Source organism: Streptomyces sp. NBC_00503 (assembly GCF_036346895.1).
Taxonomy (GTDB): Bacteria; Actinomycetota; Actinomycetes; order Streptomycetales; family Streptomycetaceae; genus Streptomyces.
Genome location: NZ_CP107855.1, coordinates 3,402,853 through 3,625,728, shown reverse-complemented (window position 1 = coordinate 3,625,728; position 222,876 = coordinate 3,402,853). Strand labels below are relative to the sequence as shown.

Below are 222,876 nucleotides of genomic sequence, written 5' to 3'. Positions count from 1 at the left end.
GTACATCCTCGACTCGGGCATCGACTACAAGCACGAGGAGTTCGGCGGCCGGGCCACCTTCGGCTACGACGCGATCGGGGACGGCCGCGACGGCCAGGACTGCAACGGCCACGGCACGCACGTCGCGGGCACGGTGGGCGGCAAGACGTACGGCGTGGCGCGCAAGGCGAACCTGATCAGCGTCCGGGTCCTGAACTGTGAGGGCACGGGCGACTCCTCCGGCATCATCGCGGGCCTGGACTGGGTGGCGAAGAACGCCAAGCAGCCCGCGGTCCTCAACGGCTCCCTGGGCGGGGACAAGTCGCTCGCGGTGGACAACGCCGCGACCGCCCTGTCCGACGCGGGCGTGCTGCCGGTCATCGCGGCGGGCAACAGTTCGAAGGACGCGTGTCTGGTCTCGCCCGCGTCCGCCGCGCGCGTGCTCTCCGTCGCCGCTTCCAACCAGTGGGACGAGGAGACCGACTTCTCCAACTACGGCCCCTGCGTATCCCTCTACGCCCCTGGTGCCGCGATCGTCTCCGCGAAGCTCGGCGGCGGCAGCGTGGCCCTCGACGGTACGTCGATGGCCGCGCCGCATGCCGCCGGTGTCGCCGTCCTCTACAAGCAGGCGCACCCGACCGCGACCCCGGCGGAGATCAACGAGTTCATCGACGAGGCGTCCACCAAGGACGTGCTGAAGAGCGTCAGCAAGGGCAGCCCGAACCAACTGCTGTTCACCGGCGGCCTCTGACACGCGGCGCCCCGGCCGGGAGACCGGCCGGGGTCACTGACCGTCGGCGCGCCTGCCCGCACGACTTCTCAGGGATGTCTCTCAGGGGATCTCGGGGGTCGCTACCGGATGTGACTCGGGGTCCCGTCCCCGTAGCGTCATCTGCATGATCAATACGCGAACTGCCTTCCTGGCCGCACCCGTTCTGATGGGTGCCTACGGTGTCATCCGCATCATCGACGGCCTCGACGGCAGCCGCGGTCCGGGCCTCGCATGGAGCCTGGGCCACCTGTGCTTCCTCGGCGCCCTCTTCTTCTTCGTACGGGGCTTCGCGGCGATGCGCGAAGCTGCGGGCCGCAACCGGCTGGCCGCCGTGGGGATGTGGACCGGCACGGCGGGAGCGATAGCCGTCGGCGTGCAGTTCGCCATCGACCTGGTGGTCGGGTTCCTGTCGGCGGACCGGGGTGCCATGGACGAGATGTTCACCCGGGTCCAGGAGATACCCGGCGTGCTCCCGGCGTTCTACGACTTCGGCCCGCTGCTGTTCTTCGTCGGCCAGCTGATCCTGGTCTCCCAGCTCGCCAAGCGCCGCGTCCTCAAGCCGTGGGCCCCGTTCCTGGTCCTCATCGACACCACCCTCCCCTTCGCAGACAAGGACCTCATACCCCTCGGAGCCGTCCTCCTCCTGGTCTCCTTCGCCCCGCTGTGGCGCAGCGGCGAGGTCGACGCGGGCGCGGTGGCCGAGGCTAAGGTGCCGGCCTGGGAGCGGGCCTAGGAGCGGGCCAAGCGCTCGCGCCTTCCGTGAGCTGTTGCCGAGCCGAAAGGGACTGCCATGCGTCACCTTCCCGCGGACCCGACGGTGCTTCACCCGTTGCCCGACCAGCCGCGCGTGGTCCTGCTCAAGCCGCTGGTGACCTCGCCGCTGATCGAGGTCGGGGAGTACTCGTACTACGACGACCCGGATGATCCGACCGCCTTCGAGACCCGCAACGTGCTCTACCACTACGGGCCGGAGAGGCTGGTCATCGGGAAGTTCTGCGCGCTGGGAACCGGGGTGCGGTTCATCATGAACGGGGCCAACCACCGCATGGACGGGCCCTCCACGTTCCCCTTCCCCATCATGGGCGGATCCTGGGCCGAGCACTTCGACCTGCTCGGCGGCCTGCCGGGCAGGGGGGACACCGTCGTCGGCAACGACGTCTGGTTCGGCTACGACACCCTGGTCATGCCCGGAGTGCGCATCGGGCACGGCGCGATCATCGCTTCCGGCGCCGTAGTCGTGGACGACGTCCCCGACTACGGCATCGTCGGAGGCAACCCGGCAGAACTCATCCGCACCCGCTACAGCGAGGACGAGATCACCCGCCTGCTCGCCCTTGCCTGGTGGGACTGGCCGGCGGAACACCTCACCGAGCACATCAGGGCCGTCATGACCGGCACCATCGACGACCTCGAAGCGGTCGCACCACGGTCCTAGCCGAGGGCGGGACGGTCAGCCGCGGAGGTGGTCGACGACGGCGAGGAACAGGAAGAAGTTGGGGATCTTCGCGACCGGGGTGTTCGACCAGGACAGCATTTTGCCGGCCTTCGTCAGGAAGACGGTGCCGTTCTTGATCTCGATCTTCTGGATCTCGCTCCACTGCACGGCGCCGCGCTTGGCGGTGGAGATCCCGCTCCCGGTCATCGCGATGTCGCCGAAGCGGACGGTGCCGCCCTGCTCCAGCAGGGTCATCACGTGGGGCAGCTGGGCCCGGGTGATCTCGTGCTGGATGGCCCCGCCCCAGCGCTCCGGGTCGGCGTAGAAGTTGGTCAGCTTGACCGAGGACCCGTCCTGCTTGAACAGCGTGTACAGGTAAGTGGTCCCGACGTAGACGCCGTTGGCGTACTTCCTGGTGATCTGCTGGAGCGCCGTCAGCGAGTCCCAGCGGAACGCGTCGGTCGGGCCGGTGTGATCGGCGACGACCATGCCGTGTTCGAAGAGGTGGATGCGCTTGGCCGCCTGCTTGCGGGACAGGTTGGGGCTCTGCATCAGGATCCACACGAACATCAGGCCGGGCAGGACGAAGCAGGCCAGGCCGAACAGCATGAAGACGAAGAGCCCGATCATCCGCCCGGTGCCCATGCGCTGGGGGAGGAAGGTCTCGCGATGCTCCCCGAGGTTGTGGGCGGTCGCGAGCGACGCGACCGCATCCGGTATCTGTTCCTGGGCCATGGGGACGGCAGGTGACGCCATGGTGCCTCTTTCAACACGCCCGGGATGTTCTCCACGGGACGGACCGCTTCCGTTTGCGGAGCGGAGCCTACTGGCCGCTCCGGCGCCCGCCGCACCGGGCTCCCTCCAGGCGCGCACAGCAGGCTCTCCGCGGTCCGTCCCGCAGCCCGTCAGCGGTCGAGGTCGATCGTGAAGCGCCTCGTGCCCGGAGCGATCGTGTCGGCGTGGACCGAGCCGCGCGCCGCGCTGAATTCCCCGGTGCCGCCGGTGATCGCGTTGTCGAAGGAAGGGGGAGGGCCGGGGTTGAGAATGCCGAAGACCGTGCCCTGCACGGAGAGCTGGCCGGTCGGGAGGTTGTAGGTCACGACGCACTCCTCCGCTCCGCCGTTGTCGACCCGGGTGGTGGTGCAGGTGCCGCCGGTGTCGCCGACCTGCTTGCCGTCCTGGTCGAAGAGGATCGAGTGGAAGACGGTCCGATCGCCCTGGGCGGGGGCGCCGCCGGGGTTGACGGGGAAGCGCGTCTGCTGCGCGAGCTGGCCGGTGAGGGTGATGACCCGGTGCCTGCCTCCGACTTGGGCGGAATCGGTGTCCGTCGCGGCGGCCGCGGTGGCCGCGACGAACGTGCAGGCGAGAAGGGCGGCCAGCGCAGTGGCCGTGCCGAGAGAGGCCGCTCGGATGGGGCGCATCGTGTGGCTCCTGAGGTCGATGCTCATGGATGGTCGGGTGACGCATTCATAGCCTCGGGGCGGTCGCCGCCCGGAGCGTCCCGGCGCGAACCACCGGCAGATCCGACTGATCGGACCAACTCGGGCCCGTATCCGCCTCAGTCCGTGCGCAGGCGGGCGTGGAGGTGTTCGTCGTGCCAGCCGTCCGCGTGGAGGAGGGCTCCGCGCATGGTGCCCTCCAGGGGGTAGCCGGACTTCAGGGCGACCCGGCAGGAGGCCGGGTTGGATACGGAGTGGGTGATGCGCAGGCGGTGCAGGCCGAGGTCCTCGAAGGCCCAGCGGGTCACGGCGGACACCGCTTCGGCCATGACCCCGCTGCCGCGTCCGGCGGGCAGGAGCCAGTACATGATCTCGCCGCTGCCGCCGCGCAGATCGAGGTCGGCCAGCCCGATCAGGCCGACGGCCTCGCCTCCGGCGGTCGGGGCGACGGCCCAGGCCGCGGCCTTCTCCGTCTCCCAGCGGCGACCGTAGCGCGCGATGCGCTTCTCGGCCTCGGCCAGGGTGAACCGGTCCGTGCGGTTCCAGTGCCGGATGTCCGGTTCGAGGCCGGCCCGGATCAGCGCGGGGGCGTCGTGGGGCTCCCACGGACGCAGGTGGAGACCGGCGCTGCCCGGGAGTTCGAGCACCGGCTGGGGGCCCGCGCTCATCCGCCCGGCCGGAACCACCGCGGGTATCTCCTCGCAGGCGCGGAACAGGGACAGGAGCGCCTTGGCCGCAGGGCTCCCGCCATCGAAACCGTGGCTGCGGTCCAGCGGTTCGGGGACCGCCGGGCCGGTGAGGAGGACCCGGTTGCAGGAGAAGCAGGGGATGACGTCGTAGAGGTGGTTCAGCTCGGCGTCGTGGGCGCGGATGCCCCAGGTGGGCACGAAGCACCGGGCGGGATCCCCCGGGGGAAGGCTCTCGACGAGGGCGAGGGCTTCGGCGGCTTCGGCGCCGGTCCACAGGGCGACGGGGGTGCCGCCACTGATCGGACCCCACGGATCGGCCGGGCGGGGGGCGAGGCGGACGAGTTCGAGGGCTTCGGCCCCAGGGGGGATCTCCATGCCCGCGAGTATGCCGAACGCCCTGCCTGAGCAGGGCGTTCGGAGCGGGAGGGAGAAGGAGAAGGGTCAGGCCAGGGCCGGTTGTTTCGCGGGCTCCGGCTGGGCGGGGGGCGCGGGTTCGGCGTCCGGGTCCGTGTTGAAGTCGGTGAGCATCTGCTTCGTGAAGCCGAAGAAGTAGGTGGCCGCGAAGCCGACCAGGTAGCCGACGGCCAGGCCGCCCGCGTAGATGGCGATGGTCATTCCCATGCCCGACTTGCCGTCGAGGAGCGGGAACAGGGCCCAGCCCGAGGGGCCGATGGCGGTGGAGCCGAAGGCGGTGCCCAGCTGGTTGAAGAGGCCGATGAAGGCTCCGCCCGCCGCGCCGCCGATGCAGGCGGTGATGAAGGGGCGGCCCAGGGGGAGGGAGACGCCGTAGATGAGGGGTTCGCCCACGCCCAGGAAGCCGGCGGGGAGGGCGGACTTGATGGTGGAGCGGATCGAGCGGTTGCGCGGGAGCTTGTAGTAGACGGCGATGGCCGCGCCGACCTGGCCCGCGCCCGCCATGGCGAGGATGGGGAGGAGGACGGTGTAGCCGGTCTGCTCGATCAGGGTGGTGTGGATGGGGATCAGGGCCTGGTGCAGGCCCAGCATGACGAGGGGGAGGAAGAGGCCGCCGAGGACCAGGCCGGCGAAGGCGCCGCCGGTGGCGAGGAGCCAGGTGGCGAACGTACCGATGGCGGTGGAGACCTCACCGGCGATGAACATCAGGCCGAAGAGGGTGACCAGGCCGGAGACGAGGACCGTGAGGGTGGGGGTGACCAGGACGTCCAGGGCCTCGGGGACCCACTTGCGGCACCACTTCTCCACCTGGACGGCGAGGAGCGCCGCCGCGAGGGCGCCCAGGACGCCGCCCTGGCCGGGGGAGAGCTGCTGGCCGAAGGCGTCGATCTTCGCCACGCCGGGGAAGACGATGATCGCGGCGACGGCGCCGCCGAGGATCGCCGTGCCGCCGAACTCCTTGGCCGTGTTGTAGCCGACGAAGACCGCGATCAGGGACATGAAGCCGGAGGCCATCGCGGCCAGCGCGGGGACGACGGCGGGCAGCCAGCCCATGTTGGTGATGAACCCGTTGAGGCCGGCGATGATGCCGCAGCCGATCAGGGCGGGGATCAGCGGGACGAAGATGTTGGCGATGCGGCGCAGGAACAGCTTGAAGGGGGTGGAGTTCTTGGCCTTCTGGGCGTCCTTGATCGCCGCGCCCTGGGCGGCCAGTTCGTCGGCCGTCACGGAGTGGGCGGCGGGGGCGGCCGAGCGGCCTTCCGCTACGAGGGCCTCGAACTCGGGCGTGACGCGGGCGACGGTGCCCGGTCCCAGCACGATCTGGTAGGTGTCGTCCTCGACCACGCCCATGACGGCGGGCACGGCCTTGAGCGCTTCGTCCTGGACCAGGGAGCGGTCCCGCAGGGTGATGCGCAGGCGCGTCATGCAGTGCGCGATGGAGAGGATGTTGTCCGGACCGCCGACCAGAGGAAGGATCGCGGCGGCTGTGGCGCGGTTCTTGTCAGTGGACATCTTGGTGTTCGCCTTGCTGCTCGGGGTCAGCGGGGAGTGGCAGGGGAGCGGCCGGGGGTGGCCGGGAGTGGCAGGGGTGGATCAGCGGGGGGTCTGGGTGAGGGCGGCCCGGAGGTGGCCCTTGGAGGCGGTGAGGAGCTCGCCGGCGGTGGGGCCGTCGACTCCGCCGAGGATGACGAGGATGGCCTGCTTGACCTCGCCGTCGCAGGCGCTGAGCGCGGCTTCGATCTCGGTGTCGGGGGCGCCGGTGGCCAGCGAGACGATGCGGCGGGCGCGGGCGCGCAGCTTCTCGTTGGAGGAGCGCATGTCGACCATGAGGTTCCCGTAGGTCTTGCCCAGGCGGATCATCGTGAGGGTCGAGATGAGGTTGAGTACGAGCTTCTGTGCGGTGCCGGCCTTCAACCGGGTGGATCCGGTGAGGAGTTCGGGGCCGACGACGACCTCGATGCCGTGGTCGGCGGCCGCGGCGAGCGCGGAGCCGGCGTTGCAGGACAGGCCCACGGTGAGGGCGCCGCGCCCGCGGGCGAACTCGACGGCGCCGATCGCGTACGGGGTGCGGCCGGAGGCGGAGATGCCGATGACGGTGTCCTCGGCGGTCAGGGCCAGTGCGGTCAGGTCCTCGGCGGCCAGTTCCTTGGAGTCCTCGGCGCCTTCGACGGCCTTGACCATGGCGGAGGGGCCGCCCGCGATCAGGCCGACGACCTCGGAGGGGTCGGTGTTGAAGGTGGGCGGGCACTCGCTGGCGTCCAGGACGCCCATCCGGCCCGCGGTGCCCGCGCCCGCGTAGATCAGCCGCCCGCCGCGGGCCATCCGCTCGGCGATCCCGTCGATGGCGGCGGCGATGGTCTCGAGCTCTCCGGCGACGGCGGCCGGGACGGTGGCGTCCTCGGCGTTCATCAGGCGGGCGATCTCGAGGGTGGACAGCCGGTCGATCTCGGCCAGTTCGGGGCGGAAGGCCTCGGTGGTCAAGGTGGCGAGCTGGGCGCGGAGTTCGGCGTACGCGGTCATGGGTGGGGCTCCTGAGCTGCTAGCGGGTGGTGCTGCCCCGCTTGGCGGTGGGTACGGGGGTGTGGTGCCGGGGCGCGAGCGCCTCGTACGAGGCTGCGAGCGCGGGCGCGGCGGTCTCGTAGGTCTGCTGCGCGACGCCGACGAAGAGGCAGTCGACGACGAGCAGTTGGCTGGTCCGGCTCGACATGGCGGCCGGGCGCAGCTGGGTCTCGCGGGCGGCGGAGGTGGCCAGCACGAGGTCGGCGTAGTGGACGACGGGGGAGTTCGCCCGGGCCGTGAGCGCGAGGGTGGTGGCGCCGTGCTCGAAGGCGATCCGCAGGGGTTCGATGACGTCGCCGGTGCCGCCGGAGTGCGTGATGGCGATGGCGACGTCGCCGGGGCGCAGCAGGACGGCGGTGGTGACGGCCAGGTGCGGGTCGTTGTGGGCGTGGGCGATGAGGCCGATGCGCGACAGCTTCTGGGAGAGGTCCTGGGCTACGAGGCCGGAGGCGCCGACTCCGTAGATCTCGATGCGGCGGGCGCCCGCGAGGGCGGTGACGGCCGAGGCGAGGGCGGTGACGTCGAGGCCGGCGGCGGTGTCGGCGAGGGTCTGTGCCTCCTCGTGGGCCAGTTTGGCGACCACGTCCGCGAGGGAGTCGTCGACGGCTATGTCCACGGTGACCGCCGGGGCGGCGCCGGACTCCTGCTGGGCGGCGAGTGCGGCGAGCGCGAGGCGCAGGTCGCGGTAGCCGGGGTAGCCCAGGAGCCGGGCGGTGCGCACGACGGTGGCTTCGCTGGTGCCGGTGCGGGCGGCGAGGTCGGAGACGGTGAGCGCGGCGCACCCGGCGGGGTCCTCGGCGACGGTTTCGGCGACGGCCTGCATGGAGCGGGTCATCGAGGGGCCGAGGCTGCGGACGCGGGCCCGCAGGGCGGCGGGGGCGGGGACGGGGGAGGTCGCGTCCGCACCACCGCTGAAGGTTTCTTTCACGTTCTTGCTCACGCTTGAAATCTATTTTCAGCCGGGTGGGGGCGTCAAGACGCCATAAGTCACCGGCGCAAGAGGACCTTCGCCAGTTGGGCCGTCCGGGTCCACAATGTCTCCATGGACCACGCGACCCCCCTGGAACAGGCGCTGCACGCCGCACGCGCCCTCGTACTCGCCGATCTCGTCGCGGGCGAGGTCGCCGAAGCCGATGTCGTCTCCCTCGTCGAGAACTCGGTCACGCACCGCCGGTGGTGGGTGGAGCAGTGGCCGGAGGGTGTCGACTACCTCGCCGGACTCGTCGCCCAGGACGTGAAGGACGCACTGCTGCAGAAGTACGGGCGCTGGCCGCTGTGCCCGGTCTGCAACCACGGCGAACCGCACGCGCTGGACGTGGAGCCCGAGCTCGGACCCGACCCGATGTGGGTGTGCTCGGAAGCCGGCGTGCGGGTGGCGCCGGTCGGCGGACTCGGACCCGTCTTCGCGGGCGGCTTCGGCTCCGGCTCCGGGTACGACGAATGAGCCGCCGTGGAGCCCGGGTGCGGCGGATGAGCCGCCGGTGACGGTGTACATCGACCCGCCGGACTGGCCGGGCCACGGCCGCATGTGGTCGCACCTGGTCAGCGACGTCTCGTACGAGGAGCTGCACGCCTTCGCGGCCTCGATCGGCTGTCCGGAGCGGGCCTTCGAGCGGGACCACTACGACGTGCCCTCGCACCGCTACGAGGACGCGGTGGGTGCGGGCGCGGTCGAGATCGGCAGCAAGGAGCTGGTCCGGCGGCTGACGGCGGCGGGCCTGCGCAGGCCTAAGGGGCGGCCGGCGCCGTAGGGGTGTCCGGGGCCTCGGTGGCGCCCGGGGCGGAGGTCATCACGGTGATCTGCGCGAGGGCGCCGATCAGAAAAATGCTCTGCAGGATCGCGAGGTTGCCGTAGGACGGGGATGCCGCGAAGGCGGGGACCGCGGCGGTGTGCAGTACGAGTGCGGTCCGGCACACCCAGCCGCCTCCGGTCCACATCCGCCGGGACTGTCCCGCGGGGCGCCAGAGGCTCCAGGTGATGTAGGCGGCGACCAGGCACCCGACCCCCGCCACCGGCCACGGCACGTGCAGTGGGGCGGTGGCCCCCGCGCCGATGCCGTGTTCTGCCAGGTTCAGGAGGGCGAAGACGAAGACCGGCGGCCCGGCCACGGAGAAGGCGGCGCCGATCAGGCGCAGCCTCTTGATCCGCGCCTTCCTGGGCGGGCCGAGAGGAGACGGGGTCCGGCGGCCGGTCCGTTCCTGGAAGTCCAGGAACCGCCCGGCCGTGCCCCGGAAGTCGGTCGCCAGGAGCAGTCCCGTGCCACTTGCGAGGAGCCCCCACCCCAGCAGGAACAGTCCCGGACCGTAGCCGTCTTCCATGACCCCGTCTCACCTCTTCAGCGTCCGGCCCCCCGCCGGACGGGCTCACGCTAGGCCCTGGGCGGGGTCCCCCGGCATGCCGGGTTCCGGCAGTCTCAGTGGCCCGCGGGCTGCCGGACGTCGGCGGTGCGCGGGGTGGCTTCCGAGGAGGCCACGACGCGGGTCGCGCCCGTGCCCGTACGGGGCCTCGTGCGCCGGTCCAGGCGCAGGGCGACGAGGCCCAGCCCGATCGCGGTGACGGTCATCGCGGCACCCGCCCAGGCGGTGGCGGAGAAGCCGTAGCCGGCGTCGATGACGGTGCCGCCGAGCCAGGGGCCGCCGGTGTTGCCGAGGTTGAACGCGGCCGTGGTGGTGGCTCCGGCCAGGGTGGGGGCGGCGCCCGCGACGTTGAACATGCGGGCGTTGAGCGCCGGGGCGGTGAAGAACGCCGAGAAGCCGAGGAGGAAGGAGAGGGCGATCGCGGCCGCGGCGGTGGAGGCCAGCAGGGCGAGGGCCGTCAGGAAGACGGTGGAGGCGGTGATGCCCCACAGCATCACGCCGAAGAGGTTCGCGTCGGCGATCCGCCCGCCCAGGGTGGTGCCCAGCAGCGCGCCCACCCCGAAGAGGCCCAGGATCCACGGCACCCAGCCGGAATCCAGCCCGGCCACCTCGGTGAGCAGCGGGGACAGGTAGCTGAAGGCGCAGAAGACGCCGCCCGCGGCGAGCGCGGTGACGCCGATCGACAGCCAGACCTGGCGGTCGCGGTAGATCCGCAGCTCGCGGGAGAGCGTCGGCTTCTCTTCGGGCAGCGGGATCCTCGGGATCAGGGTGAGGATGCCGACGAGCGCGATGGCGGAGGCGGCGGCCACGGCCCAGAACGCGGAGCGCCAGCCGAACTGCTCGCCGAGGAACGCGCCGGCCGGGACGCCGAGGACGTTGGCGATGGAGAGGCCGCCGATCATGACGGCCATGGCGCGGGCCCGCTGGTGCTGTTCGACCATGGCGATGGCCACGGCCGCGCCCACGGCCCAGAAGCCGGCGCAGGCGAGCGCGGAGACGATGCGGGAGGCGAAGAGCAGCTCGTAGGAGGGGGCCAGCGCGCCCGCGACCTGCCCGAGGCCGAAGAGGCTGATGAGGGAGACCAGGGTGGTGCGGCGGGGCAGCCGCAGGGTGGCCACGGCCAGCAGCGGCGCACCCACCACCATGCCGATGGCGAAGGCGGATATGAGCAGGCCCGCCTGGGGGATGGTGACGCCCATGTCCTCGGCAATGGGTGGCAGGAGCCCGGAGAGCATGAACTCACTGGTTCCGAGTGCGAAGACGGAGAGGCCGAGGATGTAGACGGCGACGGGCATGCGGGTGCGTTCGGCTGCTACGGGCATGAACTACACCAACCCCGGAGAAACGTTTCACATTCCCTCTGCGTGCATTCCCTCTATGCGAGCCCCGCCAGCTCGGCGGCCAGGTTCGTGCGGGCCGGGGCCTCCCAGTGCGCGGCCCCGTACGGGGTGCGGAAGAGGTGCGGCAGGTCCAGCAGCTGGCGCAGGACGGCGGCGCGGCCCTCGCGGAAGGCCGCGTCGGGGACGAAGGCGTACTCGGCGCGCACGGCGGCGGTGTACGCGGCGTAGGCGTCCGGGGTCCCGGCCAGGACCCCGAGGTCGGCGTCGCACAGCACCTCGCCGTTGGTGTCCCCGGGCGCGGGGTCGTGGGTGACGGTGAGCCGCACCAGGCGGGCCGTCTCGGCGGTGCGCTCCGCGTCGATGCCGAGCTCGGGCAGGGCGCGCTCGGCGAGGGCGGCGCTGCGCTCCTCGTTCTCGGAGCGGTCGGGACGGTAGACGGCGTCGTGGAACCAGGCCGCGAGCTCCACGGCGGGGAGGTCCAGCGCGGCCCGGTCGGCGGCGTGCGGGGCGAGTACGTCGATCCGCGCGAGTACGTCGGCCAGGTGCGCGGTGGTGTGGTACCTGCGCTGCGGCTCCGCCCAGGCGGTCAGGAGCCGGTCGGCGTAGGGGGCGGGATCGCGGTCGGCGCCGGCGGCGGTGGCGGTCGCGTGCCAGCGGGTTCGGAGGCCGGTGGCGCGGTCGGTGGCGCTGCCCTGCGTGTCGGAGGTCATGCGCACATTGTGGTGGTGGCGTGATTGTGCTGGTGAAGGGCGGGCGAAGACCCGTACCCTGAATATTGGACTAGACCTATTTTCCATACTGGCCCGGAAGGGTCATACGAGCAGTTTTCCGAAGGATGGATGACATGAGCAACCGTGCGCTCCTGGAGGTGATCGCCCTCGACGCTGAGGACGCGATCGCGGCCCAGGCCGGTGGGGCGGACCGACTCGAGCTGGTCACCGACATGGCCGCCGACGGGCTGACCCCGCCGCGCGAGACCTTCGCGGCGATCAGAGCGTCGGTCGACATCTCCCTGCGCGTGATGCTCCGCAAGGCCGACGGCTTCTCGGCGGGCACCGCCGAGGACCTGGACCGCCTGGTCACGGAGGTACGGGCGCTGCGCGCGGAGGGGGCCGACCAGTTCGTCCTCGGCTTCCTGAACCCGGACGGCACCCCCGACCTGGCCGCCGTCGAGACGGTCGTGGCAGAGCTCGGCGGCTGCGGCTGGACCTTCCACCGGGCCATCGACCGGGCGGCCGACCGCGACCAGCTCCGCAAGGCGCTGGCGGACCTCCCCGGCCTGGACACCTACCTGACGGCGGGCGCCGCGGGCGGCGTCGACGAGGGCCTGCCGGTCCTCCTGGCCGAGGCCGCCCGCACGGGGACCCCCGGCTACGAGCCGCGGATCCTGGTCGGCGGCGGCCTGGCCCTGTCCCACCTCCCGGTCCTGCGCGAGGCGGGCATCAACGCCTTCCACATCGGCGGCGCGGCCCGTCCCTCCGGGTGGGACCGGCCGGTCTCCGCGGCGGCCGTCGCCGACTGGCGGGCCGCCCTGGCCTGACCGGCCGGGGATGCGGGCGGGCCCTGCGGGCGGCTGTCCCCTACCCACCCTTCCACCGTTCCCCGGGGCTCCGCCCTGGACCCCGCTCCTCAAACGCCGGAGGGGCTGGATGTTCAGGCCAGCGCCTCCGGCAAAGGGGCCGAGTGGAGGAGGGTCAGGCCCGAGACGGCGCGGGTGAGGCAGACGTACAGGCGGCGCAGGCCGGTGCGTTCGTCCGGCTCGCCGGAGACCACGGCCGCCGGCTCGTCCAGGACCACGTAGTCGTACTCCAGGCCCTTGGCGAGCGACGCCGGGACCAGCGTCAGGCGGGACTCCGCCGTCGTCTCCTCGCCCGGCGAGAGGTACGGCAGACCCGCCTCCAGCAGGGCCTGCGCCAGTTCCGGCACGCGCGCGTCCGCCGCGATCAGGCCGATGGAGCCCTCGTGCGCGAGCGAGGCCCGGCAGGCCTCGACGGCCGCCGCCGTCAGGTCCGCCGTTTCCGTGACGACCAGGGAACCCGGGGTCTCGCGGACCGAGGAGACCGGTGCCAGGCCCGGGGAGATCGAGGGGAGCAGGCGGGAGGCGTAGGCGATCACCTCGCGCGGTACGCGGAAGCCCGCCGTCAGCTCCTCCAGGACCGCCCCCGGCTTGCCGAGGTGCCCCAGCGCCTCGTCCCAGCTGCGCGTGGCCCACGGGGTCGTGCCCTGGGCGAGGTCGCCGAGGATCGTCGCCGAGCCCGTCGTGCAACGGCGGCCGACCGCCCGGTACTGCATCGGGGACAGGTCCTGCGCCTCGTCGAGGACGACGTGGCCGAGCGAATGCGTGCGCTCCACCAGGTCGCCCGCCTCGTCGATGAGGACCAGGTCGGCGGCCGACCACTTCGCGGACTTCACGCTGCGGAAAGGCTTCTGCCAGAGCAGGAGCTTCTGCTCGTCCTCGGACAGGATCCCGTCCGCGTGCGCCGCCAGGAACTCCGGGTCGCAGAGCAGGCGCAGCACCAGCTTGGCCGGTTCCACCAGCGGCCAGACGGTCTTGACCAGGGCCTTCACCGCGGCGTTGCGGGCCACCGCGTCCTGGACGCGGTCGTCCGGGGCCTCGCCCGCCTGTTCCATCCGGACCAGGACGGTGTGCGCGATCCGCTGCGGAAGGGCGTCGCGGGCGGCACCGTAGCGGATGTCGCGGGCCTGGAGCTCCGCGACGATCTCGGCGATCTCGTACGCCGGCACCCGCCAGCGCCGCGATCCGCGGACCACCATCAGCGGCTCGGCCGGCTCGGTGACGTGGGAGTGGACCGCGCGGCGCAGGACCTGCGCCATCCGGGCGTCGCCCTTGACCACGGCGGTTTCGGCGGCGTCCGTGCCGCGTACCTCCAGGTCCGGGCGGGCCACCAGGTCCTCGACGGTCGCCTGCTTGACCTCCAGCTCGCCCAGGGCGGGCAGGACCTGCTCGATGTAGTGCAGGAAGGAACGGTTCGGCCCGATCACCAGGGTGCCGGTACGGGCCAGGCGGTCGCGGTGCGCGTAGAGGAGGTACGCGACACGGTGCAGGCCGACCGCCGTCTTGCCGGTGCCGGGGCCGCCCTGCACGCAGACGGAACCGGACAGCCCCGAACGCACGATCTCGTCCTGCTCGGGCTGGATCGTCGCGACGATGTCGCGCATGGGGCCGACGCGCGGGCGCTCGATCTCCTGCTGGAGCAGCTTGCTCACGGTGGCGGCCGACTCGGTCGGGTCGGAGAGGTGCTCGTCCTCGTACGCGGTCAGCTCGCCGCCCGTGTAACCGAAGCGGCGGCGCAGCGCGACGTCCTGCGGGTCGGCCTTGGAGGCCCGGTAGAAGGGCTGGGAGACGGGCGCGCGCCAGTCGATCACCATCGGGTCGCCGCCGGCGTCGTGGACGTGGCGGCGGCCGATGTAGAACTGCTCGCCCTCCGCGCCTTCGGCGAGCTCGGAGCCGGGCGCGTGCAGGTAGTTGAGGCGGCCGAAGAAGAGGGGGGTGTGGGAGAGGTCGGCGAGGGCCTTGATGCGGTCGTCGATCTGGGCCTGGAGCACGATGGCGTTGACCCAGTTCGCGGTGACGTCGCGGATGTCCAGGGACTCCACGTCCTCGCGCATCGCGCGCAGCGCGGAGCGGGAGGACGCGAGGTGGGCCCGCTCCCGGGCCAGGGGGTCGGTGGTCGGTACGGGGGCGTGGGCGGGCACGGAACTGCCTCCTGCTGCTGGCTGCTGCTGCGAGTGACTGCGTGATGCGGACGGACAGGCCCGTCGGTTTCCGTCCGACGGGCGGCTCTCCCCGGTGGGGCAGCGGGAGGCGGCAAGAGCGGAGATTCTAGTCATCGCGGGGGTGGCGCGCGAATGGATATCTCGGCGGACCCATCCGGAACGAACCAGGACGAAAGTCCCTGCGATTCGGGCCCCCGTACGGGTGCCGTTCGGGCGGTGTCCTCCTTTGGACAGAGCCCTTAGGGGGAGGCGTGGGCCGTGAGTATGAGGCGGCGCGCCCCGAGGTTCAGCCCCCAGGGCGATGTGGCGCGGCGGGCGAAAACGCACCATGGGTACATGAGCACCGCAACCTTCACCCCGATCCAGGGCCGCCGCGCTCGCGGCGCCACCGCCACCTCCGTCACCCGCCCGCGCCACAGCGTCGGCGGCGTCTTCCGCGCCGCCAAGGTCTTCGCGGCGGCAGCCGTGAGCGTCGTCGTCCTCGGCGAATACGCCGAGGACGCGGGCGTCATACGTCGCTGACCCGCGTCCCGGCCCGCACCGTTCCCCTACCTGGGCCCGGGTGGGGTCAGTCGCTCGCCAGCAGCTCGTCCGCGTCCATGATCCGGTAGGCGTAGCCCTGTTCGGCCAGGAAGCGCTGGCGGTGCGCGGCGAAGTCCTGGTCGATGGTGTCGCGGGCGACGACCGAGTAGAAGCGGGCCTCGTGCCCGTCCGCCTTCGGGCGCAGGACGCGGCCCAGACGCTGGGCCTCCTCCTGGCGGGAGCCGAAGGTGCCGGACACCTGGATGGCGACCGTGGCCTCGGGCAGGTCGATCGAGAAGTTCGCGACCTTCGAGACGACGAGCACGCTGATCTCGCCCTCGCGGAAGGCGTTGAAGAGCTTCTCGCGCTGCGCGTTGGAGGTCTCGCCCTTGATGACGGGCGCGTTCAAGTGCTCGCCGAGCTCGTCGAGCTGGTCGATGTACTGCCCGATGACCAGGGTCTGCTCGCCCGCGTGCTTGGCGACGAGCGCCTCGGTGACCTTGCGCTTCGTCGCCGTCGTCGCGCAGAAGCGGTACTTCTCCTCCGTCTCGGCGGTCGCGTACGCGAGCCGCTCCGACTCGGTGAGGTTGACCCGGACCTCGACGCAGTCCGCCGGCGCGATGTAGCCCTGCGCCTCGATCTCCTTCCACGGGGCGTCGAACCGCTTCGGGCCGATCAGCGAGAACACGTCCGACTCGCGGCCGTCCTCGCGCACCAGCGTCGCGGTCAGTCCGAGCCGCCGCCGGGCCTGGAGGTCGGCGGTGAACTTGAACACCGGCGCGGGCAGCAGGTGCACCTCGTCGTAGAGGATCAGGCCCCAGTCCCGGGAGTCGAAGAGCTCCAGGTGCGGGTAGATGCCCTTCCGCTTCGTCGTCAGGACCTGGTACGTGGCGATCGTGACGGGCCGGATCTCCTTGCGCGTACCGGAGTACTCGCCGATCTCCTCCTCCGTCAGCGAGGTCCGCTTGATCAGCTCGTGCTTCCACTGGCGGGCGGAGACGGTGTTCGTGACCAGGATCAGCGTGGTCGCCTTGGCCTTCGCCATCGCGCCGGCGCCGACCAGCGTCTTGCCCGCGCCACAGGGCAGCACGACCACGCCGGAGCCGCCGTGCCAGAAGCCCTCGACGGCCTGCTGCTGGTAGGGGCGCAGCGCCCAGCCGTCCTCGTTCAGCTCGATCGGGTGCGCTTCGCCGTCCACGTACCCGGCGAGGTCCTCGGCCGGCCAGCCCAGCTTGAGCAGGGTCTGCTTGATCTGCCCGCGCTCGGAGGGGTGCACGGCGACGGTGGACTCGTCGAGCCGCGCGCCGACGAGCGGGGCGATCCGCTTGGACCGCAGGATCTCCTCGAGGACCGGCCGGTCGGTGCTGGTCAGGACCAGCCCGTGGACGGGGTGCTTGGAGAGGGTGAGGCGGCCGTAGCGGGCCATGGTCTCGGCGACGTCGACCAGCAGCGCGTGCGGGACGGGATACCGGGAGAACTCCACGAGCGCGTCCACGACCTGCTCCGCGTCGTGGCCGGCGGCCCGGGCGTTCCACAGGCCGAGCGGGGTGATCCGGTACGTGTGGATGTGCTCGGGAGCGCGTTCCAGCTCGGCGAAGGGCGCGATGGCCCGGCGCGCGGCTCCGGAGAGCTCGTGGTCGATCTCGAGGAGGAGCGTCTTGTCGCTCTGGACGATGAGGGGCCCGTTCACGCGCGTCCCTTTCCGGCGTGGGAGGACCGCCCGGACGCGGACGGCCAAACCTCCAGTCTGCCGTATCGCTCCGCGGGGTGGGTGGTACTGGGCTGTACGGGGCTGCGGGCGGGGCCCCGTCGGCCCCGGGGGTGGTTGGGGGGTGGTCGGGTGCGGCGCCGTTGCCGGGCTCCGCCCCGGGCCCCGCGCGTCACATGCCGGCGGGGCCGAATGTGCCGGTGGTGAAGGCGAGGATCTCCGGGGCGGCCTCGCGGAGGGTCGGGAAGTGGCGGTGGGCGCCGGCCGTCGGGGTCGGGCTGTTGACGGACCAGACCGTCATGCCGGCCCGGAGTCCCGACCGGACGCCCGACGGGGCGTCCTCGATGACCAGGCAGTCCTGTGGTGCCGCGCCGAGGAGGGCCGCGCCCAGCAGGTACGGGACCGGCGAGGGCTTGCCCTCGGTGACACGGGCCGCGTCCACGAGGACCGGCGGGACCGGCAGGCCGGTGCGGTCGAAGCGGCCGCGCACGCGGTGCTCGTAGTTCGAGGTGACCAGCCCCCAGCTGCCCGGGGGCAGGGCCGCCAGCAGCTCGGCCGCGCCGTCGAAGGCCTCGTAGACTCCGGTGCGGACGTCCTCGTCCTCCAGCTCGTGCAGCGCGGCCAGGCAGGCGTGCGGGTCCTCGTCCGGGGCGACGGCCGCGAAGGTCTCCATCGGGCGGGTCCGCAGCGCGACCTCGTACACCGCGTCCGGGTCCAGGCCGTGCCGGGCGGCCCAGGTCGCCCAGACCCGGCGCTGGTTGGCGACGGCGTCGACGAGGGTGCCGTCCACGTCGAAGAGGACGTAGCGGGTGGCAGCGGGAGCGGGAGCGGTGGCGGCGGTGGTCACCAGGGGATCATGCCAGGCCCCGCAGGAGCGGCTTCGGGCCGCCGGTGGCCGGTCGGTGAACCGCTCCGGCCGGCGGCCCGATAACCGGTGGGCGCCGGAGAAGGGGCTGCGTAGGGTCGCCGCATGAGTAGCGATCAGCAGGGTTTCGTACCGGCGGCGGACGCCTTCGAGGTGCCCACCCGGCTCGCGGGGGAGGGCTTCTGGCTGGAGCCCCTCGGACCACAGCACAACGAGAGGGACCTCGCCGCCTGGAGCGGGAGCATCGCGCACGTGCGGGCCACCCCCGGATTCCTCGGGGACTGGCCCCCGCTGGAGGGGATGAGCGCGGAGGCGAACCTCGCCGACCTGGTGCGCCACGCACAGGACTTCGCAGACCGGCGCGGATTCACGTACAGCGTCCTGGCGGGGGAGGAGGGGGAGGGAGAGGCGGCCGAGGTCGTCGGGTGCCTCTACATCTACCCCGCGAAGGCGGATCCGGAGCGGGTGCACGTCAGCTCCTGGGTGCGCGCCGACCGGGCGGCGCTGGACAAGGCCGTGTACGAGGCCGTCACGAACTGGTTCGCCGAGGTCTGGCCGTTCGCGCCGGAGCGGATCGACTACGCGGCCAGGTGAGCGGGCCCCGCGAAGGGCGCGGGGCCCGGCACTTGGTGTGCCGGGCCCCGCGCCTTCGTTGAGCAGGAGTACTAGCCGCGGACGGCCTTGCGGCGGCGGGCGCCGAGCCAGGCGGCAGCGCCGCCGAGCGCGATGAGGGCGGCGGCCAGGCCGGTGTACAGGCCGGTGTTGGAGTCCGAGCCGGTGTGCGCGAGGGAACCGGTCGCGGCGGGGGTGTTCGCCGCGGACGGGGTCGCGGTGGCCGCCGGGGTGGTGGCCGCGGGGGTGGTCGGGGCCGGGGAGGTGGGCGCGGGGGAGGTCGGCGCGGGCTTCGTCGGGGCCGGGGAGGTGGGCGCGGTGGCCTTCGGGCTGAGCTTGATCGCCACCTCGGTGCTCGCGAAGGGGCGGAAGTTGCCCTCGGAGTAGCCGACCGAGGCGCCGACCAGGACAGGGGTGACCTTCTGCGGCGACTTCGAGCCGAGGGCGATCTGAAGGCGGACGACGTGCTCGCCGGAGGCGTTGCCGAAGCCCTTCGGGATGACCGGCAGGTTGAAGTTGCTGCTCTCCCCCAGGTCCTTCCACACGCCGTTGACCTTGACGCGCGCCTGGTAGGGGACGACCGAGTTGGGCGCGTTCAGCTCGATCGTGGTGCGGAGGCCGTAGTCGAAGGTGTTCTCGCCGGTGACCCGGTAGCGCAGGTCCATTTCCCGGCAGTCGGGAGCCGTGCCGCCCTCGCAGGGACCCACGTTGGCGAACGAGGTCTCCAGCTTCCAGGGGCTGACGGCCGGGGAGGTCTTGAAGGTCAGGGCGGACTCGCCGCCGACGGCGATCTCGTTCTGGTAGGACGAGGAGCGCAGCGTGAAGTCACCGGTGTTGGTCGGGTAGCTCTTGGCGAGGCCCATCGTGACCTTCCAGGTCATCTTCCCGCCGGCCGGGATGGTGAAGCCTTCGCCGTCGTCCCCGGCGGCCGGGTGGAACATGCCCTGCCACTCGCCGTCCTGCTGCCCGATGAAGGACGCGGTCGCCGGGGCGTTGAGCGCCTCCACCTTGAAGATCACGTCGCTCTTCTGGAGCGTCATGGTGCTGCCGGGCGTGTTGAGGAGCATCCACGGGTGGTAGGAGGAGACCTTGTCCGTCGTGTTGGTCACCGTCAGCTCGAAGGTCTCGGTCGCCCCGCCGCGGGTCAGCGGGCCGCTCGGCACCGGCGCGCTCATCGTGGTCTTCAGCGCCTGCTTGTTGCCCTCGGTGGCGTGGGCCGTCAGCGGCATCAGGACGGTGCCGGCGATGGCGGCGGCGACGACGGCGGCGGAGGTGTTGCGGAGGGCGGCGGTGCGAGCGGACATGGTGGACTCCCCCAGGAATCAACGAGATCAGACGGCAGTGGCGGCCGAGAGGCCGGGAACGGCCCGAGAGGGCCGAGAGGCAGAGCGGAGGCTGAGCGAGGTGGCCGGAGGTGAACTCCTGGCCGGTGGTGCGGGTCTCGCCTGCGGTCCGGTTTGCTTTCCCCCCGGTCGCTGCTGCGATGAACTGATCTTCACACAGATCACATCCCTGATTCGTCGTCGGAATGTCACCGCTGTGCAACAGGGCCCGGAGGCCCGTTCACCCCATCTGACCTGCGATAACGGAATCATCTCGACCAGTTTCCGCACGGCCTGACGGATACGGGATCTCCACCGGGAGCAGGGCGCGCGCCGCGGCCGTTTCGCCGGACCGGAGCAGGGCGTGGATCTCGCGCGCCAGCGGGGTCACGTCGCGGATGGAGACCGTCCACTCGTCGGCGTAGGCCCGTGACGCCGGTCCGGACAGCCCCAGTTGGAGCGAGCGGTACGGCAGCGCGTCCAGGTGCAGGTCGCGTTCCGGGTCCCACTGGACGCGGACGGGGGAGGTGCGCAGGGCCTGCTTCCAGGCCGCGTGGTCGGGGTGCACGTCGGGGTCGTAGTGGGACAGGCAGGCCTCGCGCACGGCACCGTCGAAGCCGGCGCGGGTGATCTCGACGGCCAGCACCGTCTCCTGGTCGGCCTTGGCGGCCCAGCCGCAGCGGTACATCATCCACAGCAACGACGGCTTGATCCACGTCATCCGCTCCCGCTTCCAGGCGTCCGGGAAACGGCCGTCCCGGGCGGCGGGGAGCCCCAGACGCGGGGCGTAGGCCTGGTAGACGGTGACGGTGGTGTCGGTGTGGGAGGCGCGGATCTGGTGCTGCGGGATCGCCGCGGGCAGGGCTTCGGGCATGTGCCCAGGGTGCGGGGCCCGTGTGCCTCGCAGCCAGTGGATTTAGCCCCGAGCCCTCAGACCTGGTCCTCCGCCAGCTCCGCGACCCCCGTGATCCGGTGCAGCGCGTACGTCCGTACCTCGTCCGCCGTGTGGTCGTACCCGGTGACGAAGCCGCCCTCCACCCGTACCGGGGCGATGACCCGCTGGCTCGCCGCCCCGTCGGCGTTGACGTAGCCGATCCACACCGCCGAGCCGATCATCGCGGCCGCCTGCACGGTGGCCAGGGTCTCCGCCGCGCTCGTGCGCGGGAGCTCGCCCGGGACTCCGGAGGACGCCGTGGCGGGCTCCTTGCGGACCGCAGTCGCCGCCGCGTCGCCCGCACGGATGGCCCGTACGGCTGCACCCAGCAGCGTCGCGTCCGGCACCGGCGGCCCGTCCGGGACCGGTACGGGCGCCGAGCGGGCCGGGGTGCGGTGGGCGTCGGCGCGGGCCACGAGCACGTCGCCGGTACGGGACTCCGCGGCCGGGGCGTACCCCATGGCCCGCAACCCGTCGAGCAGCGCGCCCGGTTCGGCCTGGGCCGCCAGCACCGTGGGGGCGATCCGGCGCAGGCCCAGGCCCGCCGAACGCTTGTCGGCCAGGATCTCGCCCAGCATGCTGTCGTCGTCGCAGCGCACGTACGAGGAGGCCGAACCGACCCGCAGGTGCCCGTGGCGCCGCGCGACGTCGTCGATGAGGTACGACAGCGGCTGCGGCACCGGGGTGCGGCTGTGCTCGGTCAGGAAGGCTTGCAGGTCCACGGCGGTGTGGCCGGAGTCCAGCGCCCGGCGCACCGACCCGGGCGTGAACCGGTACACAGTGGCCCCGCCCTTGGACTCCACGTCCGCCAGGACCGCCAGGACCTCGGCGAGCGGGCGGCGCAGCGGCCCCGGGGCCACCGCCGTCAGGTCGGCCTGGAGCAGTACGTGGTCCACCGGCTCGGGCAGCAACGGGGCCAGCAGCGATGCAGGTTCACGGCCCTCCAGCAGGGCCCGGCCGTGCGCGGACAGCGCACCCCGGCCGGTGACGCCGAGGACCTCGGCCTCGGTCAGCGCCCAGTTCGCGAGGCGGGCGCGCAGCTCGCTCGTACCGCGCACCGGGCGCTCCCACGCGAGGCGGGCCTGGAGCGCGGCGACGTCCGGGGAGCCGCCTTCGGGGAGGGCGGCCAGGAGGCGCAGGATCCGGCGGCGCACCTCGGGGGCGGCGGAACGGTCCAGGTCGGAGCCCAGGACCGACAACGTACGGCCCTTCGCGTCCTGTTCCCCGGCCAGCCCGGCGGTCCGGGTCGCGGACAGCCAGGCCGCCGCCAGCACCGACCAGCCTTCGGCGGGCGGCAGTTCGCACCAGCCGTCGAAGGCGGGGGTCGGGGCGTAGCGTTCGTCGGCCTCGCCGTCGCTGGCCAGCAGACCGGCCGCGTAGGCGAGTTCGATCCAGAACGCCGCCGAGCGCTCGTCGGTGTCCAGGGCCGCCGCGGTCCGCTTCAGGTCGCGTACGGAGAGCCCGCCCGCCCGGAGCACCGCCGGGCCGGTGTACTCCCAGGACTTCACCAGTTCCTCGACGGTCGACAGCGCGGCCAGCGCCTGACCCGCCGCGTTCGCGTCCACAAGCTGTGGACGGTGCTCGCGCAGCGCGGGAACGGCCGGAGCCTGCGGCTCCGTCGCCCGGTGCGCGAGCCCGCCGCGCAGGTACAGCGCCACCTCGCGCGGCAGCACCACCGTGCGCGCCGAAGCAGGCAGCAGCAGACCCCGGTCGCGCAGCCAGCGCACCGGAGGCGTCGGATTCGGGGTCACCTCCCCGTACGGCGGCCCCCACACGAGCCGCCCCAGCACCTGATGGGCCTCCGCCGGAGCCTCGTCGAGCAGCGCGGACATCCGCTCCGGGTCGGTGAACAGGCCCGTCAGCGCGGTCACCGCCGACACCGGATCGTGCGTGGCCGTCAGCCCGGCCGCCGCCACGATCTCCTGGATCCGCGTCGGGGACATGCCCGCGGTCGCCTCGGCGACGGTCGGACCGAGCCCGGTGGGGGAGGGGCGCGACGCCGACGGGGCCAGCAACTCGCGGGCCGTGCGCACCAGGCGCAGCCGCTCCTCGTCGCCCCATACGAGGGCCTGGTCGCGCAGGGTCGCCAGGGCCCGGGGGAGCTCCGCGCGGGCCCCGTTGTCCTGCCCGGACGTGGTCCCCGTGTCCCCGCTGAGCAGCGCCTCCAGCACCGCGTACGGGCACGGCTCCGGAGCCACCGCCAGGGCCTCGGCCGTCTGCAGCGCGAACCGGTCCAGCCGGTCCAAGGCGCGCACCACCGAGGCACGGGTCCCGGCCCGCGTCGCCAGCTGCGTCACGTCCCCGGGCACCGGGCTCAGCAGGTCGGGACGGGCGCGCAGCAGGGCGGCGAGCCCCTCGTCCTCGCGGGCGCGCAGCGCTTCGGCGAGGGAGCGCGGAGCGCTTCCCGCGGTGCTCGGGTCAGGCACGGTCGTCGCCTCCTGGTCGCGTCGGCCGGTCAGTCGGCCGGTCCCCATCCGGTCAACGGTATCCGCTGAGCCCTCGGCAGCTCCACGGGCGCACGCGCTACCTTCGGTCCAGGTGGACGGGAGGAGCCGGGGCGTGGGGATCGAGAGCGACCATCTGGTCTACGAATATCTGAGCCGGGTCGGGGACTTGGCGCAGCGCAGGCAGCTGTCCTCGGGCGACCGGATGCGTCTGGTGTCGGGGCTGCGGGACGAAATCGACCGGCGGCGGGCCAAGTACGAACCGGAGACCCCGGCGGCGGTACGCCGGATCCTGGAGCGGATCGGCACGCCCGAGGAGGTCCTGGACACCCTGTCTCCGCAGCCGCCGCGCTGGTCCCCGGCCGCCGCGGACCCCGGACCGGCCGTCCCCGCCCAGCGGGAGCCCGGCCGGCTGCGCCGCAGACAGGTGCCGCCGCCCCGCCCGGAGCGGGCCCCCGAGCCCGCGCCGCCGCACCTGGCCGGGCTCGACGAACTCGGCGCGGGCGAGAAGATGGAACCCGACTGGTGGCGCATGGCGCCGGGCGCTGCGGGCTCTTCGGGCTCGCCGGGTTCGTCGGTGGAGGGCTTCGCGGGCGGGATCGAGATCCCGGACCTGTTCAAGGAACCGGAACCGGACGAGTCGGCCGGGGGCCCGGACCCCGCTCCGTCCCAGGCTCCCGAACGCCCGACCCTCGTACGGTTCCTGCGCGAGCGGCGGCGCGCCGCGAAGGCCGATGCGGCCGCCGTCGCGGATCCCCCGGCCGCCGCGCGGCCGAAGCCGCACCTGTTCCTGCTGCTCGCGGCCCTCGTGCTGGCCGCGGGCGCGGTCTCCGGCCACTGGCTGCTGCTCGCCGCGGGCTGGCTGCTCGCGTACGCCTCGCGCGTGCTGGGCCCCACGGAGCGAAAGCTGGTCGTCTTCGGGCTGCCGGGGGCCGTGTTCGCGACGGCCGTGGTGTGGGTGTGGGGCCGGCTGGAGGGGAAGTGGGGGGCGCCGCTCGCGGACGGGGCGATGGGTGGAACCTTCCACGACATGTGGCCCTGGCTGGTGCGGGGTGCGGCCGTCGCCTCGGCGCTGTACCTCGTCTGGCGGTCCCGGCGGCGGGCCTGACCCCGCGGGTAGGGGACACGCTCCCGCAGGGTCAGGGACCCGCCGTCCACGGGGCCGACGGGACGATCAGCGGCGAGCCCGTCACCGGATCGGGGATCACGATCGAGTCGAGCCCGAAGACCTCGCGGACCAGGGCGGCCGTCACGACCTCCGACGGGGGGCCTTCGGCGACCACCCGCCCCGATTTCATCGCGACCAGATGGTCCGCGTACCGCGCCGCCTGGTTCAGATCGTGGAGCACCGCGACCACCGTGCGGCCCCGCTCGTGGTTGAGGCGGCGGACCAGGTCCAGGACCTCCACCTGGTGCGCGATGTCCAGGAAGGTGGTCGGCTCGTCGAGCAGCAGGATGTCCGTGTCCTGGGCGAGGGCCATCGCGATCCAGACCCGCTGGCGCTGACCGCCCGACAGCGCGTCCACGGGGCGGTCCGCCAGATCCGAGACCGAGGTCCGGGCCATCGCGTCCACGACCGCCTGCTCGTCCTCCCGCGACCACTGCTGCCACCAGTGCTGGTGCGGCTGGCGGCCCCGCGCCACCAGGTCCGCGACCGTGATCGCCTCGGGCGCCACCGGCGACTGCGGGAGCAGGCCGATGGTCTGGGCGATCCGCCGGGTGGGGAGGGAGGCCAGGGCCTCGCCGTCCAGGACCACCGCGCCCGCGCGCGGCCGCAACAGGCGGCCCAGCGCCCGTAGCGTCGTCGACTTGCCGCAGGCGTTCGGGCCGACGATCACCGTCACCCGGCCGTCCGGCACGGACAGGTCCAGGTCCTCCACGACGACCCGGTCCTCGTACGCGAGCGTCAGCCCGCGGGCGGACAGCCGGCTCGAGGCCGGAGCCGCTTCCACGGCCACATCCGCATCCACATCCACATCCACGCTGTCCACGGTCGCGCGCTGATCGCGGCTCAAGACGTGCCTCCAGTACGGCTGCGCATGATCAGCCAGATCAGGTACGGGGCCCCGACGGCGGCCGTCAGGACGCCCACCGGGAGTTCGGTCGGGGAGAGGAGCCTGCGGGCGAGCAGATCGCCGAAGACGACGATCACCGCGCCCGTCAGGGCCGAGCAGAGCAGCGGGATCTGGGCCGTGCGGGTCATCCGGCGGGCGATCTGCGGGGCCAGCAGGGCCACGAAGTCCACCGGCCCCGCGGCGCCCGTGGCCACCGAGGCCAGGACCACGCCGAGGGCCACGAGGCCGAGGCGGACCCGGCCGAGGCGGACCCCGAGCGCCGTCGCCGTGTCGTCGTCGAGCGAGACCGTGCGCTGGGCGCGGGCCGCCCACAGGATGCCGGGCAGGAGGAGGAGCAGGACCCAGGCCAGGGGCGCGGCCACGTCCCAGCCGCGGCCGTTGAGGGAGCCCGTCATCCAGATCTGCGCCTGCTGCGCCACCAGGTAGTCGCCCTTGGTCATGAGCAGGGTCGTCACCGACCGCAGGGCGATGGCGAAGCCGATGCCGATGAGGACGAACCGTGTCGCGTGCAGGCCGCCCCGCCACGCGAAGACGTACACGAGCGCGGCCGCGACGATGCCGCCGAGCACCGAGAGGTACGGGAGCACCGAGTACGAGGTGACGCCGAAGGTCAGCGCCGCCACCGTGACGGCGCTCGCGCCCTGACTGATGCCGATGATGTCGGGGGAGGCGAGCGGATTGCGGGCGACGGTCTGGATCAGCGCGCCCGCGACCCCGAAGGCCAGGCCCACCAGCAGGCCCACCGTCATCCGGGGCAGCCGCAGCGTGCCGACGACCAGTTCCTCGGGCGAGGGCTGCCCGAGCAGCACCTTGACCACCTCGCCGGGGGCCACGAAGGACTCGCCGACCGACAGGTGGACGACGCAGACCCCGGCCAGGACCACGCCGAGGGAGACCGCCACGACGGCCGCCCGGCGGTGCAGGAGGAAGGAGCCCCGGCCCGGGCGGACCAGGGAGTACCCCGCGGGGACGGCGCTCATGCGGCCACCGCCTTGCGGCGGACCAGGACGACCAGGAACGGCACCCCGATCAGCGCGGTCATCACCCCGGCCGGGACCTCGCCGGGCGGCACCACGATCCGCCCGAGCACGTCGGCGACGAGCAGCATCACCGGCCCGATCAGCGCCGCCATCGGCAGCACCCACCGGTGGTCGCTGCCGACGACGGCCCGCGCGATGTGCGGCACGGCCAGCCCGATGAAGGCGATCGGCCCGGCCGCCGCGACCCCGGCGCCGGTGAGCACGGTGGCTCCGAGACCGCCGACGATCCGTACGACGGCCACGTTCTGGCCGAGCCCCTTGGCCACGTCCTCGCCGAGCGCGAGCGCGTCCAGGCCGCGGGCCACCGACACCACCAGCACGGCGCCGACCAGGAGGAACGGCCAGATCTGGTGCACGACCGTGAAATCGCGGCCCGCGACCGAGCCGACCTGCCAGAACCGGAACTCGTCCAGCGCGGAGGCCTTCGTCGTCAGGACGCCCATGGTGACCGACACCAGCAGGGCGTTGATCGCGGCCCCGGCCAGCGCCAGTTTCACCGGCGTCGCCCCGCCGCGCCCGCTGGAGGCGACGGCGTACACGGCGACCGAGGCGAAGGCGGCGCCCGCGAACGCGAACCACACGTACCCGCTCAGCGTGTGCACCCCCGCGAACGCGATGGCGCAGACGACCGCGACCCCGGCTCCCTGGCTGATGCCCAGGATGCCGGGGTCGGCGATCGGGTTGCGGGTGATGCCCTGGAGCGCGGTCCCGGCGAGGGCGAGGGCCGCGCCGACCATCAGGGCTATGAGGGTGCGGGGGACCCGCAGGGCGCGGACGACCTCGGCGTCCGGTCCGCTCGCGCCGCGGAACAGTGCGTCGAAGACCTCTCCCGGTGCGATGGCGCGGGCGCCGACCGCGAGACTGAGGAGCACCGCGCACAGCAGCGCGGCGAGGCCGGCCGCCGTCCACGCGATACGACGGGCCGTCACGCCGCGCCGGGCGGTGGTGGGGGCCGCGGGGGCGGGAGCCGCGGGGCCGGGGGCCGTTGAGACGGGGACTGACATGTCACCAAATTTCACTGTCTGGTAAGGCGAGGCTAAGTCTACGTTCCCGTCCGCGGCGCCCGTCTCGGCACAATGGACGCATGAACCCCGAGACGCAGCTGACCGTCGGATTCGACCTCGACATGACCCTCATCGACTCCCGGCCGGGCATCAAGGCCGCCTTCCAGGCGCTCTCGGCGGAGACGGGCACGTTCATCGACGCCGACGAGGTCGTCACCCGCCTCGGTCCGCCGCTGGACACGGAGCTCGCGTACTGGTTCCCGGAGGCGGAGATCCCCGCCATGGCCGACCGCTTCCGGGAGATCTATCCCACACACGCCATCGAGCCGACCCCGGCGATGCCCGGCGCCCGCGAGGCGATCGAGGCCGTCCGTGCCCTCGGCGGCCGCGCGATCGTCGTCACCGCCAAGTACGAGCCCAACGCCCGCCTGCACCTGGACCACCTGGGCATCAAGCCGGACGCGGTCATCGGCTGGCTGTGGGCGGAGGCCAAGGCGGGCGCCCTGCGCGAGTACAACGCCCAGGTCTACGTCGGCGACCACGTCGGCGACGTACGGGGCGCCCGCGCGGCCGGCGCGCTGTCGGTGACGGTCCCCACCGGCCCGTGCCCGGAGGCCGAACTCCGCGAGGCGGGCGCCGACGTGGTCCTGGCGGACCTCACGGAGCTCCCGGCCTGGCTGGCGGAGTACGCCCGCACGCGCACCGCGTAGCGAGCGACGGGGGCCCTTCGCACCGCGTAGCGCGCGACGGGGGCCCTACCCCTCCCCCTACGCCTGCGAGGCCCGGGCGGCCCTGCGCTGCGCCGAGGCCGAGCGGACCACGCCCGCCGCCGAGATGGCGAAGCCGACGCCCATGAGCATGCACACGGCCCACGCGTACGACGGGAACGGCCGGGTGTGCAGGAACAGCGGAGCCATCGTGGCGAGGGTGGCCGCGGCGCCGAGGATGAAGACGATGCCGCCGGCCTTGACGAGCGCGTCGCCGGGCCGGGCCGCATCGGGACCGGCCTGCGCGGACCCGGACTGAGGAGTAATGGTCACGCGACCAGGGTAGTTCCCTGGCCGGAGCGGTCATCCGCGAAGGACCGGGGAACGTCTTGTCACCCCGGTCCTGACTATTAGCCTGAGAGGTGCGGGTCAGTGACCCGCTTCACACCCGACGAGCGCAAGGACAGAGGACGGACGTGCCTACCGGCAAGGTCAAGTGGTTCAACAGTGAGAAGGGCTTCGGCTTTCTCTCCCGCGACGACGGCGGCGACGTCTTCGTGCACTCGTCGGTACTGCCCGACGGTGTGGACGCGCTCAAGCCCGGCCAGCGGGTTGAGTTCGGAGTCGTTGCCGGGCAACGCGGTGACCAGGCACTTTCGGTGATCGTCCTGGATCCGGCGCCTTCCGTCGCTGCGGCGCAGCGGCGCAAGCCGGACGAGCTCGCCTCCATCGTGCAGGACCTCACGACCCTGTTGGAGAACGTCACGCAGCAGCTGGAGCGGGGCCGTTACCCCGACAAGGCGTCCGGTTCGAAGCTCGCGGGCATGCTGCGCGCGGTGGCCGACCAGATGGACGTCTGAGCAGCGGACACGACGGTGCCCCGCCTCCCTGAAGGGTGGCGGGGCACCGTTGTTGCTGAAGGAGGCCCTACGGGAAGGCCAGTGCGTCCGGGGCGATGGCCGGAACAAGTCCCTCCGCCGCCGCCCGGGTGAGCAGCCCGCGCACGGCCGCGTACCCGGCGTCGCCGAGGTCGGCGGTGAACTCGTTGACGTACAGCCCGATGTGCTGGTCGGCGACGGCCGGGTCCAGCTCCTGCGCGTGCGCCCGTACGTAAGGGCGGGAGGCCTCCGGGTCGTCCCAGGCCATCCGGACCGAGGTGCGGGCCGACTCGGCGAGCGCGCGCAGGGTGTCCGCGCCCAGCGACCGCTTGGCGATGATCGCGCCGAGCGGGATCGGCAGGCCGGTCGTGGACTCCCAGTGCTCGCCCATGTCGGCCAGGCAGTGCAGTCCGTAGTCCTGATAGGTGAACCGGGCCTCGTGGATGACCAGTCCGGCGTCCACGCGGCCGTCGCGCACGGCCGGCATGATCTCGTGGAACGGCAGCACGACCACCTTGCCCACGCCCTCGGGCGGCAGCACGTCGGCGGCCCACAGCCGGAACAGCAGGTAGGCGGTGGAGCGTTCGCTGGGGACCGCGATCGTCCTGCCGGTCAGGTCCACGCCCGGCTCGCGGGTCAGGACGAGCGGGCCGCAGCCGCGGCCCAGTGCGCCGCCGCAGGGCAGCAGCGCGTACTCCTCCAGCACCCACGGCAGGACGGCGTAGGACACCTTCAGGACGTCCAGCTCGCCGCGTTCGGCCATGCCGTTGGTGATGTCGATGTCCGCGAAGGTGACGTCCAGGGCGGGTGCCCCGGGGACCCGGCCGTGGGCCCAGGCGTCGAAGACGAAGGTGTCGTTCGGGCAGGGCGAGTACGCGATGCGGACAGGACGGACGGGACGGTCGGGGTGCGTGGGCTCTACGGGGCTTGCGGGGTCTGCCGGGTTCACGCGGGTCCTCCCCCAGAAGTGGTGGTGAGCAGTACGGGTCCCAGTGCGCGGAAGCCTTCGGCCAGGGCCGCCAGCGCGTCGCCGATCCGCCAGGCGGCGCGGTCGCGGGGGCCGACGGCGTTGGAGACGGCACGCACCTCCAGGACGGGCAGCCCGTGCGCGGCGGCCGCCTCCGCGACCCCGAAGCCCTCCATGGCCTCGGCCCCGGCCAGCGGGTGCGCGGCGGCGAGTGCGGCGGCGCGGGCGGCGGTGCCGGTGACGGTGGAGACGGTCAGGACGGGCGCGAGCAGTGCCCCGGTCGCCTCGGCGGCGCGGGCGGCGAGCTCTGCGGGAGGCAGGTGCACGCTGCGGCCGAAGCCGAGTTCGGCGACGGGGAGGAATCCTTGCGGGGTTTCGGCGCCCAGGTCGGCGGCGACGATCGCGTCGGCGACGACCAGGGAGCCGAGCGGGGCGGCGGGCGCGAACCCGCCGCCGATGCCGGCGGAGACGACGAGGCCGTAGCCGTCGGGGGAGGTCGCGAGCGCCAGGGCGGTCGCGGTTCCGGCGGCCGCGGCGGCCGGGCCGACTCCGGCGACGAGGACGTCGAAGGCTCCCCGGTGGTGGATGAGGTAGCCACCGGGGAGGGTGCGCGGCCCGGGACCGGGGGTGTCGTCCGGATGAGGGGTGGGCCCGGACAGGCCGGCGACGACGGAGTCCGCCTCCGCCGCCACCGCGGTCACGATGAGCGCGCGCACAGTGGGTACGCGACTAGTTCTTGAGCTTGAGGCTGAACGCCCAGACGGCGATCGGCTTGCCGTCCTCGCCGACCTGGACGATGTTCAGCTTCTTCGAGGCCGGGGCCTCGCCCTGGCCGCCCGTCGAGAAGACGTCGGCGCCGGGGAAGCTGCGGTAGGTGTTGGCGGAGGGCTCGGTGATGGGCTGTCCGTCGAGGACGGCCTGCCACTTCTTGCCGTCCTTGACGACGTCCGGCTCGACGCCGAGACGGAGGGTGTCGCCGCGGCCGTACTCGACGGTCTTGGCGCCCTTGAGGTCGGTGAAGCACTCCTGGACCTTCTCCGCCGTGAGCTCCTTGCCGTCGTGGCAGGCGGCTTCGGCGGACACCGACGAGGTGCCGACCGTCACGGTCGCCAGCGGCGTCGGCTTGTCACAGGCGGAGAGGAGGAGGAGCCCGGCGGAAACGGCTCCGAGGGCCGCGACGCTGCGGCGGGCCCTACCCGAGAAAAGCGGTGCGGTCATGAGCCGAAGGCTATCGGGCCCGTACGCTGCGCTGCTGCACGGGGTCCCACGGTGCGGCGCCGTGGCGCGAGCGGTCCCGGCTGCGCCGGGCTTTCGGGGCTCCGCCCCGGACCCCGCGCCTCAAACGCCGGCGGGGCTGGATTTGGCCCCGGTGCCGCTGGATTTGCCCGGCGCGGGATTTGGCGGCGCCGCTGGGTTCATGCCACCCGCGGTCGGGACGAGCTGTGCTGGTGGCGCGGGGAGGCGAGGAAGCCGCGTAGGGCCATCGTCGTGCCCAGGGCGACCACGGCCGCGGCGACGGACATGCCGAGGGCGCCGTTCAGGGGGAGGGCGATGCCGATCGAGCCGCCCAGCACCCAGGCCACTTGGAGCAGGGTCTCCGAGCGGGCGAAGGCCGACGTGCGGACGGCCTCGGGCACGTCGCGCTGGATCATCGCGTCCAGCGAGAGCTTGGCGAGGGCCTGGCAGAAGCCGGCCGTGGCGCCCAGGACGGCCATGAAGACCCCGCTGAAGAACACCGCCGCGAGGACCGCGACCGCGAGGGTCAGGCACAGGACGGCCGCGATGATCGCCTCGGGTGCGCGGGCCCGCAGCCAGGCGCCCACCGCGGTCCCGCAGGCGTTGCCGACGCCCGCCGAGACGCCGACGATGCCGAGCGAGACCGCCGCGCTCTGCCCGGCGAGCGGGTGCTCGCGCAGCAGGAACGCCAGGAAGAAGATCAGGAATCCGGACAGCATGCGCATCGACGCGTTCGCCAGCAGCCCGCACAGCACCGGCCGGCTCACCGTCCGCAGCCCCGGCCGCTTCGAGTGCGCCTCGTGCGTGGACAGCCGGGCCCGGCGTTCGCCCTTGGCCTCGTCCACCTTGGGCGGCAGCGTGAACGCCGCGAAGGCGCCCCAGATGAAGATCGCGGACGCCCCGTAGAGCGGCCACGGCGGCCCGATCGCGTGCAGTGCGGCACCTACGGGGGCCGCCGCGCCCGTGGCGAGCAGCCCGGCGAGCGTGACCCGGGAGTTCGCCTTGACCAGGGAGAACTTGGGCGGGAGGAGCCGTGGGACCACCGCGCTGCGCACGACCCCGTACGCCTTGGAGGCGACGAGGACGCCCAGCGCGGCCGGGTACAGCTCCAGGCCGCCCGTGGCCACCGCGCCCGACATCATCACCGCCAGCAGGGCCCGGGTGAGCATCGCGCCGGCCATCGCGGCCCGTCGCCCGTGCGGCAGCCGGTCCAGCAGCGGGCCGATGACCGGGGCCAGGAGGGTGAAGGGCGCCATGGTGATGGCGAGGTAGAGGGCTACTCGGCCGCGTGCCTCGTCCGTGGGAACGGAGAAGAAGACGGTGGAGGCGAGCGCGACTGTGATCATCACATCGCCGGCGCCGTTGATCGCGTGCAGTTCGATCAGCTTGCCGAGGCCCGATTCACCCGCCCCGTGCGCGTGCGTGGCCCGCCGGATCCCGCGCGCCGTACCGGTGAAGGGGAGGTGCAGGGCACGCCCGATGGCCCGGCCGGCCCGCCTGGCCGGTCCCGAGCCGTCATCGGACGACCGTACGGGTGCCACGGCCCCATAGTGCCCCACTTGCCCCCTGTGGACCCTTCCCGGCGCGTTGCGCGGAGATGGCCGGTAGTGGGGTTGTCCGCGAATCGGACCTTGCATGTGGGCCCAGGGCCCGGGAGGAGGTAGCGTGCGTAGCGCGCCACCGGCGGTTGCTCCTGGCCGCGCGCCTCTTCGCGATCCCGCAGAATGGATCGCAGGTAGGTGCGCCCTGGAACCCGATCGGGCGCGGACGTCGACGCGGCCCTCTGGTCCGCTCCGCCCGCGCTACGTAGGGACAGCCGACGGGTCGTTGTGGACGACAAGTACGGACGGCGCACTCGTGAGACGGCGTAGGAGAGAACGAGACCTGTGAGTGCTGCGACGACGCGAAGCCGTACCCCCGACCGCCAGTGCGTCGAGGCGGTAGACCTCGCCCGCGCGGCGGCCGAAGAGGCCGCCGCCCCCGGAGTGGTGGGCGAACACCTTGCCGCGATCTCGGAGGGTGACCGGGTCGTCACGCACTTCTTCGAGTGCAAGGACCCGGCCTACCGGGGCTGGCGCTGGGCCGTGACGGTGACGCGTGCCTCCCGCGCGAAGAACGTCACCCTCGACGAAACGGTGCTGCTTCCCGGCGACGACGCCCTCCTGGCCCCCGAGTGGGTGCCTTGGAGCGAGCGGCTGCGGCCCGGCGACATGGGCCCCGGGGACCTGCTCCCCACCGATGCCGAGGACTTGCGCCTCGAGCCGGGCTGGTCGGGCGAGGACGCGCCGCCGCCGAACTCGGTGGTCTCCTCGGAGATGGCCGAGCTGGTCGAGGCGGAGGACGCCGACGTCACGGACCGCGCGGTGGTCCCCGTACGCGGTTCCATCACCTCGGTGGCCGAGGAACTCGGCATGCGCCGTGCGCGCGTCCTGTCCCGCTACGGGCTGCACAGCGCGGCCGACCGCTGGGACGAGTCCTTCGGCGCGAAGACCCCGATGGCGCAGGCGGCACCGGCCTCGTGCGTCTCCTGCGGCTTCCTGGTCGCGATCGGCGGCTCGCTGGGCCAGGCCTTCGGCATCTGCGCGAACGAGTTCGGCCCGGCCGACGGCCGCCTGGTCTCCCTGTCCTACGGCTGCGGCGGCCACTCGGAGGCCGCGGTCATGCCCAAGCCCCTGCGCCCCGCCCCGCCGGTCCTCGACTCCATGGCCGCGGACGAGTTCCACCTGCGCCCGTCCCCCGACTCGGGCTCGGTCCCGATGTCGGAGGACGAGGTCCTGGCGGACCTGGGGCACTCGTAGATCAGCCCTGATCCAGCCCCGCCGCACCCCCAGCCCCTCCGCACCCCCCAGCCCCGCCGGCGTTTGAGGCGCGGGGTCCGGGGCGGAGCCCCGGGGAACGGTGGAAGGGCGGGTAGGGGACAGGTCCGCGCAGCGGCGACCCGCAACCCCGCCCACCGCTTCACCCGGGTGGGCTACCCGGAGTGTGGGCGCCCCCGCCACATGATCCGCTGGCGGGGATGAAGACCTCGCTGCGCCCGGACACGGGCAAAGGCTCCGGCACGGGCAAAGGCAAAGGCCCCCACACCGGCCAGGCGGCCCCGCCCACCCGCGCCCGCCTGTCATGGGTGGACTTCGCCGTGGCCGCGGCCGTCCTCGTACTCGGGTTCGCGATCCTCCAGGTCGGCAAGGGCACCACCGTCAACTTCGACCCCGCCGACGTCCCCGACGTGGACACCGATCCCTCGAAGCTCCCGTACTACGCCGCCCGCAGCGTCCTGCGGATGTTCATCGCGCTCATCGCCTCGGTGGTCTTCACCTTCGGGTACGCCTACGCGGCCGCCCGCAGCCGACGTCTGGAGCGGGTCCTGATCCCGCTCCTGGACATCCTCCAATCCGTCCCGGTCCTCGGGTTCCTCTCCGTCCTCGTGACCTTCTTCGTCGCGCTGTTCCCCGGCTCGCTCCTCGGCCTCGAGTGCGCCGTCATCTTCGCGATCTTCACCTCCCAGGCCTGGAACATGACCTTCGGGTTCTACGCCACCCTGACCTCCCTGCCCCGCGAACTCGACGAGGTCTCCCGCTCGTTCGGCTTCACCCGCTGGATGCGCTTCTGGCGCATCGAGGTCCCGGCCGGGGTCATCGACCTGGTGTGGAACGGCATGATGAGCTTCGCCGGGGGCTGGTTCATGCTCGTCGCCTCCGAGGCCGTCTCCGTCTCCGGGCACGACTACGCCGTCCCGGGCCTCGGTTCCTACGCCGGTACCGCCATCGGCGAGGGCGACCTCGGGAAGGTCGGCTGGGTCATCCTCGCGATGACCGTCACCATCGTCACCGTCAACTTCTTCTTCTGGCGGCCCCTGACCGCCTGGGCTGAGAAGTTCAAGAACGAGCAGTCGGAGTCCACCGACGTCCAGCGCAGCTGGGTACTGGACTTCCTGCGCCGCTCGCACTGGCCCGCCCTCCTCGGCCGCACCACCGCCCCCGCCCGCGATGCCACCGCGCGCGCCGCCCGCGTACTGGGCCGCGACGACAAGGCGCTCTCCGCGGACCCGGCCCGCCGCCGCACCGGCGACATCGCCTTCGCGGTCCTCGCCGGGGCCGTCATCCTGTGGGGGCTGTACGACCTGCTGCGCTACCTCCAGCGCGAGAGCGGCCTCGGAGTCTTCGGCGAACCGCTGGTGCTCGGGCTGATCACCTTCCTGCGGGTGATCGTGCTCGTCGCCGGGGCCACCGTCGTCTGGGTGCCCGTGGGGGTCTGGATCGGCTCCTCGCCGCGGCTCACGAAGATCGCGCAGCCGCTCGTGCAGGTGCTGGCGAGCTTCCCCGCGAACCTGCTCTTCCCCGTCGCCGTGTGGTTCTTCCTCAGGACCGGCCTGAACATCAACATCGGCTGCATCCTGCTGATGGCGCTCGGCGCGCAGTGGTACATCCTCTTCAACGCCATCGCCGGCGCCATGGCCATCCCCTCCGACCTCAAGGAGGCCATGGACGACCTCGGGGTCCGCGGGATCCAGCGGTGGAAGCGGCTGATCGTTCCGGCCGTGTTCCCCTCGTACGTCACCGGCGGCATCACCGCCTCGGGCGGCGCCTGGAACGCCTCGATCGTCGGCGAGGTCGTCACCTTCGCCGGTACGACCCTCTCCGCGACCGGCCTCGGCGCGTACATCTTCCACGCCACCGAGGCCGGGGACTTTCCGAAGCTGATCGCCGGGATCGCCGTCATGAGCCTGTACGTGGTCGGGCTCAACCGGCTGTTCTGGCGGCCGCTGTACCGCCTCGCCGAGCGCCGCTACTCCATCTGAGGAGCCCTGACCCCATGACCCTGACCATGACCGAGACCCCATGACCGCGGCCACGGCCGAGCCGGCCACGGCGACCACGCCGGCCACCATCCTCAAGGCCGCCGCCCTCACCAAGGCCTACGCGGGCGCCGACGGCGAACTGCCCGTGCTCGGCGGCATCGACCTGGAGATCCACGAGGGCGAGATCGTGGCGCTCCTCGGCAAGTCCGGCAGCGGCAAGTCCACCCTGCTGCGCTGCCTCGCCGGACTGATCCCGGCGAGCTCCGGCTCCGTCACCTACCGGGGCGAGGAGCTGCGCGGGGCCAACCCGGGCACGGCGATGGTGTTCCAGACCTTCGCGCTGCTGCCCTGGCTGACGGTGCAGCAGAACGTGGAACTGGGCCTGGAGGCCAAGGGGGTGGACCGCGAGGCCCGCGCCCGCCAGGCGGTGGAGGCCATCGACCTGATCGGCCTCGACGGCTTCGAGTCGGCCTATCCGAAGGAGCTCAGCGGCGGGATGCGCCAGCGCGTCGGCTTCGCGCGGGCGCTCGTGGTGGAGCCGGAGGTGCTGATGATGGACGAGCCGTTCTCGGCGCTGGACGTGCTCACCGCCGAGAACCTGCGCGGTGAGCTCATGGAGCTGTGGGCCTCGGACCGCTTCCCCGCGAAGGCGGTGGTGCTGGTCACCCACAACATCGAGGAGGCCGTCCTGATGGCCGACCGGGTGGTGGTGCTGGGCTCGCGCCCCTACGGGACCATCAAGGAGACCTTCCCGGTGGACCTGGCCCGCCCCCGGGACCGGGGCGCGGCCGAGTTCGAGCGGATCGTGGACGCCGTGTACGCGGTGATGACCGGCCGTACCGCCAAGACCCCGGCCGCCGCCCCTCCCGCCAAGCGGACCCCGGCCAACACCCCGCTCCCGGCGGCCAGCGTCGACGGGATGGCGGGCCTCGCCGAGATCGTGCTCCAGCGGGGCGTGGGCGACGGCCGCGAGGACCTCGCCGACCTCGCGGACGAGCTCGGGCTGGAGGTGGACGACGTACTGCCCCTGGTGGACGGGCTGGAACTGCTGGGCCTGGCCGAGGTGAGGGACCTGCACCTGGTCCTGACCCCGCGCGGCACCGCCTTCGCGGGGGCCGACGTACAGGAGTCGAAGAAGCTGTTCGCGGAAGGGGCGATGGAGGTCCCGCTGGTCCACCTCATCCACTCCACGCTGCGCCGCTCGCGGGGCGGCACCCAGCGGGCCGGGTTCTTCCGGGACCTGCTCTCGCACCACTACACGAGCGAGCAGCTGGAACAGCAGCTGGAGACGGCGACGGACTGGGGGCGCTACGGGGAGCTGTACGGGTACCTCGCGGACGGCGAGGAGTACCGGCTGGACGAGGACGTCGAGGTCCCGTAGCCCGTACTGTCGGCACATGGGGGAATCGGACATGGTGGGAATGGACGGCCGGGTCACCGGGACGGTCGGGCCGGGGCTGGTCGGCGAGGTCATCGTGCGGATCCGGGGCGGGGCCGAGCACTTCCTCGCGTACCCGGCGCCGGGTACGGGGAGCGGGCGGCTCGCCGTGGGGACGGTGGTGACGGTGGTCGAATACCTGCCGCCGCGCACGGTGTACGTGATGGCGGCGTACGACCACTGAGGCAGCCCGGTCGCAGGGCCCGCGACCTCCTTGTATCAAGACGGCGACAAGATTCGGCCGACCTCTTCACGCCGTCCTGACGCAGGCGCACACTCGCCTGGTCGGTGGCGGACGCCACCGTGAAAAAGGGGGAGTTGCCGATGTCTGTCGGCGTATTGGCGGGCGTTGTCATCGCGGCGATCGTGGCCGTGATCGGGCTGTTCAAGCTCATGTGGCGGGTGGCCGAGCCCAACGAGGCACTGGTCATCTCCGGTTCCACGCACAAGACCGAGGGCCTCGGGGAGGGGATGGGGTTCCGGATCGTCACCGGTCGCGGAACCTTCGTGATCCCCGGCGTTCAGGCCGTGCGGAAGCTGTCCCTGGACCTCAACGAGACGGAACTGCTCGTCGACTGCGTGACCCACCAGGGGATCCCGCTGCGGGTCAAGGGCGTGGTCATCTTCAAGATCGGCGACGACTTCGTGTCCATCGCGAACGCGGCGCGCCGGTTCCTGGACCAGCAGAGGATGATGCCCGAGCGGGTGCACATCGTCTTCGCGGGCCATCTGCGTTCCATCGTGGGCGGGTTGACGGTCGAGGACATGATCCGCGACCGGGAGAAGCTGACCGGGCAGACCCGGGCGGCGTGCGGCAGCGAGATGGAGAAGCTCGGGCTGATCGTGGACTCGCTCCAGATCCACGAGATCGAGGACCCGACGGGCTACATCAAGAACATGGCGATGCCGCACACGGCCGCCGTCCAGCGGGACGCGCGCATCGCCCAGGCGGACGCCAACCTGCTGGCCACCGAGGCCGAACAGGCCGCCTTCGCGCGGATGTCGGAGGCGACGCGGGACAGCGAGATCCTCCAGGCCGGCTACCAGGCGGAGCGCGACAAGGCGGCCGCCACCGCCCGGCAGGCGGGCCCGCTCTCCGAAGCGGCGGCGCGCCAGGAGGTCGTGGTCCAGGAGACCCGGGTCGCGGAACTGGAAGCGCACCGGCGCGAGCAGCAGCTCCAGGCGGACGTGCGCAAGCCCGCGGACGCGGCGGCGTACGAGGTCAGGACCCGGGCCGAGGCGGACCGCGACGCCCGCATCTCGGCGGCGCAGGCCCGCGCGAAGGAGACCGAGCTCGCGGCGGCCGCGGAGGCCACGCGGGTGACGACGGCGGCCACGGCCGACGCGCAGGCCACGGAGGCAAGGGGCCTCGCGGCCGCTACGGCCACCCGTGCGACCGGTGAGGCCGAGGCGGCGGCGACGCAGGCCAGGGGCCTCGCGGAGGCGGCGTCGGCGAAGGCGAAGGGCCTCGCGGAGGCGGACGCCATCAAGGCGCGGGCCGCGGCGCTGGCCGAGAACCAGGAAGCGGTGGTCGCGCAGCAGCTGGCCGAGAACTGGCCGGCGATCGTGGAAGCGGGCGCGGCGGCCTTCGGCAACGTGGAGCACATGATCCTGCTCAACGGCGCGGAGGGCATGTCGGACATGTTCGCCAAGGCCCTGACCATGGGCGGCACCGGCCTGGGCCTGGCCCGCCAGCTCCTGTCCTCGATGTCCCCGCCGGTCCAGCAGCCCCCCACCACCACCCCGGTGAACGGAGCCTCGGCGACGACCTCCCACCAGATCCCGATCCAGGAGTCGTAGGCGTCAGCGCTTGGCCGGGCGGCGGCGCAGGATGCGTTTGGCCGCCAGGGTCAGGGCCGTGGCGGCGACCAGGACGAAGGCTCCCTTCGTGAAGTCGCCGCCATGGGTGGAGGGCGGGGCGGCCGCCCCCGGGGTCTGGGCGGCCCCCGAGGGGGCGGGGGACGTGGACGCCGAGGGTGCGGGGGTCACCGGGACCGCCACCACGCGGCTGTTCGCGCCCTCCGCGCCGAACATCAGGGTCGATCCGTCCGCCGAGTACGTGACGGACTCCGCCTGGCCCTGCCAGGGCGCGGCCACCGCCTCGCCCTCCCCGGACGGGCGGCCGTCCTTCCAGGGGTACGTCTTCGCCCACAGGTAGCCCCGCAGGGTGAGCCGGGCGCCGTCCGGGGAGAAGGCGCCGTCCGTGACCCACGGGACGTCACCGATCCGCCGGAAGGTGTTCGTACCGGAGGGGGAGAGGGTTTCGGGGCCCTCGTAGAGGCCGCCCGCGCGCTCGTCCTTGCTCGCGATGTACACCCGGCCGGTGACCGGATGGACCATCAGTGCCTCCGCGTTGCGCGGCCCGTCCGCGTACTTCACCGTGAACTGCTCGGCCTTGAGGGTGACGTCCCCGAGGGTCTTGGGCTCCGGGAAGCGGTAGATCCACACGTGGTCCCAGGTGCCGCCGAGGTTGTCCCCGATGTCGCCCACGTACAGCTGCCCGTCCGGTCCCAGCGAGATCGCCTCGATGTCCCGGGGCCTGCCGACGCCCGTCATCGTGACCCGCGCGACCGTCTTGCCGGTCGCGGAGTCCACGGCGTAGACGTACGGGCCGTCGTCGCTGTCGTTGTGCGTCCAGTACACGCCCGGATGGATCCGGCTGGCCGCGAGCCCGCTCGACTCCTTGATCCGGGGGTCGGAGATCGTGAACCCGGAGGGGGTGGGGGAGGGGGAGGCCGTCGCACCTGCCGTTGCACCCGCCGTGGCGGCGGTCAGCAGGGCCAGGGCCGTCGCCCCGGGGACGGCAACGGCGACGGTGAAGGCAACGGCAACGGCGGCGGTCGAAGGCAGCAGGCGGCGCAGGCGCATGCCCCTACCCTGCCAGTTGGCCCCGCGTGTCCGGCATCACAGGGGTGACGGTGGCGTGATCCGCGATGATGACCGGATGCGTTTCATGTTTGTCGGTGATTCCATGACCATCGGGCGCGCCGGCGACTACACCTGGCGCTACCGGATGTGGCAGCACCTCAACGCGACCTTCGGCGGGCCGTATCGGATCGTCGGCCCGCGCAGCGAGCTCTACGACACCTTCGCCGCCGCGCCGACCAGCCACGAGTACGCCGACCCCGGCTTCCCGGAGCACGCCCGCCGACACCTGGCCGGCTGGGGCGAGGGTTGGCAGCACATGGCGCCGCTCATCGGACCCGCCGTGCGCGATGCCGGGGCCGACGTGCTGCTCGTCTCCCTCGGCCTCATCGACCTCGGCTTCTACACGGGTGCGGACGAGACCGCCGCCAACGCCCGGCGCTTCATCGCCGAGGCGCGGGCGGCCCGGCCCGCCGTGCGGATGGTCCTGCTGCCCGTCATCCCCAACGTCCGGGCCCAGGACGACGTTCCCTTCGCGGCCCAGGTCGAGCTGTTCAACGAGCTCCTGGCGAAGGCGGTCGCCGACCTGTCGACCCCCGCCTCGCCGATCCTGCTGGCCGCGCGACCGGACGCGTACGAGATCCACCACGACACCTACGACGGCACGCACCCCAACGCCTCCGGCGAGCACCGCCTCGCGGGGGAGTTCGCGGCGGTCCTGCACCAGGCCTGGGGCATCGGCGGCCCGTACCGGCCCCGGGACGACACGTAACACGCCCTTCACGGACGGGTCTTGCTTCGAGTGCACTCCAGGCAGTTGGCTAGTGCCCCATGAAGTACACGCAGCTCGGACGCACCGGTCTCAAGGTCAGTCGACTCGTCCTCGGCACGATGAACTTCGGCCCCCAGACCGGGGAGTCCGAAAGCCACGCGCTCATGGACACGGCCCTCGACGCCGGAATCAACTTCTTCGACACCGCCAATGTGTACGGCTGGGGTGAGAACAAGGGCCGCACCGAGGAGATCATCGGCACCTGGTTCGCGCAGGGCGGCGGCCGCCGCGAGAAGACGGTCCTCGCCACCAAGGTCTACGGGAACATGGCCGCCGAAGGCGACCCCTGGCCCAACTACGACCGCCTGTCGGCGCTGAACATCCGGCGGGCCGTCGACGCCAGCCTCAAGCGGCTGAACACCGACTACATCGACGTCTACCAATTCCATCACGTCGACCGGCGGACCCCCTTCGAGGAGATCTGGCAGGCCATCGAGGTCCTGATCCAGCAGGGCAAGATCCTCTACGCCGGGTCCTCGAACTTCCCCGGCTGGAAGATCGCCCAGGCCAACGAGGCCGCCAAGCGCAACGGGCGGCTCGGCCTGGTCAGCGAGCAGTGCCTCTACAACCTCGCCGAGCGGCGCGCGGAGCTGGAGATCATCCCGGCCGCCGAGGAGTACGGGCTCGGGGTCATCCCGTGGTCCCCGCTGCACGGGGGGCTGCTGGGCGGGGCGATCCGCAAGTCGGCGCAGTCCGGGCGGACGGCCACCGGCCGCTCGGCGGACGCGCTCGCGAACAGTTCGGTACGGGCGCAGGTGCAGGCGTACGAGGACCTGCTGGACAAGCACGGCCTGGAGCCCGGCGAGGTCGCCCTGGCCTGGCTGCTGACCCGTCCCGGGGTCACCGGGCCGATCGTCGGGCCGCGCACGGCGGAGCAGCTCGCGTCCGCGCTGCGGGCGGTCGAGCTGGAGCTGGGCGAGGAGGTGCTGGCCGGGCTCGACGAGGTCTTCCCCGGGCCGGGACCGGCGCCGGAGGCGTTCGCCTGGTAGTCGGGGGCCCATGGGGCCTACGGGGCCTATGGGCTTCTGGCCTACGGGCCTACTGGTTGACGGCGGCGGCCACGGCTACGACGACGAACATCAGCACGAGCACACCCGCCATGACGCGGTTTCTGGTCTTGGGATCCACCCGTCGAGCCTAACGCGACCGGGCCCGCCCTTCGGACGCCAGGGGGCGGGCCCGGCCGCGTCCGCCCTCATCCACCCTCATCCGCCCAGGTCCCAGGCGCCGACCGTCTCGTAACGGGGCCGCTCGCCGGGGACGCCGCTGACGGGCAGGTTGCTGCGGACCAGGCTGAGGGTGGTGACCTGCCAGGGGCTGCCCTCGAAGGAGGCGAGGCGTTCCACGTACGGGCGCACGTCGTGCGACTCCTCGCGCAGCCGCCCCAGGGTGAGGTGGGGCGAGTACCGGTGGTGCTGGTCCATCGGGACCCCGGACCGCCGGGCTGCGGCGTCGGCCCGCTCGGCCAGCATCCGCAGGGAGTCCAGGTCCCCGGCGGCGCCGGCCCACAGGGCGCGGTGGCCGAAGTGGCCGGAGCCGTGGAGCCGGAGCGTGAAGGGCCCGGAACGGGCGGCGGCCCGGGCGAGGCGGGCGTGCAGTTCCGGTAGCAGCCCGTCCTGGACCTCGCCCATGAAGGCCAGCGTGAAGTGCCAGCCCGCTTCCGCGGTCCAGCGGAGCCGGTCGTCGCGCAGCGGTTGCACGGCCTCGGCCAGTTCGGCGACCGCGGTCGGAGGCGGCAGGACGGCTGCGAACAGTCTCATGGCCTGAGCCTAGCGACGTAGCCGGGTGCGGCGCCGTATCCGGGGGCCAGCCCCCGGACCCCCGCTCCTCAAACGCCGGAGGGGCTGGATTTTGGCTGGCGCCAGCCGAATCCAGCCTCTCCGGCGTTTGAGGAGCGGGGTCTGGGGCGGAGCCCCAGTGAGGGCGGCCCGCAGGGCTCTACGCAGCCGTCACCAGGTGCCGCCGCTCGGCCGGGACGAAGGCCACGCCGTGGCGGTTCACGCTCAGGCGGAGGTTGCCGACCCGGGAGAGGACGAGGCCGATCGTGACCGCCGCGGCCAGCGAAACCGCGCCGCCCGCGGCCATGCCGATGCGGGCTCCGTAGGTGTCCGTGATCCACCCGACCAGGGGTGCGCCGATCGGGGTGCCGCCGGTGAAGACCATCATGAAGAGGGCCATCACCCGGCCCCGCATCTCGGGGTCCGTGGCCATCTGGACGCTGGAGTTGGCCGTGACGTTCACGGTCAGGCCGAAGATCCCGATGGGGACCAGCAGGGCCGCGAACAGCCAGAATCCGGGCGCGAAGGCCGTCACCAGCAGGAGTACGGAGAAGAGCACCGCGGCCGCGACGAGCAGCCGCAGGCGGGAGTGGCCCCGGCGGGCCGCCAGCAGCGCGCCCACCAGGGAGCCCGCCGCGATGAGCGTGTTGAACAGGCCGTACGTGCCCGCGTCGCCGTGGAACACCTTGCTGACGAAGGCCGACAGCCAGATCGGGAAGTTGAAGCCGAAGGTGCCGATGAAGCCGACCAGCACGATCGGCCAGATCAGCTCGGGGCGGCCGGCGACGTAGCGCAGTCCTTCCCGCAGCTGGCCCTTGGCGCGGGGCTGGACCTCGACCGGGTGGAGTTCGTGCGTGCGCATCAGCAGCAGGCCGATGATCGGTGCCGCGAAGGACAGGCCGTTCAGCAGGAAGGCCCAGCCGGAGCCGACGGCGGTGATGAGGACACCGGCCAGCGCCGGGCCCACCAGCCGCGCGGACTGGAAGTTGGCCGAATTCAGACTGACGGCGTTGGCCACCTGGTCCTTGCCGACCATCTCGGAGACGAAGGTCTGCCGGGCCGGGTTGTCGACGACGGTGACCAGTCCGAGCAGGAAGGCGGCCAGGTAGACGTGCCAGACCTGGACGTGGCCGGCGAGGGTGAGGACGGCGAGCGCGATACCGGTGAGGCCCATCGCGGCCTGCGTGCAGAGCAGCAGCGGCCGCTTGGGGAGCCGGTCGGCGAGTACGCCTCCGTAGAGGCCGAAGAGCATCATCGGCAGGAACTGCAGCGCGATGGTGATGCCCACCGCCGAGGCGGATCCGGTCAGGGAGAGGACGAGCCAGTCCTGGGCGATGCGCTGCATCCAGGTGCCGGTGTTCGAGACGACCTGGCCGGTGGCGAAGAGCCGGTAGTTCCGGATCTTCAGCGAGCTGAACATCGAGTTCTTGGCGGAGCCCGACGCGCGTGTAGTGGTGGATGTATGGCCGGGGGCGGAGTCTGCTCCGGGTCCCGTACTCAAAAGGGGTCGCCTCCTGGCGTCGTTCCTACAGGTGCGCGAGCTTGTCCAGGACGGGAGCGGCCTCGCGCAGCTTGGCCCATTCGTCCTCGGTCAGCTCGGCCGCGAGCCCGGCCAGGAAGGCGTTGCGCTTGCGACGGCTCTCTTCGAGCATCGCTTCGGCCTCCTCCGTCTGGCGGACCACCTTCTGGCGGCGGTCGTCGGGGTGCGGTTCCAGGGTGACCAGACCCTTGGCCTCCAGCAGCGCCACGATGCGGGTCATCGACGGCGGCTGTACGTGCTCGCGCCGGGCCAGCTCACCGGGGGTGGCGTGGCCGCAGCGGGCGAGGGTGCCGAGGACCGACATCTCGGTCGGGCTCAGCGATTCGTCGACGCGCTGGTGCTTGAGGCGCCGGCCCAGCCGCATGACGGCGGAGCGGAGGTCGTTCACGGCGACTGCGTCGTCACCATGGGAAAGGTCTGACATGTCTTTAGAGTAACTCATTACTCTCCCTAAAGAACACGGGGTATCCCACGTCACACCCGAGTCCCGTCATCCACCCCGCCGCTCGCCCCGTCACTCGTACGGGTGAGACCGCTCCGGAAAGTGACACGCGTCCATGCCCTGTGCCCCGACCCTTTCGGCATGGGGACACATGTGTTCAGCATGCGTATAGACGGGGAGCTTCTCGACAGGCTCCGGACTCATGCCGCCAAACGCGGAATGAGCGTCCAGGACTATGTGGTCCGGACGCTCATTCGCGATGATTTCGACGAACGCTTCAAGGCGGCCGTCGACGAGACGGAGAAGTTCTACGGGCTCACGTGAGCCCGGCTGCTCCGGGTACGGCTCCCTACCCGAGGCCGAGCGCCGGCATCGCGTAGTAGAAGACGAACACCGCCGCCACGATGTACATGGCCGCCGGGACCTCGCGGCCCCGGCCGGTCGTCAGCCGCAGGACGCAGAAGCTCACGAAGCCGATGCCGATGCCGTTGGTGATCGAGTAGGTGAAGGGCATCATCACCATGGCCAGGAAGGCCGGGACGGCGATGGTGAAGTCGCTCCAGTCGATCTCCCGGACCGAGCCGGCCAGGATCAGGAAGCCGACCGCGATGAGCGCGGGGGTGGCGGCCTGGGACGGGACCATGGTGGCGATCGGCGTGAGGAACAGGGCCACGCCGAAGAGGCCGCCGGTCACCACGTTCGCCAGGCCGGTACGGGCGCCTTCGCCGACGCCGGCCGTGGACTCCACGAAGCAGGTGGTGGCCGAGGAGGAGGTCGCGCCGCCCGCGGCGACGGCCATGCCGTCCACGAACAGCACCCGGTTGATGCCGGGGAAGGTGCCGTCCGGCTTCGTCAGCTTCGCCTCGTCGCCGACGCCCAGGATGGTGCCCATGGCGTCGAAGAAGCAGGACAGCAGCACGGTGAAGACGAAGAGGATGCCCGTCAGCACGCCGACCTTGCCGAAGCCGCCGAACAGGCTGACCTGACCCACGAGCCCGAAGTCGGGCGCGGCCACCGGGTTGCCCGGCCACGCCGGAACGGTCAGGCCCCAGGCCTGGTCCGGGAGCTTGGTGATCAGCTGTACGGCCACGGCGGCGACGGTCATGGCCACGATGGAGATCAGGATCGCGCCGGGGGTCTTGCGGATGAGCAGGCTCAGCGTCAGCAGCACGCCGACCACGAAGATCAGTACGGGCCAGCCGTGCAGGTGGCCGTTGCTGCCGAGCTGGAGCGGGACCGTGGTGTGCGCGAGGTCCGGGATACGGGAGACGAAGCCCGAGTCGACCAGGCCGATCAGCATGATGAACAGGCCGATGCCGATCGCGATGCCCTTGCGCAGGCCGAGCGGGACGGCGTTCATGACCCGCTCGCGCAGACCGGTGGCGACCAGCAGCATCACCACGAAGCCGGCCAGGACCACCATGCCCATGGCGTCGGGCCAGCTCATGCGGGGGGCGAGCTGGAGGGCGACGACGGTGTTGACGCCGAGGCCGGCGGCCAGCGCGATCGGGACGTTGCCGATGACACCCATGAGGAGGGTGGAGAAGGCGGCCGTCAGGACGGTGGCCGTGACGAGCTGGCCGCCGTCGAGCTGGTGCCCGTACATGTCCTTCGCGCTGCCCAGGATGATCGGGTTGAGCACGATGATGTAGGCCATCGCGAAGAAGGTCGCGAAACCGCCGCGGACCTCGCGGCCGATGGTCGAGCCGCGCTCGGAGATCTTGAAGTAGCGGTCCACGGGGGCGGACGTGCTCATGGGGACCTGGTCCTCGTTGGTTTGGTGATTCGTACGGCGAAAATGGGACACGCTCAAGCCGTTTCAGTATGAACACATGAACGAAGGGGCGTCTATCTCCGCGCGTAGACCTTGGGCTGAGCGGCCTAGACTTGTCCCCATGGCGAAATGGACTGCGCAGCACGAGGCCCCCGAGCCCCTGGAGGGCCCGATCGTGGGGACCGTCATGGGCGGCACGATCCTCTGGTTCGCCCTCTTCGTCGTCCAGCTCCCCTTCTACGGATGGTTCGCCGACCGGGACCTGCTCTGGTGGGTATGGACCTGCGCGGCCGGCGGCGTCCTCGGCCTGATCGGCCTCTGGTACGTACGGGGCCGCGACGCGGCGCTGAAGCGGCACGCCCTTGCGCTGGCCGCGCGGGACGAGGACGACCAGGCGGGTCCGGCCAATTCCAGCCCCGCCGGCGTTTGAGGCGCGGGGGTCCGGGGGCGGAGCCCCCCGGCAACGGCGCCGCACGTGCTCGGCGCACCGCACCGCACCGCGCCGCGCCGCGCCGCGCCGCGCCGGTCGAAAGCGCTACCCAGGGACGATTCCGCTCATCCCGAAGTCGGATCTTCGGACCGCTCGGCGGGTGAACCGTTGAATCGCCCTTTACCGTCGAAAGCATGACGCAGCGGGCGAACACCGAATCAGACGCACCGGAGCCGGGTGGTGGCGGCGGCAGCGGCGCGGCGGCCGGTCTCGCCATCGACGCGGGGGCCGAGCTCGACCCCGTACACCCCGTCAAGCCGCCCGCGCCGCGGTTCAGGGCCAGCGGGCTGAGCACCGCCGAAGTCGCCGAGCGCGTGGCGCGCGGAGCCGTCAACGACGTCCCCGTACGGTCCTCCCGCTCCCTGTCGGAGATCGTCCGGGCCAACGTCTTCACCCGGTTCAACGCCATCATCGGCGTCCTCTGGGCGATCATGCTCTTCGTCGCGCCCATCCAGGACAGCCTCTTCGGCTTCGTGATCATCGCGAACACCGGGATCGGCATCATCCAGGAGCTCCGCGCCAAGAAGACCCTCGACGGGCTCGCCGTCATCGGCGAGGCCAAACCCAGCGTCCGCCGCGACGGCAGGACCGCCGAGATCTCCACCTCCGAGATCGTCCTCGACGACGTCATCGAGCTCGGCCCCGGCGACAAGGTCGTCGTCGACGGACTCGTGGGCGAGGCCGAAGGCCTGGAGATCGACGAATCCCTGCTCACCGGCGAGGCCGACCCGGTCCTGAAGAAGCCCGGCGACCCCGTCATGTCCGGCTCGTTCGTCGTCGCCGGCGGCGGCGCCTTCACCGCCACCAAGGTCGGCCGCGAGGCCTACGCCGCCCAGCTGGCCGAAGAGGCCTCCCGGTTCACGCTCGTCCACTCCGAGCTGCGCTCCGGCATCTCCACCATCCTCAAGTACGTCACCTGGATGATGATCCCGACCTCCATCGGCCTCGTCGTCAGCCAGCTGGTCGTCAACGACAAGAACTTCAAGGACGCCATCGCCCGGACCGTCGGCGGCATCGTCCCGATGATCCCCGAAGGCCTCGTACTCCTCACCTCCGTGGCCTTCGCCATCGGCGTCATCCGGCTCGGCCGCAAGCAGTGCCTGGTCCAGGAGCTGCCCGCCATCGAGGGGCTCGCCCGCGTCGACGTGGTCTGCCTCGACAAGACCGGCACCCTCACCGAGGGCGGCATGGACGTCACCGAGTGCCGCCCGCTCGGCGGCGCCGACGCCGCGTACGTCAAGAAGGTGCTCGGCGCGCTCGGCGAGAGCGACCCGCGCCCCAACGCCAGCCTCCAGGCGATCATCGACGCCTACCCGGACAGCGCCGAGTGGCGCTGCACCGAGTCCCTCCCCTTCTCCTCCGCCCGCAAGTACAGCGGCGCCAGCTTCAGCGAGGGCGACGGCGAGAACAACACCTGGCTGCTCGGCGCCCCCGACGTGCTGCTCCCGGCCGGGGACCCGGCCCTGGACGAGATCAACGAGCTCAACGAGCAGGGCCTACGGGTCCTCCTGCTGGGCCGCACCGCCCGCGAACTGGACGACGAGGCCGTGGCCACCGGGGTCAAGCCGACCGCCCTGGTCGTCCTGGAGCAGCGGCTGCGCCCCGACGCCGCCGACACGCTGCGCTACTTCGAGGACCAGGGCGTCAAGGCGAAGGTCATCTCCGGGGACAACGCGGTCTCGGTGGGCGCGGTCGCCGGCAAGCTGGGCCTGCCGGGTGCGCAGAACACGGTGGACGCCCGGGGGCTCCCCACCGACCAGGCCGAGATGGCCAAGGTCCTCGACGAGAACGCCGTCTTCGGCCGCGTCACCCCGCAGCAGAAGCGGGACATGGTCGCCGCCCTCCAGTCCAAGGGCCACACGGTCGCCATGACCGGCGACGGCGTCAACGACGTGCTCGCGCTCAAGGACGCCGACATCGGCGTCTCGATGGGCTCCGGCTCGGAGGCCACGAGGGCCGTGGCCCAGATCGTCCTCCTCAACAACAGCTTCTCCACCCTCCCCTCGGTGGTCGCCGAGGGCCGCCGGGTCATCGGCAACATCACCCGCGTCGCCACCCTCTTCCTCACGAAGACGGTCTACTCGGTGCTGCTGGCCATCCTGGTGGTCTGCTCCCAGGTCGAGTACCCGTTCCTGCCGCGCCACCTGACGCTGCTGTCCACCCTGACCATCGGCATCCCGGCCTTCTTCCTGGCCCTCGCGCCGAACAAGGAGCGGGCCCGGCCGCACTTCGTGAAACGCGTGATGCGGTACGCGATCCCGGGCGGGGTCATCGCGGCCGTCGCCACCTTCGTGACCTACCTGATCGCCCGCCACTACTACACGGGCGAGGACTCCCTCAAGGCCGAGACCAGCGCGGCGACGCTGGCCCTGTTCCTGACCTCCATGTGGGTGCTGGCGATCATCGCCCGCCCGTACACGTGGTGGCGGGTCGGCCTGGTCGGCGCGATGGGCGGGGCCTTCCTGATCGTCCTCGTCGTGCCGTGGCTCCAGGACTTCTTCCAGCTGAAGCTGGAGGGCGCGGTGATGCCGTGGACCGCCGTCGGCATCGCGGCCCTCGCGGCGACCCTGATCGAGTTCACCTTCAGGTGGGTGGACCGGAAGTTCCCGGCGTAGGCGCAGGCCGTTGGAGCCTCACGCCGCCAGGTCGACTTCCCGCTCCGCGCGGGCGGCGATGCGGGTGCGCAGGGTCAGGACGGCCGCCGCGGCGAGCAGGCCGGCGGCGAGAGCGCCCCACCACAGGGCCGCCGGGCCGACGCCGGTGTAGACGGTGACGCCGAGCGTCAGGGCCGCGAAGCGGGAGACGCCCCAGGTCCAGGAGAAGGCGCCCTGGTAGCGGCCGCGGGCGTCGGCCGGGGCCAGGTTCGCGACCACCGAGGCGGCGATGCCGGCGACGACGACCTCGCCGAGCGACCAGACGGCCACCGAGACCGCGTACGTGGCGACGGAGTCGGCCACACCGGTCAGGGCCACGCCGACGGCGATCAGCACGCCGCCCGCCGCCTGCACCCGCAGCTGCGGCAGGGCGGCGAGGCGGGCGGTCACGAAGGGCTGGAGGCCCACGACGAGGACGGCGTTGACCGCTGCCAGGATCCCGTAGACGGCCGGCGAGTGGCCGCTGTCGCGGACGGCCAGCGGCAGCGCGACCTCGGTCAGCGAGTAGACGAAGAGCTGGATGCCGAACAGCGGGAGCAGGGTGAGCAGCAGCCGGTCGCGCAGCACGACCCCGTAACCCCGGCCGCCCGCGTCCTTCGCCGGAGCGCTGCGGGCCGGTTCGCGCAGCCGGGTCGCGACCACGGCCGCGTAGACGAGGGCCGTGCCGGCGTCGACGGCGAAGAGCAGCCAGTACCCCTGCGCGGCCAGGAACCCGCCGAGCACACCGGCGACGGCCGTGCCGATGTTGACCCCCCAGCCGAAGAGCGCGTACGCCCGCTGCCGCCATCCGGTGTCCACCGCGTCGGCCATCAGCGCGTACGCGGCGGGGCCGACGACCGCTCCGGCCGCGCTGAGCATGAGCGCGGCCGCGGCCATCGTCCATACCCCCGGGGCCAGGAACAGCGCGCCCTGCGCGGCGGCGGAGCCGATGAGCCCGATCAGCATCGTCGGGCGGCGGCCGATCCGGTCGGCGAGGAGCCCGCCGACGGCCGGGCCGAGCAGGTTGCCCGCCCCCAGTGCGCCGAGGACGTACGAGGTCTCGGTGCCGGTGACTCCCCGGTCCGCCAGCAGGAACACCAGGAACGGGGTGACGAGGTGGCCGAGCCGGTTGACGATCGTTCCGGCGAAGAGGGTCCACACGGTGCGCGGCAGTCCGCGGAAGGAGGAGAACATGCGAGGAGCCTGCGCCCTGGGCGCGGCGGACCCTATTGATTAAGCTGGGGCCGAATCCAACGGGTCTTTGCGGGGGCGGGCACATGGAATACGGACTGAGTTTTTCGGCGACGGACCTGGCGCAGACCCGGTTCGCGGTGTCCCCGATGTGGGAGGTCGTCACCAGCTTCCGGCTGCTGCGCGAGGAGACCGACCCGCCCATGCACCGCCACTGGGCCGGGCAGGTGCGACCCCGGCTGGTGCGCGCGGGACTGGACCGCGGCTGGCTGGCCGCCCTGATCCCGGGCAACGGCTACCTCGCGGACTTCCTCAACCCGACCCCGGCCGGGCCTTTCCCCGAACTCCCCGCCGAACTGGCGGCGATCCGCCGCAGCACCCCGGAACAGGTGCGCGCCGACCTCGCCGTACTGGCACAGAAGTCCACCCGCCCGACTCCGCGCCTGCGGCTGCTCCACGAAGAGCCCGAAGCGGTACTGGAGAAGGTCACCGCCGAGATCGAGACCTACTGGGAGCTCGCGCTCGCCCCGTACTGGCCGCGCATCCGCCAGTTGCTCGAGGCGGACGTGTTCCACCGGGCCCGGCAGGTGGCGGAGCACGGCTCGGCCCATGTCCTCAACGAGCTCCACGAGAGCGTCAGTTGGGACGCCGGAACCCTCAGCATGGTCCGCCGGCACTGCATGATGAGGCGCGCGGACACCGGATCCGGGCTGCTGCTGGTGCCCTCGGCCTTCGCCTGGCCACGCGTACTGACCCGCTCGGTGGCACCCGAACCGCCCCAACTCGCCTACCCCGCCCGGGGCATTGGCACCCTCTGGGAGCCCCGCACCACCGAACCCTCCGACGCGATCGCCGCCGTACTGGGCCGCTCCCGGGCCCTGCTCCTGGCCGAACTCGACGTACCGGCCTCGACCACGCAGCTGGCCCGCCACAGCGGCCTGTCCACCGCCGCCGTCTCCCAGCACCTCGTGGCCCTGCGCAACGCGGGCCTGGTCACCGCCCACCGCAACGGCCGCTCGGTCCTCTACGCCCGCACGGCCATCGCGGACGCCCTCCTCTGCCCGGCGACCGCCGGTACGGCGTAGGCCGGGGTCGTTTCCGCGGCCGGGGGGGGCTAGTCGAACCAGCGGTCCCGGGCCAGTTCGGCCGTGCGGGACGGGTCCTCCAGGAGGGCTGCGACCTCGAAGCGGCGGGGCCATTGGCCGGCGGCCCAGGCGAGGGCTGCGGCGACGCCCTCCAGGGTGGCGGCGTGCAGGGTGCCGTCCGGGGTGCGGCGCCAGTCGAGTTCGATGCCGCCCGCCAGGAGTTCCTCGTGCTCCACGTAGCTGGCCGGGGTGGCCGGGCCGAGGAGGTGGAGGACAGACTCCGGGACCTCGTGTTCCTCGCCCTCCGTGGTGACCTCCGCGGGGACCGTCTCCGAGAGGCGGCGCACCTGGAACAGTTCCGCCAGGTCGGCGGCGCGGGAAGGGGCCACGGGCAGCAGCGGGAGGCCGGCCGTCAGGGGGAGCAGGTCGGGGGCGTCCGCGATCACCGCGTCGGCCGCCTCCACCACGACGACCTCGCCGTCCACGACCGCGCGCAGCTCGTCGGGCAGGGTGACCTGCTCGGGGTCGAGGTCCGCCAAAGCGCCGTAGAGGGCGTGCAGTTGGCGGCCGCCGACCTCGCGTTCCGGGTCGGCGAGCCGGGCCAGGAGCTCGGCCGCGCCGCCGGGTTCGGCGAGCAGGGCGGGCACGGAGGTGCGTACGCCGAGCGCCCGCAAGACCTGCTCGTCCTCGAAGCCGGTGGCGTCCGCCGGGGTGTACAGGCCCGCCAGCAGCGGGTCGCCGCCCGCCGAGCGCAGGCCGGCCGGGCGGCGGCCGTCGAGGACCGGGTGGTCGCGCAGCCACCAGGCGGTGTACGAGCGCACGGACCGGGTGGTGCCGTCCGGGAGCAGGATGCGGACGGGCTGGGTCAGGGCGTCGCGCAGCGGGGGCTGGGCGAGCATGGCCAGGGCCTGGGGCCAGCAGTCGTCGTCGACCAGGTCGAGGTCCCGTACGGCGACCAGCTCGGTCGCCACCGGCGGGACGGGGGTGTCGGGGAGCTGGTCCAGGAGGTCCTCGCACCACACGTCGACCGCGTCCAGCAGGCCGGCGTCGTCGGGTTCGGCGAAGTCCCCGTCGCGGGGCTCCAGTTCGTCCGGGTCCAGGACCACGTCGGTGGCGCGGACCAGCTGGAAGGTGGCCAGGACCCCGACGGCGGTGAGGGTCCGCTCGTCCCAGTTGGCCACCAGGTCGGCGTCCACGTAAGGGACTTCGTCCTCGCGGATGACGGAGGCCAGCGGGGATCCGGGCAGCAGCAGCTCACCGGCGGGGGTCAGTTCGCCGTCCTCGTCGGGCAGGGCGAGCGCGCCCAGCCACGGTTCGTCGCCGGGCGAGAGCTCGGCGCCGCGCACCAGCCCCAGCACGATGTCGGCGAGCTCCTCGGCGTCGAGGCCGTCCTCGTCCCAGATCTCCCCGGAGTCCAGGGACCCCGCGACGGCCGCCCGCACCTGCGGGGTCGTCAGAACGGCGCGCGGGGTCGCCGGGAGCGCGCCGAGCTTCTCCAGCAGCGGGTGCGCCGCGTCCGGGTGGGCCACCTTCAGCCCGAGCCGGGCCAGGCTCGCGGCGTCGACCCCCTGCGGGGTGTCCGCGCCGGGCAGCAGGATGTGCCGGGGCCCGATGGCGGTGCGCCCGTCGGCCAACGGCACCGGGAGGCCCGAGAGCCGGTCCGGGTCCACGCCCGCGAGGCTGTCGTAGAGCCGGTGCCACCAGTCGGGGGTCCGCTCGATGCCCGCGATCCGCTCGATGGCATCGCCCAGCGGCAGCCGGCCCACCCCCAGGGTGCGCAGCTCGGGGCGGCGTTCCAGGCCGGCCGGGAGCAGGGTCGGGAGCACCTCGGCGAGGACCCGTACGGTATCGGCGCCCGCACCCTCCACCACCTCGGCCTCGAAGGGCCGCAGGGCGCTGCGCACGCCGAACTCCTCCGGGTCCTCGGCGGGGGCGGCCGGGGCGAGGAAGGCGGTGCGGGGCAGCCGCTTGAGGACGGCCGCGCGCAGGGCCCCGTCGAGCTCGCCCTTGCCGAGCGGGCCGGGTACGAGGTCCACGAGCGCGGTGCTCACCGGGTCCCAGGAGCCGAGCAGTTCGGCGTACGCGTCGGCCGCGCGCTCCACCAGGAAGTCGGTCAGCGGCCCCGGCGCGGGGTGGCGCCGGGCGGTGTCCAGCGGCAGGGTCGCGATGAGCAGCGCCGGGATGCCGAGGGGTTCGTCGGTCGGGGTCGGCGCGTGCACGACGGGTGCGGTGGCGGGGCGGACGGGGGCGCCCTCGGAGTCCACGGGGACGGACCAGGACACCGCCCAGGCGGGCCGCAGCCGTTCTTCTACGGGGCGGTCGGCGAGCAGGGCCTTGTCGATGGGGCCGGAGTGCCGGACGGTACGCCAGCGGCTCGTGCCGGTGCCGGCGCTCGTACCGGTGCCGGAGTCCTGGATGACGGTGTACGGGCCTTCGACGCGGCGCGTCAGCGTCCGTACGCCCCCGTCCGCACCCTCCGCCGGAATCTCCACGACGACCTCGGCCAGCCCCGGCAGGGTCAGCAGCAGGGCGTCGTCCACGGCGGCGAGCAGCCGCTGCACCAGGTCCTCGGCGGCGGAGTCGCGCAGCGGGAGGACGACGACGGTGTCGTAGCCGTCGGGAGCGGTTCCCTCGGCGGGCAACGGGAGCCGCAGCAGCGGTACGTGCCCGTCGCGGCGGCGCAGTTCGTCGCCGAGGCCGGGGCTGCCGACGGCCGCGCCGCGGGCCAGCTCGCGGGCCTCGGCCAGCGACCAGCGGACTCCGCCGTGCCGGCCCAGCACGGCGGGCTCGTCACTGACGGCCAGGACGGCGGCGAAGCCGACGCCGAAGCGGCCGACGCTGCCGGCGCTGTCGTCCCGTTTGGCGGAGGCGCGCAGGGTGGACAGCGACTCCACGCCGGTGGCGTCCAGCGGGGCCCCGGTGTTGGCGGCGGCGAGCACCGCGTGGCCGCCCTCGCCGGAGTGCAGCGTGAGCCGCAGCCGGCCGGGGACCCCCGCGCGGGCGGCCGCGTCGGCGGCGTTCTGCGCGAGTTCGACGACCAGCCGGTCGCGGTAGCCGCCGAGGGCCAGGTCCTCCTCGGCGTTGGCGTCCTCGCGGAAACGTGCCGGGCCCGCACCCCAGGCATCGAGCACCCCGCGCCGCAGCCGTGCCGTACCGAAGGGGTCGATGCCACCCTGGGCCGCCGTCACTCGCACGTTCACGCCGCTGCCTCCAAGCCGTACCGCTCTGTCCCGCATTCACGGAATGCCGGATGCGGAGGTCCTGAAGGTATCGCGTGCGGATGCGCCCGACTCCACGAGGCCGTCGGCGGCGCGGCTCAGGCACACTTCATGGGTCGCAGTCGCCCAAGCTATGAGGTGCCCATGATTACGCTCACCAAGGAAGACGGCCCCGCGGACCTCGGTGGCGTGACCCACCTGTCCATCGGAGTCTCCTGGGACCCCACCGCGGGCAGCAGCGGCGGGCTGCTGGGCAAGTTCAAGCGCAAGACCGGAACCGACCTGGACCTGATCGCGATCGCCATGCAGGGCTCGGACCCGGTCCGCCTCGCGGGCCTCGACTCCCTGGACCCGATGGGCAACGGTTCGCTGCTCCACAGCGGGGACAACCAGACCGGGCACGGCGAGGGCGACGACGAGACGGTGACCGTCGAGTTCGCCCGGATACCGGGCAACGTCACGTCCATCGTCTTCGTCGCCGCCGCGTACAAGAAGGGCAGTTCGTTCCAGAACGCGCGCAACATCAGCTTCAAGGTGTACGACGCGACGGGCGGCAGCAGCCAGCAGGTCGCCGACATCTGGCCGAGCCTGCTCGGCACCGACAACGGCTGCGCCGTCGCCAAGGCGATCCGGGACGGGTCCGGCTGGAAGCTGCAGGTCATCAACCAGACCGGAAAGATCAAGCCGGGCGACGAGCAGGCCCTGATGCGCTTCGCCATCAGCAAGTGACCGCAGGGTCCTGACTGTTCGGCCCGGCTGTTCGGCCTGACCGTTCGGCCGGGCTATTCCTGTCCGACGAGGTGCGCGAAGACCACGACGTTGGCGTCCCAGTGGCGGTCCTTGGTGAGGTTGCCGCCGCAGGTGATGACGCGCAGTTCCGCCTTGCCGTGGGTGTCCCCGTAGACCTTGTCGGTCGGGAACCGGTCCTTCTTGAAGGTGTCGACCTCGTCCACGGCGAAGACGGCGGTGGAGCCGTCGTCGCGGTGGATCTCGATCTTCTCGTCCTTCTTCAGCTTCTTGAGGTTGTAGAAGACGGCCTGGGGTTCCTGCGGGGTGTCCATGTGCCCGACGACGGCGGCCGCGCCCTTCTCCCCGGGGGTCGGGCCGTCTTTGTACCAGGCAGCGTCCTTCGGCTTCGCGAAGTCCGGTTCCTGCATGACGCCCTGGGCGTCGAGCCCGACGGTGTCGAGCGGGGCGTCGACCTTGATGTCCGGGATCACGATGCGGTCCGGGACGGAGGCCCCCAGCACCGAGGCGGGCTTGGCGGCGGCCGGGTTGTTGACCGCGGCTGCGTCACCGCCGCCGGAGGAGCAGGCGCTCACCAGGGCGACGGTGAGGGCCGCCGTGCCCGCCAGGGCGGCCACGCGCACCGCGCGGCCGCTCCGGCGGGGGGCGAGGTTCCGGGTGGACCGCTCAGCCATGGTCTGCGGCATCCGAGGGGACCCAGCCGAGGGGGGCCTGGCCGGTGTTCACGGAACCCTTGGGGGTCTTGTGCTTGCTCGGGTCGAGCGGGGCCGGCTTCGGGGTGCCGGTGGCGTCGGTGGAGAACTTCACGGTGTCGAACTCCTTGCCGCCCGCGAAGGCGTGGACGCCGTAGTAGCCGGACTTGACGTCCTTGGAGACGACCGCGGTGCCGGTCCAGACGCCCTTGCCGTCGTTCTTCAGGTTGATCTGACCGCCGAAGGCGTCGGACTTGATGAACGCGCTCTTCTCGTTCGGCGCGGTCTTGATGGTGACCTGGATCTTGTCGCCGGGCTTGCCGTGGTCCGCGGAGAGGCTGAGCGTGGAGTCGGTCGGCTTCGGGGGCTTCGGGGTGTCGGCCTTGACGGTCAGCTGCGCAGTGGCCTGGATCTTCTTGCCGTCGGGGCCCGTGCCGGTGAGGGAGATCCCGTAGCTGCCGGCAGGAACCTTGGCGACCTTGGCGGTGGCGCCGCGGCCGTCGGTCATCTTGACGTCGTCCAGGGCCTTGGAGGAGATGGACAGGTTGGTCGAGCCGTCCGGGACCTCCATCGAGAGCTGGATGGAGTCGCCCGTCGCGGCGGTGGAGGTCGAGAGCTTCAGGGCCACCGGGGCCGCCTCGGCGCCGGCGCTGGCCTTCGCGGCGGTCGGGGTGGAGTCGGCGGCGAACGCGACGGTGGGGACCGCCAGGGCCATCGACGAGGCGAGGGCGATCGTCGAGAGGGTGAGTGCCTTGCGCATGGGGTTCCTCCTGAACGGGCCGGGGTTTTTCCCGGCACACCAGACATGAGGGACATCCTGGGGTGGTTGGTTGCGGCCCTTCCGGGCACCGGGAAGGGCCCCTGCCGAAGGTCCCGGCGGATAAAACCGCAGGCCGCGGGGGCAGTCGGGATACTGCGTTTGCGGGCTCTTTGCCCCCATTTTTGGGACCAAGGTCCCGGTGTCCGGGGCGGATTCCGGGCCCGAGGCCTTCAGGACCCTTTCAGGAACGCGGAAGCCCCCGGTGACGGGATGTCACCGGGGGCTCCGGAGCGTGCGGGTCGGCTGTCAGTCGGCCGTCAGTCGGTCAGAGGTTCTCGATGACGTAGTCCACGCACGCGGTCAGCGCCTGGACGTCCGCCGGGTCGATCGCCGGGAACATCGCGATACGGAGCTGGTTGCGGCCGAGCTTGCGGTACGGCTCGGTGTCCACGATGCCGTTGGCGCGCAGCACCTTGGCGACCGCCGCCGCGTCGATGTCGTCCGAGAAGTCGATCGTGCCGATGACCGCGGAACGCTTGGCGGCGTCCGCGACGAACGGGTTCGCGTACTTCGACGCCTCCGCCCAGCCGTACAGGTGGGCCGCGCTGGCCGCCGTACGACCGGTCGTGAACTCCAGGCCGCCCTGGCTGTTCATCCACTCCAGCTGCTCGTTCAGCAGGAAGAGGGTGGAGAGCGCCGGGGTGTTGTACGTCTGGTTCTTCAGCGAGTTGTCGATCGCCGTCGGCAGCGAGAAGAACTCCGGGATGTGCCGGCCGGAGGCGTGCACGCGGGCCGCGCGCTCCAGGGCCGCCGGGGAGAACGCCGCCAGCCACAGGCCGCCGTCGGAGGCGAAGGACTTCTGCGGGGCGAAGTAGTAGACGTCGGTCTCGGTGATGTCCACCGGCAGACCGCCGGCGCCCGAGGTCGCATCCACCAGAACGAGGGAACCCTCGTCGGCGCCCGCGACGCGCTTGATCGGCGCCGCGACACCCGTGGAGGTCTCGTTGTGCGTGTACGCGTAGACGTCCACGCCCGCCTCCGCCACCGGGTCCGGGTGCGTGCCCGGGTCCGAGGAGATCACGGACGGCGCGTCCAGCCACGGCGCGAGCTTCGCGGCCGAAGCGAACTTGGAGGAGAACTCACCGAAGGTGAGGTGCTGCGACTTCCGCTCGATGAGACCGGCGGTCGCGATGTCCCAGAAGGCGGTGGAGCCGCCGTTGCCCAGGATCACCTCGTAGCCCTCGGGGAGGGAGAAGAGGTCCCGGAGGCCCTGGCGCACCGAGCCGACCAGGTTCTTGACCGGGGCCTGGCGGTGTGAGGTTCCGAGCAGGGAGGTACCGGTGGCGGCGAGGGCGTCCAGCGCCTCGGTCCGCACCTTGGAGGGGCCCGCGCCGAAGCGTCCGTCGGCGGGCTTGATGTCAGCGGGAATCTGGATCTCAGCCACGAGCCGAGCGTATCGGGTCGGAGTCCGCGCCTTGGAGGCGCGTCCACCGGATGAGACGCGCGGGAACGGCGGGGTCGGGGTGGGAAGGTGTCGGACGTGACGTCACCCGGTGAACACGAGCGCGCGAGGCAACGAACCCTCGAACGGACATTGCGGGCGAACCTGCGCGGAGAGGTCGACTTCTCGGCCGCCGCTCGGGCCCTGACCACCATGGACGCCTCGAACTACCGCCGGGTCCCGGTCGGCGTGGTCTCCCCGCGCGACGGAGACGACGTGGCCGCCGCCCTCGCCGTGTGCGCCGAGGCCGGAGTCCCGGTCGTCCCGCGCGGCGGCGGCACCTCCATCGCGGGCCAGGCCACGGGCGTCGGGGTGGTCCTGGACCTGACCCGCCACATGAACGCCCTCGTATCGCTGGACCCCGTATCCCGCACCGCCGTCGTCCAGCCGGGCCTGGTCCTCGACCGGCTGCGCGACGCCGCGCGCCCGCACGGGCTGACCTTCGGGCCGGACCCGTCCACGCACTCCCGCTGCACCCTCGGCGGCATGATCGGCAACAACGCCTGCGGGGCCCACTCGGTGGCCTGGGGCACCACCGCCGACAACGTGGCCGAGCTGTCCGTGACCGCGTACGGGGGCGCCCGCCACCGCCTGGCCACAGGCTGGACCGGAACCCCGCCGGGCCTGCGGGAACTGGTGGCGGGACACCTCGCGGTCCTGCGCACGGGCATGGCAGGAGGCCCGGCCGACGGCTTCTCCCGGCGGATCTCCGGCTACGGGGACCTCGACGCGCTGCTCCCCGAGCGGGGTGTGCAGGCCGCCCGGGCGTTCTGCGGCAGCGAGGGCACCCTCGGGGTGGTGACGGAGGCCGTGGTGCGCCTCGTGGAGGCCCCGCGCGCGCCGGTGCTCGCGGTGCTCGGGTACACCGACGAGAGCGCGGCGGCGGACGCGGCGGCCGCTCTGGTGTCCGGGGGCGGCCCGCCGAGCGGCCTGTTGACGGTGGAGGGCATGGCCGCCGACCTGGTGGGCCCGGCGGCCGGCGGCCTGCCCCGGGGCGGGGCGTGGCTGTTCGTGGAGACGTGGGACGAGGCCGCCGGCCGGGCCCTCCTACGGGGCGCGGACGCGCTCGACTCCCTCCTGGTCACCGACCCGGCGGGGCAGCGGGCGCTGTGGCGGATCCGCGAGGACGCGGCGGGCACGGCCACCCGGATGCCAGGGGGCACCTCCCGGACGGAGTCTGGGGGAGGTTCGATGGCCTGGCCGGGCTGGGAGGACTGCGCGGTCCCCCCGGCCCGGCTCGGCGCCTACCTGCGGGAATTCCGCGCACTGCTGGCGGAGCACGGGCTGCGCGGATCCCCGTACGGCCACTTCGGGGAGGGCTGCGTGCACGTCCGGATCGACTTCGACCTGATGACGCCGCCGGGCGTGGCCCGCTTCCGCACCTTCTCCTCGGCCCTGGCCGATCTGGTGGTCGCGCACGGCGGCTCCCTCTCGGGCGAACACGGCGACGGGCAGGCCCGCGCGGAGCTGCTGCCGCGGATGTACGCCCCCTCGGTGATCTCCCTCTTCGAGGCCTACAAGGCCGTCTGGGACCCGGCGGGCGGCATGAACCCGGCGATCCTCGTCCACCCGGCCCGGCTGGACGAGAACCTCCGCTTCGCGGTGCTGGGGGGTTCGGGTCCGGGACCAGTGGGTGGGTTGGCCGAGGGGGTGGCGGGCTGCGTGGGCGTGGCGAAGTGCCGGTCCCTCGACACCGGCGGGCCGGGGGTGATGTGCCCGTCGTACCGGGCCACGGGGGAGGAACGCCACTCCACGCGCGGCCGGGCCCGCCTGCTGCACGAGATGCTCGCCGGGGAGATCGTGACGGACGGCTGGCGTTCGGCTGAAGTCGCCGAGGCGCTGGACCTCTGCCTGGGCTGCAAGGGCTGCCTCAGCGACTGCCCGGTCGGCGTGGACATGGCCTCGTACAAGGCGGAGTTCCTCCACCACCACTGGTCCGGCCGACTGCGCCCCCTGTCCCACTACCTACTGGGCGGCCTCCCGGCCTGGCTGCGCACGATCTCCGCCCTGCGGCTGACCGCTCCGGCGAACCTCGCAGCCCGCTTCCTACGCATCCCGGGCCTGGAGCGGTCCCGCCCGCTGCCCGCGCTGGCCCGGACCCCGTTCAGCCGGGGGCTGGAAAATCCAGCCCCTCCGGCGTTTGAGGAGCGGGGTCCGGGGCGGAGCCCCAGGGGGTCCGGGGCGCAGCCCCGGGGAACGGCGGAAGGGCGGGTAGGGGACAGCCGCCCGCAGGGCCCACCCGCACCCGCACCCGCGCCCCGGTCCGGGACCGTCGTCACGCTGTGGCCGGACACCTTCACGCAGTACCTCGCCCCCGAGGCCGGGCACGCCGCCGTCCAGGTGCTGCGAGCCGCCGGCCTGGAGGCCAGGCTGCCGGGCCGCCCCGTCTGCTGCGGCCTGACGTACATCTCCACCGGCCGCCTGGACCGGGCCCGCAAGGTCCTGCGCCGCACGCTGGACGCCATGGACGCCATGGGCGACCCGCAGGGCCCGGTCCTGGTCCTGGAACCGAGCTGCGCGGCAGCCCTCCGCACGGACCTCCCGGCCCTCCTCCCGGAGGACCCCCGCGCACACCGCCTCGCCGCGGCCGTCCGTACCTTCGCCGAGACCCTGGAGGAGTACGCCCCGCACTGGCAGCCGCCCCGGCTCGACCGGCCGGTCGCCGGCCAGACCCACTGCCATCAGCACGCGGTCCTCGGCGACGGCCCGGACCGCCGGCTGCGCGAGCGGGCCGGGCTGACGGGCGAGCTGACCGGCGGCTGCTGCGGCCTCGCGGGGAACTTCGGCTTCGAGCCGGGCCACCACGAGGTCTCGGTCGCCTGCGCCGAGGAACAGCTGCTCCCTTCGCTGCGGTCGGCGCCGCCGGGTGCGGAGGTGCTGGCGGACGGATTCTCCTGCCGGACCCAGATCGCGCAGCTGGCCGGAGGCCGGGCCCGGCACCTGGCGGAGGTCCTGGCGGAGGCGCTGGAGGAAGCGGAGCCGGAGGTGTCGCGGGGGCGCCCGCGCCGGATGTAAGGCAAAACACGCAGGCACGGTCCTTACGGACGGCCTAATCTGGATAAATGCCCGTACCGACGTCCTCCGCCTCGCCTGCCGCCCCGCCCACGGCGCCCGCCCCTGCTTCCACGCCCGCCCCCAGCCCGGCCCCCGGGTCGCTGCGGGCCCGTTTCGGGCCGGTGGCCCTGGTGGTCACGGCGGGCGTCTCGGTGCAGTTCGGTGCCGCCCTCGCGGTCATGATCATGCCCAGGGCGGGCGCGGCGGGCGTGGTCACCCTGAGGCTCGCGGCGGCCGCGCTGGTGCTGCTGCTCGTCTGCCGGCCCAAGGTGCGCGGCTACTCGCGTTCCGACTGGACCACCGTGTGGTGGTTCGGCGTGACCATGGCCGGCATGAACGGCCTCTTCTACCAGGCCATCGACCGCATCCCGCTGGGCCCCGCCGTCACCCTGGAGGTGCTGGGCCCGCTGGTGCTGTCCGTAGTGGTCTCCCGGCGGCTCATGAACCTCCTGTGGGCGGGGCTGGCCCTGGCCGGCGTAGTCCTCCTGTCCACCCACGGCGGGGGAGGCTTCGGCGGCCTGGACCCGCTGGGCGCGGCGTACGCGCTCGGAGCGGGCGGCATGTGGGCGGCGTACATCGTCTTCAGCGCCCGCACGGGCCGCCGCTTCCCGCAGGCGGACGGGCTGGCCCTGGCGATGGCGGTGGCCGCCGTACTGTCCCTCCCGCTCGGAGTGATCGAGGCGGGCTCGGCCCTGCTGCTGCCGAGCACGCTGGCGCTGGGGCTGGGCGTGGCGGTGCTGTCCTCCGTACTGCCCTACACGCTGGAACTCCTGGCCCTACGGAGGCTGCCGGCGCCGACCTTCGCGATCCTGATGAGCCTGGAACCGGCGATCGCCGCGACGGCGGGCTTCCTGGTACTGAACCAGGCCCTGTCGGCACTCGACGCGGCGGCGATCGCCCTGGTCATCGCAGCAAGCATGGGCGCGGTGCGCTCCCAAACCCGCCGCTGAAGGCGGGGCCTGGCTGACGGGTCAGACCCCGGCCGGGTCCGACTCCGGAGGAGCAGGGGCCGCGGTCGGTACGACATCCGCGTGTTGGACGTTCGCCGTCGCCGGCGGCAAGGCGTCCGGCCAGTCCTGGCCCCAGCCGCTGGCCATGGCCACACCCAGCGCGAGCGCACTCAGTGCCGCCACGGCAAGGTACATCCGAGGTGTCGTCATGCGCGGAGCATCCCAGCCGCAGGCCGCCGGAGGGAAGGGTTCACGCGTAGCGGGCCGCCATCGCGGCCACGGTTGCCGCGATCCGGCCGCGCAGCGACGGCGGGGCGAGGACTTCCGCCTCCGCGCCGAGCCCGAGGAACAGCGCCTGCGCGTGCGCGTGCGACTCGATCGGCAGTACCGCCCGTGTCCACCCGGCCAGTTCGGGATCCGGGGTGCCCGTGGTGGCGAGGGCCTTGGCCTGGGCGCCGGTCAGCAGGGTCGCGCCGCGCGCGGAGACCCGTACCTCCGCCTCCTCCGGGTGCAGCCGCTCGTGGAACTCGTCCTGGGTCCGACGCCAGTGCGCGGCCAGCTCGAAGCCCTCGGGGAGTTCGCACTCCTGCGCCGTCTCCCGCACCGCCAGGATCTGGTCCACCCGGTAGGTGAACGGCGGCCCCGGGTCCACGGCTCCGGCCGAGCCCGCGACCGGCCCCGCCACCAAGTACCAGCGCCCCGCCTTGAGGACCAGCCCGTACGGTGCCAGCCGCCGGTCCACCTCGTGGGGGGCCTTCCAGCGGCGGTAGCGGATCTCGATGACCCGGCCCCGCCAGACCGCGTCGGCGACCTGCCCCAGGTGCGGGGTCTCCTCCTGTTCCGCGTACCAGCCCGGTGCGTCCAGGTGGAACCGCAGCCGCATCCGGTCGGCCTGCGCGCGCAGCTCCGTAGGCAGGGCGGCCCGGAGTTTCAGCTGGGCGGTCGACAGGGCGCGGCCGAGGCCCAGTTCGGCGGCGGGGCCCGGCATTCCGGTGAGGAAGAGGGCTTCGGCCTCGCCCGGGGCCAGGCCGGTGAGGCGGGTCCGGTAGCCGTCGAGGAGCTGGTAGCCGCCGCTGTGGCCCGCATCGCCGTAGAGCGGAATGCCGGCCGCGGCCAGGGCGTCCGCGTCGCGGTAGACCGTGCGCACGGAGACTTCCAGTTCCTCGGCGAGCTCGGCGGCGGTCATCCGGCCGCGGGTCTGGAGGAGGAGCAGCATCGAGATCAAGCGGCTGGACTTCACTGACACAGGATGTCAGTGGAGTGCTCCTACGGTTCCCCCATCAGCAACGAGACGAACGAAACGAACGAACGACTCAGGGAGCCCGCACGTGAACGACTTCGACTTCTTCCTCGGCGACTGGGACGTCGCGAACCGCTGGCTCGCCGACTTCCTCGACCCGGACAGCGGATGGGAGGAGTTCCCGGGGACCTCCCGCGCCACGCGCCACTTCGGCGGCGCCGCGAACGTGGACGAGATCGAGTTCCCGACCAAGGGCTCCGGCGGCCTGACCCTGCGCCTCTACGATCCCGCGCTCGAGCAGTGGACCCTCAACTGGGTGAGCCGCCGGACCGGGACGCTGTTCCCACCCGTCGTCGGGCGGTTCGAGGCGGGCACGGGCCGGGGGGTCTTCGAGGGTGAGGACACCTACGGGGGCAAGGCGGTCCTGGTGCGGTTCGTGTGGTCGCGGACGGATACCGGGTCCCCGCGCTGGGAGCAGTTCTTCTCCGCCGACGGGGGCGCCGGCTGGGTCCACAACTGGACGATGGACTTCACCCGCCGGGCGGCCGCCGAGTAGCGGCAGGAGCCGGCCACGTCAGAGCAGGCCGGGGCCCCCGGCGTCAGAGCAGGCCGGAACCCGCCGCGTCAGAGCAGGCCGCCGAGCGCCTCGGTCAGTGCCTGCGGCCGCCGGTCGACCGGCAGGTGCTCGACCAGCTGGACCCGGCAGCCCAGCGCGGCGGCCCCCGCGTCCGCGACGCGGTCGTCGCCGACCATGAGTACGTCGGCGGGCGCCGGCCCGAGCGCGTCGCAGGCGGCCTGGAAGAGCCGGGGATCGGGCTTCTGGACCCCGTGTTCGAAGGAGAGCACGTAGGCGTCGACGAGGTGGTCGAAGCCGTGGGCGCGGAAGACGGGGCGCAGGTCCCAGCCGATGTTGCTGACGACGGCGACCGGGATGCCGCGCTCGCGCAGGGCGGCGAGCGTGCGCGCCGTGTCGGGGTAGGGCCGCCAGGCCGCGGGGGTGCGGTGGCGGTCGTACAAGGCCTCGTACAGGGCGTCGGCCCGGTCGGCCCGGTCAGCCTGGTCTGCCCGCTCGGCCCCGCCCGCCCCGTCCGCCCGCTCCGCCCCGGGCAGCTCCACCTGGCGGGCGAGGGCGGTGTAGACGGCCCGGTGCTGCGCGTCGCCGAGGTCGCGCTCCTGCCACAGGGCGGCCAGGTGGGGCGGCATCCGGCGGGGGTTGGCACCGCCGGGCAGGGCTCCTGCCTCCTCCAAACGGGCGGCGCAGTCGAGGAGTTCCGCCTCGGGTACGTCCATCCCGGCTTCCGTCAGTACCGCGCGGAGCCAGTCCTCGGTGGGTTCGATGCGGAAGAGGGTTCCGGAGAAGTCGAACATCACGCCCTTGATCATGCCGCCGATCCTCGTCCCGGCACCGCTCCCGCGCAAGGGTGCGTAAGACGGGTGGTCCCAAGTCCCGGGAGCGGAGGATGGGTTGGGGTGGCCCCTCGGCCGCTGCGCGGCGGGTGGAAGCCGTTCCGGAAAATAATGCAAGCACGCTTGATTGTTTTCTCGGCGGCTGGCACGCTTCCCCCACGCCGAGAAGGGGAGCGCACCCGTGCCCGATCCGTCCGCTGTCGCCGTCTTCGCCGATCTCCGCGAGGAGGGCCGTGAACTCGATGCCCTCGTCGCGGAGTTGTCTCCGGACGGCTGGGCGAAACCCACGCCCGCACCCGGCTGGAGCATCGCCCACCAGATCGCCCACCTGCACTGGACCGACCGGGCCGCGCTGCTCTCCCTCACCGATGCCGCCGCCTTCGCGGGCATGGTCGAGGAGGCCCTGAAGGCCCCCGACTCCTTCGTCGACGCGGGAGCCGAGGAGGGTGCCGCGCTGGCGCCCGCCGAGTTGCTGGCCCGCTGGCGGGCCGGTCGCGCGGCCCTCGACGAGGCCCTCGCGCAGGCCTCGGCCGAAGCCAAGTTCCCCTGGTACGGGCCGCCGATGAAGGCCGCTTCGATGGCGAGCGCCCGCCTGATGGAGAGCTGGGCCCACGGCCAGGACGTCGCCGACGCGCTCGGCGTGCGCCGCGTCCCGACGGACCGGCTGCGGCACGTGGCACGGATCGGGGTGCGGGCGCGCGACTACGCGTACGCGGTACGGGGGCTGCCGGCGCCCGTGGGGGAGTTCCGGGTCGAGCTGACGCCGCCCGAGCGGTCCTGCGACTCCGAGGCGTGGACGTACGGGCCCGCGGACGCCCCCCAGCGCATCACCGGCCCGGCGCTGGACTTCTGCCTGCTGGTGACCCAGCGGGCCCACCGCGCCGACCTGGCCCTGACGGCGACCGGCCCCGACGCCGACCGCTGGCTCGACATCGCCCAGGCCTTCGCGGGCCCGGCGGGCCCGGGCCGCGAGCCGGAGTCCGCCCGATGACGACGGCACCCGGCAGCCCCGGCCGGCAGCCCGACAGGCCGCTGCTGATCGGCAACGCGTCCGGCTTCTACGGGGACCGGTTCGGCGCCCTCCGCGAGATGCTGACCGGCGGCCCGCTCGACGTGGTCACCGGCGACTACCTGGCCGAGCTCACCATGCTGATCCTGGGCCGCGACCGTCTGAAGAACCCGGACCTCGGCTACGCCAAGACCTTCCTGCGCCAGCTGGAGGAGGGCCTGGGCCTCGCGCACGAGCGGGGCGTACGGATCGTGGCGAACGCGGGCGGTCTGAACCCGGCGGGACTGGCCGGGGCGGTACGGGCGCTGGCCGCGAAGCTGTCCCTGCCCGTTTCGGTCGCACACGTGGACGGCGACGACCTGATGCGGACGGGAGCCGGAGCGGGACAGGGACAGGGCGCGGGAGAAGGCGGGTACGGGGGCAGCGGCGCGCTCACCGCGAACGCCTACCTCGGCGGCGCCGGCATCACCGCCTGCCTGCGCGCGGGCGCGGACGTGGTGGTGACCGGCCGGGTCACGGACGCGGCGCTGGTCAGCGGTCCGGCCGCGTGGTGGTTCGACTGGGCTCCGGAGGACCACGACCGGCTCGCGGGGGCGGTGGTGGCCGGCCACGTCCTGGAGTGCGGGACGCAGGCGACCGGCGGGAACTACTCCTTCTTCACCCGGCACGACGTGTCCCGGCCCGGTTTCCCGCTGGCGGAGATCGCGCGGGACGGGTCCTCGGTGATCACGAAGCACCCGGGCACGGGCGGGGCCGTGACGGTCGGCACGGTCACGGCGCAACTGCTGTACGAGACCCAGGGCGTGCGCTACCTCGGCCCGGACGTGACGGCCCGACTGGACACCGTCCGGCTGTCCGAGGCGGGCCCGGACCGGGTGGCCGTCTCGGGCGTACGGGGCGAGGCGCCGCCGGAGCGCCTGAAGGTGGGGGTGACCCGGATCGGCGGCTGGCGCAACGAGGTCGTCTTCGTGCTGACGGGCCTGGACATCGAGGCGAAGTCGGCTCTGGTCCGTGCCCAGTTGGCCCCGCTCCTCTCCGGCGTGGCCTCGGTCGCCTGGACCCTCTCCCGCACGGACCACGAGGACGCGGCGACGGAGGAGACGGCGAGCGCGCTGCTGCGGCTGGTGGTCCGCGACCCGGACCCGGACCGGGTGGGCCGGGCGCTCACCTCGGCGGCGATCGAACTCGCCCTCGGCAGCTACCCCGGCTTCCACGTCACGGCCCCTCCCGGCCCGGCCCAGCCCTACGGGGTCTTCGCCTCGGACCACGTCCCCGCCGCCTCGGTCCCCCACACGGCCACCCTCCCGGACGGCACCCGGGTCCCGATACCGCCGGCCCCTTCAGCCTCTCCGACCCCTCTTGTCCTTTCAGCCCCGCCGGCGTTTGAGGCGCGGGGGTCCGGGGGCGGAGCCCCGGTTTCGGGAAGGGGCGGGGTGGGGGACAGCCCCGCAGGGCCCACCGCCCCCGAGCCGGAGGCTGCGGCGGCCCCCGAGCCGGAGGCTCCGACCGGCCCCACCCGACGGGCCCCCTTGGGGACCATCGCCGGGGCCCGCAGCGGCGACAAGGGCGGGGACGCCAACGTCGGGGTGTGGGTGGAGAGCGACCCCGCCTGGGCGTGGCTGCGCGACACCCTCACCGTCGAGGCCTTCAAGGAGCTGCTCCCCGAGACGGCTCCCCTGGAGGTGACCCGGCACCCGCTGCCCCGCCTGCGCGCCCTCAACTTCACCGTCACCGGAATCCTCGGCGACGGCGTCGCCTCCGGCCACCGCTTCGATCCCCAGGCCAAGGCGCTGGGCGAATGGCTCCGCGCCCGCCACCTCGACATCCCCGAATCCCTGCTCCAGGCGGCTCCGCCCCCGGCGGCTGTGCCCCCGACGACCGTGCCCGCGACCACCCCGGAGGGACCCCGCCAGTGACCCGCCTCAAGACCGCCGTCGACCCGCTCGCCCCCGAGCACGCGCAGGCCCGTAGCGCCGCCCTGGAGCGGATCGCCGAGCTCGACGCGGCGCACGGGGCGGCCCTCCAGGGGGGCGGGGAGAAGTACACCGCCCGCCACAAGGGCCGGGGCAAGCTCCTGGCGCGGGAGCGGGTCGAGCTGCTGCTCGATCCGGACACCCCTTTCCTGGAGCTGTCCCCGCTGGCCGCCTGGGGCAGCGACTACCCGGTCGGCGCCTCCATGGTCACCGGGATCGGGACGGTCGAGGGCGTCGAGTGCCTGATCACCGCCAACGATCCGACCGTGCGCGGCGGGGCGAGCAATCCGTGGACGCTCAAGAAGGCCCTGCGGGCCAACGAGATCGCCCGCCAGAACAGGCTCCCCTGCATCAGCCTCGTCGAGTCCGGCGGCGCCGATCTCCCCTCCCAGAAGGAGATCTTCATCCCGGGCGGTGCGATCTTCCGCGACATCACCCGGCTCTCGGCGGAGGGCATCCCCACCGTCGCCGTGGTCTTCGGCAACTCCACGGCCGGGGGCGCGTACATCCCCGGCATGTCCGACCACACCATCATGATCAAGGACCGTTCCAAGGTGTTCCTCGGCGGTCCGCCGCTGGTCAAGATGGCCACCGGCGAGGAGAGCGACGACGAGTCCCTCGGCGGAGCCGACATGCACGCCCGGACCTCGGGCCTCGCCGACTACTACGCTCTCGACGAGCACGACGCCATCCGCCAGGCCCGCCGCGTCGTCGCCCGCCTCAACCACCGCAAGGCCCACCCCGATCCGGACCGGGCGCAGGAGCCGCTGCACGATCCCGAGGAGCTCCTGGGGATCGTCCCGGCCGACCTGAAGACCCCCTTCGACCCCCGTGAGGTCATCGCCCGCATCGTCGACGCGTCCGACTTCGACGAGTTCAAGCCCCTCTACGGCACCAGCCTGGTCACCGGCTGGGCCACCCTCCACGGCTATCCGGTCGGCATCCTCGCCAACGCCCAAGGGGTGCTGTTCAGCGCGGAGTCGCAGAAGGCCGCCCAGTTCATCCAGCTCGCCAACCAGCGCGACATCCCGCTCCTCTTCCTCCACAACACCACCGGCTACATGGTCGGCAAGGAGTACGAGCAGGGCGGCATCATCAAACACGGCTCGATGATGATCAACGCGGTCTCCAACTCCCGCGTCCCGCACCTGTCCGTCCTCATCGGCGCCAGCTACGGGGCCGGCCACTACGGCATGTGCGGCCGCGCCTACGAGCCCCGCTTCCTCTTCGCCTGGCCCAGCGCGAAGTCCGCCGTCATGGGGCCCGCGCAGCTCGCCGGGGTGCTGTCCATCGTGTCCCGGCAGTCCGCCGCCGCGAAGGGCCTGCCGTACGACGAGGAGGCCGACGCCGGCATGCGGGCCTTCGTCGAGGCCCAGATCGAGTCGGAGTCCCTGCCGATGTTCCTGTCCGGGCGGCTGTACGACGACGGGGTCATCGACCCGCGCGACACCCGCACGATCCTCGGCCTGTGCCTGTCGGCCGTCCACAACGCCCCTGTCGAGGGCGCCCGTGGCGGCTTCGGCGTCTTCCGGATGTGAGCCCCCAGATGACCCTGACCCCGCCCCAGACCTTGCCCCTGACCCTGCCCGTGACCCTGAAATCCGTCCTCGTGGCCAACCGCGGCGAGATCGCCGTCCGCGTCTTCCGCACCGCCCGCGCCCTCGGCCTGGCCACCGTCGCCGTCCACTCCGACCCCGACTCCGACGCCCTGCACGTGCGCACGGCCGACGCCGCCGTACGGCTGCCGGGCGCGGCCCCCGCCGACACCTACCTGCGCGGGGACCTGGTCATCAAGGCCGCCCTCGCGGCGGGCGCCGACGCGGTCCACCCCGGCTACGGGTTCCTCTCCGAGAACGCCGGCTTCGCCCGCGAGGTCCAGGCCGCCGGGCTCGTCTGGATCGGCCCGCCGCCCGCCGCCATCGAGGCCATGGCCTCCAAGACCCGGGCCAAGGAGCTGATGCGCGCCGCCGGGGTCCCGCTCCTGGACCCCGTGGACCCGCAGCGGGCCACCTCCGCCGACCTCCCGCTGCTCCTGAAGGCGGCGGCGGGCGGTGGCGGCCGCGGGATGCGGGTCGTACGGGACCTGGACGCGCTCAAGGAGGAACTGGAGGCAGCCTCCGCCGAGGCCCGTTCCGCCTTCGGCGACGGCGAGGTCTTCGCGGAGCCCTACGTGGAGCGGGGGCGTCACGTCGAGGTGCAGATCCTCGCCGACTCCCACGGCACCGTCTGGGCGCTCGGCACCCGCGACTGCTCCCTCCAGCGGCGCCACCAGAAGGTCATCGAGGAGGCCCCGGCGCCCGCTCTGCCCGAGGCCCTGCGCGCGAGCCTGCATGAGGCGGCCGTGGCCGCCGCGCGCGCGGTCTCGTACCAGGGCGCGGGCACCGTGGAGTTCCTCGTCACCGCCGACGGGCGCCCGTACTTCCTGGAGATGAACACCCGCCTCCAGGTGGAACACCCCGTCACCGAGGCCGTCTTCGGGATCGACCTCGTCGCGCTCCAGCTGCGGATCGCCGAGGGCGCGGCCCTGCCGCTGACCCCGCCGCAGGCCACGGGCCACGCCGTCGAGGCCCGGCTGTACGCCGAGGACCCCGCCCTGGACTGGCGCCCGCAGACCGGGGTGCTGCACACCCTGGCCGTCCCCGGAGAGGTCCGGGTGGACACCGGGTTCGCCGACGGGGACACCGTCTCCGTCCACTACGACCCGATGCTCGCCAAGGTCGTCGCCCATGCCCCGACCCGCGCCGAGGCCGTCCGCGCCCTCGCTTCGGCCCTCGCCGGAGCCCGGATCCACGGGGTCACCACCAACCGCGAACTCCTCGTACGGTCCCTGCGCCACCCGGAGTTCGAGGCCGCGCGCCTGGACACCGGCTTCTACGAGCGCCACCTGACCGCCCTCACCGAAGCCGACCCCGAGGACCCGGCGCCCGCCCTGTCCGCGCTGGCCGCGGCTCTCGCGGAGGCGGCCCCCGCCCCGGACGCCCCGCTCGCCCTGCGGCTCGGCGGCTGGCGCAACCTCCGCTCCCAGCCGCAGAGCCGCCGCTACACGGTGGGCGGGACGGAGCACGAGGTCCTGTACCGCCCGGCGCGCAGCGGGCCCCCGGAACTCGTGGACCGGCCCGGGGTACGGGTCCTGGCCGCGACGCCGGAGCTGGTCACCCTCGAAGTCGAGGGCGTCCGGCGGCTGTTCCACGTGAAACACAATTCGAACAACCCGGGGGTCGGGGCTTCGGCGGTCTACGTCGACTCGGTGCTCGGGGCCCACACCCTGACTCCCGTACCCCGGTTCGCGGACCCCCAGGACCGCACCGAACCCGGCTCCCTGCTCGCCCCCATGCCCGGCACCGTCGTCCGCGTCGCCGAGGGCCTGGCCCCCGGCAGCCCCGTCACCGCCGGGCAGCCCCTGCTCTGGCTGGAGGCGATGAAGATGGAACACCGCATCCTCGCGCCCGCCTCCGGCACGCTCACCGCGCTCCACGCCGTCACCGGCCAACAGGTCGAATTCGGCGCCCTGCTCGCCGTCGTCCAGGAGGAACCGTCCGCATGAGCAACACCGTTGTCGAATCGGAAGAGCACCAGGCCCTGCGCGCCGCCGTCGCCGCCCTCGGGCAGCGCTACGGCCGCGACTACCTCGCCCGCGTGGCCCGCGAGGGCCGCCACCCCGACGAGCTGTGGGCGGACGCAGCCAAGCTCGGCTACCTCGGGGTCAACCTCCCCGAGGAGTACGGCGGCGGAGGCGGCGGCATCGCCGAACTGTCCATCGTCCTGGAGGAGCTCGGCGCCGCCGGCTGTCCGCTGCTGATGATGGTGGTCTCGCCCGCCATCTGCGGCACGGTCATCGCCCGCTTCGGCACCGAGGCCCAGAAGCAGGCCTGGCTCCCCGGCCTCGCCGACGGCACCCGCACCATGGCCTTCGGCATCACCGAACCCGACGCCGGATCCAACTCCCACCGCATCACCACCACGGCCCGCCGCGAAGGCGACGACTGGATCCTGACCGGCCGCAAGGTCTTCATCTCCGGTGTGGACATCGCCGACGCCACCCTCATCGTCGGCCGCACCGAGGACGCCAAGACGGGCCGGCTCAAGCCGTGCCTGTTCATCGTCCCGCGCGAGGCCCCCGGCTTCTCCCACTCCGCCATCGACATGGAGCTCCAGGCCGCGGAGAAGCAGTTCGAACTGGTCCTGGACGAGGTGCGGCTCCCCTCCTCCGCCCTCGTGGGCGACGAGGACGCGGGCCTGCTCCAGCTCTTCGCCGGCCTCAACCCCGAGCGCGTCATGACCGCCGCCTTCGCCATCGGCATGGGCCGCTACGCACTGGCCAGGGCGGTCGACTACGCCAAGACCCGCCAGGTGTGGAAGGACCCCATCGGCGCCCACCAGGCCATAGCCCACCCCCTCGCCGCCTCGCACATCGAGCTGGAACTCGCCCGCCTGATGATGCAGAAGGCCGCCCGCCTCTACGACGCGGGCGACGACATGGGCGCGGGCGAGGCCGCGAACATGGCCAAGTACGCCGCCGCCGAGGCCTGCGTCAAGGCCGTGGACCAGTCCGTCCACACCCTGGGCGGCAACGGCCTCACCCGCGAATACGGCCTGGCCGCCCTGATCGTCGCCTCCCGGGTCGCCCGGATCGCCCCCGTGAGCCGCGAAATGATCCTCAACTTCGTCTCCCACCAGACGCTGGGCCTGCCCAAGTCGTACTAGCCGCCGGCGGGGCTGGACCATTCCAGCCCCTCCGGCGTTTGAGGAGCGGGGTCTGGGGCGGAAGCCCCAGGACGGGGTCCGGGCCGGCCCGGGGAACGGTGGAAGGGCGGGTAGGGGACAAGGCCCCGCGCAGCGGCACCCCCGACCCCGCCCAGCCTGTGCGAAGGCCCCGGCCCAGCCCCACCGACCAGGCGCCGCAGGCGACCCGCATACCCTCCCCGGAGGGGATACCGCCCGACCGAACACCCCCTCCGGAGGAGACATGCCCCCACTGGTCCACGCCGCGCGAGCGACCGGCGTCGCCACGCTCACCCTCGACTCCCCGGCCAACCGCAACGCCCTCTCCGCCGGCCTGGTCCGAGAGCTCCGCGCCGCCCTCGCCGCGGCGGCCGCAGACCCGGCGGCCCGGGCGGTCGTCCTCACCCACACCGGCACCACCTTCTGCGCCGGGGCCGATCTCAAGTCGCCCTGCGAACCGGCCGATTTCCTGGCCCTGCTCCGCGAGATCGCCGAACTGCCCCTGCCGGTCGTCGCCCGCGTCACCGGACACGTCCGGGCGGGCGGCCTCGGGCTGCTCGGGGTCTGCGACATCGCCGCCGCCGGGCACGCGTCCACGTACGCCTTCACCGAGACCCACCTCGGGGTGGTCCCGGCCGTCATCTCCGCGCCGCTGCTGCCGCGCATGGACCCGCGCGCCGCCGCCCGCTACTTCCTGACCGCCGAAGTCTTCGACGCCGCCGAGGCCTTCCGGATCGGCCTGCTCACCCTGCACGGCGAGGACGTCGACAAGGTCCTGGCCCCCGTCCTGGGGGGCCTGCGCAAGGCCGGCCCGCTCGCCCTCGCCGCGACGAAGCAGCTGGTCACGGCCCCGGTACGGGCCGCCCTGGAACGCGACGGAGCCGCGCTCGCCGAACTGTCCGCCCGCCACTTCGGCTCCGCCGAGGCCCGCGAGGGCATCACCGCCCGCTTCGAGCGCCGGGACCCGTCATGGCTGCGCTGACCACGGCGGACACCGCGACGGCGGACACCGCGACGGCGGGCGGCACGACGGCGGACGCCGCGACGCAGCCCGCCGCGCCCGCGAGCGGCGGCCCCAAGCAGGCCCGCAGCCGGGTCACCCGCCGCCACCTGCTGGAGGCGGCCGTCTCCTGCCTGGCCGAACAGGGCTGGGCCGGTTCCACCGTCGCCGTGGTAGCCGAGCGCGCCGGAGTCTCGCGCGGTGCCGCCCAGCACCACTTCCGCACCCGGGAGGAGCTGTTCACGGCGGCCGTCGAGTACATGGCCGAGGAACGCTCCACCGCCCTGCGGGACCTGTTCCCGCACGGCGCGGCCGAGGCCGACCGCGCCGACGTGGTCGCGGCACTCATCGACATGTACACCGGCCCGATGTTCCGCGCCGCCCTCCAGCTGTGGGTCGCGGCCTCCCACGAGGAGCAGCTGCGCCCCCGCGTCGCCGAGCTGGAGGCCCGGGTGGGCCGCGAGACCCACCGCATCGCCGTGGAACTCCTGGGCGCGGACGAGTCCGTACCCGGCGTGCGGGAGACCGTGCAGGGCCTGCTCGACATGGCCCGTGGGCTGGGCCTGGCCAACGTCATCACCGACGACACCGCCCGCCGGGCCCGCGTGGTCGCCCAGTGGGCCCGGATCCTGGACGTGGTACTGGCCTGAGGCCCGGCCGGCCCGGGAAACGCGGCGGGCGCCGCACCCCGGGTGGGATGCGGCGCCCGTGCTGGCGGCGGCCCTGTGCGGTGGCAGCCGGTGGTGCGGCGGACCCGTGGATCCGTGGATCCGTCAGCCCGATCGATCGGATCAGGCGGTCTCGGCCATGTCCGCGTAGCCCGCGATCTCGCGCGGGTTGCGCCGGGCCGGGCCGGTGTAGCGGGCGGACGGACGGACCAGGCGGCCCGTGCGCTTCTGCTCCAGGATGTGCGCCGACCAGCCGGCGGTACGGGCACACGTGAACATCGAGGTGAACATGTGCGCCGGGACCTCCGCGAAGTCCAGCATGATCGCGGCCCAGAACTCCACGTTGGTCGCGAGCACCCGGTCGGGGCGGCGCTCGTGCAGCTCCTCCAGGGCGGCCTTCTCCAGCGCGGCCGCCACCTCGTAGCGCGGGGCGTCCAGCTCCTTGGCCGTGCGCCGCAGCACGCGGGCGCGCGGGTCCTCGGCACGGTAGACCCGGTGGCCGAAGCCCATCAGCCGCTCGCCCTTGTCGAGGGCCTTCTTCACGTAGGCCACGGCGTCGCCGGTGCGCTCGATCTCCTCGATCATGCCGAGGACGCGCGACGGAGCCCCGCCGTGCAGCGGCCCGGACATGGCGCCGACCGCGCCCGACAGGGCCGCGGCGACGTCCGCGCCGGTGGAGGCGATGACCCGGGCGGTGAAGGTGGAGGCGTTCATGCCGTGCTCGGCGGCGGAGGTCCAGTACGCGTCGACGGCCTTGACGTGACGCGGGTCGGGCTCGCCCCGCCAGCGGATCATGAACCGTTCGACGACGGACCCGGCCTTGTCGATCTCGCTCTGCGGGACCATCGGCCGGCCCTGGCCGCGGGCGGACTGGGCCACGTAGGACAGGGCCATCACGGCCGCGCGCGCCAGGTTGTCGCGGGCGGTCCGCTCGTCGATGTCCAGCAGCGGTTTCAGACCCCACACGGGGGCGAGCATGGCGAGCGCGGACTGCACGTCCACGCGGATGTCGCCGGAGTGCACAGGGATCGGGAAGGGTTCGGCGGCCGGCAGGCCCGGGTTGAAGGCACCGTCGACCAGCAGACCCCAGACGTTCCCGAAGGAGACGTGGCCCACCAGGTCTTCGATGTCGATGCCCCGGTAGCGCAGAGACCCACCCTCCTTGTCGGGTTCGGCGATCTCCGTCTCGAACGCGACGACTCCCTCGAGCCCGGGTACGAAGTCGGACATCAGGCGGCTCCTCAAATAGTGCGAACACGCGCGGCTCCCGGCGTGATTCGCGGTCCGGCGCGGTCATCCCCGTTGATGCCCGGCACGGCCGATGGTCACCCGTAGGGGACCGTCGGACCGGCCCCAAGATTTTGTCCGCTCCCCATGGCGCGGGGAAGCGTGACATCCGGCACACTCCACGCGGCCCTGCTGGTGCAGGATGGCCGCGTGACCGATCAGCACCTTGACCCCGCCGTCATGCGCAAGCAGTACCGCTCCCACCTCGTCGCCGAGGAGGGCCTCGCCGAGGACCCCATGGGCCAGTTTGCCCACTGGTTCCAGGATGCGGCCGAAGCGCACGTTTTCGAACCCAACGCGATGGTCGTGTCGACCGCGACCCCCGACGGCCGTCCCAGCTCCCGCACGGTGCTGCTGAAGCAGTTCGACGAGCGCGGCTTCGTCTTCTTCACCAACTACGGCTCCCGCAAGGGCCGCGAGATCGCCGGGAACCCCTTCGTCTCCCTGCTCTTCCCCTGGCACCCCATCGCCCGCCAGGTCATCGTGACCGGCACGGCCTCCCGCATCGGCCGCGACGAGACGGCGGCGTACTTCCGCTCCCGCCCCCACGGCTCCCAGCTGGGCGCCTGGGCCAGCGACCAGTCCCGCGTGATCGACTCCCGCGCGGAGCTCGACCGGCGCTACGCCGAGCTGGAGGCCCGCTACCCGGAGGGCGAACAGGTCCCGGTTCCGCCGGAATGGGGCGGCGTACGGGTGGTCCCGGACGCGGTGGAGTTCTGGCAGGGCCACGAGAACCGGCTGCACGACCGCCTGAAGTACGTCCTGGACGGGGAGAAGTGGCGCGTGGAGCGACTCTGCCCGTAGGCCGTCGAGGGGAGGCCCCCGCCGGGCCTGAAACGCAGACGACCCGCGAGCTCGGGTTTCCCCCCTGCAGTGGGGGAAGCCGGCCGGACGTACCGGCGAGCTCGCGGGTCGGGTGACTGCTTGGGATTGGCGCCGGCGACTCCGCCAGGCACCGCACTGGGTGCGTGCGACAGCGGGCGCTTTAGCCCGCAGCCACCTCACGCGTCCGGTTTCCGTACATTGCGGCAACCACCTCCCTTCTCGTGTACGGCAGAGCCTACGACCGCTCCCGGAGGCCTTCAAGCGATTTAATCGGGGCCTCCTCCGCGGGGTTCCGGCCCGGCCACCGGTGGGACATACCGGGACGATAGAGAGAAGCGGGTGTGGGGTGCGTCACGTTCCAGTTCAATGACGTGACGTGCCGCATACGCGAACACCTGCAGGGGGCCCAGGTGACTGCTTCCGGACGTAACGAGACCGCCGACGATCTGCTCGCAGCGCTGCTGGACGGGATGGACGCCGCTCTGTGCGCGTTCGACGCCGACGGCGTGATCACCCACTGGAACCGCGAGGCCGAGCGGATCCTGGGGTGGTCGGCGGCGGAAGCCGTGGGGCGCAAGGGGTTCGCGGGGTGGGCCGTACGGGCCGCCGACGCGCACGACGTGCAGGACAGGCTCATGTCCGCCCAGGACGTGCCGGGACGGCAGGTGCACGAGTTCGCCCTGCTCACCAAGGACGGCGGGCGGATCCTCGTCCGCACCCAGTCCGCCGGGGTGCCGGGCGCGGACGGGAAGCCGGCCGGGGTCTACTGCGCCTTCAGTGAGGTGCACGCGCAGATCGACCTGGAGCGCTCCATCGCACTGAGCGAATCGCTGATGGACGACGCCTCGTGGGGTGTCGTCCTCGTTGATGTGGACCTGCGCCCGGCCGTGGTCAACGCGCACGCCGCCCGCGCCTTCGGCTCCGGCCGCACCGCGCTGCTCGGGCGGCCGCTGGGGGAGCTGCTGGCCCAGGGCGTGGAGGAGCTGGAGGGGGCCCTGCAGCACGTACTGGCCGAGGGTGCGCCCCCGGCCCCCGTGGAGCTGTGGGTGTCCGTGCGCACCCCCGAGGGCGTACGGCGGCGGTGCTGGCGGTGCGGGTTCCTGCGCCTCGCGTCGCCGCTCGCGGAGGAACCCGTACCGCTCGGGGTCGGTCTGCTGTTCCAGGACGTCACCGAGGCCCGGCAGGCGCAGCTGGACACGGCGCAGCTGCGGTTCCGCTCCCACCAGCTGTACCGGGCCGGGCGGGCCGCGGCGGAGTGCGAGGACCCGGCGGAGGCGGCGGCGGTACGGCTGGAGTTCGCCCTGGCGGGCTTCGCCGAGCACGCGCTGCTCGACGTACTGGAATCACCGGACGGCAGCGCGCGGACGCGGCTGCTGCGCTGGGCGGCGTCCCCGCCGGGGTTGCCGGGGCTGCCGGAGCCCGGGGTGATCCCGGTGCCCTACGAGGCCGGGCACCCGGCGTTGCAGGCGCTGGACCGGGCCGGGTCGGTGCGGACCAGTGCGCCGCGCGGGGAGGCGGACCCGGAGTGGGCGGGCGCCCGGCGCTGGCCGGAGGGCGCGGCGCACGCGCTGTGCGCGGTGCTGCGCAGCCGGGGCCGGAGCCTGGGGACGCTGACCTTCCTGCGCGGGGCTTCGCGGGCCGCCTTCGAACGGGCGGACGCGGCGTACGCGGAGGAGGTCGCGGCCCGGGTCGCGGCGGACCTGGACCTGGCGGCGGGCTGTACGGGGGACCGCGCGGCCCCGTAGCCGCGTGGCGGCCTGGATCTGTGGCTGCGCTGCCCTGCGGCCGCGCAGCCCCGTAGCGTCGCGCGGCCCCGTAGTGCTCAGTGGCGGAAGAAGATCCGGTCGCCGTACTCCTGCATGACGCGGCCGTTCCACTCGTGGCCGCCGTCGACGTTGCCCGAGCGCAGCAGCGGCGGCTCCACCCCGCGGGCGGCGAGCTCGCCGGCCGCGGCGGCCATGACCGCCTGCATGATCGCGCTGGTCACGACGGTGGAGGCGGGCGCGAAGGGGGCCTCGATGCCGTCCAGGGTCAGCTCGGCGTCGCCGACCGCGATCTTGCTGTCGAGGACGATGTCGCAGTGGTCCTTGAGGAAGGTGCCGGAGACGTGCCGGGACTTGGTCCCGGTCGCGTACGCCACCGAGGTCACGCCGATCACCTTGAGGCCGATCGCTCGGGCATTCATGGCCATCTCGACCGGCAGGGCGTTGCGCCCGGAGAGGGAGATGATCACGAGGACGTCGCCGTCGCTCGCCGGGCTGCTGTCCAGGACCGCCCCGGCGAGGCCGTCGACGCGCTCCAGGGCGCTGCCGAGGGTGGCGGGCATGACGTCGATGCCGGCGGTGCCGGGGACGGCGAGGAAGTTCATCAGGGCGAGTCCGCCGGCCCGGTAGACGACGTCCTGGGCGGGGAGGGAGGAGTGCCCGGCGCCGAAGGCGAAGAGCTTGTTCCCGGCGGCCACGGCGTCGGCGATGACCGTCCCGGCCTCACCGATGTGCGCGGATTCCTCGTCCCGTACCCGCTCCAGCAGGCCGATCGCGGCGTCGAAGAACTGACCGGCCAGCTTGCTCTCGCTCATACGCCGATGGCCTTCCGGGGTGGGAGTTGGGTGAGGTTGTCGTCCGTGTCCGCCGCTCACCGTGCGGTCTGGACCAAGGGCGTGTCAATACGAACGTCAATCCAAGGGACGAAAGGCCCGGTGGGAGGTGTAATGAGACGTGCGGGACGGCTCCGGGGGAGACGTCTGGATCGGGCCTTGACCGTCGGCACGGGACGGTTGTCGGCGGGATGCGTCAGAATTGGGTGCAGGGCCAGCGCACGATATCCGAGGGGCACGAATGTCCGGACTGATCGATACCACGGAGATGTATCTCCGCACCATCCTCGAGCTGGAAGAGGAAGGTGTGGTCCCCATGCGCGCCCGCATCGCCGAGAGGCTCGACCAGAGCGGCCCGACGGTGAGCCAGACCGTGGCGCGGATGGAGCGCGACGGGCTGGTGTCCGTCGCGAGCGACCGGCACCTGGAGCTGACGGAGGAGGGGCGGCGACTGGCGACGCGCGTGATGCGCAAGCACCGGCTCGCGGAGTGTCTGCTCGTCGACGTCATCGGCCTGGAGTGGGAGCAGGTGCACGCGGAGGCCTGCCGCTGGGAGCACGTGATGAGCGAGGCGGTGGAGCGGCGGGTGCTGGAGCTGCTGCGTCACCCGACCGAGTCGCCGTACGGCAACCCGATCCCGGGCCTGGAGGAGCTGGGCGAGAAGGCCGAGGCGGACCCGTTCCTGGAGGAGGGGATGGTCAGCCTGGCCGAGCTGGACCCGGGCGTCGAGGGCAAGACCGTCGTCATCCGCCGGATCGGGGAGCCGATCCAGACGGACGCACAGCTGATGTACACGCTGCGCCGGGCAGGCGTGCAGCCCGGTTCGGTGGTCAGCGTGACCGAGTCGCCGGGTGGCGTGCTGGTCGGCAGCGGGGGCGAGGCCGCGGAGCTGGAGGCGGACGTCGCCTCCCACGTGTTCGTGGCGAAGCGCTGACGCGCTGGGTTCCGGCTCTGACGCTTTGATGCACTGGCGCACCAGCTGATTGACGCACGGACGTTCGCTTCCGTCCCCCGCAAGGGTGGGCCGACTGGTGTGGAGCGGTAGTGGATAGGTATGGATGGTCCCGGCGCCTTGCGGCGCCGGGACCAGTCCTCCCCTGTTTGACCTGGAGCCCCGAGCTCTCAAGGTCATCCCCTTCGGACCGTCTTCCCCGAGCGGCCCGCCTCCCTGTTGAAAGGATCTCCATCGGCAGCGGCAGCCAATCCTTGAGCAAGGTCACTCGAAAGAGCGGTGTTGTCGGCGGGAGCCCGGTTTTCGAATGCGGGTTCGATACTGTGGCCGGGAGCGAAGGGGGTGCATCTGCGGTGGTACAGCGCTTCGATGTGACAGGGGCCGACGGCGTGCGCCTGGCGGCCTGGGAGTTCCAGCAACCGGCCGCGGAGCCGTCCGCCGTGGGGCCGTCCGGCGCGGATCCGTCGGGGGAGCCCGCCGCGCTGTTACTCCACGGACTGATGGGCCGCGCGTTCCACTGGGCGGGCACCGCCCGCTGGCTCTCCGCGGGCCGCCGCGTCGTGGCCCTCGACCAGCGCGGCCACGGCCAGAGCGAACACCCGCCCGCCGGCCCGGACAGCGCGACCCGCTACGGACGCGAAGCCTTCGTGGCCGATGCCGAGGCCGCCATCGAGCAGCTCGGACTCGCCCCGGTGACCCTGATCGGCCACTCCATGGGCGCCCTCACCGCCTGGCAGCTCGCGGCCCGGCGCCCCGACCTCGTAGCGGCGCTGGTCATCTGCGACATGCGGGCTTCCGCGCTCGGGGAGGCCTCGCAGCAGGAGTGGGAGGAATGGTTCCGCCGCTGGCCGCTGCCGTTCCCGACGCAGGACGCCGCCCGCCGCTGGTTCGGCGAGGACGACCCCCGCGTGGAGCGGCCGGATCCCGGCCGCGGGCAGTTCTTCGCCGAGGTGATGCACCAGGCCGACGACGGCTGGCGCCCGCTGTTCTCGCGCCGCCAGATGCTGACCGCGCGGGAGACGTGGGTCCATGACGCGCACTGGGAGGAGCTCGCCCAGGTCCGCTGCCCGACGCTGGTGGTCCGCGGCCTGGACGGCGAGTTGGGCCGCGCGGAGGCCCAGGAGATGGTCCGCGTCCTCCCGGCGGGCCAGTACGCGGAGATCCCCGACGCCGGCCACTACCTGCACTACGACCAGCCGACGGCCTGGCGCGAGGCGGTAGAGCCGTTCTTGGACGGCATCAAGGCGTCGGCGTAGCCGCGGGGGCCGGCGGCGCGGGGGTCTGTGGCGCAGGGGTCGTGGCCGACCAGAAGTCGTCGTGGACGTCGGGGCGCTGGGGGAAGGGCGTGTTGCGGACCGGGGTGTTGGGCTTGGTCAGGGGCGCCTGGACGCCCGAGTCCGTGAGGCAGGGGGTGGCGGCCTTCAGCATGAACTGGCCTTCGCCTCCGACCTTGACCGTCAGGGTGTAGTCCTCGGGTGTGGAGGCGTAGATGGCCGGGAACTCCGCGCTCGTGTTGACGCTGGTGATCTTGTAGCCCCTGGCCTTCCAATCGCGTTCGATCAACCCGAGGAGGGCGCCCCGGCGCTGTTCGGAGACGATCGTCAGGATGAGGATCGAACGGTCGGCGGCGCCGGTGCCCGTGGCCCCGTTGAGGGCGGTGGTGCAGCCGCTGTCCCCGTACGGCCCGTGATTCCAGCGAAGTTCCGGTGTCGCGGCGGCGAGCGTCTCCTGAAGGATGATGTCGGCACGGTCGGCGCCCTGCTGCAAGTTCATACCGGTGTTCCTCTTGCCTTGGGTGGCGTCCTTGAGCGCACCGCACGCCGTGAGGGCGGCGAGTGCCAGCAGGACGGCTGCGGTGCGGACGGCTGCGGGGGAGCGGAGTCTCATCGTGGTTCCTGAGTAGTGATCTGCTGCGGCTGGCCGGCCACGATCTTGGCGATGTTGTCCGCAGAGGCCGGGTCCTTCACCGGATTGAAGTAGTCCGAGTGGGCATCCATGGGCCCGTTGCCCTCGAGAACGGGAAGCGGCCCGTCGGCCACCTTGAAGCGGTGGGCGCCGAAGTCCTTGTGCGCGGGGTCCGTGCCGAAGTGGATCTGACTGGGGTCGCTGACCTCATTGCCCACGGCCCAGCCGCCCAACGCGCCCAGGCCGCCGCCGACGGCAGCACCTCCTGCGGATCCGACCGGCCCGAGCACGGAACCCACTGCGGCTCCCGTCATGGCGCCACCCAGGCCGCCTCCCACCACGCCCACGGCCTCCGCGGTGTTCGGCGCCCTGGTCACCGGGTCGTTCTCCGCCGCGCCGACGTACACGTGGTCCCGTCCGACTCCGAGCTGGTCGGCGCTCTGCGCGCCCGTGCCGGGGCTGCCGACCAGGATGATGTCGTCCGCCCCCGGGATCCCGCCCGGCTGCTGCGCGGCCTGGCCCACGGTGAGCGATCCGTAGGAGTGCCCGATGGCCGTGAGGTGCGGGTCGGCGTTCTGGTTGGTGCTGCTGATCCCGGCCATGAAGTCGTTGTAGGCGCCGGCTCCCCGGCGTGCGTCGTCCGTGCCCATGACCGCGAAATTGTCCATCAGGTTGTCGGCCGACAACTGCGGAGCGTCGTAGCCGAGCCAGACGATCGCCGCCGAGCTCGAGTCGACGAGCCGGGCGTCGATCGCCGTGTCCCTCGCCCGTTTGACGTCGTTGCGCGCGAACTCCCCGTCCAGAGCCGTCCCCAGCCCCGGCACGTACGCCGAGACGTTCTTGGACGTGTCCGGGTTGCCGAAGGAGACGATCGCCCGCCCGTTGTTCTGGTCGCTGATGCCTATGAGGTACATCGGCGGATCGGTGGGCAGCTGGTTCCACAGCTGGTCGTTGATCGACCGCATCCCCTCCAGCTGGCTCTGCGACTTCTCGTCGTGCTGCTGCGACAGCTTCCCCATCAGCATCTGGAGGTTGTCGCGGTTCGCGCGGTCGCGGGTCTCCGCCGGGATGCCGTCCAGGTTGCCGATGACGTCCGGGTACACCGCGAGGTATTCGGCCCGCTGCGCGTCCGTCAGCCCCTCCCACCAGGCGTGGCGGTCCGCGGGGCTGCGGTCCAGCGGGATGCCGTCGCGGAGGTGGTCGTCGGCCTCCGTGCGTACGAGGGCCGCGTCGCCGGCCGCGTCCGCCCAGGTGGCGTCCGTGACGTCGATCCCGTCCGGGGCCTTCAGCCGGACCAGGGCCCCGGTGAAGCGCGAGTCCGCGTCCTGGGCCGCCAGGAGCGCCGTGTGCAGGCGGTTCGCCACCTCCTGGGCCACGGCGTGGTTCGGGTTGGGGTTCCCGGCCAGCGGCTGCTGGGCCAGGGGGTGCATGGGCAGCTCCCGCAGGTACGCACGTCGGTCCACGCCCTGGACGGAACTGCCCGGCGCGGGCTGCTTGGTGAGGAACTGCTCGCCTGCCGGCGGGTACTCCACCGAGCCGTCCTCGTGCACCGTGAAGCCGTGGCCCGAGGCGTCGTCGAGGGCGCCCTTCAACTTGGTCTGCTGGGCCGCCAGTTCCTGCGCGAGGGCGCCCAGGGTGGTCCGCACCATCGCGCACTCGGTGTGGACGTACTCGAAGTTGCGGTCCATGCGCTGGAGCCGGTAGTACGCGGCGCCCGCCGACACGCCCTTCTGGGTCTCGAGGGACTTCAGCATCTCCATGCTGATCCGGTCCCGGGCCGCGTCCGCCCGGGAACTGGCCTCGGCCCATCCCTCGGCCGCCTCCGTGAGCTCGCTCGTCCTCAGGTCGCGCAACTGCTGCCAGGTCAGGGTCACTTCGCGGACCCCGAGAGGAGCGCGAGCCGGGAGAACGCGGCCCTGCCCTGCTCGTCCACCTCGCCGATGTCCTTGGCGACCTGGAACAGTGCGGGCTCCAGCGCCCCGCATTCCTTCCGGATCGCCGTCAGCCGCTTGTCCCACGAGGCCTGTACGGCTGCCAGCGCGCCCGCGGCCGACAGCCCGGCGGTGCCGGAGGCCAGGCCCTCGTGGGACCGGGATATCCGGCTGACGGCTCCGGCCATGCTGGTGCCCAGCTCGCCCGCGGCCGTGGACGCGTCCCGCCACGGGGTCTTCGCGTGGACCAGGTCCCCGCCGGCGCCGCCTCCGCCGTCGGCCGAGGCGAGTTTCAGCGACGGCGCTTCGCCGAACGCGTCCTGCCAGCGCTTCGAGTACTCCTGCGGTCCCATGCTCCGTGCCCTCCCAAGTCCCGTGCCCTCCCCGGCACGATGAAGACAATCAGGGCTGCGAATGCGAACACAAGCGAATCCGGGGTGCGGGGGAGAACCGGGCCGATCGGCCTTAACAGCACCGATGCGGAGGGTGCAAGGGCGCAGGTACTCAGCCGTCCTTTGCACATGAGTAGCCAGAGCGCCCGAGTGGCTGAGTATCCGTCACAACCGGCACGTAATGGCGGAGAGGTCGGCCCTCGCGATCAGCCGATCGGCTTCCGGGTCTCCTCGCGCACCTTGAGGGTGGTCGCGGCGACCTTGTCGAGATCCACCGACCCGGGGTTCTGCCGCAAGGTCTCGGGGGTGACGACGCCGACCGAGGCGCCCGTGTTCTCGTCCGCCCAGGCGCACATCGGCAGGGTGAGCTTGGCACCGTCCTGCGTCATGGTCAGCACCTGGCAGGCCATCGTGATGTCGGAGCCGACGGGCGTGATGTCCTTGGCGGGTACCGCCAAGGTCGCGCCTTCGCCGCCCGCGGCGCCGGCCAGCATGTTGTGCCGGACATGTTCCGGGTCCTTGAACTGGCCGTACATCCCCGAGACGACGAGCGCGCTCTGCCCTGAAGCAGAGTCGGACGTGTACTGGCCGACGGCCGGCTTCGGATTGCGGACCTTCGAGTCGTAACTGCCCTTCAGCGCTTCCTTGCCCTTGGTCTGCGACAGGTCCTGGTCCAGCTCGAACTTGCCGGCCAGCATGCTCTGCGGCAGCGTGAGCCGGTACTCGGCCTCGGGGAAGCCGGCTCCGGTCGCCACGGATCCAGCCGCGACCACCCGGGCCACGACGAAGAGCCCCACCAACGAGGCCGCGATGATCCCGACCACCATGCCGGTCCGGTTCTTCTTGCGCGGCGGCTGCCCCATCGGCGGCTGCCCCCACGCTGCTTGGCCCGGGTACGGAGACTGCGGCGGGTAAGGCTGCTGCGGCACGTACGGCTGTTGCTGCGGATACGGCGAGGGCTGCGGGGCGTACTGCTGGCCGCCGTAGGGATGCGGGGGCTGCGGCGGCCCGTACGGACCGGGGGGCTGATGGGGCGGTGGCATGGTCATGATCGAAACGCTACGTCAGCCCTGTGTGGGCAGAACCGCATCGCCCGCCATTGCCGTTCTCCCGCTCCTGCCGTTAGATCTTCATCTGATCGATCCGATCGAGCATCTCATTTACGGTCTCGAGAAGTTCTGCGTCCGCGATATCTCCATCTTCCCGAAGGGTCGGATCGATCGGATATTCGTCCAATACGTAGAAGGCTTGATCAAGGCAGCGAGAAAGTTGCTCCCCGATGCGTTCCTTCTCTTTAAGCGCTCTCCTTCGGGAGCAAGCCACAACTTGGCGAACGTCTCTGGCCGGACAGCCCCGCTAGGCAGTGCCCGCATGAGGCTCAACTGCCGACCGGTGCCGGAGTCGGGCGGGACCTCCCGGGCGGTCTTCCACATTGGTCGTCGACTCACTCTCCGGGCGCTATGCCACTGATCGCGCGGCTCTTCGGAGCTGGAGTCCATCGGATTCCCATCATTCACGGGTTACCGCAGCCACGCTTTCTCGATGATCCCGGAGAACCGCTTTTCGGTGAGGCCGGTCCGGACCGACCGGCCACTCTGGCGACCTTCTTCATCCGTAAAGGCGCTTATTGGCTAAGGGCTGGGTTGGTCCAGAAGCTCTCCGATCCGTCTTGCGAGGCTGGATGCGGATTCCTTTCCGCATGACAGGACAACGGAGAGCTTGCTGAGTGTCACACCCTCGGGTCGCTTGGTGTAAGACCATCGCTGGCCAGCGCGCCATAGTGATCCGAAAAACTTCCCGCGGGCATCGTCGTCCTCTGAAAGGACGCTCTCGGCGGATTCGATGATCAAGATATGGTAATCGGATGAAAGCCATTGGAGGTCGCGGAGGCAATCATGGAAAGCGTCCCAGTTCCATCCGAAATATTCAGGAAACTTCAGCAATTCGTAGAATTGCTGAAAGGTCGACATCTCGTCGGGCATCTCTTGGCCGTCTAGGCGTGCGACGTAAACGTTGCCCGACGCGGGCAGGAGTTCATTGAGAGGTACGTCGCCACGTTCTGCCGTGATGACGCGCATCCACGGGGAGAGCTGGATCGCTGCTGTCTCTTCCGTCATCACTTCGCCCATCCGGGACTTCTGCCGACAATGTACGTCTGATAGTGAGTCGGGGTGTAGTAGGCGGACCCGTCGCTGCCGAACACCCAGCGCTCGCCGCCGGGTTCGGGGTTATTTGGTGATGGGTAGGTGCCATATTCTTGATAGGTGATCGGATTTCCTGAGGGTTCGTGGGTGGGAAGTTTATGGCCGTCATTCTTGCCGCTGTTTTCAAATGGCTCGGTCCACCACTTGGGGCCGTGGAACCCTGGTCCACCTCCCCATCCGAAATTGTACTTCTCCATGTCCTCAAGGACTTCCAAGGACTCCTTGGGGATGGACTTTGGTACCCATCCGTGAATCTTGTTGACGTCCCCCAGGGTTGCTCCCGGTTTGAACTCCGTGCAGGCTGCCAGCCCCAAGGGGTCCGACCACGTGTGCGGGTTGTGGACGTACGTCGCCGGGTTGGGGGCCGGGGTGAGGCCGAGGGGGTCGGGGCTGAGGTAGCGGGCGGTTTCGGGGTCGTAGGTGCGGAAGTAGTTGTGGTGGAGGCCGGACTCGGGGTCAAAGTACTGGCCCGGGAAGCGGAGCGGGGTGTAGGCGGTGGCCTCGCGGGTCCAGGTGGTGGAGCCCCAGAGGGTGGAGCGGGCGCGCCAGGCGATGTCGCCGGACTCGTCGATCAGTTCCTTCGGAGTACCGATGAGGTCCGTGACGATGGCGAAGAAGCGCTCGTCGGTGGTGCCCAGGATGCGTTCGGTCTGGGTGAGGGGGTGGAGGCCGTCATGGGTCCAGGTGAGGGTGACGGAGCCCGTGGATTCCTCGCAGAGCGTGGTGCCGTCCCAGGTGAAGAGGGTCTCTTCCGCCACCTCGCCGGTCGAGGTGAGGCGTTGTTTGGCCGTGCGGCGGGAGAGGGCGTCGTAGCGGTAGCGCCAGCGCGTGCCGTCGGGGGTGGTCACCTCCGTCATGCGGTCTTCCGCGTCCCATGCGTAGCGCCAGGTGTCCGGCTTGCGGGAGGGGCGGGTCTTCTGGCGCAGGACGGTACGGCCCAGGGCGTCGTGTTCGTAGCGGACGGTGCCCGCACGGGTGATGCGGGTGCCTGCGTAGGTGCGGTCGCCTTGGGCCTCCGTACCCGGGTGGCGGGTGGGCCATGAGGCACCGGTCTGGTTGCCGGCCTCGTCGTAGGCGTAGCGCTCCGACCAGTTCGCGGCGTCCACGGCGGTGACTCGGGCGGACGAGTCCAGGGTGAAGGCGCGCGGGCCGGCGAGGGCGTCGTCGATCCTGGCGAGGGCTCCGTCGGGCCGGTAGCCGTAGCCGCGGCGCTGGAGGGTGCGGCCGTCCTGGCCGACGAGGTGTTGGTCGGTCAGGCGCCCGAGGCGGTCGTAGGCCTGGGTGAGGGTGATGGCCCCCGCGATGGTGCGGGTCAGCTCGCGGCCGGCGGCGTCCCGGTCGAAGGTGATCGTGCGGCCCGTGGCGGAGAGCTCAGTGCGGCGCCCGGCTGCGTCGAACGTCCAGTGGGACTGCGCCCCGGTGGGGGTGGTGCGGGCGGTCCGGCGGCCCAGGGGGTCGTGGGCGTAGGTGGTGGTGCGGCCGTCGACCGTCTCCGAGAGGAGGCGTCCGTACGGATCGCGCTCCCGCGTCAGCACGGTGCCGTCCGGGGTGACGGCCCGCGCCAGTTCGCCGGAGGCGTCGTACTCGTAGGAAGTGATGCCGTCCGCCGTCACCTTGCGCAGGAGCTGGGCGAGGGCGTCGTGTTCGTACGTGGTTGTCGCGCCGAGGGCGTTCGTACGGGAAACCAGACGGCCCGCCGCGTCGTACGCGTAGGTGAGCGTCCGGTCGTCGAAGTCGGTCTCGGAGGCCAGCCGGCCCGTCGGGTCGTAGCCGTAGGCCCAGGTCAGTCCCTGGGGGTTGGTGACTCCGGTGAGGCGTAGCTCGGTGTCGTGGGTGAAGGAGTAGCGGACGCCGTCCGGGCCGGTGCGGGCGGTGAGGAGGTCGAAGTCGCCGTACTCGGTCACGGTCGTGGCGCCGAGGGCATCGGTGTGGCTGGTGCAGTTGCCCTCGCCGTCGTACGTCCAGGACTGGCTGCTGCCGTCGGGGTCCTCCAGGCGGAGGAGACGGCCTTCGACGCTCCAGGCGAGGCGAGTGGTGTGCCCGAGGGGGTCGGTGACGGCGGTCGAGCGGCCGAAGGCGTCGCGGGTGCAGCGGGTCGTCGCGCCCAGGGGGTCGGTGCTCTCCACGACCAGACCGGCCGGATCGCAGCGGACCGTGGTCGTGTGGCCGAGGGCGTCCGTGGCCGTCGCCAGATGGCCGCGGGGATCGTAGGTGAAACGGGTCGTGGAACCGTCCGGGCTCGTGACGGAGGTGCAGTTGCCGTGGGCGTCGTACGCCGTTCTGACGACCAGGCCGTCAGGCCGGGTCACCTTGACCGGCAGACCCAGCTCGCCGTATTCGGCCAGGGATGCCAGGCCGTCCGGGCGGAGCACGGCGGTGAGGCGGCCCCGTTCGTCGTAGTCGAAGCGGGTGGTGTGGCCGAGCGGGTCGGTACGGGTCAGGAGACGGTGGTACGCGTCGTGCGTGAACCGGGTCGTCGCGCCCGTCGGGCCTATCTCCGCGGAGATCTGGGCGCGGTCGTCGACCAGGAAGCGGGTGGTGTGCCCGAGGGAGTCGGTGAGGGTGGTGACGCCGTCCCCGTAGGTGAAGCGGACGTTGAGGTGGCCGTTGGTGCCGGACTGGGCGATGCAGCGGTGCCGTTCGTCGTAGACGTAGTCGAAGTGGCGGCCGTTGGTGTCGGTCCAGGACGTGATTCGGCCGAGTTCGTCGTATCCGAAGCGGAGCGGGATCCCGGAGGAGTTGGTGACGTGGGTGAGGTGGCCGTCCGTGTAGGCGTAGCGCAGGATCTCGGTGCCGTCGGCGAGGGACAGCCCCGATATCCGGCCTTCGGAGGCGGTGAGGCGGATCTCGTAACCGGCACTGTGGGACAGGCCGAGCGGCGTGCCGGACTCGTCGTAGTCGAAGGTGATCCAGGCACCGTTGCGGTCGTCGAGCTGGGTGAGGAGGCCGTCGTCCGTGAAGTGGCGGACATGGCCGGACTCCGGGTCGGTGACCGTATAGCCGCCGTCCGGGTCGAGGGCGAGCGGCCAGCGCTGTCCGAGGGCGGGGAGTACGGGTGTGCCGGGTTCGAGGTGCGCGTACGCGAGGAGGCTGCCGTCCTCGCGGACGAGGATGACGCCTTCCGCGTCGATCTCCAGGCGCTGATCGAGTGTGGATGCCCAGGTCGGGCCGAACCAGCGGCCCGTACGGTACGAGGACTCGAAGGTGCGGCTGAATACGAGCGGCAGCGAGCCGGGGAGGACCAGGTCGGTCTGGGGCAGGACCATGCGGCCCGTCGCCACGTCCACGGGATCGCCCTTGCATGTGCGCCCCTCACAAGCGCGTGCCTTGTCGTGCGGCTCGGCCCTCTCCAGGTCGCGGACCGCGGTCCTGCGTGCGGCGTTCTCCGCGGCGTCCTCGGCGAGCCTTATGCCGGTACGGGCCGTGCCGAGGCCCTTGGTGCCGATGACTTCGGGGAGGAAGCGGCCGAAGCCCTCGCTCGGATCGTCCTTGAAGCTGTCGATGAAGGCGACCGGGATGCGTTCCGGGTGGGCGGTGGTGGAGATGAGGCCCGCCAGCGTCGTGCTGACGCTCTGCTCGTACTCCGCCGGATGCGTGAGGTTGTAGACGTCCATCGGGTTGAGGCCGCGGACGAAGTTCAGCATGCCCGCGGTTCCCTTGGCCGCGCCGCCCACCACGTGGTTGAGTTCCACGACCGTCGCGCCCTCCTGGTCGAGGAACTCGGCCAGCACCCGCTGCGTCGCCGGCGGTTCGGCAGGGGCGAGTTGGGTGGCGGCGGCGATGGCCCGGTCGGCCGTGGTGGCCGCGTCGTCGCGCTGGCGGCGGGTCTCGGCAAGGATCTCCTGGGCCCGCTCGATCTCCGCCACGCCCACGGTGGACTGGACGGGCCGTGGGCCGGGGTCGGCCGTCCCTTCTCGTACGGCCGCGTTGAAGGCTTCGGCCTGCTTGGTGTAGGTGTCCGCGGCGTCCTTTTGGGCCTTCACCGCCAGCTTGTGGAGCTCGATGGCTCCCCGGGCCTGTTCCTGTGCCCAAACGACGGTTTCCGCGTACCGGTTGAGCGCGTTGCCCGCAGCCTCGCACGCGTCGCCGGCGTGGAACCAGTCGGTCGGGTGCATCGCGAACTTCTCGCGGAACGCGTCGGCCGCGGCGCCCTTCCACTGGTCGGAGTTCAGGGCCTTCATGCCTTGGCCGACCCGGTCGAAGGCGGCGCGGAAGTCCATGAGGTGCGCCGCCGATTCGCGGATCGCGGCCGGCTCGCCGTGGACGAGTTCCTCGGCCCGCTCGCTCTGGCCGAGCTGCTTCTCGCGTATCGACACCCCGAGGCCGGAGGCGATGTCGTCGCCCAAGTCCTCGACCTTGTCGGCCCAGTCGTGCGCGCCGAGGTGGTCGAGCTCCGCCCCGACTGCCCCGGTCGCTGCGTCGATGCCGTGGCCTACGGCCTTCTTGGCAGAGTTCACGCCGTGGTCGAGCGTCTTGGCGCCCTTGTCGAGCAGTTCACCCCAGTCCGGCATCAGCGGTCACCGCCCGGCTGTGTTTCGGGGGCCGGTCCGACCAGGTGGTCGACTGCCCCGTCCATCTCGTCCCCCAGGCCGGCGGCGTCGATGAGCTGGTTGGACAGGCTCAGGTCGGAGCTGTTCAGATCCCGGACGGCGCCCTTCCAGGCTTCCTTGCTGTTCTCGGAGGCCCGGTGGTGGGACTCCTGGCTGTAGTCCGCGTCCCGGACCTGCGTGAACGGATTGTCGGAGAAGACCTCGCCCCAGTCCTTGTCGATGACTTCCGCCTCGGACGCGTACGGGTTGCCCAGCCCGGCGTTGGCCACCACCTTGAAGCTGCCCTGGATGTACTGGTCCTGCTCGTACAGGACCCCCGCTGACAGCCCGACATTGTGCGCGAAGGAGTTGCCCTGCTGCACGAGGGAACGGACCCCCCATTCCCAGCGCTGGCAGAAGGTGCCCAGGGTGGAGGTGAGGCCTTCGTGCCCGGTCTCCATCCCCGAGAGCGCGAGCCGGGAGAAACCGCGGCCCATGCTCGCCGTACCCACCACGCCGAGCTCCTTCAGCTCGGCGAGCGCCTGTGTGATCCCCTGGGCGATCTGCCCCAGGGCCTCCTTCGAGGCGTCGAGATCCGCGCCGTCCCCGCTCATGCCGCCACCTCCCGGTCGAGCGCGGCCGCACCCGGCACGATCCCGCGTACGGGCGGGAAGACCGTACCGTCGGGCCCGGCCGAGTCCAGCGCCACCCCGCAAGGGAAGTCCAGCGCGGGCACCAACTCGTCGAGCAGTCGCGCACCGGCCACGCGCCGGTACGGCCATTCCCGCCCGGCCTCGCCGCGCGCCTCGGCGAACCGGGCCAGCGTCCCTTCGTCCGTGAACGCGCAGATCCAGTCCAGACCTCCGAGTTCGGCCGTCCATAGGCCACCCCGGTTGTCCAAGGGCACCAGGACCACTCGGCCGCGGAAGTCCGCCAGTCGTTCCAGTGTCAATTCCCGTGCCACCGCGACCGGATCGGCTTCTGCTACGGGAACCACCGCGGGTGCGGAGGCCGCCCGTCCGGCTGCCTCCGCCCGCAGCCGAGCCCACTCCTCGTCGAATCCCACCCCGGAACCCCCCTGTCCGCTCAAATCGAACGTACCTTTGCACGGGGTGGCATGGTTGGGCAATTTTGCAGTTCGATACTGCACACATTCGGCCAGGCTCGGATGTGGATCGGGGCAGCTGGTCGAGGAGTTAGCCCTTTGGGCATCCATTGCGGCAGCAATGGCCGTCCCGGTGGATGGTGGTGGCCCCTCGTCGCTGCCGGGAGCGGCAGTGTTACTCCGTGCCCGGGAGCCAGCCGCGCTGGACGGCGCGGACGCCGAACTCGAAGCGGCTCGCGGCGCCCAGTTGTTCCATCAGGCCGTTGGCGAGGCGGCGGGCCGTGCGGGGTGAGACCGCGAGGCGCTTGGCGATGGCCTCGTCCGTGAGGCCCTGTGCCAGGAGCCGGATCACGGTGGTCTCCTGGGGGCTGAGCCCGCCCTCGTACCGGTCCTCCGGGGTGCCGCCGAGGGGCTGTGCGGTCGACCAGACGTTCTCGAAGAGCGCGCACAGGGCCGTCAGCGTGCCCTGGCCGGTGAGGACCACGGCGCCCGCGCCGCTGTCGTCGCTGCTGACCGGGATGACGGCGGTGGTCCGGTCGAAGATCATCAGCCGGGTCGGCAGGTCGGGAGCGGTCCGTATCTCGCCGCCGAGCTCGCCCAGCCATGCCGCGTAGGCCACGGTGGTCTGGCTGTTGCGCACGCTGTCCTGGAACAGCGACCGCATCCGTACCCCGCGGCCCAGCAGGGCCAGGTCGCTCGCCTTCGAGGCTTCCAGGGTTTCGGGGCGCTGGCCCCCGCCGGGCGTGAAGGTCATCAGGTCGCTCTGGACCCCGTGCGCCAGGCCGGTGATCCGGGTCCGGATCTCGTCCAGGCCCACCAGCTGCTCGATGCCCGGGCCGGAGGCGGCCGGGCTCAGGTCGGCGAACTCCGAGATCAGCTGGGCGGCGGCCGCCCGCGATGCCTCGATGCGCAGCTGCTGGGCCGCCAGCTCCGCCTGCTGGCGGGCCATCAGGATCTCCATGCCGACCTCGGGCGGGACGGCGCGGAGCTCTCCCGCCTGCTCGTAGGACGGCCGGAGCAGGGCCAGTTCGCTCAGCAGGTCCAAGCTGCGCCGGATCTCCGCCTCGGACGCGCCGAGACGGTCGGCGAGGGCACGTACTCCGTCTCTCGGGCGCGCGAGCATGGTGCGGTAAACGGCCTCTGAAGTCGCGTCGAGGCCAAGAGTTGCGAGCACAGCGGTTCCCCCCGTGTACACCCATGGTCAAGGCAGGCTGATCATCGCACGCGGTGTCCGGTCTGGGGCCAAGGAGTTCCCGTGTGGCCGCTTCCGGCCAAGGCCCCTACCGTCCACCTTCGGGCTATTTGCCCGATGTGAAGTGTTCGGAAGGGTGGAGTGCATGTATCTCATCCACGCCGCCCTCCGTGCTCCGTCGGCAGGGGTTCAACTGCCCGCGCACGCGGGGGAGCTCGTACGCGCCTTCGCCGACGCGGATGCTGCCACTGGCGCCTTCGGTTCCATCGAGCACGTCTCCGCGCATCCGGGCGCGCTGCCCGGTCCGACGCTCGGCGTGTACCTGATCGCGGACAGCCTGGACGATGCGGAACGGCGTACGGAGGCGCTCTGCCGCCGTGCCTTCGAAGAGGTACCGGCGCTGCGGGGCTGGACGGTCGGGCGCGTCGGCATGCCCCTGGTGACCCCGTACTACGAGCGGCTCCTGGGGGCCACTTCCGGACTGCCTGGACGGAAGGGTCCAGGTCCGGTTCCGTCCACCTGAAAGCCCTTCCAACGGCCGTGAGCTGCGAGGAAAGTAGTGATCGCCGGAAGGGAACACCGCCCCGAAGGCAACACCGGAGGAAACGTCACCGCGGGACGTGAGACCGGAAAGGGCCAGTAACCCCAGCTCCCAGCTCCCAGCTCCGGAAAAGGACCACTCCCATGCTTCGCACTCGCCTCGTCAAGGCCGCCGCGGTCGCTTCCTTCGCCTTCACCGTCGCCGCAGTCGCCCCGGCCGTCGCCGCCCACACCACCGGCAGCTCCGACACCCGGGTCACCGCCACCACCGCCTGGGAGACCGCCCCGGTCGGCAAGAACACCACCGCCTGGGAGTAGCCGGCCCCGCCGCCGGGGGAGCAGCGCCCACAGCGCCACCCTGCCGCGGCCCACGAACTTCAGCAGGACCCGTACGACCCGCACCAGCCGCACCACCCGCACCACGGCCTGGCTGACCTACCGCCGGAGCCCGCTCGCATCGAGCCACCGCTCCACCGCTCAACCGAGCCGCCGCACCACCGAGTTCCACCCCGCGCGCCGCATCGGCCGGCCCGACAGCTGCTCCTGCAGGGCAGCCGTCCCACCGCCTCGACGCGCCCCCGAACCGCCTTCGCCCTCGCCCCGCAGCCGCACCCGTCCATGCCTGCGCCCTGAGCCTCCGAGGAACCCTCACATGCGCTTCGCCGCCCGCAAGAAGTCCGCCGCCATCACCGCCACCGCCCTGGTCGCCCTGGCCGCCCCGCTCCTGTCGGTCAACACCGCCTCCGCGGCCTCCATATCGACCTGGGACAAGGTGGCCCAGTGCGAGGCCAGTGGGAACTGGTCGATCAACACCGGGAACGGCTACTACGGCGGCCTCCAGATCTCGATGTCGACCTGGAAGGCCTACGGCGGCACGCAGTACACGGCCCGCCCCGACCAGGCGAGCAAGCAGCAGCAGATCCTGACCGGCGAGAAGATCCTCGCGGGGCAGGGCCAGGGCGCCTGGCCGACCTGTGGCCCGGCCGCCGGTCTGGGCGCCGACCACGCGGACCCGTACCCCTCCACCCCGGCCCCGTCCCCCTCCTGGAAGTCGCAGGTGGTGGTGAACGGCGGTGGTGCGATCTTCCACGGTCTGCGCAATGCGGACGGCACCTGGTCGGCCTTCGGGAACATCGCGGGCCAGGCCGGTGACATCGGGACGGTCGGTTCGATCGCGGACGCCGGTGTCAACGGTGACACCCATGTGGTCGCGGTCGGCGGCAACGGGCACATCTACCACACCATCCGCCTGGCGAACGGGACTTGGGGCGCGTTCGGTGATGTCAACGCCGCCGCCGGAAGCCTCGCAGGCGTCTCCAAGGTGTCGGCGGTGTCGACGGGTACGGAGGTGAGTGTCCTGGCGGTGGCCGATGGGAAGCTGAACCACTCGGTGCGTCACGCCGACGGCACGTGGACCGCGTTCGCGGACGTCTCCGGCGAGGCGGGCGCCCTGCCCGCTCCGGTGACCAGTGCTGCCGAGGCCTGGGTCAACGGTCAGCTCCAGGTCGCCGTGGTGGCCGGGGGTCGGGTCTACCACTCGGTCCGCAGCTCGGGCGGTACGTGGACTCCGTGGGGCGACGTCTACACGGCGGCCGGCGATGCGGGCACTGCCACCGATGTGGCGGTGGCCGGTACCGGTTCGGACATGCAGATCATCGTGACCTCGAACGGCGGTGCCAAGCAGTTCCACGGCGCCCGCCTGGCCAACGGCACCTGGATGCCGCTCACCGACCTGACCAGTGTCCTGGGCAGCTTCACCTCGACCGGTGTGAGCGCGGCGGCCGTCAACGGTGAGCTCCAGGCCACCTTCGTGACCACGGACAACCGGATCCTGCACACCATCCGCCGGGTCAACGCCACCTGGACCGGTGCCGGTGCCATCAACCTCAACGGCGTCACCGGCAACCACTACGCGGCCAGCATCACCGGCAGCCTCTGACCTCCAGGCCACGCCACTCCACTCCGCTGACCACAGGGCACCGCCGTGCCCGCATCACCCCGATCACCCCGAAAGGACGGCCCTGCCGTGCCCACGCCCCGCCGCCGGATCCTGTTGATCGCCGCCGTCCCCGTGATCGCCGCGGCGGCCCTGGCCACAGCGGAGTTCACCAGCGCGTTCGCCGCCGACGATCTGCCGGCCGCCCCGAGCGCCGCCGCTCCGGCCGTGGCCTCCCCGGCCGCGGGTTCGCCGTCAGCGACCACGAAGCCCGCTGACGGGGCGGGTGCCCCGGCCGCCGGTGTGGCTCCGGGCGCCGCGGGACCGGGGTCCTCGGCCCCGGTCGCGCCGAAGGCGGCCGGGTCGAAGCCGGCCGGACCGGCGGCCGGCAAGGCGCCCGCCCCGCTGGCCGTCCAGGAGCTGCCCAACCAGGCCAAGGCGGGGTGGAAGCCGATCGGTTCTCCGAAGAGCCGTGATGTCGCCCCCTCCAGCAGCCTCAACGAATGTGCCGCCGTCGAGGGCGCGACCGGATGGCAGCAGCAGGGCTGGGCGAGCGCCGCGAAGACCCCCGCCATCCAGGACACCTTCACCTTCGCCACCCCGGCCGACGCCGACCGGGCCCGGCAGGCACTGAACACCCAGCTCGACGGCTGCCAGAACGCCCTGCGCGACGCGCAGACCAAGCAGGGCCGCACCGCCGACGCCACGTCCGCCCGTACCGCGACCAGCCCGGTGGCCGGTGCCTGGCAGTACCAGTGGACCGCCGTGCCGGGCATGTCCGCCCCGGGTGCCCAGACCCACCACGTCTACCTGGCCGGGAACGGCAACGTCCTCACGGTCCTCCAGTACAGCGACCTGGCCTCGGCCGGGCAGGGCAACTCCGCCACCCCTGCCTCCGACGCCGAACTCCTGACCACGCTCGCCGGAAGCCTCGCCCTCACTCGCTGAGCCCCGTAGCTCCGTCCAGCGCACCGACTTCCACGCATCGCCCCCCCTCAAGGAGACACCACCATGTCCCGTACCAAGCGCACTCTGGCCTCCCTCGCGTCCCTGACCGTCCTCGCCGCCGCCGGCGCCGCCGTGACGCTCGCCGCTCCGGCCCAGGCCGCCTCCTCCGTGGGCGGCACGATCACCCGCAGCGAGGTCATAGCCCGCGCCCAGAGCTGGGTCGACCAGGGGGTCCCGTACAACCAGAGCGCCAACCACACGGACTCCAACGGCACTTACCGGGAAGACTGCTCCGGATACGTGTCCATGGCCTGGCACCTGAGCTCCAGCCTGACCACGTGGACCCTGCCGAACGTGTCCACCAAGATCAGCTTCTCGCAGCTCAAGCCGGGCGACGCGATGGACTACACCGACGCGCACACCTTCCTCTTCGCGGGCTGGACCAACCAGTCCACGGGTGCCTTCACCTACTACGCCGAGAGCAACAGCCACAACCCGACGCACGGCCCGACCTCGGCGAACATCAACAACTCGTCCCTGGAGGGCTGGCCGACCGGCTACTACGACGCCCTGCGCTACGACAACATCGTCGACGACGCCGCGGCTCCGGCGTGGAAGTCGCAGGTGGTGGTCAACGGTGGCGGTGCGATCTTCCACGGTCTGCGCAATGCGGACGGCACCTGGTCGGGCTTCGGGAACATCGCGAGTCAGGCCGGTGACATCGGTAACGTCGGTTCGATCGCGGACGCCGGTGTCAACGGCGACACCCATGTGGTCGCGGTCGGCGGCAACGGGCACATCTTCCACACCATCCGTCGGGCCAATGGCACGTGGGGCGCGTTCGGGGACGTCAATGCGGCGGCCGGGGCGCTGAGTTCGGTGACGAAGGTGTCGGCGGTGTCGACGGGTACGGAGGTGAGTGTCCTGGCGGTGGCCGATGGGAAGCTGAACCACTCGGTGCGTCACGCCGACGGCACGTGGACCGCGTTCGCGGACGTCTCCGGCGAGGCGGGCGCCCTGCCCGCTCCGGTGACCAGTGCTGCCGAGGCCTGGGTCAACGGTCAGCTCCAGGTCGCCGTGGTGGCCGGGGGCCGGGTCTACCACTCGGTCCGCAGCTCGGGCGGTACGTGGACTCCGTGGGGCGACGTCTACACGGCGGCCGGCGATGCGGGTACGGCCACCGATGTAGCGGTGGCCGGTACCGGTTCGGACATGCAGATCATCGTGACCTCGAACGGCGGTGCCAAGCAGTTCCACGGCGCCCGCCTGGCCAACGGCACCTGGATGCCGCTCACCGACCTGACCAGTGTCCTGGGCAGCTTCACCTCGACCGGTGTGAGCGCGGCGGCCGTCAACGGTGAGCTCCAGGCCACCTTCGTGACCACGGACAACCGGATCCTGCACACCATCCGCCGGGTCAACGCCACCTGGACCGGGGCCGGTGCCATCAACCTCAACGGCGTCACCGGCAACCACTACGCGGCCAGCATCACCGGCAGCCTCTGACCTTCCTGATCCGGTGACTCCGATCCGATAACGCCGACGGCCTCCACTCCCACCGGGAGCGGAGGCCGTCGGCGTGCGGGTTCAGCCCTTGCTGACCGCCATCAGGATCTCCGGGAGCTTGCGCGCCACCGTCGGGGCCGCGAGCCGCAGGCCCGCCCAGGCGGCCAGCGTCCCCCAGGCCGCGCCCACCGGGAGCAGGATCCAGGCCGCGGCGGAGCCGTGCATGACGACGGTCAGGACGATCACCGGGGAGCAGATCAGCGCCGAGGCGAACAGGCCGCCGAAGATGCCCATCCACGCCAGGGCGCCCTGGCCCGGGGCGACGTTCTTGAAGGCGCCGTCGGTCGGGATCGAGTACGGGAAGCGGGCCGAGGCCAGGGATCCCGTGCAGAGCATCGAGCCCAGCAGGGCCAGCGCCAGGCCCAGGCCGGGGGGCAGGCCCGGCCAGTCGCCCACCAGGGCGGCCGTCACCACCGTGACCACGGCCGTGTAGGGCACGGTGATGAGCGAGAGGGCCAGGGCGCGGGCGCGCAGCTCCAGGTACGCGTCGCGCGGGCCCGAAATGGTCTGCGCGACCATCCAGAACGCCGAGGTGTCCTGCCCGAACTGGTTGTACATCTGGACGCCGATCATGCCCGAGCCGAAGCAGGCCAGGTACACCGAGCCCTGGCCCTGGAGGGCGTTGGCGACGGGGATGATCAGGCCGATGGCCAGGGCCGACACCCAGGCCGCCTTGGTCTTCGGATCGCGGACGATGTAGCGCAGCGAGCGCTGCATGGTGGCGCCCGTACGGTCGTCGGGGAGCAGGGACCACAGGCCGCCGCCGGCGCCCGCGCCCCGTTCCTTCTTCTGCTTGGCCGCCGCGATCGTCGAACCGTCCGGGGTGACCATGAGCTTGGTCAGGCTGCGCTCCCAGAACCACAGCAGCAGGGCCAGGGCCGCGAGGGTGACCAGGAGTTGGCCCGCCGCCATCCCGTACGAGCCCTCGCTCGCGGAGTCCACCATGCCGATGGCCGACGCGGGCGGCAGCCAGCGGACGATCTCCTCGGCGGGCTGGAGCTTTTCCAGGCCGCCGCTCTGGAACAGCCGCTGGCCGGCGAAGTTGGCCACCTGCGCGCCGACCGCGATCAGCAGGCCGCTGAGCAGGGCGAGGTCGCGCCCCTTGCGGCTGGTCAGGAGCCGTACGTTGGCGGTGGCCACCGCCCGGGCGAGTGCGACGCAGCCGAGCAGCAGGAGCGGCACCGCCAGTACGGCGGCCACCGCGCCCGCGGCGCCGTGCGCGAGGGCGATGGCCGAGCCGATGGCCAGGCACAGGGTGAACAGCGGTCCGATCCCGACGAGGGAGGAGACCAGCAGGGCCCGTACGAGCGGACGCGGGTGCAGCGGGAGCATGACCAGCCGGCTCGGGTCGAGCGTCTCGTCGCCGGTCGGGAAGAAGAGCGGCATGAAGGTCCAGCCGAGGGCGAGGACCGCCGCCAGCAGGACGACCACGGCGCTCGCGTGCTCGTTGCCGCGCAGCAGGGCGAGGCTGAGCGTGACGAAGAACGCGGCGACGAGGGCGAAGGCGAGGGCGCCGAAGTAGGCGGCCTTGCGCTTGGAGGAGCCCTTGAGGCCGTTCTTCAGGAGCGAGAGCTTGAGCCGGACGAAGATCGGCGTGAGGGGGACGGTGGCGGTGCCCGAGGGGGTGGAGGGTGTGGCCGTGGCGGTGCTCATCGCAGGCCCGCCCCGTGGCCCGTCCCGTTGCCGGCCCCGCTGTTCGCCCCGTTGCCGCCGCTGCCGTTGCCGCCGCCGAGCCAGTCCAGGGACTCGCCCGTGGTCCGGCCCTGCGCCCCGACCAGTTCGAGGAACGCGGCCTGCAGCGAGGGCGCGTCGCCCCGTACGGAGGCCAGCGGGCCCGCGGCCCTGATCCGGCCGGCGGCCATGACGGCCACCCAGTCGCACAGGGACTCGACGAGCTCCATGACGTGGGAGGAGAAGACGACCGTGGCTCCGGAGGAGGTGTAACGTTCCAGCACTCCGCGGATGGTCTGCGCGGACACCGGGTCCACCCCCTCGAACGGCTCGTCGAGGAAGAGGACTTCGGGGTTGTGCAGCAGCGCCGCGGCCAGGCCGATCTTCTTCCGCATGCCCGTCGAGTAGTCGACGATCAGCTTGTTCTGCGAACCGGCCAGGTCCAGGATCTCCAGCAGCTGAGTGGCGCGGCTGTCCGTCTCCTTGCCCGGCAGCCCCCGCAGCCGGCCCATGTAGCCGAGCAGTTCGCGCCCGGAGAGGCGTTCGAAGAGCCGCAGTCCTTCCGGCAGGACGCCGATGCGGGACTTGACCTCGACCGGGTCCGCCCACACGTCGTGCCCGGCGACCAGCACCCGCCCCATGTCGGGGCGGAGCAGTCCCGTCACCATCGAGAGCGTCGTCGTCTTGCCGGCGCCGTTCGGGCCGACCAGTCCGATGAACTGTCCGGCGGGCAGCTCGAGATCGATCCCCGCGACGGCCACCTGCTCGCCGAACCGCTTCCACAAACCCTCTACCCGCACGGCGGCCGCGGCCGGCGGCGCGGATCGCGCACCGCCACCCGTTCCATCCGCCCCGCCCGTCGCAACGCCCTGGTCCGGCATGCGCCTGCCTCTCGTTCTGTTCCCCGTGGTCTTGCTTTCCTCACGATAGGAGGAGGGGCAGAGGGCGGAGCAGTTACTTATGTCATGAGTTCCCGGTGGAAATGTCCCATCGGATCCCTCAGGCGCCCCGCCGCGCCCGCTCCGCCGCCGCCTCGCGACCGCACGCGTACGCCAGTGCGTCGATCAGCTCCTCCACGTCCGGCAGCCACCGGTTCGCGGCCGTCGGCGCCTGCGCCCACTGCACCGCGCCGCGCCCGCCGATACGGGTCGGCGGCGCGGCCACGTACTCGCCCTCGCCCCGGGCGGCCAGGTCGAGTTGCGGCGGCTGCCAGCCGAGCTTGCGCAGCAGGTCGGGGACCTTCGCGCCGGCGCCGGGCAGGACGAAGAACAGCATCCGGCCGGCCGGGGTGGCGATCACCGGGCCCAGGGTGCGCTGCATGCGCTGGAGCCGGGCCAGCGCCAGGAACCCGGCCGCGTCCGGCACGTCGAGGGCGTCGAAGGTCCGGCCCGTCGGCAGCAGGATGGAGGCCTTCGGGTTCCTGCCCCAGAGCCGCCGCACCTGCACGGCACTGCCCGAGGCCTGCGAGGCCCAGTCCTTCCCCGCCGCGTGCGCACCCGGCACCGGGCAGTCGGCCGCCCCGCACGAGCACTGCTCCCGCCCGTCGGCGGACTCCAGCCAGGTGCCGGCGAAGACATCCCAGTGCCGTTCTTCCGCGTACCGCACGGCATGGTCCAGCAGCGGCTCGCTGCGCTGGAGGGGGATGGGCGCGGTCTCCGTGACTCCGATGGTCTCTTCCACGTGCAACACAACTCTTGCGGTCAGCGGGGGTTACGGGCGTAAACCAGCCGAGAGCCGGAGCATCGATCCTGCATGCGGGGCGCATCGGTGCATCGCGGGGGGCGCGTAGGAGGTCGGGGCGCCGGAGGTGGGTAGCGACACGACGCAATGGGGAAGATTCCCCGCACATCAGGCGGGAAGTGATCATTCCAACGATCACCCGCGTCTCTGGGGGTTTTCATGGCAGCCAGGCCTCTCGTCGCCCGCCAGCCGAACGAACGGTTGCAGGCGCTCATCCAGGAAGCCGGGTGCTCCAATGCCGGGCTCGCCCGGCGCGTCAACATGTGCGGGGCCGAGCACGGTCTCGACCTTCGCTACGACAAGACCTCCGTGGCCCGCTGGCTGCGCGGACAACAGCCGCGCGGCCGGGCCCCCGGAATCATCGCCGAGGCGCTCGGGCGCAAACTCGGCCGGACCGTCACCATCGACGAGATCGGCATGGCCAACGGCAAGAACCTCGCCTCCGGCGTCGGCCTGCAGTTCTCCCCGACCGTCATCGGCGCCATCGAACAGGTCTGCGAGCTGTGGCGCAGCGACGTCGGCCGGCGCGACTTCCTGTCCGGATCGAGCGTGGCCTCCTCCGCGCTCGTGGAGCCGAGCCGCGACTGGCTGATCACCGGCGCCGACGCACAGGTCGCGCGCAGCGGCGGCTCGCGGGTCGGGATGTCCGACGTGGAGGCCGTCCAGGCCACCACCGAGGCGCTCAAGGACCTCGACCACCGCTTCGGGAGCGGGCACGTGCGGCCCGTGGTCGTGCACTACCTCAACTCGGTGGTCTCCGGACTGATCGGAGGCTCGTACCGGGAACCGGTGGGGCGCGCCCTCTTCGCGGCGGTCGCCCGCCTCACCGAGCTCGCCGGCTACATGGCGGTGGACACGGGCCAGCCGGGCCTCGCCCAGCGCTACTACATCCAGGCGCTGCGCCTGGCCCAGGCGGCCGGTGACCGGGCGTACGGGGGCTACGTGCTGGCGGCCTCCATGAGCCACCTGGCGGCCGAGCTGGGCAATCCGCGGGAGATCGCGCAGCTGGCGAGAGCCGCGCAGGAGGGCACGCGCGGACAGGTGACCCCCCGGGTGGAGTCGATGTTCTACGCCGCCGAGGCGCGCGGGCACGCACTGCTGGGCGACAGCCGGGCGACGGCGGTGCTGTCCTCGAGGGCGGTGACCGCGCTGGAACGGGCGGAACCGGAATCCGGCGACGACCCGATCTGGATCCGCCACTTCGACCAGGCCTACCTGGCCGACGAGCTGGCCCACTGCCACCGGGACCTGGGCCAGGCGGACGCGGCGGCGAAGCGGGCGGAGGAGGCGCTACGGGAACTCCCGGCGACCAAGGCGCGCCGCCGGGCCATCGGCCTGCTGCTGCTGGCGGCGGCGCGGGTTCAGCAACGGGAGATCGAAGCCGCCTGTCAGAGCGCCGCGCAGGCGGCGGAGGCCCTGTCGGGGCTCCGCTCGAACCGCGGGGCGGTGTACCTGGAGGACTTCCGGACCCGGCTGGAGCCGTACCGGGAGGAGCCGGCGGTACGGGAGTTCGGGGCCCGGCTGGAGACGGTGTCCTGAGCGGAGGCCACCGGGGGCGGCCGACGTGACGTCGGCCGCCCCGTACGGCGTCGCCGCGGGCCCGGAGCCTCACCCGGCGGCGACACCGGCGTCTCAGTGACCGAAGAAGACACCCTGGAAGGTGTCGCGGTCCCAGCTCTTCTCCTTCGAGCCGGTGGAGCCCCAGATCGGGCCGAAGTGGGCCGGGACGCCGGCGAAGGACGAGGACTCGGAGCGCGCGCCGCCGCGCGAACCGGTGGACTGCACGAGGGCGCCACCGTCGTCGGCCAGCGCGACCGAGGCGCCGCCGAGCAGGATGCCCGCGGCGAGGACGGAGGCGGTCAGAGCGGAACGCATACGCATGAGTACTCCTATGGATCTACAGGACGACGCGACGGAAAAGGTGCGCGTCGGCAAGTCCAACGCCACGCAAGATCCCGGGAAACGGAGCGTCACTCCACTGGCCCGCTGGAGGCCGCTACTCCGTCACGTTCAGTGAAGGGCCGGGGTGGGGCCGGGCCCCCGCGCGGCGGTGCCTCGAGGCGGGTCCGGGGAGGGCCTGACGGGGAACGGGGGTGACCGGGTAGCGTGAGCCGACGTTCCGAAGGTTCGGAGAGGTCGGAGAGGGAGTCCCGGTGACGGAGAGCGGACAGGGCGGCAGCCCCCAGGCAGGCGGCCCGTGGGGCCCGCCCGTGCCGGCACAGCCGCCCGCGCAGCCCGACGCGCAGCCGGAGCACCCGCACGGCCACCCGGCCCAGGGCCAGCCTGCGTACCGTCAGCCGGCGCAGGGGCAGCCCTCGTACGGTCAGCCCGCGCCGGGTCAGCCTGCGTACGGCCAGCCCGCACCCGGCCAGCCCTCGTACGGTCAGCCCGCACCCGGCCAGCCCTCGTACGGTCAGCCCGCACCCGCGCAGCCGGCGCAGGGCCAGCCCCCGTACGGTCAGCCCGCACCCGCCCAGCCCGCCTACGGCTACGCCGCGCCCGGTGGTCCCGCGGCCGGTGGGCCCGGCTACGGCTACCCGCCGCAGGGGCACGTGGTGGGTCCCGGCTACGAGGGGCCCGGTGACCCGCACGGCTACGGCTATCCGCCGCTGCCCGAGGCCGTCACGCAGTACATACCGCCGGTCCCGGCCGCCCCCTCGCACGAGGAGGCCGCGACGCAGTTCATGGCCCCGGTCCCGCCCGCACAAGCGCAGGCGCAGGCGCACGGGCACGACGAGGCCGCCACGCAGTACATCGCCCCGGTCCCGCCCGCGCCCGCGCAACCGCACGACGAGGCCGCCACCCAGTACATCCCGCCCGTTCCGGCAGCCCCCGCCGATCCGGCCGCAGGGTTCGACGGGCTCTTCCGCGGCGACACCCAGCACCTGCCGCCCGTACAGGAGCCGGTGCTCCGGCAGCAGCCCCCGCCGCGCCCCTACCCGCAGCAGCAGCACAAGCAGCCGCACCAGCCGCAGCCGCCCCAACAGGGCTATCCGCAGCAGCAGTTCCAGCAGCAGCCACACCAGCAGTACCAGGCGCCCCCGCCGCGCCACGAACCCGCGCCCGCGCCCCGCAGGGTCTCGCCCGGGATCATCGCCGCCGTCGTCATCGGGCTGGCCGTCGCCGGGCTCGGCGTAGGGGCGCTGCTCAGCGACGACAAGGCGCAGAACAACGACCCCGGTGCCTCGACCGCCACCCCCACCGGCAAGGGCTCCGCCGCCGCCGCGGGCGGGGAGGCGCCGATCGATCCGGCCCAGCCCCAGGCCGTACAGCTGGACAAGCTGCTCGCGGACAGCAACGACAGCCGGGCTTCGGTGATCAAGGCCGTCGACGACATAAAGGGCTGCCGCAACCTAGATCAGGCGGCCAACGACCTGCGCGACGCGGCCCGGCAGCGCGAGGAGCTGGTGACCCGGCTCCAGGAGCTCAAGGTGGACCAGCTCCCGGACAACGCGAAGCTGACGGCGGCCCTCACCCAGGCCTGGAAGTCCTCCGCGCAGGCGGACAACAGCTACGCGGCCTGGGCGGACGACCTCAAGGGCGACGGCGACAAGTGCAAGGACGGCAAGGCGAAGTCCAGCGGGAACGCCTCGGACGGCAACAAGGCCAGTGGTGACGCCACCAAGGCCAAGGAGTCGGCCTCGGGCATGTGGAACGCCATCGCCGGCAAGTACAGCCTCACGAAGCGGGACAAGAGCCAGCTGTGAGCGGCCGGGCGCGGCCGGTCCGGGCTTCCCGGCCCGGCCGGCCCGACCGCGCAGGCCCGTAGGAGACGGCCTAGTTGGACCGCGGGGCCTGTTCCAGGGTCGGGGTCATGTCCATGGACTGGTCGCCCTGCTGGGCCACCAGGCGGCCCTGCTGGACCACTTGGAAGGTGACCCGGCCGTTGACCATACGGGGGAAGCCCGCGACGGCGCGCATGTCCTGGTAGCGCCAGCTGAGGTCGGGGGTGAGGCCGCCGGTCTTGATGGGCTCGGCCCCGTTGAGCTTCTGCGCGAGCTTGCGGGCCGTGATCTCCTCGTCGCCCTTGAACCGCTTCAACGCCTCGCCGAGCACGGAGTACGCGATCCACGTGGTCTGGGCGCCGCTGTCGTCGATGTCGACGGTGTTGTCGGCGAAGGCCTGCTCGGTGATCACCCGATGCATCGGCGCCCACAGGGGGTCGGAGGCCACCGGGTACCAACTGGTCACGTACGCGCCCTCGAAGGGGCTGTCCTTGCCGCCGGTGCGGTCCACCAGGGCCTGGCTGACCGAGCCGAGCACCGAGGAGATCTGCGGCTTGCGGCCCTGGGTGTCGGCGCGGCGGAAGGCGTCGAAGAAGGTCTCGGTGCGCTCGCCGAGCACGGCCGCCACGCACCCCTTGTCCTTGCCGCCGTCCTTGCTGCCGTCCTTCACCGCGGTGGCCCCGCCCTTCGCAGGGGCGGACGGGGAGGAGTCGATCAGTGCTTCGCGGGCCTGCGGGGCGAAGTCCGCGGAGTCCTCGGCGGCCCGGATGTCGCTGGCCTCGGCCATCTGGTTGGCCTTGAGGCCGGCGTTGAGCTGGACCGGCAGGGCGTCGCCCGCGAGGGTGTCGGGGCGGACGAGGGCCACCTTGGCGCAGGCGCGGCCGAGTTGGTGGCCGGCGCCGGCGAGCAGGACGGGCTGGCCGCCGTTGACGGGGTAGGACAGCGGCGACTGGAACTCCTCGGAGGAGACCCCGTACCCGCCGATGAAGGGGATGCCCTCGGTCTCCAGCGGTGCCATGAAGGCGCGTCCGTGCTGGCTGTACGAGCCGACGACGGCGACGGCCTTCTCGGCGATCGCCTTGCGGGCGCAGTCGGCGGCGCCGGTGGGGGTGTTGTGCTCGTTGCAGGTCAGGACGCGGAGCTTGTGGCCGTTGATGCCGCCCTTGGAGTTGACCCAGCGCTCGTAGGCCTTGGCCATGCCGGGCATGCCGGGCATGTTGGTGGCCTTGGTGCCCTCCGGCGCGAAGGTCATGACGGTGAGGGTGGAGCCGGTGCCCCCGGAGCCCCCCGAGCCTCCGGGGAGCACCCCGCAGCCGGCGACGAGACACGCTCCCAGTGCCGTGGCCAGGAGGGAGCGGGAGAGGGTTGCTACGCGTCGCCGGGTGGTCATGTTCATGCACCATTCCGCGCCGCGGGTAACTGAAGAGTGAGCTGTGCACAACATCGGGTGACGTCGAGGTGAATTACGAGTGGCGCCCACACGGGGACCGACGCGGAGCACGCACAGGCGCTGCAAGATCACGCAAGAGGGGAACGTACGATCGAAAGCGTGACATTCGCCCAAGCTTCGAAGAACTCTTCCCGTCGCGGCGGCCGCTCCTCCACCATGGGCGGCATGCCCCTCAACGACATGCCGTGGTGGCGCTGGCGCAGCAACGTGCGCTCGGCGCTGCACATGCTTTCCGACCCCGCCTTCCAGGAGGACACCTGGCTGGCCGGCACCGAGGGGTACGGGGACGTCACCGACGCCGTGTACCGGCTCGTCGAGGACACCTGGCTCGACAGCTGGTCCGCGGAGAAGTACGTCGGCACGATCTTCCGCGACTCCCAGGAGGCGGCCGTGGTCGACCTCGCCGTGCTGCGCGTCCTGCGGATCATGCACCAGATAGGCCCCGACGCCCCGGTCTCCGGCTACCTGGAGCACCACGCCTGGCCGGAGGCGGTACGGGCCGCGCGCGAGGCCCACGTACGGCTGGCGACGGCGGACGGGGAGGACCCGGACGCGCGGCCGAGCTCGCTGGACGTCCTGAGGATCCTCACGCGCGCGGTGTGAGACGCCCCGGGCATCCTCACGCGCGGTGTGAGACGCCCCGGGGGTCCTCACGCGCGCGGTGTGGTGCGTGGCGTGAGCGGCCGGGATGAGAAGCGCTGGGATGTGAAAGGCTACGGGGTCATGAGCGATGACCTGCAGCCGCAGACCCCGGCCCCCCAGCAGTACGTACTGACCCTCTCCTGCCCCGACAAGCAGGGCATCGTGCACGCGGTGTCCAGCTACCTCTTCATGACCGGGTGCAACATCGAGGACAGCCGGCAGTTCGGCGACCGTGACACAGGTCTCTTCTTCATGCGGGTCCACTTCACGGCGGACGCCCCGGTGACCGTGGAGAAGCTGCGGGCCAGCTTCGCCGCGATCGGCGACTCCTTCCGGATGGGCTGGCAGATCCACCGCTCCGACGAGCGCATGCGGATCGTGCTGATGGTCTCCAAGTTCGGGCACTGCCTCAACGACCTGCTCTTCCGCACCCGGATCGGCGCCCTGCCCGTGGACATCGCGGCGGTCGTCTCGAACCACACGGACTTCGAGGAGCTGGTCGGCTCCTACGGGATCCCCTTCGTGCACGTCCCGGTGACCAAGGACACCAAGGCGGCGGCGGAGGCGCAGGTCCTGGAGCTGGTGCGCTCCGAGAACGTCGAGCTCGTCGTCCTCGCCCGCTACATGCAGGTCCTGTCGGACACCTTCTGCAAGGAGCTCAGCGGGCGGATCATCAACATCCACCACTCGTTCCTGCCGAGCTTCAAGGGCGCGAAGCCGTACCACCAGGCGCACGCGCGGGGCGTGAAGCTGATCGGCGCGACCGCGCACTACGTGACCGCGGACCTGGACGAGGGCCCGATCATCGAGCAGGAAGTGGAACGGGTGGGCCACGAGGTCACCCCGGAGCAGCTGGTGGCGATCGGCCGCGACGTGGAGTGCCAGGCGCTGGCGCGCGCGGTGAAGTGGCACAGCGAGCACCGCGTGCTCCTCAACGGCACCCGCACGGTCGTCTTCGCGTAGCCGGTCTCCGGTGCCTCCCCGCGCGGGAGGCACCGAAGCGGCCGATGTGACGACCGGTCCTACAGCCGGCTCAGCGAGGCTGCCGCGAAGAGGACGTCGCGGATGGCCTCGCGGTCGCCGTTCTGGCCGACCGCCGCGTCCTCCGGCGAGATGTGGCCCGCCGCGAGCTGGCAGAACTCGTGGCCGTCCAGGGCGATCCGGGCCACCGTGTGATCGGGCGAGGGCTTGGCCGCCGGGGAGTCCAGCGCGATGTCCCAGCCGCCTCCGCCCGCGCCCTCGATCTCCAGGTGCAGGGTGCGGCCCGGGGCTCCCGCCGCGACCAGACCGCGCGCGGGCGAGGCCAGCCCCGCGCGCCGGCGTCCGGCCAGGGCCTCCGGGAGGAGCCGGGCCGCCAGGTCGATCATGCGGTGCAGGTGGGGCGCGGAGGGCGGCTCGTACGGATAGTCCACCGCCTCCGCGATGTCCACGGCGTGGACCCAGCACTCGAAGGCCCGCTCCAGGAAGGCGTCCCCGAGGGGCAGCGCGAAGGGCCCGTAGCTGACCGACAGTTCGGCGACCCCGCGGCCCGCGAAGGACACCGTACGGACCAGGGTGTGCCCCTGCTCCCGCCACGGCTCGCGGACCCGCCGGGTGGTCGGGTACGGGGACGCGTCCCAGAAGTGCTCCGTGCGGCTGGTCGGGCTGCCCGTCGGGGCATCCGGGCCCAGCGGGTCGTCGAGCCCCAGCGCGGCCGCGACCAGCCCGTCCACGGACAGCAGGTGCCCGATGACCCCGGCCACCGTGGTCCGGCGGGTCTGGCGCCGTTCCTCCTCGAACCACTTGAGCCGGACCGGGGTGTGCCACTCGGAGTCGCCGAAGTCCCGTAGCAGCGCGTCGAGCCGCGCCGTCTCGGTGTCGTACGGGGTCGCCCACACCGGCACCGGGATCCGGGCCGGCCGCTTGCCGAGGCAGTCCTCCAGCACGCGCGAGCGCAGCAGCGGCTTGAGGTCGAGGCTGTCCTCCGGGTGCAGCAGGCCCACGGCGTCGCGCAGCCGCAGTGCCTCCTCGGCGCAGGGCGCGCACTCGGTGAGGTGGTCCTCCACGGCCTGGGTCTCCTCCGCGGAACACGCCGCGAGTGCCCAGGCGCCGAGCAGGGACTTCAGCACGGCGTGGGTGGGCGGGGGAGGAGCGGGCGCGGTGTACTCGACGGGCTTGGGGTAGCCGGCGTAACCGTCGTACTCGGTGTACTCGGTGTACTCGTTCTGCTCGTCGGCTTCCGGCGACTCGGTGTAGTCGAGGTCGCCCGGGTTGCCCGGGTCACGGGGGTCGCGGGGTTTCCCCAAGACCCCCAGATCCTCCAGGTCGTCGGCCGCACCGCGCGGGCCCGGTATGCGCGCCGAACCGCCGGCGCCCGTGGGCCGCTCGTACTCGTCTTCGGCGTCGTGGGGGCTGCTCATCGGGGCGTTCCATATCCGGAGGCGGAGGGACCGGGTCCGCCCGGGACGGTGTCGTCCCGGGGAAGGGCATTGGCCGTCGACAGGAGCTGCAGGCCGAGCCGCAGCCGGCGCCGCGCCTCGTCCTCGCTGATCTGGAGGTCGGCGGCGGCCTGCCGGTAGTCGCGGCGCTTGAAGTAGGCGAGTTCGAGCGCGGCCCGCAGTGGTGCGGGCATGGAGGTGACGATGAAGTCGGCGCGGGCGGCCGCGTTGGCACTGCGCACCTTCTGCTCCAGCTCCTCGCGGGAGCCGCGCCCCAGCTCGGCCTGGCGCAGGCGCGCCACGGCCTGGCCCTGGGTGATGCGGGCGACCCAGGAGCGCATGGAGCCCTGCTTGGGGTCGTAGGCGTCCGGGTTCTCCCAGATGTAGCCGAAGACCTCGCGGGTGATCCGGTCGGCGGCCTTCTCGTCCCCGAGGACCCGGTGGGCGAGGCTGTGCACGAGCGAGGCGAAGCGGTCGTACAGCTCCCCGAGCGCGGCGGCCTCGCCGCGCGCCAGGCGTTGTTGCATGCGGCGGTCCCAGCGCGGTGGAACGTCCTTCGGCATCGTGCCCCCAGCCGGATTCCCGGATTCGCAGCCGTGTGTCGACGACTCGAATGTAGTGGGCATCCAGCCGTGTGCGCCCGTTTTGAGGGAACCTGGCCCCGGAAGTGGGCACTCCGTGATAGAGGCGTGGCGCATGGTGAACCCTGGTGTGCGGGGCCACGGATGGGCACACGCGTACGCGCCCCGTCGCGCTCCTCGTGCGCTGGTTCGATGCGGCCACCTGCTTGCCCGCTTCGCTTAACGCGCAGGCCACGTAGGCCTTACGCTCCTGGCTTGTCTTGATCTGAACCCACCGCACACGTGAAGGCGGAACCCCGAATATGGACAGCGCAGAATACGAGCGCAAGATCGCCGCCCGATTCGCCACCTTCGACCAGGACGGGAACGGCTATATCGACCGGGAGGACTTCAGTACCGCCGCCAAGGCGGTGCTGGCCGAATTCGCCGTGGCCGCCCGCTCCGACAAGGGCCAGGAAGTCTTCGCGGGCGCGGAGGCCTTCTGGCAGGGCATGGCCGGCATCGCGGACGTCGACGGGGACCAGCGCGTGTCCCGCGAGGAGTTCATCACGGGTGCGGCGAAGCGGCTGCGCGACAACCCGCAGCGCTTCGCGGAGATCGCCCGGCCGTTCCTGCGGGCGGTGATCGCGGTGGCCCACGGCGACGGCGAGGGCGCCGCCGCCACCCCGGCCGCGGCGGCGCGCGTCCTGCGCGTACTGGGCACCCCGGAGCATCTGGCGGGCCCGGTCTCCCAGGCCCTGGACGCCGACGGCGACGGCCTCATCACGGAGGCCGAAATCCTGGCCGCCTTCGCCGGCTACTGCGGCGTGGCAGCCCCGGACGCCTGACCCCGACGGCACGGGGGCGTACGAGACTTCGTGCGCCCCTGGAGCGCCGGGCCGGGGCCCAGTAGTCGTGGGCAGGCCGTCACGCGAGGGCCGGGCGGCCGCGCAGCGCCTGCCTGGCGACGTCGGCTAGGGAAGCGACCCGGGCGGGGGAGAGCGGGGCCTGCCGGGACGCTCCCGCCTCTCCGCCCTTCCCCTCACCGGTTCCCGGGTCGTGGTCAGCCTCCGGCGCGGGTGAGGGGTCGGGCCCGGGGCCGGGGTCGGGCTCCGGGTCGGACCGCCGGGGTTCGGGGCGGTCGTCCGTGTGCGGGGAGTCGTAGACGAAGGTCTCCGTACGGACGTGGCCCGTCCGCTGGTCACGGAAGGTCCGGCGCACGTAGTACCCGTACTGGACCAACTCGTCGACGGCCTTGGCGACTCCGCGCCGACCGACGCCGGGGTGCTTGTCGGCGAGGGTACGGACGTCCTCGCGGGCACCGTCGGGGAGGGACAGGAGGTAGCAGAGGATCCCGCGGGCGGTGAAGCTGAGGCGCCGATCCCGGACGACTTCGTTGCCGATGACGGTGAAGGCACGCTTGCGGGGGCTAATGTGAATACGCACTGAGGCGGCTTTCTGTTGCTGATCCAGACGGCCTTCTTCGGTGTCGGGTCCCGGGGTGTTGGCGCACCGCCGGGGCCACCTACCTATGGCCGATTCGTGTCGAGCCGGGACGATAGCGCACCCTTTCCGGCATATTCCAGCCGTGGCCAGCGATGTGAACTATGCGTAACCCCGCGGCAGTTCGGCCGCTGATGGCTATCCCTTGAGAGCTCCCACGGCCCGTGCGCGGCCGCTCAGCTCACGTACCGCGCGCACGGTTGCATGCGGCTTGAGGCGGAGCGTCATCACCTCGAAGTGCTCGTCCCCCCTGGCCGAGGACAGGTCCTCGTACTCGTCGAGGAACCGGCCCCAGGACTCGCAGGCGGCCTCCACGTGTCCGATCGTCAACTGCCGCTGGGCCAGCAAGCCGTAGGCGTGGAGGCGTCCCTGCCGCTCATTCACCGGCTGTACCCGGATCGACTCCTTGAGGGTCCGGACGGAGCCCGGCACGTCCTTGGTCTCATTGAGGACGTGCGCGACGTGGAAGAGGTAGGCGGTCCGGTCGTATCCTCCGACCGATTCGTTCCGGTCGTCCGCCTGTCCGAGTGCTGCCTCGGCCTCCTGGAGCCGGGCGAAGGACTGTCGCTTGTCTCCGACCATGGCGGCACCGTGGGCCTGCTGGCCCCGTAGGAAGGCCACCAGTCGCGGACCGGCCGCGGGGGCGGCCTCGGCGGCGGAGTCGGCCAGCTCCAGCGCCCGTCGGCCGTAGCCGAGGTTGGAGGCCTGGAGGCTCATCCCCCGGAGCGTCCGGCAGTAGGTCACGTGGTCCTCGGCCTCACCGGCCAGCTTGAGCGCGCTCAGGTAGTAGTCCTGCCCGAGGCGGTGCTGGCGCTCGTACATCGCCATCCACCCGGTGAGGTAGACGAGGTCGGAGGCGGCGGCCAGCATGCTGCGCCGTACCGGTGCCGAGGCCTCTGCCTTCAGCCACGGACCCACCGTGTTGACGAGGAACGCCGCGGCCATCGGGCGGGCGTGGCCCGCACCGAGCTCGTCGAGGATGTCGGCGATCCGGTCCGTCATCGACCGCACGGCATCGACCTGCCCCTGGCCGACTCGGGTCGTAGCCTTCCCCGGCCCTATCGGGTCGGGGCTGTCGGCCCGCGCGAGCTCGGGGAAGAGGGGGATGGCGAGAGCCGCGGAGAATACGCCTGCCGCGATGATGCGACGGCGGGATGGATCCATGTCGGCCCTCCCGAGGGCTACGAGGTCCCGCACAGTGTCTGCCCCGTCGCTGCCGGACAGGGCTGTAAGACCGGCCTCGGCGTGCGTGACCGGTCGGCCGAGTTTCCGTTCGAAGGCTTCGATGATCAGGCCCCTGACCTGTGCGCGGGGCTGATGGCCGGCGATCCACTGGGAGACGGCGGGCTGTCCGTACTTGAGCCCGAGACCTGCCTCCGCGCCGAGGCGGTTGATGATCGATGCGAACTGCTGTCGCGACCATCTGGCCTGTTCGAGCAGCACGGGAAGGCCGGTGTTGGGTGTGCGTGAGTGTTGCGCCATGTGCAGCTCCCGACCGGTGCATGGCTTGCATACTTCTCCGACCGTTCAACGGTACTCGCGGAAGGGGTCGGCGGGGTTAGCTCTTCGTACCCAGGGCTGATGGAGCGGGAGTTGTCCGCCCGCCAACGAGGTAGGGAGCGGTCGATGACCCACGACGACGATGCCGAACGACGCGAATACGCGTCCATGGGCGGCGCGGCCGGCAGTCTCGGCGCAGCGCTTCTTCAGATGGCCACGGCGATCGAGACCGGGGTCGAGGAGGCTGCGGAGACGGACATCGTCGAGGTGCTCACCACCGTGCCCGAACCCTTGGAGCTCGCCGAGCTGACCCTGCGCCTGGTCACGCACTGCAAGTGCCTTGCCGTGGGCCTGGGCGAAGTCGCGCTCGTGGAGCGCTCTCCGCGTGCGCTCGGCGCTTTGCGGGACTGGGGCGACGTCGCCTCTGCGGAACCAGAGCAGGACACCTACTACGACGCCACCAGCAACCTCGGGTATGCACGCATGTTGGCCTTGATCGCCCGCAACATGCTGACGGCGCTACGGGATCACCGGGCGGTCCGGCCCGCGGCAGGGACCACACTCACCCAACGACGGGAGACCGTCATGGACGGCAAGTACGCAGGGCCTCCGCAGGACTGGCCGTGGCCGCCTCCGTCTCAGCCCTCCAGCCCGGACGGGAGCCGGAGGACCCAGCCGTCCGCCCCTCCTTCCCGCGGGACTGCTACGTGAGCCATGGCTGGGAAAGGCCTTCGACGCACCGTCGGCGGGGCTTGGGCCGCGTACGCACAAGGAGGATTCACCCGCAGGAGCGGGGACTTGAAAATTCCGCGCGTTGATGCCGAGTGCGTCGGTGATGTTGCCGCTGTACTGGATCTTCTCCAGCACCGGCGTGAACTGGGTGCAGTCCGCTTGCCGCTTTGACGTGGCGTGGCGAACAGGGACAGCGGACGGCAGCTCATCTTGGCGGGGCAGAACGGTACTGACCGTTGCCGCGGCGCTCCCTCCGGCAGATCCGGCGACCGCCGCTAACGCGCTGCCCGCGGCGGTCGGAGTGGCGCAGACCACTGTTGAAGGCCGCGCCGACCAACGGAGCCGAACCCAGTGGGCGACGTAGTTGCCTAGATCGACTCGAACGCGCCATCAGCAGTAGGTATTTTTGCCAATCTTCTCGGACAGGGGTCGCCGGGATTCAGATCGTGGTTAAATCTCACACCCTCGCGGAGCCTGAAATCTTCCATTCAATTGCCTTTTGCGAGGATGGGCAATTACGGAAGATGTATTCCATTGTCCCCTTGATGCAAACTTGGTCGGCTTGTTAGCCTCACATTGCACAGTGGGGCGATTCTTCGCGTCTCCGTCATTCTATTCCCAAGGGGGGGGAATTGATGAATTTTCTTGCGTCGCGCATAGCCGGTTCGAAGGTTGCCAAGGGTGCCGTAATCGGCGCCCTGGCGGCTGCCGCCATCGGCCTGACGGCTCCGATAGCGACCGCGTCCTACGAGTCGACCTGGCAGCAGGGGTGCCGGGGGTATTGGTACAGCACCTCCGGTCACGGCTACTGCTCCAGCGCGTCGAACTACCCGTCTTACTCGTACTGGACCCAGTATGACTGCAATTACGAGCTGGACACGGAGCACCACGACACGCTGTACAACGGCTACGTGGGCAAGTATGACACCTACGAGTGCACATTCAAGATTAACAAGACCCATGTGACTTACTCGGTCTAGTCAGTTAGTCAGTTAGGCAAGGAGGGCCCGCCTGCATGGCGGGCCCATCCTTTATTTCAGGGAATTCTGCCAATGACGACATATCCTGTCGCTCGATTGACGACCCTCACGCAGGGTTACGGCGGCCGAAGCATCATCGAGAATCTCGACCTGTCCATCCTGCCCGGTGTCACGGGCTTGCTGGGCCCCAACGGTGCGGGCAAGACCACGCTCTTCCGGACCCTCGCGACCATCGCGCCGCCGCAAAGCGGGCAGCTGGAGCTGTTCGGCAGTCCCGTCACCAACGAACGGCAAGCGCGGCATGTCCGCCGTCGCATCGGCTATCTCCCGCAGGACTTCGGTTACTACCCGGCCTTCTCCATAACGGACTTCGTCCGCTATTGCGCCTGGCTGCGTGAGGTCCCTTCCAAGAAGGCCGACTCCGCGACCAAGGAGGCGCTGGCGGCTGTGGGTCTGGCCGACCGGGCCGGGGACCGCATGAAGTCGTTGTCCGGCGGCATGCTCCGCCGGGCCGGAATCGCCGCGGCCATCGTCGGCTCTCCCTCCCTGCTTCTGCTGGACGAGCCGACCGTCGGCCTCGACCCCGCCCAGCGTCTCGATTTCCGTGAGCTCATTCGTTCCCTCGCTCACGCAGGAACGGCCGTGCTCCTCAGTACGCACCTGGTGGAGGACGTCGGTGCCGCCTGCGACACCGTCCTCGTTCTGAGCGACGGCCAGGTGCGCCACAGCGGGACACCTCAGCAGCTGGCGGAGTTGGCAGCCCCCACGGCCCCGGGCGACAGCCCTCTGGAACGCGGTTACATGACGGTACTCGGCAACCGCCGGCCCGACGCGGGAGCTGCCGCATGCTGAATGCCTACCGCATCGAGCTGCGCCGCTCGCCGCTGCTGACAGCGTTTCCCGTGATGATCGCCGTGGATTTGCTGGTGCTCTTCGGCCGGTCCCGGTACTGGATCGGCGTATGGCCCGAAGCGAGTGTGGCAGCCCAGGTCGTCACACTCTTCCTGGGGCCCGTCCTCGCCGGCGTCTCGGCCTGGCAGGCCGGACGCTCCTCCCGCGTGGGAATGCCCGAGACCCTGCTCGCGGCCGCCCGTCCCATCTGGCGGATCGAGGCTGCACGTCTGGCCGCCACTCTCACCCTCGGGTTCCTCGCCTACACGGTCGGATGCCTGACCGCCGCGGTCATCTCGTTCAGCCAGGCGGGCCCCGGATTCCTGTGGCCCTCCTACCTCCTGCTCGGCGCCTCGACGCTGATCATCTTCGCGTCCGTAGGCCATCTGGCCGGCCGATGGTGGCCCTCCGCCACCTTCACTCCCATCGTCTGCGCGCTGGGCTGCTTCATCAGCCTGCTGGCGCTCCCCTTCAAGTTCAACGTCCTCGCGGGGCCGCCGGACCAGCACCTACGCCCCCTTCCAGTCGCAGTGAGGCTGCTGTTTGCCGTCGCCCTCGCCACACTGGCGGTGACGGCACCACGACTGCGGAGCAGCGCCGAGCGCCAGATGCCGCGCCGGGCAACGTCCCTGCCCGTCCGCAGTGCGGCCATCGGGGCAACAGCGGCCTCCCTCATCACACTGGTTTTTGCGATACCAGCCAGCGGCGAACTGCGCGTCGAGCGCCCGGCATCGGCGACGGATCCTCTCTGTGACCGTGCCGAGAGGGGTGCGCCACAGGTGTGCGTGTGGCCCGAGCACCGCAAGTACCTGCCCGAATTGACTGCCATGGCCCAGCGTTTGGGCCAGTCCGACTCATCCTCGTTGAAGTCACCCGAAGCGTTCTACGAGTTCGGGCTCCAGCGGACCAAAATGGGCGACCGGGGATTCGACATCGCCGAGGGACACGTCCGTACCGCAGCGATCGCCATGGCCGACCAGGTCTTCACCCAGTCGCTGGGCCTCTGCCGGCCTCCCCAAAGGGAGACCCGGGCCTGGCAGGCGATGGACAACATCCACCTATGGCTCGAGTACCGCTCCACCGGCCAAGACCCGGCCGTCGCCGACCAGGGACTCCACATGGAGGGTGTCGACGCCGCTCAGCGCGAAGCGACCGAGGCCGCACGGATGCCCGCAGCCGAGCAGCAGCAATGGCTCGCCGAGGAACGCAGCCACATTGTTCGAGACCCTTCCTGGTGCAAGCCTGATGACCGGTTCTGACCTGCTCCGCTACGCCAGAGTGCACCGGGGCGTATCGGTCCTCGCGTCGACGGCCGCCATTGCCCTGCTCTCGGCCTTCTTCGGTGGCACCCACATCGCGCTGCCTTCCATCGGCAGCGGAGGAATCACCACGGGCGTGCCCTTTCGACACGAACTCCCACTTCTGTCAGCCGTCTTCCTCACTGCGGCTCTCGACGGAGCCATGTCAGCACACGACGAAATGGGTGCATCCGCGATGCACCGATTCCGCCTCAAATACTGCATCGGCCTGACGCTGACGGCCTGCGCCTTGTCGTTCATCACCGAGGCACTCGCCGTCAGCACGGGAGCCGGGGTCGTCTTCATCCGCTCCCTCCTGATCTGGCTCGGCCTCGCCCTGCTGTCGGTGCGGCTGCTCGGCCACCAACTAGGCTGGATCATTCCCTTGGCCTCGGCCTTCTTCTTGATCTGGTACCCCCACGATTGGTGGGACTGGACCTCGAACTCGGCGAGCGACTCCTTCAGCTGGGCTGTAGCCGTGCTCGCTCTGTCCCTCGGGGTAGCTGCAACCGCAGCCACCCCGTGGAGAAGAAAAACCTTCCCCCGAAGGTAAATCGGTGACCAAGCATCAGATTTCCAGGTAGGCACCTTCTTATATCGGGATATCAGTTCACGGATATCCCGACTCTCGTCTAGTTCGGTGCCAGAAGCAGAGGGGACTACGGAGGGGACTCTGGGGCGTCCCGGCCATCCTGGTCCTTCTTCGCGTTGAAGCCGGTCCGGGTCGCCCCGGCCTCAGCTGCGAGGGTCTTGAGGTCGCAGCGGCCCGGGCGGGGACTTCCCCGTTCAGGAGTCGGTCCATGGTGCGCGAATGGACTGTTCATTGCGGGCCCGGCTGGTGTCGGTGATCTGTCCCATCAGGGTGATGCCTCCTCGTTCGATCTTGCCGATGAAGACTCGGTAGTTGCCTGCAGCAGAAGCCCAGACACTCCGGTGTTCGGCGTGGTGGGTGGCCTGCCAGCAGCGGGCGGAGTCACACATCCCGCCCAGCACTGACTTGTGGTCCGGGTGCCGGCGAGCTTGATGCAGAGGGCCTTCGCGGAGTCAATCGAGATCAGGGCGGAGGTGCAGACCGCGTCGAGGGCGGCGATCAGATCATCCTCGTGCAGGGGGAGGGTCCAGGGGACCTTCCCGCGGTCGTCCGCGAGAGTGACATCGGGGTGGCCGTCGGCCCCTCCGAGGTGCTGTGCCGATGATGGCCGGGGGCTCCTCCGGCAGAGGCCGGAGTGATCCCAGCGGGCCTCCTTCCGCCGTCCGGTCCTGTGGGGTGCCGCGCCGCTGCCTCGCCACGTGGGTTCCTGATCACAGTCCTGGCCTGGAGAGACGTCCGTACCGCCTACGCGGAGTCCCCAGGCGTCGGTGCCGGTCTGGGGTGGAGGATTTCTCGGGCCTGGTCGGCGGCTCGGGTGATGCTTTCCGAGACGAAGTCGACGAAGCGGGCGATGTTCTCCAGGCGGACGGCGGCCGGGGTTTCGGAGCCCAGGACGCCCACGCCCTGGCGGGCGACCTCGGCGAGCTGGGCGGTGCCGCGGGCGCTGGCGATCATCGACTGGTACCAGACGTCGTTGTCCACGACGTAGCGCTCGCGGCGGCGTTCGTCGCGTTCCCGGCGGACCAGGTCCTGGCTTTCGAGGAACGTGATCGCCTTGGAGACGGACGCCGGGCTGACCTGGAGGCGCTGGACGAGTTCGGACGCGGTGAGGCTGCCCGCGTCGCTGGTGTAGAGGCAGGTCAGGACCCGGGCCATCATCTTGGGCGTTCCCGACTGTATGAGGACGGTGGTGAACAGCTCCTCGTACGCGTGCACCGCCTCGGCGTCGCGCCCGTGGGGCTGTGCGGGCTGCGCGGGCGTTCCCGGGTTCCGGGGGGCGGCCGGTACGCGGCGGTGGGCGCGGCGTTCGGTGGCGCGGTGGGCCTGGTCGGCGCGGTAGGTGGTGGGGCCGCCGTTGCGCATCACCTCGCGCGTGACCGTCGAAGTGGGGCGGTCCAGCCGCCTGGCGATCTCCGCGTAGGTCAGCCCGTCGGCCAGCCCCAGCGCGATCTGCTGGCGTTCGGGCTGGGTGAGCCTGCCTCCCGGCATCGCCGTCTCCTTCGTGGTGCTTCCGTGATTCCCCGGCGCCCCCCAACGTAGCGTTTGGGGTTGGGTGAATGCAACGAAGGGGCGGCCTACTTCGCGTACCGCTCGCGCAGCTTGTATTTGAGGACCTTGCGCAGGGCGTCGTTGCGCGGCAGGGCCTCCACCAGCTCCAGTTGTTCCGGGAGCTTGTGGGTGGACAGGCCCTGCGCGCGGAGGTGGGCCGTCAGTTCGGGCAGGGTCAACGGGGTAGCGCCCGCGGGTTGTTCGACCACCGCGCAGACGCGTTCGCCGCGCTCGGGGTCCGGGAGGCCGATGACCGCGACGTCGGCGATCGCGGGGAGCTCGTGGAGCAGGTCCTCGATCTCCTTGGCCGAGATGTTCTCGCCCTTGCGGATGATGACGTCCTTGCTGCGGCCGGTCAGGACCAGGTAGCCGTCGGGGGTGAGATGGCCGAGGTCGCCGGTGATCAGGTAGCCGTCGGCGTCGAAGACGTCGGTGTTCTGGGCGGCGTCGAGGTAGCCCTGGCAGACCGCTTCGCCGCTCAGCCGGACCTCCCCGTCCGTGCCGGCGGGCAGGGGCGTACCCGCTGCCGTGGTGATGCGGATGGACATGCCGGCCGGGGGGCGGCCCTCGGTGGTGGCCAGGTTCTCCGCCGTGTCGTCCGGGGCGCCCATGGTGATCATCGGGACTTCGGTCATGCCGTAGCCGTGGGTGAGCTGGCAGCCCAGTTCGCGGACGACGGCGTGGTAGATCTCCGGGGGTTTGGGGGCGCCGCCGCCCGCCAGGAGGCGGAGGGAGGGGATGAGCTTGGCGGAGGGGGCCTTGCGCTGTTCCGTCAGGAACATGGAGTAGAAGGCCGTGGAGCCGCCGGCCACCGTGACCCCGTGGCGGCGGTAGCCGTCCAGCGCGTCGGGCATCGCGAACTTCTCGAACAGGACCGCGGGGAACCCGTAGAGCAGCAGCATCACCGTGTAGTCGGGGCCGGCGATGTGGGCGAAGGGGAAGGCCATCGAGCCCACGTCGGCCGGGGTCAGGTGGAGGGCGTGGGCCAGGCAGGAGCCGCCCGCGATGAGGGAGCGGTCGGTGTGCAGGACGCCCTTGGGGTCCGAGGTGGTGCCCGAGGTCCAGTAGATCCAGCGGACGGAGGTGCCTTCGGACGGGGGCGGGGGGAGTACGGCCGGGTCCCCGGCCGGGAGGGAGTCGTAGGCCTCGAAGACGCCGCGGGCGCCCAGGCGTTCCGCCATCGCCGTGTGGTCGAAGCCGCGCCAGGTGCCGGGCGAGGCGAAGAACTCCGCCTTCGACTCGCGCAGCGCGAAGCCGACTTCGCGGTCCCGGTAGAAGGGGATGACCGGGGTCTGGACGGCGCCGATGCGGGCCAGGGCGATCGAGAGCAGGACGGTCTCGATGCGGGTGGGGAGCTGCCAGGCGACGACCGTTCCGGGGCGCACGCCCATGCCGTACAGGCCCGCCGCGACCTCCTCGGAGCGGGTCCGCAGCTCCCCGAAGGTCAGCCGGCGGTCGTGGGCGGGGTCCTCGGCGGCCTCGATGAGGACGGGGGCGTCGGGGGTCAGGGTCGCCCGGCGGGCGATCAGGTCCCAGAGGGTGGGGGAGCGGCTCAGGTCGATCGCGATGTCCGTCGCGATGTCGGTCGCGGTGTCCGTCGTGGTGGCCGTCGGGCCGTCCGTCGCGTCCGTCGTGTCCGGCATCCCAGACCCCTCCCCTTAGCTGACGGTTAGTCAGATCCAGCGCAGAGCGTAGAGCGCGGACGCTTGTCGGTCCAGGGGTGGCGGAGCTAGCTTGGTTCCAGATTTCTGACGCACCATCAGATGCGAGCGATCGAGCGATCAGATTCATTCGGCCAGATTCATTCGGCTTGCGGCGAGGGGACATCATGGAACTGCCTCGGATCATCAGCGTCGACGACCACGTCATCGAACCGGCCCACCTGTTCGACGTATGGCTGCCGGCCAAGTACCGCGACCGCGGCCCCAAGGCGCTCACCGCCGGGATCGGCGAACTCGCCTACACCGGCGGCAAGTACCAGATCACCATGGACCCCGACGGCCCGCCCACCGACTGGTGGATCTACGAGGACCTGAAGTTCCCGTACAAGCGCAACATCGCCGCCGTCGGCTTCGACCGCGACGACATGACCCTGGAGGGCATCACCCGCGAGGAGATGCGGCGCGGCTGCTGGGACCCCAAGGCCAGGCTGCTCGACATGGACCTCAACCACGTCGAGGCCTCCCTGTGCTTCCCGACCTTCCCGCGCTTCTGCGGGCAGACCTTCGCCGAAGCCCACGACAAGGAGGTCGCCCTCGCCTGCGTGCGCGCGTACAACGACTGGATGGTCGAGGAGTGGTGCGGCGACAGCGGCGGCCGGCTGATCCCGCTGTGCATCATCCCGCTCTGGGACATCGACCTGGCCGTCGCCGAGATCCGGCGCAACGCCGCCCGCGGGGTACGGGCGGTGACCTTCTCCGAGATCCCCACCTACCTGGGACTGCCGTCCATCCACTCCGGGTACTGGGACCCCTTCTTCGCCGTCTGCCAGGAGACCGGCACCGTCGTCAACATGCACATCGGGTCCAGCTCCCAGATGCCCGCCGCGTCCCCCGACGCACCGCCCGCCGTCCAGGCCGCGCTCAGCTTCAACAACGCCATGGCCTCGATGATGGACTTCCTCTTCAGCGGGGTGCTCGTCAAGTTCCCGATGCTCAAACTCGCCTACAGCGAAGGCCAGATGGGCTGGATCCCGTACGCCCTGGAGCGCGCCGACGACGTGTGGCAGGAGCACCGCGCCTGGGGCGGGGTCAAGGACCTGATCCCCGAGCCGCCGTCCACGTACTACTACCGGCAGATGTTCGCCTGCTTCTTCCGCGACAAGCACGGCATCGCCTCGCTGGACGTCGTCGGACGCGACAACGCCACCTTCGAGACCGACTACCCGCACGTGGACTCGACCTTCCCGCACACCAAGGAGGTCGCCCTCGACCACGTCAAGGGACTGGACGAGGAGACGATCTACAAACTGATGCGCGGCAACGCCATCCGGATGCTCGGCCTGGACTTCGACCGCGACCGGCGGGCGGGGCGGTAGCGCCGGTGGACCTCACCTACACCGAGGAGGAACAGGAGTTCCGGGCCCGGCTGCGCGCCTGGCTCGGCAAGGTGCTCCCCGAGCTCCCCGCCAAGCCGTCCCCCGACGACTGGCCCGGCCGGCGCGCGTACGACGCGGGCTGGCAGCGCCGCCTGTACGACGCCGGGTACGCCGGGCTGCACTGGCCCGTGGACGCGGGCGGCCGCGGGGCCACCCCGACGCAGCACCTGATCTTCCTGGAGGAGACCGAGCGCGCCGGAGCCCCCTACGTCGGTGCGAACTTCGTCGGGCTGCTGCACGCCGGGCCGACCATCGCCGCCGAAGGCACCGCCGAGCAGCGCGCACGCTGGCTGCCGCCCGTACTGAGCGGGGACGAGGTGTGGTGCCAGGGGTTCAGCGAGCCGGACGCCGGCTCCGACCTGGCGAGCCTGCGCACCCGCGCCGTCCGCGAGGGCGACGAGTACGTGATCACAGGATCCAAGATCTGGACCTCGCACGCGGAGGTGGCCGACTGGTGCGAGCTGCTGGTGCGGACCGATCCGGATGCCTCCAAACACCGCGGGATCTCCTGGCTGGCCATGCCGATGGACGCGCCGGGGGTGACCATCCGGCCGCTGCGGACGCTGGCCGGGTCCACGGAGTTCGCGGAGATGTTCCTCGACGAAGTACGGGTCCCGGTCGCCAACCGGGTCGGCGCCGAGAACGACGGCTGGCGCGTCACCATGGTGACCCTGTCCTTCGAGCGCGGCACCGCCTTCGTGGGCGAGGTCGTCGCCTGTCGGCGCACCCTGGGCGAGCTGGCGCGCACCGCGAAGGCCAACGGCCGCTGGGACGACCCCGTACTGCGCCGCAGGCTCGGGCGGCTGTACGGGGAGTTCGGCGCGCTGTGGCGGCTCACCCAGTGGAACGTCAGCGAGTCCGAGCGCTCGGGCGGCGTCCCGGGCATCGGCGGCAGCGTCTTCAAGCTGGCGTACTCGCACGCCCGCCAGGAGCTGTACGACACCGCCGCCGAGGTGCTGGGCGCCCAGTCCCTCTCCCTGGACGAGGAGTGGACCCTGGACCGGCTCTCGTCCCTCTCCTACACGATCGCCGCGGGCACCTCGCAGATCCAGCAGAACATCGTCGCCGAGCGGATCCTCGGCCTTCCGAAGGGCAGGTGAGCACCCCGTGGACTTCCAGCCGACGCAGGACCAGCGGGACCTTCGCGCAGGCGTACGGGACCTCCTGGCCGGGCGGTACGGGCGCGAGGAGCTGCGCGCTTCGGTCGACGCGGCGGACGCCTCCGGCCGGTCCGTGGACCGGGCCCTGTGGCGGGAGCTCGGCGAAGCCGGGTTCTTCGCACTGCGGCTCCCCGAGGAGGAGGGCGGGGTCGGCCTCGGCCTGCCCGAGGCGGTCCTCGTCTTCGAGGAGGCCGGGCGGGCGCTGCTGCCGGGTCCGCTGGTGGCCACCCACCTGGCCGCCGGGGTGGTCCCGGGGGCCGCGGAGGGGACGGCGGTGGTGACGGCCTTCGACCTGGGCTCCGGGCCGGGTTCCGGCTCCGGCCCGGGCGGGCTGCTCGTGTCCCACCTCGGGGAGTCGGACGCGGTGCTGGGGCTCGCCGAGCTCCCCGCCGGGGAACCGGTGCGCTCGGCGGACCCCCTGACACCGCTGGCGCGGGTGCCCGTAGGGGCGTCCGTACAGGCGGCCATGGCGGGGGACCCGGACGCCCGCCGCGACGAGGGGGCGCTGCTGACGGCCGCGCTCCAGCTCGGCAGCGCGCTGCGCACGGTGGAGCTGGCGGTGCGCTACGCCAAGGAGCGCGAGCAGTTCGGGCAGCCGATCGGGGCGTTCCAGGCGGTCAAGCACCTGTGCGCGCAGATGCTGGTGCGCGCCGAGGTGGCCCGTACGGCGGTCTACGCGGCCGCGGTGACGGGCGATCCGGCGGAGGTGGCCGGGGCCAAGCTGCTGGCCGACGAGGCGGCCGTGCGCAATGCCCGGGACTGCTTGCAGGTGCACGGCGGGATGGGGTTCACCTGGGAGGCGGACGTGCACCTGCACCTGAAGCGGGCCTGGGTGCGGGCGGAGCAGTGGCGCACGGCGGCACAGGCGGAGGAGGCGCTGGCGGAGGAGCTGCTGGCCGCGGTGTAGGGCCTACCCGGTGTTACGGAGAGGTACGGGAGGGACGGCGCGGGACGCATGTCCGATTACAGAGAGTTGATATCGGTTTGTGTCCTTCGCCCGACCGAATCCGGCCCGGAGACGGGGGGTGGCTCCGGTACGCTCCCGGGAATGCGAGCGGTTGAGCGGCGCGAGCGCCGCACAGTATGCACCACGCCTACTCCTTCACGCTGGAATATGCCCGAAGCGCTTGTTCTGGTGACTGTATGTCAACCATGCTGCTCCGCACGGGGGTCACACTCGGTGACCCCGTCCCGTCGCGAGGCGAAGTGTCCGCCGGTTCGGATGGTGTGAGCGGTGCAGGTGCTTCAGGTGCAGCTGGAGGTAGGACCGGACCCCGCCGAGGTCGGCCGGGCGCGCCGATGGGCCCGCTCGCGGCTGGCGGGCTCGGGCATAGGGGATGACGAGCCGCTCGCCGAGACGCTGATCCTGCTGATCTCCGAGCTGGTCACCAACGCCGTCGTGCACACCGGCTGTCCGGCCGTGCTGCGCATGCTGTTCGGTGAGCCGGGCGTACGGGTCGAGGTCGCCGATGCGAGCGACCGGGCTCCGGCCCGGCGGCAGGCCGCCGGAGACGACACGGGCGGCCGCGGCCTGGAGCTGGTGGACGGTCTCGCGGACCGCTGGGGCTGGCAGCCCGAGGGCGCCGGGAAGCGGATCTGGTGCGAGGTCGACCGCGCGGAGAAGGCCGAAGCCGACCGGGCCGCCGAGGGCCAGGAAACTCGTGGGGCGATCCGGGAACCGCGCGTGTACCTCTAACGAGGTGTTGACGGTTCGTCAACTGTTGATCACTCTTGTGTTGAGCGATTCGTCGCGAGGGGACGCCAAGGGTCCTTGCCTTGACGAGTGCGGGTCGTGGGGTGGCGGCTGCCGTGCCGCGCTCGGGGCGTGCACGAACGTACGCCGCCACCCGCAGGTTTCCTCTTTTTGACGGACTCCGTCCGTCGATGCCGGGGTGTACGAGGTGTACAAGGCTGCCCGGGAGCGTTCAAGGACCTCCCCGCACCGCGTCCCGCGGCACCCGTACGCATGCCGGTCCGCGCGCAGCCGCGTACCGACTTCGCGCGCAGCCGCGTACCGCTCTGTACGAAGCCGCGTACCGCTGCGTACGAGGTCGTCCCAGCCCGTTCCGAAGGGCTGCTGGACAGGTCGGCCGGCGTGAAGACTCTGCCGGGCCGGGAGCGCCGCAGGGCTCTGCCGGTCCTCAGTCCCACGCAAGCCGAAGGAAGGCATTCGCATGCGAGTTTCCACTGTGAGCGGGCGTCGGGGGCCCAAGCGCGTCGCCGCCGCCCTCACCATCGCCGGCACCCTGCTGGCGGGCGGGGTCGTCTCCGCACAGGACGCGTCCGCCAATACGGGTGGCGGCGGCTGCCGCACCTCCGGCTGGGCCTCCGAGACGCTCGGCATCAGCGAGCGGCCCTGTGCCTACGGGGACGGCGGCTACGGGGTGTACGGCTCGCACGGCTACCGGAACCCGAACGGGGTCAACATCCTGCCCTGCGCCCAGCTGCTCAGGGTCAACAGCAACGGCTCCACCACCCAGGTCGCCGACTACGGGTGCGGCGGCTGGACCACCTCCACGAACTTCACGTTCAACACCGGGGCCATCGGCACCCAGGACGGCACCTACGTCGTGCAGGCCGGCTACTGGGTCGCCAACGGCGGCTACGTCACCGGAGCCCAGAGCGCGCGGGTCACGGTCTACGGCTAAACACCCCGAACCACCCAGCGCGCGCAGCGCGCCCACATTCGACGCGCCGGCCGCGGGCCCCCTGCCCGGGGCCGGCGCGTCCGTCTTGCCCTGCGCGGCCGCGCGCTCGTGCTGAGGAAGCGCCACAAGGAGCGATTTCCCGATGCTTCAGTCGACGCCGTCCAGGTACACACGGCTGCTGTGGTCGTCGATCCGTACGACCGAGACGTGCAGCGCGCGTTCAGGTCCTTCTTGCACGGTGCGCACACCTGGCCTTCGCGGACGTCGGGCAGGGACTCCGGCTCGGGCAGACCGACATGCGCGAAGGGGGCGGCCGGCGCGACCGATCCGGCGATCGGCTGCTTTCGAAGCCGCAGCGGCTGCTCCGGCTTCAACTGCGCGATTCCTCCGAGCACCCGGCCAACACCCCGGCGAGCAGCACCACCGCACCAACGCGTCCCACTCGTCGCCGCAGGCCGCTCACCGGGCGTTCCCATTGCGGCCGAGGTCCTTGCGGGTCCCGTCACGGCCCGGATCCCATGCCATGGCGCCATTTGATCACGGCCTACGGTGCGGCGACGGCGTTGCGCGGCAAAGCCGTTGGACTCCCGCCGGTCACGCGGCAACGTACGTGCGCGGGCGGAATTCCGGTACGTGGGCGGCGTCGACCCGCACGGCCTTGGCGAGATCCTCGCTGCCGCGGAGGAGCTCGTGCGTCGTCGCGCCGCCCCGTCAGCGGTCAGAGGATGGCCACCGGGGCCACCGGGGTGCCGACCGCGCCTACGAAGGGTTCGGGCATGGCGGAGAGGAGGAAGGAGTAGCGGGATTCTTCTGCACAGGCTGTGGACAACTTTTCGAGGTTCCAGTTCTGGCCCTGGTGCATGCCCATCTCCACCAGGTCCAGCGCGTGCACCGGAAGCCACAGGTTCTCGATCTCCGGCGGGAAGATCTCGAACGTGAGGGTGTCGTTCGCGACGGCCGCCACGTCCCGGGCGTGGAACCACTCGGGGGTGCGGATGGACAGGCCCGGCGACGGGTAGCCGTAGCCGTGCTTGTCACCGGCCAGGTAGACCTGAACCTGGCCGGTCCGGACCAATACGATATCGCCCGCCCGGACGGTGACCCCGCCGAACTCCTCCGCCTCCGCCAGGTCCTCCGGGGTGACCGCGTGGCCGCCCGGGAGCCGGTCCAGGCCCTTGGCGCGGGCCACGTCGAGGAGCACCCCGCGCGAGACGATGTGCCCGGCCTTGTCGATGCCGCTGAATTCGGCGCGGCCGTGGGCGGTGATCGAGGAGGCCGGGCGGCCGTTGTAGATCTTCCCCGAGTGCGAGACGTGCGTGAGCGCGTCCCAGTGGGTGCCGGCCTGGAGGCCGAAGGTCACCGCGTCGTCGCTGCAGGCCACCGTGCCCGGCCCGAAGAGCTCCTGGTTGATCTGCACCATCGTGTGCAGCGGATTGATCCGGCCCGGGATCATCCCGGACTGCACCCCGTCCTCCTTGAGGGGGAGCGCCAGCGCGATGCGGCGGCCGGTGCGGATCTCGGCCGCGGCGGCCCGTACGACCTCGTCGGTGACGAGGTTGAGGGTGCCGATCTCGTCGTCGGCGCCCCAGCGGCCCCAGTTGTTGACGCGCTTGGCGATGTCGTGGAACTCGGCCGGCATACCCATGGATCTGATCAGCTCCTCGTGTTGAGGGGGACGGTGGGAGAGGGGGTGGGAGGGGTGGTGGGGGAGATGTTCGCGACAGTCCTCGAATGAACTAGGGCTTGTGCTCCGGCATCTGACTGCCCATAGAATCTAACGGTCCGTCAGAAAACGCGGGAAGGGGCCGGACATGGGGAACTTCTTGGCAGGCAAAGTCGTCGCCGTCACGGGCGCCGGCCGGGGCATCGGGAGGGCCGTGGCACTCGCCGCGGCCGCCGAGGGTGCCAAGGTCGTCGTCAACGACTACGGCGTGGGCATCGCGGGCGGGGAACCGACCAGCGAGATCGCCGAATCCGTGGTGAAGGAGATCATCGCCGCGGGCGGCGAAGCGGTCGCCGTCGCCGACGACATCTCGACCATGGCGGGCGGTCAGCGCATCGTCGACACCGCGCTCGCCCAGTACGGACGCATCGACGGAGTCGTGTGCGTCGCGGGCAATCTGCGCGAGCGGATGCTGTTCAACATGTCCGAGGAGGAGTGGGACCCGGTGATCGCCACCCACCTCAAGGGCACGTTCACCGTCTTCCGGGCCGCCTCCGCCGTCATGCGGCGCCAGGGCTCCGGCACGCTGATCGGTTTCACCAGCGGCAACCACCAGGGCTCGGTGGCCCAGGCCAACTACAGCGCGGCCAAGGGCGGGATCATCTCGCTCGTACGGTCGGCCGCGCTCGGCCTGGCCAAGTACGGGGTCACCTCCAACGCCGTGGCGCCCGTCGCCCGGACCCGGATGTCGGCCAACGTGCCGATGGAGCTCAAGGAGATCGGCGAGCCCGAGGACGTGGCGGCCCTCGTCACCTACCTGCTCTCCGACAAGGCCGTCGCCGTCGGCGGCGAGAAGATCACCGGGCAGGTCTACACGATCGCCGGCCCGAAGATCGCCGTCTGGGCCCAGCCCCGCGAACTGCGCGCCGGGTACGCCGAGGGCTCCTGGACCCCCGAGAAGATCGCCGACTTCCTGCCCGGGACGGTGGGCACCGACCCGATGCCGATGCTCGCGCAGCTGGAGGCTATGGCCAAGGCGGCAGCCGCCAAGGACCGCCCCAACGTCTAGCCCCTGGCCGGGCGATGCGGCCGATCCGGGTGGATCGGCGCGTACGTGCGCCAAGGCGCGAGAGACCGGCCGCAGCGGCCGGACAGGACCGGCAGGACCGGCAGGACCGGCAGGACCGGCAGGACCGGCGAGACCGGCGAGACCGGCGAGACCGGCGAGACCGGCAAGACCCAAGGGGGGCACCGATCATGGACTTCAGCTTCGGCGCCGAGGACGAGGCGCTGCGCGGCCGCGCCCGGGCGTGGCTGGCGGAGCACCTCGTGGGCCCGTACGAGGACGCCATCGGCCTCGGCGGGCCGGGCAGTGAGCACGAGGGGGTCGAGGTCCGGCGCGCGTGGGAGCGCGAGCTCGGCCGCGGCGGCTGGATCGGACAGGGCTGGGAGACGGAGGGTCCCGACGGGGCGTACGGCAACCGGCGGCTCTCCCTCACCGGCCAGGTGGTGTGGGCCGAGGAGTACGCGGCCGCCCGCGCCCCCGCCCGGGTCGGCCACATCGGCGAGAACCTCCTCGCGCCGACCCTGATCGCCTTCGGCTCCCCGGAGCAGCAGGCCCGCTTCCTCCCCGGCATCGCCCGCGGCGAGGAACTGTGGTGCCAGGGGTACTCCGAACCCGGCGCCGGATCCGACCTGGCGGGGATCCGCACGACCGCGGTGCGGGAGCCCGGTCCCGGCACCGACGGTCTCCACCGGGTCACCGGACAGAAGATCTGGACCTCCCTCGCCCAGGACGCCGACTGGTGCTTCGTCCTGGCCCGCACCGAGCCCGGATCCCGGCGCCACCGGGGGCTGTCCTTCCTGCTCGTGCGGATGGACCAGCCGGGGAAGGTCGAAGTCCGCCCGATCCGGCAGATGTCGGGGACCTCCGAGTTCAACGAGGTCTTCTTCGACGGGGCCGTCGCCGCCGAGGTCGTGGGCGGCGAGGGCAACGGCTGGTCCGTGGCCATGGGCCTGCTCGCACTGGAGCGGGGCGTCTCCACGCTCGTCCAGCAGATCGGCTTCGCGGCGGAGCTGGAGCGGGTGGTCGGGGCGTACGTCGCCGCGTGCGGAACCTCCTGCGGGACCCCGTACGGGGCTGCGCGCGCAGCAGACCCCGTGCTGCGCGAACGCCTCGTGCGCCAGTGGGCCGAGCTGCGCACGATGCGGTGGAACGCGCTGCGCACGCTCGGCACCACCGGCGACCCGGGTGCGCCGAGCGTGGCGAAGCTGCTGTGGGGCGGCTGGCACCGGCGGCTCGGTGAGCTGGCGGTGGAGGTCCGGGGTGCGGTGGCCACGGCCGGGCCGGGGGACTGGGCGCAGGGGACCCCGTACGAACTCGGACTCGACGAGGAGCAGCGGCTGTTCCTGTTCACCCGTGCCGACACGATCTACGGCGGCTCGGACGAGATCCAGCGCAACATCATCGCCGAGCGCGTGCTCGGCCTGCCTAAGGAGTCCAGGTGAGAGGCGTCGTATTCGACGGCAAGCAGGCCCAGGTGGTCGACGATCTGGAGATCCGGGACCCGGGGCCGGGAGAGGTGCTGGTCGCGATAGCGGCGGCCGGCCTGTGCCACAGCGACCTTTCGGTGATCGACGGGACGATCCCCTTCCCGCCGCCGGTGGTCCTCGGGCACGAGGGCGCGGGCGTGGTGGAGGCGGTCGGGTCCGGGGTCACGCACGTGGTGGCGGGGGACCACGTATCGCTGTCGACGCTCGCCAACTGCGGTGCGTGCGCGGACTGCGACCGGGGCCGCCCGACGATGTGCCGCAAGGCGATCGGGATGCCGGGGCAGCCGTTCTCGCGGGGCGGGAAGCCGCTCTACCAATTCGCTTCGAACTCGGCCTTCGCCGAGCGGACCATCGTCAAGGCCGTGCAGGCGGTGAAGATCCCCAAGGACATCCCGCTGACCTCGGCGGCGCTGATCGGCTGCGGGGTGCTCACAGGCGTGGGCGCGGTACTGAACCGGGCGAAGGTGGACCGGGGCGAGACGGTGGTTGTCATCGGCACGGGCGGCATCGGGCTGAACGTCCTTCAGGGCGCGCGGATCGCGGGCGCGACCACCATCGTGGCGATCGACGCGAACCCGGCGAAGGAGGCGGTGGCCCGGCAGTTCGGCGCCACGCATTTCATCGACGCCTCGGCGGTGGCTGACTCCTCGGCGGCCGTCAAGGAGATCCTGCCGACGGGCGCGGACCACGCCTTCGAGTGCGTGGGCAGCGTCAAGCTGATCCGCCAGGCCATCGACCTGCTGGACCGGCACGGACAGGCGATCCTGCTGGGCGTGCCCGGATTCAAGGAGGAGGCCTCGTTCCAGGTCTCGTCCATGTACCTGGACAAGACGATCATGGGCTGCCGGTACGGATCCTCGCGCCCCCAGCGCGACATCGCCCTCTACGCGGAGCTCTACCGGCAGGGCAAGCTGCTGCTGGACGAGCTGGTGACGGAGGTCTACAAGGTCGAGGACTTCGCCAAGGCCGTGGACGACGCCCACCACGGGCGGGTGGCGCGGGGGGTGCTCACGTTCTGACGCGGCCGCCGACACGGCCCGCCCGCTTCGCCACCGACCGCAGGGCCAGCCCCGGCGTCAGCGCGGCGAGGAGGGCGGGCAGCCGCATGAACCCGGCGACCGGGACCTCCAGGGCGGCCGGCAGCAGCAGGACGAGGCCGCCGAAGAGGTGGCCGAGGGCGGGCAGATGGGTTCTGGGCCGCCAGCGCCGCAGGGTGTGCACGCGTCCCGGTTCCAGCTGCGCCCTGATGAAGAACATGGGCAGGACGAACCACGGCACGACGGCGACTGCGAAGATCAGCAGCAGCCACCACTTCACCTGGTCGCGGGCCGGCTCGGTCCCCACCCCGACCTCCGGATCGCCGGCGGCGTAGTAGACGGTCAGCTCCCAGCCCGGCTCGGGGGCCGTGCGGGTGCGCATCCCCGGCATGGACACCTCCCGCGTGCCGCTCGTGTACGGGATGCGCAGGACCAGATCGGTGAAGCACTGCTGGACGTCGTCGTCCGGCGCCGTGCAGTCGGGCTCACCGGTCAGCCGGACCACCTCGGCCTCGTGGCGGTCCCACCCGGCGCGCTCCAGCCGCTCGGCCCGCTGGCCGTACGCGCTGGAGGGGGTGATGGCCACCGAGAGGGCGGCGGCCGTCGCGAGCGGAACCCCGATGGCGAACACGTACGGCAGTATCCGGCCCGGCGCCCGCGGATCGGGAACCGCCTTCTCCAGAGGCCCGGGGCGGGCGGCGTACGAGGCCGCGATCCAGCAGCAGGCGAAGAATGCGGAGGCGCCCGCGCACGCCAGCGCGGGCGTGAGCGGCGGGTACGGGGACAAGCGCAGCAGGGTGCACACGAGGGCCCCGAGGGCGCTCGTCAGCATCAGCCACCCGGTGGCGGTGGTCCACCGGCTGCGACCCGGCTCGTACGTGTTTCTCATGACCCCCCGCCCGTTCGAAACCGCAGGATAGCGGCAGGGGAGGGGGGATCCGTCAGTCGGCGAAGCGGCCGAAGCGGCCCTTGTGGAAGAGGAGGGGGTCGCCCTCGCCGGCCGCGCCCATGGCCTCGACCTTGCCGACGACGATGAGGTGGTCCCCGCCGGTGTGCACGGCGTGGATGCGGCAGTCGATCCACGCGGGTACCGCGTGGAGTTGGGGCGATCCGGTGGCGGGGGCGGGCGTGTGGGCCACCCCGGCGAACTTGTCGGCGCCGCTGACGGCGAACGAGCGGCACAGCTCGCCCTGTTCGGCGCCGAGGATGTTGACGCAGAACACCCCGGCGCGCGCGATGCGGGGCCAGGTGGTCGACGTACGGGCCACCATGAAGGTGACCAGCGGCGGGTCGAGGGAGAGCGAGGCGAAGGACTGGCAGGCGAAGCCGGCCGGACCGTCCTCGCCCTCGCCGGGCGGTGCGGTGATGATCGTGACCCCGCTGGCGAAGTTCCCCAGTACGGCCCGGAATTCGGCGGGACTGACGGGCGCTCGCTCGTCCTCGCCCACGGCCCGCAGATCGGGGCGCGGCAATGCGTCGACGGACTCGGCCCCGGGCTCCGCGGCGGCCGCGGAGGTGGGGGAGCCGACTGACCTGAGGTATCGGACGACGGTGGCCGCCATCCCTGCGTGTCCCATCACACGACCGATTGAAGCTGACGGTGCGTCAGATGGGAAGAGCGGTGTAGGGTTCGCATCAATTGAACGTGTTCAATTGATGCTCTGGGGGCGCTCGCCGTGGGGAATGACGTGCAGACGACGGTACGGCCGCGCGAAGGGCTCTTGAGCTCGACCGCGCCCGGCGCGGAGATCATCGGGGGGACGCAGCTCTTTTGCACGCTGATGTACTCGTGGTTGACGGGTCTCGGTGAAGAGCCGTACGGCCGGGGCTACGGCGGCGGCATCGCCGTGCTCTTCGCGCTGTTCCTCGTCTGTGTCGGCGGACCCTTCGTCCTGCTCTTCCTGGGCCTGGCGCACAACGTGCTGGTCACCACCCCGGCGATGGAGCTCTCGAACGCCATGGGCCTGCGAACCAGGATCTCCGCGCCGTGGTGGGCCCTGCCGGCGGTGGGAGCGATCGCGGCCGTGTACGCCATGCCGATCTCCCTCCTGGGCCACACCTCGTACGTCGCCACGTGGGGCTGGATCGCGGTCTCCGGGGTGCTGTCCGTGGGCGTGGCGGTGTTCGCGCGGATGCGACGGGTGCCGAAGGGCAGGGTGCGGAACTGGATGGTGCTGCCGAGCCTGGTCGCGGTGATCGCCACCGTCTACTTCGCGGCGATCGTGCCGGGGTACGAGCCGCCGGCCCTGGAGCGCGCCGACTACGTCGGGACGTGGGAGGGGGCAGGCGTCCGGCTGGAACTCGATGCGCGGGGCGAGGCGAAGGCGTTGAAGCTGCCGGTGGTCAAGTGGCACGAGGAGGAGCGGAGCTGCTCGGGGACCGGGACGTGGGCGCCCCGGGTGGAGGCCCACAACAGAGGAGCGGGCGTGGACCTGAAGGTCCCTGACTGTGAGGGTGCGGAGCATGCATGGGAAGTGGCGGGGACGGCGCGGAAGCCGGAACTGTTCGTGCTGATCGGGGATCCCGACAACGGGGACGTCCGGGTGCTGCACAAGCGGACCCCGTAGCCCCGGACCCGTACGAAGCCTCGGTGTTCGGCTATCGGCCCAGGTACTTGGGGGTGCGGCGCTCCACGAAGCTCGCGACGCCCTCGTTCGCGTCGGCCGTGGTCATGTTGATCTCCTGGGCGGTGGCCTCGGCGGCGAGCGCGGTCGCCCGGTCGCCGTCCAGGGAGGCGTTGACCAGCTGCTTCGTCATGGCGATGGCCCGGGTCGGGCCCTGCGCGAGGCGCTCGGCCCACTCCCGGGCGGTGTCCTCCAAGGCCTCCGGCGCCACCACCTTGTTGACCAGGCCCAGGCGTTCGGCCTCCGCCGCGGGGACGGCGTCGCCGAAGAACATCAGCTCCTTCGCCTTCTGCGGACCGACCAGGCGCGGCAGCAGGTACGCGCCGCCGCCGTCCGGGACCAGCCCCCGGCGGACGAACACCTCGATGAAACGGGCCGGTTCGGCGGCGATGACCAGATCGCAGGCCAGCGCGAGGTGCGCGCCGATCCCGGCGGCCGTGCCGTTGACGGCGGCGATGACCGGCTTCTCGCAGTCGAGCACGGCGGTGATCAGGCGCTGCGCGCCGAGCCGGATCATCCGGGCCACGTCGCCCGCGACCCGCTCCGCCGTGGCCGGTGCCCCGCGCAGGTCGGCGCCGGCGCAGAACCCCTTGCCGGTGGCGGTGATGACGACCGCCCGCACGGCCGGGTCGGCGGACGCCTCGCCGAGCAGGGCGATGACGCGCTCGCGCTGGTCCCAGGTGACGGCGTTCATCGCCTCGGGGCGATTGAGGGTGATCCAGGAGACACCGTTGTCCGTCCGGTGGAGGACATCGTCGCTGGAGGTCATGAGGGCTCCTCGGGGGTCCGGGGCGCAGCCCCGGGGATCGGTGGAAGGGTGGGGAGGGGCAAGGCTCCGCGCAGCGGGGCCCCGCCCGGCGGGGTCAGCGGCAGATGGCCAGCGCGTCCAGGGCGACCGCGCCCTGCCCCCTCGGGAGGACCATCAAGGGGTTGATGTCCAACTCGGAGAGCTCGTCGCCCAGTTCCATGGCCATCCGCTGGACCCGGAGGATGACCTCCACCAGCGCGTCGACGTCGGCCGGGGGTGCGCCCCGTACGCCCTCCAGCAGCGGATGCCCGCGCAGTTCCATCAGCATCGCCCGCGCCTGGTCCTCGCCGAACGGCGGGACCCGGACCGCCGCGTCGTGGAGCACCTCCACGAGGACGCCGCCCAGCCCGACCGTCACCGTCGGCCCGAAGAGGTCGTCCTGGGTGACCCCGACGACCATTTCGACGCCCTTCTCCACCATCTGGCAGACGAGGATCCCGTCGAGCGGGACGTTCTCGTAGCGGGCGATGTCGGTCAGCTCCCGGTAGGCGTCGCGGATCTGGCTCGCCGAGGTCAGGCCGATCTTGACCAGGCCCAGCTCCGTCTTGTGCGCGAGCTGCGGGCCCGAGGCCTTCATGACCACCGGGTAGCCCACCAGCCCGGCCGCCCGTACGGCGGCTGCCGCGCTGGTCACCAACTGCTCCCGGGGCACCCGTATCCCGTAGGCCCGCAGGAGCTGCTTCGCCGAGTGCTCGCTGAGCTGCTGGCCGGGGCGCATGAGCGCCTGGGCCTTGCGGAAGGACGGGGACAGGGTGCGCGGGGCCTCGTCGAAGGGGGAGCGGTAGGCGGCGGTGAAGCGGTGGTGGCCGAGGTAGGCGCGGACGGCGGTGATGCAGTTGCCGAAGGTGCGGAAGGTCGCGACGCGGGAGGAGCCGAGGAGCGTGGTGCGGTAGGCCTCCTCGGTGCCGACCGGGGAGCCCCAGATCACGCAGATCAGCTTGTCGCTCTGTTCGGCAGCGTCCACCAGGTCCTGCGCGAGCTTGTCGCTCATGGGCGGGAAGGGGCCGGTGATCGGGCAGATCAGGACGCCTACGGAGGGGTCGGCGAGGATCGCGTCGATGATCTTGCGGCCGCGCCAGTCGCCGACGGGGTGGCCGCCGTTGTCGATGGGGTTGGAGACGCCCAGGTACTCCGGGATCCACTGGTGCAGCTCGTCCTGCTTGGCCTGGGAAAGGGTGGGCAGGGTGAGGCCCGCCTCCGTCGCCAGGTCGGAGAAGTGGGCGCCGGTGCCGCCGGAGATGGAGTAGACGACGACCCCGTCGGCCAGCGGTTTGCGGGCCCGGGCGAGGAGGGCGGCGGTGTCCTGGAGCTCGTCGAGCCCGTCCACCCGGATGACGCCGAACTGGCGCATGGCGGCGTCGACGACGGTGTCGGCGCCGGTCAGTTTCCCGGTGTGGGAGGCGGCCATCCGGGCGCCGGTCTCGGTGCGGCCGACCTTGACGGCGACGACGGGGACGCCGTTGCGCGCGGCCCGGTCGGCGGCGAGCAGGAACTGGCGGCCGTCCTTGAGCCCCTCCACGTAGCAGGCGATGGCCCCGACCTCGGGCTGCTCGGCGAAGTAGGAGATGAAGTCGGAGGTCTCGAGGTCGGCCTCGTTGCCCGTCGGGGCCCAGTGGGAGAGCCGGATGCCCAGCTCCTGGAGGGTGTAGACGGGCCGGCCCTGGTGGCCGGACTGGGTGATCAGGGCGATGGCCGGGCCGTCGAGGTCCTCGCGGAACTCCTCGAAGGCGTTGAGGTTGGTGTTGGGGCCGAGCAGGCGCAGCCCCGAGCGCCGGACGGCCGCGCCGAGGCGGGCCTGGGCGGCGGCGCCCTCGTCGCCGGTCTCGGCGAAGCCGGAGGCGAAGGCGACGGCGAACTTCACCTTGGCCTCGGCCAGTTGCTCGATGACGGGCAGCGGGTCGGCGATGAGCAGGACGGCGAGGTCCACCTGCTCGGGCAGGTCGGCCACGGAGGCCACGCACGGCAGCCCGAAGACGGCGGCGCGGGTGGGGTGGACGGGGTGGAGCCGGGCTCCGACGCGCTCCGCCCAGGCGATGAGCTGCCGGGTGATCCCGGTGTTCGGCCGCCCTTCGGCGTCCGAGGCCCCGATGACGGCCACGGACTCGGGCCGGAAGAACCGGTCCAGGTCGGGGGCGTCGGCGTGCAGGGGCCGACCGCTGACGTCCAGCGCGACCGTGTCCTCGGCGGAGGGGGCCGTCGTGGAGTGGACGGCCGTCCTGGGACTCTCCCCGCAGGCCTCGACACGTGCGCGGAAGTCGGTGGTGAGGGTGCCGTGAGTAGATCCAAGCATCGTTCCGCCCGCCTCCTGCTCGATGAACCTCGATGAATCTCGACGAATCTCGAAGGGTCCCAATAACTGACGCGTAGTCAGATTACTGAACTGACGCGCCGTCAGGAACAGGGATGCGCAGGAAAGGTGGTGGAGGTGGTGTGTGGAACGGTCTCAGATACCCCGGGGCCCGGTCCAGACCAGTATTCGGCCGAGGTCGGGCGGCGGCGCGGGGTCCGGTGCGAGGTGCCGTGCGGGGTCCGGTGCGGGGCGCCGTACGGGATGCCGTGCGGGCTCCGCGCCGCGAAGGGCCGCCCACCCGGCCCGGCAAGGCCGCCCGTCCGCCCCGGCAGGGCCGCCTGCTCGCTCTCCGGGCGCGCGAACCGGTCGCGGCCGCCGGGGTCGGCGGTTCAGTCGCCGAGGGTGCGGGCCACTGCCTTGGCGATCTTCCGGGCGTCCAGGGCCAGTTCGCGGAACATGCCGCTGATGGGGTTGGTGAAGCCGGTGAAGTAGAGACCCGGGGCGTGGGGGGCGGTCCGGGCGCCGTGGGTGCGGGGGCGGCCGCGCTCGTCCAGTACGTCGAGGTCGCCGACCAGGCCCTCCAGGGCGCGGCGGTAGCCGGTGGCGGCGATCACCACGTCCGGGGTGATCCGCGAGCCGTCCGCGAGGACCACCTCGGCGCCGTCGAAGGACTCGACGGCGGCCACGGGCTCCACCCGCCCGGCGCGGACCGCGTCGATCAGGCCGACGTCCTGGACCGGGATCGAGCCCTGCTTGACCCTGCTGTACAGGCCGGCGGTGGGGCGCGGGAGCCCGTACGCGGACAGGTCCGGGACCGAGGCCTTGCCGACGATCGCACCGAGCCGGTCGACGAGCCCGACGGGAAGCCTGCGCACGAGGATCCCGGTGCGCTGGGCCGGCCAGCCCGCGGTGGAGCGGCGCAGGATGTGCGGGGCCGTGCGCACGGCGAGCCGGACCCGGGCGGCGCCGCCGTCGGCGAGGTCGACGGCTATCTCGGCGCCGGTGTTGCCGACGCCGACGACGAGGACGTCGCGGCCGGCGTAGGGGGCTGGGTTGCGGTAGTCGGCGGCGTGCGCGAGCACGCCCCCGTACGTGTCCACGTACGCGTCGCGGCCGGGCCAGTCCGGGATCACGGGCGTGTGGTTGAAGCCGGTGGCCACCACGACGGCCCCGGCGGTCATGACGCGGCCGCCGGTGGCGTGCAGGGTCCAGCCGGCCTGCGGGGAGCCGTCGGCCCCGTCGCCGCCGTCGGCGCCGTTCGTAGCGGGGTCGGCGGGCTCGATGCGGGTCACCTCGACGCCGGTGACGAGCTCCAGGTCGTGGAACTCGGCGTACTTCTCCAGGTACCGCACGACGTTCTCGCGCGCGACCCAGCGTCCGAACCGGCGCGGCATCGCCAGGCCGGGCAGGGCGGAGAGGCGCCGAGTGGTGTGCAGGTGCAGCCGGTCGTAGTGCCGCCGCCAGGAGGCGCCGACCGACTCGGACTTCTCCACGATCACCACGCGGACCCCGCGGGCGCGCAGCGCGGCGGCGACGGCGAGGCCGCCGGGGCCGGCGCCGATCACGTAGACCGGGCGGGGCTGGGTGGACATGTCGGGTGCTGTGGGGACTCCGGGCATGAGGTGTGAGCGTATCGCCGTGGGCGGGCGGTGGGTCTCGGACGAGGAGGGAATCGATTGCGGATCGATCACGGGGGGAGGTGGGGGAAGGGGTTGGGCCTTGTGGGATGGGGCGGGATCGGGTGAACTGACGATGCGTCAGCTGGATGTGTCTCCGAGGAGTGGTGGTTTGTCGTGGTGAGTACAGGTGCCGGTACGGCTGCTGCGCGGTTCGACCTGCCGGAGATCGACGATTTCACCCGGCCCTACTGGGACGCGGCCGCCCAGGGGCGGCTGCTGCTGCGGCGCTGCGGGGAGTGCGGGAAGGCGCACCACTACCCGCGGGAGTTCTGCCCGGCCTGCTGGGCGGGTGAGGACCGGGTGACCTGGGAGACGGCGAGCGGCCGGGCCACGCTCTACACCTGGTCGGTGGTCCACCGCAACGACCTGCCCCCCTTCGGGGAGCGGACCCCGTACGTGGCCGCGGTGGTGGACCTCGCGGAGGGCCCCCGGATGATGACCGAGGTCGTGGGCGCGCAGGGCGCGGACCTGCGGGTGGGCATGGACCTCGAGGTGACCTTCCGCGAGGCGGCGGAGGGGGTCTGGGTGGCGGTCTTCGGGGTCAGAGGGGGCTGAGAAGGCAGAACTCGTTGCCTTCCGGATCGGCCATGACCGTCCAGGAGAGCGCGGACTGGTCGATGCCGGGGTCGGTGGCGCCCAGGGCGCGCAGCCGGGCCCCCTCCGCTCCCGGGTCGTCACCGGGGTAGGGGCGGAGATCGAGGTGGACGCGGTTCCACACGCTCTTGGCGCCGGGGGTGCGCAGGAACTCCAGGTAGGGGCCCACGCCCTGCGCGGAGCGCATCGTCGCCTGGTCGTCGGTGACCTCGTACGTCGTCCAGTCCATCGCCCCGCCCCAGAACCGGGCCAACGCGCGCGGGTCGGCGCAGTCGACCACCACCGCGGCGACCGGCCCGGTGTCCCGGTAGACCGGGCGGGGCTCCAGGACGCAGAACTCGTTGCCCTCCGGGTCGGCCATGACCGTCCAGGGGACCTCGCCCTGACCCACGTCGGCGAACGTCGCGCCGAGATCCTTCAGCCGCGCGACCAACTCCGCCTGGTGGGCGGCCGAGGTGGTGGCCAGATCGAGGTGCACCCGGTTCTTGACCGTCTTGGGTTCCGGGTCGGCGACGATGTCGATGCAGACGGCCACGGGGTCGGGATAGGCGAAGCCCACGGGTTCGAGGTTGGTCACGCCCGGTGCCTCGCTGTCGACACCCCAGCCGAGTGCCTCCGCCCAGAACCGGCCGAGCGCGGAGTCGTCCCGGGCCTTCATGCTGATCTGTACAAGTCGCGCTGCCATGCCCCAGATCCTAGAAGCACAGCGCACCCTGGACATCGGACCCCGGCCCCCTGGCGCCCGCTACGGCCAGAGCAGGTGGCGGGTCCAAGGGGATCCGGGGGTGCGGACGTAGTGCAGTCGGGTGTGGCGGCGGGTCGCGTCGCCCTGGAAGAACTCGATCCCGGTGGGGGACAGCACGTACCGGGTCCAGGTCGGGGCCGGGGCGTCCGGCTCCGCGCCCGCCCGCTCCCAGGCCGCCGCCGAGACGCGGGCCAGCTCCTCCGGGGAGGACAGCACCTCGCTCTGCCGCCCCGTCAGCGCGGACGCCAGCGCCCCGCGCGAGCGGACGGCGAGGTCGGCGCGGCTCTCCACCGCATCGCAGGCGGTGACCCGGCCCCGGATGCGGACCTGACGGGCCACGGCCGGCCAGTAGAAGCCCAGCGCGGCCTCCGGCTGCGTGGCGAGCTGCCGGCCCTTGGCGCTGGTGGAGTGCGAGGCGAAGTGCCAGCCGCGCTCGTCGGCCTCGTGGAGCATCAGCGTGCGGACGTCGGGCCGCCCGTCGGCGTCGACCGTGGCCAGGCTCATCGTGTGCGGCTCGGGCTGGCCCGCCTTCGCGGCGTGCGTGAACCACTCCCGGAAGAGCGCCAGCGGTTCCTCCGGCGCGGTGGCCGTGTCGAAGGAGGGCAGCGGACCGTCCCAGACGCGCAGCGAGTGCAGCGTGGTGTGGAACTCGTCGGAGGGGCTGGAAGTCGCGTCATCGCCCCATGTGCTCGTCATGGGCCAATCGAACACCAACCGCGCGCTTCGTTCCTATGCTGTGTGGTCCCCGTGTGGTTTCTGTGGGGATTTCGAGGGTGGGGAGAGACGTAATGAAGAACATCGGCGTCATACGAAGAGTCGTGGTGGCCCTGGCGGTTGCCGGTGTCACGGTGGCCTGCGGGCCCGTGGCGGGGAGCGCTTCTCCGCCGGTCCCGTCGACCTTCCCCGCATCGACCTCCGCCCCGGCGAGTTCGCCCACGCCCTTGCCGCCGAGCCCGTCGCCGACCCCGAGCGCCTCGGCAAGCCCGACCCCGACCCAGACCTCGCCCCCGACCGCAGCGCCGGCTCCGACGCCGAAGCCCGCCGATCCGAAGCCGTCCTCCGCCCCGACCCGGACCACCCCGAAGCCGTCGGCCCCGGCCACCACCAAGGCTCCGGAAGAGCCCGCGAGCGGGACCTGCGAGATCGTCTCCAACGCCGGGAACTGCTACAACGCGGGCCAGTTCTGCCGCAAGGCCGACCTCGGGAAGTCCACGCACGCCGCGAACCGCCGGATGATCTACTGCCGCCTGGACGGCACGCAGCCGCGCTGGCAGTACTAGCTGGCAGTACTGAAGGTCTGGAGCGTCCCTCGGATACCGCTCGGGTATCGCTCAGGTGTCGCTCAGCCCGATGCACCTGGACTGCTGGGGGATGTCCCGTACGGCTTTGTCGACGACGACCAGGGCGTCCCCGGCCAGGAGGTCGTCCTGTGCGAAGGCGATCTCCACCGCGGGGGCGCGGCCGTAGGTGGTGAGGACCCGCGGGCCGCCGTGCTTGGCCCGCTCCTCGTCGAGGACCCAGTCCGTGCCGTTGACGTTCAAGCAGGTGTCGGTCGTGGGGGCGAGGGGTTGGACACCGCAGCGCAGCACGACGGCGCCGCCGCCCCAGCTCGCGGCGCCGGTCCCCTCCACCGGGTCGCGGTCCTTCCCCAGCAGTTCATCGGGGAGCTCGGCCAGGACCCGGCCGCAATGGGCATCACTGGCGAAGGGGCCCGGCTCTACGGAGCGCGTGCCCGACAGGGCGTGGGCCGCGGTGGCCGCGAGCGCGAGCACTCCGAGACCGGCCAGGAGGGCCTTCTTCCTCCGGCCCGCTGAACCTTCCGCCGAACCCCTCACCGAACTCCCCACCGAACCCCCCCACAACGACCCCTCGGACGCGCCCCGTTCGGAGCGGCACCCGATCATCGCGCAGCGGGTCCGGGCGCTCAGTCCCGGCCCAGGACGACCGTGCCCGAGGAGCAGAACCAGCCGCCCGTGCCCGAGGCGACGGCGACGCGGGGCAGGGCGCCGTCGCGTTTGCGGACCTGGCCTTCGCCCGCCTCGCCGCGGAGCTGGCGTACGGCTTCGACCAGGAGGAACAGGCCGCGCATGCCCGGGTGGCAGGCGGACAGGCCGCCGCCGTCGGTGTTGACGGGGAGTTCGCCGTCGCGCAGGAGGCGGCCCTTCTCGACGAAGGCGCCGCCCTCGCCCTTGGCGCAGAAGCCCAGGTCCTCCAGGGTCACCAGGGTCATGTAGGTGAAGGCGTCGTAGATCTCGGCCAGGTCCACGTCGGCCGGGGTGAGGCCGGCGCGGGCGAAGGCCTGGCGGCCGGAGACCGCCGCCGGGGAGACCGTGAAGTCCTCCCACTCCGACATGGTGGTGTGGGAGACGGAGGTGCCCGAGCCCAGGATCCAGACCGGCTCCTTGGCCGTGTCGGGTACGTAGTCCTCCGCGGCGAGCAGCACCGCGCAGCCCCCGTCCGAGCGGATGCAGCAGTTCAGCTTGGTGAAGGGGTCCGCGATCATGCCGGAGGACAGGACGTCGTCGACCGTGATGGGGTCGCGGAACATCGCGTCCGGGTTGGTGGCGGCGTTCGCCCGTGCCTGGACGGCCACTTCGGCGAGCTGCTCCAGCGTGGTGCCGTACTCGTGCATGTGGCGGCGCGCGGCCATCGCGTACTTGGAGACCAGCGTGTGCCCGTACGGGACCTCGAACTGGAGCGGTCCCCGTGCGCCGAAGGAGAGGTTCGAGGTCCGGCGGCGGGCCTTGATGTCGGCGCGCGCGGTGGATCCGTAGACGAGCAGGACCGCGTTGGCGTGCCCGGCCGCGATGGCGTCGGCGGCGTGGGCGGCCATGACCTCCCAGGTGGAGCCGCCGACCGAGGTGGAGTCGACCCAGGTGGGGCGCAGGCCGAGGTACTCGGAGACCTCGACGGGGGCGAGGATGCCGAGCCCGGCCGAGGCGACGCCGTCGATCACCGAGCGGTCGAGGCCGGAGTCGGCGAGGGCGCGGCGGGCGGCCTGCGCGTGCAGTGCGTACGGGGTGGGGCCGTCGACCCGGCCGCAGTCCGAGAGGGCGACCCCGACGACGGCGACCCGGCGGCGGCCGGGGGCGGTGGCGGACGGGGTCGCGGACGCGGCTGCGGCGGCGGTGGCGGAGAGAGGTCCAGGCATGGGTCGACGGTACAACTGACGAACCGTCAGATGCTAGAGGGTGCCGACCCCGGCCCGACCCGGATCGCCCCGCCCCCTGTCCATCTGGTCCGGCGGCACCTAACATGACGGCCCGTCAGATACGGGGAGGAGCCCGACGATGGATGCCGCCTTCACCGCGGAGCAGGACGAGATGCGCCGCACCCTGCGCGAGATCCTGGGCAAGCGCTGTGGCCCGGACGAGGTCAAGGCCGCCGTCCGCACCGCCGCCGGACACGACCGCGAGCTGTGGCAGCAGCTCGCCCGGCAGCTCGGACTGCCCGGGATCGCCGTGGCCGAGGAGTACGGGGGAGTCGGCTGCACCCCCGCCGACCTGGCCCTGGCCTGCGAGGAGACCGGGCGGGTGCTGCTGCCCTCGCCACTGCTGGCCACCGCCGTGCTCGCCGCGCCGCTGGTCACGGCCCTGGGCACCGCCGCCCAGCGCTCCGCCCTGCTGCCGCCGCTCGCGGCCGGGGGGCTCACCGCCACCCTCGCCGTGCCCGGCCCGGCGCTGGCCACCGCCCTCGCGCTCACGGGCGACAACGCCCGGGGCGAGTGGGCCGGCGGCGGCCGCGCCGGCGGGGTGCAGGCCCGCGCGGTGGACGGCGGCTGGCGGCTGTACGGGGAGGTCGCACAGGTGCTCGACGGGCACAGCGCCTCGCTGCTGCTGGTCGCCGCGCACGCGGGAGGGTTCGCCCGCAGCCGCACCCTGCTGTTCCTCGTGCGCGAGGACGCGCCCGGGCTCGTACGGTCGCGCCAGACCACCCTCGACGAGACCCGCCCGCAGGGGCGGATCCAGCTGAGGGAGGTCGAAGCCGAGTTGCTGGGCGAGGGTGAGGGCAGCGAAATCGGCAGCCAAATCGGCGACGGCAGCGGCGCCGTGCTCGACGCGCTCGCCGCCGCCGGGCGCGGCGCCGCCACCGTGCTGGCCGCGGAGGCGGTCGGCGCGGCCGGGCAGGCGCTGGCCCGCACCGTGGACTACGTACAGCAGCGCGAGCAGTTCGGCCGGGCCATCGGCTCGTTCCAGGCGGTCAAACACCGCCTCGCCGACCTCTACGTACAGGTCCAGGCGGCCAGGTCCGCCGCCTACTACGCCGCCTGGGACCCCGCACAGGGCACGCTCGCCCTCGCGCAGGCCCTGGAGGCGCTGCGGACCACCGCGGGCGAGGCGATCCAGCTGCACGGCGGCATCGGCTTCACCTGGGAGCACGACGCCCACCTCTACTTCAAGCGGGCGGCCGCCGACGAACTGCTCTTCGGCCCCGTCCACCGGCTGCGCGCCCACGCCGCGGAAGCCGCCGGACTGTTCGCCCCCGCCCCGAGCAACGCCCTGGGCCACACTCCGCGCAACGCCCCGCGCGACGAAGAGAAGAAGGTGGCCGTCTGATGGCTGCGACACCCGGTGTCGGCGTCAAGCTGATGCAGAAGGTCTCCTCGACCATGCTGTTCGCCAAGATCGCACCGCACTTCATCCCCGCCATGGACAAGGCGGTGCACAAGCTGACCCGCGGCAAGGTCATCCTCAGCGCCCAGATGCTCCCCGGCGTGATCCTCACCGCCAAGGGAGCCAAGACGGGCGAGCCGCGCGTGACCCCGCTCGCCTGCATGCCCGAGCAGGACGGCGTGAGCTGGCTGCTCATCGGCTCCAACTTCGGGCGCCCCGGACACCCGGCATGGACCGGGAACCTGCTCAAGAATCCGGACGCGGACGTGAGCTGGAAGGGGCAGGACATTGCCGTACGCGCCCGCCTGCTGGCGGGTGAGGAACGCGAGGCGGCATGGCGGGCGGCGCTGAAGTTCTGGCCGCCGTACGCGACGTACCAGGCGCGCATCGAGCGCGAGATCCGGTTGTTCCGCCTGGAGCGTCGCTGATCGCGGCGGAAGACCGGTGGAGCCGCGGGCTCGTTGGGCACGAGGCGGTGTCGAAGCGGTGAAGCGGTGAAGCCGTGAAGCGGTGGCGCGTTGAAGCCGTGAAGCGTTGAAGCCGTGAAGCCGTGAAGCCGTGAAGAGGTGAAGAGGTGAAGACGGCGGGCCCTGTGGTCAGGGTCCGCCGTTACTTTGTCGGCTTCTTGCCCGTGATGCCGAGGTGGACCAGGAGCGCCAGGTTCGGCTTCAGCTCGGCCTGCTTGACGCCCCAGGTCTGGAAGCCCTTCTGGTGCGAGGCGACCGCGGCCAGCATGGCCACCAGGGATCCGGCCATCGCGGCCGGGCTGACGTCCTTGTCGACCTTGCCCTTGGCCTGGAGCTCCTTCATCGACTCCGTGAGGGAGTTGGTGACGGAGTTGAGGATCTTCATGCGGATCTTGTAGAACCGCTTGTCGCCCTCGGCCGCGCCCAGGTCGACGACCCTCAGGATCGCGTCGTTGCGCCGCCAGAAGTCCAGGAATCCCTCGACGAGTTCCTCGGCCGCCGCCCAGCCCGCCTTGCCGACCCACGCCCGGCCCTCGACCAACGAGGTGAGCTGCGCACCCTCGTTGGCCATGCGCTCGGCGATCTCCAGGACGGCGCCCTCGACGTCCGGGAAGTACTGGTAGAAGGTCGCGGGTGAGGTACCGGCCTTGCGGGCGACGTCGATCACTTTGACGTCGCGGTACGGCGAGGAGCTGAGCATCTCGCTGAGGCAGTCGAGCAGCTTCTGCCTCGTCGCCTGACCGCGCCGGCCGGCAACGCGGCCGTCGACGGTACGTACTTGTCCTGTCATGCCGTCAGCTTACCGAGGGGTGATCGGCGCGCGATTCGGCCGCCTGCAAATGGGGTTACGGGGCTCCTGGCCTGGGCGTACGTCCATCCGACCCCGGCCGCGCAGTGGATTTCGGCCGGTCGGGCCCCTCGGGCGCGGCGTCCGACTTCAGGCCCTATCCCCCGAATAGTCTTATCAACAGGCTGTGGACAAGTTTTCGGGCACATCATGATCCGGAGGACATGGCTGGGCGAGTACGGCGGAGGGCACACACCCTCGCACAACGGAAGGAACCGGGCCCATGGCCGCATTCGCGGAAGGCGCACCCTGCTGGGTCGATGCCTCCCTGCCGGACGTCGAGGCGGGCAAGCGCTTCTACGGTGAGCTCTTCGGGTGGACCTTCGCCGACGGCGCGGGAGCCGAGTACGGCCACTACACCCAGGCCTACAGCCGCGGCCGCAACGTCGCCGCCCTCGCGCCCAAGCCCGACGGCCGGATGCCGACCGTCTGGGGGGTCTACCTCTACACGACCGACGCCTACGCCTGCGCGCAGCGCATCCGCGCCGCCGGCGGCCAGATGGTGATGGACCCGATGCCGGTCGGACCCTACGGGACCGCCGCGCTGGCCGCGGACCCCGGCGGGGCCGTCTTCGGGCTGTGGCAGCCCGGCACCCACCACGGCTTCGAAGCACAGCAGGAGCCCTACACGTACTGCTGGACCGAGGTCTACACCCGCGCCCGCGACGCCGTCGACGTGTTCTACGCCAAGGTCTTCGGCTACGTCCCCCAGGACCAGGACGACTCCGGCGAGTCCGAGTACCGCCTCTGGTCCCCGCCCGGCAGCGCCCCCGGCCCGGCCGGCGCCGTGCTGGGCCGCAGCCTCATCACCGACGCCTTCCCCGCCATCATGCCCGCGCACTTCCTCGCCTACTTCGCCGTCCCCGACTGCGACCAGTCCGTCGCCATGGCCCAGCGCCTCGGCGGCCGGGTCACCGCGGACCCCTTCGACACCCCGTACGGGCGGATCGCGGTCGTCGCGGACAACCAGGGGGCGGTCTTCGGCCTGCTGTCGGAGCCGCGGACCCGACCGGGGGCGTAGACCGTCCCTTGAGGTCGCGGGGGCGGCCCGCGCAGCCCCGTACCGTGCCCCGTACCGCACCCCGTGCGCGAACCCGCGCCCGTGCCCGGGGCCGGAGCGGGCTCGGGCCTGACAGAATCGGGGTTGCGCGACCGCGGGCGGCGCCCGTGGCGAGACGCTGCACGGGCCGACCGCCGCGTGCTGGCAGGAAGCGGGCCCGCGAGGGAGCCCGTACGGGGATGGGTGTGGAGGCGAGTGGTGGAGCAGCTGACGCAGCACGACCCGAGACGGATCGGCCCCTTCGAGGTGCTGGGACGGCTCGGCGCCGGCGGCATGGGGCTGGTCTATCTCGCCCGGTCGGCGTCCGGACGGCGGGTCGCGATCAAGACGGTGCGCACCGAGCTCGCCGAGGACCAGCTGTTCCGCGTGCGCTTCACCCGCGAGGTGGAGGCCGCCCGAGCCGTCTCCGGCTTCTACACCGCGGCCGTGGTCGACGCCGACCCGCGCGCGGCGGTGCCGTGGCTGGCGACCGCGTACGTACCGGCGCCCTCGCTGGAGGAGATCGTCCACGAGTGCGGGCCCATGCCCGCCCAGGCCGTACGGTGGCTCGCCGCCGGCATCGCCGAGGCGCTCCAGTCCATCCACGGAGCCGGCCTGGTCCACCGCGACCTGAAGCCGTCCAACGTGCTCGTCGTCGAGGACGGCCCGCGCGTGATCGACTTCGGCATCGCCAGCGGGGTCTCCAACACCCGCCTGACCATGACGAACGTCGCCGTCGGCACCCCCGCCTACATGTCGCCCGAGCAGGCCAAGGACTCGCGCAGCGTCAAGGGCGCCAGCGACGTCTTCTCGCTCGGCTCGACGCTGGTCTTCGCCGCCACCGGGCACCCGCCGTACCACGGGGCGAACCCGGTGGAGACGGTGTTCATGCTGCTGCGCGAGGGCCCCAACCTGGAGGGGCTGCCCGAGGAGCTGCGCCCGCTCATCGAGTCCTGCATGCAGATGGACGCCACCCTGCGGCCCACCCCGGCCGACCTCCAGGCGCAGCTGGCCCCGCACCTCTTCGAGGGCGGCGACGAGAGCGGCACCGCCTCCGCCTGGCTGCCCCCGCGGGCCGTCGCGATGATCGAGGCCCGCCGGGCGGGCCACCGCAACGCCGCGGCCGCAGCGGCGGCGGCAGCGGCCTCGGCGGCCGCAGCGTCCGCGGCCTCCTCCGCGCCGGTGCTGCCCGGCCCCGCCCGGCCCCAGCCCCCCGTCTTCGCGCCCGCCCCGGGCCCTGCCGCCGGGCCCGTCACGCACCGCCGGGAGCGCGTCGCGGCCGACCTCTGGACGGACCCGCGGACCGGCCAGGCCGTCCCGCAGCGGCCCGAGCGCCCCCCGATCCCCTCCTCCGGCGATTCCGTGCGCCTGGGCGGCTCCCCGGTGCCCATCGGCCCCGGCCCCCACGCCTCCGTCTCCGCGCCCGCCGCCCACGCCGCCGCCGCGGACTCGGCGACCGGCTGGATCCGCCCGCCGGGCGGCGGCTCGGTGGCCGGCCCGGCGCCCGTGGCGCCCCTGTCACCGGCGCTGTCGTCGGGCGGGTCCCCTTCCGGTTCCGGTTCCGCCTCCGTGCCCGGTCCCGGACCGGCCCCGGACAGCGGCCGCTGGCGGCCCTGGCGGTTCCGCATGTCCAACGAGGTCTGGGGCACCCCGACCGTCGCCGGCGAGCTGCTCTACGTCACCTCCTTCGAGGTCCACGCCCTGGACGTGGCCAGCGGTCGCCGCCAGTTCAAGACCCGTGACGTCGCCTGGTCCATGGCCGTCGCCGACGGCCGCATCCACGCCTCCGACGGCCCCTCCCTCTACGCCCTGGACGCCGTCGACGGCTCCGAGCGGTGGCGGCTGTCCACCGACGCCTGGGTGTACGCGCTGCGCGCCGACCGGGGCACCGTGGTCACCGCGACGCGCGGCGGCGGCGTACAGGCCTGGGAGGCCTCCAGCGGGCAGCAGCTGTGGGAGCTCACGGGCGCCCAGAGCGACTTCGAGACCACCGAGGCGGCCCCCGTCCTCCACGACGGCACGGTCTACGTGTGGCAGGACGCCCGGCTGCGCGCCCTGGACGCCCGCTCCGGCCGCGAATCCTGGTCCTACCCGATCGGTGACTCCGGATCCTGCGGGAACGTGCCCGTACGGGTCGCCCCGGCGCCCGACGGCAACGTCTACGTCAGCGCCGGCACCCGCGTCCTGTCCATCGACCGGGCCTCGGGCCGGGTCCGCTGGCACTTCGAGGCCCCCGCCGTCTTCCTGGCGCCCCCGGCCTTCGCCCCGGGCGCGGCCGTCACGGGCGGCGGGGTCTACCTCGCCGACTACCTGGGCACCGTCTACGCCCTGGACGCGGCCACCGGCACCGACCGCTGGCGCATCGCCACGGAGCCCCGCCAGTCGGCCGACCCGGTCCTGGTCGCCGCGGGCAACGTCCACCTGGGCGCGGGCAGCGCCCTGTACACGCTCGACGCGGTCACCGGCACTCCGAAGTGGCGGTTCGCGGCGGGCGGCGAGATCACCGGCGCCCCGGCGGTCGCCGACGGCCGGGTCCACTTCGGTTCCGCCGACCACTGCCTGTACACCCTGGACGCGGCGGGCGGCCAGCTCCGCTGGAAGCTGGCCACCGGCGGGGAGATCACCGGAGCCCCGGTGGCGGAGGCGGGCGTGGTCTACGCGTGCAGCAAGGACCGCTGCGTCTACGCCCTCGACGCCGCCAAGGGCACGGGCACCCGTACGGGCGGCTGAGCTGCGGCGGGGCCGCGTCAACGGCCCCGCCGGGTCGCGCAGCGCACCGGGAGTGACAGGATGGACCCCATGAGCAACGTTTACTTCGACATCAACATCAACGGCGAGGCCGCTGGCCGCATCGTCTTCAACCTCTTCGACGAGGTCGTCCCGAAGACCGCCCAGAACTTCCGCGAGCTGGCCACCGGCCAGAACGGCTTCGGCTACGCGGGCTCCGGCTTCCACCGCGTCATCCCGCAGTTCATGCTGCAGGGCGGTGACTTCACCAACCACAACGGCACCGGTGGCAAGAGCATCTACGGCGAGAAGTTCGCCGACGAGAACTTCCAGCTGAAGCACGACCGCCCGTTCCTGCTGTCGATGGCGAACGCCGGCCGCAACACCAACGGCTCGCAGTTCTTCATCACCACCGTCGTCACCTCCTGGCTCGACGGCAAGCACGTCGTCTTCGGCGAGGTCGTCGAAGGCGCGGAGCTGGTCCAGAAGATCGAGTCCCTCGGCAGCCAGTCCGGCGCCACCAAGGCCAAGATCGAGATCGCCGCTTCCGGCGTCGTCGAGGCCTGATCCCCACCCCGCCCAACGGCTGGCCGGCCCCGCCCCCTCTCCGGGGGTCGGGGCCGCCGTCATGCCGGGGACTCTTCGTGGCCGGCCGCCTGCTGGAGATGACCGGGGTACCGCGCGGCCTCCGCCGCCTCACTCGACGGCGAGTACTGAGCCGAGCGGGCTACTGAGCCGAGCGGGCTACGAGTGGTCCCTGGGCGGGGCCGGCGGCCAGGGCTCGGGCTCCTGGGTGATGTGCGGTTCCGGCGTCGGCTCCGGCTCCGGGGCGGACGTACGGCCGCGCCTGCCGCGCCGGCGGGGGCGGCCGCTCATGACCACGGCCGCCAGGAGCAGGAGGGCGCCCGCGCCGAAGGCGCTGGCGAGGCCGTCGCCGAGGCCGAAGCCGTCGTCGCCGACCGAGAGGCTGCCCGCCTCCTGGGCCTGGCGGACCATCCAGAGCACCGCGAAGCCGAGGACGACGACCCCCGAGAGGGCCATCAGGAGCCGTGAGCGCAGCAGGATCGCGCCGAGGGTGAGCAGTGCGGCGAAGATGAACGGCAGCAGGAGCGAGCCCAGCAGGTCGGCCTTGGTGTCGGTGATCCCGGTGGAGGTGAAGAGCTCCTGGACGCGGTAGTCGCGTCCCTGCCGGCCGTCGTACCAAGCGCGGAAGGGGCTCCAGACGGCGGCCGTCGCCCCGACCAGACCCATCAGCGAACCGAGTGCGTTGCGGATCATTCCCGGCCCTCCGGCGTGGGGATCCGCGGATCTGCGGATCCGATCCCGATCGACGCTACGCCGGGCTCCCGGGACCCGCGATCCGAGATCCACGACCCGCGGGCCGTGTTGCGCAAGGATCCCTAGCCCGGGAACACCCGCACCACCGGCGGCTCGGCCAGCAGGGATGCCGTGCGGGACAGGGCCTGCTCGAGGTGGGGGGAGGCGAGGTGGGCCTGCCAGGACTCCGCGTCCGCCCATTCCTCCAGGATCAGCCAGGCGCCCGGCGCCGCCGGGTCCTCGTACGGCCGGTAGGAGACGTTGCCCGGTTCGGCGCGGGTCGGGGCGACCAGGGCCAGGGCCTGGGCGCGGACCGCCGCCTCCAGGCCCGGGCGGGCCTGGAGGCGGGCGATCGCCGTCACGGACACGTCCGCCGCCGCCCCCCCCGTAGCCGACGGGGCGGTGTCCGCTCCGGAGTTCATCGCGCGCCCGCGGCGGCGGCCGCCGCCTTCGCCTTCAGGGCGCTCAGCAGGTCGCGCACCAGGCCGATGGTGGTCTCGTCGGTCAGGTTGCCGTTCTCGTCGAAGCGCTCGTAGGAGCGGAACACCTGCACCTCGGGCTTGACGACCACGTCGCTGTCCGTCCACACGAACACCTGGCGCAGCGCCAACTGCGCCCGCACGGTGCCGAAGTTGGTGGGTGCCGCGCCCAGGATCGCGACGGGCTTGCGGTGCAGCGGCAGGCCCTCCTGCTTGGTCCAGTCGGTGCTGACCCAGTCGATGGCGTTCTTGAGGGTGCCGGGGATGGAGTAGTTGAACTCCGGGGTGGCGATCAGGAGGCCGTCGGACTCGGTGATGCGCCGGCGCAGTTCGGTGACGGCGGCCGGGCGGTCCTGCGGGTTGTCGAGGTCCTGGTCGTACGGGGGGATGTCGCGCAGGCCCCCGTAGATCTCGATGTCGAGTCCGCCGGGCTGGTGCTTGCGGGCGGCGTGCAGCAGGCGGGTGTTGTGCGAGTCGGCGCGCAGGCTGCCGGAGATGGCCAGGATCTTGAAGGCCGTGGTGTCGACAGGCGTTTCGACGGACGTTTCCACAGACATGGGGTCCCCCCTCGGGACGTGGTGCCGGCCGCCGCCCGGTGCGGCTTCCGACAGGCATCACACTAAACCGTGTAGTTCAGTTCTCGCAACTACACCGTTTGGTTTAGTTCGGGGCTAGGGTGGTCCGCATGCCCATCCAGGCCCCCATCCCGGCCCCGGCCCCCATCCCGGCCCCGGCCCCCCTCCCGCCCAAGCGGCGCGCCATCGCCGACGCCGCCTACGCCGAGTTCCTCGCCGGCGGCTACAGCGCCGCCTCCGTGGACGCCATCGCCACCCGCGCGGCCGTCTCCAAGCCCACCGTGTACAAGCACTTCGGCAGCAAGGAGCGGCTCTTCCTCGAGGTCGTCGGCGGGTTCCTCGACGCCGCCTACGCCGAGCTGGAAACCTGCCCCGCGACCCTCGCCGCCGCCCCCGACCTGCGGGCCGCCCTCGTCGAGGTGCAGTACCGCTGGGCGCGGCGGCTCGTCTCCGCCGAGCTGATGTCGCTGCGCCGCCTCGTCATCGGCGAGGCCGAGCGCTTCCCGCAGCTGGGGCGGCTCTGGTACGAGCGCAGTCGCGCGGCCATCGACACCCCGCTCGCGGCCGCCGTGGGTGGGCTGTGCGCGTCCGGGCGCCTCGTCGTGCCGGACGCGGAGCTCGCCGTGCGCCAGCTCGTCGCCCTGACCGTGTCGGTGCCGCAGCTCGCGCAGACCTTCGACACCGGCCGCGCGCCCGCGGAGGCGGAACTGCGGGCCGTCGTGGCCGGGGGAGTGGAGGTGTTCCTGGCCCGCTACGGCGCCGAGGGTGGGCGTACGGCCCCCTGACGTGGCCCTGATAGCGTGCCGCAGTTGTTCAAGGGGAGGGAGTGGCCATGCGGGTCACGGCACGGCGTGTCCGGTTCACGGCGGTATTGGCGGGAGTGGTGCTCGCGCTCACCGGGTTCTCGTCTTCGCACGGCAGCCACGGCAAGAGCAGTGGCGGGGGCGGCTGTTCCAGCTCGAAGTCGACCCGCACCACGCACACGAACCACCACAGCACCAGCGGCACCAGTGGAGGCAGCAGCAGCGGCGGCAGCACCACGACGCCGACGCCGACCGCCACCCCCTCCCCGACGGCGGCGCCCGCCCGGGGCCGGATCATCAGCTGCGCGGGACCCGACAAGCCGTACGCCGTCGTCGAGGTCACCTCACTGCTGACCACGGACCGGCTGGTCTCCGTATCGGTGACCTTCAAGAACGCGGGGGGAACCCGCGTGGAGCAGACCATCACGCCGACGAACCTCAAGAAGGGCGAGACCGTGCAGGTCAAGGTCCTGATGACGAACCCGGCCCGCGCCACCGACGTACGGGACTGCGTGCTCGGCCCGATCACCTAGGCGCGGCCCGCCCCCGCGCGGCGCTACGCGGACCTCACCGCACCCGCGGCTGCGCCGCCGCCGTCCCGCGGCGGCCCGCGAACAGCTCCGCCTGCCGCTGCGGGCTCAGGTTCCCCAGCGCCACCAGCCCGGGAGCCTGCGCCAGGGCCTGTTGCAGCGCGGCCTGCTTCGCCGCCCACAGGGACCGTACGGTGCCCTGCACGGCTTCCGTCGGGAAGCCGGCCAGGGTCTCGGCGGAGCGCAGGGCCGCCGGGAGCAGTGCTTCGGGTTCGGCCAGTTCGGAGACCAGGCCGATCTCGTACGCCCGCCGCGCGGAGAGCCGTTCCGCGGTGCCCATCAGGGACATCCGGGCGGCCTCGCCGAAGGGCATGCGCTGGGCCATGTAGATGGCCTCGTAGGCGCTGACCATGCCGTAACTGGTGTGCGGGTCGAAGTAGGTGGCGGAGTCCGAGGAGACGATGAACTCCGACTCGCCCAGCAGGTAGAACGCCCCGCCGCAGGCCATGCCGTTGACGGCGGCGACCACCGGCTTCCACAGGTCGTTCGCCTTGGGGCCGATGGCGACGAGGGGGTCGTCGATCGAGAAGGGCGAGGACGGCTGCGGCACCGAGACGCCCCGGTCGATGCCGGTACAGAAGGCGGCCCGCCCGGCGCCGGTCAGCACGATCGCCCGCACCTCGTCGTCGAAGCGGAACTCCCGCCACACCGCCGCCAGTTCGGCGGCCGTCTCCAGGTCGATGGCGTTGTGCTTGCGCTCCCGGTCCAGGGTGACGACGGCCACGCCGGTGGTCTTGTCCCGCTCGACCCGCAGGCCGGGGGCCCGCTCGGCGGCCGTCAAGACTTCTCCAGGATCCAACGCGGGACGGCCACCCCGCCCGTCTCGGTGAAGACCACCTGGACCCGGGCGCCGATGCGCAGCCGCGCCGCGTCCACGGAGTCCAGCGGGGCGTCGGCCGAGGCCACGAGGTTCCCGACGAGCCGGATGTGGGGGGCGTCGGCGAGTTCCACGAGGATCACGTTGTACGGGGCCTGCGCGGCGTAGGCGGGCAGCAGTGGCGGGTGCGGCCGCACGTACGACCAGATGCGGCCCCGGCCGCTCATGAGCCGCCACTCGGAGTCGAAGGACTGGCAGTGCGGGCAGCAGGGGCGGGGCGGGAAGCGGAGCTTGCCGCAGGCGGGCTCGGCGCAGGCCTGGACGCGGAGTTCGCCCTGGGCGGCGTACTCCCAGAAGGGGGCGCCGTCCTCGTCGGGGACGGGGACGAGGAGTTCGTCCGCGGGCGTGGTGGCCGGGGTTGTTGTGGCCGGGGTCGTGGTGGTCATGGGCGGCAGCTCCTCAGGCGCGCAGCAGGATCGCGGACGTCGGGACGCCTTCGCCCGCCGTCACCAGGCAGGTCGAGGCGTCGGGCACCTGGGCGGTGGAGATGCCGCGCAGCTGCTTGACCCCCTCGTTGATCAGGTTGAAGCCGTGGACGTAGGCCTCGCTGAGGCCGCCGCCGCCGGTGTTGATGGGCAGCCGGCCGCCCATTTCCAGGGCTCCGCCCTCGGTGAAGGCGGCGCCCTCGCCGCGCCCGCAGAAGCCGTAGCCCTCCAGGGAGAGCGGGATCAGGGGGGTGAAGGCGTCGTAGATCTGGGCGACGTCCACGTCGTCGGGGCCGAAGTCGGCCTGCTTCCACAGGTGTCGGGCGGCGGTCCAGGCGGGGCCCGACAGCGGGTCGTCGTTCCAGTAGTTGACCATGCCGTGGTGCTGGGCGGGCAGGCCCTGGGCGACGGAGTGGACGTAGACGGGCTTCTGGCGGCAGTCGCGGGCGCGTTCGGCGGACACGATCACGCAGGCCAGGGCGCCGTCCGTCTCCAGGCAGTTGTCGAAGAGGCAGAGCGGGTCGCTGATCGTGCGGGAGGTCATGTACATCTCGCGGGTCAGCGGGCGCTCGTACATCATGGCGGCCGGGTTCTCGTTGGCCCGGTTGCGGCAGGCCATCGCGACGTTGAAGAGGTGGTCGCGGGTGGCCCCGTACTCGTGCATGTAGCGGCGGGCCAGCATCCCGATCTCGTCGGCGGGGCGGAGCAGCCCGAAGGGGCGCGTCCATTGGCCGGGGGTGGGGAGCTGGACGGCCGTGTTCTTCCACGGGCGGGGGCCGGAGCCGCGTTTGCGCGAGCGCCAGGCGATGCCGACGTTCGCCTGGCCGGTGGCGACGGCCGAGGCGAGGTGGCCGACGGTGGCGCAGGAACCGCCGCCGCCGTAGCCGATCTTGGAGAAGAAGGTGACGTCGCCCGCGCCGATGGCTTTGGCGACCTCGACCTCGTCGGTCTCCTCCATCGTGTAGGAGGAGAAGGCATCGACCTCGGAGGGTTCGATGCCGGCGTCGGCGAGCGCCGACAGAATGGCCCGGCAGGCCAATTCCTTTTCGGACTGCGGCAGATGTTTGGCAAAGGCGGTCTGCCCGATGCCGACTATCGCCGTAGCGTCCTTGAGCGTTGCCGCCATCGCCACCTCCGGGGTGCACCAGTACTGACAGCCGCGAAGGCTACAGCTAATCTGACGGATAGTCAGCTACTGGTGTTGCAGGGAGGGGCGGGCGATGGACGAGGTCGAGGTCGAAGACGTGAACGGGCAGCGGCAGGGGCAGGGGTACGAGCACGGGCGCGGGTACGGGGCCGAGGGCGTGGGGATCGGCGCCGAGACCGGCGCCGAGACCGGCGAGGACGGCCGGGGCGAGCCGGCGTGGACCAGCATCGGCGCACTCGTGCGCGATGCCGCCGTCCGCCACGCCACCCGCGAAGCCGTGGTCGACGGCCGCGTCCGCATCGACTACGCGCAGCTCGGCGAGCGCGTCGAGCGGGCCGCCGCCGCCTGCATGGCCGCCGGCATCGAACCGGGGGACCGGGTCGCCGTCTGGGCGCCCAACACCCTCGAATGGATCGTCTCCGCCCTCGGCGCGGTCTCCGCGGGAGCCGTGCTCGTCCCCCTCAACACCCGTTTCAAGGGCACCGAGGCCGCATACGTCCTCCAACGCAGCCGCGCCCGGCTCCTCTTCGTCACCGGCACCTTCCTCGGCACCTCCTACGTGGCCTCCCTGCGCCGCGCCGCCGCCGAAGGCCCCGGCGCCGGACCGCTGCCCGGCCTGCCCCACCTGGAGCAGGTCGTCGTCCTGTCCGAAGACGCCCCGGACTCCTTCAGTACCTGGAAGGAGTTCCTGGCCGGCGGGGACTCCGTACCGGCCGCGGCCGTCCGCGCCCGCACGGAGGCCGTCCCCGCCACCGCCCCCTCGGACATCATCTTCACCTCGGGCACCACCGGCAGCCCCAAGGGCGCCGTGATCACCCACGCCCAGTCCCTGCGCTGCTACGACGTGTGGAGCGAGCTCGCCGGCCTGCGCGAGGGCGACCGCTACCTGATCGTGAACCCCTTCTTCCACACCTTCGGCTACAAGGCCGGCATCATCGCCTGCCTGATGCGCGGGGCCACGATGATCCCCCAGCCCGTCTTCAACGTGGACACCGTCCTCGCCAACGTCGCCGCCGAGCGCATCTCCGTACTCCCCGGCCCGCCCACCCTCCACCAGTCCCTCCTGGACCACCCCCAGCGCGACCACCACGACCTCTCCGCCCTGCGCCTGGTCGTCACCGGCGCCGCCGTCGTCCCGCTCCAACTCGTCGAACGGCTCCGCAGCGAACTGCACATCGCCACCGTGCTCACCGCCTACGGACTCTCCGAGGCCAGCGGAGTCGTCACCATGTGCCGCCGCGGCGACCCCGCGGAGGTCATCGCGGCCACCTCCGGCCGGGCCATCCCCGGCACGGAGCTCCGTATCGCCGGACCCGACGGGGAAGCCCTGCCCACGGGCCGGGCCGGCGAGGTGTGGGTACGCGGATACAACGTCATGCAGGGCTACTTCGAAGCCGAGGCCGAGACCGCCGAGGCCATCACCCCCAACGGCTGGCTGCGCACCGGAGACGTCGGCGTCCTCGACGCCGCCGGGAACCTGCGGATCACCGACCGGATCAAGGACATGTTCATCGTCGGCGGCTTCAACGCCTACCCCGCCGAGATCGAACAGCTCATCGGCCTCCACCCGGACATCGCCGACATCGCGGTGGTCGGCATCCCGGACGCCCGCCTCGGCGAGGTCGGCAAGGCCTACGCGGTCCGCCGCCCCGGCGCGGTCCTCACCGCCGACGACCTGATCGCGTGGTCGCGCCGGGAGATGGCCAACTACAAGGTCCCGCGCGAGGTGGAGTTCGTCACCGAACTCCCGCGCAACGCCAGCGGCAAGATCCTCAAGCGCGAACTCCGGGCCCGCTGACCTGGCCGACCTGCCGGAACCCGGAAGCGGAAGGCGGCCCGGGGCTGCCGGACGGTGCGATTGCCTGCCCGGGTCCGGCGGGAAGAAGCTGGGGGGTGGAGCGGAGCGGCGTACGGGGGCGCTCCGGTCTCGGGGGCGAGGAGAGTCCGATGGGTACACGGGGGAAGCCGTACCAGGGGGCGGGCAGACCGGCGCCGCCCGAGACGGGCGGCGGGGTGCCCGGATCGAGGGCGGCGGCGGCGGTCTGGCCGATCCTGACGGCATTGGTCGCCGGGCCGGTCTGCTGGTTCGTGTTCTCCGTCTGGCTGCCCGGCGACATCGCACGGTACGCGGACTACGTGGCCGCCCGGCCGTGTGCGTCAGCCGCACCTTCGACGGCGAGGGAGCGGGCCGGCGAGGGGGCTGACGAAGACTGCCTGCGTCTCGTCCCCGCCACCGTCGAGGCCACGGTGGTCAAGGAGGGGGGCAAGAGCCCGCGCTTCGACGCGACCGTGTCCATCGAGACGAACACTTACCTGTCCGTCGGCCCCGCCGGGCGCCGGATGGTGCCCTTCGGCGATCCGGGGCCGCTGCTCAACCGGCTCCGGCCGGGCGACCGGGTGACCGCCACCTTCTGGCGGGGCGACCTCGTGGTGCTCGACAAGGACGGGATCCGCCAGAGCTCCGTCGCCGCGCCGCGCGACGAGGTCCAGATCACGGCCGCCTTCGGCACGTTCGTGGGTCTGCTGGCCGCCATGGGGCTGTGGATGGGATTCCTCGGACTACGGCCGGACGGACGCCGCCGTGCCCGGCTCTTCGGCTGGGATTCGGTCGGAAAGCAGCTGGGCCTGGCCCTGTTGCTGATCTGCGCGGCGGCGGCGGTCGTCGCGAGCTGGCTCGACGCCCCGTGGTGGGCCGTACCCGCCGCCGCCGTACCCCTCGCCACGGCCATGTCGCTGGCCGTCTACCGTTACCGCCTGCGGTGGTGAGGCCGACGGAGCAGGGTCGGTCGGGGCACTTCGTACGAGGGGCGGGGGCGGCCGAGGCGGGCGGCGGGGTCTTCGGCCGTGGGATGTCGGGGGCCCTGCGGATCGCGGCGGCGCTGGCTGCCGCGGCGGTCTGCTGGTTCGCATTCGCCGTGTGGCTGCCGACCGACGCCCGGCGGTACGCAGACTTCGCCGATGCCCGGCCGTGCGCCGCCGGGGTGGAGGTCGCGCAGCGGGCGGACTGCCTGCTCGCCGTTCCCGCCACCGTCGGGAGGGTGACGGCGCGCGACACCCCGGGCTCCCGCGTCTGGCTGACCCCGTCCGCAACACCCAGCGGGCTCCTCGGGATCAAGTTCAAGGATTCGGGTCCGCTGCTCTACCGGCTGCGGCCCGGTGACCAGGTGACCGTCACCTTCTGGCGGGGCGAGGCCGTCGGGCTGGAGAAGGACGGCCTACGACTGAAGACAGACGCCGCACCTCGCGACGAGGGCCAGATCACGGCCGCCATCGGCACGTTCGCGGGTCTGCTGGCGGTCCTGGCTCTGAGCACGGGGACCTCGTCCCTCCGCTCCGCCGGGCACCCCAGGGCCCACCGGCTCGGCCGACTGTCGGCCGCGAAACCGCTGATCCTGGTCGCAATGCTGGCCAGCGCGGCCGCTGCGGCCGCCACCCTCCTGCTGGACGCCCCATGGTGGACCGTTCCCGTCGTCGCCACACCGACCGTGGCAGCGGCGACCGAGGCGTTGTACCGGGTACGCCTCCGCGAAGGGAGGTGGCCCGTACGCCGCTTCTGAGCGCAGGTGACGTCAAGGGCGTTGCGGTTTAGAAGTAGGAGGCGATGAGGTCGCGGTCCACCGTGATGGTGTCGCGGTCCAGTGGGGGCAGCCCGAGGTGGTCACTGATCAATCGGGTCAGGGGCTCCTCGTGGGGCCAGTCCTCGGGGTCCAGCCCGGCGGCAGTGATGACGGGTGCCAGCTCGTTGGGCCAGTACTCCCCGACGTAGTCGGGGTCCTCGTAGTCGATACAGGAAGATGCCTGGCCGTCCCTGTAGTGGTACGCCTTGGGGCCGTGCGCCTTGGCGATGCACGGATTGGGCTCGAACACCACCAACTCGGCCCCCTGGGGGCACAGCTTGCGGTAGTCGATCGGGTCGAAGTCGTCACGAGACGGGTTGTGCATGTGGTGCACGATCACCCCCCACTCACCAGGGGCAACGTTGCCGCCGTGCGCGAACGGCGGCCGGTGCTGAGCGATCAGCCCGTCCGTCATATCGGTCAGGCCGACGCCCTTGAAGTACACCAGGACGGTTTCGTCCTCATAGCGCTTCTCTTCCATCCATGCGATGACGCCGCTTTCGATCCAACCTGTCATGCCCCGCACCGTAACCGGCACCACTGACACGTCTGGCTTCGCCGAGAACGCTCAGTCACCATCGGCCACCTGGCCGGCTGCTGAGGCCTGCTCCACCTCCTCCGCCTCCTCCTCCGCCGGGCGGCAGCCCTTGCAGGTGCCCGGGGTGGGGCTGCGGTAGGCGCGGTCGCACGCGGTGCAGGTCTGGAACGGGTCCGGCGGTACGAAGTCGGGGGCGCGGGGGAGCGGCGCCAGCGGCGGTGGCAGCTGGGCCGCGAGGCGGTGCGCGATGAGCCCGGTGGGATTGCGCAGGTCCCCAGGAAGCTTCGCCGTCAGGGCAGTAACCAGCGCGTACACCCCGACCCCGCGTTCCAGCCAGGCCTCGACACCCCCGGCGAGGTACCGGATGTCCCGCTCCCCGAGCACCAGCCGGGGACTGGCCCGCCGCAGCCCGGCCAGCACCTCGCAGGCGAGCCGGTGCCGCTCGGGGTCGTCGGCGTTCAGAGGGACGGGGACCCGGCCGGCGGCAGGCTGCTCCGGCCCCGGCTCCTCTCCCACTGCAAGCGCTGGTACGCGTACCGGTTCGGGCGCTACGACAGGCTCCGCAAGGGGCTCTGGCTCTGGCTCCGGCTCCGGCTTCGGCTCCGGCACGGGCGCGGGCGCGGGCGCGGGCAGAGGCTTCCGCACAGGCGCGGCCACGGCCACGGCCGCAGGCGCGGCCACCGGCTCCGGACCGGGCTCAAGTGGGCGCTCCGGGGACGAAGGCGGCGGATCCCCCGCCCGAGTCGAGGGCGTCACGCCCGCCCCGGGACGGGAAAGGGCCGCGCGAGGGTGGTTGTAGGACACCGTACGGGTGACGATCCGACCACCCGGCAGGGTCTCCACGGACCGCTCCAGGTACCCGAACGCCACCAGCTCCCGCAGCCCGTTGGCGATCGAGGTCTCCCCGAGCGGAAGCTGTTTGACCAGCTCCTTGATGCCGATGGGGGTCCCGGCGGGCAGCGACTGGATGTAGATCCCCAGGATCCGCGCGACCGCCGACATCTCGGGATGCTGAATGAGGTCGTTGCTCACCACCGTGAACCGCCCGGTGAGACGGACGTTGGCGTGCCGAACGCCGTATGCCGCGCGAGTAGGCGCGGTAAAGTGCACCGAAGCCATAGGGAAGTTGCTGCTTCCTAGTTGGTCAGGCCCTCGATCGGGATTCGCAGTCCCGGCGGGGGCCGTCTCATGTTCTGAGTCGTGCTGTCGAGGCGAGCATATGCCAGACAACCACCGCAAAATCCACCCCAGTTGGCGGATTCACCCGTGTGAGTGAGCGCCCGCCCGGCGGGAGGTTGGTGGGGTCTGGATGGAGTTTCTTCCCCAAGTACTTAACCCAAAAGAAGCACCGCGCCCCACCGGGACGCGCCCCACCACGACCCGGCAAACCCCCGACCCAGCACCGTAGTTCGATCAATGGCCGTCCAAGAATCAGCGGACGACGGGGCCGCGCCCGGCCCTCCAGTCGTTGATGCGCTTGCGGATGCTGGGGACCATCGGAAGGTCGTCCACCGCCTCCGGCGCGAACCACGCCACCTCCGACGACTCGTCCGACACGCGCAGACTTCCTCCCGTGGGCCGGGCAAGGAGGCAGATCGAGAACTCCTGCCGCACCTCGCCGTCGTCGTAGGCGAAGACGTGTCCCGGGTTGGAGTACGTCCCGACGATTCCGGTGATCTCCACCGCGATGCCCGTCTCCTCGAAGGTCTCCCGGACGGCACAGTCCCCGAGAGACTCGCCGAGCTCCATCTTCCCGCCGGGCAGGGCCCACATCCCGTTGTCGGTGCGGCGCTGCAAGAGGATCCGCCCGGCACCGTCCACGACCACGGCCGAAGCGGCAGGTACGAGGCTGGTCGCCTTGGGGGCCCGGGGATCGTCCTCGTAGTCACGCCTGGGCACCGTGACCCACCTCCCGAATGTCGCGTCCTCGGCTCCACAGCTCCTCGACATGAGCGGAGAACCGGTCGAACATGCCGTTCCTGAAAGGCGCGCGGCCGTCTACTTGTCCCGTCGGGCCAGGACCAGGCGCCAGTGGGGGGTGCCGTTCGGGCGGTGGCCGAAGTGGGGGAGGGGGACGGTTTCCACGGTGAAGCCGGCCTTGTGGAGGTCGGTGCGGACTGCACCCAGGGGGAAGGTCCGGTAGTACATGACGAACGGCGGGCGCCAGACGGCGTTGCGCAGCCGCATCGCCGCGTCGAAGCCCGTCACCGCCCACCAAGCGGGGTGGGTTGGGGGAATCGGGGCGCCGATCGGGAAGGCGAAGACTCCGCCGGGGCGCAGGGAACCGTGGATCCCGGAGAAGAGGGCCGGCCGCTCGGCCGGGAGGAAGTGCCCGAAGGCGCCGAAGCTGACCGCGAGGTCGTACGAGTCCCCGAGCGCGGCCGGGAGCGCCCGCGCGTCGCCCCGTAGGAGGTCGACCCGGGGGTCCGGGTGGGCCCGGGCGGCCTCCGCGAGCATGCCCGTGCTCAGGTCCACCCCGGTCACCCGGCCCCGGCACAGCCGTCGCAGCATTCCGATCCCGGCGCCCGTGCCGCAGCAGACGTCGAGCCCGTTGTCGAAGGAGCCTTCGCGGTCCGCGAGGGTTTCCTCGACCGCGTCGAGCATCCGGTCGGGGGTGCGGAAGGGGGTCCGGTCGAAGGTGGGGGCCAGCAGGTCGTAGCCGCGCTCGACGGAGGACAGGGCCTGGACGGCCAGTTCGCGGAGGGTCGGGCCCTGGGAGGTGAACACACGGAAAGCCTAGTGAGGGGGAGGGGCCGGGGCGGGCATTTCGGGACCTTCGACCCCGGGCAAAACGGGCATCGTGTGACGTAGGCTGCGGTGAGACACTTTGCCGATCCATGGGGATTCCGTGACGAGAGCCATAGGGAACGAGGTGCCGGTCCAGCGCGTGGGCAGGAGCTCTACGGCCGGAAGCGCCCTGGAGAAGACCCTGCGGATCACGGAGGCGCTGACCGCCTTCGGCGGGCCCCACCGGCTCGCCGAGTTGGCCGCGGCCGCCGGAGTGCCCAAGTCCAGCACCTACCGGATCCTGGCCTCCCTCGTCGAGCAGGGCTATGCCGTCACCGACGGGGACGGCAACTACGGCATCGGCCTGCGCCTGCGCACCCTCGCCTCACAGATCTCCGCCGACCGGCCCGAAGGCATCGTCGAACTCCTGGAGTTCCTCCAGAAGTGCACCGGCCAGGCCGTCCACCTGGCGCTGCGCAGCGGCAACGCGCTCACCTGCATCCGCAAGGTGGAGAGCGGCCGGCCCGTGCGGACCTCCTCGCGCGTCGGCATGCGGATCCCGCTGCACGCCACCGCCATCGGCAAGGCCGTCCTCGCACACCTCCCGCCGCAGGAGGTCGAGGGGATCGTGCGGGCCACCGGCATGCCCGCGCTGACCCGGCACACGCTCACGGGGAGAGTGCGCCTCGCGGAGGAGTTGGCGGCCGTGCGGGTACGTGGCTACGCCGTTGACGACGAGGAGAGCGAGCTCTCCGTACGCTGCCTCGGCGCGGCGGTCTTCGACCGCGACGGGGTGCCGGTGGGCGGGGTCAGCCTGACCACCGTCACGTTCCTGACCTCGCGGGAGGAGCTGGAGCGGTTCTCGCCGGCGCTGCTGGAGGCCGCCCGGGGCGTGGAGCGGCTGCTCCGGCTGGGCTGATCAGGCTGGGTGGATGAGGCCGGACTGATCCGGACATGGGTGTGCGGCGGCCGCGGTGGTCCCCCTCCTGGCCACCGCGGCCGCCGTCCCCCGTACCCCCCCATCGGGTCCCCCGTACCCCCGTACCCCCGTGGGTCCCCCGTGGTCGTGTGCCGCCGTTAAGGCAGCGTGCCCGTGGCGTGGTTGTCGAGCGTCACGATCTCGTCCGCCGCAGAGACCGGCGTGGAGACCGCCGCGTCCGGTGCCGCCGCGAGCGGTTCGCCCGTGGCGTGGTTGTCCAGCGGCTTCATTTCGATGCCGGTGGCGTGGTTGTCCATCGGCTGCAGGTCGCCGTCGTTCGGCAGGACGTTCTCGTTCGTCGTCATCACGCACTCCTGAAGGTGGATTGGACCCGTTCGGCGATTCCCCCGCGGACCGCCGAACGGGCGGTCCAGACGACCCGCTTGCCCCCCGACGTGACGAGTCGATGCACTTACTTTGACCCGGGGCGATAAACGAACGATGAACGCCTCATTCAGCGGCCGGGCGGCGGGCGGGCAATGCCTGCTCAGGCCGCGATCTCGGCCGCCAGCAGGGCCCGTACCTCGCCCAGTTCGGACGAGCCCAGCTGTACGAACACCACCTCCGCGTCCCGCCAGCACACCCGCGCCCGGTCCCGCTGGCCCAGCCGCCGCAGCGCCCGTCCCAGGACCATCAGGACGCACGCCCGCCGCCACTCGCCGCCCATCACGCGCAGCGCGACGGCCTGTTCGGCGTGCGCGGCCGCCAGCGTGGCTCGGCCGGCCGACAGGTGGACCTCCGCGAGCCTGAAGTGGGTGATGCCCTCCCACAGCGGCTGGCGGTTGTCGTGGAACAGCGCCAGCGCGGCCGTCAGCTGGACGAGCGCCTCGGTGGTCAGGCCCGCCTGGGTGAGGGCGATGCCCAGCGCGTAGCGGCCGTTGGCCAGGCGCAGGGTGAGCCCCATCCGGTCGTAGATGGCGATGCCCTGCTGGGCCAGGTCGATGGCGCTGGTGAGCCTGCCCAGCTCCACGTGGATGCGGGAGAGGTTGCACAGGGCGCTGGCCTCGCCCACGTAGTTGGCGTCGGCCCGGAAGTTGGCGATGGCCTCCAGCAGGTAACGCTCGCCGTCCTTGTAGCGGCCCTCGTAAAGGGCGATGATCCCGCGGTCGTTGGGCGCCCAGCAGCTGGGCAGCGGGTCCCCGGCGGCGCGGGCGAGCAGCGTGGCCTGGCGGGCCTCGTCGTCGGCCTCGGCGAACCGGCCCGCGACCAGGTGGGTGTTGGTGAGGGTGGTGCGGGCGCGGCCCTCGGCGTGCGGGTCCTTCGCGGCCTGTGCGGCCTCGCACAGGGAGTGCGCGGCCCACTCGTACTGCTTGGAGTTGGCGCCCGACTCGGCGAGGTCCTTGGCAGCCCACAGCAGGTCGACGGCCCGGCGCAGCACGTCCTCCCGGCCGGTGGTGCGTACGGCGGCCTGCCGGACGCACGCGAGCAGCGGGTCGGCTTCGGCGTACAGCCAGTCCTGGGCGGCGTGCGGCTCGGTGAAGACCAGCCCGGGGTAGCGGGTGGCGGACAGGTGGGCGACGAGCCGGTCGCCGGGACGCTCCAGGCCGTACACCCCGCCGGCGGTGGCGAGGTAGAAGTCGAGCAGCCGGTCGAGGGCGGCCTCGCGCTCGCTCGGGGGCTGCTCGTCGCGTTCGGCGCACGCACGCGCGTAGAGGCGTACGAGGTCGTGGAAGCGGTAGCGGCCGGGCGCGGCCGATTCGAGGAGCGAGCAGTCGACGAGCGCTTCGAGGAGGTCCTCGGTCGCGTGCTCGGGCAGGCCCAGGACGGCGGCGGCCGCCGCGAGCGAGATGTCCGGCCCGTCGGCGAGGCCCAGGAGGCGGAAGGCGCGCTGCTGCGCGGGCTCCAGCTGCCCGTAGCCGAGCTCGAAGGTGGCCTTGACGGCGAGGTCGCCGGCCTGGAGCTCGTCGAGGCGGCGCCGCTCGTCGGCGAGCTTGGCGGCGAGGACGGAGACGGTCCAGGTACGGCGGGCGGCGAGGCGGGAGGCGGCGATGCGGATGGCCAGCGGCAGGAAGCCGCAGGCGCCGACCACGTCTAAGGCGGCCTGGCGTTCGGCGCCGACCCGCTCGGCCCCGACGATCCGGGTGAACAGCTGCAGGGCCTCCTCGGGGCTCATCACGTCGAGGTCGACGAGGTGGGCGCCGGCCAGGCCGGCCATCCGGACCCGGCTGGTGACGAGGGCGGCGCAGCCGGCGGTGCCGGGCAGCAGCGGGCGGACCTGGGCGGCGTCGCGGGCGTTGTCGAGGAGGACCAGGATGCGGCGGCCGTCGAGGGTGGAGCGGTAGAGCGCGGCCCGTTCGGCGGGGGAGTCGGGGATGGAGGCGTCGGGGGTGCCGAGGGCGCGCAGGAAGGCCCCGAGGACGGCTTCGGGCTCGGCGGGGCGCGCCTCGGTGCCCTGGAGGTCGACGTAGAGCTGCCCGTCGGGGAAGTGCGGGCGTGCGGCGTGCGCGACGTGCACGGCGAGGGTGGTCTTGCCGACGCCGCCGATGCCCGCGAGCGCGGAGACGGCCATGACCTGGCCGTCGACGCTGGAGAGGATCTCGCCGAGTTCCTGGACGAAGCTGGCGCGGCCGGTGAAGTCGGCGACGGTGGCGGGCAATTGGGCGGGCCTTACGTGTACGGGTGCGGCCGCCGGTGCCGGGTCCTCGGCGTGGGCGAGTTCGGCGTCGGCGCGCAGGATGCGCTGCTGGAGGGCGGCGAGTTCGGGTCGCGGGTCGACGCCGAGCTCGTCGGCGAGGAGCCGGCGGGTGTCGGCGTAGACGGCGAGGGCCTCGGCCTGGCGTCCGCTGCGGTAGAGGGCGAGCATCAGCAGTTCGCGCAGCCGCTCGCGCAGCGGGTGGGCGGCGGTGAGGGCGGTGAGCTCGGAGACGGCCTCGGCGTGGTGGCCGAGCTCCAGGTCGAGGTCGAGGCGGGTCTCCAGCAGCTGGAGGCGCCATTCGTCGAGCCGGGTGCGCTCGGTCTCGGCGTGCGGCCCGGGTACGCCGGCCAGCGGTTCCCCGTCCCACAGTTTCAGCGCGCGGGCCAGCAGCGTACGGGCGAGCGCGCGGTCCCCCTTCTCGCTGCGTGCGGCCTCGGCGTCGGCGGCCAGTGCGCGGGCGATGCCGAGGTCGAGGGATTCGGGGTGGGGCAGGCGGATCGCGTAGCCGCCGGCGTCGCTGACGAGGAGCCCGGGGTCGAGGATCTTGCGCAGGCGGGAGGCGTACGTACGGATGGTGGCGAGCGCCTGCTGCGGCGGGTCCTCGCCCCAGATGGCGTCGATCAGTTCGGGCGCGGTGGCCGTGCGCCCGTCGCGCAGCAGCAGCACGGCGAGCAGCGCCCGCTGCTGCGGGGTCCCGGAGGGCAGCACCTCGGCTCCGCGCCAGGCGCGGATGGGCCCGAGCACGGCGAAGCGGTTGCCTCCGGTGGCTTCGGGTTCCGGGGTGGCGGCATCCGCTCCGGCCTGCGTCCCGGCGGCGGCCTCGGCCTCGGCGGCGGCTTCGGCCCCGGTGGCGGGTCCGGCCTTGGTCACAGCCTGGGTCACAGCGTCAGCCCCGGTCGCGGCCTCGGTCACAGCGTCGGCGCCGGTTCCGGCCTCGGTCACAGCGTCGGCCCCGGTTCCGGCCCCGGTTCCGCCCTCGGTTCCGGTTCCGGCCTCGACTCCCGTTCCCGCGGCTGCGGTTGCGGCTCCGGGGCGGTTCCGCTGCTGCGGGATGGCCGGTATGCCGTCCATCTGGCGTCCCCCCTGCCTTCCGTAGGTGTAATGGTCAGTCTGCCCTGTGTTGCGCGTACACGTCAGTCCGAAGCGGACCCAGTCCGGTCGGATCCGGAACCCGGTGATGCACGGAGCGCGTCCAACTAGCTGACGGTTCGTCAGATTGGCGCTACCGTGTGGGCATGGAGACCTTCCCGAAGATCATCTCGGTGGACGACCACACGGTTGAGCCCCCCAACGTCTGGCGGGACCGGCTCCCGTCCAAGTACCACGACGTCGGCCCCCGCGTCGTCCGCGCCCCCTTGAAGGAAATGACCTTCCTCGGCGGCAAGTTCGCACCCGTCATGGGCGCCAAGGGCGACGACGGCCCCATAGGCGACTGGTGGGTGTACGAGGACCTGCACCGACCCCTCACCCGCCTCGACACGGCCGTCGGCTACGACCGCGACGAGATCAAGCTCGAAGTCATCACGTACGAGCAGATGCGCCCGGGATCCTTCTCGGTTCCCGACCGCCTCGCCGACATGGACGTCAACCACGTCCAGTCGGCCCTGTGCTTCCCCACCTTCCCGCGCTTCTGCGGCCAGACCTTCACCGAGGCCAAGGACCGCGAGCTCGGGCTGCTCGGCGTGCGCGCGTACAACGACTGGATGGTGGAGGAGTGGTGCGGCCCCGAGGCGAACGGCCGCCTCATCCCGCTCACCCTGATCCCGCTCTGGGACGCCCGGCTCGCCGCCGCCGAGGTCCGCCGCAACGCGGCCCGCGGCGTACGGGCCGTCGCCTTCTCGGAAATCCCGCCGCACCTCGGCCTCCCCTCCATCCACACGGACGAGTGGGACCCCTTCCTGGAGGCGTGCAACGAGACCGGCACGGTCATCGCCATGCACATCGGCTCCTCCTCGCGCATGCCGTCCACCTCGGCCGACGCCCCGCCGGCCGTCGGCTCCACCATCACCTTCGCCAACTGCTGCTTCTCGATGGTGGACTGGCTGATGAGCGGCAAGTTCGAGAGGTTCCCCAACCTCAAGATCATGTACGCGGAGGGCCAGATCGGCTGGATCCCGTACATCCTTGAGCGCGCCAACGTGGTCTGGGAGGAGAACCGCGGCTGGGGCGGCGTCGCCGACAAGGTGCTCCGCCCGCCGTCGGAGCTCTTCGCGGAACACGTCTTCGGCTGCTTCTTCGACGACGCCTTCGGCCTGAAGAACCTGGACTCGATCGGCGTGGCCAACGTCCTCTACGAGACCGACTACCCCCACTCGGACTCCACATGGCCCAAGTCCCGCGAGGTCGGCGAGTCCCAGATGGGCCACCTGTCCCCGGACGTGGTGGACCGCATCGTGCGCGGCAACGCGATCGACCTGCTGGGCCTGACCCCCGAAGGCCTCTGGCCGGGCGCGTAGCCCGCACATGCGTCAGCCCCGGCAGGCCACAGCACTATGTGGCCGCCGGGGCTGCGTGCGTTCTGCAGTCAGACCGCCTCGATGTTGCGTACGGACGTTGGCAGCTCGCGGCCGGACGCCATCCGGATGTAGGCGATCCGTGCGTACTCGGGGTCTCCGCAGACGCGGCGGACCTCCTCGCGGACGACGGCCATCAGCTCGCCCTCCGCGCCCGAGGCGAGGTCACGGACCCGCTGTCGCAGGAGCGGGTGAGCCAGGTGCTCGAACATGTCAGGCATCGGATTCGTCCCCGTCCATGCCGGTGAACCGCGCCCAGCCGGCCTGTGCTCGGTCGAGGAGGTCGGCGCTTGGTTCAGCCACCTCAGCCAAGCCCAGGCCGTGCGGGTCGTCCGGGGTATCGATGCTCCGTACACCGTGGGCGCAATTGCGGTTCGTGCGGCTTGTCACGAGGTCACTCCCTGCCGTCGCAAGCGGGTGGTGGAGAACACCGTGGACCTGAAGGAGTCGTAAAGCGAGGACTTCTCATGGGACTTCCTCGGCGCAGAACGGGACTTCTTTGCGCTCGTCTTGGTGAATGGCCCCCTGAGGAGAGACCTCCTGGCAGAGTGGGTATCTGCCCACCGTGCAAGGGAGGTTGGAATGCCGCGACCGACTGGCAACCCGAAGCTGAGGGCCGCGCGTCTCGCTGCCGGCTACCGCTCGCAACAGGATCTCATCGACGCGTTGAGCGCCCGCGGAATCGTCGTCGGGCGACGCCAGGTCGGCAGGTGGGAATCAGCGTCACCGCCACTTCCGTACCCGGATGTACGCCGCGCCCTCGCGGATCTGTTGGGCCAGCCCCTGGAACAGCTGGGCTTCGACGTGACGTCTGGTGGCGAGCGTGACCGCAGGCCCGGCTCCGGTCCCCTTCCTCCGGTCAACCGCGCTCCGGTACGCACCCCCAACGCGCCTCAGCCGGCCAGCGCCGCAGCCGACTACCTCGCGGTCACTCGCGCGCACCGGCGCTTGTACTGGACCGTGGCCCCGTCCACACTCCATCCCGCGGTCGCCGCTCACGCGGCCCTTGGTGAGCAGCTGCTCGAGGCCACCGCGGGGCGGACCCGTCAGACGCTTGCGGCCGCGCTCTCCGAGTCGTGGCTCCTGGCCGGACGGGTGGAGTTCTTCGATCTGCGCGAGCCGTCCCGCGCGGGCAGCACCTGGGTGCGTGCGCTCCAGGCAGCCGGGGAGGCCGACGACCCACTGCTCGGCTCCGCCGTCCTGGCGCACATGGCCTTCATCCCCGGCTGGACAGGTCGTCGCGAAGCCGCCGCGGAGCGGATGACCGCAGCCCGGACCTATGCGCGCCGGGGCCCGGCGAGCCCTGAGTTCCTGGCGTGGCTGGATGCGGTGGAAGCCGAGTGCGAGACCCGGAGCGGCAGCACCCGTACAGCGCTCAACCTCATCACACACGGCGAGGCCATCCTTGCGGGCGGCGGCGAGCATTCGAATCCGGAGTGGATGGACTGGTTCAGTCCGGTCCGCTTGGCTGCCTTCAAGGGCAACACCCAGCTTGCGGCCGGCCACGTTCCGCAGGCCCGCACGACGCTTCTCGGAGTGCTGGAGGAACTCCCGGCCGACGCCGACAAGCAACGTACGGTCGTCCTCGGTGACCTAGGAGCCGTCGAAGCGGCGGCCAAGCAGCCGGAGGCCGCTGCCGCATACGCGGTCCGCGCGCTGGAGATGCTCGAGCGGCACTGGTACGCGACCGGTCTCGAACGGGTCCGCGATGTCCGACGTGCCCTTGTGCCGTGGCAGCACGAGGAGTACGTCCGCAACCTCGACGACCGGCTGTACGGCTGGGGCGCGGTGGTCAGCGCCCTCGCGAATTGAACTCGGCGATCAGGCCCGGCAGCTCGGCGAGGCCGGTGACGCGGAAGGTCGGCAGCGTCCGGGCCTCCTCGGTGTTCCACTGGATGGTGGCCCAGGGGCCCCGACGAACCAGAGCGGTGCGCATGCCCGCAGCTGCTCCCGGGCGGAGATCGTTGTCGACGCGGTCGCCGACGTAGAGGATCTCGTCGGGGGCGAACGGGGTCACCTCGGCGACGCGGTCGAAGAACAACTGGTCAGGCTTGCTGGCCCCCCAGTCGTCCGACGTGCCGATCAGGTCGACGTCCTTGGTGAACAGGTTGCGGAGCAGACCGCCCGCGCGCACGGTCTGGTTGCCTGCGATGCCGAGCCACAGGCCGGCCTCTCGTAGGGCGGCGAACGTGGGACGGACGTCCTCGTACAGGTCGTCCTCGCCGAACCACTCCGGTTTTCCGGCAGCCGCACGGGCTTCCCGCTGCTCCGTTAGGTCGAACCCCGGTTGGAAGGCCTGGAAGACCTCGCGGTAGTCGCGGCCTTGGCTGATGACGGCGCCGAACATCGCGGCGAAGGTGTGGCGCGGGACGCCCAGCCAGTCGGCCCACGTGCCGTACTCGCGGGTCTCGTCCACGAGGCACTCGCCGACGTCGAACACCACAGCGCGAATCGTCATATGGCGCAGCCTAATCAAGGGATCAGGGTGCACGGAAGCGCCTCTCGCGGCGCGAGGACGGAGGTCGGCCGGGATGCACCTTGCGGTGGCTGCCGCGCGCAAGGCATGCTTCGCCACAGCAAAGTGGGGAGGGGTGTCTGTGGTGGACAAGCGGACCGTGGTGACCGCGGTGTTGTGCGGTATAGCGGCGCTGGGTGCGTCAGCGGCGATGACGAAGGTGGTGCCCGCGGCGGACGACAAGGCCCCCGTGCACGCGAAAGCGGCGCCCCCGACCACGTCCTCCACCGCGCGCCCGTCGCAATCGCAATCGTCGAAACGGCCTCAGCTGTCCGGCGGTGCCAGTCCGCGCCCGACCGCGTCCGCCCCCAAGCCGGGCGACCCCGTGTCCTTCGCCGGGGCCCTGTTCGAGGGCGATGTGACAGGAGATCACTTCTGCACGGCGACCGTCGTGCACAGCCCCGGGCGGAACCTGATCGTCACCGCAGGCCACTGCCTGCTCGCGGGCAAGGTCGCCGGAAAGGGCGCGATCTTCGCACCCGCGTACGCGGACGGGAAGGCCCCGAACGGCACCTGGAAGATCGAGGAGGTCTTCGAGGACACGCAGTGGGCCGAGAACACGAACGACGACTTCGACCTGGCCTTCGCCCGCCTCGCCCCCGACGCCTCGGGCCGCAACATCGAGGACGTCACCGGCGCCGCCGTCCTCGACACCACGGGCCGCTCCGGCGAGGAGGTCACGGTGACGGGCTACCCCGCGGACCGCAAGGTCGCGCGCACCTGCACGTCCCGCGCCATCCGCGACACCCCGACGGAACAGCGCTTCGACTGCGCGGACTTCCCCGGCGGCACGAGCGGGAGCGCGTGGATCGCCGGCGACGGGAAGATCATCGGCATCCTGACGGGCGGCGACACGGACGACGTCTCGACGAGCACGATCCTCAACGACTACGCGGCCAAGCTGTACGCGCGGGCGACGGGCGCGGCGGGTACGGCGGCCACGGCCGGAGGGCCGCCCGCCGGATGAGCCAGATCTACCAGGTGGGCGAGGAGTCGCTCTGGAACCCCTCCAACGGCGCCGCCCGCCTCTTCCACCGCCAACTGGCCGTCTTCGAAGCCGAACTCGGACTCCCCTCGGGCATCGGCCCGCTGGAGAACGACGAGTGCCGGATCGATCCCGCCGCCCTCGGCCCCTTCACCGAAGCCCTCCTCGCCCGCCACGGCCACACCGGCCACGCGGTCGTCCGCGCCCTGTCGGAGGGCTTCGTGGCCACCGTGCTCGTCCTCGCGGAGCGGGCGGGCGCCCAGGTCCGCCGGCCGGTCCCGTCCGACTCGCCGGAGGGGCGCCGGGACGTCCAGGTCCCGCTCCCCGGCCCCTACGGGTCCTCGTACGAGGACAGGCTGCGCGCGGCCGCCCGGGAGCTGTCCCGGGCGATGCCCCGCTGAGCGGGTGGTCCCGTGGGAGCCAGGCCCGTAGGAGCCCGGCCCGTGGGGCTGCCGCTCAGGCCAGCAGCCCCAAGTGCACGGGCTCGGCGGGTGCTTCCTCGAGCAGCTCCGCGAGGCGCGGGGGCCACAGCGGTTCGCCGAGCGTGGCGAGGTTCCGCCGGGAGAGCCAGCGCCAGTGGGCCTCGGGGTACTCCGGGACGGGGTCGCGCAGCGGCCCGGTGGTGACGTAGATGTGCTCGTGCTGCCGTACGGGAACGCCCTGGTACGTGAAGTCGTGCTCCCAGGTGCACAGCAGCCGCTGCGGTTCCAGGTCGGTCCACCCGGTCTCTTCCCGCAACTCCCGCCGCACGCACTCCTCGGGAGTCTCCCCGGGGTCGATCCCCCCGCCCGGCGGCAGCCAGTGGATGCCGACCTCTACGTTGTTCTCCCGGAACAGAAACACCGAACCGGCGGGATTGACGACGACAATTCTTGCGGCCTGTCGTGGAGTTCGCATCAGACCAGCGTACGACGGGGCCTGCGGAGACGGCAGTGGTTCGACGTGCGCGCGGGGGCTGCGGGGGTGGGCTCGGGGTGACTGTCGACGAACCGTGACACTCCCTGGGCCGGAGCTGCTTGCTCCGGACGCGCCGCCCGAGGGAAGATCCACATGTCTGAGATCAACAACTTTCCGCTCAGACGCGGGCAGCAACTCGTCTCAGCACTGGGCGACTTCAGGTGGCCACGTTCCACCGACAGGCCCAGGCCCACGACGCACACACCACACCGTCCTGGCCGCGAGGCCGAGGGCGTCCGTGCCCACAGCACCGCATCCCGCCGTACAGCGGGATGCTCAATCGGGGGAATGAACCATGCGCATGGCTCGAAAGTCACAGAACCAGCTCAAGGCACTCGCGGTCGCGGCGGCGACCGCCGTCATCACCCTGACGGTTCCGGTGGCATCGGCGAGCGCCGAGGACCAGTGGACCGCTGTGCCCTTCACCCTGCGGAACGCCAACAGCGGCATGTGCCTGGACGTTCCCGGCGGAAGCGGCGTGTGGGGCACCCAGCTCGTCCAGTGGCCCTGCAACGACGGGGCCAACCAGAAGTTCTACCTCGACAGCTACAACGGCAAGCCCAACCTGCGCAATCTCGCCACGGGTCTGTGCATCGAGGTGCCCGGCTTCTCGCAGACCAACGGCGCCAAGGTCGTCACCTGGGGATGCAACGGCGGCGACAACCAGAGCTGGAACTACCAGACATACACCTCGGCCTGGACGAGGGACAACACCTGGCGCAACATCGCCAGCGGCAAGTGCCTGGAGACCGCCGACTGGCGCACGGACGCGGGCGCCCCGGTCCGCCAGTGGGACTGCCACGCGGGCGCCAGCCAGCAGTGGCGCTGATCACCACCGGCGGCCTCGGGTAGGACCGGTGCGCGGGGCCTGACCGGCACCACGGGTCAGGCCCTCGCGCGCACCACCTGACACATCACTCCCGGGCCGGTACGGGGCGCAGGGGCGAAGTCGCACCCTCCGCCCGTGATCGATTCACGCACGTCCCCGCCCCGCCCTCCTACCCCGCCTGGAGCGCCAGTGTCGGCGACAGCCCCGCCGCGCGGACCGCCGGGTAGAGGCCTGCCACCGTGCCTATGGCCAGGGTGGCGGCGAAGCCTCCTGTGACGGCCCAGAGGGGGACCACCCAGGGGAGGTCGCCGGCCTGGGCGTAGATCGCCGTGGCTGCGCCGCCCAGGACGATTCCGGCCAGGCCGCCGAGGCCGGACAGGAGCAGGGACTCCGTGACGAACTGGATGCGGATCTGGCCCTTGGTCGCGCCGAGGGAGCGGCGCAGGCCGATCTCGTGGCGGCGTTCCAGGACCGAGATGATCATCGTGTTGGCCACTCCGACCCCGCCCACCAGCAGTGCGATGCCGCCCAGGCCGAGCAGGAGGGTGCTGAAGGCGCCTTCGGTGGCCGCCTTGGCCTGCAGCGCCGCCGACGGGTCCGTCACCGAGACCGCGCTCGGGGTCTGGGGGTTGGCCGTCTGGGCGATGAGGTTGCGGACCGCCTGCACGCGGTCGTCGGCGGAGCGCTCGTAGACGGAGGTGGGGTGGCCGTCGAAGCCGAGGAGGTTCTGCGCGGCGTCCCACCCGATCAGCGCCGAGCGCTCGATCTCCGGGGCCAACGGGATCGGGTCCAGGATGCCGATGACCGTGAAGTACTGGCCGCCGATGAAGACCTGGCCGCCCGGCTCCGTGATGCCGAGGCGTTCGGCGGAGACGTGCCCGAGGACCACGGACGGGTAGCGGCCCGTCGCGTCGTTGAGCCAGCTGCCGCTGCGCATCTGTGCGCGCAGGGTCTTCAGCAGGTCGCCCCGGGCCGCTTTGAGGGCGATGCCGCCGGTCTCCGCCTTGGGGATGTTCTCGGAGCGGCGCACCGACTCCTTCACGTCCCCCGTCGCGCCGACCGATTCCACCCCGTCGATCCGGGCGATCATGCCCGGGGCGTCCTTCGGCAGCTTGGTGTCCTGTCCCGAGAACATCGACTGGCCCGGGGTCGCGACCATCATGTTCGTGCCGAGCTTGTCGAGCTCCTGGAGCAGCTTGGCCTGACTGGACGAGGAGATCCCGACCACCGCGATCATCGTCGCGATGCCGATCGCGATGCCCAGCGCGGACAGGAAGACGCGCATGGGGCGGGAGCGCAGTCCTGCCGAGCCCACGTGGAAGACGTCGCGGGGGCCGAGGCGGGGCGGAGAGAGCTTTCCGGCGCGCTTTTCCGCGCCGGCCGCGCGGGGCTTCGTACGGGCACCCATTACGCCGTCACCCCCGTCGCGGTCGCGTTCCACACGTCCGCGACGATCTCGCCGTCGCGGATGCGGACCTGGCGGGGCAGGCTCGACGCGATCTCGTTGTCGTGGGTGATCACGGCGATGGTGGCCCCGTCCTGGTTGAGCTCGTGCAGCAGTTCCATCACCGACTCGCCGGACGCGGTGTCCAGCGCGCCCGTCGGCTCGTCGGCGAGCAGCAGGTCCGGTTCGCCCGCGACCGCGCGGGCGATCGCCACGCGCTGCTTCTGCCCTCCGGACAGCTCGTGCGGCCGGTGGTCCATGCGGTCGCCGAGACCGACCCGTTCCAGTGCCCGCTCCGCCCGGCGGCCGCGCTCGGCGCGGGAGAGGCCGGAGTAGAGCAGGCCCTCGGCGACGTTGGCGCGGGCGCTGATGCCCGGTACGAGGTGGAAGGACTGGAAGACGAAGCCGACGTGGCGCGAGCGCAGGGCCGACAGGGAGCGGTCGGAGAGGCTCGCGATGTCGTGCCCGGCGATGGCCACGCGGCCGGCGGTCGGGCGGTCCAGGGTTCCGACGATGTGGAGGAGGGTGGACTTCCCCGAGCCCGACGGGCCGACGATGGCGAGGAGTTCGCCGCTCAGGACGGTGAGGTCCACCCCGCGCAGGGCCGCGACCCCGCCGGGGTACTCCTTGGTGACACCGGTCAGCTCGACGACCGCTTGGGCATGCTTGTTCATGACTGGGGGACTCCCACGTGCATGCCCTCCTTGAGGGCGCCCCCCTTCACCTCGACCCGGCCGTTGCCGAACATGCCGAGCTCGACCTTCACCTCGCGCACCTTGCCGTCCTCGACGACCTGTACGCCGAACCCGCCGCCGGCCAGCGCGAGGAGCGCGTTGACCGGTACGGAGAGCACGCCCTTGCGGGTCTCGCCCGTCAGGCTCACCGAGACCGGGGACTGGTCCGGGCCCTTGGCCTCGGAGGCGTTGTCGAGGGTGACCTCGACCTCCACCTTCGGCTTCTTGCCGTCGCCGCCCCCGCCCCCGCCGCCGCCCGAGCCGGGGTCGTCCGGGTTGGCGGTACTGCCCACCGACGCGATCTTGCCGTTGGCGGTGCCGCCGCCCGGCAGGCTCACGGTCACCGGGTCACCGGTCTTGACGGTGCCCGCCTTGGCCACGTCCAGCTGGAAGCGGACCGTGCGCTCGGTGCCGGTCAGCGTCAGTACGGGCTTGCCCGCCGCCGCCTCGTCGCCGACCGCCATGTCGTTCTTCTGCACCCGCTGCGGTCCGGAGGCGAAGGCGATGTCCTCCTTGCCGACCTCGCCGGTCTCCTTCATCTTGTGGGACTTCTGCCAGCGCTTGACGCCGGTGGCGGTGCCCTCGGTGAAGGTGCCGTCGGAGGCGTCCAGGCCGACGCCGAAGCCGAGGGCCTGGAGGTTGCGCTTGAGCTGCTTGACGTCCTCGCCCTTGTCCCCGGACTTCATGGTCCGGTACATGGGGGTGGTGCCGTACATGAGGCGCACCGGCTTGCCGTTGACCTCGTAGATCTTGCCGTCGCGCTCGACGGAGGAGCCCGAGGGGGCGACCCAGGTCAGGGTCGCGGAGCCCGTGCCGGAGCCGCCCGCGCCGGGGGTACCCGTACCGCCGGCGCCGCCCGCGCCCGCCCCGGCTCCGGGCGCGTTGAGCTTGCGCTCCTGCGCGTACCCGAGCGTCCCGTCCACCTTGAGCCCGGAGCTCAGGTCACCGCGCGTGACCGGCGCCGTGGCCCCCGGCAGACCGTCCGAGTGCTGCTGCCCGGTGCCCTTGCCGTCCGTCCCGGCCTGCGCGACGACCGCGTACCCGCCGCCGGTGACGGCGAGCACGGCGGCCAGCGAGCTCAGGAGCCATTTCCCGCGCTTGCTCACTGGCCCGCGCTGCACTTGTTCAGCTGCTCGACGAACTTGTCCTTGTCGACGCCCTCGGGTATCGACGTCGCGCTGCGCATGCTTCCGTTGAACTCCGGGTCCGGGACGTCGAAGCCGTGGTCACGCATGCACTTGGCCGACTTCAGGGCCGCGTCCTTGTCCGCCTGCGAGACCTCGCCGCCGGAGCCCGGCCCCTTCATCCCGCACTTCTCCATGGCCTTCTTCAGCACCTCCTGGTCCGCGCCGCCGCCCAGGGTCATGCCGCGCGGGTCCTCGCCGGGCTTCGGGTCGGGGGCGTCGACGCCGTTGTCGCGCAGGCATTTGCGCATCTTGAGGGCGTTGTCGGCGTCCGCGCCACTGTTGCCGCCGCCGCCGTTGCTGCCGGCCGAGTTCGAGGAGTCCTTCTTCTCGTCCTTCTTTCCGTCGGAGCCGCCGACACCGCCCGTGCACGCGGTGACGAAGAGGGTCAGGCCGGTGAGGAGCGCGGCCGTGGTCATGGTCGTGGATCGCTTCATGCGCCAGAGCCTGCGCGAGAAGGGGATTTCGCTTCTCTAAACCCCCGCGCTTATGACGAGGAAATGTCCATCTCCGGTAAAGAGGACGCCATGCGAGTTCTGGTGGTGGAGGACGAGGAGTTCCTCCGGGAGATGATCGCCGAGGGGCTGCGCCGCGACGCGCTGGCCGTCGACGAGGCGAGCGACGGCCTGGAGGCCTTGCAGCGCCTGCGCCTGGGGGCCTACGACGTCCTCGTCCTCGACCGCGATCTGCCCGGCCTGCACGGGGACGAGGTCTGCCGCCAGGTGGTGCGCGAGCGGCTCCTGACCCGCGTCCTGATGCTGACGGCGTCCGGATCCGTACGGGAGCGGGTGGAGGGCCTCGGCCTCGGCGCCGACGACTACCTCACCAAGCCGTTCGCCTACGACGAGCTCCTCGCCCGTGTCCTGGCGCTGGGGCGGCGCGCCCAGCCGGCCCTGCCGCCGGTCCTGGAGGGGGCCGGGGTGGCCGTGGACACCGCGCGGCGCAGCGCGACCCGGGACGGGCGGCGGCTCGCGCTCTCGCGCAAGGAGTTCGCGGTGCTGGAGGCGCTGCTGCGGGCGGAGGGCGCGGTGCTGAGCAGCGACGACCTGATCGAGCAGGTGTGGGAGGAGGACACCTCGTACAGCACCAATGCGGTACGGGTGACCCTGAGCAAGTTGCGAGCCAAGCTGGGGGAGCCTTCGATGATCGAGACGGTTCCGGGCGCCGGATACCGGATCGGGCGGGGCGACCGGAGTGGCCGGAGCGGCGGTCCGCAATGAGAGCAGTGCTCCATTCCGAGCGCGCCCGTCTCACCGTCCTCTACGGCTCGCTCCTCCTCCTCGCCGGCGGCGGCCTCATCGCACTGATCAACATCCTGCTCCGCAGGGGCCTGTACCCCCGCATCAGCGGCGCCGTCACGACCACCGTCCTGCGCACCAGTGACTCCCCGGCCGAGGGCGAGAGGGTGGCCGTCCCCGCCCTACCGGTTCCCGCGGCGAGCGGCGAGGCGACTCCCGACCAGATCGAGCAGTGGAGGGCCACCAAGCAGCTCTCCTCCGCCGTCCAACAGGCCACCTACCACGAACTGCTCACCGTCTCCCTGATCGCCCTCGCCGTCTTCGCCGTCCTGTCCATGTGGCTGGCCTGGTGGATGGCGGGCCGCGTCCTGCGCCCCGTAGGCGTGATCACCGAGACCGCCCGCCGCCTCTCCGGCGCCAACCTCCACGAACGGATCGGCCTCAAGGCACCGCCCGGCGAACTCAAGCGACTCGCCGACACCTTCGACGGGATGCTCGACCGGATGGAGGGCCTGGTCGGGGCGCAGCGCCGGTTCGCCGCCAACGCCGCCCACGAGCTGCGCACCCCGCTCGCGGTCCAGCGGGCCGCCGCCGAGATCGGGCTGGCCGGGGACCCGCCGCCGGAGAAGGTGGCCCGGATCCGCGACAAGCTCATCGGCGTCGCGGAGTCCAGCGAGCACCTCATCGAGTCCCTGCTGCTGCTCGCCGTCTCCGAGGAGGGCCTGGAGACGGCGGAACCGGTGGACCTGGCGGAGCTGGCGGCGGTCGAGGCGTCCGCGGTCGAGGCGTCCACGGTCGAGGCGTCCACGGTCGAGGCGTCCACGGCCGAGGCGCCCACGGTCGAGGCGTCCGCCGTCGGTGCGGACGGCCCCGGCCGGGAGCCTGACCCGGCCCCTGTCCCGGCCGCCCTGACCGTCGTACGGGAGCTCGCGCCGGTGACCGTCACCGGCGACCGGACCCTGCTGGGCCACCTGGTGCGGAACCTGCTCGCCAATGCAGTACGTCACAACCGTGCGGGCGGCAGCCTGTTCGTGGCGACCTCCGCCGACCGGGTGCTGACGGTGTCCAACACCGGCCCGGTGATAGAGCCGGAGGACGTGCCGCGGCTGCTGGAGCCGTTCCGGCGGCGGGCCGAACGGCTCCACACGGCGGGCGAGGGCGCCGGGTTGGGCCTGTCGATCGTCGCGTCGATCGCGCGGGCGCACGGCGCGGAGCTGCTGGCCGAGGCCAATCCGGGGCCGGGCGGCGGACTGACGGTCCGGGTCCGTTTTCCCGAGGTGTTCCGGGTCGGGGAAACGCCCGGGAGGCTGACCAGCCGATCAAAGTGAAGATCGGCTGTGTACGGTCGGGACAATGAGCAAGCACGCCCGAGCCCGCTCCCATTCGCCCCGACAGGACGGCGAGGACCGCCTGGACGGCCAGGACCGTCCGTCCCGCCAGGACGGCCCGTCTCGCCAGGACCGTCCGTCCCGCACCGCCGGACGGTCGCGTCCCACCGGCACGCGCCGCGCCCCCCGGGGCTCCCGCGCCTCCGGCGCCGCCCGTGCCTCCCGCTCCCCGCGCCCCCTGGCGGCGGTGGCCGCGCTCGGCCTGCTCGGGTTCGGCGCGGGCTGGGTGTACATCGCCCAGGAGCCCCCGGCCAACGCCGCCGCCCGCACCAACGCTGCCGACGCCCGCCCGCCGGGCACCGACCGCGCGGCGCGCGGAGCCGAGCGCGACCCCCTCCAGGGCCTGACCGGGATCAGCGAGCAGACCCGGGCGAAGATCCCCGTCGACGCCCGCCAGCTCATCCTGGTCACGGGCCGGGCGAAGGACTCCTCGGAATCCACCGCGGCCCTGTACACGCGTCCGGCGGCCGGTGCCGACTGGGCGAAGAGCGCGAGCTGGCCCGCGCGCAACGGGGCCAAGGGCTGGTCCACGGAGCGCACGTACGGGGACCTGACCTCCCCCCAGGGGGTGTTCGCGCTGACCGACGCGGGCGGGCTGCTGCCGAAGCCGCCGGGCACGAAGTTCCCGTACGACCAGGACGAAGGCTTCGTGGCGACGGGCCGCGGGGTGAACGGAGAGTCCCTGCGGGGTTCCTTCGACTATGTCGTCGCCGTCGACTTCAACCGCCGTACGGGGGTGACCCCGCTGGATCCGGCGAAGCCGGAGGGCGAGGAGAAGGGCGGCAACATCTGGCTCCACGTGGACCACGACGGCCCTTCGCAGGGCTGCGTGGGCATCCCGAAGGAGGCGATGAAGAAGGTCCTGGAGACCCTCGACCCGGCGGCGAAGCCGGTCATCGTGATGGGTCCGCAGGGCTTCTGACGACGGGGCCCGGGGCCTCGGGCCTCAGCCCGTGGCGGTCGCAGCCGCACCCGCACCCGCAGCCGCGCCCCCGCCCGCCGCCAGCGGGCCCGACCCGCCCGCGGGGTTGCGGGCCAGCAGGGCGATGTACGCGAGGTCGAAGACGGCGCACAGCAGACCCAGCCCGAGGATGAACGGCGCGTCCTCGACGACCCCGAAGAGGAAGGTCGGCGCGAGCGTGCCGAGCCACTTGGCGACGGCGATGACCAGGGACTGTCCGCGCCGGCCGCGCCGGCCCGCGTAGAGGGCGATGAAGAGTCCGGACATCAGCAGGTTCTGCAGGAACGCCGAGTAGCGGCTGGCCGCGTGGGTGCCGAAGTGGGCGGCGAAGAGCCACTGCACGGCGAAGGCGCTCGCGAAGACGAGCAGGCTCCAGACGGCGAACGCCGGCCGGGTCACGAAGCCGGGCGACTCGGCCCGCCCGTAGCGCAGGTACGTGTACACGATGACGAGGTCGGCGACGGCCCACACCACGTTGACGACGCCCTGGGCCGTGACTCCGGAGTTGTGGAACTCGTAGAAGGCGTAGGTGGTCTCCCACGCGAAGTTCAGCGCGAGCGCGGCGACCGGCATCGCGTACGTCCGGTCCCGCAGCCCGACCCGGATCGCCTCGGCGTACACGACGGTCCACGCCACCCCGCTGACCAGCGTCAAAAAGAGATCCACGCGCGCACCCTAACGGCCGGCCCCGCGCTCGCACAGAGGCCCGCACCAACGACAAACGAGCCGGGGCTATGATCCGCAGATTCGAATCCGTGTTTCAGAGGGGCGCCGCCTCGTCCGCGCAGGCGGCAGGCGGCTACGAGCGCTGCGCCTGGGGTCAGGTCTGCGTGTTCAGCGGGCCCGTCGGCACCGGGGACATGATGGTCGTCACGAGCAGCCTGCCCAGCCTGGGCGCCTGGGACAACCGCATCAGCTCGCTCGCCAACTACAGCGACTACACGGTCTGCGTCAGCCCGGACCCCGACTTCGGCTGGTACGGCGCCGTCCACTACTACACCGGCAGCAGGGTGTCCTTCGACGAGAGCACGCGCCCGGACCTGGACGAGGCCGTCAGCTCCATCCAGCTCCTGCCGAACGCGGAGGACTGCGGAAACTTCTCCACCTACCCGTTCTGGTGGTCCGGCAAGGAACCGGCTCCGCGCCCCGCGTCCTCGGACCCCGAGGCCGCCTTCGGTGACTTCGACGGCCTCGGCCGCACCGACCTGGTCGGCCGCAACCGCTACGGCATGCTGTGGGCCCTGAGCGCGGACGAGGGCACCGACAAGGCCCGCCGCATCGGCACCGCCTGGGACGGGATGACCCAGCTGGTGCGCCACGGCGACTACAACGGGGACGGCAAGGAGGACCTCTATGCCCGCGACTCGGCCGGCACGCTGTGGTTCTACCCGGGTCTGGGCACCGGCGGCTTCGGCAACCGGCTGGGCCTGGGCGGCGGTTGGAACAGCATGAACCAGCTCGTCTCGCCCGGTGACGTGTCCGGCGACGGCCGGGCCGACCTGCTGGCTCGGGACGACTCGCGGCAGCTGTGGCTCTACCCGGGCAACGGTGCGGGCAGCTTCGGCGACCGCACGCTGATGCCCTACGCCTGGCCGTCGGACTCCCACATCGTGGCCACCGGCGACGGCATCGTCGACCTGATGCGGCCCATCACCGGCCAGGCCTTCGTGTACCCGGGCACCGGGAACGGAGGCCTGCGCAGCCCGCAGGGCAGCATGCCCTGGGACGGCGCACCCGGGGTCCTCGTCTTCTGACCCCCCGGGGCTGCGGCCCCCACCGTCGCGACCCCGCGCCCTGGGCGCGGGGTCGCACGTCTTTCCGGCCCCCTCCCGCACCCGATCGGCTGCCCCCTCCCCACCCCTTGCCTGACGACCCGTCAGCTACGACGATGGCCCCGGCACCGGTATGACGAATCGGCAGACGAGGACGAGGCGGGTACGGCCCATGGCGCGCGTGTTTCCGGAGGGACGTCTGGTCTACGGGATGCAGCTCCCGATCCAGTCGCAGAGCACCATCTACGCCGAGCCCTGGGAGGCGACCGCCGGGGCGGCCGATCTCGCGGCGGTCGCGCGGGCGGCCGACCGGGCCGGCTTCGGCTACGTCGCCACCTGCGACCACGTCGCGATCCCGCGGCGCATGGCCGGCCCCATGAGCACCATCTGGTACGACCCGGTGGCCACGCTCTCCTTCCTGGCCGGGATCACCGAGAACGTGCGGCTGCTGAGCCACGTCGCGATCCTCGGCCTGCGCCACCCGCTGCTCAGCGCCAAGCAGTACGCCACCGTCGACCACCTCTCCGGCGGCCGGCTGATCCTCGGCGTCGGGGCCGGGCACGTGCAGGAGGAGTTCGAGGTCCTCGGTGTGGACTTCGCGCGCCGCGGGGCCGTCCTCGACGAGACCCTCGACGCCCTGCGCGCGGCCCTCGGACCCGAGGAGTACCCGGAGTTCGAGGGCGAGTTGTTCTCCTTCAAGGACCTCGGCCAGCTGCCCCGCCCCGTCCAGGCCCGGATTCCGGTCTGGGTCGGCGGTTCCTCGCCCGCCGCCGTGCGCCGGGCCGCCGTGCGCGGCGACGGCTGGCTCCCGCAGGGGGACCCGCGGGACAAGCTCCCGGCGCAGATCGCCCGCATCAAGGAGCTGCGCGAGCAGGCCGGGGTCACCGACCCCATCGAGTTCGGCGCGATCACCGAGGCGCTCTACGTCGGCGAGCCCGGCTGGGACACCGGCCGCCGGACCCTGACCGGCAAGGCGGAAGCGCTCGCCGAGTCCCTGCGCGAGTACAAGGCGCTCGGCATCGACCAGATCCAGGTGCGCTTCCGCAACCGCGACCGGGCCGAACTCATCGACCAGATCACCGCTTTCGGGTCCGAAGTGGGACCCCTCCTCAACGACTAGGAGCTACGGGTATGGGCAAGCTGGACGGGCGCGTCGTCATCATCACCGGTGCGGCGCGCGGCCAGGGCGAGCAGGAGGCCCGTCTCTTCGCCGCCGAGGGCGCCAAGGTGCTCCTCGCCGACGTGCTGGACGAGCAGGGCGCGGCGGTCGCCAAGGAGATCGGCGAGGACCGGGCCCGGTACGTGCGGATGGACGTGAGCCGGGAGGAGGACTGGGCGGGTGCCATCGCCGCGGCGAAGGAGGCCTTCGGCCCCGTCAACGGCCTGGTCAACAACGCGGGGATCCTGCGCTTCAACGAGCTGACCTCGACCCCGCTGGAGGAGTTCCAGCAGGTGGTCCAGGTCAACCAGGTCGGCGCCTTCCTCGGCATCAAGTCGGTGGCCCCCGAGATCGAGGCGGCCGGCGGCGGCACCATCGTCAACACCTCCTCGTACACGGGCCTGACGGGCATGGCGTACGTGGGCGCGTACGCGGCCACCAAGGCGGCGATCCTGGGCCTGACCCGGGTGGCCGCGCTGGAGCTGGCGGCGAAGAACATCCGGGTCAACGCCATGTGCCCGGGGGCGGTGGACACCGCGATGGCCACGCCCGGGAACACGAATCCGGCGGACCTGCCCCAGGAGGCGCGCGACGCCATGGCGGAGCTCTACCAGCGCGTCGTGCCGATGGGCCGGGTGGGGCAGCCGGAGGAGATCGCGAAGCTGGCGCTGTTCCTGACCAGCGAGGACTCCTCGTACATCACCGGTCAGCCGTTCGTGATCGACGGCGGCTGGATGGCCGGGGTCAGCATCCTCTAGCTCAGTTCGACCGTATCTGATGGAGCGTCAGGTATTGACGCTCCCGCCCCCGCGATGGAACAGTCGTGACATCGAATCTGACGCAACGTCAGAAACAGAAGGACGGTGAACCCCCTTGGAATTCGGGCTCTTTGTGCAGGGATACGTGCCTGAGGCGCGGTCCAAGGTCGACCCCGAGGCAGAGCACAAGGCGCTGATCGAGGAGACCGAGTACGTCATTCAGGCGGACAAGTCCAACTTCAAGTACGCCTGGGCTTCGGAGCACCACTTCCTGGAGGAGTACTCGCACCTTTCGGCGAACGAGGTGTTCCTCGGGTACCTCGCTCACGCCACCGAGCGCATCCACCTCGGCTCCGGCATCTTCAACCCCCTCGCCCCGGTCAACCACCCGGTCAAGGTGGCCGAGAAGGTCGCCATGCTCGACCACCTCTCCAAGGGGCGCTTCGAGTTCGGCACCGGCCGCGGCGCCGGCAGCCACGAGATCCTCGGCTTCCTTCCCGGCATCGAGGACATGAACGGCACCAAGGAGATCTGGGAAGAGACCATCGCCGAGTTCCCCAAGATGTTCCTCCAGGAGGAGTACGAGGGGTTCCAGGGCAAGCACTGGTCGCTCCCGCCGCGGAAGATCTTCCCCAAGCCGTACGGCAAGGCCCACCCGGCCATGTGGTACGCCGCCGGCTCCCCGGCCTCGTACGCCATGGCGGCCAAGAAGGGCCTGGGCGTCCTCGGCTTCAGCGTCCAGAAGGTCTCCGACATGGCCTGGGTACTGGACCAGTACAAGACCGCGATCCAGGAGGCGAAGGCCATCGGCGCCTTCGTCAACGACAACGTCATGGTCACCTCGACCGCGATCTGCGCCGAGACCCACGACAAGGCCGTCGAGATCGCCGTCAACGCCAACATGAACCGCTTCCAGTCGCTGGTCTTCCGCTACCACGACACCTTCCCGCGGCCCGAGATCATCCCCGAGTGGCCCGAGATCCTCCCCGAGTACAACGCGGAGATCGTCGAGCTCCTGATCGCGGAGGAACTGCTCATCTGCGGCGACCCCTCCGAGGTCCGCGCCCAGTGCAAGCGCTGGGAGGAGGCCGGTGCCGACCAGCTCTCCTTCGGCCTGCCGACCGGCGTCTCGTACGAGGACACGATGACCACCATCAAGCTCATCGGCGAGCACGTGATCCCTCACATCGACACGGACCCGGTGCACCGCACCACCCGCTTCCGCGAGGCCTCGGGCGCCTGAGGATCGGGGGCGGCGTCTTCCCGGACCGCCGCCCCGCAACCGGCCCCGGCCGGAGTCGTGCCGAGGCTGCGGCCAGCCCGGCGGGCTCCGGCCGGGGTTTTCCGGCGGCGCCAGCCAAAATCCAGCCCCGCCAGGGGGTCCCCCGGACGAAGTCTGGGGGAGTTTGAGGCGCGGGGTCTGGGGCGGAGCCCCAGGACACGGCGCGCAACGCGCACCGCGCACACCGGCAGAGAGGACGTCATGCTCGACCACCTGATCAAGGGCGCCACCGTCGTGGACGGCACCGGCGCCCCCGCCCGCATCGCAGACGTCGGCATACGCGACGGCCGGATCGCGGTCATCGCCCCGCCGGGAACCGTCACCGAACCCGCGGCGACCACCGAGGACGCCACCGGCCTCATACTCACCCCCGGGTTCATCGACCCCCACACGCACTACGACGCCCAGCTGTTCTGGGACCCGTACGCGACCCCCTCCATGAACCACGGCGTGACCACCGTCGCGGGCGGCAACTGCGGGTTCACCCTGGCCCCCCTCAACCCGGCCCGCCCCGAGGACGCCGACTACACCCGCCGCATGATGAGCAAGGTCGAGGGCATGGCCCTCAAGGCGCTGGAGGAAGGCGTCGACTGGACCTGGTCCACCTTCGGCGAGTACCTCGACGCGCTCGACGGCCGCATCGCCGTCAACGCCGGGTTCATGGTCGGCCACTGCGCCCTGCGCCGGCACGTGATGGGCGAGGACGCCGTCGGCGGCCAGCCGAGCGAAGAGCAGATGCAGCAGATGCTCGACCTCTTCCACGACGCCATGAACGCCGGAGCCTGGGGCCTGTCGACCACCCAGTCCTCCACCCACTCCGACGGCTCCGGCGCCCCCGTGGCCTCCCGGCACGCCAAGCCCGCCGAGCTCCTCGCCCTCTCCAAGGCGGTCTCCGAGCACGAGGGCACCCAGCTCGAAGCCATCGTCGCGGGCTGCCTCGACCAGTTCGCCGACGAGGAGATCGACCTCTTCGTCGAGATGAGCGCGGCCGCCGGCCGGCCCCTGAACTGGAACGTGCTCACCATCGACGCCTCCGTCCCCGAACGCGTGCCGCGCCAGCTCGTCCCGAGCGAGCGCGCCCGTAAGGCAGGCGGCCGCATCGTCGCACTGACCATGCCGATCCTGACCCCCATGAACATGTCGCTGGGCACGTTCTGCGCGCTCAACCTCATCCCCGGCTGGGGCGACGTCCTCGCACTGCCCGTCCCGGAGCGGATCGCGAAGCTGCGCGAGGCCGACGTACGGGCCGAGATGCTGCGCCGCGCCGACAGCAAGGAGGCCGGGGTCTTCCGGCGCCTCGCCAACTTCGGGCGCTACGTCATCGGCGACACCTACAGCGAGGCGAACGAGGGCCTGTCGGGCCGCGTGGTCAACGACATCGCCGCCGAGCGCGGCCAGGACGCCTTCCACTGCCTGGTGGAGATCTGCGCCAACGACGACCTGCGCACGGTGCTCTGGCCCATGCCCACCGACAACGACCCCGCCAGCTGGGAGCTGCGCGCCGAGACCTGGCAGCACGAGGACGTCATGCTCGGCGGCTCCGACGCGGGCGCGCACCTGGACCGCATGTGCGGGGCCCCGTACACGACCCGCTTCCTCGGGGACTGCCTGCGCGGCCGCAAGCTGGTGCCGCTGGAGCAGGCGGTACGGATGCTCACCGACGACCCGGCCCAGCTGTTCGGGCTGCGCGAGCGCGGCCGGATCACCGAGGGGTTCCACGCGGACCTGGTGCTCTTCGACCCGGAGCGGATCGAGGCCGGGCCGGCGACGCTCGTGCACGACCTGCCGGGGGACAGCCCGCGGCTGGACGCGCGGGCGATCGGCATCGTGTCCGTACGCGTCAACGGCGTGGAGACCATCCGCGACGACGAGATCACGGGGGCGATCCCCGGGATCGTGCTCCGGTCGGGCCGGGACACGAGGACGGTGAGCACGCGATGAGCGCGCAGGACGATCCGCAGAAGCTCTACATCGGCGGCGAGTGGGTCGAGCCGGCCGGCGGGCACTACGAGGTGATCGACCCGGCCGACGAGTCCGTGGTCGGCCTGGCCCCCGAGGCCACGCGCGGCCAGGTCGAGGACGCGGCGCGCGCCGCGGCCGCCGCCTTCGAGAGCTGGTCGCGGACGAAGCCGGAGGAGCGGGCCGCGATCCTGGACCGGGCCGCCGACATCATCCAGCGCGAGTACGAGCCGTGGGCGGCCCTGGCCCAGGCCGAGACGGGCGCCCCGACCGGGATCGCCCGCGGCATGCAGGTCGGCGTCGGGGTGGCCCGCTTCCGGCGGTACGCGAAGGGCGCGCTGGAGCCGGTCGAGCGCGGGCTGCCGCCGCAGGTCACCGACGCGGGCCCGATGGGTGCGGCGAGCGTGCTGGGCGCGCTGGAGATCCGCCAGCCGGTCGGGGTGGTCACCTGCATCACCTCGTACAACAACCCGTGGGCGAACCCGGCGGGCAAGGTGGCCCCGGCGCTGGCCATGGGCAACACGGTGGTGGTCAAGCCGGCCCCGCAGGACCCGCTGTCGGTGTTCCGGATGGCCGAGGCCCTGCACGAGGCCGGGGTCCCGGCGGGCGTGGTGAACGTGGTCTCCGGCACCTCGGTGGAGGTCGGCGAGGCGGCCGTGGACTCCCCGGACGTGGACATGGTGTCCTTCACCGGCTCCACGGGCGTCGGTCAGCGCATCGCCGAGGTCTGCGGCCGCACGATGAAACGGCAGCTGATGGAGCTCGGCGGCAAGGGCGCGGCGATCGTCCTCGCGGACGCGGACCTGGACGCGGCGGTGATGGGGATCGGCACCACCTTCTCCTTCTACTCCGGGCAGATCTGCACGGCTCCGACCCGGGTGATCGTGCACCGCTCGGTGTACGAGCAGCTGGTGGAGAAGCTGACGGGCTACCTGGCCTTCATGAAGGTCGGCGACCCCCGGGTGCGGGGCACGGTGGTGGGCCCCGTCATCTCGGCGGCGCACCGGGACCGCGTGGAGTCGTACATCGAGCTGGGGAAGAAGGAGGGCGCGCGGATCGCCTTCGGCGGGGAGCGCCCGGTGGTCGGTACGGAGGGGAAGGGCTTCTACGTGGCCCCCACGCTCCTCGTCGACTGCACCAACGACATGCGCGTGGTCCGGGAGGAGATCTTCGGCCCGGTCGTGGTGGTGGTCCCCTTCGACGGGGATGAGGACGAAGCGGTGGCGCTGGCCAACGACAGCGACTTCGGGCTGCTGAGCTACGTGTGGTCCGGGGACGCGGCGCGGGCCTTCCGGGTGGCGCGGCGGCTGCGGGCCGGCGGGGTCGGCGTGAACACCATCGGGCGCAACATGGAGGCGCCGTTCGGCGGCTTCAAGCGGTCGGGGGTGGGGCGGGACGTGGGCTCGTACGCGCTGCACGCCTACAGCGAGATGCAATCCATCGTCTGGACGGGCTGAGGGGACCGGGGCGGGGGACACCCCGCCCCGGACACCGGACACGCCGGGTGGCGGGGCTGTCCGCCCGTGCGGTGACCGCAGTCACACGGGAAAGTTCAAAGGGGCCCAAAAGGGGCAGGCCTGCGGTTTCCGCATACCGGAACTCAATGTCCGGCACCTGTCGATCCGTGGATAGATGCCTGAGTGAACCTTGTATTACATGCCAGTGAAGTGTCTTGATCTCAAGATTCAAAGGGATTTGGGCCGCACCAGATCCGGACTTAAGTCCTCCAGATGTGGAAAACGCACCATCTAACGTCCTGACTCATGACACAGCTGGACGTTCGGCCCGAGGTCGGAGACACGGAAAGCGGCGGCGCCCCCGAGGGCGGCGTCCGCGGCAAGGGGCTCGGCAAGGGCTCCGTCGGCCTGGTGGGAAGCGCCGTCATCGGCATCTCCACCGTCGCCCCCGTCTACTGCCTGACCTCGACGCTGGGCTCCACCGCCGGCGAGGTCGGCGTCCAGATGCCGGCCGTCTTCCTGGCCGGCTTCCTGCCGATGCTGCTGGTCGCCTTCGCGTACCGCGAGCTCAACAAGGCCGTGCCGGACTGCGGCACCTCCTTCACCTGGACGGTGAAGGCCTTCGGCCCGCGGATCGGCTGGATGTGCGGCTGGGGCCTGGTGATCGCCACGATCATCGTGCTCTCCAACCTGGCCGGCGTCGCCACCTCCTACTTCTGGCTGCTGGCCGGCGAGATCACCAGTAACCCGGCGATCTCCGCCCTGGACGACAACAAGCTCGTCCACATCGCCACCTGCCTCACCCTCATCGCCGCCGCGACCGCCATCAGCTACCGCGGCATGACGGCCACCAAGGGCGTCCAGTACACACTGGTCGGCCTCCAGCTCGCCGTCCTCGCCATCTTCGTCGTGATGGCCTTCCAGAAGGCCTCGACGGGCACCTTCGATACCGGCCTGGACTTCTCCTGGCAGTGGATGAACCCCTTCGCGGTCCAGTCCATGGCGGCCTTCACCGCCGGACTCTCGCTGTCGATCTTCATGTACTGGGGCTGGGACACCTGCCTGACCGCCAACGAGGAGACCATCGGCTCGGCCAAGACCCCCGGCCGCGCCTCGCTCATCGCGATGGTCGTCCTGGTCGGCTCGTACCTGGCCACCGGCATCGCCGCCCAGATGGCCGTCGGCTCCGGCACCATCGGCTTCGGCCTCGGCAACCCGGAGACCTCCGGCAACGTCTTCGCCGCCCTCGCCGGCCCCGTCATGGGCCCGATGCTCGGCATCCTGCTCTTCGTCGCCGTCCTCGCCTCGGCCACGGCCTCCCTCCAGACCACCTTCATCCCGGTGGCCCGCACGGTCCTGGCCATGTCCACCTACGAGGCCCTGCCGCCCTCGTACGCGAAGGTCCACCCGCGCTTCAAGACCCCGGGCCGCGCCACCGTCATGGCGGGCGTCGCCACCGGAGCCTTCTACACCGTGATGACCCTGGTCAGCGAGAACGTCCTGACCGACACGATCTTCGCGCTCGGCCTGATGATCTGCTTCTACTACTCGCTGACGGCCTTCGCCTGCGCCTGGTTCTTCCGCGGCGACCTGCGCAAGTCCACCCGCGACCTGCTCTTCAAGGGCGTCTTCCCCGTCCTGGGCGGCCTGCTCCTGGCCTCGGTCTTCTTCAAGACCCTCTACGACGCCTGGGACCCGTCCTACGGCTCCGGCTCCACCATCCCCGGCCTCGGCGTCGGCAGCGTCTTCGTCATCGGCGTCGGCCTCCTCGCCCTCGGCGTGGTCGTCATGTTCGTCACCGAACGCCGCAGCCCCGCCTTCTTCCGCGGCGAGATCCTCACGAAGTCCACCCCGGCCCTGGTGGTCGAGGACTGACCCCACCGGCTCCCCGAGCCCTCCCCGCCGTGTCATCCCCCGGCCCCGGCCCGCCCCTCCCGGCGACCCGGGGCCGCGGGCGTGGCGGGGGACCGTCACCCGAGGATGTACTGCTCGTCGCCGAACTCGGCCACGATCTTCAGCTTGCCGCCGAGGGCGCGGACATAGGCGGCGAGGGTCTCGACCTCGCTGCGCTCCAGCTCGCCGTTCTCGATCCGGGAGACGCGCGCCTGGGTGACTCCCATGGCCTCCGCGACTTGGACCTGGGTGGTGTGCTGCCGTTTGCGGACCTCCGCCAGGCGGTGCGCGCGCACGACGGCGATCATCTCCGCCGCGCCCCGGTCGATCTCGGCCTGTTCGGCGGGTGAGAAGGCGAACTCCTCGACGAGGTCGTCCCAGCGGGCGGCCTTGGGGCTGTGATCGGGTGTCGGGCTCACGGGGTGTCCTCCTCCTGCTCTGTCACGTAATCCTGGTACGCGGCCTCGGCCCGCGGGATGGCGGAGCGGTACCAACCTTGCCAGTCGCCGGCCTTGTCGCCGCCGACCAGGAAGACTGCCCGCCGCAGGGGATCGAAGACGAAGAGCAAGCGCACCTCGGTGGCTCCGGTGGAGCCGGGCCTGAGCTCCTTGAGGTTGGCGAGCCGGGATCCCTTCACGGTGTCCACGAGGGGGCGGCCCATCGCGGGACCCTCCTGCCGCAGAGCCGTAATGGCCTTGCTGATCTGGATGAGCGTAGGCCGATCGCTCTGGCGCAGCGTGTGTAGCCATGAGAGAGCGGGTTCGACGACGATCACTTCCCAGTCCACGGACCTTCCCCTCGATTATGACGGTTGAGGCATATTACGCAAGGGTTATATCGCGCGGTGGGGAGGTCATGGATGCTGTCCGATTCACGGGGTGGGCGGTGACCGGGGGGCGGGCGGGTCGTTGGGCCGGGCATGAACGTCATCAAGCGCAGCCTTGCCGCCCTGGTCCTGACCGGGGGAGCGGCCCTGGCCCTGACTCCCGCCGTCGCCTTCGCCGCCGACGAGCCCGACATCCAGGGGCCCCCGATCACCCAGCGCGTCAGCGACATCGTCGACCACCCCGGGGGCGCCGTGAAGGACGCGAAGGCGGCGGTGGAGGTCACCGCCACGGCCGCCGGGTCCGCGTCGAAGGCGACCGACGCCTCGCTCTCCGGTGCCGGCACGGCGATCGCCGCCGGGCTGCCGAAGCCCCCGAAGGTGAAGGCCGCGGGCTGAGGCCGGGCGGGGCCTCCGCTCAGGTGGGCTCCGGGCCGCGGGTCACCGGGACCGGCGGGATCTCGCGGCCGGCCGCCCCGGCCGCCGCGTCCCGGTGCGCCGCGCACGAGGGCGGGGGCCCCGGTGGGCGAGGGCTCGCGCTGATCTTCGGGAGGGCCCTCCCGGCGGAGCGGTCGTTGGTCAGCACATGATCCTCTGGATGCTCAATCACCTCAGCACATTTCTGCTCGGCGTCGTCCTCGTCGGAGGCTTCGTCACCCTCGCGATCCTCGGCAGCCTGGCCGCCCGCCGCCGCTTCCCGCACCTGGCGGGCGGCGAGCACAACGAGATGGTCGGAGTCGCCCTCGGCATGTTCGGCGCGATCTACGGAATCATCCTGGCCTTCGTCGTCGTCACCCTGTGGACCCAGCTGGAGAACACCCAGACCATCGTGGCCACCGAGGCCACCGACCTGGCCCTGGTCGTCCGCAGCGCCGACGCCTTCCCGCCGGCCGACCGCGTCCGCCTGGACCGTGCGGTGGGCGACTACGTCCACGCCGTCGTCGACGTCCAGTGGCCCCTCATGCGCGAGGGCCGGCCCAGCTACGAGGCCACCGCCGAGCAGACGCGCGCCCTGTACACGGCCCTCCAGTCCTTCGAGCCCGCCGGCCCCCGGAGCGAGACCTTCTACGGGGAGGCCGCCGGCCGCCTCAACGACGTCGCGGCGCAGCGCCGGGCGCGGGTGACGATGGCCGAGTCCGCGCTGCCGATGCTGCTCCAAGTGCTCGTCTACGGAGGTGCGTTGGTGATCCTCCCGCTCACCTTCCTCTTCGGCCTGCGGAGCCTGAAGATGCAGCTGCTGTTCGTCTCGGCGGTGGCCGGACTGATCGGCTTCAGCCTGCTGCTGGTGATGGCGATGGACCGCCCCTTCGCGGGGGACCTGGCCGTGAGCCCGGCCCCGTACAAGGAGGCGGCCCTGGCGCAGTTCTGGCCGTAGGCCTTGGGCGGGCGGGGGAGCCCGGGTGGTCGTCCGGCGGCGGGAGGTCACCCGTCAGGGGGAGGCGGATCCTCTTGTGGGCTGATGGCACGCCCGTGCGGCTCGAAGAGGCTGGGGTGCGTGACCGCAATCAACAGACCTCCCCGGAGCGCGACTTCGCACAACACCGAGCGGCCCGCCCCGAGATGGGCGGTCGTCACCGCCCACGCGGTCCCGCTCGTGCTGCTGCCCCAGTGCCTGTGGCGGCTGCCCTTCGCCTTCGACTTCGACATGGGGATGATCGACCCGAACGCCCCGGCGATGCCGCCGTGGTACTGGGCCGTCCCCTACGTCTTCGGGCTCAGCATCCTGTCGGAGGCATTGGCGCTGCTCTCCCTCGGCCTGGTGAGGCGGTGGGGCGAGGTCGCGCCCGGATGGCTCCCGGTCATCGGCGGGAAACGCGTGCCGCCTCTCGCCGCGATCGTCCCCGCCACCATCGGCGGACTGATCACGACCGCGGTGTCGGGAAGCTTCCTGCTCGCCTGGCTCCACGTACCCGGGTTCCACGCCCTCGGATACTCCGACGGCCGGTGGGAGTTGCTGGCGAAGGCCTGCATCGCCTTGGGGGCGCTGTGGGGCCCCATGGTGCTGGCGCTGACCTACGCCTACTACGTACGCCGCTGCCGGCCCGACCGGCAGGTTCCGAAAGAGGCGGCCGGTAGGCCCTAGGGACACCCCCTAGCCCCAGGCACGGGAGCACAGGACGAGCTGGTAGCCGTCGGGGTCGGTGACGGTGACCCCGTACTGGTCCCAGTACGGGTTGTGCGCGGGCGTACGGGTTCCGCCGTGCTCGACGAGCCGGGCCACCAGGGCCTCGTCGGGGGCCTGGCCGAGGTAGACGACGAAGAGGTCCTCGACGGTGGGCGCGGGCGCCACGGGGTTCTCGGGGTCCCGGGTGAGCTCGAAGTGCCACCCGCCCCCGCGGGGCCCGACCATCAGGAGGTCGTGCTCCCCGGACACGCGCTCGGTGGTGCGCCACTGCACGTCGAGGCCGAGCCCGTCGACGTAGAACCGCTCGGCGGCGGCGAGGTCGAGGGAGGGGCGGGCGATCCGGATGTGTGCCTGCGGATCGATGGAGTCGATTGAGTCGATCATGGAGGGATCGTACGAAGCGCGCGGCGCGGCTGCTCGGCCCGGCCCCGCCCGTCCCCGCCCGGCCGGCTTCACCCGTCCCGGTGGAACCCCGGGCAAGTCGCCGCGGGGAGAACCGATTCGCTGCGCCCCGGTCGGCATACGGTCCGCCGTGACCCCCTCGTCGATCTTGAGGAGACCCTTCATGAAGCTTCGCAGTGCCGTCACCGCGGGCCTGGCCGGCCTGGTCCTCGCCCTGGCCGTCCCCGGCTCCGCCTTCGCCGCGACCGGCGATTTCAGCTACGCCTTCACCGACGACAAGGGCGCATCGCTGACGGTCACCCTGCACCACCCGGCCAGCGACGAGTGCATCAACCTGCCCTACGTCGGCAGCGAGTGGGTCACGCCCGGGCACTCGCCCCACAACCAGACCGACGAGTGGGTGACCGTCTACGCGGGCGCCGACTGCCAGGGCCCCGACTGGCGACTGCGCCCCCACGGCAATCAGGCCACGGACAAGCTCAAGGTCCGCTCGGTGCACTTCCACGGCCCGAACTGATCCACCGCCTGCGGTGATCCCTCGCCGCGGTCCTTCGCCGCGGCCCTCCGTCCTGGTCCCCCGCCGCGGTCCTCCGCCGGGGCGGGGGGCCGCGGCGGCCCGGGGCGAAAATGGGTTCCGCTCCCGGCGGCACCCGGGAACCATGGGGGGATGGTGTCCACAGACCGCTTGCTCGCCTTCGCCGCCATGTCGCTGCTGCTCATCGTGATCCCCGGGCCCAGCGTGCTCTTCGTCATCGGACGGGCGCTGTCCCAGGGGCGGCGGGCCGTCCTGACCACGGTGGCGGGGAACACCGCCGGGGCGTACGTGCTCGTCGTCGCCGTGGCCTTCGGCGTGGGCGCGGTGGTGGAACGCTCGGTCCTCGTCTTCACCGCGCTGAAGCTCGCGGGCGCCGCCTACCTGGTCTACCTGGGCTTCAAGGCCTTCCGGGCCCGCCACTCCCTACGGGCCGAGTTCGGCGGCGAGGGGGCCTCGTACGGGACCCTGCGCTCCCTGTGGGAGGGATTCGCCGTCGGGGCGGCCAACCCCAAGACCATCGTGTTCTTCGCCGCGGTCCTCCCGCAGTTCGTGGAGCGCGACCGGGGGCACGTGACGGCGCAGATGCTCCTCCTGGGACTGGTCTTCAACGCCATCGCCGTGGTCTGCGACAGCACCTGGGGCCTGGTCGCCGCGACCGCCCGAGGCTGGTTCGCACGCTCGCCGCGACGACTGGCCATGGTCGGCGGAGCGGGCGGACTCGCGATGATCGGCCTCGGCGTCACGGTGGCGGCGACGGGGCGCAAGGACTGAGACTGGGGGCGTGCGGGCCGATGTCCTGAGGGCCCGAACTGCCGGTCCGATCAGGGGGATTCATGCGCGCCCGTGCCCACGTACGTCGCTTACTCGCGGCGATGGCGGCCGTCACCGCCGTCACCGCTGCCACCACCGTCCTCGCCGGATGCTCGGCCGAGCCCGCATCCTCCGCGCCGAACACGCACGTGAGCTTCAAGCCCCAGCCGAGCACCCCCACGACGCCGGAACCCACGCGCACCGGCAGCGCCGTCATCCAGTGGTACGGGACCGGGGGCGTCGACCTGCTCAACAACCTGATCGCGTCGACGAGGTCGGTCCGGGGCCAGCACGAGCAGCACGCCGTGTTCATCGACTTCGCGCACGTGTCCACGGACCTCAAGGCCGCCCGCGCGGGCGGCTCCATCCCGGATGCGGAGGCGCAGAAGGCCTGGTGGAGCGCGCTCGACCGGATCGACGCGGCCACGACCGCCATCCTGGTGCGGTCGGGACTGTCCCTCCAGGAAGTCCCCGTGGGCACGACGGTCCAGTCGGAGGACGAGGCCTGGGAGGGCATCGGCCTGGCCCTGACGGACCTCAAGGACACCGAGACCCGCCTGCACGACCTGGGCTGCCTCCCCAAGGGGAAGCCCTGGGGGTAGGGCTGGGGGCTTCACGCTCCGGTGGCCCGCCGCTCCGCGAGGAATCCCTCCCAGGTCCGCTCGCCGACCAGGGCCCCCTCGAGAGTGAGGTTGTCGGCGGCGCGGTAGGCGCGGCCTGCCTTGCCCGGGATGCGCACGGGCAGCCGGGGGCGGCGCTTGCCCGCGGCCCTGAGGTGCGCGCGGCTCAGGTCGCCCAGCGCGTAGACCTTGGGTCCGACGAGGTCGGGTACGCGGCCCTGCGGCGCGCCGAGGGCCAGCTCGACGAGGCGCGCCGCCACCTCGCGGGAGTCGACGGGCTGGAACCGCAGACCGCCCGGCACGGGCACGACGGGCAGCTTGGCCATCGTCGACACGGCGGTCAGGACGAACTCGTGGAACTGGGCGGCGCGCAGCGTCGTCCACGGCACCCCCGACTCGGCCACCGCCAGCTCGGCGCCGTACTTGGCCCTGAAGTAGCCGATGGGCAGCTTGTCCGCCGCGACGACCGAGATGTACACGAAGTGGCGCACACCGGCCCGCGCGGCGGCCCGCGCCAGGTTCCGGGTGGCGACGTCGTCGCCCTTCGCCCCGCCCGCGAGGTGGAGCACCACCTCCACCCCCTCCAGGGCGGGGCCGATCCCGGCCTCTTCGCGCAGGTCGCAGGCCACGTACTCGATGCCCGGCTCGGGCTCGCGGGCGTGGCGGGTGAGCACCCGCACCTGCTGGCCGGCCCGGCGCAGCAGGGGGACGACCTGGCTGCCGAGGGTGCCGGTGCCGCCGGTGACGAGGATCGGTGCGGTCATGACTGCTCCTTCATCCGTTCGGATCGGTTCGGTTTGGTTCGGATTCATTCGTTCGATCGTTCGGTGGCGTGTGCTCGTTCGGTGATCTACTGCCTTGACCCCTGGGGAGGAAGGAACGTGACAGTGGACGACCAAGATCTTCTGGCTGCCCGGTTCGAGGAGCACCGGTCACACCTGCGGGCAGTCGCCTACCGGATGCTCGGCTCGCTCGGCGAGGCCGAGGACGCGGTCCAGGAGGGCTGGCTGCGCCTGAGCCGTACCGACGTCAGTGACGTGGAGAACCTCGGCGGCTGGCTGACGACCGTCGTGGCCCGGGTGTGCCTGAACGGGCTGCGCTCGCGCGAGACGCGGCGCGAGGACCCCCTCGACATCCGGATGCCCGACCCGGTCATCGGGCGCGAGGACGCGATCGACCCCGAGCAGGAGGTCCTGCTGGCCGACTCCGTCGGCCTGGCGCTCCTCGTCGTCCTCGAATCCCTGGCACCGGCGGAACGCCTCGCGTTCGTCCTGCACGACATGTTCGCCGTGCCCTTCGACGAGATCGCCCCGATGATCGACAAGACCCCCGTGGCGACCCGCCAACTCGCCAGCCGGGCCCGCCGCAGGGTCCAGGGCCAGGCCCCGGCCCCGGACCCCGACCTCGGCCGCCAGCGGGAGGCCGTCAACGCCTTCTTCGCGGCCACGCGCGAGGGCGACTTCGGAGCCCTGGTCGCCATCCTCCACCCGGACGTCATCCTGCGCGCCGACGGCCGCCTCGGCCGGACCCGCCGGGCGGTCGTCCTCAACGGCGCCGAATCCGTGGCCTCCCAGGCCGCCGGCTACCGCAGCCTGGCCCCGTTCGTGGTCCCCGCGCTCATCAACGGCGCGGCGGGTGTGGTGGTGATCGCCAAGGGCAAGCTGATGTCGGTCATGGCCTTCACGGTTGTGGGTGGGCTGGTGGTGGCCATCGACGTCATCACCGACCCGGAGCGGCTGGCGGGGTACGACGTGTCGGGGGTGGGCTGACCTGGGCTGCGGGGTGTTCGGTGGCTTTGACGGTCCCTGGGGGCGTCCCTCCAGTCCAGTGTCCTTCCGGGCCGGGCCGGTCCCTCAAGGGCGCTCCCTTCGGTCGCGTCGCTACGCGATGGCCTGCGGCCACCCTTGACCGACCGACCCGTCCCGGAATGCCACAAGACTTCCGGGATCCCCCCGGGGGATGGCCGGGGGGTGAGAGGGGGAGGGACGGCCGTGTCGCAGCCCCCGGGGCGGGTCCCGCCGGTCAGCCGACGTCCGGAGGGTCGGGAGAGGCCGCCTGGTCGGGGATGGGGGCGCCGGGGAGTTCGGGACATCCACCCGACACCGATCGAGGACCCTTCCCGAGCCCGTCGCCCGCCAACCCGCACGGCAGGACGACGACCAGCCCCGCGGGGTCGGGGGGCGCATCAGATCGCTACACAGTCGCGCTCGGCTTAGCGGCTGACGACCGTCTGGGGCTGAGAGGCGTCCGCCCACTACTTCGGGGGTGGCCGCCCACTACTTCGGGGGTGACTGGGGGGCCGGTACGGCGGCAGGGCCCGGATCACCGCGATGTGCGGTGGTCCGGGCCCTGCCCTGTGTCGTGCGGTGTCGCTCGGGTTAGCTCTGCGTGGTGTCGTCGCTTGCCTCGGCGGCCTTCGCTGCGGCGGCCTTCTCGCGCATCTTGCGCACCAGCTCGGCCTTCTGGTCGGCCGCACCCTGGCGGTCGAGGTTGCGGTGCGGGCCGTTGTTCTGGCGTTCGGCGCGGGACTGCCTCTTGCGGGTGCCGCCGCCCTGGCCCACGGGGTTGTTGATGTTCTTGCTGTCGGTCACGGGTTCTCCCGGTTAATGATGTGAAGTGATCTACGGATTCGTCGGTGGGGGACGGGCGGCGACGTCGAAGGACGTCAGCGGGGGCCCATCACGCGCTCACTCGTAAACCGGCGTCTGGAAGAACATGACAAAGACGTTACCCGTTCCCGTCGGACTCGCACACCAACCCGTTACGGGACAACCTTGAGGGGCGGCTCGGCCGCCTTGGCCTCGGGGTCGAGCTGGTCGCCGTAACCGGCCTCGGTCCAGACGTAGTGGCGGAACTGTTCCGGGGCCAGCACGCCCGCGAAGGGGACGCCACGGGGGAAGAAGACGCCTTCGCACGTCGAGCAGTAGCGGGCGGTGGCGATGATCTCCGCCGCCCGAGGCCGGCCGGCCTGCGCGCGTCGTTTGTCCTTGCCCTCACTGCGGACGAGGGCGATCGTCCCCACGACGATGAGCACCGCAACGACCAGACCCACCGGAATCAACCACGGCCAGCCCCGGTCGTCGGCGTAGTACTTGCCGGCCCCGGCGGCCATCGCGGCAATGATGATGCCCTCGATGAAGTGCATGCAGCCGTCGCCGGTGTGGTTCGGCCCGGACGCGAGCTTGCTCGCCAGGCGCCCCTTGTGCGGCCCACCGGCCGCCACGTTGTCCGTCGTCCGACAGACAGGACACATCACAGGACCGCCGCCGCCGCTCCCCATACCCACACCCACGTAATCGCCCTCCACAAGCCCCCCAGCCGTCGCACCCCTCGGCGCGGAAGGCTACCCGCCCCCACAGACAGTCTCATCGCCGCCGAGAACGGTCTGAGCGTCCGTGGGGACGCCTTGACCGTCCCCATGGACGATCTGTCCGCGCCATGGACGCTCAGATCGTCCTCACGGGCGGCCTGATCGTCCTCATGGACGGTCTCATCGTCCTCACGGACGGCCTGACCGTCCCCACGGCCGGTCTGATCGTCGCTAGACGACGTCAGCCGCCCCCTAAGCGCGTGCGGCCTATGTCCAGCCCCGGACGGTCGTCAGTCGCTAAGCCGAGCGGCAGTGCGTAGCGATCTGATGCGCCCCCTGACCCTGCGGGGCTGGTGGTCGTCTTCTCGTGCGGGTTGGCGGGCGACGGGCTCGGGAAGGGTCCTCGATCGGTGTCGGGTGGGTGTCCCGAACTTCCCGCGCCCCCGAACCGGACCAGGCGGGCGGCTCCCGGCCGTCCGGACGTCGGCTGGCCGGCGGGACCCGCCCCGGGGGCTGCGACACGGCCGCCCCTCCGTATATGACCCCCCGGCCATCCCCCGGGGGGATCCCGGAAGTCTTGTGGCATTCCGGGACGGGTCGGTCGGTCAAGGGTGGCCGCAGGCCATCGCGTAGCGACGCGACCGAAGGGAGCGCCCTTGAGGGACCGGCCCGGCCCGGAAGGACACTGGACTGGAGGGACGCCCCCAGGGACTGTCGAAGCCGCCGAACACCCCGCAGCTCAGGCCGTTCCCGTGACCCCGCCCACGAACGCAGCCCAGGACTCGGGCGCCACCGACAGTTCCGGTCCCGCCGTCACCTTCGAGTCCCGGATGTGCACGGAGTCGGCGCAGTTGGCCACCTCGACGCAGTTGTCGCCCTCGCTGCTGCTGTACGTCGACTTGTGCCAGGAGAGGGCGACTTCGACGCAGTTGTCGCCGTCGCCGCTGCTGTAACTGCTCTTGAACCACCGCAACCGGGAGCTGTTCACAGAGTTCCTCGCATTCGCATCAACAGGCCCGCACTGTCCGCGGGATTGAGGGCCTGGATGCGAAGTTTGGCATACCGCTGGTGGAGGTCGCTGACGTCTTTCGGGTCAGAGATGACCTGGCCCAGTTTCTGGGTCTCGCTGTAGCCCTGCCACTCGTGTTCCTGAGTTTCCAGGAGGCAGAAGGGGCCGCCTGTGCCAGCGTGTTCCGGGCTGGCGGTCGGCATGATCTGCAGGTCCACATTGGGCAGCTTCCCCATCTCCAGCAGGTGATCGATCAGCTCGCGCGTCACCTCCGGTCCGCCCGTCTGCCGCTCGATCACCGACTGCTCGATGATGAAGCTGAAAGCGACGTACGGGGTCTTGAGGAGCACTGCCTGCCGGGTCAGGCGGAAGATGATGCGCGCCTCCACCTGTTCCGGGGTCGGCAAGGGCGGGACGTCCCTGATCTGAGCCCGTGCGTAGGCCTCCGTCTGCAACAAGCCAGGAATGGACCTGCACTCGTACGTATTGAGGGCGACCGCGTCCTCCTCCAGCTCCGCCCACCGCCGGAACCACTTCGCCAGCCCCCGCCTCCGTGTCAGCTGCCTCGCAGCGATGCGGATGACTCCGAAGGCATCCAGTACCTCCTCCACCCGGTCCACGAACCGCGTGGACGGATGGCGGCGGCCCTGTTCCACCGAGCCGATGTACTGGACCGAGTAGCGGATGAGCGGGTGGAGTTGTTCCTGGGTCAGTCCGGCTCGTTTCCTGAAGGCTTTGACGGTCTCGCCGAAGTTCCGGAGGTCGGCGTCGGGCTCGACCTCGTTGTCACCGCTGTCATCGACACTCGCCATGGAGGTCACCTCCCCGGCAACCAGACTTACGGACGGTGACCGAAACTGTCCAGACAGTCAACTCGTACAGTTGAAAAGTAGCGGTCGCCTTGCTGGGGAACACCCCTCCCCACCCGGGACGTTGATCCCATGACCACTCCCTCAGCCCCCGCCCCGTCCCCCCAATCCCTCGCACGCACGTTCACGCAGCGTTTCACCTCCACCCGCCGCGGTGCCCGCCTGGCCCGCCAGTTGACCCTCGTGGAGCTGCACGGCTGGGGGATCCCCGACCGCACCAGCCTCTCCGAGGACGCCGGGCTGCTCGTCGCCGAGCTGGCGGCCAATGCCGTCGCCCACGGGCGGGTCCCCGGGCGGGACTTCGAGCTGCGGATCGCGCTGCTCCCCGGCGCGCTCCGGATCGAGGTCTCCGACGCCCGCCGGGACCGGCGCCCCACCGTGCGGCCGCACGAGTACGGGGCCGAAGGGGGCTACGGGATGCGGATCGTGGAGGCCGTCGCCGCCGACTGGGGGGTCCGGGACCGGGTGATCGGGAAGACGGTCTGGGCGGAGCTCAAGGCGTAGCGGGTCGGTCGGGCCCGCCTGCCCCGTCGCGCCAGCGCGGAGCCTCGTCGTCCGGGGTTCCGGGGCTCGCGAAGTGGAAGGGGACGCCCAGGTGCTCCGCCAGGGCGGTGCCCGCGCGGGTGGCTGCCGCCGCGTGCGGGTCCAGGGCGCCGGCGTCGGCCTCGGAATCCTCGAGGGCGCGCAGCCCCGTACGCCAGTAGACCGTGGCCAGTTCGTAGTCCGTGGGCGGGTCTTCGGTGACGGCCAGCAGCAGGACGAACCAGTCGTGGACGGTGTCCCCGTCCCAGACGGCCTCGATCGCGGCCACCCGGCCCGGGGCGCCGGAGGCGCGGGCGGCCAGGGACTCCAGGTCGAGGGGGGAGTCGGGGGTGAGGGCCACGCGGTCGCCGAGGGCCTCGTAGCGGGTGTGGACGAGTTCCTGGGCTTCGTTCAGGCCCAGGCCGTGGGCGCGGCCCGCCTGCCAGACCGTGCGGACCGCGTACATCCGGCGGTCCTGGAGGACGTACCCGTCGACCTGGCGGCGGATGCCCTCCGGGAGGCTCTCCCACCAGCCGGTCCAGTCGATCGTGTTGGTCATGCGGAGGTCTCCGATGGGTCCGGGACGAAGAGGCTGACCTGGTACGTCGTCGGGGCGACCAGGCGGCCGCAGAACATGTCTATGCGCAGCAGTTCAAGGTCGGTGACGACGCCCTCCGCATGCAGGCGGCGGACGTGCGCCTTCAGCTCCGCGTGGTCACCCGTCGAGAACAGCGGTTCCCAGCGGCCCGGCGTGTTCGCCGTCCGCCGGTGGGCACGCTCCCTGCTGCGTTTGCGCTTGCGCTGTCCCGGCATGGCTGCATTCTCGGGGTGCGCGCAGCTCCGTAGCCAGCGGATTTACTCCACCCTCAGACCATTGCCCGGCCGCCTCGCGCCGGCCGACCCACCCGCCCCGGGAGTCCGGCAATGGCGCAGGCGGCGCCGAGGGCGAACCCGTAGGCGGAGACCAGGCCGTGGCCGTTGGACTGGGCGAACCAGAGGGTCAGGCCGAGTGCGGGTACTGCGAGCGCGAGCAGCGCGTCCTTGGTGCCTGCCGTGGTGCCTGTCCTGGTGCGAGCCTTTGCGCCGCCGGACCGCAGGACGTGCAGCAACAGGGCCGCGGCGAGGGTGGCTCCGAGGAAGTAGGTGGCTCCGGAGCTGCCGGCGAAGTTGCGGGGGTCGGTGCTGTGGTGGCCGCCCAGGCCGAACAGGGCGTCCAGGTGCTCCGGGAGGAGGATGCCGGCCAGGAACAGGCCGAGCATGACGGGGCCGCCCCAGAGCCATTCCGCGAGGGCGGCGATGACGGCGAGGGTGGCGATGTTCCACGCGCCCCCGAGGAGACCGCCGTTCTGCATGAAGACCGAGGTGAGGACCCGCCACCAGCCCGATTTGGCGGGGTCGCTGTCGAAGGCGTCCATCGCGCCGGACCAGAGGAACTGGACTGCCACCGCGGTGAGCGCGAGCGTGGTCAGGCCCACTGCCGCCCAGGGGATGCGGCGTTGGCGCAGGGTGTCTTCGCCGAGCAGGGCCAGGCCGCCCTTGAACATCAGCACCATCAGTCCCGCCGTGGTCGCGTTGAAGATCAGCGTCTCCATCGCCACCACCCCCCTTCGACCCCTGTCCGGTTGCTTGCAGGGCTGAGCGTAGCCCGGGGACCGGCAAATTCAAACAGTGTTAGAAAACTGGCGTAGGATGACTCCCATGAAGCTGACGGAGGAGCGGATCGTCGAGGCGGGCATGGCGGTCTTCGCCGAGTCCGGGTACCACGGCCTGTCCATGCGGCGGGTGGCACAGCGGCTCGACGCGCAGGCGGGGAGCCTCTACTACCACGTGCCCAGCAAGAGCGCCCTGGTCCAGCTGATGGCGGACCGGGTCGCCCGGCAGGCCTACGAGGCGGGCACCCGGGCCCTGGAGGCCCTGGAAGACCAGGAAGACCAGGCGGACTTGGACGCGCGGGCCGGGTGGCAGGAGCGGGTCGAGGCACAGCTCGTCACCTTGCGCCGGAGCATCCGGCTCCATATGGGCGGGGCGGTGATGTTCGCCGACAGCCCGAAGGTGCTCAGCGCCGGGGCGCTGTCCCTGATGGAGCGGCTACTGGAGACCCTGCGGGCGGCGGGGGTGCCCGAGGAGCACTGCGGGGTCGCGGCCGACGCGCTGCTCAGCCACGTCACGGGATTCGTCCTCCAGGAGCAGAGCCAATCGCCCGCCGTCGCCATCGGCGCCGAGGAAGCCGCCGCTCTGCGGGAGAGGTTCCCGCTGACCGTGGCCGCGGCGGCCGCCTTCGACGAGGACGAGAAGTTCCTGCGCAGCGTGCGGCTGCTGTGCGCGGGGATCGGGACCCTCGTCCCGCCGGCGGAGGCCTAGACGCCTAGAGGCCTAGAGCCCTAGCGGCCTAGAGCCCTAGACGCCTAGAGGTACTGCGCGAAGTCGTCCAGGACGCGGAGGATCTCCGGTTCGGTCTCCGAGGGGAGTTGGAGGACGACCTCCTCGATGCCCAGGTCCGCGTAGTGGGTCATCTTGCCCGGGGTGGGCTGGACGGCGTACGGGACCACTTGGAGGGATTTGGGGTCGCGGCCCGCGGCCTCCCAGACCTGGCGCAGGACGGGCATGGATTCCGTCAGGCCGCCGCCGCCGATCGGGAGCCAGCCGTCGGTGTGGTCGGCGATCGCGGCGAAGAGCTTCGGGCCGGCCTGGCCGCCGATCAGGGTGCGGGGGCCGTGCAGGGGTGCGCCCGGGGCGAGTTCGCGCGGGGACTGGACCGGCTTGGGGTGGGCGGAGCTGGCCTGGACGGAGGAGAACTGGCCCACGTACGCCGTGGGTTCCGGGGACCACAGGGCCCGCATCAACGCCATGCGGTCGCGGACCAGTTCGCGGCGGCTGCGCCACTCGACCCCGTGGTCGGCGGCCTCTTCGACGTTCCACCCGTAGCCGATCCCGAGGGTGAAGCGGCCGCCGGACAGGTGGTCGAGGGTCGCGATCTGCTTCGCGAGGTCGATGGGGTCGTGCTGGGCGACGAGGGTGATGCCGGTGCCGAGGTGGAGCCGCTCGGTCACGGCGGAGGCCTGGCCCAGGGCCACGAAGGGGTCCAGCGTGCGCCCGTACATCTCGGGGAGCTCGCCGCCCATGGGCGCGGCGGTCACGCGGCTGACCGGGATGTGGGTGTGCTCCGGGAGGTAGAGACCGGAGAAGCCGCGCTCTTCGAGGGCGCGGGCGAGGCGTACGGGAGAGATGGTGCGATCGGTGAGGAAGACGGTCGTGGCGATCCGCATGTGCTGACACCTCCGAGACGTGGGAGGGCCAAGGTACGGCTTCGCGCGCGCGGACGGCAGGGGCGCGCGTCGGCCACGGCGGGGCCGGCCGCCCGACCCCTGCTACCCCCGCGGGTAGCGCGCCAGCCAGCCCGGGGAGGAGAGTGTCGGGCCGTGCAGGGCGGGGCCCTGGGTCATCTCCAGGGCGAAGTCGTCGGCGAGTTCCAGGATTGTGGCGCGGCCTTCGAGTTCCGCGAGCCAGGCCGCCGGGAGGGCGGTCTCGCCGTGCTGGGCGCCGAGCAGGGCCCCGCACAGGGTGCCGGTGGCGGTGGAGTCCCCGCCGTGGTTCACGGCGAGGCGCAGGCCGTGCGCCAGGTTCTCGGCGACGAGGGCGCAGTACACGGCGACGGCGAGGGCGTCCTCGGCGCCCTGTCCTTTGCCGGTGGACAGGGCTTCGCCGGTGGACAGGGCCTCGACGGTCCTCGGCGAGGGGGCGCCGAGGGTGACGGCACCCACTGCCCGCTGCAGGGCGTCCGTGACGGGCTGGTGGCCGGGGCGGGTGCCGAGCAGGCCGAGGGTGCGCTGGACGGCGGTGTCGAGGGATTCGCCGCGGGTCAGGCCGTGGACGATGACGGCGAGGGCCCCGGCCGAGAGGTACGCGGTGGGGTGGCCGTGGCTCTGCGCGGCGCATTCGACGGAGAGCTGGAGGACGAGGGCCGGTTCCCAGCCGACCAGCAGTCCGAAGGGCGCGGAGCGGGCCGCGGCGGCGGCGTCGCGGGCGGTGGGGTTCTTGGGGTGTTCCAGGGTTCCGAGGACCCCGTCGGCGAATCCGGTGAGGCAGGAGCGGTCGGGGGCGCGGCGGGCGTAGAGCCATTCCTCCTGCGCGAGCCAGCCGTTGTCCGCCCGGCGCTCGTCGGGGCCCCAGTCGTGCTGGGTGGCCGCCCAGCGCAGGTACGCGCGCTGGACGTCGGTCGGCGGGTGCCAGGCGCCGGTGTCGCGGCGCACGTGGGCCCGTATCAGCCCGTCCACGGTGAACAGGGCGAGCTGGGTGGCGGCCGTGACCCTCCCGCGGCGGCCGGGGGTACGACCGGGGGCGCTGGGGGCACTCGGGGCACTGGCGGCGTGGCCGGGGACGCCTTGGCCGGGGACGCCTTGGCCGGGGGCCGGGGCGGGCTCGGTCAGGCCGGCCGGGCCGTACGCCTCGAGGATCCCGTCGAGGGAGAGGCCGGCCGCGGGGGCGCCGAGGGCGTCGCCGAGGGCGGATCCGAGGAGGGCGCCCCGGACGCGGCTGCGGAAGTCCTGCTGCTCGGCGCGGCCCCACAGGGCGGCGGTGGCGGCGGGGCCGGGCGTCGCCACCTGGGGCTCGGCCCTGTCGGCCGGGCCCTGCTGCCTCGCGGCCGTCTGTTCCCCGGACGCGTCCGTCGCCGTGTCCGTCGCCGTGTCCGTCGCCGTTTCCGTCGCCGTTTCCGTCGCCGTGTCCATTGATCCCCCTGGCCTGCCCGCGCATGCTCTGGCGCGCACTGTAGTGGACAGGGTCGGTCGGACCCGGAAGCAGTCGGTCACGCGGCCCGTATGTAAGTGGACAACGGCCTGAAATCGACGGCGGAACCAGGCCCATGGCCCGGCCGGTGCCCCGCCCGCTTCTTCCCTGCTTGGCTCGAATCAATCGAAGGGCGTCTGATGGCACGTTTTGCCAGTCGCCTTGCGACCGGCCGGTCCAGGCCATGCCCTGTTCACGCTGCGTTGTCCCGGGGCCAACAGCCTCATGGACATGAAGAAGGCACTCCTCGCCGCGACCGTCGTCGCCTCCACGCTCACCGCCGCCCTGGTCGCGGCCCCCGCCGCCAACGCCGCCTCCGGGTGGGACCTCCCCTGGGCCGGCCAGCACCACGGCAACTCCGCCATCCCCTTCACCGAGGCCACCGTCACCGCCGGTGCCGACGGCTCGTACACGCTGAAGTGGAGCGCCAAGGGCACCAAGCGCGTCGAGATCAAGGCGAACGGCAAGGTCGTCGCCAAGGGCGGCGCCCAGGGCCAGGCCGTGGTCACGGGGCTGCCCGCCGCCGACCGCCAGTGGTTCGACTTCAAGCCCCAGCGCGGCGAGGGCCTGCGCCTGGCCGACCGGCTGATCAAGCTGGAGGGCACCGCCAACTTCCGTGACGCGGGCGGCTACCGCACCACCAACGGCCAGTGGGTCAAGATGGGCGAGATCTACCGCTCCGACGCCCTCAACAAGCTGACCGACAACGACCTCGCCAAGCTCCAGCGCCTGCGGGTCAAGACGGTCTTCGACCTCCGCATGGAGAGCGAGCGCACCAAGGACGCCGACAAGGTCCCGGCCGGCGCCAAGTACGTCGTCGCCGACGTCTTCGCGGGCTCCGGGTCCTTCCAGGCCATGCCGAAGTCCCCCGACGAGGCCGTCAAGGCCATGGTCGACGCCGAGAAGGCCATGGTCTCCGGCGAGGGCGGCAAGAAGGCCTACACCCAGGTCTTCGAGGGCATCGAGCGCGACCGCGACCGCGCCGTCCTCTTCCACTGCACCGCGGGCAAGGACCGCACGGGCTGGGCCAACGCCTCCCTGCTGACCGCCCTCGGCGTGCCGAGCGAGACCGTGATGGCCGACTACCTGGCCAGCAACGACTACCGCAAGGCCACCAACGACGCGGTCCTCTCGCACCTGCCGGCCGCCCAGGCAGCCGTCTACAAGCCGATGCTCGACGTCCGCCCGGAGTACCTCAACGCCGGGTACGACGAGGTCAAGGCCAAGTACGGCACCTTCGACAACTACCTGAAGAGCGGCCTGGGCGTCGACGCCCGCGAGCTGAAGCAGCTGAAGAAGGACCTGCTGGTCGGCTGAGCCCGATCCGTGAACGCGTGAGCCCGGCCGGGGAGTTCCCGGCCGGGCTCGGCGGCGTTCAGTGGTTCATTGGCCGGGGTTCAGCAGCCGAAGTTCACCAGGCGGAACGAGGCGTAGTGGTCGGCGGTGTAGTAGTCCTCGTCCACCCGCTGCCCCGTGATGATCCGGCGCGCCCCGCGCGTCGGCGAGCCCGGGGTGATGACCGTGTACTCGTGGTAGTAGCCGGTGCTGTGGCTCGGCAGGATCCCCTCCCGGTTCTGGAAGACGACCCCGTCCTGGGAGTACGGGAACGGGCCGCCCTGGTCGATGAGGTCCAGGGTGTCGTGCGCCTGCGAGGGCAGCGCCGAGTAGCAGATGCTGCCGACCGCGGTCACGGAGGCGGCGGAGGCGGGAGCGGTGGAGGGGGCGGAGACGGCGTGGGCGGCCGGTCCCGCGAAGAGGGTGGCGGCGACGGCTACGGCGCCACCGAAGGCTGCGATGCGTGGGGGAATCCTCATGCGGCCCATGATGACGCGCGTAGAGCGGCGCCCGTCAACGCCAACTCTCTTGATTTTCCCGCCTGTTCACCGCACCCCTATCTGCGGGTACGCGACCGTCGCCGAGCCGTAAGCCGCCGGAAACCTGAAACGGTCCGCGGCCGGTCCGGGGTCCGTGCACGACCCCCGACCGACCCGGACCGTCCCCGGACCGACCCCGGTCCGTCCTCGGAACTACTCGGCCAGCGGCAGCAGTTCGGGCAGGTGCCCGTCCGAGGCGCGCGCCGCGTCCTGGCGCTCCTGCGGCACCTCCCCGTACAGCGTCGTACGGGCCTTCGCGGGCCGGCCGGCCGCGTCGGCGACGGCGATCAGGTCCTGCACCGACTTGTACGAGCCGTAACTGGAGCCCGCCATCCGCGAGATGGTCTCCTCCATCAGCGTCCCGCCCAGGTCGTTGGCCCCGGAGCGCAGCATCTCGGCCGCGCCCTCCGAGCCCAGCTTCACCCAGCTGGTCTGGATGTTGGTGATGTGCGGGTGGAGGAGGATCCGGGCCATCGCCGTGACCGCCCGGTTGTCGCGGACCGTGGGGCCCGGGCGGGCGATGCCCGCCAGGTACACCGGCGCGTTGGTGTGGATGAAGGGCAGGGTCACGAACTCCGTGAAGCCCTCCACGCCCTTCTCCCGAGCGGCCTGCTGCATGCGGGCCAGGGTGCGGAAGTGGCCCAGCCAGTGCCGGGGCTGGTCCACGTGCCCGTACATCATGGTCGAGGAGGAGCGGATGCCCAGCTCGTGCGCCGTGGAGACCACGTCGATCCAGTCGGCCGTCGGCAGTTTGCCCTTGGTCAGCACCCAGCGGACCTCGTCGTCCAGGATCTCCGCCGCCGTGCCCGGAATGGAGTCCAGACCGGCCTCCTTGGCCGCCGTCAGCCAGTCCCGTACCGACATCCCGGTGCGGGTCGCGCCGTTGACCACCTCCATCGGGGAGAAGGCGTGCACGTGCATGCCGGGCACCCGCTCCTTGACCGCCCGCGCGATGTCGAAGTAGGCCGTCCCGGGCAGGTCCGGGTGGATGCCGCCCTGCATGCACACCTCCACCGCGCCCACGTCCCAGGCCTGCGCGGCCCGGTCGGCGACCTGGTCGAGGGAGAGGGTGTACGCGTCCGCGTCGGTGCGGCGCTGCGCGAAGGCGCAGAAACGGCAGCCGGTGTAGCAGACGTTGGTGAAGTTGATGTTGCGCGTGACGATGTAGGTGACGTCCTCGCCGACCACGGATTTCCGCAGGTCGTCGGCGATCTTGCAGAGCGCGTCCAGTGCCGGGCCGTCCGCGTGCAGCAGGGCCAGCGCCTGGTCGTCGGTGAGCTTCGTCGGGTCGTCGGCGGCCTGGGCGAGGGCCTCCCGTACGTCCGTGTCGATGCGCTGCGGCACCATTCCGGGCGCCGCGGCCTCGCGCAGGGCCTCCCAGTCGCCGTAGACCTCGTCGAAGTCCTCGCGGCGGTCGCCGGTACGGCCCTGCGTGTCGATGGTGGTGTGCAGATCGGTGCGCCCGTACGCGGTGAACCCCTCGTCGGGCTCCTGCCAGGGCCGGCCCTCGACCGTCGCGGACTCGTCCGCCAGGCCCGTCTCCGCGTCGGCCAGCGCGCGCACGTGCGGCAGCAGCCGGGGGTCCAGCCAGGGCTCGCCGCGGCGCAGGAACTCCGGGTAGATCGTGAGGCGTTCGCGCAGCTCGAACCCGGCGGCGGCGGTCCGCGCGGCCAGTTCCTCGATGTGCGGCCAGGGGCGCTCGGGGTTCACATGGTCGGGGGTGAGCGGGGAGACCCCGCCCCAGTCGTCGATGCCGGCGCCGATGAGGAGCGCGTACTCGGAGTCCACGAGGTTCGGCGGAGCCTGGATGCGGGCGGAGGGGCCGAGGATGTGGCGGGCCACCGCGATGGCCGCCGCCAGCTCCTCCAGCTCGGCGTCGGGCATCGCGCGCATGGCCGTGTCCGGCTTGGCGCGGAAGTTCTGGACGATGACTTCCTGGATGCCGTGGTAGCTGCGCTGGATCCGGCGCAGCTCGAAGAAGGCGTCCGCGCGCTCCTCGTAGGACTCGCCGATGCCGATCAGCACCCCGGTGGTGAAGGGGACGTTGGAGCGGCCCGCGTCCTCCAGGACGCGCAGCCGGACCGCCGGCTCCTTGTCGGGGGAGCCGTGGTGCGGGCCGCCGGGCTCGGACCACAGGCGGGTGGCGGTGGTCTCCAGCATCATCCCCATCGACGGGGCCACGGGCTTGAGCCGCTGGAGCTCCGACCAGGACAGCACGCCGGGGTTGAGGTGGGGGAGCAGCCCCGTCTCCTCCAGGACGCGGATGGCCATGGCGCGCACGTAGGCGAGGGTGTCGTCGTAGCCGTGCGCGTCGAGCCACTCGCGGGCCTCGGGCCAGCGGTCCTCGGGCCGGTCCCCGAGCGTGAACAGGGCCTCCTTGCAGCCCATGGCCGCTCCCTTGCGGGCGATGTCGAGGACTTCGTCGGGGGAGAGGTACATCCCGTGGCCGTCCCGGCGGAGCTTGCCCGGGACGGTGACGAAGGTGCAGTAGTGGCACTTGTCCCGGCAGAGCCGGGTGAGGGGGATGAACACCTTGCGCGAGTACGTGATGACGCCGGGGCGGCCGGCGGCTTCGAGTCCGGAGTCCCGTACCCGGGCGGCGGAGGCGGCGAGGTCCTTCAGGTCCTCGCCGCGCGCCTGTAGGAGTACGGCCGCCTCGGTCGCGTCGAGCGCGACGCCGTCGCGGGCGCGGCGGAGCGCGCGGCGCATCGAGTTCTCGGTCGGAGCGTCACTCGGAGTGGTCATGGGCCGAGCATACGATCCGCCCGCGCGGGCACGGAGGGGCTCATCGCATCAGCTCACCGGCGTTGACCAGCAGCGACTGGCCGGTTATCGCCCGCGCCCGGTCGGAGGCGAGGAAGACGGCGGCGTCGGCGACGTCCCCGTCGGTGGCCAGGTCCGGCAGCGCCATGCGGTCGGTGAGCCGCGCGTGGACCTCGGCCTCGGGGACGCCCTCGGTGTGCGCGGTGAAGGTGACGAAGGCCTGTACCGGCGGGCCCCACATCCAGCCGGGGAGCACGGTGTTGACGCGGATGCGGTGCGGGCCGAGCTCGCGGGCCATGGAGTACATCGCGGAGGTCAGGGCGCCCTTGGAGGCGGCGTAGGCGGCCTGCTGCACCTCGTTGGGCGAGGCGATGGCGGACTGCGTGCCGATGATGACGACGGAGCCGCCGGTGCGCTTGAGGGCGGGCAGGCAGGCGCGGGTCATGCGCAGGGTGCCGAGCAGGTTCACGTCGAGGATCTGCTGCCAGGTGCCGAAGTCGGCGTCTTCGAGGCCGCCGAAGTACGAGTCCCAGGCCGCGACGTGGACCACGGCGTCGACCCCGCCGAAGCGCTCCTGGGCCAGGGCGGCGAGGGCCTCGCACTGGCGCTCGTCGGAGATGTCGGTCGGCAGGTACGCGGTGTGCGTGCCGTCGGGGTCGATCTCGGCGGCGGACTTGGCGAGGTTCGCCTCGGTGCGCGCCCCGAGCACGGCGTTGCCGCCGTCGCGGACGACGGTGGCGGCCACCTGGTGGCCGAGCCCGGCGCCCACGCCGGAGACGATGACGGTCTTGCCCTGCAGCAGCGGCGACAAGGTGTGCCTCCTGACGGCCCGATGAATCTGACGGTGCGTCAGGCTACGGCGCGGGGCGCGGGGAGGGAAGGGGCGGGACCGGGTGCGTGGTCCGGGTGCGTGGTCCGGCGCGCCGCCGTTGCCGGGGACCAGCCCCCGGACCCCCGCGCCTCAAACGCCGGCGGGGCTGGATTTGCCAGGCGGGGCCGAGTTTGCCCGCAGGGCAATTTCAGCCCCTCCGGCGTTTGAGGAGCGGGGTCTGGGGCGGAGCCCCAGGGAACGGTGGAAGGGTGGGTCGGGGACGGCCCCCGCAGGGTCAGGCCCCCGCCAGGCGGCGCAGGCCCTCCGCGATCTCCGCACCCGTATGCGTCGTGAACGACAGCCGCAGGGTCCGCGGGTCCGGGGCTCCGGCGTAGAAGGGGGCTCCGGGGACGAAGGCGACACCCCGAGACGTGGCCGCGCGGAGCAGGGCCGTCGCGTCGTGGCCCTCGGGGAGCCGGGCCCAGACGAACATGCCGCCCTCCGGGCGGTTCCACGTCGAGCCCGCCGGAAGGGCCGAGGGCAGGCCGGACAGCAGCGCGTCCCGCCGGACCCGGTACGCGTCCCGGACCCGGGAGACATGGGCGTCCAGGTCCGCCGTACGCAAGTACTCCGCCGCCGCGAGCTGGTCCACCGTCGAGGTGTGCAGGTCCGCCGCCTGCTTCGCGAGCACCGCCGCGCGCAGCAGGGCCGCCGGGGCGCGCAGCCAGCCCAGGCGCAGCCCGGGGGCCATCACCTTGGAGAAGCTGCCGAGCAGGGCCGTGCGGTCCTCCGCTCCGGGGTGGGCGGCGAGCCAGGGGATGTCGGAGCCCTCGTAGCGCAGGTCCCCGTACGGGTCGTCCTCCAGGAGCCACAGTCCGAGCCGGGCGGCCGTCTCCGCGACCGCCTCGCGGCGGGCGGCGGGGAGGGTGCGGCCGGTCGGGTTCTGGAAGGTGGGGACGGTGTAGAGGAGCTTGGGGCGTTCGCGCGCGACGAGCTCCTCCAGGGCGTCCGGGAGGATGCCCTCGTCGTCGCAGGGGACGGGGACCAGCCGGGCGCCGGCGAGGGTGAACCCCTGGAGCGCGGCCAGGTAGGTGGGGTTCTCGACCAGCACGGTGTCGCCCGGCTCGATCAGCGCGGTGGTGATCAGGCCGAGCCCCTGCTGCGAGCCGGTGGTGATCAGGACCTCGTCCGCGCTGGTGGCGAGGCCGCGCCGGGAGAGCCGGGCGGCCACCGTGGCGCGCAGTTCGGGGGAGCCCTCGGTGGTGGAGTACTGGAGCGCGCGGCCGGCGGAGTGCGCGAAGGCGGCGTCGAACGCGGCGCGCAGGCCCTCGGCGTCGAAGAGTTCGGGTGCGGGCAGGCCGCCGGCGAAGGAGATCATGCCCGGCCGGGAGGTGACGGCCAGGATCTCGCGGATGGCGGACGGGGTCGTCGTGCGGACCCGGGCGGCGAGGGCGGGCGGCGGGGCGAGGGCGAGGACGGGCGCGGGCGCGGAGACGGGCACGGGAGCTCCTTCTGGAGGCGGGTGCGCGCATCGTAGTACCGGAAATGTGTAGACGGCACCTATGTATCGGATGCTGAACTGCCTTGCCCGGAACCGTCGATCGGCCGCCGTCCAGGGGCTCCCCATCTGATGCTTCATCAGCTAGACCGTTTCCCATGACAGCAGACGAGCGGAACACCCGGGCCGACGACTACGCCGAGCTCGCCTCGGTCGGCCCCTACGGAGTCCACCCCGGCCATGCGCTGATCACCATGGTCGAACCGCACCCGGGACACGAGTTCGCGTACAACCGCTGGTACGAGGACGACCACTACTACGCCGGCGCCATGGCCATGCCCTGGATGTACGCGGGCCGCCGCTGGGTCGCCACCCGCGACCTCCAGGAGCTGCGCTACCCGGAGAAGTCGGCGGTCGCCCAGCCCGTCACCGCCGGGTGCTACATCTCCACGTACTGGGTCACCGAGGGCCGCTACGACGAGCACATGAAGTGGACCGTCGGCATCAACAAGCGGCTCAACCGCGACGGCCGGGTCTACCAGGACCGCACCCACGTCTTCACCGCGTTCCAGGACCACGAGGCCACCGTCTACCGCGACGGAGCCGCCGGCCCCCGCGACTTCCACGCCCTCGACCACCCCTACGGCGGGCTCGTGGTCCAGGTCGTCGACGCGGACGGGCCCGAGCAGCGGGCCGAGCTGCTGGAGTGGCTGCGCTCGCGCGCCCTGCCGAAGCGGCTGGCCGGCTCCCCGGCCGCCATGGTCACGGTCTTCCGGCCGACGCCGCTGCCGGGCGACCGCATGACCTACGTGAAGCAGGTCGAGGGGGTCGACACCCGGCTGACCCTGCTGTGGTTCCTGGAGGCCGATCCGCGCACCTGCTGGGACCGGTTCCGGGGGCTGGACACCGAGGTCGCGGAGGCTGGGCTGGGGCGGGTGGAGCTGGTGGCGCCGTTCATCCCCACGGTGCCGGGGACGGACCGGTACGTGGACCAGTTGCGGTAGCGGCCCGCCCTGGGCCGCCCTGGTCCGCCGCCGTGGGGGCGCCTGGCACGGAGTGCGGGCATGGCCGAGCCCCCTCGGCCAGGACGGCGGGCCAGTCGAGAGGGCTCCAGACAGTGGTGCAGGTGGTGCAGGTGGTGCGGTGTTGCTCGTGACGCTGTGCGTGCGTCTGCCGGCTGGGGTCTTCGCCTCGATGTTCAGGCGAGGCGACCCAGTCGGCCCTCGGTCACATCGGTGACGAAAGAGGTCCAGGAGCCGGGCGCGAAGGTGAGGGACGGACCGTCCTGCACCTTCGAGTCGCGGACCGCGATGGCCTCCATGACGGGGGACTTGACTTCGACGCAGGCGCCGTTGGCGGAGTACGAGGACTTGGTCCAGTTTTCCGTAGCACCCTGACGAATAGCCATGTTTCTCTCCGGTTCAGCGAGTAGTTCGGCTGTCTGCCAGCCAATTCTCCGGCTGACGTGATCGACGCTACCCGCAGCGCCCCATGTGCGTTGGGGGCGTTCACCCGACCGAGTGGCATATTCCATTCAGGTCTTCTGCGGCCGGGGAGTGACGGTGTACCGTACCGGCCTTTTGTGGAACCTCACTTCCTCTTGCCCGCGAACTCCTCGATGATCTCCGAGATGAACTGCCTGGTCTGGTCGACATTGAGGGCCTGTGCACGCAGATGTTCGTACATCACGCTGTATTTCTGGACGTCGTTGGCCTTTTCCAGGTACAGATCGCTCGTCACGCCTTCGATGTAGACCACGGTCGAGTCCGAGGCGTCCGGGAATTCGAGAATGGCGTACTGGCCGTTGACGCCCGGATGGGCACCCATCGAGAACGGCATCACCTGCACCGTGACGTGCGGCTTCTCCGACTGCTCTATCAGGTACTCGAGCTGGTGGATCATGAGCTGCGGATCGCCCACGTGCCGCTGCAGGGCCGCCTGGTCGATGACCGCCCACAGGCGCAGCGGCCCGAGCTCCGGATTGTTGTTGTCGGTCTCGGAGAGCCGCTTCTGGCGGTGCATCCGGACCTGGACCCGCTTGTCCACGTCGGCCGGAGTGGTCTCCGGCCAGGCGCCGCGGACGAGGGCCTGGGCGTACTCGGGGGTCTGGAGCAGTCCCGGGATCACCAGGGGCTCGTAGGTGCGCAGGCTGGCGGCGTCCGTCTCCAGGCCGATGTAGACGCTGTACGGGATGTCGCCGAAGGCGTGCCACCAGCCCTGCTGGCGCGAATCCTTGGCCATCTGCATCAGGGAGTCGACGAGCCGCCGGTCCTCGACCTCGTAGACGTCGCACAGGTCGCGGACGTCACGCTGGCTGATGGAACGACGGCCGTTCTCCAGCCGACTGATCTTCGACTGGGAGACGAGCAGGCGTTCAGCCACCTGCTCGGCCGTCATGCCCTTGTCCTCGCGGAGTTTGCGCAACTCCATGCCCAGTCGGCGGCGTCGGACGGTGGGATTGACATTGGACGCCACGTGAACGGCACCTCCGCCTTCTTCTTTCGCTGTCTCTCTGCGTGTCTGATGGTGAGCAGACTGCCACCGAAGCGTGTGGCCTCGCTGGCGAACGCCGGGAAAGCAAACGCGCGGGGCGGTGGGGCCGGTATACCGGCCCCACCGCCCCGCGCGTTTGCATGTCCTGCCCGTTCCTGCCCGTTCTTGCCCGTACAGCGTCCCGCCGGTGGATCAGTGCGCGGCCGCGCGGGCCATCGCACCGGTCCGGCGCGGCTGCAGCGGAACGGCTGCCGCCGTGGCCCTCGCGGGCTGGGCCGGTGCACGGTCACGGCGTGGCTGTGCGGCCACACCGTTCTGGACGTCCATGACGGCGTGCGCCACCAGTCCGCCCATCGGGTCGTGCCGGATCAGGTCCCGCAGCCGGGACCTGGACGACCGCCCCTCGTTGCCGGGGTACAGGTGCTTGCCGAGTCCGACCGCGTGGGCCAGTGCGGCAAGCGCCGCGGTCCGCGGGTCCGGCGGTACACCGGTGCGGATCGCACTGTCCAGCCGGCCACGGATCTCCCGGCTGATTGCCGTGTCGGTCGCCTGGTAGCGAGTCGTCGGCAACACCCCGCACATCTGGCCCGCGACGGCATGGACCATGCCGCAGCGCTCCAAGTGAGCGAGGTAAATCTGACGGAGCCCCAGTCGGGGTCCGCCGATCCAATGGACGGCCCGAACCGGGCTGCCGCGCCTGCGCAGCAACTCCAGTGCGGAGTCCAGAGTCGGATCTCCTGTCGGCCGTGGCATCACCACGGCGATACGATCCCCATCAGGGGCTATCCGTCCTGCCAGAGCCAGCTCCACTAGCTGTGCCCCGGCCAGGCCGAGGTCGAGCGACTGCGGCTGCGCCGTGGTACCCGTGGTCGGGTCCAAGGCGAGCAGCAAAAGCTCCTCCGGAATCGTTCTGCGGCTCTTGCCCATCCATGCCTCCCCGCGTGGATGAGTGACAGGGTGACGCCTCTCACATTCATCTGTCGAGAGTGCCTGGCCGCTTTGTGGGGGAACCATCAGCTATGTCGTTCTCGTCTAGCACGGGGGCGATGCCCCCGAGACGGGACACTGTTAGACATTCGGACAGCCGGACGTGGTGGCGATCGAGGAGGAACTGGTGGCGGGCGAGTCCCCCGACAAGTCGGTTGATGAAGGAACGTCGGGGGCGGCGGAGTCCTCACAGGGGCATGACCCGAGGGTGTCGGTGTTCCGGCCCAGGGACCCCGAAGACGGGTCCGCGGGGCGCCGCGGCGAGGATGCCCGCGGGGGCGATTCCCGCGGGGGCGATTCCCGCGAGGGTGACGGCGACGCCGGATCGGGTTCAGGATCGGATTCGGGTTCTGGGTCGGATTCCGACTCGGGTTCGGATTCCGACTCGGGGTCCGGCGCCGGCTCCCGCTCCGGCCGGGATCCGCTGAGGGAGGCCGTGGCGGCGTGGGTCGCCACCGCGGAGCCCTCCGAGGACGAGCCGGACGAGGCCGCGCCGGGAGCGCGGACTGAGGTCTTCAAGGCCCTGCCGGAGGAAGCCGCGACCGAGGGCGAGGCCCCGGCCGCCGCCGAGGGTACGGATTCGGGTTCGGGTTCGTCTTCGGGTTCGGGCGCGAGTTCGGGCGCGGGTTCGAGTCTGGATTCCGCTTCGCGTCGTGAGGGTGCCGAGTCCGGTGCCCGGCCGGCGGCTTCGGAGCGGGTGTCCGCCGCCCGTTCGGCCGCGTCGGCCCCGGGTGGGTCCGCCGCCTCGGACGCCGATCCGCGGGATGCGGCCGCCAAGCCTGCGGCCCGACCGTCGGCTGCTCCGGCCAAGGATTCCGCTTCGGAGTCGGCCGGGTCGGACGACAGTGACCGTACGGCCGTGTTCCGCGCCGTGGCCCCTGCGGCTGCGGCTACCGATGCGACTTCCGATGCCCCTTCCGGTTCCGCCTCCACGTCCCGGTCCGAGTCCCCCTCCGGTTCCGCTTCTGCCTCGCCGTCCCGTCCCGGCTCCGCTTCCTCCTCCGCTCCCGCCCCCGCTTCCGGGGCCCCGGGTGCCGGTTCCGGTACGGGTTCCCGTGCGGGCTCCGAAGCTTCGGCCGCCGAGCCGGGCGACAGTGACCGCACCGCGGTGTTCCGCGTCGCGAAGCCCCCGGCTGCCGGTTCCGCTTCGGTGCGCGGCGGCGGCGACTCCGCGTCCCGGTCCGAAGCCCCGTCGAAGCCCGCGGCCACCCCGAGCGCCCCGGAGTCCTCGGGCTCCGCCGCCGCGAAGGGCGCCCCGGCCGAGCCCGCTGCTCCGGCCGAGCCGGCCGACAGCGAGCGCACTGCCGTGTTCCGGGCCGTGAAGCCCGCCGCTCCGGCTGCCGATGCACCGGCCGACAGCGAGCGGACCGCTGTGTTCCGCGCGGTGAAGCCGGCGGCTTCGGCCGACGCCAAGCCCGACGCCAAGCCCGACGCCAAGCCCGCTGCCAAGCCTGCTGCCAAGCCCGTCGGGGAGCCCGCCGACAGCGAGCGGACCGCTGTGTTCCGCGCGATCAAGCCCGGCGCCGCCAAGCCCGGGACCTCGAAGGAGGTTCCGACCGGCGCAGTCGGCGGGGAGCGCGCGAGCAAGTTCGTACCCCTGCGGACCGATGAGGGCGCCGAGCGCTCCGCCACCGGGCAGACGCCGAAGACGGCGCCTCCCGCGGCACCGGCCCCCCGGGCGACGGCCACCCCGGCCTCCACCGCGGCCTCCGCTCCGGCTCCGGCTCCGGCTCCGGCTCCCGCTCCCGCTCCGGCCCCGGCCGCGAAGGTGTCGCCCGAGCGGACCACGCAGCAGCCGCTGCCGCCCAAGCCGCCGCTCGACATGCTGGCGGACCTCACCAACAACCCGCCCCCGCCGCCGAGCGCCGCCCGGACCGCCCTGCGGCGGTTCAAGATCTACGCCCCGGTCGTCCTGCTCCTGGCGGTGGTCCTCGCCGTCGTGCAGCTGGTGCGCCCGCTGCCGCAGCCGACGCTGAAGATGACCGCGAAGGACTCGTACACCTTCGAGGGCGGCGCCCCGGTCCTGCCGTGGCCGAAGGAGGGCCAGGCCTACATGGCCGCGGCCGGTCTCGGCCCCGTGGGCAGCTTCGGGGACCAGAAGCCCGTCGCCATCGGCAGTGTCGCGAAGGCCATGACGGCTTACGTGATCCTGAAGGACTTCCCCATGAAGAAGGGGGAGAAGGGGCAGATGATCCCCATCGACAAGACGGCGGTCGAGGACGGCAAGAAGGAGACCGAGGGCGAGTCCACGGTCAACAACTTGAAGGAGGGCGGCAGCATCTCGCAGTACGACGCCCTCGCAGCGATCATGATCCCGTCCGCCAACAACGTCGCGCGGCTGCTCGCGCGCTGGGACGGCGGGCCGGAGGCGTTCGTCCAGAAGATGAACGCCACCGCCAAGGAACTCGGGATGACCAATACGACGTACACGGACCCCTCGGGTCTGGACGCGACCACGGTCAGCACCGCCGAGGACCAGGTCAAGCTCGGCCTCAAGCTCGTCGAGATGCCGGAACTGATCGCGATCACCAAGCTGCCGAACTGGGTCGACCCCCAAGGCAAGTCCTGGCGGAACTACAACGACCTGGTTCCGTTCAACGGCGCGATCGGCCTCAAAACCGGTTCGACCACCAAGGCCGGCGGCAACCTGCTCTTCGCCGCCGAGAAGAAGGTCGGCAAGACCAACCAGCTGATCGTCGGCGCGGTCCTCGGTCAACACGGCGTACCGATCCTCGGTACGGCGATCGCGGCGAGCAAGGACGTCATGCTCGCCACGCAGAAGGCGCTGACGGCCGCGACCGTGGTCAAGAAGGGCGATGTCGTCGGCTACGTGGACGACGGGCTCGGCGGCCACGTCCCGGTCGTGGCCACCGCCGACGTGGAAGCGGTCGGCTGGCCGGCGCTCAACGTCGCGATCAAGCTGGGTGACGACGCCGCCAAGATCCCGCAGACCGCGAAGGCGGGCTCGGAGATCGGTGTGCTGACGGTCGGCGAGGGCGCCAGCCAGGTGAAGGTGCCGGTGGCCCTGCAGAGCGACCTCAGCGCGCCCGGCATCGGCCAGAAGCTGACGCGCGTCGGCTGACCCGTCCGGCGCGGGTTCGGGTGTGGAGCGATTCGGCGTCCCGGGGCAACCCCGGGACGCCGGACCGCGTCTACGGACCGAGGAGCGGGACCGGAGACTCATCGTGTTGGGGAGTACGTCGGCGTGACCATCGCTGAGCGGCCGGAACAGGGCCGGGAGCAGGGCCGGAGCGAGAGCCCGAGCCGGGGCCGGAGCCTGGGCGAGAGCCGGGGCCCCGGCCCGCTCCGCCGCGCCCTCGCCCTGGCCCACCGGCATCCCGTGGCCGTGGCCACCGCTCTGGCCGCGCTGCTGCACGTGGTCTGGTTCTTCGCCTTCGCCAACAGCGGCGGCGACCTCGCCGCGCAGGACGCCTGGGCCGAGTTCGTGGGCCGTCATCCCGACTCGGCGTACAACCTCGCCTGGTACGGCGGCATGCACCCGGTCTCGTACAGCGTGGTCTCGCCGTACGTGATGCACGTGCTCGGCGTCCGGACCACGATGATGATCGCCGGAACGGTCTCGGCCGGGCTGCTGGCGCTGATCCTGACCCGCTGCCGCCGGGCCGTGCGCGAGCCGCTGTGGCCCGCCCTGGCCGGGGTGTACGGGCTGCTGTGCAACGCCCTGTCGGGCCGGGTCACCTTCGGGCTCGGGGTGATGTTCGCCCTCGGCGCCGTCGCCGCCGTCTTCTGCTGGCCCCGCAAATGGGCCGAGCGGCGGTGGGCCAAGGCCGCCGTCGCGGCCCCGCTCGCGGCGGTCGCCACCGCCTCCAGTCCGGTCGCCGGGCTGTTCCTCGGGGTGATCGCGGCCGCGCTGTTCCTGAACAAGCGGCGCCCGGGTGCGTACGCGCTGGGGCTGGCCCCGGCCGCGGTGGTCGGCCTGTCGGCGTGGCTGTTCCCGTTCTCCGGGACGCAGCCGATGAAGCTGCTCTCGGCGGCGCTGCCGTTCGCCTGCGCGCTGGCCGCGCTGTTCCTCGTACCGAAGGGCTGGAAGACCGTCCGGACCGCGTCCGCGATCTACGCCCTCGGCGTGGCGCTGACCTGGGCGATCGACTCCCAGGTCGGCTCGAACGTGACCCGGCTGGCGATGCTGTTCGGCGGGGCGGTGCTGCTCGCCGCCCTCCCGTACGCCGGCGCTCCGCGCTCGCGCCACTGGTACGGGGTGCTGCTCGCCCTGACCGGAGTCACAGCCTGGATCACCGTCAACAGCGTCACCGACATCGTCCGCACCACCCCGATGGCCTCCTGGAGCCG

The 222,876-nt window shown here is 72.0% G+C and carries 213 protein-coding genes (2 of these 213 cut by a window edge); 102 read left to right on the top strand and 111 right to left on the bottom strand.

All coding sequences use genetic code 11. The features are described 5' to 3' along the window. From OG490_RS16890 to OG490_RS16880, 3 genes are all read left to right on the top strand, one after another. Positions 1-730, top strand: partial view of a S8 family peptidase gene (locus OG490_RS16890; protein WP_330300955.1) — the 3' portion only. Its footprint begins 464 nt before the window's first position; only the last 730 of its 1,194 coding nucleotides appear in the window; its start codon lies beyond the left edge, outside the window; its stop codon occupies positions 728-730. A gap of 145 nt (positions 731-875) precedes the next feature. Next, positions 876-1,484: a hypothetical protein gene (locus OG490_RS16885; protein WP_330297133.1), complete on the top strand. Its 609-nt coding sequence runs from the start codon at positions 876-878 to the stop codon at positions 1,482-1,484. A 57-nt stretch (positions 1,485-1,541) separates the two neighbouring features. After that, positions 1,542-2,186 (top strand): CatB-related O-acetyltransferase, encoded by a 645-nt coding sequence (locus OG490_RS16880; protein ID WP_330297132.1) that lies wholly within the window; start codon positions 1,542-1,544, stop codon positions 2,184-2,186. A 15-nt stretch (positions 2,187-2,201) separates the two neighbouring features. Here the strand turns inward: OG490_RS16880 and OG490_RS16875 are convergent, their stop codons facing one another. From OG490_RS16875 to OG490_RS16850, 6 genes are all read right to left on the bottom strand, one after another. Next, a complete protein-coding gene (locus OG490_RS16875) occupies positions 2,202-2,942 on the bottom strand; it encodes a DUF6585 family protein (protein WP_330297131.1) in 741 nt (246 codons plus the stop codon). A gap of 149 nt (positions 2,943-3,091) precedes the next feature. After that, positions 3,092-3,607, bottom strand: coding sequence for an allene oxide cyclase barrel-like domain-containing protein (locus OG490_RS16870; protein ID WP_330297130.1), 516 nt, complete (start codon positions 3,605-3,607; stop codon positions 3,092-3,094). A 137-nt stretch (positions 3,608-3,744) separates the two neighbouring features. Next, the gene (locus tag OG490_RS16865) at positions 3,745-4,689 is read right to left on the bottom strand and encodes a GNAT family N-acetyltransferase (RefSeq protein WP_330297129.1); all 945 of its coding nucleotides are present in this window, start codon (positions 4,687-4,689) and stop codon (positions 3,745-3,747) included. A gap of 66 nt (positions 4,690-4,755) precedes the next feature. Next, positions 4,756-6,240, bottom strand: coding sequence for a PTS transporter subunit EIIC (locus tag OG490_RS16860; protein ID WP_330297128.1), 1,485 nt, complete (start codon positions 6,238-6,240; stop codon positions 4,756-4,758). 81 nt (positions 6,241-6,321) lie between these two features. Then, entirely contained in the window at positions 6,322-7,248 is a 927-nt protein-coding gene (gene murQ / locus OG490_RS16855) for an N-acetylmuramic acid 6-phosphate etherase (protein ID WP_330297127.1), read from the bottom strand. A gap of 19 nt (positions 7,249-7,267) precedes the next feature. Beyond that, positions 7,268-8,227 (bottom strand): MurR/RpiR family transcriptional regulator, encoded by a 960-nt coding sequence (locus tag OG490_RS16850; protein WP_330297126.1) that lies wholly within the window; start codon positions 8,225-8,227, stop codon positions 7,268-7,270. A gap of 102 nt (positions 8,228-8,329) precedes the next feature. Here OG490_RS16850 and OG490_RS16845 point away from each other — a divergent pair, with 102 nt between their 5' ends. Next, entirely contained in the window at positions 8,330-8,731 is a 402-nt protein-coding gene (locus OG490_RS16845) for a hypothetical protein (RefSeq protein ID WP_330297125.1), read from the top strand. 37 nt (positions 8,732-8,768) lie between these two features. Then, positions 8,769-9,038 carry a DUF4031 domain-containing protein gene (locus tag OG490_RS16840; protein WP_330297124.1) on the top strand — a complete coding sequence of 90 codons (270 nt, stop codon included), beginning with the start codon at positions 8,769-8,771 and terminating at the stop codon, positions 9,036-9,038. On the opposite strand, the gene OG490_RS16835 is transcribed toward OG490_RS16840, so the two are convergent. The 3 genes from OG490_RS16835 to OG490_RS16825 form a co-directional block, all read right to left on the bottom strand. Beyond that, positions 9,016-9,606 carry a hypothetical protein gene (locus OG490_RS16835; protein WP_330297123.1) on the bottom strand — a complete coding sequence of 197 codons (591 nt, stop codon included), beginning with the start codon at positions 9,604-9,606 and terminating at the stop codon, positions 9,016-9,018. The two genes, OG490_RS16840 and OG490_RS16835, sit on opposite strands and share 23 nt — an antisense overlap. Positions 9,607-9,701: 95 nt before the next feature. Continuing rightward, positions 9,702-10,940 (bottom strand): Cmx/CmrA family chloramphenicol efflux MFS transporter, encoded by a 1,239-nt coding sequence (locus OG490_RS16830; protein WP_330300954.1) that lies wholly within the window; start codon positions 10,938-10,940, stop codon positions 9,702-9,704. A gap of 80 nt (positions 10,941-11,020) precedes the next feature. After that, positions 11,021-11,695: an HD domain-containing protein gene (locus OG490_RS16825; protein ID WP_330297122.1), complete on the bottom strand. Its 675-nt coding sequence runs from the start codon at positions 11,693-11,695 to the stop codon at positions 11,021-11,023. Positions 11,696-11,829: 134 nt separating this feature from the next. Here OG490_RS16825 and OG490_RS16820 point away from each other — a divergent pair, with 134 nt between their 5' ends. Beyond that, the gene (locus tag OG490_RS16820; RefSeq protein ID WP_330297121.1) at positions 11,830-12,525 is read left to right on the top strand and encodes a copper homeostasis protein CutC; all 696 of its coding nucleotides are present in this window, start codon (positions 11,830-11,832) and stop codon (positions 12,523-12,525) included. Between the two features lie 113 nt (positions 12,526-12,638). Here the strand turns inward: OG490_RS16820 and OG490_RS16815 are convergent, their stop codons facing one another. Further along, entirely contained in the window at positions 12,639-14,702 is a 2,064-nt protein-coding gene (locus OG490_RS16815; RefSeq protein ID WP_443065828.1) for a HelD family protein, read from the bottom strand. A gap of 357 nt (positions 14,703-15,059) precedes the next feature. On the opposite strand from OG490_RS16815, the gene OG490_RS16810 reads away from it, so the two are divergent. Beyond that, on the top strand, positions 15,060-15,245 hold the full coding sequence (locus OG490_RS16810; RefSeq protein WP_330297120.1) for a hypothetical protein: 186 nt from the start codon (positions 15,060-15,062) through the stop codon (positions 15,243-15,245). 46 nt (positions 15,246-15,291) lie between these two features. On the opposite strand, the gene OG490_RS16805 is transcribed toward OG490_RS16810, so the two are convergent. Together OG490_RS16805 and OG490_RS16800 are read right to left on the bottom strand one after the other, a co-directional pair. After that, a complete protein-coding gene (locus OG490_RS16805) occupies positions 15,292-16,935 on the bottom strand; it encodes a DNA repair helicase XPB (protein WP_330297119.1) in 1,644 nt (547 codons plus the stop codon). A gap of 190 nt (positions 16,936-17,125) precedes the next feature. After that, entirely contained in the window at positions 17,126-17,800 is a 675-nt protein-coding gene (locus tag OG490_RS16800; RefSeq protein ID WP_330297118.1) for an HAD-IA family hydrolase, read from the bottom strand. 123 nt (positions 17,801-17,923) lie between these two features. Between OG490_RS16800 and OG490_RS16795 the strand changes: the two genes are divergently transcribed. Further along, positions 17,924-18,412 carry an N-acetyltransferase gene (locus tag OG490_RS16795; protein WP_330297117.1) on the top strand — a complete coding sequence of 163 codons (489 nt, stop codon included), beginning with the start codon at positions 17,924-17,926 and terminating at the stop codon, positions 18,410-18,412. 71 nt (positions 18,413-18,483) lie between these two features. Here OG490_RS16795 and OG490_RS16790 read toward each other — a convergent pair whose 3' ends face one another. The 3 genes from OG490_RS16790 to OG490_RS16780 all read right to left on the bottom strand — a co-directional run bounded on the left by OG490_RS16790 (position 18,484) and on the right by OG490_RS16780 (position 23,160). Beyond that, positions 18,484-19,734 carry an LPXTG cell wall anchor domain-containing protein gene (locus tag OG490_RS16790; protein ID WP_330297116.1) on the bottom strand — a complete coding sequence of 417 codons (1,251 nt, stop codon included), beginning with the start codon at positions 19,732-19,734 and terminating at the stop codon, positions 18,484-18,486. A 259-nt stretch (positions 19,735-19,993) separates the two neighbouring features. Beyond that, complete coding sequence (locus OG490_RS16785; protein ID WP_330297115.1) at positions 19,994-20,626, bottom strand: DUF4291 domain-containing protein; 633 nt, start codon at positions 20,624-20,626, stop codon at positions 19,994-19,996. A gap of 56 nt (positions 20,627-20,682) precedes the next feature. Continuing rightward, the gene (locus OG490_RS16780; RefSeq protein WP_330297114.1) at positions 20,683-23,160 is read right to left on the bottom strand and encodes a helicase C-terminal domain-containing protein; all 2,478 of its coding nucleotides are present in this window, start codon (positions 23,158-23,160) and stop codon (positions 20,683-20,685) included. A gap of 85 nt (positions 23,161-23,245) precedes the next feature. Here OG490_RS16780 and OG490_RS16775 point away from each other — a divergent pair, with 85 nt between their 5' ends. Beyond that, positions 23,246-24,238 carry a hypothetical protein gene (locus OG490_RS16775; RefSeq protein ID WP_330297113.1) on the top strand — a complete coding sequence of 331 codons (993 nt, stop codon included), beginning with the start codon at positions 23,246-23,248 and terminating at the stop codon, positions 24,236-24,238. Between the two features lie 31 nt (positions 24,239-24,269). Here OG490_RS16775 and OG490_RS16770 read toward each other — a convergent pair whose 3' ends face one another. The 3 genes from OG490_RS16770 to OG490_RS16760 are packed head-to-tail and all read right to left on the bottom strand — an operon-like array spanning position 24,270 to position 27,249. Next, the gene (locus OG490_RS16770; protein WP_330300952.1) at positions 24,270-25,082 is read right to left on the bottom strand and encodes an ABC transporter ATP-binding protein; all 813 of its coding nucleotides are present in this window, start codon (positions 25,080-25,082) and stop codon (positions 24,270-24,272) included. A 59-nt stretch (positions 25,083-25,141) separates the two neighbouring features. Further along, positions 25,142-26,185 carry a FecCD family ABC transporter permease gene (locus OG490_RS16765; protein WP_330297112.1) on the bottom strand — a complete coding sequence of 348 codons (1,044 nt, stop codon included), beginning with the start codon at positions 26,183-26,185 and terminating at the stop codon, positions 25,142-25,144. After that, positions 26,182-27,249 (bottom strand): FecCD family ABC transporter permease, encoded by a 1,068-nt coding sequence (locus tag OG490_RS16760; RefSeq protein WP_330297111.1) that lies wholly within the window; start codon positions 27,247-27,249, stop codon positions 26,182-26,184. Before OG490_RS16760 ends, OG490_RS16765 begins: the two co-directional genes overlap by 4 nt. Before the next feature lie 80 nt (positions 27,250-27,329). On the opposite strand from OG490_RS16760, the gene OG490_RS16755 reads away from it, so the two are divergent. Next, positions 27,330-27,959: an HAD family hydrolase gene (locus tag OG490_RS16755; protein WP_330297110.1), complete on the top strand. Its 630-nt coding sequence runs from the start codon at positions 27,330-27,332 to the stop codon at positions 27,957-27,959. Between the two features lie 57 nt (positions 27,960-28,016). Here OG490_RS16755 and OG490_RS16750 read toward each other — a convergent pair whose 3' ends face one another. Beyond that, on the bottom strand, positions 28,017-28,289 hold the full coding sequence (locus OG490_RS16750; protein WP_330297109.1) for a hypothetical protein: 273 nt from the start codon (positions 28,287-28,289) through the stop codon (positions 28,017-28,019). A gap of 143 nt (positions 28,290-28,432) precedes the next feature. Between OG490_RS16750 and OG490_RS16745 the strand changes: the two genes are divergently transcribed. Continuing rightward, entirely contained in the window at positions 28,433-28,816 is a 384-nt protein-coding gene (locus tag OG490_RS16745; RefSeq protein WP_330297108.1) for a cold-shock protein, read from the top strand. A gap of 67 nt (positions 28,817-28,883) precedes the next feature. Here the strand turns inward: OG490_RS16745 and OG490_RS16740 are convergent, their stop codons facing one another. The 4 genes from OG490_RS16740 to OG490_RS16725 all read right to left on the bottom strand — a co-directional run bounded on the left by OG490_RS16740 (position 28,884) and on the right by OG490_RS16725 (position 32,596). Beyond that, positions 28,884-29,714, bottom strand: a complete 831-nt coding sequence (locus OG490_RS16740) for a 1,4-dihydroxy-6-naphthoate synthase (RefSeq protein WP_330300951.1) — start codon at positions 29,712-29,714, stop codon at positions 28,884-28,886. A gap of 65 nt (positions 29,715-29,779) precedes the next feature. Beyond that, on the bottom strand, positions 29,780-30,517 hold the full coding sequence (locus tag OG490_RS16735) for a futalosine hydrolase (RefSeq protein WP_330297107.1): 738 nt from the start codon (positions 30,515-30,517) through the stop codon (positions 29,780-29,782). A 13-nt stretch (positions 30,518-30,530) separates the two neighbouring features. Continuing rightward, the gene (locus OG490_RS16730; RefSeq protein ID WP_330297106.1) at positions 30,531-31,019 is read right to left on the bottom strand and encodes a DUF2771 domain-containing protein; all 489 of its coding nucleotides are present in this window, start codon (positions 31,017-31,019) and stop codon (positions 30,531-30,533) included. A 197-nt stretch (positions 31,020-31,216) separates the two neighbouring features. Then, positions 31,217-32,596, bottom strand: a complete 1,380-nt coding sequence (locus OG490_RS16725) for an MFS transporter (RefSeq protein ID WP_443065827.1) — start codon at positions 32,594-32,596, stop codon at positions 31,217-31,219. Positions 32,597-32,923: 327 nt separating this feature from the next. Here OG490_RS16725 and OG490_RS16720 point away from each other — a divergent pair, with 327 nt between their 5' ends. From OG490_RS16720 to OG490_RS16700, 5 genes are all read left to right on the top strand, one after another. Then, positions 32,924-33,835, top strand: coding sequence for a DUF3027 domain-containing protein (locus tag OG490_RS16720; protein WP_330297104.1), 912 nt, complete (start codon positions 32,924-32,926; stop codon positions 33,833-33,835). A 218-nt stretch (positions 33,836-34,053) separates the two neighbouring features. Further along, positions 34,054-35,835 carry an ABC transporter permease gene (locus OG490_RS16715; RefSeq protein ID WP_330297103.1) on the top strand — a complete coding sequence of 594 codons (1,782 nt, stop codon included), beginning with the start codon at positions 34,054-34,056 and terminating at the stop codon, positions 35,833-35,835. 40 nt (positions 35,836-35,875) lie between these two features. Further along, the gene (locus OG490_RS16710; protein WP_330297102.1) at positions 35,876-37,216 is read left to right on the top strand and encodes an ABC transporter ATP-binding protein; all 1,341 of its coding nucleotides are present in this window, start codon (positions 35,876-35,878) and stop codon (positions 37,214-37,216) included. A gap of 16 nt (positions 37,217-37,232) precedes the next feature. After that, positions 37,233-37,457: a hypothetical protein gene (locus tag OG490_RS16705; RefSeq protein WP_330297101.1), complete on the top strand. Its 225-nt coding sequence runs from the start codon at positions 37,233-37,235 to the stop codon at positions 37,455-37,457. A gap of 140 nt (positions 37,458-37,597) precedes the next feature. Further along, entirely contained in the window at positions 37,598-39,073 is a 1,476-nt protein-coding gene (locus OG490_RS16700) for an SPFH domain-containing protein (protein WP_330297100.1), read from the top strand. Between the two features lie 3 nt (positions 39,074-39,076). Here OG490_RS16700 and OG490_RS16695 read toward each other — a convergent pair whose 3' ends face one another. Beyond that, positions 39,077-40,141: a WD40 repeat domain-containing protein gene (locus tag OG490_RS16695; RefSeq protein WP_330297099.1), complete on the bottom strand. Its 1,065-nt coding sequence runs from the start codon at positions 40,139-40,141 to the stop codon at positions 39,077-39,079. Positions 40,142-40,217: 76 nt separating this feature from the next. On the opposite strand from OG490_RS16695, the gene OG490_RS16690 reads away from it, so the two are divergent. Further along, positions 40,218-40,910 carry a GDSL-type esterase/lipase family protein gene (locus OG490_RS16690; protein WP_330297098.1) on the top strand — a complete coding sequence of 231 codons (693 nt, stop codon included), beginning with the start codon at positions 40,218-40,220 and terminating at the stop codon, positions 40,908-40,910. A 59-nt stretch (positions 40,911-40,969) separates the two neighbouring features. After that, positions 40,970-41,959: an aldo/keto reductase gene (locus OG490_RS16685; RefSeq protein WP_330297097.1), complete on the top strand. Its 990-nt coding sequence runs from the start codon at positions 40,970-40,972 to the stop codon at positions 41,957-41,959. Between the two features lie 216 nt (positions 41,960-42,175). Here the strand turns inward: OG490_RS16685 and thpR are convergent, their stop codons facing one another. The 3 genes from thpR to OG490_RS16670 all read right to left on the bottom strand — a co-directional run bounded on the left by thpR (position 42,176) and on the right by OG490_RS16670 (position 44,712). Beyond that, positions 42,176-42,730 (bottom strand): RNA 2',3'-cyclic phosphodiesterase, encoded by a 555-nt coding sequence (gene thpR, locus OG490_RS16680; RefSeq protein ID WP_330297096.1) that lies wholly within the window; start codon positions 42,728-42,730, stop codon positions 42,176-42,178. A 178-nt stretch (positions 42,731-42,908) separates the two neighbouring features. Then, positions 42,909-44,249 carry an MFS transporter gene (locus OG490_RS16675; protein ID WP_330297095.1) on the bottom strand — a complete coding sequence of 447 codons (1,341 nt, stop codon included), beginning with the start codon at positions 44,247-44,249 and terminating at the stop codon, positions 42,909-42,911. A 25-nt stretch (positions 44,250-44,274) separates the two neighbouring features. Further along, entirely contained in the window at positions 44,275-44,712 is a 438-nt protein-coding gene (locus OG490_RS16670; RefSeq protein ID WP_330297094.1) for a MarR family winged helix-turn-helix transcriptional regulator, read from the bottom strand. Between the two features lie 159 nt (positions 44,713-44,871). Between OG490_RS16670 and OG490_RS16665 the strand changes: the two genes are divergently transcribed. Further along, positions 44,872-45,054: a ribbon-helix-helix protein, CopG family gene (locus OG490_RS16665; protein WP_330297093.1), complete on the top strand. Its 183-nt coding sequence runs from the start codon at positions 44,872-44,874 to the stop codon at positions 45,052-45,054. Positions 45,055-45,079: 25 nt separating this feature from the next. Here OG490_RS16665 and OG490_RS16660 read toward each other — a convergent pair whose 3' ends face one another. After that, on the bottom strand, positions 45,080-46,486 hold the full coding sequence (locus OG490_RS16660) for an NCS2 family permease (protein ID WP_330297092.1): 1,407 nt from the start codon (positions 46,484-46,486) through the stop codon (positions 45,080-45,082). A 139-nt stretch (positions 46,487-46,625) separates the two neighbouring features. Between OG490_RS16660 and OG490_RS16655 the strand changes: the two genes are divergently transcribed. Next, entirely contained in the window at positions 46,626-46,934 is a 309-nt protein-coding gene (locus OG490_RS16655) for a DUF2530 domain-containing protein (RefSeq protein WP_330297091.1), read from the top strand. A gap of 194 nt (positions 46,935-47,128) precedes the next feature. Further along, positions 47,129-49,609 (top strand): cation-translocating P-type ATPase, encoded by a 2,481-nt coding sequence (locus OG490_RS16650; protein WP_330297090.1) that lies wholly within the window; start codon positions 47,129-47,131, stop codon positions 49,607-49,609. Between the two features lie 18 nt (positions 49,610-49,627). Here the strand turns inward: OG490_RS16650 and OG490_RS16645 are convergent, their stop codons facing one another. Then, on the bottom strand, positions 49,628-50,821 hold the full coding sequence (locus OG490_RS16645) for an MFS transporter (protein WP_330297089.1): 1,194 nt from the start codon (positions 50,819-50,821) through the stop codon (positions 49,628-49,630). An 83-nt stretch (positions 50,822-50,904) separates the two neighbouring features. On the opposite strand from OG490_RS16645, the gene OG490_RS16640 reads away from it, so the two are divergent. Next, a complete protein-coding gene (locus OG490_RS16640; RefSeq protein WP_330297088.1) occupies positions 50,905-51,903 on the top strand; it encodes an ArsR/SmtB family transcription factor in 999 nt (332 codons plus the stop codon). A 29-nt stretch (positions 51,904-51,932) separates the two neighbouring features. On the opposite strand, the gene OG490_RS16635 is transcribed toward OG490_RS16640, so the two are convergent. Further along, on the bottom strand, positions 51,933-55,103 hold the full coding sequence (locus tag OG490_RS16635) for a sacsin N-terminal ATP-binding-like domain-containing protein (protein WP_443065826.1): 3,171 nt from the start codon (positions 55,101-55,103) through the stop codon (positions 51,933-51,935). 162 nt (positions 55,104-55,265) lie between these two features. Here OG490_RS16635 and OG490_RS16630 point away from each other — a divergent pair, with 162 nt between their 5' ends. After that, positions 55,266-55,850 carry a TerD family protein gene (locus OG490_RS16630; protein ID WP_330297087.1) on the top strand — a complete coding sequence of 195 codons (585 nt, stop codon included), beginning with the start codon at positions 55,266-55,268 and terminating at the stop codon, positions 55,848-55,850. 53 nt (positions 55,851-55,903) lie between these two features. On the opposite strand, the gene OG490_RS16625 is transcribed toward OG490_RS16630, so the two are convergent. The 3 genes from OG490_RS16625 to serC all read right to left on the bottom strand — a co-directional run bounded on the left by OG490_RS16625 (position 55,904) and on the right by serC (position 58,764). Beyond that, positions 55,904-56,542, bottom strand: a complete 639-nt coding sequence (locus OG490_RS16625; protein WP_330297086.1) for a class F sortase — start codon at positions 56,540-56,542, stop codon at positions 55,904-55,906. Next, on the bottom strand, positions 56,535-57,320 hold the full coding sequence (locus OG490_RS16620) for a hypothetical protein (RefSeq protein ID WP_330297085.1): 786 nt from the start codon (positions 57,318-57,320) through the stop codon (positions 56,535-56,537). The genes OG490_RS16625 and OG490_RS16620 overlap by 8 nt, the downstream gene beginning before the upstream one ends. A 325-nt stretch (positions 57,321-57,645) precedes the next feature. Further along, complete coding sequence (serC, locus tag OG490_RS16615) at positions 57,646-58,764, bottom strand: phosphoserine transaminase (RefSeq protein WP_330297084.1); 1,119 nt, start codon at positions 58,762-58,764, stop codon at positions 57,646-57,648. Positions 58,765-58,851: 87 nt separating this feature from the next. Here serC and OG490_RS16610 point away from each other — a divergent pair, with 87 nt between their 5' ends. Then, positions 58,852-61,836, top strand: coding sequence for an FAD-binding and (Fe-S)-binding domain-containing protein (locus tag OG490_RS16610; RefSeq protein WP_443065825.1), 2,985 nt, complete (start codon positions 58,852-58,854; stop codon positions 61,834-61,836). A gap of 47 nt (positions 61,837-61,883) precedes the next feature. Further along, positions 61,884-62,825 (top strand): EamA family transporter, encoded by a 942-nt coding sequence (locus OG490_RS16605; RefSeq protein WP_330297082.1) that lies wholly within the window; start codon positions 61,884-61,886, stop codon positions 62,823-62,825. Between the two features lie 21 nt (positions 62,826-62,846). Here the strand turns inward: OG490_RS16605 and OG490_RS16600 are convergent, their stop codons facing one another. Next, positions 62,847-63,035 carry a hypothetical protein gene (locus tag OG490_RS16600; protein ID WP_330297081.1) on the bottom strand — a complete coding sequence of 63 codons (189 nt, stop codon included), beginning with the start codon at positions 63,033-63,035 and terminating at the stop codon, positions 62,847-62,849. 40 nt (positions 63,036-63,075) lie between these two features. After that, positions 63,076-64,065 (bottom strand): helix-turn-helix transcriptional regulator, encoded by a 990-nt coding sequence (locus OG490_RS16595; protein ID WP_330297080.1) that lies wholly within the window; start codon positions 64,063-64,065, stop codon positions 63,076-63,078. An 88-nt stretch (positions 64,066-64,153) separates the two neighbouring features. On the opposite strand from OG490_RS16595, the gene OG490_RS16590 reads away from it, so the two are divergent. After that, the gene (locus OG490_RS16590; protein WP_330297079.1) at positions 64,154-64,621 is read left to right on the top strand and encodes a hypothetical protein; all 468 of its coding nucleotides are present in this window, start codon (positions 64,154-64,156) and stop codon (positions 64,619-64,621) included. 68 nt (positions 64,622-64,689) lie between these two features. Here the strand turns inward: OG490_RS16590 and OG490_RS16585 are convergent, their stop codons facing one another. Further along, complete coding sequence (locus OG490_RS16585) at positions 64,690-65,448, bottom strand: HAD family hydrolase (protein WP_330297078.1); 759 nt, start codon at positions 65,446-65,448, stop codon at positions 64,690-64,692. 205 nt (positions 65,449-65,653) lie between these two features. On the opposite strand from OG490_RS16585, the gene OG490_RS16580 reads away from it, so the two are divergent. From OG490_RS16580 to OG490_RS16550, 7 genes are all read left to right on the top strand, one after another. After that, positions 65,654-66,463 (top strand): TIGR03084 family metal-binding protein, encoded by an 810-nt coding sequence (locus tag OG490_RS16580; protein ID WP_330297077.1) that lies wholly within the window; start codon positions 65,654-65,656, stop codon positions 66,461-66,463. Continuing rightward, on the top strand, positions 66,460-68,397 hold the full coding sequence (locus OG490_RS16575) for an acyclic terpene utilization AtuA family protein (protein WP_330297076.1): 1,938 nt from the start codon (positions 66,460-66,462) through the stop codon (positions 68,395-68,397). Before OG490_RS16580 ends, OG490_RS16575 begins: the two co-directional genes overlap by 4 nt. Continuing rightward, a complete protein-coding gene (locus OG490_RS16570; RefSeq protein ID WP_330297075.1) occupies positions 68,394-69,992 on the top strand; it encodes an acyl-CoA carboxylase subunit beta in 1,599 nt (532 codons plus the stop codon). Before OG490_RS16575 ends, OG490_RS16570 begins: the two co-directional genes overlap by 4 nt. An 8-nt stretch (positions 69,993-70,000) precedes the next feature. Next, entirely contained in the window at positions 70,001-71,998 is a 1,998-nt protein-coding gene (locus OG490_RS16565) for an ATP-binding protein (protein WP_330297074.1), read from the top strand. After that, the gene (locus OG490_RS16560) at positions 71,995-73,158 is read left to right on the top strand and encodes an acyl-CoA dehydrogenase family protein (RefSeq protein WP_330297073.1); all 1,164 of its coding nucleotides are present in this window, start codon (positions 71,995-71,997) and stop codon (positions 73,156-73,158) included. The genes OG490_RS16565 and OG490_RS16560 overlap by 4 nt, the downstream gene beginning before the upstream one ends. A 262-nt stretch (positions 73,159-73,420) precedes the next feature. Next, the gene (locus OG490_RS16555; protein WP_330297072.1) at positions 73,421-74,158 is read left to right on the top strand and encodes an enoyl-CoA hydratase family protein; all 738 of its coding nucleotides are present in this window, start codon (positions 73,421-73,423) and stop codon (positions 74,156-74,158) included. Next, on the top strand, positions 74,146-74,826 hold the full coding sequence (locus OG490_RS16550; RefSeq protein ID WP_330297071.1) for a TetR/AcrR family transcriptional regulator: 681 nt from the start codon (positions 74,146-74,148) through the stop codon (positions 74,824-74,826). Before OG490_RS16555 ends, OG490_RS16550 begins: the two co-directional genes overlap by 13 nt. 141 nt (positions 74,827-74,967) lie before the next feature. Here OG490_RS16550 and OG490_RS16545 read toward each other — a convergent pair whose 3' ends face one another. After that, positions 74,968-76,074 carry a citrate synthase 2 gene (locus OG490_RS16545; RefSeq protein ID WP_330297070.1) on the bottom strand — a complete coding sequence of 369 codons (1,107 nt, stop codon included), beginning with the start codon at positions 76,072-76,074 and terminating at the stop codon, positions 74,968-74,970. Positions 76,075-76,311: 237 nt separating this feature from the next. Here OG490_RS16545 and pdxH point away from each other — a divergent pair, with 237 nt between their 5' ends. Together pdxH and OG490_RS16535 are read left to right on the top strand one after the other, a co-directional pair. Further along, entirely contained in the window at positions 76,312-76,935 is a 624-nt protein-coding gene (gene pdxH / locus OG490_RS16540) for a pyridoxamine 5'-phosphate oxidase (protein ID WP_330300949.1), read from the top strand. A gap of 431 nt (positions 76,936-77,366) precedes the next feature. Next, positions 77,367-78,701, top strand: coding sequence for a PAS domain-containing protein (locus tag OG490_RS16535; protein WP_330297069.1), 1,335 nt, complete (start codon positions 77,367-77,369; stop codon positions 78,699-78,701). Between the two features lie 77 nt (positions 78,702-78,778). On the opposite strand, the gene OG490_RS16530 is transcribed toward OG490_RS16535, so the two are convergent. Further along, positions 78,779-79,534 carry an SIS domain-containing protein gene (locus OG490_RS16530; RefSeq protein ID WP_330297068.1) on the bottom strand — a complete coding sequence of 252 codons (756 nt, stop codon included), beginning with the start codon at positions 79,532-79,534 and terminating at the stop codon, positions 78,779-78,781. A gap of 259 nt (positions 79,535-79,793) precedes the next feature. Between OG490_RS16530 and OG490_RS16525 the strand changes: the two genes are divergently transcribed. Both OG490_RS16525 and OG490_RS16520 read left to right on the top strand, forming a co-directional pair. Next, positions 79,794-80,486 carry a metal-dependent transcriptional regulator gene (locus OG490_RS16525; protein WP_330297067.1) on the top strand — a complete coding sequence of 231 codons (693 nt, stop codon included), beginning with the start codon at positions 79,794-79,796 and terminating at the stop codon, positions 80,484-80,486. A 371-nt stretch (positions 80,487-80,857) separates the two neighbouring features. Beyond that, on the top strand, positions 80,858-81,760 hold the full coding sequence (locus OG490_RS16520) for an alpha/beta fold hydrolase (RefSeq protein ID WP_330297066.1): 903 nt from the start codon (positions 80,858-80,860) through the stop codon (positions 81,758-81,760). On the opposite strand, the gene OG490_RS16515 is transcribed toward OG490_RS16520, so the two are convergent. From OG490_RS16515 to OG490_RS16475, 10 genes are all read right to left on the bottom strand, one after another. Next, a complete protein-coding gene (locus tag OG490_RS16515; RefSeq protein WP_330297065.1) occupies positions 81,744-82,391 on the bottom strand; it encodes a hypothetical protein in 648 nt (215 codons plus the stop codon). The two genes, OG490_RS16520 and OG490_RS16515, sit on opposite strands and share 17 nt — an antisense overlap. Continuing rightward, positions 82,388-84,283: an alpha/beta hydrolase gene (locus OG490_RS16510; RefSeq protein WP_330297064.1), complete on the bottom strand. Its 1,896-nt coding sequence runs from the start codon at positions 84,281-84,283 to the stop codon at positions 82,388-82,390. The genes OG490_RS16515 and OG490_RS16510 overlap by 4 nt, the downstream gene beginning before the upstream one ends. Beyond that, complete coding sequence (locus OG490_RS16505; protein ID WP_330297063.1) at positions 84,280-84,693, bottom strand: hypothetical protein; 414 nt, start codon at positions 84,691-84,693, stop codon at positions 84,280-84,282. The genes OG490_RS16510 and OG490_RS16505 overlap by 4 nt, the downstream gene beginning before the upstream one ends. A gap of 245 nt (positions 84,694-84,938) precedes the next feature. Beyond that, positions 84,939-85,781, bottom strand: coding sequence for a hypothetical protein (locus tag OG490_RS16500; protein ID WP_330297062.1), 843 nt, complete (start codon positions 85,779-85,781; stop codon positions 84,939-84,941). A gap of 73 nt (positions 85,782-85,854) precedes the next feature. After that, positions 85,855-86,055 carry a colicin immunity domain-containing protein gene (locus OG490_RS39195; RefSeq protein WP_443065824.1) on the bottom strand — a complete coding sequence of 67 codons (201 nt, stop codon included), beginning with the start codon at positions 86,053-86,055 and terminating at the stop codon, positions 85,855-85,857. 308 nt (positions 86,056-86,363) lie between these two features. After that, positions 86,364-86,861 (bottom strand): barstar family protein, encoded by a 498-nt coding sequence (locus OG490_RS16495; protein WP_330297061.1) that lies wholly within the window; start codon positions 86,859-86,861, stop codon positions 86,364-86,366. After that, positions 86,849-91,447, bottom strand: a complete 4,599-nt coding sequence (locus tag OG490_RS16490; protein WP_330297060.1) for a putative T7SS-secreted protein — start codon at positions 91,445-91,447, stop codon at positions 86,849-86,851. The genes OG490_RS16495 and OG490_RS16490 overlap by 13 nt, the downstream gene beginning before the upstream one ends. Next, positions 91,447-92,079, bottom strand: a complete 633-nt coding sequence (locus OG490_RS16485; protein WP_330297059.1) for a hypothetical protein — start codon at positions 92,077-92,079, stop codon at positions 91,447-91,449. The genes OG490_RS16490 and OG490_RS16485 overlap by 1 nt, the downstream gene beginning before the upstream one ends. Continuing rightward, positions 92,076-92,555 (bottom strand): hypothetical protein, encoded by a 480-nt coding sequence (locus OG490_RS16480; RefSeq protein WP_330297058.1) that lies wholly within the window; start codon positions 92,553-92,555, stop codon positions 92,076-92,078. The genes OG490_RS16485 and OG490_RS16480 overlap by 4 nt, the downstream gene beginning before the upstream one ends. A 190-nt stretch (positions 92,556-92,745) precedes the next feature. Beyond that, the gene (locus OG490_RS16475; RefSeq protein ID WP_330297057.1) at positions 92,746-93,744 is read right to left on the bottom strand and encodes a helix-turn-helix transcriptional regulator; all 999 of its coding nucleotides are present in this window, start codon (positions 93,742-93,744) and stop codon (positions 92,746-92,748) included. Positions 93,745-93,907: 163 nt separating this feature from the next. On the opposite strand from OG490_RS16475, the gene OG490_RS16470 reads away from it, so the two are divergent. From OG490_RS16470 to OG490_RS16450, 5 genes are all read left to right on the top strand, one after another. Next, complete coding sequence (locus OG490_RS16470; RefSeq protein WP_330297056.1) at positions 93,908-94,285, top strand: hypothetical protein; 378 nt, start codon at positions 93,908-93,910, stop codon at positions 94,283-94,285. Positions 94,286-94,446: 161 nt separating this feature from the next. Beyond that, positions 94,447-94,620, top strand: coding sequence for a hypothetical protein (locus OG490_RS16465; protein ID WP_330297055.1), 174 nt, complete (start codon positions 94,447-94,449; stop codon positions 94,618-94,620). 334 nt (positions 94,621-94,954) lie between these two features. Next, positions 94,955-96,241, top strand: a complete 1,287-nt coding sequence (locus OG490_RS16460; RefSeq protein ID WP_330297054.1) for a transglycosylase family protein — start codon at positions 94,955-94,957, stop codon at positions 96,239-96,241. Between the two features lie 87 nt (positions 96,242-96,328). Then, positions 96,329-97,186, top strand: a complete 858-nt coding sequence (locus tag OG490_RS16455) for a hypothetical protein (protein WP_330297053.1) — start codon at positions 96,329-96,331, stop codon at positions 97,184-97,186. A 63-nt stretch (positions 97,187-97,249) separates the two neighbouring features. Next, a complete protein-coding gene (locus OG490_RS16450) occupies positions 97,250-98,692 on the top strand; it encodes a hypothetical protein (RefSeq protein WP_330297052.1) in 1,443 nt (480 codons plus the stop codon). Positions 98,693-98,773: 81 nt separating this feature from the next. On the opposite strand, the gene OG490_RS16445 is transcribed toward OG490_RS16450, so the two are convergent. From OG490_RS16445 to OG490_RS16435, 3 genes are all read right to left on the bottom strand, one after another. Next, a complete protein-coding gene (locus OG490_RS16445) occupies positions 98,774-100,405 on the bottom strand; it encodes a transporter (protein WP_330297051.1) in 1,632 nt (543 codons plus the stop codon). After that, entirely contained in the window at positions 100,402-101,304 is a 903-nt protein-coding gene (locus OG490_RS16440) for an ABC transporter ATP-binding protein (RefSeq protein WP_330297050.1), read from the bottom strand. Before OG490_RS16440 ends, OG490_RS16445 begins: the two co-directional genes overlap by 4 nt. Before the next feature lie 118 nt (positions 101,305-101,422). Further along, the gene (locus OG490_RS16435; protein WP_330297049.1) at positions 101,423-102,112 is read right to left on the bottom strand and encodes a bifunctional DNA primase/polymerase; all 690 of its coding nucleotides are present in this window, start codon (positions 102,110-102,112) and stop codon (positions 101,423-101,425) included. A gap of 210 nt (positions 102,113-102,322) precedes the next feature. On the opposite strand from OG490_RS16435, the gene OG490_RS16430 reads away from it, so the two are divergent. After that, on the top strand, positions 102,323-103,702 hold the full coding sequence (locus OG490_RS16430) for a transcriptional regulator (protein ID WP_330297048.1): 1,380 nt from the start codon (positions 102,323-102,325) through the stop codon (positions 103,700-103,702). A 93-nt stretch (positions 103,703-103,795) separates the two neighbouring features. Here the strand turns inward: OG490_RS16430 and OG490_RS16425 are convergent, their stop codons facing one another. Then, entirely contained in the window at positions 103,796-104,044 is a 249-nt protein-coding gene (locus tag OG490_RS16425; RefSeq protein ID WP_330297047.1) for a hypothetical protein, read from the bottom strand. Between the two features lie 272 nt (positions 104,045-104,316). Here OG490_RS16425 and OG490_RS16420 point away from each other — a divergent pair, with 272 nt between their 5' ends. Then, positions 104,317-105,870, top strand: a complete 1,554-nt coding sequence (locus tag OG490_RS16420) for a hypothetical protein (protein ID WP_330297046.1) — start codon at positions 104,317-104,319, stop codon at positions 105,868-105,870. Positions 105,871-105,940: 70 nt separating this feature from the next. Here the strand turns inward: OG490_RS16420 and OG490_RS16415 are convergent, their stop codons facing one another. Beyond that, positions 105,941-107,278: an ABC transporter substrate-binding protein gene (locus OG490_RS16415; protein WP_330297045.1), complete on the bottom strand. Its 1,338-nt coding sequence runs from the start codon at positions 107,276-107,278 to the stop codon at positions 105,941-105,943. 216 nt (positions 107,279-107,494) lie between these two features. Between OG490_RS16415 and OG490_RS16410 the strand changes: the two genes are divergently transcribed. Together OG490_RS16410 and purU are read left to right on the top strand one after the other, a co-directional pair. Continuing rightward, on the top strand, positions 107,495-107,941 hold the full coding sequence (locus OG490_RS16410) for an SCO4402 family protein (protein WP_330300948.1): 447 nt from the start codon (positions 107,495-107,497) through the stop codon (positions 107,939-107,941). A gap of 120 nt (positions 107,942-108,061) precedes the next feature. Next, a complete protein-coding gene (gene purU / locus OG490_RS16405) occupies positions 108,062-108,943 on the top strand; it encodes a formyltetrahydrofolate deformylase (protein ID WP_330297044.1) in 882 nt (293 codons plus the stop codon). Positions 108,944-109,002: 59 nt separating this feature from the next. Here purU and OG490_RS16400 read toward each other — a convergent pair whose 3' ends face one another. Further along, positions 109,003-110,379: a maleylpyruvate isomerase N-terminal domain-containing protein gene (locus OG490_RS16400; RefSeq protein WP_330297043.1), complete on the bottom strand. Its 1,377-nt coding sequence runs from the start codon at positions 110,377-110,379 to the stop codon at positions 109,003-109,005. Further along, complete coding sequence (locus OG490_RS16395) at positions 110,376-110,960, bottom strand: sigma-70 family RNA polymerase sigma factor (protein WP_330297042.1); 585 nt, start codon at positions 110,958-110,960, stop codon at positions 110,376-110,378. Before OG490_RS16395 ends, OG490_RS16400 begins: the two co-directional genes overlap by 4 nt. A 320-nt stretch (positions 110,961-111,280) precedes the next feature. On the opposite strand from OG490_RS16395, the gene OG490_RS16390 reads away from it, so the two are divergent. Then, positions 111,281-111,805 carry an EF-hand domain-containing protein gene (locus OG490_RS16390; protein ID WP_330297041.1) on the top strand — a complete coding sequence of 175 codons (525 nt, stop codon included), beginning with the start codon at positions 111,281-111,283 and terminating at the stop codon, positions 111,803-111,805. 79 nt (positions 111,806-111,884) lie between these two features. Here the strand turns inward: OG490_RS16390 and OG490_RS16385 are convergent, their stop codons facing one another. Both OG490_RS16385 and OG490_RS16380 read right to left on the bottom strand, forming a co-directional pair. After that, entirely contained in the window at positions 111,885-112,403 is a 519-nt protein-coding gene (locus OG490_RS16385; protein WP_330297040.1) for a helix-turn-helix domain-containing protein, read from the bottom strand. Between the two features lie 195 nt (positions 112,404-112,598). After that, a complete protein-coding gene (locus tag OG490_RS16380; protein ID WP_330297039.1) occupies positions 112,599-113,942 on the bottom strand; it encodes a hypothetical protein in 1,344 nt (447 codons plus the stop codon). A 144-nt stretch (positions 113,943-114,086) separates the two neighbouring features. Here OG490_RS16380 and OG490_RS16375 point away from each other — a divergent pair, with 144 nt between their 5' ends. The 5 genes from OG490_RS16375 (at position 114,087) to OG490_RS16355 (ending at position 118,414) form a co-directional block, all read left to right on the top strand. Then, positions 114,087-114,671 (top strand): hypothetical protein, encoded by a 585-nt coding sequence (locus tag OG490_RS16375; RefSeq protein ID WP_330297038.1) that lies wholly within the window; start codon positions 114,087-114,089, stop codon positions 114,669-114,671. A 656-nt stretch (positions 114,672-115,327) separates the two neighbouring features. Continuing rightward, complete coding sequence (locus OG490_RS16370) at positions 115,328-115,672, top strand: hypothetical protein (protein ID WP_330297037.1); 345 nt, start codon at positions 115,328-115,330, stop codon at positions 115,670-115,672. A 96-nt stretch (positions 115,673-115,768) separates the two neighbouring features. Then, complete coding sequence (locus tag OG490_RS16365) at positions 115,769-116,524, top strand: ATP-binding cassette domain-containing protein (RefSeq protein ID WP_330297036.1); 756 nt, start codon at positions 115,769-115,771, stop codon at positions 116,522-116,524. Further along, entirely contained in the window at positions 116,518-117,822 is a 1,305-nt protein-coding gene (locus OG490_RS16360; protein WP_330297035.1) for a DUF7224 domain-containing protein, read from the top strand. Before OG490_RS16365 ends, OG490_RS16360 begins: the two co-directional genes overlap by 7 nt. Next, positions 117,809-118,414, top strand: coding sequence for a hypothetical protein (locus tag OG490_RS16355; RefSeq protein ID WP_330297034.1), 606 nt, complete (start codon positions 117,809-117,811; stop codon positions 118,412-118,414). The genes OG490_RS16360 and OG490_RS16355 overlap by 14 nt, the downstream gene beginning before the upstream one ends. A gap of 783 nt (positions 118,415-119,197) precedes the next feature. On the opposite strand, the gene OG490_RS16350 is transcribed toward OG490_RS16355, so the two are convergent. Both OG490_RS16350 and OG490_RS16345 read right to left on the bottom strand, forming a co-directional pair. Further along, entirely contained in the window at positions 119,198-119,941 is a 744-nt protein-coding gene (locus tag OG490_RS16350; RefSeq protein ID WP_330297033.1) for a helix-turn-helix domain-containing protein, read from the bottom strand. A gap of 86 nt (positions 119,942-120,027) precedes the next feature. Further along, positions 120,028-121,644 carry an AMP-binding protein gene (locus OG490_RS16345; RefSeq protein ID WP_330297032.1) on the bottom strand — a complete coding sequence of 539 codons (1,617 nt, stop codon included), beginning with the start codon at positions 121,642-121,644 and terminating at the stop codon, positions 120,028-120,030. A gap of 182 nt (positions 121,645-121,826) precedes the next feature. Here OG490_RS16345 and OG490_RS16340 point away from each other — a divergent pair, with 182 nt between their 5' ends. The 5 genes from OG490_RS16340 (at position 121,827) to OG490_RS16320 (ending at position 126,906) form a co-directional block, all read left to right on the top strand. Continuing rightward, complete coding sequence (locus OG490_RS16340; protein ID WP_330300947.1) at positions 121,827-123,038, top strand: amidohydrolase family protein; 1,212 nt, start codon at positions 121,827-121,829, stop codon at positions 123,036-123,038. 5 nt (positions 123,039-123,043) lie between these two features. Beyond that, entirely contained in the window at positions 123,044-124,198 is a 1,155-nt protein-coding gene (locus tag OG490_RS16335; protein WP_330297031.1) for an acyl-CoA dehydrogenase, read from the top strand. 7 nt (positions 124,199-124,205) lie between these two features. Further along, positions 124,206-125,165, top strand: a complete 960-nt coding sequence (locus tag OG490_RS16330; RefSeq protein ID WP_330297030.1) for an acyl-CoA dehydrogenase family protein — start codon at positions 124,206-124,208, stop codon at positions 125,163-125,165. Positions 125,166-125,492: 327 nt separating this feature from the next. Then, positions 125,493-125,954, top strand: a complete 462-nt coding sequence (locus OG490_RS16325) for an ATP-binding protein (RefSeq protein WP_330297029.1) — start codon at positions 125,493-125,495, stop codon at positions 125,952-125,954. A gap of 478 nt (positions 125,955-126,432) precedes the next feature. Beyond that, positions 126,433-126,906: a hypothetical protein gene (locus tag OG490_RS16320; RefSeq protein WP_330297028.1), complete on the top strand. Its 474-nt coding sequence runs from the start codon at positions 126,433-126,435 to the stop codon at positions 126,904-126,906. A gap of 718 nt (positions 126,907-127,624) precedes the next feature. On the opposite strand, the gene OG490_RS16315 is transcribed toward OG490_RS16320, so the two are convergent. Next, positions 127,625-128,551 (bottom strand): cyclase family protein, encoded by a 927-nt coding sequence (locus OG490_RS16315; protein WP_330297027.1) that lies wholly within the window; start codon positions 128,549-128,551, stop codon positions 127,625-127,627. A gap of 166 nt (positions 128,552-128,717) precedes the next feature. Between OG490_RS16315 and OG490_RS16310 the strand changes: the two genes are divergently transcribed. The 3 genes from OG490_RS16310 (at position 128,718) to OG490_RS16300 (ending at position 132,141) form a co-directional block, all read left to right on the top strand. Next, positions 128,718-129,638, top strand: coding sequence for an SDR family oxidoreductase (locus OG490_RS16310; RefSeq protein ID WP_330297026.1), 921 nt, complete (start codon positions 128,718-128,720; stop codon positions 129,636-129,638). Positions 129,639-129,826: 188 nt separating this feature from the next. Beyond that, a complete protein-coding gene (locus OG490_RS16305) occupies positions 129,827-131,077 on the top strand; it encodes an acyl-CoA dehydrogenase family protein (RefSeq protein WP_330297025.1) in 1,251 nt (416 codons plus the stop codon). Further along, positions 131,074-132,141, top strand: coding sequence for a Zn-dependent alcohol dehydrogenase (locus tag OG490_RS16300; protein ID WP_330297024.1), 1,068 nt, complete (start codon positions 131,074-131,076; stop codon positions 132,139-132,141). The genes OG490_RS16305 and OG490_RS16300 overlap by 4 nt, the downstream gene beginning before the upstream one ends. On the opposite strand, the gene OG490_RS16295 is transcribed toward OG490_RS16300, so the two are convergent. Next, positions 132,131-133,048 carry a hypothetical protein gene (locus OG490_RS16295; protein ID WP_330297023.1) on the bottom strand — a complete coding sequence of 306 codons (918 nt, stop codon included), beginning with the start codon at positions 133,046-133,048 and terminating at the stop codon, positions 132,131-132,133. The two genes, OG490_RS16300 and OG490_RS16295, sit on opposite strands and share 11 nt — an antisense overlap. Before the next feature lie 52 nt (positions 133,049-133,100). Then, entirely contained in the window at positions 133,101-133,721 is a 621-nt protein-coding gene (locus tag OG490_RS16290) for a flavin reductase family protein (RefSeq protein WP_330300946.1), read from the bottom strand. A 126-nt stretch (positions 133,722-133,847) separates the two neighbouring features. On the opposite strand from OG490_RS16290, the gene OG490_RS16285 reads away from it, so the two are divergent. Beyond that, positions 133,848-134,726, top strand: a complete 879-nt coding sequence (locus OG490_RS16285; RefSeq protein ID WP_330297022.1) for a hypothetical protein — start codon at positions 133,848-133,850, stop codon at positions 134,724-134,726. Positions 134,727-134,757: 31 nt separating this feature from the next. Here OG490_RS16285 and OG490_RS16280 read toward each other — a convergent pair whose 3' ends face one another. The 3 genes from OG490_RS16280 to OG490_RS16270 form a co-directional block, all read right to left on the bottom strand. Further along, positions 134,758-135,552, bottom strand: a complete 795-nt coding sequence (locus tag OG490_RS16280) for an enoyl-CoA hydratase/isomerase family protein (RefSeq protein WP_330297021.1) — start codon at positions 135,550-135,552, stop codon at positions 134,758-134,760. A 94-nt stretch (positions 135,553-135,646) separates the two neighbouring features. Continuing rightward, entirely contained in the window at positions 135,647-137,881 is a 2,235-nt protein-coding gene (locus OG490_RS16275) for an acetate--CoA ligase family protein (RefSeq protein WP_330297020.1), read from the bottom strand. A gap of 389 nt (positions 137,882-138,270) precedes the next feature. Next, entirely contained in the window at positions 138,271-139,473 is a 1,203-nt protein-coding gene (locus OG490_RS16270; RefSeq protein WP_330297019.1) for a flavin-containing monooxygenase, read from the bottom strand. A gap of 204 nt (positions 139,474-139,677) precedes the next feature. Here OG490_RS16270 and OG490_RS16265 point away from each other — a divergent pair, with 204 nt between their 5' ends. Continuing rightward, entirely contained in the window at positions 139,678-140,115 is a 438-nt protein-coding gene (locus OG490_RS16265) for a Zn-ribbon domain-containing OB-fold protein (protein ID WP_330300945.1), read from the top strand. Here OG490_RS16265 and OG490_RS16260 read toward each other — a convergent pair. Together OG490_RS16260 and OG490_RS16255 are read right to left on the bottom strand one after the other, a co-directional pair. Then, positions 140,102-140,839 carry a VOC family protein gene (locus OG490_RS16260; protein ID WP_330297018.1) on the bottom strand — a complete coding sequence of 246 codons (738 nt, stop codon included), beginning with the start codon at positions 140,837-140,839 and terminating at the stop codon, positions 140,102-140,104. The two genes, OG490_RS16265 and OG490_RS16260, sit on opposite strands and share 14 nt — an antisense overlap. A gap of 60 nt (positions 140,840-140,899) precedes the next feature. Next, on the bottom strand, positions 140,900-141,595 hold the full coding sequence (locus tag OG490_RS16255) for a pyridoxine/pyridoxamine 5'-phosphate oxidase (protein ID WP_330297017.1): 696 nt from the start codon (positions 141,593-141,595) through the stop codon (positions 140,900-140,902). 92 nt (positions 141,596-141,687) lie between these two features. Between OG490_RS16255 and OG490_RS16250 the strand changes: the two genes are divergently transcribed. After that, entirely contained in the window at positions 141,688-142,179 is a 492-nt protein-coding gene (locus OG490_RS16250; RefSeq protein ID WP_330297016.1) for a hypothetical protein, read from the top strand. A gap of 51 nt (positions 142,180-142,230) precedes the next feature. Here the strand turns inward: OG490_RS16250 and OG490_RS16245 are convergent, their stop codons facing one another. Together OG490_RS16245 and OG490_RS16240 are read right to left on the bottom strand one after the other, a co-directional pair. Beyond that, positions 142,231-142,734 carry a DUF3515 family protein gene (locus tag OG490_RS16245; protein WP_330297015.1) on the bottom strand — a complete coding sequence of 168 codons (504 nt, stop codon included), beginning with the start codon at positions 142,732-142,734 and terminating at the stop codon, positions 142,231-142,233. An 89-nt stretch (positions 142,735-142,823) separates the two neighbouring features. Beyond that, positions 142,824-144,050 carry an acetyl-CoA acetyltransferase gene (locus tag OG490_RS16240; protein WP_330297014.1) on the bottom strand — a complete coding sequence of 409 codons (1,227 nt, stop codon included), beginning with the start codon at positions 144,048-144,050 and terminating at the stop codon, positions 142,824-142,826. 139 nt (positions 144,051-144,189) lie between these two features. Here OG490_RS16240 and OG490_RS16235 point away from each other — a divergent pair, with 139 nt between their 5' ends. Then, positions 144,190-145,455, top strand: coding sequence for an acyl-CoA dehydrogenase family protein (locus tag OG490_RS16235; protein WP_330297013.1), 1,266 nt, complete (start codon positions 144,190-144,192; stop codon positions 145,453-145,455). Then, positions 145,455-145,940, top strand: coding sequence for a nitroreductase family deazaflavin-dependent oxidoreductase (locus tag OG490_RS16230; protein WP_330297012.1), 486 nt, complete (start codon positions 145,455-145,457; stop codon positions 145,938-145,940). The genes OG490_RS16235 and OG490_RS16230 overlap by 1 nt, the downstream gene beginning before the upstream one ends. 181 nt (positions 145,941-146,121) lie before the next feature. Here OG490_RS16230 and OG490_RS16225 read toward each other — a convergent pair whose 3' ends face one another. Beyond that, complete coding sequence (locus OG490_RS16225) at positions 146,122-146,769, bottom strand: TetR family transcriptional regulator (RefSeq protein WP_214947757.1); 648 nt, start codon at positions 146,767-146,769, stop codon at positions 146,122-146,124. A 280-nt stretch (positions 146,770-147,049) separates the two neighbouring features. Between OG490_RS16225 and OG490_RS16220 the strand changes: the two genes are divergently transcribed. The 3 genes from OG490_RS16220 (at position 147,050) to OG490_RS16210 (ending at position 151,159) form a co-directional block, all read left to right on the top strand. Next, on the top strand, positions 147,050-147,847 hold the full coding sequence (locus tag OG490_RS16220) for a VOC family protein (RefSeq protein WP_330297011.1): 798 nt from the start codon (positions 147,050-147,052) through the stop codon (positions 147,845-147,847). A 237-nt stretch (positions 147,848-148,084) separates the two neighbouring features. Next, positions 148,085-150,595, top strand: coding sequence for a serine/threonine-protein kinase (locus OG490_RS16215; protein WP_443065823.1), 2,511 nt, complete (start codon positions 148,085-148,087; stop codon positions 150,593-150,595). Between the two features lie 69 nt (positions 150,596-150,664). Continuing rightward, complete coding sequence (locus OG490_RS16210; RefSeq protein ID WP_330297009.1) at positions 150,665-151,159, top strand: peptidylprolyl isomerase; 495 nt, start codon at positions 150,665-150,667, stop codon at positions 151,157-151,159. A gap of 177 nt (positions 151,160-151,336) precedes the next feature. On the opposite strand, the gene OG490_RS16205 is transcribed toward OG490_RS16210, so the two are convergent. The 3 genes from OG490_RS16205 to OG490_RS16195 all read right to left on the bottom strand — a co-directional run bounded on the left by OG490_RS16205 (position 151,337) and on the right by OG490_RS16195 (position 152,945). After that, on the bottom strand, positions 151,337-151,870 hold the full coding sequence (locus OG490_RS16205) for a hypothetical protein (RefSeq protein ID WP_330297008.1): 534 nt from the start codon (positions 151,868-151,870) through the stop codon (positions 151,337-151,339). A gap of 122 nt (positions 151,871-151,992) precedes the next feature. After that, the gene (locus tag OG490_RS16200) at positions 151,993-152,271 is read right to left on the bottom strand and encodes a putative quinol monooxygenase (protein WP_330297007.1); all 279 of its coding nucleotides are present in this window, start codon (positions 152,269-152,271) and stop codon (positions 151,993-151,995) included. A gap of 56 nt (positions 152,272-152,327) precedes the next feature. Further along, positions 152,328-152,945 carry an NADPH-dependent FMN reductase gene (locus tag OG490_RS16195; RefSeq protein WP_330297006.1) on the bottom strand — a complete coding sequence of 206 codons (618 nt, stop codon included), beginning with the start codon at positions 152,943-152,945 and terminating at the stop codon, positions 152,328-152,330. 128 nt (positions 152,946-153,073) lie between these two features. Between OG490_RS16195 and OG490_RS16190 the strand changes: the two genes are divergently transcribed. Both OG490_RS16190 and OG490_RS16185 read left to right on the top strand, forming a co-directional pair. Then, entirely contained in the window at positions 153,074-153,748 is a 675-nt protein-coding gene (locus OG490_RS16190) for a TetR/AcrR family transcriptional regulator (protein WP_330297005.1), read from the top strand. 47 nt (positions 153,749-153,795) lie between these two features. After that, positions 153,796-154,299 (top strand): hypothetical protein, encoded by a 504-nt coding sequence (locus OG490_RS16185; protein WP_330297004.1) that lies wholly within the window; start codon positions 153,796-153,798, stop codon positions 154,297-154,299. Positions 154,300-154,333: 34 nt separating this feature from the next. On the opposite strand, the gene OG490_RS16180 is transcribed toward OG490_RS16185, so the two are convergent. From OG490_RS16180 to OG490_RS16170, 3 genes are read right to left on the bottom strand one after another with little or no spacing between them, the layout of a single operon-like run. Continuing rightward, positions 154,334-155,137 (bottom strand): enoyl-CoA hydratase/isomerase family protein, encoded by an 804-nt coding sequence (locus tag OG490_RS16180; RefSeq protein WP_330297003.1) that lies wholly within the window; start codon positions 155,135-155,137, stop codon positions 154,334-154,336. Continuing rightward, positions 155,134-155,619, bottom strand: a complete 486-nt coding sequence (locus OG490_RS16175; protein WP_330297002.1) for a Zn-ribbon domain-containing OB-fold protein — start codon at positions 155,617-155,619, stop codon at positions 155,134-155,136. Before OG490_RS16175 ends, OG490_RS16180 begins: the two co-directional genes overlap by 4 nt. A gap of 13 nt (positions 155,620-155,632) precedes the next feature. Beyond that, positions 155,633-156,784 carry a lipid-transfer protein gene (locus OG490_RS16170; RefSeq protein WP_330297001.1) on the bottom strand — a complete coding sequence of 384 codons (1,152 nt, stop codon included), beginning with the start codon at positions 156,782-156,784 and terminating at the stop codon, positions 155,633-155,635. 94 nt (positions 156,785-156,878) lie between these two features. On the opposite strand from OG490_RS16170, the gene OG490_RS16165 reads away from it, so the two are divergent. The 3 genes from OG490_RS16165 (at position 156,879) to OG490_RS16155 (ending at position 160,362) form a co-directional block, all read left to right on the top strand. Further along, positions 156,879-158,603: a FadD3 family acyl-CoA ligase gene (locus OG490_RS16165; protein WP_330297000.1), complete on the top strand. Its 1,725-nt coding sequence runs from the start codon at positions 156,879-156,881 to the stop codon at positions 158,601-158,603. 149 nt (positions 158,604-158,752) lie between these two features. Continuing rightward, positions 158,753-159,571 (top strand): hypothetical protein, encoded by an 819-nt coding sequence (locus OG490_RS16160; protein WP_330296999.1) that lies wholly within the window; start codon positions 158,753-158,755, stop codon positions 159,569-159,571. Continuing rightward, positions 159,568-160,362 (top strand): hypothetical protein, encoded by a 795-nt coding sequence (locus tag OG490_RS16155; protein WP_330296998.1) that lies wholly within the window; start codon positions 159,568-159,570, stop codon positions 160,360-160,362. The genes OG490_RS16160 and OG490_RS16155 overlap by 4 nt, the downstream gene beginning before the upstream one ends. A 28-nt stretch (positions 160,363-160,390) precedes the next feature. Here the strand turns inward: OG490_RS16155 and OG490_RS16150 are convergent, their stop codons facing one another. From OG490_RS16150 to OG490_RS16135, 4 genes are all read right to left on the bottom strand, one after another. Next, the gene (locus OG490_RS16150; protein ID WP_330296997.1) at positions 160,391-160,939 is read right to left on the bottom strand and encodes a hypothetical protein; all 549 of its coding nucleotides are present in this window, start codon (positions 160,937-160,939) and stop codon (positions 160,391-160,393) included. Positions 160,940-160,990: 51 nt separating this feature from the next. Continuing rightward, complete coding sequence (locus OG490_RS16145) at positions 160,991-161,962, bottom strand: helix-turn-helix domain-containing protein (protein ID WP_330296996.1); 972 nt, start codon at positions 161,960-161,962, stop codon at positions 160,991-160,993. 429 nt (positions 161,963-162,391) lie between these two features. Further along, positions 162,392-162,859, bottom strand: coding sequence for an NUDIX domain-containing protein (locus OG490_RS16140; RefSeq protein WP_330296995.1), 468 nt, complete (start codon positions 162,857-162,859; stop codon positions 162,392-162,394). Positions 162,860-162,958: 99 nt separating this feature from the next. Next, positions 162,959-163,687, bottom strand: coding sequence for a class I SAM-dependent methyltransferase (locus OG490_RS16135; RefSeq protein ID WP_330296994.1), 729 nt, complete (start codon positions 163,685-163,687; stop codon positions 162,959-162,961). A gap of 121 nt (positions 163,688-163,808) precedes the next feature. On the opposite strand from OG490_RS16135, the gene OG490_RS16130 reads away from it, so the two are divergent. Next, positions 163,809-164,606, top strand: a complete 798-nt coding sequence (locus tag OG490_RS16130) for an IclR family transcriptional regulator (protein WP_330296993.1) — start codon at positions 163,809-163,811, stop codon at positions 164,604-164,606. A gap of 158 nt (positions 164,607-164,764) precedes the next feature. Here OG490_RS16130 and OG490_RS16125 read toward each other — a convergent pair whose 3' ends face one another. After that, positions 164,765-164,971 carry a hypothetical protein gene (locus OG490_RS16125; protein WP_330296992.1) on the bottom strand — a complete coding sequence of 69 codons (207 nt, stop codon included), beginning with the start codon at positions 164,969-164,971 and terminating at the stop codon, positions 164,765-164,767. 182 nt (positions 164,972-165,153) lie between these two features. After that, positions 165,154-168,372 carry an AfsR/SARP family transcriptional regulator gene (locus tag OG490_RS16120; RefSeq protein ID WP_330296991.1) on the bottom strand — a complete coding sequence of 1,073 codons (3,219 nt, stop codon included), beginning with the start codon at positions 168,370-168,372 and terminating at the stop codon, positions 165,154-165,156. 164 nt (positions 168,373-168,536) lie between these two features. Between OG490_RS16120 and OG490_RS16115 the strand changes: the two genes are divergently transcribed. Continuing rightward, on the top strand, positions 168,537-169,757 hold the full coding sequence (locus tag OG490_RS16115) for an amidohydrolase family protein (RefSeq protein WP_330296990.1): 1,221 nt from the start codon (positions 168,537-168,539) through the stop codon (positions 169,755-169,757). Between the two features lie 68 nt (positions 169,758-169,825). Here OG490_RS16115 and OG490_RS16110 read toward each other — a convergent pair whose 3' ends face one another. Both OG490_RS16110 and OG490_RS16105 read right to left on the bottom strand, forming a co-directional pair. Continuing rightward, positions 169,826-170,035 carry a hypothetical protein gene (locus tag OG490_RS16110; protein WP_330296989.1) on the bottom strand — a complete coding sequence of 70 codons (210 nt, stop codon included), beginning with the start codon at positions 170,033-170,035 and terminating at the stop codon, positions 169,826-169,828. Beyond that, positions 170,028-170,204, bottom strand: coding sequence for a hypothetical protein (locus tag OG490_RS16105; protein ID WP_330296988.1), 177 nt, complete (start codon positions 170,202-170,204; stop codon positions 170,028-170,030). The genes OG490_RS16110 and OG490_RS16105 overlap by 8 nt, the downstream gene beginning before the upstream one ends. A 192-nt stretch (positions 170,205-170,396) precedes the next feature. Between OG490_RS16105 and OG490_RS16100 the strand changes: the two genes are divergently transcribed. After that, entirely contained in the window at positions 170,397-171,626 is a 1,230-nt protein-coding gene (locus OG490_RS16100; RefSeq protein WP_330296987.1) for a transcriptional regulator, read from the top strand. Here the strand turns inward: OG490_RS16100 and OG490_RS16095 are convergent. After that, positions 171,607-172,272, bottom strand: a complete 666-nt coding sequence (locus OG490_RS16095; RefSeq protein WP_330296986.1) for an HAD family hydrolase — start codon at positions 172,270-172,272, stop codon at positions 171,607-171,609. The two genes, OG490_RS16100 and OG490_RS16095, sit on opposite strands and share 20 nt — an antisense overlap. Positions 172,273-172,654: 382 nt before the next feature. On the opposite strand from OG490_RS16095, the gene OG490_RS16090 reads away from it, so the two are divergent. Both OG490_RS16090 and OG490_RS16085 read left to right on the top strand, forming a co-directional pair. Next, the gene (locus tag OG490_RS16090) at positions 172,655-173,296 is read left to right on the top strand and encodes a trypsin-like serine peptidase (RefSeq protein WP_330296985.1); all 642 of its coding nucleotides are present in this window, start codon (positions 172,655-172,657) and stop codon (positions 173,294-173,296) included. Then, positions 173,293-173,715 carry a DUF6086 family protein gene (locus OG490_RS16085; RefSeq protein ID WP_330296984.1) on the top strand — a complete coding sequence of 141 codons (423 nt, stop codon included), beginning with the start codon at positions 173,293-173,295 and terminating at the stop codon, positions 173,713-173,715. The genes OG490_RS16090 and OG490_RS16085 overlap by 4 nt, the downstream gene beginning before the upstream one ends. A gap of 55 nt (positions 173,716-173,770) precedes the next feature. Here OG490_RS16085 and OG490_RS16080 read toward each other — a convergent pair whose 3' ends face one another. Next, positions 173,771-174,211: an NUDIX hydrolase gene (locus tag OG490_RS16080; protein WP_330296983.1), complete on the bottom strand. Its 441-nt coding sequence runs from the start codon at positions 174,209-174,211 to the stop codon at positions 173,771-173,773. A 361-nt stretch (positions 174,212-174,572) separates the two neighbouring features. Between OG490_RS16080 and OG490_RS16075 the strand changes: the two genes are divergently transcribed. After that, a complete protein-coding gene (locus OG490_RS16075; protein ID WP_330296982.1) occupies positions 174,573-175,100 on the top strand; it encodes an RICIN domain-containing protein in 528 nt (175 codons plus the stop codon). A 169-nt stretch (positions 175,101-175,269) separates the two neighbouring features. On the opposite strand, the gene OG490_RS16070 is transcribed toward OG490_RS16075, so the two are convergent. Genes OG490_RS16070 through OG490_RS16055 form a run of 4 tightly spaced genes read right to left on the bottom strand, consistent with a single transcriptional unit; the run spans position 175,270 to position 178,899 of the window. After that, positions 175,270-176,508: an ABC transporter permease gene (locus OG490_RS16070; protein WP_330296981.1), complete on the bottom strand. Its 1,239-nt coding sequence runs from the start codon at positions 176,506-176,508 to the stop codon at positions 175,270-175,272. Beyond that, positions 176,508-177,218 carry an ABC transporter ATP-binding protein gene (locus OG490_RS16065; RefSeq protein ID WP_330296980.1) on the bottom strand — a complete coding sequence of 237 codons (711 nt, stop codon included), beginning with the start codon at positions 177,216-177,218 and terminating at the stop codon, positions 176,508-176,510. The genes OG490_RS16070 and OG490_RS16065 overlap by 1 nt, the downstream gene beginning before the upstream one ends. Continuing rightward, positions 177,215-178,384: a peptidoglycan-binding protein gene (locus OG490_RS16060; protein ID WP_330296979.1), complete on the bottom strand. Its 1,170-nt coding sequence runs from the start codon at positions 178,382-178,384 to the stop codon at positions 177,215-177,217. Before OG490_RS16060 ends, OG490_RS16065 begins: the two co-directional genes overlap by 4 nt. Further along, positions 178,381-178,899, bottom strand: a complete 519-nt coding sequence (locus OG490_RS16055; protein ID WP_330296978.1) for a hypothetical protein — start codon at positions 178,897-178,899, stop codon at positions 178,381-178,383. The genes OG490_RS16060 and OG490_RS16055 overlap by 4 nt, the downstream gene beginning before the upstream one ends. A gap of 90 nt (positions 178,900-178,989) precedes the next feature. Between OG490_RS16055 and OG490_RS16050 the strand changes: the two genes are divergently transcribed. The 3 genes from OG490_RS16050 to OG490_RS16040 are packed head-to-tail and all read left to right on the top strand — an operon-like array spanning position 178,990 to position 182,010. After that, entirely contained in the window at positions 178,990-179,682 is a 693-nt protein-coding gene (locus tag OG490_RS16050; RefSeq protein WP_330300944.1) for a response regulator transcription factor, read from the top strand. Continuing rightward, positions 179,679-181,028 carry a sensor histidine kinase gene (locus OG490_RS16045; protein ID WP_330296977.1) on the top strand — a complete coding sequence of 450 codons (1,350 nt, stop codon included), beginning with the start codon at positions 179,679-179,681 and terminating at the stop codon, positions 181,026-181,028. The genes OG490_RS16050 and OG490_RS16045 overlap by 4 nt, the downstream gene beginning before the upstream one ends. A 25-nt stretch (positions 181,029-181,053) precedes the next feature. After that, positions 181,054-182,010: a hypothetical protein gene (locus OG490_RS16040; protein WP_330296976.1), complete on the top strand. Its 957-nt coding sequence runs from the start codon at positions 181,054-181,056 to the stop codon at positions 182,008-182,010. A gap of 24 nt (positions 182,011-182,034) precedes the next feature. Here OG490_RS16040 and OG490_RS16035 read toward each other — a convergent pair whose 3' ends face one another. After that, entirely contained in the window at positions 182,035-182,715 is a 681-nt protein-coding gene (locus OG490_RS16035; protein WP_330296975.1) for a transmembrane-type terpene cyclase, read from the bottom strand. A gap of 89 nt (positions 182,716-182,804) precedes the next feature. Between OG490_RS16035 and OG490_RS16030 the strand changes: the two genes are divergently transcribed. The 7 genes from OG490_RS16030 (at position 182,805) to OG490_RS16000 (ending at position 192,311) form a co-directional block, all read left to right on the top strand. Further along, a complete protein-coding gene (locus OG490_RS16030; protein ID WP_330296974.1) occupies positions 182,805-183,803 on the top strand; it encodes an FG-GAP-like repeat-containing protein in 999 nt (332 codons plus the stop codon). A 190-nt stretch (positions 183,804-183,993) separates the two neighbouring features. Beyond that, positions 183,994-184,941, top strand: a complete 948-nt coding sequence (locus tag OG490_RS16025) for an LLM class F420-dependent oxidoreductase (RefSeq protein WP_330296973.1) — start codon at positions 183,994-183,996, stop codon at positions 184,939-184,941. Positions 184,942-184,952: 11 nt separating this feature from the next. Further along, a complete protein-coding gene (locus OG490_RS16020) occupies positions 184,953-185,738 on the top strand; it encodes an SDR family NAD(P)-dependent oxidoreductase (protein WP_330296972.1) in 786 nt (261 codons plus the stop codon). Positions 185,739-185,853: 115 nt separating this feature from the next. Continuing rightward, the gene (locus OG490_RS16015; protein WP_330296971.1) at positions 185,854-186,981 is read left to right on the top strand and encodes an LLM class flavin-dependent oxidoreductase; all 1,128 of its coding nucleotides are present in this window, start codon (positions 185,854-185,856) and stop codon (positions 186,979-186,981) included. 240 nt (positions 186,982-187,221) lie between these two features. Next, complete coding sequence (locus OG490_RS16010) at positions 187,222-188,961, top strand: N-acyl-D-amino-acid deacylase family protein (RefSeq protein ID WP_330296970.1); 1,740 nt, start codon at positions 187,222-187,224, stop codon at positions 188,959-188,961. Beyond that, positions 188,958-190,436 carry an aldehyde dehydrogenase family protein gene (locus tag OG490_RS16005; protein ID WP_330296969.1) on the top strand — a complete coding sequence of 493 codons (1,479 nt, stop codon included), beginning with the start codon at positions 188,958-188,960 and terminating at the stop codon, positions 190,434-190,436. Before OG490_RS16010 ends, OG490_RS16005 begins: the two co-directional genes overlap by 4 nt. Before the next feature lie 306 nt (positions 190,437-190,742). Next, entirely contained in the window at positions 190,743-192,311 is a 1,569-nt protein-coding gene (locus OG490_RS16000; RefSeq protein ID WP_330296968.1) for an APC family permease, read from the top strand. Between the two features lie 95 nt (positions 192,312-192,406). Here OG490_RS16000 and OG490_RS15995 read toward each other — a convergent pair whose 3' ends face one another. Together OG490_RS15995 and OG490_RS15990 are read right to left on the bottom strand one after the other, a co-directional pair. Further along, positions 192,407-192,748, bottom strand: coding sequence for a helix-turn-helix domain-containing protein (locus OG490_RS15995; protein WP_330296967.1), 342 nt, complete (start codon positions 192,746-192,748; stop codon positions 192,407-192,409). Continuing rightward, on the bottom strand, positions 192,745-193,104 hold the full coding sequence (locus OG490_RS15990) for a type II toxin-antitoxin system RelE/ParE family toxin (protein ID WP_330300943.1): 360 nt from the start codon (positions 193,102-193,104) through the stop codon (positions 192,745-192,747). The genes OG490_RS15995 and OG490_RS15990 overlap by 4 nt, the downstream gene beginning before the upstream one ends. A gap of 144 nt (positions 193,105-193,248) precedes the next feature. Between OG490_RS15990 and OG490_RS15985 the strand changes: the two genes are divergently transcribed. From OG490_RS15985 to OG490_RS15975, 3 genes are all read left to right on the top strand, one after another. Continuing rightward, on the top strand, positions 193,249-193,551 hold the full coding sequence (locus OG490_RS15985) for a hypothetical protein (RefSeq protein WP_330296966.1): 303 nt from the start codon (positions 193,249-193,251) through the stop codon (positions 193,549-193,551). 187 nt (positions 193,552-193,738) lie between these two features. Next, complete coding sequence (locus tag OG490_RS15980) at positions 193,739-194,527, top strand: bestrophin-like domain (RefSeq protein WP_330296965.1); 789 nt, start codon at positions 193,739-193,741, stop codon at positions 194,525-194,527. Between the two features lie 120 nt (positions 194,528-194,647). After that, positions 194,648-195,235 (top strand): hypothetical protein, encoded by a 588-nt coding sequence (locus OG490_RS15975; RefSeq protein ID WP_330296964.1) that lies wholly within the window; start codon positions 194,648-194,650, stop codon positions 195,233-195,235. A gap of 9 nt (positions 195,236-195,244) precedes the next feature. Here OG490_RS15975 and OG490_RS15970 read toward each other — a convergent pair whose 3' ends face one another. Further along, positions 195,245-195,661, bottom strand: coding sequence for a VOC family protein (locus OG490_RS15970; protein ID WP_330296963.1), 417 nt, complete (start codon positions 195,659-195,661; stop codon positions 195,245-195,247). Positions 195,662-195,842: 181 nt separating this feature from the next. Here OG490_RS15970 and OG490_RS15965 point away from each other — a divergent pair, with 181 nt between their 5' ends. The 3 genes from OG490_RS15965 to OG490_RS15955 all read left to right on the top strand — a co-directional run bounded on the left by OG490_RS15965 (position 195,843) and on the right by OG490_RS15955 (position 197,626). After that, positions 195,843-196,196, top strand: a complete 354-nt coding sequence (locus tag OG490_RS15965) for a hypothetical protein (RefSeq protein ID WP_330296962.1) — start codon at positions 195,843-195,845, stop codon at positions 196,194-196,196. Between the two features lie 150 nt (positions 196,197-196,346). After that, positions 196,347-196,985: a LysE family translocator gene (locus OG490_RS15960; protein WP_330296961.1), complete on the top strand. Its 639-nt coding sequence runs from the start codon at positions 196,347-196,349 to the stop codon at positions 196,983-196,985. Between the two features lie 62 nt (positions 196,986-197,047). Further along, the gene (locus OG490_RS15955) at positions 197,048-197,626 is read left to right on the top strand and encodes a hypothetical protein (RefSeq protein ID WP_330296960.1); all 579 of its coding nucleotides are present in this window, start codon (positions 197,048-197,050) and stop codon (positions 197,624-197,626) included. A gap of 11 nt (positions 197,627-197,637) precedes the next feature. On the opposite strand, the gene OG490_RS15950 is transcribed toward OG490_RS15955, so the two are convergent. Further along, positions 197,638-198,408: an SDR family oxidoreductase gene (locus tag OG490_RS15950; protein ID WP_330296959.1), complete on the bottom strand. Its 771-nt coding sequence runs from the start codon at positions 198,406-198,408 to the stop codon at positions 197,638-197,640. 123 nt (positions 198,409-198,531) lie between these two features. On the opposite strand from OG490_RS15950, the gene OG490_RS15945 reads away from it, so the two are divergent. After that, positions 198,532-199,413: a sigma-70 family RNA polymerase sigma factor gene (locus OG490_RS15945; RefSeq protein ID WP_330300942.1), complete on the top strand. Its 882-nt coding sequence runs from the start codon at positions 198,532-198,534 to the stop codon at positions 199,411-199,413. A 609-nt stretch (positions 199,414-200,022) separates the two neighbouring features. Here OG490_RS15945 and OG490_RS15940 read toward each other — a convergent pair. The 4 genes from OG490_RS15940 to OG490_RS15925 form a co-directional block, all read right to left on the bottom strand. Beyond that, on the bottom strand, positions 200,023-200,235 hold the full coding sequence (locus tag OG490_RS15940) for a DUF6243 family protein (RefSeq protein WP_330296958.1): 213 nt from the start codon (positions 200,233-200,235) through the stop codon (positions 200,023-200,025). Positions 200,236-200,405: 170 nt separating this feature from the next. Next, the gene (locus OG490_RS15935) at positions 200,406-200,867 is read right to left on the bottom strand and encodes a hypothetical protein (RefSeq protein ID WP_330296957.1); all 462 of its coding nucleotides are present in this window, start codon (positions 200,865-200,867) and stop codon (positions 200,406-200,408) included. A gap of 826 nt (positions 200,868-201,693) precedes the next feature. After that, the gene (locus tag OG490_RS15930) at positions 201,694-201,942 is read right to left on the bottom strand and encodes a DUF397 domain-containing protein (protein ID WP_330296956.1); all 249 of its coding nucleotides are present in this window, start codon (positions 201,940-201,942) and stop codon (positions 201,694-201,696) included. Further along, complete coding sequence (locus OG490_RS15925; protein ID WP_330296955.1) at positions 201,939-202,775, bottom strand: helix-turn-helix domain-containing protein; 837 nt, start codon at positions 202,773-202,775, stop codon at positions 201,939-201,941. Before OG490_RS15925 ends, OG490_RS15930 begins: the two co-directional genes overlap by 4 nt. Before the next feature lie 129 nt (positions 202,776-202,904). Here OG490_RS15925 and OG490_RS15920 point away from each other — a divergent pair, with 129 nt between their 5' ends. Beyond that, positions 202,905-203,336 carry an ATP-binding protein gene (locus OG490_RS15920; RefSeq protein WP_330296954.1) on the top strand — a complete coding sequence of 144 codons (432 nt, stop codon included), beginning with the start codon at positions 202,905-202,907 and terminating at the stop codon, positions 203,334-203,336. On the opposite strand, the gene OG490_RS15915 is transcribed toward OG490_RS15920, so the two are convergent. The 3 genes from OG490_RS15915 to OG490_RS15905 are packed head-to-tail and all read right to left on the bottom strand — an operon-like array spanning position 203,326 to position 204,946. Beyond that, positions 203,326-203,913, bottom strand: a complete 588-nt coding sequence (locus tag OG490_RS15915) for a hypothetical protein (protein ID WP_330296953.1) — start codon at positions 203,911-203,913, stop codon at positions 203,326-203,328. The genes OG490_RS15920 and OG490_RS15915 overlap by 11 nt on opposite strands. Next, positions 203,910-204,167 (bottom strand): hypothetical protein, encoded by a 258-nt coding sequence (locus tag OG490_RS15910; protein WP_330296952.1) that lies wholly within the window; start codon positions 204,165-204,167, stop codon positions 203,910-203,912. The genes OG490_RS15915 and OG490_RS15910 overlap by 4 nt, the downstream gene beginning before the upstream one ends. A 53-nt stretch (positions 204,168-204,220) precedes the next feature. Next, positions 204,221-204,946 carry a hypothetical protein gene (locus tag OG490_RS15905; RefSeq protein ID WP_330296951.1) on the bottom strand — a complete coding sequence of 242 codons (726 nt, stop codon included), beginning with the start codon at positions 204,944-204,946 and terminating at the stop codon, positions 204,221-204,223. Between the two features lie 106 nt (positions 204,947-205,052). On the opposite strand from OG490_RS15905, the gene OG490_RS15900 reads away from it, so the two are divergent. Next, entirely contained in the window at positions 205,053-205,715 is a 663-nt protein-coding gene (locus OG490_RS15900; protein ID WP_330296950.1) for a TetR/AcrR family transcriptional regulator, read from the top strand. Positions 205,716-205,759: 44 nt separating this feature from the next. Here the strand turns inward: OG490_RS15900 and OG490_RS15895 are convergent, their stop codons facing one another. Together OG490_RS15895 and OG490_RS15890 are read right to left on the bottom strand one after the other, a co-directional pair. Next, on the bottom strand, positions 205,760-206,620 hold the full coding sequence (locus OG490_RS15895; protein WP_330296949.1) for a TIGR03619 family F420-dependent LLM class oxidoreductase: 861 nt from the start codon (positions 206,618-206,620) through the stop codon (positions 205,760-205,762). A gap of 102 nt (positions 206,621-206,722) precedes the next feature. After that, positions 206,723-208,081, bottom strand: coding sequence for an ADP-ribosylglycohydrolase family protein (locus tag OG490_RS15890; protein WP_330296948.1), 1,359 nt, complete (start codon positions 208,079-208,081; stop codon positions 206,723-206,725). A 289-nt stretch (positions 208,082-208,370) separates the two neighbouring features. On the opposite strand from OG490_RS15890, the gene OG490_RS15885 reads away from it, so the two are divergent. Further along, the gene (locus OG490_RS15885) at positions 208,371-209,456 is read left to right on the top strand and encodes a tyrosine-protein phosphatase (protein WP_330296947.1); all 1,086 of its coding nucleotides are present in this window, start codon (positions 208,371-208,373) and stop codon (positions 209,454-209,456) included. Between the two features lie 80 nt (positions 209,457-209,536). Here the strand turns inward: OG490_RS15885 and OG490_RS15880 are convergent, their stop codons facing one another. From OG490_RS15880 to OG490_RS15865, 4 genes are all read right to left on the bottom strand, one after another. Continuing rightward, complete coding sequence (locus OG490_RS15880) at positions 209,537-209,953, bottom strand: ribonuclease domain-containing protein (RefSeq protein WP_330296946.1); 417 nt, start codon at positions 209,951-209,953, stop codon at positions 209,537-209,539. Between the two features lie 213 nt (positions 209,954-210,166). Continuing rightward, a complete protein-coding gene (locus OG490_RS15875) occupies positions 210,167-212,758 on the bottom strand; it encodes a bifunctional FO biosynthesis protein CofGH (RefSeq protein WP_330296945.1) in 2,592 nt (863 codons plus the stop codon). A 40-nt stretch (positions 212,759-212,798) separates the two neighbouring features. Next, complete coding sequence (locus OG490_RS15870) at positions 212,799-213,587, bottom strand: SDR family oxidoreductase (RefSeq protein ID WP_330296944.1); 789 nt, start codon at positions 213,585-213,587, stop codon at positions 212,799-212,801. Positions 213,588-213,882: 295 nt separating this feature from the next. Next, positions 213,883-215,088: an aminotransferase-like domain-containing protein gene (locus OG490_RS15865; RefSeq protein WP_330296943.1), complete on the bottom strand. Its 1,206-nt coding sequence runs from the start codon at positions 215,086-215,088 to the stop codon at positions 213,883-213,885. Between the two features lie 155 nt (positions 215,089-215,243). Here OG490_RS15865 and OG490_RS15860 point away from each other — a divergent pair, with 155 nt between their 5' ends. Next, positions 215,244-216,089, top strand: coding sequence for a hypothetical protein (locus OG490_RS15860; protein ID WP_330296942.1), 846 nt, complete (start codon positions 215,244-215,246; stop codon positions 216,087-216,089). 194 nt (positions 216,090-216,283) lie between these two features. On the opposite strand, the gene OG490_RS15855 is transcribed toward OG490_RS15860, so the two are convergent. The 3 genes from OG490_RS15855 to OG490_RS15845 form a co-directional block, all read right to left on the bottom strand. Continuing rightward, the gene (locus OG490_RS15855) at positions 216,284-216,493 is read right to left on the bottom strand and encodes a DUF397 domain-containing protein (RefSeq protein WP_330296941.1); all 210 of its coding nucleotides are present in this window, start codon (positions 216,491-216,493) and stop codon (positions 216,284-216,286) included. 182 nt (positions 216,494-216,675) lie between these two features. Then, on the bottom strand, positions 216,676-217,560 hold the full coding sequence (locus tag OG490_RS15850; RefSeq protein WP_330296940.1) for a helix-turn-helix domain-containing protein: 885 nt from the start codon (positions 217,558-217,560) through the stop codon (positions 216,676-216,678). 210 nt (positions 217,561-217,770) lie between these two features. Further along, positions 217,771-218,505, bottom strand: coding sequence for a GOLPH3/VPS74 family protein (locus tag OG490_RS15845; protein ID WP_330296939.1), 735 nt, complete (start codon positions 218,503-218,505; stop codon positions 217,771-217,773). A gap of 1,168 nt (positions 218,506-219,673) precedes the next feature. Here OG490_RS15845 and OG490_RS15840 point away from each other — a divergent pair. Continuing rightward, a complete protein-coding gene (locus OG490_RS15840) occupies positions 219,674-221,647 on the top strand; it encodes a D-alanyl-D-alanine carboxypeptidase family protein (RefSeq protein WP_330296938.1) in 1,974 nt (657 codons plus the stop codon). Positions 221,648-221,770: 123 nt separating this feature from the next. Further along, positions 221,771-222,876, top strand: partial view of an MFS transporter gene (locus tag OG490_RS15835; protein WP_443065822.1) — the 5' portion only. Its footprint extends 886 nt past the window's final position; only the first 1,106 of its 1,992 coding nucleotides appear in the window; its start codon is at positions 221,771-221,773; the stop codon falls past the right edge of the window.

Coding starts and splice junctions, on each gene's coding strand:
- OG490_RS16885 (WP_330297133.1), top strand. CDS start 876: ATGATCAATACGCGAACTGCCTTCCTGGCCGCACCCGTTCTGATGGGT.
- OG490_RS16880 (WP_330297132.1), top strand. CDS start 1,542: ATGCGTCACCTTCCCGCGGACCCGACGGTGCTTCACCCGTTGCCCGAC.
- OG490_RS16875 (WP_330297131.1), bottom strand. CDS start 2,942: ATGGCGTCACCTGCCGTCCCCATGGCCCAGGAACAGATACCGGATGCG.
- OG490_RS16870 (WP_330297130.1), bottom strand. CDS start 3,607: ATGCGCCCCATCCGAGCGGCCTCTCTCGGCACGGCCACTGCGCTGGCC.
- OG490_RS16865 (WP_330297129.1), bottom strand. CDS start 4,689: ATGGAGATCCCCCCTGGGGCCGAAGCCCTCGAACTCGTCCGCCTCGCC.
- OG490_RS16860 (WP_330297128.1), bottom strand. CDS start 6,240: ATGTCCACTGACAAGAACCGCGCCACAGCCGCCGCGATCCTTCCTCTG.
- murQ (WP_330297127.1), bottom strand. CDS start 7,248: ATGACCGCGTACGCCGAACTCCGCGCCCAGCTCGCCACCTTGACCACC.
- OG490_RS16845 (WP_330297125.1), top strand. CDS start 8,330: ATGGACCACGCGACCCCCCTGGAACAGGCGCTGCACGCCGCACGCGCC.
- OG490_RS16835 (WP_330297123.1), bottom strand. CDS start 9,606: ATGGAAGACGGCTACGGTCCGGGACTGTTCCTGCTGGGGTGGGGGCTC.
- OG490_RS16830 (WP_330300954.1), bottom strand. CDS start 10,940: ATGCCCGTCGCCGTCTACATCCTCGGCCTCTCCGTCTTCGCACTCGGA.
- OG490_RS16825 (WP_330297122.1), bottom strand. CDS start 11,695: ATGACCTCCGACACGCAGGGCAGCGCCACCGACCGCGCCACCGGCCTC.
- OG490_RS16820 (WP_330297121.1), top strand. CDS start 11,830: ATGAGCAACCGTGCGCTCCTGGAGGTGATCGCCCTCGACGCTGAGGAC.
- OG490_RS16810 (WP_330297120.1), top strand. CDS start 15,060: ATGAGCACCGCAACCTTCACCCCGATCCAGGGCCGCCGCGCTCGCGGC.
- OG490_RS16795 (WP_330297117.1), top strand. CDS start 17,924: ATGAGTAGCGATCAGCAGGGTTTCGTACCGGCGGCGGACGCCTTCGAG.
- OG490_RS16790 (WP_330297116.1), bottom strand. CDS start 19,734: ATGTCCGCTCGCACCGCCGCCCTCCGCAACACCTCCGCCGCCGTCGTC.
- OG490_RS16785 (WP_330297115.1), bottom strand. CDS start 20,626: ATGCCCGAAGCCCTGCCCGCGGCGATCCCGCAGCACCAGATCCGCGCC.
- OG490_RS16780 (WP_330297114.1), bottom strand. CDS start 23,160: ATGGGGACCGGCCGACTGACCGGCCGACGCGACCAGGAGGCGACGACC.
- OG490_RS16765 (WP_330297112.1), bottom strand. CDS start 26,185: ATGAGCGCCGTCCCCGCGGGGTACTCCCTGGTCCGCCCGGGCCGGGGC.
- OG490_RS16760 (WP_330297111.1), bottom strand. CDS start 27,249: ATGTCAGTCCCCGTCTCAACGGCCCCCGGCCCCGCGGCTCCCGCCCCC.
- OG490_RS16755 (WP_330297110.1), top strand. CDS start 27,330: ATGAACCCCGAGACGCAGCTGACCGTCGGATTCGACCTCGACATGACC.
- OG490_RS16730 (WP_330297106.1), bottom strand. CDS start 31,019: ATGACCGCACCGCTTTTCTCGGGTAGGGCCCGCCGCAGCGTCGCGGCC.
- OG490_RS16715 (WP_330297103.1), top strand. CDS start 34,054: ATGAAGACCTCGCTGCGCCCGGACACGGGCAAAGGCTCCGGCACGGGC.
- OG490_RS16710 (WP_330297102.1), top strand. CDS start 35,876: ATGACCGCGGCCACGGCCGAGCCGGCCACGGCGACCACGCCGGCCACC.
- OG490_RS16705 (WP_330297101.1), top strand. CDS start 37,233: ATGGGGGAATCGGACATGGTGGGAATGGACGGCCGGGTCACCGGGACG.
- OG490_RS16700 (WP_330297100.1), top strand. CDS start 37,598: ATGTCTGTCGGCGTATTGGCGGGCGTTGTCATCGCGGCGATCGTGGCC.
- OG490_RS16695 (WP_330297099.1), bottom strand. CDS start 40,141: ATGCGCCTGCGCCGCCTGCTGCCTTCGACCGCCGCCGTTGCCGTTGCC.
- OG490_RS16690 (WP_330297098.1), top strand. CDS start 40,218: ATGCGTTTCATGTTTGTCGGTGATTCCATGACCATCGGGCGCGCCGGC.
- OG490_RS16685 (WP_330297097.1), top strand. CDS start 40,970: ATGAAGTACACGCAGCTCGGACGCACCGGTCTCAAGGTCAGTCGACTC.
- thpR (WP_330297096.1), bottom strand. CDS start 42,730: ATGAGACTGTTCGCAGCCGTCCTGCCGCCTCCGACCGCGGTCGCCGAA.
- OG490_RS16670 (WP_330297094.1), bottom strand. CDS start 44,712: ATGTCAGACCTTTCCCATGGTGACGACGCAGTCGCCGTGAACGACCTC.
- OG490_RS16665 (WP_330297093.1), top strand. CDS start 44,872: ATGGGGACACATGTGTTCAGCATGCGTATAGACGGGGAGCTTCTCGAC.
- OG490_RS16660 (WP_330297092.1), bottom strand. CDS start 46,486: ATGAGCACGTCCGCCCCCGTGGACCGCTACTTCAAGATCTCCGAGCGC.
- OG490_RS16655 (WP_330297091.1), top strand. CDS start 46,626: ATGGCGAAATGGACTGCGCAGCACGAGGCCCCCGAGCCCCTGGAGGGC.
- OG490_RS16650 (WP_330297090.1), top strand. CDS start 47,129: ATGACGCAGCGGGCGAACACCGAATCAGACGCACCGGAGCCGGGTGGT.
- OG490_RS16645 (WP_330297089.1), bottom strand. CDS start 50,821: ATGTTCTCCTCCTTCCGCGGACTGCCGCGCACCGTGTGGACCCTCTTC.
- OG490_RS16640 (WP_330297088.1), top strand. CDS start 50,905: ATGGAATACGGACTGAGTTTTTCGGCGACGGACCTGGCGCAGACCCGG.
- OG490_RS16630 (WP_330297087.1), top strand. CDS start 55,266: ATGATTACGCTCACCAAGGAAGACGGCCCCGCGGACCTCGGTGGCGTG.
- OG490_RS16625 (WP_330297086.1), bottom strand. CDS start 56,542: ATGGCTGAGCGGTCCACCCGGAACCTCGCCCCCCGCCGGAGCGGCCGC.
- OG490_RS16620 (WP_330297085.1), bottom strand. CDS start 57,320: ATGCGCAAGGCACTCACCCTCTCGACGATCGCCCTCGCCTCGTCGATG.
- OG490_RS16605 (WP_330297082.1), top strand. CDS start 61,884: ATGCCCGTACCGACGTCCTCCGCCTCGCCTGCCGCCCCGCCCACGGCG.
- OG490_RS16600 (WP_330297081.1), bottom strand. CDS start 63,035: ATGACGACACCTCGGATGTACCTTGCCGTGGCGGCACTGAGTGCGCTC.
- OG490_RS16585 (WP_330297078.1), bottom strand. CDS start 65,448: ATGATCAAGGGCGTGATGTTCGACTTCTCCGGAACCCTCTTCCGCATC.
- OG490_RS16575 (WP_330297076.1), top strand. CDS start 66,460: ATGACGACGGCACCCGGCAGCCCCGGCCGGCAGCCCGACAGGCCGCTG.
- OG490_RS16565 (WP_330297074.1), top strand. CDS start 70,001: ATGACCCTGACCCCGCCCCAGACCTTGCCCCTGACCCTGCCCGTGACC.
- OG490_RS16560 (WP_330297073.1), top strand. CDS start 71,995: ATGAGCAACACCGTTGTCGAATCGGAAGAGCACCAGGCCCTGCGCGCC.
- OG490_RS16555 (WP_330297072.1), top strand. CDS start 73,421: ATGCCCCCACTGGTCCACGCCGCGCGAGCGACCGGCGTCGCCACGCTC.
- OG490_RS16550 (WP_330297071.1), top strand. CDS start 74,146: ATGGCTGCGCTGACCACGGCGGACACCGCGACGGCGGACACCGCGACG.
- OG490_RS16545 (WP_330297070.1), bottom strand. CDS start 76,074: ATGTCCGACTTCGTACCCGGGCTCGAGGGAGTCGTCGCGTTCGAGACG.
- pdxH (WP_330300949.1), top strand. CDS start 76,312: ATGCGCAAGCAGTACCGCTCCCACCTCGTCGCCGAGGAGGGCCTCGCC.
- OG490_RS16530 (WP_330297068.1), bottom strand. CDS start 79,534: ATGAGCGAGAGCAAGCTGGCCGGTCAGTTCTTCGACGCCGCGATCGGC.
- OG490_RS16525 (WP_330297067.1), top strand. CDS start 79,794: ATGTCCGGACTGATCGATACCACGGAGATGTATCTCCGCACCATCCTC.
- OG490_RS16515 (WP_330297065.1), bottom strand. CDS start 82,391: ATGAGACTCCGCTCCCCCGCAGCCGTCCGCACCGCAGCCGTCCTGCTG.
- OG490_RS16505 (WP_330297063.1), bottom strand. CDS start 84,693: ATGGGACCGCAGGAGTACTCGAAGCGCTGGCAGGACGCGTTCGGCGAA.
- OG490_RS16500 (WP_330297062.1), bottom strand. CDS start 85,781: ATGACCATGCCACCGCCCCATCAGCCCCCCGGTCCGTACGGGCCGCCG.
- OG490_RS16495 (WP_330297061.1), bottom strand. CDS start 86,861: ATGGGCGAAGTGATGACGGAAGAGACAGCAGCGATCCAGCTCTCCCCG.
- OG490_RS16490 (WP_330297060.1), bottom strand. CDS start 91,447: ATGCCGGACTGGGGTGAACTGCTCGACAAGGGCGCCAAGACGCTCGAC.
- OG490_RS16485 (WP_330297059.1), bottom strand. CDS start 92,079: ATGAGCGGGGACGGCGCGGATCTCGACGCCTCGAAGGAGGCCCTGGGG.
- OG490_RS16470 (WP_330297056.1), top strand. CDS start 93,908: ATGTATCTCATCCACGCCGCCCTCCGTGCTCCGTCGGCAGGGGTTCAA.
- OG490_RS16465 (WP_330297055.1), top strand. CDS start 94,447: ATGCTTCGCACTCGCCTCGTCAAGGCCGCCGCGGTCGCTTCCTTCGCC.
- OG490_RS16460 (WP_330297054.1), top strand. CDS start 94,955: ATGCGCTTCGCCGCCCGCAAGAAGTCCGCCGCCATCACCGCCACCGCC.
- OG490_RS16450 (WP_330297052.1), top strand. CDS start 97,250: ATGTCCCGTACCAAGCGCACTCTGGCCTCCCTCGCGTCCCTGACCGTC.
- OG490_RS16445 (WP_330297051.1), bottom strand. CDS start 100,405: ATGAGCACCGCCACGGCCACACCCTCCACCCCCTCGGGCACCGCCACC.
- OG490_RS16440 (WP_330297050.1), bottom strand. CDS start 101,304: ATGCCGGACCAGGGCGTTGCGACGGGCGGGGCGGATGGAACGGGTGGC.
- OG490_RS16430 (WP_330297048.1), top strand. CDS start 102,323: ATGGCAGCCAGGCCTCTCGTCGCCCGCCAGCCGAACGAACGGTTGCAG.
- OG490_RS16425 (WP_330297047.1), bottom strand. CDS start 104,044: ATGCGTATGCGTTCCGCTCTGACCGCCTCCGTCCTCGCCGCGGGCATC.
- OG490_RS16415 (WP_330297045.1), bottom strand. CDS start 107,278: ATGACCACCCGGCGACGCGTAGCAACCCTCTCCCGCTCCCTCCTGGCC.
- OG490_RS16410 (WP_330300948.1), top strand. CDS start 107,495: ATGGGCGGCATGCCCCTCAACGACATGCCGTGGTGGCGCTGGCGCAGC.
- purU (WP_330297044.1), top strand. CDS start 108,062: ATGAGCGATGACCTGCAGCCGCAGACCCCGGCCCCCCAGCAGTACGTA.
- OG490_RS16400 (WP_330297043.1), bottom strand. CDS start 110,379: ATGAGCAGCCCCCACGACGCCGAAGACGAGTACGAGCGGCCCACGGGC.
- OG490_RS16395 (WP_330297042.1), bottom strand. CDS start 110,960: ATGCCGAAGGACGTTCCACCGCGCTGGGACCGCCGCATGCAACAACGC.
- OG490_RS16390 (WP_330297041.1), top strand. CDS start 111,281: ATGGACAGCGCAGAATACGAGCGCAAGATCGCCGCCCGATTCGCCACC.
- OG490_RS16380 (WP_330297039.1), bottom strand. CDS start 113,942: ATGGCGCAACACTCACGCACACCCAACACCGGCCTTCCCGTGCTGCTC.
- OG490_RS16375 (WP_330297038.1), top strand. CDS start 114,087: ATGACCCACGACGACGATGCCGAACGACGCGAATACGCGTCCATGGGC.
- OG490_RS16370 (WP_330297037.1), top strand. CDS start 115,328: ATGAATTTTCTTGCGTCGCGCATAGCCGGTTCGAAGGTTGCCAAGGGT.
- OG490_RS16360 (WP_330297035.1), top strand. CDS start 116,518: ATGCTGAATGCCTACCGCATCGAGCTGCGCCGCTCGCCGCTGCTGACA.
- OG490_RS16355 (WP_330297034.1), top strand. CDS start 117,809: ATGACCGGTTCTGACCTGCTCCGCTACGCCAGAGTGCACCGGGGCGTA.
- OG490_RS16350 (WP_330297033.1), bottom strand. CDS start 119,941: ATGCCGGGAGGCAGGCTCACCCAGCCCGAACGCCAGCAGATCGCGCTG.
- OG490_RS16345 (WP_330297032.1), bottom strand. CDS start 121,644: ATGCCGGACACGACGGACGCGACGGACGGCCCGACGGCCACCACGACG.
- OG490_RS16320 (WP_330297028.1), top strand. CDS start 126,433: ATGCGAGTTTCCACTGTGAGCGGGCGTCGGGGGCCCAAGCGCGTCGCC.
- OG490_RS16315 (WP_330297027.1), bottom strand. CDS start 128,551: ATGGGTATGCCGGCCGAGTTCCACGACATCGCCAAGCGCGTCAACAAC.
- OG490_RS16310 (WP_330297026.1), top strand. CDS start 128,718: ATGGGGAACTTCTTGGCAGGCAAAGTCGTCGCCGTCACGGGCGCCGGC.
- OG490_RS16305 (WP_330297025.1), top strand. CDS start 129,827: ATGGACTTCAGCTTCGGCGCCGAGGACGAGGCGCTGCGCGGCCGCGCC.
- OG490_RS16295 (WP_330297023.1), bottom strand. CDS start 133,048: ATGAGAAACACGTACGAGCCGGGTCGCAGCCGGTGGACCACCGCCACC.
- OG490_RS16290 (WP_330300946.1), bottom strand. CDS start 133,721: ATGGCGGCCACCGTCGTCCGATACCTCAGGTCAGTCGGCTCCCCCACC.
- OG490_RS16280 (WP_330297021.1), bottom strand. CDS start 135,552: ATGACCTCCAGCGACGATGTCCTCCACCGGACGGACAACGGTGTCTCC.
- OG490_RS16275 (WP_330297020.1), bottom strand. CDS start 137,881: ATGCTTGGATCTACTCACGGCACCCTCACCACCGACTTCCGCGCACGT.
- OG490_RS16270 (WP_330297019.1), bottom strand. CDS start 139,473: ATGTCCACCCAGCCCCGCCCGGTCTACGTGATCGGCGCCGGCCCCGGC.
- OG490_RS16260 (WP_330297018.1), bottom strand. CDS start 140,839: ATGGCAGCGCGACTTGTACAGATCAGCATGAAGGCCCGGGACGACTCC.
- OG490_RS16255 (WP_330297017.1), bottom strand. CDS start 141,595: ATGACGAGCACATGGGGCGATGACGCGACTTCCAGCCCCTCCGACGAG.
- OG490_RS16250 (WP_330297016.1), top strand. CDS start 141,688: ATGAAGAACATCGGCGTCATACGAAGAGTCGTGGTGGCCCTGGCGGTT.
- OG490_RS16240 (WP_330297014.1), bottom strand. CDS start 144,050: ATGCCTGGACCTCTCTCCGCCACCGCCGCCGCAGCCGCGTCCGCGACC.
- OG490_RS16235 (WP_330297013.1), top strand. CDS start 144,190: ATGGATGCCGCCTTCACCGCGGAGCAGGACGAGATGCGCCGCACCCTG.
- OG490_RS16230 (WP_330297012.1), top strand. CDS start 145,455: ATGGCTGCGACACCCGGTGTCGGCGTCAAGCTGATGCAGAAGGTCTCC.
- OG490_RS16225 (WP_214947757.1), bottom strand. CDS start 146,769: ATGACAGGACAAGTACGTACCGTCGACGGCCGCGTTGCCGGCCGGCGC.
- OG490_RS16220 (WP_330297011.1), top strand. CDS start 147,050: ATGGCCGCATTCGCGGAAGGCGCACCCTGCTGGGTCGATGCCTCCCTG.
- OG490_RS16210 (WP_330297009.1), top strand. CDS start 150,665: ATGAGCAACGTTTACTTCGACATCAACATCAACGGCGAGGCCGCTGGC.
- OG490_RS16205 (WP_330297008.1), bottom strand. CDS start 151,870: ATGATCCGCAACGCACTCGGTTCGCTGATGGGTCTGGTCGGGGCGACG.
- OG490_RS16195 (WP_330297006.1), bottom strand. CDS start 152,945: ATGTCTGTGGAAACGTCCGTCGAAACGCCTGTCGACACCACGGCCTTC.
- OG490_RS16190 (WP_330297005.1), top strand. CDS start 153,074: ATGCCCATCCAGGCCCCCATCCCGGCCCCGGCCCCCATCCCGGCCCCG.
- OG490_RS16185 (WP_330297004.1), top strand. CDS start 153,796: ATGCGGGTCACGGCACGGCGTGTCCGGTTCACGGCGGTATTGGCGGGA.
- OG490_RS16175 (WP_330297002.1), bottom strand. CDS start 155,619: ATGACCACCACGACCCCGGCCACAACAACCCCGGCCACCACGCCCGCG.
- OG490_RS16170 (WP_330297001.1), bottom strand. CDS start 156,784: ATGGCGGCAACGCTCAAGGACGCTACGGCGATAGTCGGCATCGGGCAG.
- OG490_RS16165 (WP_330297000.1), top strand. CDS start 156,879: ATGGACGAGGTCGAGGTCGAAGACGTGAACGGGCAGCGGCAGGGGCAG.
- OG490_RS16160 (WP_330296999.1), top strand. CDS start 158,753: ATGGGTACACGGGGGAAGCCGTACCAGGGGGCGGGCAGACCGGCGCCG.
- OG490_RS16150 (WP_330296997.1), bottom strand. CDS start 160,939: ATGACAGGTTGGATCGAAAGCGGCGTCATCGCATGGATGGAAGAGAAG.
- OG490_RS16145 (WP_330296996.1), bottom strand. CDS start 161,962: ATGTCGGCGGTCGCGCGGATCCTGGGGATCTACATCCAGTCGCTGCCC.
- OG490_RS16125 (WP_330296992.1), bottom strand. CDS start 164,971: ATGACGACGAACGAGAACGTCCTGCCGAACGACGGCGACCTGCAGCCG.
- OG490_RS16120 (WP_330296991.1), bottom strand. CDS start 168,372: ATGGACGGCATACCGGCCATCCCGCAGCAGCGGAACCGCCCCGGAGCC.
- OG490_RS16115 (WP_330296990.1), top strand. CDS start 168,537: ATGGAGACCTTCCCGAAGATCATCTCGGTGGACGACCACACGGTTGAG.
- OG490_RS16110 (WP_330296989.1), bottom strand. CDS start 170,035: ATGCCTGACATGTTCGAGCACCTGGCTCACCCGCTCCTGCGACAGCGG.
- OG490_RS16100 (WP_330296987.1), top strand. CDS start 170,397: ATGCCGCGACCGACTGGCAACCCGAAGCTGAGGGCCGCGCGTCTCGCT.
- OG490_RS16095 (WP_330296986.1), bottom strand. CDS start 172,272: ATGACGATTCGCGCTGTGGTGTTCGACGTCGGCGAGTGCCTCGTGGAC.
- OG490_RS16085 (WP_330296984.1), top strand. CDS start 173,293: ATGAGCCAGATCTACCAGGTGGGCGAGGAGTCGCTCTGGAACCCCTCC.
- OG490_RS16080 (WP_330296983.1), bottom strand. CDS start 174,211: ATGCGAACTCCACGACAGGCCGCAAGAATTGTCGTCGTCAATCCCGCC.
- OG490_RS16075 (WP_330296982.1), top strand. CDS start 174,573: ATGGCTCGAAAGTCACAGAACCAGCTCAAGGCACTCGCGGTCGCGGCG.
- OG490_RS16070 (WP_330296981.1), bottom strand. CDS start 176,508: ATGGGTGCCCGTACGAAGCCCCGCGCGGCCGGCGCGGAAAAGCGCGCC.
- OG490_RS16065 (WP_330296980.1), bottom strand. CDS start 177,218: ATGAACAAGCATGCCCAAGCGGTCGTCGAGCTGACCGGTGTCACCAAG.
- OG490_RS16055 (WP_330296978.1), bottom strand. CDS start 178,899: ATGAAGCGATCCACGACCATGACCACGGCCGCGCTCCTCACCGGCCTG.
- OG490_RS16050 (WP_330300944.1), top strand. CDS start 178,990: ATGCGAGTTCTGGTGGTGGAGGACGAGGAGTTCCTCCGGGAGATGATC.
- OG490_RS16045 (WP_330296977.1), top strand. CDS start 179,679: ATGAGAGCAGTGCTCCATTCCGAGCGCGCCCGTCTCACCGTCCTCTAC.
- OG490_RS16040 (WP_330296976.1), top strand. CDS start 181,054: ATGAGCAAGCACGCCCGAGCCCGCTCCCATTCGCCCCGACAGGACGGC.
- OG490_RS16025 (WP_330296973.1), top strand. CDS start 183,994: ATGGCGCGCGTGTTTCCGGAGGGACGTCTGGTCTACGGGATGCAGCTC.
- OG490_RS16020 (WP_330296972.1), top strand. CDS start 184,953: ATGGGCAAGCTGGACGGGCGCGTCGTCATCATCACCGGTGCGGCGCGC.
- OG490_RS16010 (WP_330296970.1), top strand. CDS start 187,222: ATGCTCGACCACCTGATCAAGGGCGCCACCGTCGTGGACGGCACCGGC.
- OG490_RS16005 (WP_330296969.1), top strand. CDS start 188,958: ATGAGCGCGCAGGACGATCCGCAGAAGCTCTACATCGGCGGCGAGTGG.
- OG490_RS16000 (WP_330296968.1), top strand. CDS start 190,743: ATGACACAGCTGGACGTTCGGCCCGAGGTCGGAGACACGGAAAGCGGC.
- OG490_RS15985 (WP_330296966.1), top strand. CDS start 193,249: ATGAACGTCATCAAGCGCAGCCTTGCCGCCCTGGTCCTGACCGGGGGA.
- OG490_RS15980 (WP_330296965.1), top strand. CDS start 193,739: ATGATCCTCTGGATGCTCAATCACCTCAGCACATTTCTGCTCGGCGTC.
- OG490_RS15970 (WP_330296963.1), bottom strand. CDS start 195,661: ATGATCGACTCAATCGACTCCATCGATCCGCAGGCACACATCCGGATC.
- OG490_RS15965 (WP_330296962.1), top strand. CDS start 195,843: ATGAAGCTTCGCAGTGCCGTCACCGCGGGCCTGGCCGGCCTGGTCCTC.
- OG490_RS15960 (WP_330296961.1), top strand. CDS start 196,347: ATGGTGTCCACAGACCGCTTGCTCGCCTTCGCCGCCATGTCGCTGCTG.
- OG490_RS15955 (WP_330296960.1), top strand. CDS start 197,048: ATGCGCGCCCGTGCCCACGTACGTCGCTTACTCGCGGCGATGGCGGCC.
- OG490_RS15950 (WP_330296959.1), bottom strand. CDS start 198,408: ATGACCGCACCGATCCTCGTCACCGGCGGCACCGGCACCCTCGGCAGC.
- OG490_RS15925 (WP_330296955.1), bottom strand. CDS start 202,775: ATGGCGAGTGTCGATGACAGCGGTGACAACGAGGTCGAGCCCGACGCC.
- OG490_RS15920 (WP_330296954.1), top strand. CDS start 202,905: ATGACCACTCCCTCAGCCCCCGCCCCGTCCCCCCAATCCCTCGCACGC.
- OG490_RS15915 (WP_330296953.1), bottom strand. CDS start 203,913: ATGACCAACACGATCGACTGGACCGGCTGGTGGGAGAGCCTCCCGGAG.
- OG490_RS15910 (WP_330296952.1), bottom strand. CDS start 204,167: ATGCCGGGACAGCGCAAGCGCAAACGCAGCAGGGAGCGTGCCCACCGG.
- OG490_RS15905 (WP_330296951.1), bottom strand. CDS start 204,946: ATGGAGACGCTGATCTTCAACGCGACCACGGCGGGACTGATGGTGCTG.
- OG490_RS15900 (WP_330296950.1), top strand. CDS start 205,053: ATGAAGCTGACGGAGGAGCGGATCGTCGAGGCGGGCATGGCGGTCTTC.
- OG490_RS15895 (WP_330296949.1), bottom strand. CDS start 206,620: ATGCGGATCGCCACGACCGTCTTCCTCACCGATCGCACCATCTCTCCC.
- OG490_RS15890 (WP_330296948.1), bottom strand. CDS start 208,081: ATGGACACGGCGACGGAAACGGCGACGGAAACGGCGACGGACACGGCG.
- OG490_RS15885 (WP_330296947.1), top strand. CDS start 208,371: ATGAAGAAGGCACTCCTCGCCGCGACCGTCGTCGCCTCCACGCTCACC.
- OG490_RS15880 (WP_330296946.1), bottom strand. CDS start 209,953: ATGAGGATTCCCCCACGCATCGCAGCCTTCGGTGGCGCCGTAGCCGTC.
- OG490_RS15875 (WP_330296945.1), bottom strand. CDS start 212,758: ATGACCACTCCGAGTGACGCTCCGACCGAGAACTCGATGCGCCGCGCG.
- OG490_RS15860 (WP_330296942.1), top strand. CDS start 215,244: ATGACAGCAGACGAGCGGAACACCCGGGCCGACGACTACGCCGAGCTC.
- OG490_RS15855 (WP_330296941.1), bottom strand. CDS start 216,493: ATGGCTATTCGTCAGGGTGCTACGGAAAACTGGACCAAGTCCTCGTAC.
- OG490_RS15845 (WP_330296939.1), bottom strand. CDS start 218,505: ATGGGCAAGAGCCGCAGAACGATTCCGGAGGAGCTTTTGCTGCTCGCC.